The 230686-nt window shown below is 46.1% G+C and carries 187 protein-coding genes, 1 pseudogene and 2 riboswitches (2 of these 190 only partly in view); of the genes and pseudogenes, 164 read left to right on the forward strand and 24 right to left on the reverse strand.

What is annotated here, in order from left to right:
• The 11 genes from mobB to sipT all read left to right on the forward strand — a co-directional run.
• Window positions 1–27 carry the end of a molybdopterin-guanine dinucleotide biosynthesis protein B gene (gene mobB, locus G4O42_RS07160; protein WP_007409631.1) on the forward strand. 495 nt of this gene lie to the left of the window's left edge, so 27 of the gene's 522 nt are visible here — the last part of the coding sequence; the start codon falls outside the window, past its left edge; the stop codon is at window positions 25–27.
• Window positions 28–498: a molybdenum cofactor biosynthesis protein MoaE gene (locus G4O42_RS07165; protein ID WP_007611116.1), complete on the forward strand. Its 471-nt coding sequence runs from the start codon at window positions 28–30 to the stop codon at window positions 496–498.
• Complete coding sequence (gene moaD, locus G4O42_RS07170; RefSeq protein ID WP_007409633.1) at window positions 495–728, forward strand: molybdopterin converting factor subunit 1; 234 nt, start codon at window positions 495–497, stop codon at window positions 726–728. Before G4O42_RS07165 ends, moaD begins: the two co-directional genes overlap by 4 nt.
• A 323-nt stretch (window positions 729–1051) precedes the next feature.
• Window positions 1052–1750 carry a YknW family membrane protein gene (gene yknW / locus G4O42_RS07175; RefSeq protein ID WP_032874750.1) on the forward strand — a complete coding sequence of 233 codons (699 nt, stop codon included), beginning with the start codon at window positions 1052–1054 and terminating at the stop codon, window positions 1748–1750.
• A 1-nt stretch (window position 1751) separates the two neighbouring features.
• Complete coding sequence (locus tag G4O42_RS07180) at window positions 1752–2888, forward strand: efflux RND transporter periplasmic adaptor subunit (RefSeq protein WP_032874752.1); 1137 nt, start codon at window positions 1752–1754, stop codon at window positions 2886–2888.
• A complete protein-coding gene (locus G4O42_RS07185; RefSeq protein ID WP_007611126.1) occupies window positions 2889–3581 on the forward strand; it encodes an ABC transporter ATP-binding protein in 693 nt (230 codons plus the stop codon).
• Window positions 3578–4771, forward strand: coding sequence for an ABC transporter permease (locus G4O42_RS07190; protein ID WP_032874755.1), 1194 nt, complete (start codon window positions 3578–3580; stop codon window positions 4769–4771). Before G4O42_RS07185 ends, G4O42_RS07190 begins: the two co-directional genes overlap by 4 nt.
• Before the next feature lie 282 nt (window positions 4772–5053).
• Complete coding sequence (locus G4O42_RS07195; RefSeq protein ID WP_007611128.1) at window positions 5054–5809, forward strand: DeoR/GlpR family DNA-binding transcription regulator; 756 nt, start codon at window positions 5054–5056, stop codon at window positions 5807–5809.
• A complete protein-coding gene (pfkB, locus tag G4O42_RS07200; protein WP_032874756.1) occupies window positions 5806–6717 on the forward strand; it encodes a 1-phosphofructokinase in 912 nt (303 codons plus the stop codon). Before G4O42_RS07195 ends, pfkB begins: the two co-directional genes overlap by 4 nt.
• Window positions 6718–6731: 14 nt before the next feature.
• Window positions 6732–8636, forward strand: coding sequence for a PTS fructose transporter subunit IIABC (locus G4O42_RS07205; RefSeq protein ID WP_032874758.1), 1905 nt, complete (start codon window positions 6732–6734; stop codon window positions 8634–8636).
• A gap of 131 nt (window positions 8637–8767) precedes the next feature.
• Window positions 8768–9349, forward strand: a complete 582-nt coding sequence (sipT, locus tag G4O42_RS07210; RefSeq protein WP_003154568.1) for a signal peptidase I sipT — start codon at window positions 8768–8770, stop codon at window positions 9347–9349.
• Window positions 9350–9386: 37 nt separating this feature from the next.
• Here the strand turns inward: sipT and G4O42_RS07215 are convergent, their stop codons facing one another.
• Window positions 9387–9656, reverse strand: coding sequence for a hypothetical protein (locus G4O42_RS07215; protein WP_020955755.1), 270 nt, complete (start codon window positions 9654–9656; stop codon window positions 9387–9389).
• Window positions 9657–9817: 161 nt separating this feature from the next.
• On the opposite strand from G4O42_RS07215, the gene G4O42_RS07220 reads away from it, so the two are divergent.
• Together G4O42_RS07220 and G4O42_RS07225 are read left to right on the forward strand one after the other, a co-directional pair.
• Window positions 9818–11437, forward strand: a complete 1620-nt coding sequence (locus G4O42_RS07220; RefSeq protein ID WP_007611134.1) for an ABC-F family ATP-binding cassette domain-containing protein — start codon at window positions 9818–9820, stop codon at window positions 11435–11437.
• A 112-nt stretch (window positions 11438–11549) separates the two neighbouring features.
• Window positions 11550–12458, forward strand: coding sequence for a ketopantoate reductase family protein (locus G4O42_RS07225; RefSeq protein ID WP_032874760.1), 909 nt, complete (start codon window positions 11550–11552; stop codon window positions 12456–12458).
• 29 nt (window positions 12459–12487) lie between these two features.
• On the opposite strand, the gene G4O42_RS07230 is transcribed toward G4O42_RS07225, so the two are convergent.
• The 3 genes from G4O42_RS07230 to mreBH form a co-directional block, all read right to left on the reverse strand.
• Window positions 12488–13720: an aminopeptidase gene (locus G4O42_RS07230; protein ID WP_007409644.1), complete on the reverse strand. Its 1233-nt coding sequence runs from the start codon at window positions 13718–13720 to the stop codon at window positions 12488–12490.
• A gap of 100 nt (window positions 13721–13820) precedes the next feature.
• Window positions 13821–13955, reverse strand: coding sequence for a protein YkpC (locus tag G4O42_RS07235; protein WP_003154559.1), 135 nt, complete (start codon window positions 13953–13955; stop codon window positions 13821–13823).
• 71 nt (window positions 13956–14026) lie between these two features.
• Window positions 14027–15034: a cell shape-determining protein MreBH gene (gene mreBH / locus G4O42_RS07240; protein ID WP_032875216.1), complete on the reverse strand. Its 1008-nt coding sequence runs from the start codon at window positions 15032–15034 to the stop codon at window positions 14027–14029.
• A 271-nt stretch (window positions 15035–15305) separates the two neighbouring features.
• On the opposite strand from mreBH, the gene G4O42_RS07245 reads away from it, so the two are divergent.
• From G4O42_RS07245 to ade, 5 genes are all read left to right on the forward strand, one after another.
• Window positions 15306–15590 (forward strand): transcriptional regulator AbhA, encoded by a 285-nt coding sequence (locus G4O42_RS07245; RefSeq protein ID WP_003154557.1) that lies wholly within the window; start codon window positions 15306–15308, stop codon window positions 15588–15590.
• 172 nt (window positions 15591–15762) lie between these two features.
• Window positions 15763–17067: an ATP-binding protein gene (locus tag G4O42_RS07250; protein ID WP_032874761.1), complete on the forward strand. Its 1305-nt coding sequence runs from the start codon at window positions 15763–15765 to the stop codon at window positions 17065–17067.
• Window position 17068: 1 nt separating this feature from the next.
• Complete coding sequence (locus tag G4O42_RS07255; protein WP_015239773.1) at window positions 17069–17896, forward strand: gamma-glutamylcyclotransferase family protein; 828 nt, start codon at window positions 17069–17071, stop codon at window positions 17894–17896.
• A 40-nt stretch (window positions 17897–17936) separates the two neighbouring features.
• Window positions 17937–18602, forward strand: coding sequence for a Ktr system potassium transporter KtrC (gene ktrC, locus G4O42_RS07260; protein WP_003154554.1), 666 nt, complete (start codon window positions 17937–17939; stop codon window positions 18600–18602).
• Between the two features lie 148 nt (window positions 18603–18750).
• Window positions 18751–20484: an adenine deaminase gene (gene ade, locus G4O42_RS07265; RefSeq protein ID WP_032874763.1), complete on the forward strand. Its 1734-nt coding sequence runs from the start codon at window positions 18751–18753 to the stop codon at window positions 20482–20484.
• A gap of 32 nt (window positions 20485–20516) precedes the next feature.
• Here the strand turns inward: ade and rnjA are convergent, their stop codons facing one another.
• Window positions 20517–22184: a ribonuclease J1 gene (rnjA, locus tag G4O42_RS07270; RefSeq protein ID WP_007611151.1), complete on the reverse strand. Its 1668-nt coding sequence runs from the start codon at window positions 22182–22184 to the stop codon at window positions 20517–20519.
• Window positions 22185–22189: 5 nt separating this feature from the next.
• Window positions 22190–22399 (reverse strand): DNA-dependent RNA polymerase subunit epsilon, encoded by a 210-nt coding sequence (locus G4O42_RS07275; RefSeq protein WP_003154548.1) that lies wholly within the window; start codon window positions 22397–22399, stop codon window positions 22190–22192.
• 354 nt (window positions 22400–22753) lie between these two features.
• On the opposite strand from G4O42_RS07275, the gene G4O42_RS07280 reads away from it, so the two are divergent.
• On the forward strand, window positions 22754–23527 hold the full coding sequence (locus G4O42_RS07280; RefSeq protein WP_032874765.1) for a Cof-type HAD-IIB family hydrolase: 774 nt from the start codon (window positions 22754–22756) through the stop codon (window positions 23525–23527).
• 34 nt (window positions 23528–23561) lie between these two features.
• Here the strand turns inward: G4O42_RS07280 and def (G4O42_RS07285) are convergent, their stop codons facing one another.
• Both def (G4O42_RS07285) and G4O42_RS07290 read right to left on the reverse strand, forming a co-directional pair.
• Window positions 23562–24116: a peptide deformylase gene (def, locus tag G4O42_RS07285; RefSeq protein ID WP_003154544.1), complete on the reverse strand. Its 555-nt coding sequence runs from the start codon at window positions 24114–24116 to the stop codon at window positions 23562–23564.
• 112 nt (window positions 24117–24228) lie between these two features.
• Window positions 24229–24408, reverse strand: coding sequence for a YjcZ family sporulation protein (locus G4O42_RS07290; RefSeq protein ID WP_007409651.1), 180 nt, complete (start codon window positions 24406–24408; stop codon window positions 24229–24231).
• Window positions 24409–24654: 246 nt separating this feature from the next.
• Between G4O42_RS07290 and G4O42_RS07295 the strand changes: the two genes are divergently transcribed.
• From G4O42_RS07295 to lpdA, 14 genes are all read left to right on the forward strand, one after another.
• Window positions 24655–25293, forward strand: coding sequence for a YkyA family protein (locus tag G4O42_RS07295; RefSeq protein WP_032864631.1), 639 nt, complete (start codon window positions 24655–24657; stop codon window positions 25291–25293).
• 455 nt (window positions 25294–25748) lie between these two features.
• The gene (gene fabD, locus G4O42_RS07300) at window positions 25749–28055 is read left to right on the forward strand and encodes an ACP S-malonyltransferase (RefSeq protein WP_032874767.1); all 2307 of its coding nucleotides are present in this window, start codon (window positions 25749–25751) and stop codon (window positions 28053–28055) included.
• 21 nt (window positions 28056–28076) lie between these two features.
• A complete protein-coding gene (locus G4O42_RS07305) occupies window positions 28077–40334 on the forward strand; it encodes an SDR family NAD(P)-dependent oxidoreductase (protein ID WP_032874769.1) in 12258 nt (4085 codons plus the stop codon).
• A complete protein-coding gene (locus G4O42_RS07310; RefSeq protein ID WP_032874771.1) occupies window positions 40334–45103 on the forward strand; it encodes a type I polyketide synthase in 4770 nt (1589 codons plus the stop codon). Before G4O42_RS07305 ends, G4O42_RS07310 begins: the two co-directional genes overlap by 1 nt.
• 47 nt (window positions 45104–45150) lie before the next feature.
• Window positions 45151–53859 carry a type I polyketide synthase gene (locus G4O42_RS07315; RefSeq protein WP_032874773.1) on the forward strand — a complete coding sequence of 2903 codons (8709 nt, stop codon included), beginning with the start codon at window positions 45151–45153 and terminating at the stop codon, window positions 53857–53859.
• Window positions 53852–60856 carry an SDR family NAD(P)-dependent oxidoreductase gene (locus G4O42_RS07320; protein ID WP_032874775.1) on the forward strand — a complete coding sequence of 2335 codons (7005 nt, stop codon included), beginning with the start codon at window positions 53852–53854 and terminating at the stop codon, window positions 60854–60856. Before G4O42_RS07315 ends, G4O42_RS07320 begins: the two co-directional genes overlap by 8 nt.
• A gap of 23 nt (window positions 60857–60879) precedes the next feature.
• Complete coding sequence (locus tag G4O42_RS07325) at window positions 60880–66594, forward strand: type I polyketide synthase (RefSeq protein WP_032874777.1); 5715 nt, start codon at window positions 60880–60882, stop codon at window positions 66592–66594.
• Window positions 66594–73982: a type I polyketide synthase gene (locus tag G4O42_RS07330; RefSeq protein WP_032874779.1), complete on the forward strand. Its 7389-nt coding sequence runs from the start codon at window positions 66594–66596 to the stop codon at window positions 73980–73982. The genes G4O42_RS07325 and G4O42_RS07330 overlap by 1 nt, the downstream gene beginning before the upstream one ends.
• A 50-nt stretch (window positions 73983–74032) precedes the next feature.
• A complete protein-coding gene (locus G4O42_RS07335) occupies window positions 74033–77884 on the forward strand; it encodes an alpha/beta fold hydrolase (RefSeq protein ID WP_032874781.1) in 3852 nt (1283 codons plus the stop codon).
• A gap of 32 nt (window positions 77885–77916) precedes the next feature.
• Entirely contained in the window at window positions 77917–79008 is a 1092-nt protein-coding gene (locus G4O42_RS07340) for a serine hydrolase domain-containing protein (protein ID WP_032874783.1), read from the forward strand.
• A gap of 470 nt (window positions 79009–79478) precedes the next feature.
• Window positions 79479–80594: a pyruvate dehydrogenase (acetyl-transferring) E1 component subunit alpha gene (pdhA, locus tag G4O42_RS07345; protein WP_007611171.1), complete on the forward strand. Its 1116-nt coding sequence runs from the start codon at window positions 79479–79481 to the stop codon at window positions 80592–80594.
• Window positions 80595–80597: 3 nt separating this feature from the next.
• Complete coding sequence (gene pdhB / locus G4O42_RS07350) at window positions 80598–81575, forward strand: pyruvate dehydrogenase complex E1 component subunit beta (RefSeq protein ID WP_003154528.1); 978 nt, start codon at window positions 80598–80600, stop codon at window positions 81573–81575.
• A gap of 124 nt (window positions 81576–81699) precedes the next feature.
• Window positions 81700–83028 (forward strand): pyruvate dehydrogenase complex dihydrolipoyllysine-residue acetyltransferase, encoded by a 1329-nt coding sequence (pdhC, locus tag G4O42_RS07355; protein WP_007611173.1) that lies wholly within the window; start codon window positions 81700–81702, stop codon window positions 83026–83028.
• Between the two features lie 4 nt (window positions 83029–83032).
• Entirely contained in the window at window positions 83033–84445 is a 1413-nt protein-coding gene (gene lpdA, locus G4O42_RS07360; protein WP_007409663.1) for a dihydrolipoyl dehydrogenase, read from the forward strand.
• Window positions 84446–84492: 47 nt separating this feature from the next.
• Here the strand turns inward: lpdA and G4O42_RS07365 are convergent, their stop codons facing one another.
• Window positions 84493–84867, reverse strand: a complete 375-nt coding sequence (locus tag G4O42_RS07365; protein WP_007409664.1) for a hypothetical protein — start codon at window positions 84865–84867, stop codon at window positions 84493–84495.
• Between the two features lie 248 nt (window positions 84868–85115).
• Between G4O42_RS07365 and G4O42_RS07370 the strand changes: the two genes are divergently transcribed.
• Window positions 85116–85916, forward strand: a complete 801-nt coding sequence (locus G4O42_RS07370) for a polysaccharide deacetylase family protein (protein WP_032874785.1) — start codon at window positions 85116–85118, stop codon at window positions 85914–85916.
• 113 nt (window positions 85917–86029) lie between these two features.
• Window positions 86030–86149: a GapA-binding peptide SR1P gene (locus tag G4O42_RS07375; RefSeq protein ID WP_003154518.1), complete on the forward strand. Its 120-nt coding sequence runs from the start codon at window positions 86030–86032 to the stop codon at window positions 86147–86149.
• A 47-nt stretch (window positions 86150–86196) separates the two neighbouring features.
• On the opposite strand, the gene G4O42_RS07380 is transcribed toward G4O42_RS07375, so the two are convergent.
• Complete coding sequence (locus G4O42_RS07380) at window positions 86197–87669, reverse strand: aminotransferase class I/II-fold pyridoxal phosphate-dependent enzyme (protein ID WP_032874787.1); 1473 nt, start codon at window positions 87667–87669, stop codon at window positions 86197–86199.
• 179 nt (window positions 87670–87848) lie between these two features.
• Here G4O42_RS07380 and G4O42_RS07385 point away from each other — a divergent pair, with 179 nt between their 5' ends.
• Window positions 87849–88115, forward strand: coding sequence for a UPF0223 family protein (locus G4O42_RS07385; RefSeq protein WP_032874789.1), 267 nt, complete (start codon window positions 87849–87851; stop codon window positions 88113–88115).
• Window positions 88116–88149: 34 nt separating this feature from the next.
• On the opposite strand, the gene G4O42_RS07390 is transcribed toward G4O42_RS07385, so the two are convergent.
• Window positions 88150–88782, reverse strand: a complete 633-nt coding sequence (locus G4O42_RS07390; RefSeq protein ID WP_007409668.1) for a DUF1054 domain-containing protein — start codon at window positions 88780–88782, stop codon at window positions 88150–88152.
• Window positions 88783–89018: 236 nt separating this feature from the next.
• Here G4O42_RS07390 and G4O42_RS07395 point away from each other — a divergent pair, with 236 nt between their 5' ends.
• The 3 genes from G4O42_RS07395 to G4O42_RS07405 all read left to right on the forward strand — a co-directional run bounded on the left by G4O42_RS07395 (window position 89019) and on the right by G4O42_RS07405 (window position 90577).
• The gene (locus G4O42_RS07395) at window positions 89019–89207 is read left to right on the forward strand and encodes a hypothetical protein (protein WP_007409669.1); all 189 of its coding nucleotides are present in this window, start codon (window positions 89019–89021) and stop codon (window positions 89205–89207) included.
• Between the two features lie 133 nt (window positions 89208–89340).
• A complete protein-coding gene (suhB, locus tag G4O42_RS07400) occupies window positions 89341–90138 on the forward strand; it encodes an inositol-1-monophosphatase (protein WP_032874791.1) in 798 nt (265 codons plus the stop codon).
• On the forward strand, window positions 90125–90577 hold the full coding sequence (locus G4O42_RS07405; protein WP_032874793.1) for a GNAT family N-acetyltransferase: 453 nt from the start codon (window positions 90125–90127) through the stop codon (window positions 90575–90577). The genes suhB and G4O42_RS07405 overlap by 14 nt, the downstream gene beginning before the upstream one ends.
• A 51-nt stretch (window positions 90578–90628) precedes the next feature.
• Here G4O42_RS07405 and G4O42_RS07410 read toward each other — a convergent pair whose 3' ends face one another.
• Complete coding sequence (locus G4O42_RS07410; RefSeq protein WP_032874795.1) at window positions 90629–92194, reverse strand: M4 family metallopeptidase; 1566 nt, start codon at window positions 92192–92194, stop codon at window positions 90629–90631.
• Between the two features lie 366 nt (window positions 92195–92560).
• Here G4O42_RS07410 and G4O42_RS07415 point away from each other — a divergent pair.
• Window positions 92561–92695: pseudogene (locus G4O42_RS07415) on the forward strand (RNA polymerase sigma factor); the annotation flags it as partial.
• Window positions 92692–92985 (forward strand): anti-sigma factor family protein, encoded by a 294-nt coding sequence (locus G4O42_RS07420; protein ID WP_032874797.1) that lies wholly within the window; start codon window positions 92692–92694, stop codon window positions 92983–92985. The pseudogene G4O42_RS07415 and the gene G4O42_RS07420, both read left to right, overlap by 4 nt.
• Window positions 92986–93023: 38 nt before the next feature.
• Here the strand turns inward: G4O42_RS07420 and G4O42_RS07425 are convergent, their stop codons facing one another.
• Together G4O42_RS07425 and G4O42_RS07430 are read right to left on the reverse strand one after the other, a co-directional pair.
• Window positions 93024–93641, reverse strand: coding sequence for a hypothetical protein (locus G4O42_RS07425; RefSeq protein WP_032874799.1), 618 nt, complete (start codon window positions 93639–93641; stop codon window positions 93024–93026).
• Between the two features lie 311 nt (window positions 93642–93952).
• The gene (locus G4O42_RS07430) at window positions 93953–94141 is read right to left on the reverse strand and encodes a YlaF family protein (RefSeq protein ID WP_003154504.1); all 189 of its coding nucleotides are present in this window, start codon (window positions 94139–94141) and stop codon (window positions 93953–93955) included.
• A gap of 111 nt (window positions 94142–94252) precedes the next feature.
• Here G4O42_RS07430 and typA point away from each other — a divergent pair, with 111 nt between their 5' ends.
• Window positions 94253–96091: a translational GTPase TypA gene (gene typA, locus G4O42_RS07435; protein ID WP_032874801.1), complete on the forward strand. Its 1839-nt coding sequence runs from the start codon at window positions 94253–94255 to the stop codon at window positions 96089–96091.
• A gap of 56 nt (window positions 96092–96147) precedes the next feature.
• On the forward strand, window positions 96148–96468 hold the full coding sequence (locus tag G4O42_RS07440; protein ID WP_007611192.1) for a YlaH-like family protein: 321 nt from the start codon (window positions 96148–96150) through the stop codon (window positions 96466–96468).
• Between the two features lie 43 nt (window positions 96469–96511).
• Here G4O42_RS07440 and G4O42_RS07445 read toward each other — a convergent pair whose 3' ends face one another.
• Both G4O42_RS07445 and G4O42_RS07450 read right to left on the reverse strand, forming a co-directional pair.
• On the reverse strand, window positions 96512–96721 hold the full coding sequence (locus G4O42_RS07445) for a YlaI family protein (protein WP_007409677.1): 210 nt from the start codon (window positions 96719–96721) through the stop codon (window positions 96512–96514).
• Window positions 96722–96823: 102 nt separating this feature from the next.
• Window positions 96824–97447: a YhcN/YlaJ family sporulation lipoprotein gene (locus G4O42_RS07450; RefSeq protein ID WP_012117484.1), complete on the reverse strand. Its 624-nt coding sequence runs from the start codon at window positions 97445–97447 to the stop codon at window positions 96824–96826.
• Between the two features lie 154 nt (window positions 97448–97601).
• Between G4O42_RS07450 and G4O42_RS07455 the strand changes: the two genes are divergently transcribed.
• Window positions 97602–98930: a PhoH family protein gene (locus G4O42_RS07455; protein ID WP_007409679.1), complete on the forward strand. Its 1329-nt coding sequence runs from the start codon at window positions 97602–97604 to the stop codon at window positions 98928–98930.
• On the opposite strand, the gene G4O42_RS07460 is transcribed toward G4O42_RS07455, so the two are convergent.
• Entirely contained in the window at window positions 98925–99401 is a 477-nt protein-coding gene (locus G4O42_RS07460; protein ID WP_032874803.1) for a hypothetical protein, read from the reverse strand. The genes G4O42_RS07455 and G4O42_RS07460 overlap by 6 nt on opposite strands.
• 103 nt (window positions 99402–99504) lie before the next feature.
• Here G4O42_RS07460 and glsA point away from each other — a divergent pair, with 103 nt between their 5' ends.
• The 4 genes from glsA (at window position 99505) to pyc (ending at window position 105762) form a co-directional block, all read left to right on the forward strand.
• On the forward strand, window positions 99505–100434 hold the full coding sequence (glsA, locus tag G4O42_RS07465) for a glutaminase A (protein ID WP_029325894.1): 930 nt from the start codon (window positions 99505–99507) through the stop codon (window positions 100432–100434).
• 108 nt (window positions 100435–100542) lie between these two features.
• Window positions 100543–100824: an Fpa/YlaN family protein gene (locus G4O42_RS07470; RefSeq protein ID WP_003154494.1), complete on the forward strand. Its 282-nt coding sequence runs from the start codon at window positions 100543–100545 to the stop codon at window positions 100822–100824.
• A gap of 204 nt (window positions 100825–101028) precedes the next feature.
• Window positions 101029–102240 carry an FtsW/RodA/SpoVE family cell cycle protein gene (locus G4O42_RS07475; RefSeq protein ID WP_015239798.1) on the forward strand — a complete coding sequence of 404 codons (1212 nt, stop codon included), beginning with the start codon at window positions 101029–101031 and terminating at the stop codon, window positions 102238–102240.
• A 75-nt stretch (window positions 102241–102315) separates the two neighbouring features.
• Window positions 102316–105762, forward strand: a complete 3447-nt coding sequence (gene pyc, locus G4O42_RS07480) for a pyruvate carboxylase (RefSeq protein ID WP_032874805.1) — start codon at window positions 102316–102318, stop codon at window positions 105760–105762.
• Window positions 105763–105857: 95 nt separating this feature from the next.
• Here pyc and ctaA read toward each other — a convergent pair whose 3' ends face one another.
• Window positions 105858–106784 (reverse strand): heme A synthase CtaA, encoded by a 927-nt coding sequence (ctaA, locus tag G4O42_RS07485; RefSeq protein WP_007611205.1) that lies wholly within the window; start codon window positions 106782–106784, stop codon window positions 105858–105860.
• Between the two features lie 343 nt (window positions 106785–107127).
• Here ctaA and cyoE point away from each other — a divergent pair, with 343 nt between their 5' ends.
• The 6 genes from cyoE to ctaG all read left to right on the forward strand — a co-directional run bounded on the left by cyoE (window position 107128) and on the right by ctaG (window position 113100).
• The gene (cyoE, locus tag G4O42_RS07490; protein WP_003154486.1) at window positions 107128–108045 is read left to right on the forward strand and encodes a heme o synthase; all 918 of its coding nucleotides are present in this window, start codon (window positions 107128–107130) and stop codon (window positions 108043–108045) included.
• A gap of 217 nt (window positions 108046–108262) precedes the next feature.
• A complete protein-coding gene (gene coxB / locus G4O42_RS07495; RefSeq protein ID WP_003154484.1) occupies window positions 108263–109333 on the forward strand; it encodes a cytochrome c oxidase subunit II in 1071 nt (356 codons plus the stop codon).
• Between the two features lie 31 nt (window positions 109334–109364).
• Window positions 109365–111233 carry a cytochrome c oxidase subunit I gene (gene ctaD, locus G4O42_RS07500; RefSeq protein ID WP_032874807.1) on the forward strand — a complete coding sequence of 623 codons (1869 nt, stop codon included), beginning with the start codon at window positions 109365–109367 and terminating at the stop codon, window positions 111231–111233.
• Window positions 111233–111856 (forward strand): cytochrome c oxidase subunit III, encoded by a 624-nt coding sequence (ctaE, locus tag G4O42_RS07505; protein ID WP_003154482.1) that lies wholly within the window; start codon window positions 111233–111235, stop codon window positions 111854–111856. Before ctaD ends, ctaE begins: the two co-directional genes overlap by 1 nt.
• A gap of 2 nt (window positions 111857–111858) precedes the next feature.
• On the forward strand, window positions 111859–112191 hold the full coding sequence (ctaF, locus tag G4O42_RS07510) for a cytochrome c oxidase subunit IVB (protein ID WP_007409686.1): 333 nt from the start codon (window positions 111859–111861) through the stop codon (window positions 112189–112191).
• A 24-nt stretch (window positions 112192–112215) separates the two neighbouring features.
• Window positions 112216–113100, forward strand: coding sequence for a cytochrome c oxidase assembly factor CtaG (gene ctaG, locus G4O42_RS07515; RefSeq protein WP_087920763.1), 885 nt, complete (start codon window positions 112216–112218; stop codon window positions 113098–113100).
• Window positions 113101–113134: 34 nt separating this feature from the next.
• Here the strand turns inward: ctaG and G4O42_RS07520 are convergent, their stop codons facing one another.
• Window positions 113135–113494, reverse strand: coding sequence for a YugN family protein (locus tag G4O42_RS07520; RefSeq protein WP_007409688.1), 360 nt, complete (start codon window positions 113492–113494; stop codon window positions 113135–113137).
• A gap of 140 nt (window positions 113495–113634) precedes the next feature.
• Here G4O42_RS07520 and G4O42_RS07525 point away from each other — a divergent pair, with 140 nt between their 5' ends.
• The 8 genes from G4O42_RS07525 (at window position 113635) to coaD (ending at window position 118224) form a co-directional block, all read left to right on the forward strand.
• Window positions 113635–114078: a CBS domain-containing protein gene (locus tag G4O42_RS07525; protein ID WP_014417702.1), complete on the forward strand. Its 444-nt coding sequence runs from the start codon at window positions 113635–113637 to the stop codon at window positions 114076–114078.
• A gap of 84 nt (window positions 114079–114162) precedes the next feature.
• Entirely contained in the window at window positions 114163–115203 is a 1041-nt protein-coding gene (locus tag G4O42_RS07530; protein ID WP_032874809.1) for a CAP domain-containing protein, read from the forward strand.
• Window positions 115204–115367: 164 nt separating this feature from the next.
• A complete protein-coding gene (locus tag G4O42_RS07535; RefSeq protein ID WP_025284691.1) occupies window positions 115368–115778 on the forward strand; it encodes a YlbD family protein in 411 nt (136 codons plus the stop codon).
• Between the two features lie 15 nt (window positions 115779–115793).
• Complete coding sequence (locus tag G4O42_RS07540) at window positions 115794–116033, forward strand: YlbE-like family protein (protein WP_003154475.1); 240 nt, start codon at window positions 115794–115796, stop codon at window positions 116031–116033.
• 70 nt (window positions 116034–116103) lie between these two features.
• Entirely contained in the window at window positions 116104–116553 is a 450-nt protein-coding gene (ricF, locus tag G4O42_RS07545) for a regulatory iron-sulfur-containing complex subunit RicF (protein ID WP_032874811.1), read from the forward strand.
• A gap of 58 nt (window positions 116554–116611) precedes the next feature.
• Window positions 116612–116884 carry a YlbG family protein gene (locus G4O42_RS07550; protein ID WP_014417705.1) on the forward strand — a complete coding sequence of 91 codons (273 nt, stop codon included), beginning with the start codon at window positions 116612–116614 and terminating at the stop codon, window positions 116882–116884.
• Between the two features lie 298 nt (window positions 116885–117182).
• Complete coding sequence (gene rsmD, locus G4O42_RS07555; protein WP_007409693.1) at window positions 117183–117737, forward strand: 16S rRNA (guanine(966)-N(2))-methyltransferase RsmD; 555 nt, start codon at window positions 117183–117185, stop codon at window positions 117735–117737.
• Between the two features lie 4 nt (window positions 117738–117741).
• Window positions 117742–118224, forward strand: a complete 483-nt coding sequence (gene coaD, locus G4O42_RS07560) for a pantetheine-phosphate adenylyltransferase (RefSeq protein ID WP_014417707.1) — start codon at window positions 117742–117744, stop codon at window positions 118222–118224.
• An 18-nt stretch (window positions 118225–118242) separates the two neighbouring features.
• Here the strand turns inward: coaD and ylbJ are convergent, their stop codons facing one another.
• Window positions 118243–119469, reverse strand: a complete 1227-nt coding sequence (ylbJ, locus tag G4O42_RS07565; RefSeq protein ID WP_032874813.1) for a sporulation integral membrane protein YlbJ — start codon at window positions 119467–119469, stop codon at window positions 118243–118245.
• 179 nt (window positions 119470–119648) lie between these two features.
• On the opposite strand from ylbJ, the gene G4O42_RS07570 reads away from it, so the two are divergent.
• Window positions 119649–120428 carry a patatin family protein gene (locus G4O42_RS07570; protein ID WP_014304961.1) on the forward strand — a complete coding sequence of 260 codons (780 nt, stop codon included), beginning with the start codon at window positions 119649–119651 and terminating at the stop codon, window positions 120426–120428.
• A gap of 5 nt (window positions 120429–120433) precedes the next feature.
• Entirely contained in the window at window positions 120434–121456 is a 1023-nt protein-coding gene (locus G4O42_RS07575) for a SepM family pheromone-processing serine protease (RefSeq protein WP_007611255.1), read from the forward strand.
• Window positions 121457–121474: 18 nt separating this feature from the next.
• On the opposite strand, the gene G4O42_RS07580 is transcribed toward G4O42_RS07575, so the two are convergent.
• Window positions 121475–122722: a nucleotidyltransferase gene (locus G4O42_RS07580; RefSeq protein WP_032874815.1), complete on the reverse strand. Its 1248-nt coding sequence runs from the start codon at window positions 122720–122722 to the stop codon at window positions 121475–121477.
• Window positions 122723–122930: 208 nt separating this feature from the next.
• On the opposite strand from G4O42_RS07580, the gene G4O42_RS07585 reads away from it, so the two are divergent.
• From G4O42_RS07585 to gerR, 3 genes are all read left to right on the forward strand, one after another.
• Entirely contained in the window at window positions 122931–123449 is a 519-nt protein-coding gene (locus tag G4O42_RS07585) for a YceD family protein (RefSeq protein ID WP_007611260.1), read from the forward strand.
• A 21-nt stretch (window positions 123450–123470) separates the two neighbouring features.
• Entirely contained in the window at window positions 123471–123650 is a 180-nt protein-coding gene (rpmF, locus tag G4O42_RS07590; protein WP_003154457.1) for a 50S ribosomal protein L32, read from the forward strand.
• Window positions 123651–123806: 156 nt separating this feature from the next.
• Window positions 123807–124382 carry a sporulation-specific transcriptional regulator GerR gene (gerR, locus tag G4O42_RS07595; protein WP_032874817.1) on the forward strand — a complete coding sequence of 192 codons (576 nt, stop codon included), beginning with the start codon at window positions 123807–123809 and terminating at the stop codon, window positions 124380–124382.
• 39 nt (window positions 124383–124421) lie between these two features.
• Here gerR and G4O42_RS07600 read toward each other — a convergent pair whose 3' ends face one another.
• A complete protein-coding gene (locus G4O42_RS07600) occupies window positions 124422–124904 on the reverse strand; it encodes an N-acetyltransferase (protein WP_007611262.1) in 483 nt (160 codons plus the stop codon).
• Window positions 124905–125066: 162 nt separating this feature from the next.
• On the opposite strand from G4O42_RS07600, the gene G4O42_RS07605 reads away from it, so the two are divergent.
• The 50 genes from G4O42_RS07605 to G4O42_RS07850 all read left to right on the forward strand — a co-directional run bounded on the left by G4O42_RS07605 (window position 125067) and on the right by G4O42_RS07850 (window position 182146).
• Window positions 125067–125948: a 2-dehydropantoate 2-reductase gene (locus G4O42_RS07605; RefSeq protein WP_032874819.1), complete on the forward strand. Its 882-nt coding sequence runs from the start codon at window positions 125067–125069 to the stop codon at window positions 125946–125948.
• An 86-nt stretch (window positions 125949–126034) separates the two neighbouring features.
• Window positions 126035–127654 carry a bacillithiol biosynthesis cysteine-adding enzyme BshC gene (gene bshC, locus G4O42_RS07610; RefSeq protein ID WP_032874821.1) on the forward strand — a complete coding sequence of 540 codons (1620 nt, stop codon included), beginning with the start codon at window positions 126035–126037 and terminating at the stop codon, window positions 127652–127654.
• A gap of 125 nt (window positions 127655–127779) precedes the next feature.
• Window positions 127780–128211: a division/cell wall cluster transcriptional repressor MraZ gene (mraZ, locus tag G4O42_RS07615; RefSeq protein WP_032874823.1), complete on the forward strand. Its 432-nt coding sequence runs from the start codon at window positions 127780–127782 to the stop codon at window positions 128209–128211.
• 69 nt (window positions 128212–128280) lie between these two features.
• On the forward strand, window positions 128281–129216 hold the full coding sequence (gene rsmH, locus G4O42_RS07620; RefSeq protein WP_007611275.1) for a 16S rRNA (cytosine(1402)-N(4))-methyltransferase RsmH: 936 nt from the start codon (window positions 128281–128283) through the stop codon (window positions 129214–129216).
• A 39-nt stretch (window positions 129217–129255) separates the two neighbouring features.
• Window positions 129256–129609 carry a cell division protein FtsL gene (gene ftsL, locus G4O42_RS07625; protein ID WP_003154442.1) on the forward strand — a complete coding sequence of 118 codons (354 nt, stop codon included), beginning with the start codon at window positions 129256–129258 and terminating at the stop codon, window positions 129607–129609.
• Window positions 129610–129615: 6 nt separating this feature from the next.
• Window positions 129616–131760: a penicillin-binding protein 2B gene (pbpB, locus tag G4O42_RS07630; protein WP_032874825.1), complete on the forward strand. Its 2145-nt coding sequence runs from the start codon at window positions 129616–129618 to the stop codon at window positions 131758–131760.
• Between the two features lie 113 nt (window positions 131761–131873).
• Entirely contained in the window at window positions 131874–133793 is a 1920-nt protein-coding gene (locus G4O42_RS07635; RefSeq protein WP_003154438.1) for a stage V sporulation protein D, read from the forward strand.
• Window positions 133794–133988: 195 nt separating this feature from the next.
• Window positions 133989–135461 (forward strand): UDP-N-acetylmuramoyl-L-alanyl-D-glutamate--2,6-diaminopimelate ligase, encoded by a 1473-nt coding sequence (locus G4O42_RS07640; RefSeq protein ID WP_003154436.1) that lies wholly within the window; start codon window positions 133989–133991, stop codon window positions 135459–135461.
• Window positions 135462–135568: 107 nt separating this feature from the next.
• Complete coding sequence (gene mraY / locus G4O42_RS07645; protein ID WP_007409707.1) at window positions 135569–136543, forward strand: phospho-N-acetylmuramoyl-pentapeptide-transferase; 975 nt, start codon at window positions 135569–135571, stop codon at window positions 136541–136543.
• Window positions 136544–137899, forward strand: a complete 1356-nt coding sequence (murD, locus tag G4O42_RS07650) for a UDP-N-acetylmuramoyl-L-alanine--D-glutamate ligase (RefSeq protein WP_032874827.1) — start codon at window positions 136544–136546, stop codon at window positions 137897–137899.
• Between the two features lie 58 nt (window positions 137900–137957).
• On the forward strand, window positions 137958–139058 hold the full coding sequence (gene spoVE / locus G4O42_RS07655; RefSeq protein WP_003154430.1) for a stage V sporulation protein E: 1101 nt from the start codon (window positions 137958–137960) through the stop codon (window positions 139056–139058).
• Between the two features lie 116 nt (window positions 139059–139174).
• Window positions 139175–140266, forward strand: coding sequence for an undecaprenyldiphospho-muramoylpentapeptide beta-N-acetylglucosaminyltransferase (murG, locus tag G4O42_RS07660; protein WP_014417719.1), 1092 nt, complete (start codon window positions 139175–139177; stop codon window positions 140264–140266).
• Between the two features lie 25 nt (window positions 140267–140291).
• Window positions 140292–141203 (forward strand): UDP-N-acetylmuramate dehydrogenase, encoded by a 912-nt coding sequence (gene murB, locus G4O42_RS07665; protein ID WP_032874829.1) that lies wholly within the window; start codon window positions 140292–140294, stop codon window positions 141201–141203.
• 128 nt (window positions 141204–141331) lie between these two features.
• Window positions 141332–142120, forward strand: coding sequence for a cell division protein FtsQ/DivIB (locus tag G4O42_RS07670; protein WP_007409710.1), 789 nt, complete (start codon window positions 141332–141334; stop codon window positions 142118–142120).
• Window positions 142121–142669: 549 nt separating this feature from the next.
• Window positions 142670–143983 (forward strand): cell division protein FtsA, encoded by a 1314-nt coding sequence (ftsA, locus tag G4O42_RS07675; RefSeq protein ID WP_003154425.1) that lies wholly within the window; start codon window positions 142670–142672, stop codon window positions 143981–143983.
• Window positions 143984–144018: 35 nt separating this feature from the next.
• The gene (ftsZ, locus tag G4O42_RS07680; RefSeq protein ID WP_003154424.1) at window positions 144019–145167 is read left to right on the forward strand and encodes a cell division protein FtsZ; all 1149 of its coding nucleotides are present in this window, start codon (window positions 144019–144021) and stop codon (window positions 145165–145167) included.
• Between the two features lie 271 nt (window positions 145168–145438).
• On the forward strand, window positions 145439–149734 hold the full coding sequence (locus G4O42_RS07685; RefSeq protein ID WP_032874831.1) for a S8 family peptidase: 4296 nt from the start codon (window positions 145439–145441) through the stop codon (window positions 149732–149734).
• A 216-nt stretch (window positions 149735–149950) separates the two neighbouring features.
• A complete protein-coding gene (gene spoIIGA / locus G4O42_RS07690; protein ID WP_032874833.1) occupies window positions 149951–150880 on the forward strand; it encodes a sigma-E processing peptidase SpoIIGA in 930 nt (309 codons plus the stop codon).
• A gap of 57 nt (window positions 150881–150937) precedes the next feature.
• The gene (sigE, locus tag G4O42_RS07695) at window positions 150938–151657 is read left to right on the forward strand and encodes an RNA polymerase sporulation sigma factor SigE (RefSeq protein ID WP_007409714.1); all 720 of its coding nucleotides are present in this window, start codon (window positions 150938–150940) and stop codon (window positions 151655–151657) included.
• A 140-nt stretch (window positions 151658–151797) separates the two neighbouring features.
• Complete coding sequence (gene sigG, locus G4O42_RS07700) at window positions 151798–152580, forward strand: RNA polymerase sporulation sigma factor SigG (RefSeq protein ID WP_003154420.1); 783 nt, start codon at window positions 151798–151800, stop codon at window positions 152578–152580.
• A gap of 128 nt (window positions 152581–152708) precedes the next feature.
• On the forward strand, window positions 152709–153506 hold the full coding sequence (locus tag G4O42_RS07705) for an ABC transporter ATP-binding protein (protein WP_032874835.1): 798 nt from the start codon (window positions 152709–152711) through the stop codon (window positions 153504–153506).
• Between the two features lie 4 nt (window positions 153507–153510).
• Window positions 153511–153616: riboswitch (TPP riboswitch) on the forward strand.
• 76 nt (window positions 153617–153692) lie between these two features.
• Window positions 153693–154973 carry an acetylornithine deacetylase gene (locus G4O42_RS07710; protein ID WP_032875223.1) on the forward strand — a complete coding sequence of 427 codons (1281 nt, stop codon included), beginning with the start codon at window positions 153693–153695 and terminating at the stop codon, window positions 154971–154973.
• Between the two features lie 60 nt (window positions 154974–155033).
• The gene (locus G4O42_RS07715) at window positions 155034–155285 is read left to right on the forward strand and encodes a YlmC/YmxH family sporulation protein (RefSeq protein ID WP_003154415.1); all 252 of its coding nucleotides are present in this window, start codon (window positions 155034–155036) and stop codon (window positions 155283–155285) included.
• 154 nt (window positions 155286–155439) lie between these two features.
• Entirely contained in the window at window positions 155440–156276 is an 837-nt protein-coding gene (gene pgeF / locus G4O42_RS07720; RefSeq protein ID WP_014304972.1) for a peptidoglycan editing factor PgeF, read from the forward strand.
• A gap of 4 nt (window positions 156277–156280) precedes the next feature.
• A complete protein-coding gene (locus G4O42_RS07725; protein ID WP_014417725.1) occupies window positions 156281–156973 on the forward strand; it encodes a YggS family pyridoxal phosphate-dependent enzyme in 693 nt (230 codons plus the stop codon).
• Window positions 156970–157428 (forward strand): cell division protein SepF, encoded by a 459-nt coding sequence (gene sepF / locus G4O42_RS07730; RefSeq protein WP_003154410.1) that lies wholly within the window; start codon window positions 156970–156972, stop codon window positions 157426–157428. The genes G4O42_RS07725 and sepF overlap by 4 nt, the downstream gene beginning before the upstream one ends.
• Before the next feature lie 6 nt (window positions 157429–157434).
• The gene (locus G4O42_RS07735) at window positions 157435–157713 is read left to right on the forward strand and encodes a YggT family protein (protein WP_003154408.1); all 279 of its coding nucleotides are present in this window, start codon (window positions 157435–157437) and stop codon (window positions 157711–157713) included.
• 61 nt (window positions 157714–157774) lie between these two features.
• A complete protein-coding gene (locus tag G4O42_RS07740; RefSeq protein WP_007409722.1) occupies window positions 157775–158545 on the forward strand; it encodes a YlmH family RNA-binding protein in 771 nt (256 codons plus the stop codon).
• 94 nt (window positions 158546–158639) lie between these two features.
• Window positions 158640–159134 carry a septum site-determining protein DivIVA gene (gene divIVA / locus G4O42_RS07745; protein WP_003154406.1) on the forward strand — a complete coding sequence of 165 codons (495 nt, stop codon included), beginning with the start codon at window positions 158640–158642 and terminating at the stop codon, window positions 159132–159134.
• A 341-nt stretch (window positions 159135–159475) separates the two neighbouring features.
• The gene (ileS, locus tag G4O42_RS07750; RefSeq protein WP_032874837.1) at window positions 159476–162241 is read left to right on the forward strand and encodes an isoleucine--tRNA ligase; all 2766 of its coding nucleotides are present in this window, start codon (window positions 159476–159478) and stop codon (window positions 162239–162241) included.
• Window positions 162242–162390: 149 nt separating this feature from the next.
• The gene (locus G4O42_RS07755; protein WP_014304976.1) at window positions 162391–162762 is read left to right on the forward strand and encodes a TraR/DksA family transcriptional regulator; all 372 of its coding nucleotides are present in this window, start codon (window positions 162391–162393) and stop codon (window positions 162760–162762) included.
• A 101-nt stretch (window positions 162763–162863) separates the two neighbouring features.
• Window positions 162864–163325, forward strand: a complete 462-nt coding sequence (gene lspA / locus G4O42_RS07760) for a signal peptidase II (RefSeq protein ID WP_016936189.1) — start codon at window positions 162864–162866, stop codon at window positions 163323–163325.
• Window position 163326: 1 nt separating this feature from the next.
• Complete coding sequence (locus G4O42_RS07765; RefSeq protein WP_007611300.1) at window positions 163327–164241, forward strand: RluA family pseudouridine synthase; 915 nt, start codon at window positions 163327–163329, stop codon at window positions 164239–164241.
• Between the two features lie 188 nt (window positions 164242–164429).
• The gene (gene pyrR, locus G4O42_RS07770; protein ID WP_032874839.1) at window positions 164430–164975 is read left to right on the forward strand and encodes a bifunctional pyr operon transcriptional regulator/uracil phosphoribosyltransferase PyrR; all 546 of its coding nucleotides are present in this window, start codon (window positions 164430–164432) and stop codon (window positions 164973–164975) included.
• Window positions 164976–165129: 154 nt separating this feature from the next.
• Entirely contained in the window at window positions 165130–166440 is a 1311-nt protein-coding gene (pyrP, locus tag G4O42_RS07775) for a uracil permease PyrP (RefSeq protein ID WP_032875227.1), read from the forward strand.
• A 142-nt stretch (window positions 166441–166582) separates the two neighbouring features.
• On the forward strand, window positions 166583–167497 hold the full coding sequence (locus G4O42_RS07780) for an aspartate carbamoyltransferase catalytic subunit (RefSeq protein ID WP_029325902.1): 915 nt from the start codon (window positions 166583–166585) through the stop codon (window positions 167495–167497).
• Complete coding sequence (locus tag G4O42_RS07785; RefSeq protein WP_032874841.1) at window positions 167481–168767, forward strand: dihydroorotase; 1287 nt, start codon at window positions 167481–167483, stop codon at window positions 168765–168767. Before G4O42_RS07780 ends, G4O42_RS07785 begins: the two co-directional genes overlap by 17 nt.
• Window positions 168764–169858, forward strand: coding sequence for a carbamoyl phosphate synthase small subunit (locus G4O42_RS07790; RefSeq protein WP_032874843.1), 1095 nt, complete (start codon window positions 168764–168766; stop codon window positions 169856–169858). Before G4O42_RS07785 ends, G4O42_RS07790 begins: the two co-directional genes overlap by 4 nt.
• Window positions 169843–173058, forward strand: a complete 3216-nt coding sequence (gene carB / locus G4O42_RS07795) for a carbamoyl-phosphate synthase (glutamine-hydrolyzing) large subunit (RefSeq protein ID WP_020955795.1) — start codon at window positions 169843–169845, stop codon at window positions 173056–173058. The genes G4O42_RS07790 and carB overlap by 16 nt, the downstream gene beginning before the upstream one ends.
• Window positions 173055–173825, forward strand: a complete 771-nt coding sequence (locus G4O42_RS07800; RefSeq protein ID WP_032874846.1) for a dihydroorotate dehydrogenase electron transfer subunit — start codon at window positions 173055–173057, stop codon at window positions 173823–173825. Before carB ends, G4O42_RS07800 begins: the two co-directional genes overlap by 4 nt.
• A complete protein-coding gene (locus G4O42_RS07805) occupies window positions 173825–174760 on the forward strand; it encodes a dihydroorotate dehydrogenase (protein ID WP_003154377.1) in 936 nt (311 codons plus the stop codon). Before G4O42_RS07800 ends, G4O42_RS07805 begins: the two co-directional genes overlap by 1 nt.
• On the forward strand, window positions 174729–175448 hold the full coding sequence (pyrF, locus tag G4O42_RS07810) for an orotidine-5'-phosphate decarboxylase (RefSeq protein ID WP_023356886.1): 720 nt from the start codon (window positions 174729–174731) through the stop codon (window positions 175446–175448). Before G4O42_RS07805 ends, pyrF begins: the two co-directional genes overlap by 32 nt.
• The gene (gene pyrE / locus G4O42_RS07815) at window positions 175445–176077 is read left to right on the forward strand and encodes an orotate phosphoribosyltransferase (protein WP_032874848.1); all 633 of its coding nucleotides are present in this window, start codon (window positions 175445–175447) and stop codon (window positions 176075–176077) included. Before pyrF ends, pyrE begins: the two co-directional genes overlap by 4 nt.
• Window positions 176078–176178: 101 nt before the next feature.
• A riboswitch (SAM riboswitch) is annotated at window positions 176179–176283 on the forward strand.
• A gap of 127 nt (window positions 176284–176410) precedes the next feature.
• Window positions 176411–177112, forward strand: coding sequence for a phosphoadenylyl-sulfate reductase (locus G4O42_RS07820; RefSeq protein ID WP_003154369.1), 702 nt, complete (start codon window positions 176411–176413; stop codon window positions 177110–177112).
• A 12-nt stretch (window positions 177113–177124) separates the two neighbouring features.
• The gene (locus G4O42_RS07825; protein WP_032874850.1) at window positions 177125–178189 is read left to right on the forward strand and encodes a sulfate permease; all 1065 of its coding nucleotides are present in this window, start codon (window positions 177125–177127) and stop codon (window positions 178187–178189) included.
• Window positions 178190–178237: 48 nt separating this feature from the next.
• Window positions 178238–179386, forward strand: coding sequence for a sulfate adenylyltransferase (gene sat, locus G4O42_RS07830; protein ID WP_032874852.1), 1149 nt, complete (start codon window positions 178238–178240; stop codon window positions 179384–179386).
• A gap of 13 nt (window positions 179387–179399) precedes the next feature.
• Window positions 179400–179993 carry an adenylyl-sulfate kinase gene (gene cysC / locus G4O42_RS07835; RefSeq protein WP_007611313.1) on the forward strand — a complete coding sequence of 198 codons (594 nt, stop codon included), beginning with the start codon at window positions 179400–179402 and terminating at the stop codon, window positions 179991–179993.
• 124 nt (window positions 179994–180117) lie between these two features.
• A complete protein-coding gene (gene cobA / locus G4O42_RS07840) occupies window positions 180118–180891 on the forward strand; it encodes a uroporphyrinogen-III C-methyltransferase (protein WP_015417441.1) in 774 nt (257 codons plus the stop codon).
• Window positions 180892–181677 carry a sirohydrochlorin chelatase gene (locus G4O42_RS07845; RefSeq protein ID WP_032874854.1) on the forward strand — a complete coding sequence of 262 codons (786 nt, stop codon included), beginning with the start codon at window positions 180892–180894 and terminating at the stop codon, window positions 181675–181677.
• Window positions 181658–182146, forward strand: a complete 489-nt coding sequence (locus G4O42_RS07850) for a precorrin-2 dehydrogenase/sirohydrochlorin ferrochelatase family protein (RefSeq protein ID WP_015239834.1) — start codon at window positions 181658–181660, stop codon at window positions 182144–182146. Before G4O42_RS07845 ends, G4O42_RS07850 begins: the two co-directional genes overlap by 20 nt.
• A 425-nt stretch (window positions 182147–182571) precedes the next feature.
• Here G4O42_RS07850 and G4O42_RS07855 read toward each other — a convergent pair whose 3' ends face one another.
• Complete coding sequence (locus tag G4O42_RS07855; RefSeq protein ID WP_031378752.1) at window positions 182572–184278, reverse strand: Rqc2 family fibronectin-binding protein; 1707 nt, start codon at window positions 184276–184278, stop codon at window positions 182572–182574.
• Between the two features lie 119 nt (window positions 184279–184397).
• On the opposite strand from G4O42_RS07855, the gene G4O42_RS07860 reads away from it, so the two are divergent.
• The 17 genes from G4O42_RS07860 (at window position 184398) to spoVM (ending at window position 201952) form a co-directional block, all read left to right on the forward strand.
• The gene (locus tag G4O42_RS07860) at window positions 184398–187070 is read left to right on the forward strand and encodes a calcium-translocating P-type ATPase, SERCA-type (protein ID WP_032874856.1); all 2673 of its coding nucleotides are present in this window, start codon (window positions 184398–184400) and stop codon (window positions 187068–187070) included.
• An 81-nt stretch (window positions 187071–187151) separates the two neighbouring features.
• The gene (locus G4O42_RS07865; protein ID WP_014417740.1) at window positions 187152–188027 is read left to right on the forward strand and encodes a YicC/YloC family endoribonuclease; all 876 of its coding nucleotides are present in this window, start codon (window positions 187152–187154) and stop codon (window positions 188025–188027) included.
• A gap of 76 nt (window positions 188028–188103) precedes the next feature.
• Window positions 188104–188373: an extracellular matrix/biofilm regulator RemA gene (remA, locus tag G4O42_RS07870; protein WP_003154355.1), complete on the forward strand. Its 270-nt coding sequence runs from the start codon at window positions 188104–188106 to the stop codon at window positions 188371–188373.
• A 7-nt stretch (window positions 188374–188380) separates the two neighbouring features.
• Window positions 188381–188995, forward strand: a complete 615-nt coding sequence (gmk, locus tag G4O42_RS07875; protein ID WP_003154347.1) for a guanylate kinase — start codon at window positions 188381–188383, stop codon at window positions 188993–188995.
• 3 nt (window positions 188996–188998) lie between these two features.
• Complete coding sequence (gene rpoZ / locus G4O42_RS07880) at window positions 188999–189202, forward strand: DNA-directed RNA polymerase subunit omega (RefSeq protein ID WP_003154346.1); 204 nt, start codon at window positions 188999–189001, stop codon at window positions 189200–189202.
• 90 nt (window positions 189203–189292) lie between these two features.
• Window positions 189293–190513 carry a bifunctional phosphopantothenoylcysteine decarboxylase/phosphopantothenate--cysteine ligase CoaBC gene (gene coaBC / locus G4O42_RS07885; RefSeq protein WP_032874857.1) on the forward strand — a complete coding sequence of 407 codons (1221 nt, stop codon included), beginning with the start codon at window positions 189293–189295 and terminating at the stop codon, window positions 190511–190513.
• Window positions 190510–192921, forward strand: coding sequence for a primosomal protein N' (gene priA / locus G4O42_RS07890; protein WP_032874859.1), 2412 nt, complete (start codon window positions 190510–190512; stop codon window positions 192919–192921). Before coaBC ends, priA begins: the two co-directional genes overlap by 4 nt.
• 24 nt (window positions 192922–192945) lie before the next feature.
• On the forward strand, window positions 192946–193428 hold the full coding sequence (gene def, locus G4O42_RS07895) for a peptide deformylase (RefSeq protein WP_029325903.1): 483 nt from the start codon (window positions 192946–192948) through the stop codon (window positions 193426–193428).
• 4 nt (window positions 193429–193432) lie between these two features.
• On the forward strand, window positions 193433–194386 hold the full coding sequence (fmt, locus tag G4O42_RS07900; protein WP_032874861.1) for a methionyl-tRNA formyltransferase: 954 nt from the start codon (window positions 193433–193435) through the stop codon (window positions 194384–194386).
• Window positions 194373–195716, forward strand: a complete 1344-nt coding sequence (gene rsmB, locus G4O42_RS07905; RefSeq protein WP_003154341.1) for a 16S rRNA (cytosine(967)-C(5))-methyltransferase RsmB — start codon at window positions 194373–194375, stop codon at window positions 195714–195716. Before fmt ends, rsmB begins: the two co-directional genes overlap by 14 nt.
• Window positions 195717–195719: 3 nt before the next feature.
• Window positions 195720–196811 carry a dual-specificity RNA methyltransferase RlmN gene (gene rlmN, locus G4O42_RS07910; protein WP_003154339.1) on the forward strand — a complete coding sequence of 364 codons (1092 nt, stop codon included), beginning with the start codon at window positions 195720–195722 and terminating at the stop codon, window positions 196809–196811.
• 5 nt (window positions 196812–196816) lie between these two features.
• Complete coding sequence (locus tag G4O42_RS07915; RefSeq protein ID WP_032874862.1) at window positions 196817–197578, forward strand: Stp1/IreP family PP2C-type Ser/Thr phosphatase; 762 nt, start codon at window positions 196817–196819, stop codon at window positions 197576–197578.
• Window positions 197572–199515: a Stk1 family PASTA domain-containing Ser/Thr kinase gene (gene pknB, locus G4O42_RS07920; protein WP_007611349.1), complete on the forward strand. Its 1944-nt coding sequence runs from the start codon at window positions 197572–197574 to the stop codon at window positions 199513–199515. The genes G4O42_RS07915 and pknB overlap by 7 nt, the downstream gene beginning before the upstream one ends.
• Before the next feature lie 14 nt (window positions 199516–199529).
• On the forward strand, window positions 199530–200420 hold the full coding sequence (gene rsgA, locus G4O42_RS07925; protein ID WP_007409752.1) for a ribosome small subunit-dependent GTPase A: 891 nt from the start codon (window positions 199530–199532) through the stop codon (window positions 200418–200420).
• A 1-nt stretch (window position 200421) separates the two neighbouring features.
• The gene (rpe, locus tag G4O42_RS07930; protein ID WP_032874864.1) at window positions 200422–201072 is read left to right on the forward strand and encodes a ribulose-phosphate 3-epimerase; all 651 of its coding nucleotides are present in this window, start codon (window positions 200422–200424) and stop codon (window positions 201070–201072) included.
• 68 nt (window positions 201073–201140) lie between these two features.
• Entirely contained in the window at window positions 201141–201785 is a 645-nt protein-coding gene (locus G4O42_RS07935; protein WP_032874867.1) for a thiamine diphosphokinase, read from the forward strand.
• 86 nt (window positions 201786–201871) lie between these two features.
• Window positions 201872–201952: a stage V sporulation protein SpoVM gene (gene spoVM, locus G4O42_RS07940; protein WP_003154329.1), complete on the forward strand. Its 81-nt coding sequence runs from the start codon at window positions 201872–201874 to the stop codon at window positions 201950–201952.
• Window positions 201953–202029: 77 nt separating this feature from the next.
• On the opposite strand, the gene rpmB is transcribed toward spoVM, so the two are convergent.
• Window positions 202030–202218 (reverse strand): 50S ribosomal protein L28, encoded by a 189-nt coding sequence (rpmB, locus tag G4O42_RS07945; protein WP_003154328.1) that lies wholly within the window; start codon window positions 202216–202218, stop codon window positions 202030–202032.
• Between the two features lie 258 nt (window positions 202219–202476).
• Between rpmB and G4O42_RS07950 the strand changes: the two genes are divergently transcribed.
• From G4O42_RS07950 to topA, 30 genes are all read left to right on the forward strand, one after another.
• Window positions 202477–202839, forward strand: coding sequence for an Asp23/Gls24 family envelope stress response protein (locus tag G4O42_RS07950; protein ID WP_003154327.1), 363 nt, complete (start codon window positions 202477–202479; stop codon window positions 202837–202839).
• Between the two features lie 15 nt (window positions 202840–202854).
• Window positions 202855–204522 carry a DAK2 domain-containing protein gene (locus tag G4O42_RS07955; RefSeq protein ID WP_032874869.1) on the forward strand — a complete coding sequence of 556 codons (1668 nt, stop codon included), beginning with the start codon at window positions 202855–202857 and terminating at the stop codon, window positions 204520–204522.
• Window positions 204523–204664: 142 nt separating this feature from the next.
• Window positions 204665–205327 carry an L-serine ammonia-lyase, iron-sulfur-dependent subunit beta gene (gene sdaAB, locus G4O42_RS07960; protein WP_003154325.1) on the forward strand — a complete coding sequence of 221 codons (663 nt, stop codon included), beginning with the start codon at window positions 204665–204667 and terminating at the stop codon, window positions 205325–205327.
• Window positions 205328–205347: 20 nt separating this feature from the next.
• A complete protein-coding gene (gene sdaAA, locus G4O42_RS07965; RefSeq protein WP_032874871.1) occupies window positions 205348–206250 on the forward strand; it encodes an L-serine ammonia-lyase, iron-sulfur-dependent, subunit alpha in 903 nt (300 codons plus the stop codon).
• A complete protein-coding gene (gene recG, locus G4O42_RS07970; protein WP_032874873.1) occupies window positions 206228–208276 on the forward strand; it encodes an ATP-dependent DNA helicase RecG in 2049 nt (682 codons plus the stop codon). Before sdaAA ends, recG begins: the two co-directional genes overlap by 23 nt.
• Window positions 208277–208382: 106 nt before the next feature.
• Window positions 208383–208949, forward strand: coding sequence for a transcription factor FapR (gene fapR, locus G4O42_RS07975; RefSeq protein ID WP_003154320.1), 567 nt, complete (start codon window positions 208383–208385; stop codon window positions 208947–208949).
• A 13-nt stretch (window positions 208950–208962) separates the two neighbouring features.
• Window positions 208963–209961 carry a phosphate acyltransferase PlsX gene (gene plsX, locus G4O42_RS07980; protein WP_007409758.1) on the forward strand — a complete coding sequence of 333 codons (999 nt, stop codon included), beginning with the start codon at window positions 208963–208965 and terminating at the stop codon, window positions 209959–209961.
• 18 nt (window positions 209962–209979) lie between these two features.
• A complete protein-coding gene (gene fabD, locus G4O42_RS07985; RefSeq protein WP_003154316.1) occupies window positions 209980–210933 on the forward strand; it encodes an ACP S-malonyltransferase in 954 nt (317 codons plus the stop codon).
• The gene (gene fabG, locus G4O42_RS07990) at window positions 210926–211666 is read left to right on the forward strand and encodes a 3-oxoacyl-[acyl-carrier-protein] reductase (RefSeq protein ID WP_032874875.1); all 741 of its coding nucleotides are present in this window, start codon (window positions 210926–210928) and stop codon (window positions 211664–211666) included. The genes fabD (G4O42_RS07985) and fabG overlap by 8 nt, the downstream gene beginning before the upstream one ends.
• Window positions 211667–211750: 84 nt before the next feature.
• The gene (acpP, locus tag G4O42_RS07995; protein WP_003154310.1) at window positions 211751–211984 is read left to right on the forward strand and encodes an acyl carrier protein; all 234 of its coding nucleotides are present in this window, start codon (window positions 211751–211753) and stop codon (window positions 211982–211984) included.
• A 138-nt stretch (window positions 211985–212122) separates the two neighbouring features.
• A complete protein-coding gene (rncS, locus tag G4O42_RS08000; RefSeq protein ID WP_014417754.1) occupies window positions 212123–212872 on the forward strand; it encodes a ribonuclease III in 750 nt (249 codons plus the stop codon).
• Window positions 212873–212973: 101 nt separating this feature from the next.
• Complete coding sequence (gene smc, locus G4O42_RS08005; protein WP_032874877.1) at window positions 212974–216534, forward strand: chromosome segregation protein SMC; 3561 nt, start codon at window positions 212974–212976, stop codon at window positions 216532–216534.
• A gap of 19 nt (window positions 216535–216553) precedes the next feature.
• On the forward strand, window positions 216554–217543 hold the full coding sequence (gene ftsY, locus G4O42_RS08010; protein WP_003154301.1) for a signal recognition particle-docking protein FtsY: 990 nt from the start codon (window positions 216554–216556) through the stop codon (window positions 217541–217543).
• A gap of 83 nt (window positions 217544–217626) precedes the next feature.
• Complete coding sequence (locus tag G4O42_RS08015; RefSeq protein WP_032874879.1) at window positions 217627–218397, forward strand: phosphotransferase family protein; 771 nt, start codon at window positions 217627–217629, stop codon at window positions 218395–218397.
• Window positions 218398–218518: 121 nt separating this feature from the next.
• Window positions 218519–218851, forward strand: a complete 333-nt coding sequence (locus G4O42_RS08020; RefSeq protein ID WP_032874881.1) for a putative DNA-binding protein — start codon at window positions 218519–218521, stop codon at window positions 218849–218851.
• Window positions 218852–218864: 13 nt separating this feature from the next.
• Entirely contained in the window at window positions 218865–220205 is a 1341-nt protein-coding gene (ffh, locus tag G4O42_RS08025) for a signal recognition particle protein (protein ID WP_007409763.1), read from the forward strand.
• Between the two features lie 105 nt (window positions 220206–220310).
• Window positions 220311–220583: a 30S ribosomal protein S16 gene (gene rpsP, locus G4O42_RS08030; protein WP_003154296.1), complete on the forward strand. Its 273-nt coding sequence runs from the start codon at window positions 220311–220313 to the stop codon at window positions 220581–220583.
• Window positions 220583–220828, forward strand: coding sequence for a KH domain-containing protein (locus tag G4O42_RS08035; protein WP_007611392.1), 246 nt, complete (start codon window positions 220583–220585; stop codon window positions 220826–220828). The genes rpsP and G4O42_RS08035 overlap by 1 nt, the downstream gene beginning before the upstream one ends.
• A 90-nt stretch (window positions 220829–220918) precedes the next feature.
• On the forward strand, window positions 220919–221305 hold the full coding sequence (locus G4O42_RS08040; protein ID WP_003154291.1) for a YlqD family protein: 387 nt from the start codon (window positions 220919–220921) through the stop codon (window positions 221303–221305).
• A 4-nt stretch (window positions 221306–221309) separates the two neighbouring features.
• Window positions 221310–221834, forward strand: a complete 525-nt coding sequence (gene rimM, locus G4O42_RS08045) for a ribosome maturation factor RimM (protein ID WP_003154290.1) — start codon at window positions 221310–221312, stop codon at window positions 221832–221834.
• Complete coding sequence (gene trmD / locus G4O42_RS08050) at window positions 221831–222562, forward strand: tRNA (guanosine(37)-N1)-methyltransferase TrmD (protein ID WP_003154289.1); 732 nt, start codon at window positions 221831–221833, stop codon at window positions 222560–222562. Before rimM ends, trmD begins: the two co-directional genes overlap by 4 nt.
• Window positions 222563–222702: 140 nt before the next feature.
• A complete protein-coding gene (gene rplS / locus G4O42_RS08055; RefSeq protein WP_003154288.1) occupies window positions 222703–223050 on the forward strand; it encodes a 50S ribosomal protein L19 in 348 nt (115 codons plus the stop codon).
• Between the two features lie 142 nt (window positions 223051–223192).
• Window positions 223193–224041, forward strand: a complete 849-nt coding sequence (gene ylqF / locus G4O42_RS08060) for a ribosome biogenesis GTPase YlqF (protein ID WP_007611396.1) — start codon at window positions 223193–223195, stop codon at window positions 224039–224041.
• Window positions 224042–224113: 72 nt separating this feature from the next.
• Window positions 224114–224881, forward strand: coding sequence for a ribonuclease HII (locus tag G4O42_RS08065; protein WP_032874883.1), 768 nt, complete (start codon window positions 224114–224116; stop codon window positions 224879–224881).
• 16 nt (window positions 224882–224897) lie between these two features.
• Window positions 224898–226601: a hypothetical protein gene (locus tag G4O42_RS08070; protein ID WP_032874885.1), complete on the forward strand. Its 1704-nt coding sequence runs from the start codon at window positions 224898–224900 to the stop codon at window positions 226599–226601.
• On the forward strand, window positions 226598–226879 hold the full coding sequence (locus G4O42_RS08075; RefSeq protein WP_007409769.1) for a FlhB-like flagellar biosynthesis protein: 282 nt from the start codon (window positions 226598–226600) through the stop codon (window positions 226877–226879). The genes G4O42_RS08070 and G4O42_RS08075 overlap by 4 nt, the downstream gene beginning before the upstream one ends.
• A 174-nt stretch (window positions 226880–227053) precedes the next feature.
• Window positions 227054–228211 (forward strand): ADP-forming succinate--CoA ligase subunit beta, encoded by a 1158-nt coding sequence (sucC, locus tag G4O42_RS08080; protein WP_003154283.1) that lies wholly within the window; start codon window positions 227054–227056, stop codon window positions 228209–228211.
• A gap of 28 nt (window positions 228212–228239) precedes the next feature.
• Window positions 228240–229142 (forward strand): succinate--CoA ligase subunit alpha, encoded by a 903-nt coding sequence (gene sucD / locus G4O42_RS08085; RefSeq protein WP_003154281.1) that lies wholly within the window; start codon window positions 228240–228242, stop codon window positions 229140–229142.
• 65 nt (window positions 229143–229207) lie between these two features.
• Complete coding sequence (gene dprA / locus G4O42_RS08090) at window positions 229208–230107, forward strand: DNA-processing protein DprA (protein WP_032874887.1); 900 nt, start codon at window positions 229208–229210, stop codon at window positions 230105–230107.
• A gap of 181 nt (window positions 230108–230288) precedes the next feature.
• Window positions 230289–230686 carry the 5' portion of a type I DNA topoisomerase gene (gene topA / locus G4O42_RS08095; protein ID WP_029325907.1) on the forward strand. It continues 1678 nt past the right edge of the window, so the window shows 398 of its 2076 coding nt (coding positions 1–398); the start codon lies at window positions 230289–230291; the stop codon falls past the right edge of the window.

Raw genomic sequence — 230686 nt, forward strand, 5'->3', positions numbered from 1 at the left:
TCGCAGCTGAAAGGGGAATCTGCTTAAATGGAACGTTTTCAAATTACAAGGGAACCTATCATTGCGGAAAATATCGTAAAAAAAGTTGAAAAGCGTGAAGCCGGCGCCATCACAACGTTTATCGGCACGGTCAGAGAGTGGACTGCCGGGCGGCGGACGGTACGGCTCGAATATGAAGCGTATGAACCGATGGCTGTTCAAATGCTTTCTCAAATCGGCGATGAAATCAGCGCGAAATGGGAAGGAGCCGAAGCTGCAATCACTCACCGTGTCGGCGTCCTTGATATCGGAGAAGCAGCGGTCGTAATCGCCGTGTCTTCACCGCACAGAAAGGCGGCATATGAGGCGAATGAATATGCAATTGAACGGATAAAACAGATTGTGCCGATATGGAAAAAAGAAATCTGGGAAGACGGCGAAGAATGGATAGGCGATCAGCTGGAAACAACGCCCTATCCGAACGGAAAACCGGATTTGGATAAAGGGGAATCGCGATGATTAAAGTATTATTGTTTGCCGGGCTTGCGGAGCAGGCGGGAACACCGGTCATTGAACTTGACGAAAAAGAGACGGCGGCGTCTGCTGTAAAAACGCTGCTAAAGGAACGGTACGGCCTTCAGACGATTGACAATGCCATGATCGCAATCAATGAAACATATGTAAAAGACAACAGCATCGTAACAGAAGGTGATACCATTGCCTTTATCCCTCCTGTAAGCGGAGGGTGAAAAAAGAGCCGGATGTGCATCATTGCCATCCGGCTTTTTTGTATATAGGCGCTGAATTCCAGAGAATATCCAAATGGGATTTAAAGGAATTTTTGATTGAGGCGGTTTTGATTAGATGAATAGGCTGAAGACAGTGCCTTCACAAGGCTTTGAGCCTCCCGTCATACCGGTCTGACAATACTTTTTTTTACATAATTATGGAACGTAAAGCTGAGAATTTGTGTTACAATTTAGCATAAATACGCAAACGGCAAAAAAATTGAAACTTCTCTCAGCCTAAAGCGTACGTATAAACAGAATAATACATAGGAGGCATCAGCAATATGGAACCAAACCTGGAAAAAAGCAATACGGCAGTAACGGAAAAGCCGTCAATTTTCGGCGTCATTACAAGTCCTGTTGTGCAGTTTAAAAGATTAAAAGAGAAGCCGGTCATCGGCATTCCTCTCCTGATTGTCATCATTCTCATCGCGGCCGGCAGTATTTTGCGCGGATTGGGGATGAATTATGAAGAAGTGCTGAACAGCTCATCTCTTGACGGATTGTCGGATGATCAGATTGAAATGACCAAAACCATTGCTAAATTCGGCTCGATGTTCGGAGGAATCTTCGGGGGCATTATCGCTCTGTTTATCGTTCCGCTCATTTACTGGCTGTGCGTCAAAATTTCAGGCGGCGTGACAACTTACAAAAAAATGCTCTCACTCAGCCTGTTTACGGCATTTATTACCAATATCGGCTTAGCTATTAACGGTCTTGTTACTTATTTTACCGGTGCGGGCTCACTGTACGCCGTTACATCTTTGGCGAGTGTCATACCGGCCGGAGACGGCGTCGCGGTCTTTTTAAGCGCGTTTGACATTTTCAGCATCTGGAGCTATATTCTGCTCGCTTTGGGACTTCGCTATACAGGCGGCATTTCAAAAAAAGCGGCCTGGACTTCCGCGATTGTCCTGTTTGTTATTATGCTTTTGGTTTCGGCAGTCGGAGGACTGTTAAGTTCAGTGACAGCAGGTGTATAACATGAAAAAAATTTGGATCGGAATCGGCATCGCCGTAATTGTTGCAGTATTCGTCGGTATCAATATTTATAAGTCTGCCGCTCCCGCGGGCGGCAGCGCCGGGAAAAAAATCGAAACCGGAACCATGGAAAACAGAGAAATCTCCTCTACGGTTATGGTTCCGGGAACACTTAAATTCTCTAAAGAACAGTATGTTTTTTATGAAGCGGATAAAGGAACTCTTGATAAAGTGAAAGTAAAAGAAGGCGACAAAGTAAAAAAAGGGTCGTCGTTAGTCACGTATACAAATGAGCAGCTCAATCTTGATAAAGAACAAAATGAGTTGACAGAACAATCAAAACGTATGCAAATCGAACAAGTTGAAGAAAAACTCAGAGCATTAAACAGCAAGGAACAAGATCTGGCAAAACAAGTGGGAGAAGCGGAAGCCAAAAAACAAATTGAATCCGAACGGACTGATCTGCAGCTTCAGCAAAAAACGGCTGAAATCGAATTAAAGCAATCTGATTTGCAAAAGCAGTCTCTTGAAAATCAAGTGGCGAATCTCAATGTTAAGAGTGAGATGGACGGGACGGTTATCTCGGTAAATCAAGAAGCGGCTTCTAAAAAATCGGATATTCAAGAACCGGTTATACATATAGGAGACCCGGAACACCTGATCGTTGCCGGCAATTTGTCCGAATACGACACGCTGAAAGTGAAAAAGGGACAAAGCGTTACAATTACCTCAGACGCTATTCCAGGTAAAACGTGGAAAGGGAGAGTGGCGGCTGTCGGCCTCGTTCCTGATCAAAAGTCAAGCGCTGCTTCCGGGGAAAGTACGGAACAGGCCGTGCAGTATCCGTTCCAGGTTAAGCTGATCGGAAACCTTCCGGAGGGCAAGCCGGGGTTTAAATTAATTATGAACATTGAAACCGACAAACGGAAAGCCGATACACTGCCGTCCTCCGCAGTCAAAAAAGACGGAGATGAGCACTGGGTCTTTACTGTAAAAGACGGGAAGGCCAAACGCGTGAAAGTTAAAGTCGGCGATACCGCAAATCAGCTTACGGAGATAAAAGAGGGGCTTTCAAAGGATGATAAAGTCATTCTGAATCCGGCTGACGATTTGACTGACGGAACGGATGTGAAAGCATAGATGATTCAGCTTTCAAAGGTGAAAAAAAGCTATCAGATCGGCAAGGAGACGTTTGATGTTCTTCGTTCAATCGACTTGACGATTGAAGAAGGAGAATATGTGTCAATTATGGGACCGTCGGGATCGGGGAAATCTACGATCATGAATATCATCGGCTGTCTGGACAGACCGACGTCCGGCAGTTACAGGCTTGCGGGCGAAGATGTTTCTTCATGCACTGAAAAAGAGCTTGCGGCGGTCCGGAACAAATCAATCGGATTTGTCTTTCAGCAGTTTCAGCTGCTGCCGCGATTGAATGCAAGAAAAAATGTCGAACTCCCCATGATCTACGCCGGTATCGGCAAAAAAGAGCGTGAGGAACGGGCTGAGTATGCACTGGAAAAAGTCGGTTTGGCGGATCGGATGCGTCACATGCCGAATGAGCTGTCAGGCGGCCAGAAGCAGCGTGTCGCGATTGCAAGAGCCATCGTGAACGAACCGAAGCTCATTTTAGCTGATGAACCGACCGGCGCACTGGATACGAAAACAAGCATTTCCATTATGGAGCAGTTCACAGAGCTTAATGCAGAGGGCGTGACCGTGGTGCTTGTGACTCATGAGCCTGAAGTGGCGGACTGTACAAACAGAGTGATTTTCGTCCGTGACGGCATGATCGTTTCCCGCGATGCTGAGCAGAGGAGAGTGGGGGAATGAGCCTGTCAGAAAATCTCCGGATGGCCCTCAGTTCCGTAAGAGCTCACAAGCTGAGATCGATTCTGACAATGCTCGGAATCATTATCGGCGTCGGTTCAGTAATCGTTGTTGTGGCTGTCGGCCAGGGCGGAGAGCAAATGCTGAAGCAATCCATCAGCGGGCCGGGCAATACGATTGAATTGTTTTACATGCCCAGTGATGAAGAATTAACAGCCAATCCGAACGCCTTACAGGAAGCGAGTTTTACAGAAGAAGATATTAATGGATTAAAAGGAGTGGACGGCGTAAAGCAGGTTGTCGCTTCCGCTGTAAAATCCATGACGGCCCGTTACCATGAAGAAGACACGGATATTACGCTGAACGGCATTAACAGCGGCTACATGGACGTAAAAAAGCTGGACGTTCAAGATGGACGGACATTTACGGACAATGATTTTCTTTCCGGGAAAAGAGCGGGAATCATCTCGAAAAAAATGGCTGAAAAGCTGTTCGGGAAAACGTCTCCGCTCGGAAAAATCGTCTGGGCCGGCGGACAGCCCGTTGAAGTAATCGGCGTACTGAAAGAAGAGAGCGGTTTTTTATCGTTAGGACTCAGTGAAATGTATGTGCCGTTCAACATGCTGAAAACGTCTTTCGGTACTAACGACTACAGCAACGTTTCCGTTCAGACGGAGTCCGCTGATCAAATCAAATCAACAGGAAAAGAAGCGGCTCGTCTCTTAAATGACAATCACGGTACAAAAGAGGCCTATCAAGTTATGAATATGGAAGAAATCGCGGCGGGAATCGGTCAGGTCACGACCGTCATGACGACGATCATCGGTTCGATCGCCGGTATTTCTCTCATTGTCGGCGGGATCGGGGTCATGAATATTATGCTCGTATCAGTGACGGAACGGACAAGAGAAATCGGCATCCGCAAATCGCTCGGTGCCACGAGAGGACAGATTCTGACACAATTCTTAATTGAATCTGTTGTGCTTACATTAATCGGCGGCTTAATCGGAATCGGTCTCGGCTACGGGGGAGCATCACTCGTTTCCCTTATCGCAGGCTGGCCGTCGCTCGTTTCTTGGCAGGTGGTTTGTATCGGCGTACTGTTCAGTATGCTGATCGGTGTCATTTTCGGCATGCTGCCCGCCAACAAAGCATCACGCTTAGATCCGATTGAAGCGTTACGGTATGAATAACCCGTACCCCATGCAGTCTGCATGGGGTTTTTTTGTGTTTTAATGATTGAATGAATATAATAGACTTTTTTCATTTATGATAAAAAGAAAATGTCATACAATTGTCCCCCTTTTTGTCGAATTTACAGTTTACAAACCCTATGTACATACGTTAATATGAACAAATGTGAAAGATTTTGATAGTTATTGAATGAATTTGAGTGATTTTAGTTGCTAGAAGTAAAAAAAGCGTTTACAATTATCTTGCAGCCGAAATGAATACGTTTCCAAAGGAGGCGGAATATGCTCACTCCTGAAAGGTATCAGCTGATTATTGATCAGATTGAAAAGCGTGATGTGGTGAAGATTCAAGAGCTGATAAGCATGACAAATGCTTCTGAATCAACGATCAGAAGAGATTTATCAACACTCGAAGAGCGCGGATTTTTAAAGCGCGTTCACGGCGGGGCGTCTAAACTTTCCAACAGCAGGCAAGAACCCGATATGCTTGAAAAATCCTCCAAAAACCTTCAAGATAAACTGAAGATCGCAGAAGAAGCGGCATCTTTATTAGAAGAAGGTGACTGTATTTATCTTGATGCGGGAACAACTACATTGCATATGATTGATTTTATAGATCATACAAAGGACATTGTGGTTGTCACAAACGGAGTTATGCATATCGACGCTTTAATAAGGAAAGGGATTCCTTTTTATCTTCTCGGAGGATATGTGAAGCATAGAACAGGTGCGATGATCGGCGGCGCCTCATTAACGGCGGTCAGCCAGTACCGTTTTGACAAAAGCTTCCTCGGGGTGAACGGCGTGCACATTGAAGCCGGTTTTACAACACCCGATCCGGATGAGGCTCTTCTGAAGACAAAGGCTGTGAGACAGGCGAAAAACGCGTATGTTTTAGCCGATCCTTCTAAATTCGGCGAGATTTCTTTCGCAGCGTTCGCCGCCTTGGGCGATGCAGCTATCATTACCACTGAAGCTGAAGAACTTGCATTCGATAATTACCAAGAAAAAACTGTCGTAAAGGTAGTGAAACCATGATTTACACTGTAACCCTCAATCCGTCTGTTGACTATATCGTTCACGTTGAAGATTTTGCCGTAGGCGGTTTAAACCGTTCCAGCTATGACACGAAGTATCCCGGCGGAAAAGGCATCAACGTTTCAAGATTACTGAAAAGACACCATGTGCCGTCAAAAGCATTGGGGTTTGTCGGCGGATTTACCGGAAATTATATCACGTCATTTTTGCAGCAGGAAGGTCTGGAAACGGCTTTTTCTGAGGTAGATGAAGACACGCGTATAAATGTAAAACTGAAAACGGGCGATGAAACGGAAATTAACGGACAGGGCCCGACGATTTCAGACAAAGTGTTCAATACCTTTTTAGAACAGTTCTCCGCTCTGGAAGAGGGAGACATCGTCGTTTTAGCGGGAAGCATTCCTTCTTCCCTGCCGCATAACACGTATGAAAAAATTGCTGAGGCATGCAGAAAGCAGAATGCCCGGGTAGTCGTGGACATCTCCGGTGAAGCGCTGATGAAAGCGACAGAAATGAAACCGTTTTTGATGAAGCCGAATCATCATGAGCTTGGGGAAATGTTCAATACGGTCATTGATTCAGCCGAAGCTGCCGTTCCTTACGGTAAAAAATTGATTGAACAAGGCGCTGAACACGCGATTGTTTCGATGGCTGGCGACGGTGCGCTTTTATTTACGAAAGAGGCGGTTTTCCTCGCCAATGTTCCTAAAGGAAAGCTTGTCAATTCGGTAGGCGCGGGTGATTCCGTCGTCGCGGGATTCCTTGCGGGAATTTCAAAACAGCTGCCTTTGGAAGATGCGTTCCGTTTAGGAGTTGCTTCCGGAAGCGCGACGGCATTTTCTGAAGAACTCGGAACTGAAGAGTTTGTACAGCAGCTTCTTCCTGAAGTTAAAGTCACACGTCTATAGAGGAGGAAAGAAAAGTGAAGATAACTGAGCTGTTAACAAGAGATACAATTCATCTCAATATAGAAAGCAAAGAGAAAGAAAACGTTATCGATGAAATGGTGACAGTGCTTGACAAAGCCGGCAGATTAAATGACAGAGAGGCTTACAAAGCAGCCATTTTAAATCGTGAAAGCCAAAGCTCAACGGGAATCGGCGAAGGCATTGCCATTCCTCATGCGAAGACGGCGAGCGTCATTAACCCGGCCATCGCATTCGGACGTTCAAAAGATGGTGTGGATTATGAATCATTAGACGGTCAGCCGGCACACCTGGTCTTTATGATTGCGGCAACCGAAGGAGCAAACAATACGCACCTTGAAGCATTATCAAGACTTTCAACGCTTCTTATGCGTGAGGAAATCCGCAAACAGCTTCTTGAAGCTGAATCAGAAGATGCGATCATTGACATCATCAATCAGCATGACAAAGATGACGATGAGGAAGAAGAAGAGCAGGAAGAACAGGCAGCGCCGTCAGGAAAAGGCAAAATCCTTGCCGTTACGGCATGTCCGACAGGTATCGCCCATACGTTCATGGCAGCTGACGCACTGAAGGAAAAGGCGAAAGAGCTCGGCGTTGACATTAAAGTAGAGACAAACGGCTCAAGCGGAATCAAACATAAGCTGACGGCTCAAGAAATTGAAGACGCGCCTGCGATCATCGTGGCGGCTGATAAACAGGTTGAAATGGAGCGCTTTAAAGGCAAACATGTTCTTCAAGTGCCTGTGACGGCCGGTATCAGACGTCCTCAGGAACTGATTGAAAAAGCCGTTAACCAAGATGCGCCGATTTACGAGGGCAGCGGCGGAGGATCTTCCGCTTCAGATGAAGACGGCTCGAAACAGAAATCAGGCACAAGCATCGGAAGTACTTTCTATAAACACTTAATGAGCGGTGTCAGCAACATGCTGCCATTTGTCGTCGGCGGCGGAATTCTCGTTGCGATTTCATTCTTCTGGGGAATTCATTCAGCTGATCCGAAAGACCCAACATACAACACGTTTGCCGCAGCGCTGAACTTTATCGGCGGCGATAATGCGTTAAAGCTGATTGTTGCAGTTCTTGCCGGATTTATCGCAATGAGTATTGCGGACCGTCCGGGATTTGCGCCGGGTATGGTCGGCGGATTTATGGCTACGCAGGCGAATGCCGGATTCTTGGGCGGACTGATTGCCGGATTCTTAGCCGGTTATGTCGTAGTCCTGCTGAAAAAGCTGTTTGTCTTTATTCCTCAGACTCTTGACGGATTAAAACCTGTACTGATTTATCCGCTGCTCGGTATTTTTATCACCGGTGTCCTGATGCAGTTTGTCATAAACACACCTGTCGCAGCGTTTATGAATTTCTTAACAAATTGGCTTGAAAGCCTTGGAACTGGAAACCTTGTCTTAATGGGTATTATTTTAGGCGGTATGATGGCTATCGACATGGGCGGCCCGCTCAATAAAGCGGCGTTCACTTTCGGTATCGCGATGATCGGGGCCGGAAACTATGCGCCGCATGCGGCCATCATGGCGGGCGGAATGGCTCCGCCGCTTGGAATCGCACTGGCGACAACATTCTTTAAACATAAATTCTCTAAACGTGACCGTGAAGCCGGTATTACGTGCTACTTCATGGGAGCAGCTTTCGTTACAGAAGGCGCCATCCCGTTTGCAGCGGCTGATCCGCTTCGCGTCATCCCTGCAGCCGTTGTCGGTTCTGCGGTAGCGGGCGGGTTGACAGAGTTTTTCCGGGTAACGCTTCCTGCACCGCACGGAGGAATATTCGTTGCATTCATTACGAACCATCCGCTGCTTTACTTAATGAGCATCGTGATCGGAGCGGTTGTAACGGCGGTTATCTTGGGAATCGTCAAAAAACCGGTTGTAGAGAAATAAGCAAAAAGCGTCCTTTACGGGCGCTTTTTTCAATCATGTGCGCATAGAAGCGTTATGTATTTGGTGATGAGTTGTGATAAAGTAAAGATAGTACATGAAACCGTAACAGTGATCGTCTAGGAGGAACCACGTTGACTGAAGAACAAAAACCTACTTCTGAAAAATCGGTAAAAAGAAAATCCAACACGTATTGGGAATGGGGAAAGGCCATCATTATAGCGGTCGCTCTTGCGCTTTTAATCCGCCATTTCCTGTTTGAACCGTACTTAGTGGAAGGATCATCAATGTACCCGACATTACATGACGGTGAAAGGCTGTTTGTCAACAAAAGCGTCAATTATATCGGAGAAATCGAGCGGGGGGACATCGTCATTATTAACGGCGATACGTCGAAAGTCCATTATGTAAAGCGGCTCATCGGAAAACCGGGAGAAACGGTGGAAATGAAAAATGACACGCTTTATATAAACGGCAAAAAAATCGCAGAACCGTACCTCGCGAGCAATAAAAAAGAAGCGAAAAAACTGGGAGTCAACCTGACGGGAGATTTCGGCCCCGTAAAGGTTCCGAAAGGCAAATACTTCGTCATGGGCGACAATCGGCTGAACTCAATGGACAGCCGGAACGGACTCGGTTTAATTGCCGAAAACCGGATCGTCGGCACCTCGAAGTTTGTGTTCTTCCCGTTTCATGATATGCGTCAGACAAAATAAAAACGCCGCGCTGCCCGATTTGGACAGCAGGCGTTTTTTATTTGGCAAACGAGGCGGCGACGGCGATGAACAATACCGTGGCCAGCACTGATCCGACAATGGCCAGAACGCTGAAAAAAAGATTCACCTGCTGCTTCTCTTTGCCGCGTTTTTCAAGCATCCGTTTTGAAAAGAGATGCGAAAACGTATAAATGAGGGCGATACCGACGTACAAGCCGATGTCACGGGCCGTAAAGCCTGTGACGGCCAGAAAAACCCCGGTGAAGAAAATCATAAGACAGTATTCTGTGAGTGTTAAAAGCTTCAACTTGTTCCTCCGTGATGAATATGTATATATATCTATTGTATCACAGCGCTCCGGGTTTGACGCCTGCATCTTTCAAACCCGTATATTCGCAGGGAAACATTTCTCTTCCCCTTTATTCATGGTATACTTTTAATGATGATAGACACGATGGAGGATTCTAAATGATTGCTGTAAATAATGTGAGCTTGCGTTTTGCGGATCGCAAGTTATTTGAAGATGTCAATATTAAATTTACGCCGGGCAACTGCTACGGATTAATAGGCGCAAACGGTGCCGGAAAATCAACATTTTTGAAAATTTTATCCGGTGAGCTGGAGCCGCAGACCGGCGATGTCCATATGAGCCCGGGGGAACGTCTTGCCATTCTGAAGCAGAACCACTTTGAATATGAAGAGTTCGAAGTGCTGAAAGTCGTCATTATGGGACATAAACGTTTATACGAAGTCATGCAGGAAAAAGACGCGATTTATATGAAGCCTGATTTTTCAGATGAAGACGGCATCCGCGCCGCTGAGCTTGAAGGAGAGTTTGCGGAATTAAACGGATGGGAAGCTGAAAGTGAAGCCGCTATTTTGTTAAAGGGTCTGGGCATCTCTGAAGACCTGCATACGAAGAAAATGGCGGACTTAGGCGGTTCAGAAAAGGTGAAAGTGCTTTTGGCACAGGCGCTGTTCGGCAAGCCGGACGTTCTGCTGCTTGATGAACCGACCAACCACTTGGATCTGAAAGCGATTCAGTGGCTGGAAGAGTTTTTAATCAACTTTGAGAACACAGTCATCGTCGTATCCCATGACCGTCACTTTTTAAATAAAGTGTGCACGCACATCGCCGATCTTGATTTTAATAAAATTCAAGTGTACGTCGGCAACTATGATTTCTGGTATGAATCCAGCCAGCTTGCTTTAAAGCTTTCTCAGGAAGCCAACAAGAAAAAAGAAGAGCAGATTAAACAGCTTCAGGAGTTCGTGGCCAGATTCAGCGCCAACGCCTCTAAATCAAAGCAGGCGACATCAAGAAAGAAACTCCTTGATAAAATCACGCTTGATGATATCAAACCGTCATCACGCCGTTATCCTTATGTCAATTTCACGCCGGAACGTGAGATCGGAAATGACGTGCTGCGGGTTGAAGGCTTAACAAAAACGATTGACGGGGTTAAGGTGCTTGATAACGTCAGCTTTATTATGAACAGAGAAGATAAAATCGCATTTACGGGCCGCAACGAACTTGCCGTTACGACATTGTTTAAAATCATTTCCGGGGAAATGGAAGCAGACAGCGGCACATTTAAATGGGGCGTGACCACTTCTCAGGCGTACTTCCCTAAAGACAACAGCGAATACTTTGACGGCAGCGATGCGAACCTTGTTGACTGGCTCCGCCAATACTCGCCGCATGACCAAAGTGAAAGCTTTCTTCGCGGTTTCTTAGGGCGCATGCTGTTCTCAGGAGAAGAAGTCAACAAAAAATCAAACGTCCTTTCCGGAGGAGAAAAAGTGCGCTGCATGCTTTCAAAAGCGATGCTTTCCGGCGCGAATATCTTAATTCTGGATGAACCGACCAACCACTTAGATTTGGAATCCATTACGGCGCTTAACAACGGCTTAATCAGCTTTAAAGGCGCTATGCTGTTTTCATCTCATGACCATCAGTTTGTACAGACAATTGCCAACCGCATTATTGAATTAACGCCTAAAGGCATTGTTGACAAACAAATGTCTTATGACGAATTTCTTGAAAACGCGGATGTGCAGAAAAAGCTTGAAGAGCTATACGCGTAATAAAGAAGCAGGGGAGACTCTGCTTTTTTATTTATGAAAAAAGTTTTCAATCTTCTGACTTCCCGTTACAATAAATGAATACATAACTTGAAAAGAGACGGAGGAATGCATCATGAAGTTTTTAATTGTCGGAGCTGGAGGAGTGGGCGGATATATCGGCGCGCGTCTTGCAGAAAAGGGAAATGACGTTACGTTTCTCGTCCGCAAGAAACGGGCGGAACAATTACAAGAAACGGGTTTGACCGTCAAAAGTGCAAAAGGTGATGTTTCAATCAAGCCGAAATTAATGATGGCGGGCGAAGAAGGAGCATTTGACGCGGTTATCATCGCTTCAAAAGCGTATTCTTTGCAGGACGTCATTCGGGATGTCAAACCGTTTGTCAAACCTTCGTCGGTCATTATTCCTTTTTTAAACGGATACAGGCACTATAACCAGCTGTTTGAAGCTTTTTCAAAACGGCAGGTGCTGGGCGGCCTCTGCTTTATTGAGAGCGCCCTTAACGACAAAGGGGACATTCTTCATACGAGCGCTGCCCACCGCTTTGTTTTCGGTGAATGGAACGGGGAACGCACGGAACGTATGAATGAGCTGGAAAACGCATTTGCAGGTGTGAAAGCAGATGTCATCATCAGCCGGGATATTGAAAAGGACATTTGGAAAAAATATATGTTTATTGCCGCGCAGGCGGGAGTGACCACTCTGTTTCAACAGCCGGTCGGACCGATTTTAGAAACAGAAGGCGGCCGCAAAACGGCAAAGCGCCTCTTTGCTGAAATCGGAGCCATTTTCAAGGCTGCCGGCATCCCGAAAGATCCTGGTCTGGAAGAAGAAAGTTATCGCACATTGACAAGCATGTCTTACCATATGAAATCGTCGATGCTGAGAGATATGGAAAAGGGCAGGGTGACGGAAGGTGATCATTTACACGGATTTTTGCTTGAGAAAGCGAAAGGCTTGTCAGTTGATACACCTGTTTTGGAAACCGTCTGCGCCAACTTGCAAATGTATGAAGCGAAATAAAAAGGAGGCCTGATCGCCTCCTGTTTTTATTAAAATGCCCAGTTTCCGTTTCTGAAGATCGGTTCTCTTTTGCCGTCCGCTGTAATGCCGTCGATATTCATATCTTTGGAACCGACCATAAAATCTACGTGTGTAATGCTTTCATTTAAGCCCTCTTTGACAAGCTCTTCCCGTGTCATTTGTTTGCCGCCCTCAATATTAAAGGCATACGCACTGCCGATCGCCAAGTGGTTAGAGGCGTTTTCATCGTACAGTGTGTTGTAAAATAAAATATTTGATTGTGAAATCGGTGAATCGTACGGCACTAAGGCCACTTCTCCGAGATAGTGTGAGCCTTCATCGGTTTCGACGATGCCTTTTAAAATCTCCTCGCCTTTTTCAGCTTTCACATCGACAATGCGGCCGTTTTCAAAGGTAAGAGTGAAGTTATCAATAATGTTGCCGCCGTAGCTCAGCGGTTTCGTGCTGGAAACCGTGCCGTTCACCCCGTCACGCTGCGGAAGGGTGAAAACCTCTTCTGTCGGCATGTTGGCCATGAATTCGTGCCCGCTTTCATTCACGCTTCCCGCGCCTGCCCATACATGTTTTTTCGGCAGTTCAATGGTTAAGTCTGTTCCTTCAGCCTGATAATGCAGGGCGCTGTAATGTTTTTTGTTTAAGTGTTCCACTTTTTCATGAAGGTTTTGATCATGTTTTTTCCATGCTTCCACAGGGTTTTCTTCATTTACGCGGGTCGTTTTGAAAATTTCTTCCCATAAAAGCTGAACGGCTGTTTCTTCCGGCTGATCCGGGAACACTTTTTTCGCCCAGCCTGTTGAAGCGGCTCCGATCACCGTCCAGCTGACCTTATCTGATTGAATATATTGTCTGTATGTATGCAATGCTTTTCCGGCGGCTTTTTGGAACGCTGCAATCCGTTTGCCGTCAGTGCCTTTTAACAGGTCGGGGTCGGATGAGACGACAGAAATAAACGCAGCCCCTTTTTTCGCGAGCTCTTCTTTGCCTTTTGCTTCCCATTCAGGATACTCTTCAAACGCTTCAAAAGGTGCCATCTCGTATTTTAATCTGGACAGTTCATCGTCCTGCCAATTTACGGTGACGTTTTTTGCGCCTTTTTCATAAGAATGTTTGGCAAGCAGTCTGACAAGTTCCCGGACATCAGTTGAGGCATTGATTACGACATGCTGTCCTTTTTGGACATTGACGCCGACTTCTACCGCCAGCTGAGCATATGTATGTAACTTTTCAGTAAACGAACTCATCGTTCATTCCTCCTCATCGGTTTTTCTCATCATATCAAATATCGCCTCATAAAGGAAAGAAAGGAGCACAAACGAAAAAGACACAGCTTTTGCTGCGTCTTTACGGGTGATTCAGTTTTACGGCACCGCCGGCCGGAGAATGGGGCATATTGGCCAGTGAAATGCTCATACCCCCCAAAATAATTCCGCTTAAAATGACGGCTACTGCTACGCGTCTTCCCACATCTCTAAGCATATGCTTCCTCCTTAATGTTTCTCCAGTTCTCACAATATGAGCCGGCTGGAGAAAAAAGAAGCACAATCTTATTATTTAATTGCTTTTTGCAGCTTGTCGATGACGTCTAATGAACGTCCCGTGCCGATAGCCACTGATTCAAGCGGATTTGCCGCCAAATGAACGGGAACGACGATTTCATCTGTCAGCCATTCTTTCATCCCGTTTAAAAGGGAGCCTCCGCCGGTTAACACGACGCCGCGGTCAACGATATCACCGCTGAGCTCCGGCGGACAATCTTCAAGTGTCGCTCTGATCGCTTCAAGAATATGCAGGAGCGATTCACGCATCGCCTGCTGAATTTCATTAGACTGCAGTCTGATTGTCTTCGGCAGACCGGTTACAAGGTCACGCCCGCGGATTTCCATCGTTTCCGGCACATGTTCGATCAATGCAAATCCGATTTCCATTTTCACTTGTTCTGCCGTACGTTCCCCGATCAGCAAGTTGTATTTTTTTCTGACGAACGAGGCGATATCTTCATCAAGCTGGTCGCCGCCGATTCTGATCGAATGGCAGGATACGACGCCCCCGAATGAGATGATTGCGACTTCAGTCGTACCGCCGCCGATATCTACGACGACGTTTGCGACCGGCTCGTCAACAGGGAGGTCGGCCCCGATTGCAGCGGCTACGGGTTCTTCAATCAAGTGGACGTTTTTCGCTCCGCAGTTTTTGACAGCGTCACTGATGGCGCGGCGTTCAACGGCTGTTGAGCCTGAAGGCGTGCAGACGACGACATTCGGTTTGCGGAAGGTCATTCCGATTTTTTTTCCGGCTTTTTTCATAATGTGTTTTAATAAGTCAGTTGTCATATCATAATCAGCAATGACACCGTCTTTCATCGGCCGTACGGCGACGATTTTCCCCGGCGTCTTTCCGATCATGCTTTTGGCATCCGTTCCGATGGCAAGCACCGCTTTCGTTGTTGTATCTACAGCGACAACGGAAGGCTCGTTTAAAATAATTCCTTTATTTTTACTGTAAACAAGTATATTAGCGGTTCCTAAGTCGATTCCGATCTCAGTTGATTGAAACATGTTTTCACCCAATCCCTATCCTGATTTAATTGATTCTACATTTAAAGTTTCTGAGAAAAAACACGATTTTTGGGGGTTTCCGCCGGGAATGAAATGTTTTTGTAAAAAAGGAGGGAAAGTCTGTATCCCATATTTCAAAAGGATTTTCTTTTTGTAAAAAAACATTCAGTTCCGGATACTGAGAAACTTTTGCTCTGTTCCTTTCGTCTACGTTTATGAAGGATTTTCCTTGGACATAAAGAAGAGACATTAAAGGAAGTAGGGGATTTCTATGAAATCAATTGGTGTAGTAAGAAAAGTAGACGAACTCGGGCGTATTGTCATGCCGATTGAATTGAGAAGAGCATTGGATATCGCTATTAAAGATAGTATTGAATTTTTCGTTGACGGAGACAAAATTGTCTTGAAAAAATACAAGCCGCACGGCATTTGCTTAATGACGGGGGAAATTACTCCCGAAAATCAGGAGTACGGCAACGGCAAAATTATTTTAAGTCCTGAAGGAGCGAAAATGCTGCTTGAGGAAATCGAGGAAGCGTTAAAAGATAGATCATAATCAGCAAAAAGGGCGGAGCATCATTCCGTCCTTTTATTATGAACTTGTGCAAAAACTCACGGGAAAAGTAAGCGAACCTGCTCAATTAATTGGGAATAGTTATCATTTTTTAGTCAATAATGCAGTCAACAATGTTACAATATATGTAGAAATGCTAGCGGCAGGTGGGACTATGGGAAAATATCAAGCGCGTATCATTTCCTTAATCTTGGCAATGATTTTTATTATGTTTTGGGATTATTTATTTTATATGATTGAACGGAATCCGATTAACTGGCCCGTTGACATCACCTTTACCGCCGTCACATTAATCAGCGTCTGGCTGCTGGCTTATTATGTGGATAATAAAAAGCAGCTGCTGGCGGAGCTGAAGGACAGCGAGCAGAAAGCAAAGGCGCTTTCAGATGAGAAAAACCGGATCATGGACAATCTGCAGGAAATCGTTTTTCAGACGGATGCACAAGGGAATATTACATATTTGAATCAGGCCTGGACGGCGATTACGGGCCACTCCATCAGCGAATGTATGGGCACGATGTATAATGATTATTTTATAAAAGAAAAACATATCATTGATTATATTATCTCCCAAATCAAGCAGCAGTCCCCGTCAGGAATGTTTACGGCCAAATATATTAAAAGAGACGGCACGATCTTTTGGGGAGAAGTCCATTATAAGCTGTATTATGACCGCAGACAGAAATTTGTCGGAAGCCTGGGGACGATGTCTGATATCAGTGAACGGAAAAAAGCGGTCGACGAGCTTCTGGAAACGAACGAACGCCTTGCCATGCAATCTCAAAAGCTGGCCATTGCCGGGGAGCTTGCGGCAGGAATCGCCCATGAAGTAAGAAATCCTTTAACGTCAGTCAGCGGCTTTCTCCAGCTGATGAAAGCCCAGTATCCGGAAAGAACGGATTATTTTGATATTATTTTTTCGGAGATTAAAAGGATTGATCTCGTGCTGGGGGAGCTGCTTCTGCTCGCCAAGCCGCAGACCGTGACGTTTACCGCTCATCATCTCAACCATATTTTAAGGCAGGTGGCGACGCTTCTTGACACGAACGCGGTGCTGTCGAACACTGTGATTGAGAAGGATTTCAGGCAGACTGAGTCCTGTATGGTCAACGGTGACGAAAACCAGCTGAAACAGGTATTTATCAATATTATTAAAAATGCAATTGAAGCGATGCCTGACGGCGGGAATATTCATATTTATACAAAACGGGATGAAGAATACGCGGTGATCAGCATACAGGATGAAGGAAACGGCATGTCGAAAGAAAAGCTTGAAAACATCGGGAAACCGTTTTTCTCAACAAAAGATCAGGGAACGGGTCTCGGTCTTCCGATTTGTTTACGAATTCTGAAGGAGCATAATGGTAAACTTAACATTAAGAGCAAAAATGGAGAAGGCAGTACGTTTCAGGTGATTCTGCCGTTAGAAGCGGCTGCTGTCCAAAAGGAGGAAAAATAACTTGCTTCTTTTTGTATACGGTTTGTTACGGAAGCGTGAAGAAAATCATGAACTGCTGAAGGGCGCTCCGTGTGTGTGCGAGCAGGCTGCGATAAACGGCGTGCTGTACGAAACGGATAAAGGTCAGCCTGCGGCGTCTTTAGCAGAAACAGCTTTTGTGTACGGGGAATTGTATGAAACAGATCATCAGATGATCCGTAAGCTGGATGCGTATTATGCTGATTTTGATCGGAAAGAGGTTGCCGTGACGACGGATGCCGGGAATAAAACCGCCTTCGCATATGTCGTAAAGCCCGACCAGTGTGCCTCATTCAGCCGTATCAAAAGCGGAGACTGGAAAGAATACCGTTTTATGAAACGGGAGGATGACAGTCCGGTTTATTATTTCGCATACGGCTCCTGTATGGACAATGCCCGGTTTAAACAGGCGGGGGTCGATCACTTTTTTGCCGAGCCGGTCGGAGGGGCGGTTGTTGAAGGGTATTCGACGAGATTCACGTTAAGGCGTCCTGACGGTTCCAGAGCCGATCTTGTTGAAGATGGGGGACGAACTGAAGGCGTGCTGTACAAGCTTCCGTTTGAAGCGGCAACCTATCTGTACAAAAGAGAAGGTGTTGATAACCACACATACCGTCCCGCGTTCATAGAAGTGTGTGCCGGCGGCCGTGTATACAGAGGCGTCCTGACGTTTCTTGTGCTTGATAAAGCTGAGGAAATTGCGCCTCCGGGTCACTACCAGGAAGAAATCGAACGAGGAGCGGACCTGTATTTATCGCCCGCCTTTTCAGAAAAGCTTAAACGCTATATGAACTCATTGCCGAAAATGTGATACTATCCCTATTAGAGATATTGTTTAAAGGAGTACTGTTATGAGAAAAGAGTTTGCCGTTATCGGTCTCGGACGCTTCGGCGGAAGTATTTGCAAAGCATTAAGTGAAGAAGGCCTTGAGGTCATGGCGATGGATATTGATGAAGATAAAGTAAATGAATACGCCAAAATCGCATCACACGCGGTCATCGGCGATTCAACCGATGAATCAGTGCTGAAAAACTTAGGGCTGCGCAACTTTGACCACGTCATTGTGGCAATCGGCGAAAATATACAGGCGAGCATTTTAACGACGCTGATCTTAAAGGAACTCGGCGTGAACACGATCACGGTTAAAGCGCAGAACGATTATCATGAGAAAGTGCTTGCGAAAATCGGGGCCGACCACATCGTCCACCCTGAACGTGACATGGCAAAACGCATCGCCCACAACATCGTATCAAATAATGTGCTTGATTATTTGGAGCTGTCCGACGAACACAGCATTGTGGAGATCGTGGCCAACAGCAGGCTTGCGGGCAACACACTGCTTGATCTGGACATCCGGGCGAAGTACGGCATTAATATCGTGGCCATCAAGAGAGAAAAAGAAGTGATCGTATCTCCCCTGGCGACTGAAATGATCCAAAAAGAAGATATTCTCATCGTTATCGGCTCTCTTACGGACATTTCCCGATTTGAAAAAAGAGTGCTTCACACAAAGTGAAAAGCCGTCCGTAAAAGGACGGTCTTTTATTATGTCAGAATAGAAAGACATTTATCATGTAAGCGGTATTTTCTGCAATTTTTATTGACTATGATCAGGCGATCCGATAGCATATTGTACCATATAAAGAAAAAGAGGAGGCCTCATTTTGAACAAAGAAACACTGGCTGAACGGCTGAACGCATCAGCCGGCAGACAAAAAGCCGATACCGTCATTAAAAACGGAAAAATCATGGATGTATTTAACCAGGAATGGATTTCTGCAGATATCGCCATTACGGGCGGAGTGATCGTCGGCCTGGGCGAATATGAAGGGGAAGAAGTCATTGATGCAGAAGGTCAAATGATCGTTCCGGGCTTTATTGACGGACATGTTCATATCGAGTCCTCTATGGTTACTCCGATTGAATTTGCTAAAGCCGTCCTCCCACACGGAGTGACTACTGTCATTACTGATCCTCATGAAATTGCGAACGTTTCCGGAGCAAAAGGCATTTCATTTATGATAGAGCAGGCAAAAAAGGCGCCGCTGAACATCCGTTTCATGCTTCCTTCCTGTGTTCCCGCCGCTAGCTTTGAACGCTCAGGAGCCGTATTAAAAGCCGAGGATTTAAAGCCTTTTTATCAGGAGAAAGAGGTGCTCGGACTTGCGGAAGTAATGGATTATGTGTCTGTTGCGGAAGGTGAAGAGGATATGCTTCAGAAACTGCTTGATGCCAAGCGTCACGGAAAACGGATCGACGGGCATTTAGCCGGACTGTCTTCAGAGATCATCAATATATACAGAACCGCACTGGTGTCAAATGATCATGAAGTGACGACAAAAGAAGAAGCGCTGGACAGAATCAGACGGGGAATGTATGTCATGCTGCGCGAAGGATCGGTGGCGAAAAATACGCTCAATGTGCTGCCGGCGGTGAATGAAAAAAACGCGCGGCGCTTTTTCTTTTGCACGGATGATAAGCATGTAGATGATCTGCTTTCAGAAGGAAGTGTGAACCACCAAGTCAAAATGGCGATAAAGGCCGGACTTGATCCATTCCTTGCGTATCAGCTCGCCAGCTTAAATGCGGCTGAGTGCTACGGCCTTGAAACAAAAGGGGCGGTAGCGCCGGGTTTTGACGCAGATCTGCTGTTCATTTCAGATGTACGGGAGGCTGCCGTCACGAAGACCATGGTCGCCGGCCGGACCGTCGCCGAGAACGGACGCACGGTTTATGAACAGTCTGCCGGTTCCTATTCGCCGGACCAGGCGCTGTTGGATACAGTGCGGCTGAAAGCGCCGCTGACTGAATCGGATTTTCATATACCGATTCAAGAAGGCAAGAAAATGAATGTAATCAAAATGATACCGAATCATTTGGAGACGAGAAAAAAAGAAGTGCCTGCACCGTCTGCTGACGCGTTTCGTCCTGATACAGAAAATGATTTATTAAAAATCGCCGTCGCAGAGCGGCACAGCGGCGAAAAAATGTTAGGACTCGGGATTGTACAAGGGTTCGGGTTAAAAGAAGGCGCCATCGCCACAACCATTTCTCACGATTCCCATAATATCATCGCCGTCGGTACAAACGATGCCGATTTGGCAAAAGCAATCAACAGGCTCCGTGACACCGGAGGAGGATTAACAGCCGTGAAAAACGGAGAATTGCTTCATTCCGTTCCGCTTCCGATCGCCGGGCTTTTGTCTGATAAGTCGGCGGAATGGGTCAATGACAGCTTGGGCGTGCTTCATGAGAAGCTTCCTCTGCTCGGATTCACCGGTGATTTCAATCCGTTTCTCACATTATCGTTTTTAGCGCTTCCGGTGATTCCGGATATTAAAATGACAGCAGCCGGTCTGTTTGATGTCAAAGCCTTTCAGCATATTCCGCTGCAATAAAAAAACTGCACTCGTAATGAGTGCAGTTTTTTTTAGACCTCCATAATGATCGGAAGGATCATCGGGCGGCGTTTTGTTTTTTCGTATAGGAACGGAGCAAGCGTATCGGTAATTTCGTTTTTAATTTCGGACCACTGCGTTGTTTTCCGATCCATTACTTTCTCCAGATGGTTCGAAATGAGCTGCTGCGCGTCATTGATCAAATCACCGGATTCTCTCATGTATACAAAACCTCTTGAGATTAAATCAGGCCCCGCCGAAACCTTAAAGTCGTCCATATTGATGCTGACAACAACGATAACAAGGCCTTCTTCTGAAAGAATGCGGCGGTCGCGGAGCACGATATTGCCGATATCACCGATTCCGCTTCCGTCAATGTAAACGGAGCCGGACGGAATTTTGCCTGCCACAGCGGCTTCTTCGCCTTTGAGGGCCAGCACTTCGCCATTATCCATGATAAAGCAGTTTTCTTCAGGTATACCGCAATCAGTCGCGAGTTTGACGTGCATTTTCTGCATTCTGTACTCACCGTGAATCGGCATAAAGAACTTCGGTTTGATCAGGCGGAGCATTAATTTCTGCTCTTCCTGTCCGCCGTGTCCGGATGTATGAATGTCATTCAATGAACCGTGAATGACTTCTGCGCCCGCACGGTACAGCTGGTTGATGGTGCGGCTTACGCTGATTGTGTTTCCGGGAATCGGAGAGGAAGAAAAGACGACCGTATCTCCGGGATTAATGGAAATCTGCCGGTGCGTCCCGTTAGCGATGCGTGATAACGCCGCCATCGGTTCACCTTGGCTTCCCGTACATAAAATTGTTACTTTATTGGCAGGCAAACGATTGATTTCGTTATGCTCAATAAACGTATTTTTAGGACAGGTAATGTAGCCGAGATTTTGTCCGATTTCAATAGCCGATTCCATACTGCGTCCGAATACGGCAACTTTTCTGCCTTTTAAAACGGCTGCTTCAATCACCTGCTGAAGACGGTGTATATTCGAAGCGAATGTCGCAAATATAATTCTGCCGTCCACTTTTCGGAAAATATCGTGAATGCTTTCGCCTACGCGGCGTTCTGACATGGTGAAATCAGGAACCTCACTGTTTGTACTGTCAGAAAGCAGGCACAGAACGCCTTCTTTCCCGATTTCAGCCATCTTTGTCAAGTTTGCCGGTTCGCCTACCGGTGTGAAATCGAACTTAAAGTCCCCGGTATGTACGATATTGCCCGGTGGTGTTTTGACGACGATTCCGTATGAATCCGGAATGCTGTGTGTCGTTCTGAAGAAGGATACAGATGTCTTGCGGAACTTCACGATGTCGTCTTCACCGATGATGTTTAATTTGGTCTGTCTTAACAGCCCGTGCTCTTCAAGTTTATTCCGAAGTAAGCCGATCGCGAGTTTACCGCCGTAAACGGGAATATTTACTTGTCTGAGCAGGTACGGAATACCGCCGATATGGTCTTCGTGACCGTGGGTGATAAACAGACCTTTAATTTTATCTTCATTTTTTACTAAATACGTGTAATCGGGGATTACGTAATCAATGCCGAGAAGTTCATCTTCCGGGAACTTGATTCCCGCATCAATCAGTACAATTTCATCCTGAAACTGCACTCCGTACGTATTTTTTCCGATCTCGCCCAATCCGCCGAGGGCGAAAACGGCAGTCTGGTCATTTTTTACAAATTTCATTCCGCTCATAACTCCAATACTTTAAAATTTTCGCTCTGCTTCTCATATTCTAAAAAAGCACCGTCCACAGGCTGAACAAATTCAATGTTGTATTTCTGATCTTTCAGTTTCGTTCTGACGTCCCGTTCTGAAACGCCCTCAATGTAAAGTGAATCTGTTTTTTCCCGAACAGGTACTTCGTCAGCCTTCTCTTGATAAAATACCTTATAAATCATCCAAATCTCTCCTTAAATGCCGTATGTTAGACTCGCTTATTCTATTATATTCGAAAACGGATTATAAGGAAAGTCTCGAGCAAAAAAGGGACTTTCAAAAAACGAAAGATCCCTTCTACGCGATGACTTTTTTCCGGAGCATTCCGCCCCACTGTCTTCTGAGTTTCTTCCGTAATCGGCGCAGCATCGTATACCTCCTTTAAAGCCCTTTATAGAAGTAGTATGCGGAAAAAATGAATTTGTTTTCGTGGGTAAAACTGGAATTTCATCAAGGCGGTTTTCCGGAAGAAAAACTTTCTGTATGATGATATTGAAAAAGACACGACTGATAAACGGGAAAAAGGAGAAATTGACATGAATCCAAAACTGATCTTTTTTGATATTGACGGCACGATCTATGACCATGATAAACATATTCCCGATAGCGCAAGAAACGCCGTGAAGGCGCTTAAAGAGGCTGGCCATCACGTTTTTATCGCCAGCGGAAGGTCCCCGTTTATGGTAAAACCGATTCTGGAAGAGCTTGAGATTGAATCATTTATTTCATACAACGGCCAGTATGTCGTATTTGAAGGTGAGGTCATTTATAAAAATCCGCTTCCTGAAGATGCGGTTGCGCGTTTATTAAAGCAGGCGGCAGAAGGGGAGCACCCCGTCGTATTTATGGCGGAAGACACGATGAAAACGACCGTCCCCGGACATCCGCACGTCTCGGAAGGAATCGGCAGTCTGAAAGCGCCTTATCCCGAAGTTGATGAAACTTTTTATAAAGGAAAAGAAATTTATCAGCTGCTTTTATTCTGCCGCGGACACGAAGAAAAAGCATATGCCGCTTTTCCGGAGTTTGATTACGTCCGCTGGCACGAATTGTCAACGGATGTGCTTCCGAAAGGCGGTTCAAAAGCGGAAGGCATTAAAAGAGTGCTTGAGCGGCTTCCGTACGGCGTAAGTGACACTTATGCATTCGGCGACGGATTAAATGACCTTGAGATGATCCGTTTTGTCGGCACCGGGGTGGCGATGGGAAATGCGGTTCCGGAATTAAAAGGTGCCGCCGATTTCGTCACAAAGCCGGTGGATGAAGAGGGAATCAGCTGGGCCGTCAAAGAACTGGACCTTTTGAAATAAAGAAAACCGGCACTTTGGGAAGTGCCGGTTATTTTTAACGGTCAATGGCAATGGCGTTTTCAGGTTCTTTGAACGGATTTTCTTTATCGATATGGTCGTAAAACATCACGCCGTTCAGATGATCGATTTCGTGCTGAAACACGATGGCCGGAAAACCTTTGAGGCGGATGTCAATCTGTTCTCCTTCAAGCGTCACCGCCTTTACGCGGATGCGGGCGTAGCGCGGCACATAGCCGGGAATGGGTTCGTCTACCGACAGGCAGCCTTCTCCGCTCGTCAAGTAGCTTTTTTCCACTGAGTGGCTGACGATCTTAGGGTTAAAAAGAGCATAGCTGTATAAAGTGCCTTTCGCATCTTCTGCATGAACGGCGATCATCCGTTTTTTTACGTCTGTTTGGGGAGCGGCAAGACCGACGCCCGGACGAAGCTTGTATTTCTCGGCTAATTCAGGATTTTGGCTGTTTTTCACAAACTCAATCATATCAGCAAGATGCTGTTTTTCTTCGTCAGAAGCGGGAAGCTGAACTTCTTCAGCGATCTCTCTGAGCGCGGGATGTCCGTCGCGTACAATATTTTCCATAGTAATCAAGAAACTTCACTCCTAAAGCTTAATATGTAAATTATAGCGAATTTCTTTATCGCGGCGCAACGAAACAATTGGCCGGCCATAGCAGGCCGGCCGATGTTCATGTTGTATAGGGTCAGCAGCCGCAGCCTAAATAAGCGGCACCGACGATGATTAATAAGATAAACAATACGACGATTAATGCGAATGTGCGGCCGTAACCGCCGCCGCAGCCGTAACCGTAACCGCCGCCATAACCATATCCGCCGCCGCAGCAACCGCCGCCAAATCCGCCGCCAAATCCATATCCGTACATAAAAAAACCTCCTCTTTTAATTACGCTGACCCTCTGTCAGCAGGGCCGGCGTCTACTATAAACTATGTAAAAGCCAAAAAGATGTATGGTCATCCGCCCTGTTTTCTCAATTTTTTATGCAAGTATTCTTTGACAGCACCGTAAGCGTCTTTTTACCCGGTCATGTCAATTACAGCTCAGCTATTGTCAAAAAGCGTTCGGGCTTCTATAGTGGAAATTGTCAAGATTGGGGGATTTTAAGTGAATATGATTCAAAAAAAGGTATTAGCAGGAATCGGAGCGCTCGGCGCCGCAAGTATGCTGCTTGCCGGCTGCGGGGGAAAAGATCCGGTTGAATCGCTTCATGACTCGATGGAAAAAGCCGTTCAAGCGGAAAAACCGTTTCAAAAAGAGCAGAAAACATTAGAAAAATTGGAGAAAAAAGAGCATCAGCTATACGACAGCGCGGTTAAACTGAATATGGATGATTACCAGAAAATTGTCACACTGTCTGATCAGGCTCTGAGCAATGCAAATCAGCGAAAAAAACATCTGAAAGCAGAAAAAGACAGTATTGATGATTCAAAAAAAGCGTTTGAATCCGCCAAAAAAACTTCTCAAGAAATAAAGGATAAGAAAGTAAAAGAAAAAGCCGGGCATGCTGTCGCTTTAATGGGGAAAAGGTATGCATCTTATGATCTTTTGTACAAAAAGTACGAAAAAGCCATTTCACTTGATAAGGACCTTTATAAACTGATTAAAGATAAAAAGCTCACATTAGCGCAGCTGGAAGAGCAAATCAGCAAAGTAAACTCAGTTTACGAAAAGGTGCATAAACAAGCAGATGAGTTCAATCAATTTACTAAAGACTACAACAAAGAGAAAGAACTATTATTCCGCAAATAGTATAGTGAAGGCATATCGGCATGGGCTGATGAACTGATAACAACCGAGTTCAGCCGCCTGTAAAAAGGCGGCTGAAGAATTGGTATATACGTGTGTTTCCCATTGACAACAAGTAAATCATGGTATAGTATTTATTTAGGGAAATATTCACATAAAACCAATCGTTGTTTCGGCACGTTGGAATGTTTTTATTATATTGATATATATAAAACAGAATGAAAATGTGATTTTAATTATCAGAAAATTCTATCTATTTATATTTACGGCAATATGATATTTGTACATGCTTTTTGCTTTTAAACCTTTATCCGGCATAAAGGTTTTTTTATTTTGCTTAGTAATGCTTATTAAGTAAGTGTGCTGAGAGTAAACGACAATTTTAAAATTGAAGTGAAAAACGTTAATCAAATCGGAACGAAAAGAAACGGCAGAAATACGGAACAGGAGGAAAACAAATGCTTGCTTACGTCTTTCCCGGACAGGGAGCGCAGTTTAAAGGAATGGGCAGAGACTTATTCGATGAATTCAGTGAGCTCATTAAAAAGGCAGATTATATTTTAGGATATTCCATAAAGGATTTATGCCTTTCAGATGAAAAAGAGAGGCTGACTGATACGAAGTATACACAACCTGCAATTTATACAGTGAGCGCACTGCAATATTTAAAGGGTTTAAAAGAAGGTCATACACGCCCTGATGCTGTTGCAGGACATAGTCTGGGTGAATATACTGCGCTTTTTGCGGCCGGCGTTTTTAATTTTGAGACAGGTCTCCGGCTGGTTGCTAAAAGAGGCGAGTTAATGAGTGAGGCTTCCGAGGGCGGAATGGCTGCCGTGATCGGACTGGATGAGCACCACATAAAAAAAATACTTCAGAAGTATGAATTCGGCCAAATAGATATCGCCAATTACAATACATCTTCACAAATTGTGATAGCAGGGGCTGCAGATGAGATAAAGCGGGCAGCCTCTTTTTTTGAAAAAGAAGGGGCGAAAGCTTATATCGTATTGCAAGTCGGCGGAGCTTTTCATTCTCGTTTCATGGAAAGTGCACAGCGTGAATTTGCGGAATTCATCGAGGAGTTTCATTTTTCTGAATTGAATTTCCCGGTCATCTCTAACTATACGGCAAGACCTTATAAACAAGAAGATATCAAACGGAATTTAATTGAACAAATAACAAACTCGGTGAAATGGACTGAAAGCATCAGGTATCTAATGGGACAAGGCGTAACTGTGTTTGAAGAGATCGGTCCCGGCAACATTCTGACTAAATTAATTCACACCATACAAAGAGATGAGGAACCGCTTACTATCAGTGCGCCGGAAGACAGTCTCTTTTTTTCTGAAGGGAACGAGGACAATTCGGAAAGCGGGAAAGAGCATAGCCTCTTGGCCGAAAATATAGAGAGCGGTGCAGCTTCACCGGTGTCCCGATTGGGTGATCAATCTTTCAAAGAAGATTACGGTTTGACATACGCGTATTTGGCAGGTGCGATGCATAGAGGGATCTCTTCCGCTGAAATGCTGATCCGCCTCGGGAAGAAAGGAATGCTGGGGTTCTTTGGCACAGCGGGTTTACCTATAAGGGAAATTGAACAGGCCCTTATTTCTATTAAGGAGACACTCAAAAATGGCCAGCCCTACGGAATGAATCTGCGATTTGAGCCGGATCATCAAGATAGAGAAAAGGAATTGATAGATTTATATATCAAGCATGACGTACGAGTAATAGAAGCGTCTTCGTATCTTTCCGTCAGCGCACCATTAATTTATTACAAGGCGCATCAGTTGAAGATAGACAAAAGCGGCAGGGTTATACCTCATAATCGGATCATTGCCAAAGTTTCACGGCCGGAAGTTGCGGCCGCATTTCTGAGTCCGCCTCCTCAAAGTATCGTAAAGAGAATGTGTCAGCACGGTATGCTGACGGAAGAGCAGGCGGAGTGGCTCAGCCGTATTCCGGCAGCAGACGATATCATTATTGAAGCAGATTGCGGTAGTAATACTGAACAGGGCTCATTGACGGCGATGCTGCCGTTTTTTGTTAACCTGCGGGATGAAATGATGGAAACACACAAATACGCAAGGAAGATAAGGATCGGGGCTGCGGGAGGAATCGGGACTCCCGAGTCTGCGGCGTCTGCTTTTTTAATGGGCGCTGATTTTATTATGACGGGATCCATTAATCAATGTACAGTTGAAGCCGAAACAAGCGGTTTTATTAAAGAAATGCTGAGTGAGACAGGAATATGCGATACTGCTTATGCGCCTTCGGAGACTCTGTTTGAGTTCGGAACAAAGGTTCAGGTGCTGAAAAAGGGCACGCTGTTTCCGGTCAGGGCAAATAAATTATTTCAAATCTACCAACAATACGAGTCTTTGAGTGAGATAGATGAAAAGACAAAGATTCAGCTCGAAAATGATTATTTTAACAAGACTTTTGATGAAATCTACGAAATCATAATAGATAAACAGCCGAACCTGGCCCAAAAAGCTGAGCGCAATCAAAAATATAAGATGCTGTTACTATTTAAGTGGTATTTGCAAAGAGGATGTCTGCTTGCTTTGGAAGGGCAGGAAGAACAAAAGGTGAATTTCCAAGTTCACTGCGGCCCGTCTTTAGGCGCTTTTAATCATTGGGTAAAGGGCACGGATTTGGAATCATGGAGAAACAGACATGTCGATGACATTGGTGAAAAATTGATGAATGAGACCGAAAGTCTGCTAAGGCACAGATTGGATACGTTATTTCTACACTAAAGAAGGAGCGGGTGGAGGCCAATGGTTCATTTGAATAAACAGAATGCGGATATCGCGATAATCGGGGTTGCTTGCAGATTCCCCGATGCAGATCATTATCAAGAATTCTGGGAAAACATAAATAGCGGCAAAGATTCCATCCGGGAAGTGCCGATTGAACGGTGGGATCCCGAACTTTATTATTCAGCTGATATCAGTGTACCGAACAAAACAATCAGCAAGTGGGGAGGTTTTATTCATAAAGCTGACCATTTCGACCATAAGTTTTTTAATATCTCTCCCCGGGAAGCGAAAAACATGGATCCTGAGCAAAGAATCCTTTTAGAAGAAACTTGGCGGTGCATCGAAGATTCCGGGGTTTCTTTGCAGGATCTCCAGCGTAAAACCACTTCTGTTTTTGCAGGTATTATGAATTCTGACTACCGGCAGACAGGTAAAGCTGAATCGGAAATCGACAGTTATGCCTGTTTAGGAAGTTTCGAAGCTATGCTTTCCAACCGGCTTTCATACACATTCGGTTTGACCGGAAAAAGTATGTCTGTAAATGCCGCTTGTGCATCGTCGCTTGTTGCTTTACATGAAGCGGTTAAGTCATTGCGGACAAAAGAAAGTGATTATGCAATCGCATCGGGGGTAAACTTGAATTTCCAACCCGGAAAATATATTTCTTTTTCTAAAGCCAGAATGCTGAGTCCTGACGGCAAATGTAAAACCTTTGACGCAGCGGCGAATGGGTACGTTCCCGGAGAAGGGGCAGGCGTTGTATTGCTGCAGCGCCTTGGTGATGCAGTAAAAGCCGGTCACCATATATACGGGATCATAAAAGGGACAGCTGTTAATCATGGCGGTAAAACCCGTTCCATAACCGCTCCCAGAGCAGAAGCGCAGTGCCGGGTCATCTCAGAAGCTTTACACAACGCTGCTGTCGATGCTGCGACGGTTTCTTATGTAGAAGCACATGGCACAGGTACATCTCTGGGCGATCCGATAGAAATAGAAGCATTGACAAAAGCGTATCGGCAATATACTGAGAATACTCAATATTGCAGGATCGGAAGTGTGAAAACAAATATCGGTCATACAGAAGCAGCGGCGGGAATGGCCGGATTGATAAAAGTTCTAATGATGATGAAACACCGGAGGGTGCCGAAAAGCCTGAATGTACATACGGTAAATCCAATTATACAGTTTGAAAAAACACCGTTTAGGCCGGCGCTTGATTCAAGTGATTGGAAGGCGGCAGACGGGGCTCCGCTCAGGGCGGGAATCAGCTCCTTCGGTTTTGGGGGTGTTAACTCTCACGTCATCATCGAAGAATTTATACATACAAAAGACGAATCTGACAGAAAAGGAAGGGTACCCTTCCTTTTTTCCGCTAAAAGTGAAGAAAGCATGAAACAAATGATACATCATTGGAGAACCTTTGCTGACGATTCTGAGGAATTTTGCAAAATATCAAATGAAGTGATCAGCAGCACCCTTTTAACGGGGAGGACATCGTTTGATTACAGGGCTGGTTTATTGGCAGGCAGCAAGGAGGAATTTAAAAATCAGCTTAAAGAGGGATTAAGTTTTCGGAGGAAACAAGATTCTGAATGGGCGCTTGCCATCGGTGACTTCAAATGGGAAAGTTATAAACAATTTGCCGTTTTGAAACGGGTGTTCCCTGATTTAGAAAAGAACGTAAGGCCGGTTCTGAAGGGTATACCAACATTGCACAGTTCATTTAAAAGAAAATGGACACCTGAGAAAATCCGCTTGTATTCTTTAGTTATCAATACGGAAATCATAAAAAGTATCCTGGCATCCGGTTTTAAGCCAAGCCTCATTACAGGCGCCGGAGACGGATATTACGTCGCTCTTGCAGCAGCGGATATCATCAAAATTGAAAAGGCCATTTCTGTAATCACAGGCGCTGAAAAACCTTCGCACATATCCTGTAAGCCGCCGTCCATTCCATTTGTCAATCCGTACACTTCAAAAACGTACCCGCCGGTTCGATTAAATGAAGATTATGTAAGGATGCTGCTGAACGGTCTGAGCTTCCCGGCTGATTTTACAGACCGCCTGTACGGGAAAACACGGCTGCTTCTTGAGCACCAATATACGTTTAAAGGGTTTTTAGAAGAGTGGGATAAAGCGGGGAAGACTCAGGAAATCGAGATTTTATCTTATATTGTGAATCGCACGGCGGTTAAAAGAAATGCATTGCCGGCTGATGAGGAAGCAGCGGTCATGGCTATCCTTGCCTCTATGAGAAGACTGTATAAGAGATGGGATTTAACAGATCATGATGGATTCTTTAATAATGATTATGTTCTGGAAATATTAAATTTACTTGATGAAGGAATCTTGTCTAAAGAACTTTTTCTAAGCATGTTATTGAAAAAGCAAGACGGAATTAAACAGGCTGTTGCTTGTATTAATGAGCAGCCGGCAGGTTTTTATGATAAAACTCGTTTTCCGTTGATGACAGAATACAATCAAATGGATGCCGTGTCTCAGGAGATAGCTGATCATATGCCGCTTCACACGGAAGAAAAGGGAACGGAGCCGGATGTGGATGTTTCTGATTTTTCAGTTTTTCAATTCGGATCGCTCCCTCCATCAGCAAAACTAAACAAAGCGGCTGCTTTTGAAGCGGACAAACCAGCTGATGAGGCTCTTTATCATTCATTTATGCAAATGTGGCTTTCAGGAGAAGAGATTGAATGGGCGAAACTAGGTGACTATCATAAAAGAAAAGCCCCGCTTCCGCCTTATCCGTTTGAGCGCTCTCAATTTTCTTTAAACCCTCAGCAGGTAAAATCAGACGCGGCTTTTTCAGAAAAGAAGAATCAGGCACTTTATACGCCGGTATGGAAAGAAACCGCACTTGAGAATGAAGCGGACAGCGGACAAGCCTGTACTATTTTGTTGTTCTCCGGTAACAAAGACTATTTTGAAGAGCTGAAAAAAAGAGAGAATACGTCCGCATATCTTATTATGCCCGGTGACCGTTTAGAGCAGATAAGCGACAGTGTTTTCACGATCAACAGGCAGCGTCCCGATGATTATCAAAGTGTCATTCGTCTGTTAAAAGAAAAAGGCGCAGCGCCTGATGCAATTTTGCATACGTGGTCTGAAAAACAGCCTGAACTGGAAGAAACACTCGAATCAGGAATTTATTCCGTGTTTTATCTGACTAAGGCTTTAATCAGCGAGAACCTTATAAACAAAGTAACGTTCATTTATACATTCAGCGCAGATCAAAAAGAAAAATTGCCGTATTTTGAAGGTGTGAACGGTTTTTTAAAATCGGTAAAACAAGAATATCCGCAGCTGCATTGTAAGACGGTTTGCTTTGAACATGATTCTGCATCCGTTTCATTTTCAGAGAAGGCTGCTATTCTTTATAAAGAAATAAACACAGCGCCTGATCGGCATATTCATATCACTTACAGAGGCTGCGTAAGATATGCACGGATGTTAGAGAAGCAGAGAGAAACATACACAAAGACCATTCAATACCCTGAAAAAGATAAAGTATATTTAATTACAGGGGGATTGGGGGGGATTGGCAGTAAAGTCGCTGAATATTGCGCGAAAACTGAAAGATCCACCATTATTCTATCGGGGCGATCTGCTTTAAACGGAGATAAGCAGAAACATTTAGAATACCTGAACAGCTTTAAAGCAAAGGTTTATTATATACAGGCGAATATATCCGATAAAGAAGCGGTAAAAAAAATGATTGACGGTATTACCGATCAGCATGCAGGTCTTCATGGCGTCATTCATTGTGCAGGAGTTATCAGAGACTCGCTGCTTTTTCGAAAAACAAAGCAGGAACTTTCAGAGGTGATTGCTCCAAAAGTTCATGGCGCATTGAATCTTGATCATGCAACGAAGTCGCTGGAATTGGATTTTTTCGCCGTTTTTTCTTCAGTCGTCTCTATTGCAGGGAATGAAGGCCAGGGTGATTATGCATATGCAAACGGCTTTTTAGATCATTTTGCCGAATATCGGGAACAGAAACGGCAAAATTCTCTGCGCAGCGGCCGCACGCTGACAATCAATTGGCCTTTATGGCAAGACATCGGAATGGGGGCGAACCTGTCAGGTCAAGGGCGGACGTCTCTTTTTCATGGTTCAGGGCTCGAAGAACTTCCTGCTGAAGACGGAACGCAATGGTTTTCGCGGATTGTAACTTCGGGTCAGCTGCATAATATTGCAGTCTGCGGTGATCATGAACGCTTTGAACAATTTATGCAGCAGAGATTTTTGACGGACGAAACAGAGACAGGCAGTGCCGTTCCTTTGGCTCAAGGCGATATTTTGGATCAGACAGTTTTGTTTTTAACCAATATCATCTCCTGTGAGGTCGGTGCAGAACGGGAAGAGATCGATCAAGATGTGCATCTGGCTGAATATGGAATGGATTCCGTTATGATTCATCAATGCAACACAAAGCTGGAGCAGTCACTGGGAGCAATTTCGAAAACGCTTTTATTTGAATTTCATACAATCAGAGATTTAGCAGATCATCTTGTAAAGGAATACCCGGATCGGCTGGGACGTTTATTTTCACGGGAGGAAAAAGGAAAACAGATTCAGAGCATTACCCCCGCCAGGCCGGAACAAAACACCACTGCATCTGCGGCGGAGGAAAAAGAACATCTTGACGGGATAGCGGTAATCGGTATCAGCGGCCGTTATCCCGGGGCTGAAAATATCGAAGAATTGTGGGATCTTCTATCAAAAGAGAGAACCGCAATCACAGAAATTCCGAAAGAACGATGGAATTATGAGACCTACTATGATCCAGATCCCGCTAAAGCGCATGAGGGGAAAATTTATTGCAAATGGGGCGGATTTTTAAAGAATGCTGAATCATTTGATTCTTTGTTTTTCCAAATATCGCCGAGAGAAGCAGAAGCGATGGATCCTCAGGAACGAATATTTCTCGAAACCGTATGGAAAGCATTTGAAGATTCGGGATATACCATTGAAGGGTTGAGAAAGCAGACTGAAAAACATGTCGGTGTATTTGCGGGAGTTACAACCAATTCTTACAAGCTGCTCGGCGAAAGAATACCGACGGACAAAAACGATGTACTTCCAAATTCGTTCCCATGGTCTCTCGCGAACAGAGTGTCTTACACATTTGACTTTACAGGTCCCAGTGTCCCTGTAGATACGGCTTGCTCTTCATCCTTAACGGCAATTCACATGGCTTGCCAAAGTTTAAAAAAAGGTGAGTGCTCGGTTGCGGTTGCGGGAGGAGTAAATTTGTATCTTCATCCTTCTGACTATTTATACCGATGTCAGATGGGGATGCTTTCAAAATCGGGAAAATGCAGAAGTTTTGGAGAAGGCGGCGACGGTTTCGTACCCGGGGAAGGTGTCGGGGCCGTAATTCTTAAACCGCTTAAAGATGCCATACGTGATAATGATACTGTGTACGCCGTCATTAAAGGAACGGCTATTAATCACGGCGGAAAGACGAATGGCTATACGGTGCCTAATCCTGCCGCACAGGCGGATTTAATTCAAGGAGCTCTTAAAGCGGCCGGTTGGAGCGCCAGAAGTGTCAGCTTTATTGAAGCCCACGGCACGGGGACGCCGCTGGGTGACCCGATTGAAGTCCGAGGCCTGACCAAGGCGTTTAGAGCTTATACCGAAGATGTTTCATATTGCTCTCTCGGATCGATTAAATCTAACATCGGTCATCTCGAAGCGGCTGCGGGTATTGCCGGCCTGACAAAGATTATCTTACAAATGAAGTATAAAAAAATAGCCGCAACACTGCATGCTGAACGGGTGCATCCGGATCTTTATCTGGAAGAGACACCTTTTTGTCTTCAGCAGGAAACCGCCGACTGGATAAAACCCGCGAATGAAAAACATTCTGACAGCAAATATCCGCGGCGCGCGGGATTAAGTTCTTTCGGAGCGGGCGGGGCAAATGCTCATATTCTTGTGGAAGAGTATGAGTCTGCTGCTGACTGTCATACGGATTGTGAGGAAAGTGAGGAACTTATCGTACTCTCAGCCAAGCATTCACTGAGTTTACGGGAATCGGCAAAACAGCTGGAGGAATATCTTCAAAAGGCCCGTCATAAGCAGGACGAGTTTTTGCAGCAAGCGGGAACAAACAAGCCGCTTCACCTTTCTGATATTGCGTATACCCTTCTTGAAGGGCGCGAAGCCATGCCGGAAAGGCTTGCTGTCATTTCAAATAATATCGATGATCTGATGTTGAAATTAAATCACTTTTATAATGGAATTGACGATCACGAAATATTTAGAGGGAAAAAACCGAATCATAAACGCAGACAGCAGCAATCGGATTCTCCGCTCAAATTCGGCAGAACCACATTAGCCGAAATGGCTGAATTCTGGGTATCAGGAGGGAATTTAAGCTGGGAAGATTTCCGCACCGGCAGAAAACCGGCGAAAATTGCGCTGCCGACTTACCCTTTCTTAAAAAACAGACTGTGGGTGTCAAATAAGGCGCAAACAAAATCAGCAGCCGGTACAGCTCCTTTATTTGATTTTTCTGCAGGTGAGTGCCGATTTTATAAAACGCTTTCTGATTCTGAATATTATTTAAAAGATCATGTTGTGCATGGGAATATGGTTCTGCCCGGAGCGGCAATCATCGAAGCGGCCAGAGAAGCGGGAGAGAGGCTGTACGGAAAATCAGTCATAAAACTGAGTCAGGTTGTATGGCCGGTTCCAATAATCGTTGAAAAAGAAAAGACGATAATGATAGATCTGCTGCCGAATCAAAAAGACAGCAAATTTGTGGTGAAAACCGATCTGCAACCTGAAGCGGCAGTTCATTGCCAAGGAAACATTATCACATGCGGAGATAAAGATGCCTCTCATACAGAGCATTTTCAATTGGACAGCTGGTTAACCGGACAGAAAAGATTAATCAGCGGCGCTGAGTGTTATAGGACCTTCCGGCAGAGCGGTTTGGACTATGGAGCCAGTTTTCAGGTAATAAAACAGCTGTTTATCCATGAAAATGCTGTTCTTGCACGAATATCACTTCCTGAGAGCATTCATAAAAAATCCGGCACGCTGCTGGAACCGTGTTTATTGGATGGCATTTTTCAATCCACAACCGGGTTTATGTCCGGTCAAGAAGGGGATCACACCGCATATTTGCCTTTTGAATTAGGTGAGCTGGAGATTCTTCACGCACCTTCGGCAAACGGCTATGCTTACATTACAGCTGCCGATGAAAGACAACATGATGATGTCAAAAGGTTTCATATACTATTTATGGATGAAAACGGATCTGTAAGTCTTAAAATAAAAAACTTAGCGTTGAAGGCATTAAAGGCTGCACCGCAGACTCAAGATGAGCGGCATTCAGTTAAATATTACACTGATATGTGGAAGCGGGCCCCTCTGCTTCATCAGCCTGAAGCCGGCGGTTTAAACAGCTGCCTTGTGATTTCACTCCGTCGGGATATATCAGAACCGCTGATCCGCCAGGCATATAAAGATATCGGCTTGAACATGATCTTTGTCCGCCATGGCGGCAGTTTTCAAGAAAAAGAAGCTGATTCCTTTGAATTGAACAGCGTCAAACTTGACGGCTATCAGAAATTGTTGGCGATTCTTAAAGAAAGACAAGTGACAATTGACCGCGTCATTTTAATCGGGATGAGCCCTGAAACGGGAATTGAGCATAACATTCGTGAAAAGCTGGAAGAGGCTGTTTTGCCGGTTTTCAATGTAACGAAAGCTCTGCTAGCAACAATCCCAAGACATAAAATCCTGATATCACATGTATTTTTCACAAGGGAAAATCAAATCTTACCTTATCAAATGGCAATCAGCGGCTTTTTTAGGTCGCTTCATTTAGAACATCCAATGTTGTCCGGTAAAAATATTGAAATACACAGCGACGAAATTCAGTTGCAGCTGAATACCGGTCTGCCTGAATTAAAAAACCTTGTGAAAGAAACAATCATCAGCGATGATACTTCAGAAATCAGATACAGAGATGGAATCAGGCAGGTGAAACACTCTGCAGAAATTGAAAGTGCAGAGCCCCCCAAAAAGATGGAGGTAAAAGAAGGGGGAGTTTACCTCATTACAGGAGGAACAGGCGGTCTGGGACTGATTTTCGCCAGACATCTTGTGCGAAAAGGGAGAATAAAACTTGTCCTTATCGGCAGGTCAGAGCTTTCTGAGGAAGCCGTAAGCAATGTAAAAGAGCTCGAAAAAAACGGATCAGAAGTTTTTTATATAAGAACCGATATTTCTGATAAGGAAAATGTCGACAACCTGATAAAACTCGTCAAAAACAAATTAGGTCCTGTTAAAGGAATTATTCACAGCGCCGGTGTGATAAAAGATTCATTACTCATCAATAAGCGTGAAGAGGATCTCGATTCAGTCTTGGCCAGCAAGGTTTACGGAACGATATGGCTTGACCGGTATACAGACAGAGAACCTCTGGACTTTTTTGTTATGTTTTCATCTATCAGCGCAATAATAGGGAACGCGGGACAAACCGATTATGCTTATGCAAACCGGTTTATGGATTATTTTGCGGAAATGAGAGCGGCGGAAAATAAACCTGGACAAACAGTCTCGATTAATTGGCCTTTATGGAAGGAAGGCGGTATGCAAATTGATATTCATTCAGAGAAGTTCCTTTATGACCGTTTCGGAATGCTGCCTCTGGAAAAACGGGAAGGCCTTGCAGCATTTGATCAAGCAATGACAGGGTGTGAACATCAAATAATGGTATTTAGCGGTAATGAATTAAAGCTGGAACGAATGATAACGATTGACAGCGGAAAAAGTGACCCGGCAATCGCCGACGAAAATCACGAACCGAAAGAGCTGTCAATAACTGAATCTTTAAAAAGCACTTTGACGCGCATCATCACCGGCGTATTAAAAATTGAAGAACGGGAATTTGATTTTGAACTGCCGATAAGTGAATACGGATTTGATTCAATTATGTTTACAATGCTGGGCAACGAATTAAACGAAACATTAGGAATATCAATGATGCCGTCAGATTTTTTCGGTCTTACTGATTTTAATGAACTTCTTGAGTTTTTAAAGAGTGAGTATTCCGAAGAGCTTCATCTCTGCGGTTCTTTTTCTTCAGATGAATCTGCGGCGAAAGACAGGAGAGAAAATCTGATTGAGGGCATCGCAAAGATGATGTCAAGTATTTTAAAGATTGACAGAAAGGAAATAGAAGAAGAGACTTCATTCGGCGAGTACGGATTTGATTCTATTACGTTTACCAGACTCGGAAATGAAATCAATCAACAATATGGTACGGAATTGTTACCGTCCATTTTCTTTGAATGCAATTCACTGGCTGAACTGACTGATTATGTAATCGAGCAATACGGAGAAATCCTTTTTGCTGAGACAGAATCTTTTTCTGCAGCTGACGAAAAAACATTGTACAGCACGCCTCCGCCGGAATCCTATGAACATTCCCCTGAGCCTGAAAACAAAACTTGGCAAGAGGAAAGACATATGAATGAGCCGGTTGCAATAGTGGGAATAAGCGGCCGTTTCCCCCAAACAGATTCGCTGGAAGACTTTTGGGAAGGAATTGAAAAAGGGCGGGATATGATTACAGACATTCCTGAAGACCGTTGGGACTGGAAAGAGTTTGACGGCGATCCGATCAGGGACGTCAATAGAACAAAAATAAAAAAAGGCGGATTTATCAAAGGCGCGGACAGTTTTGATCCGTTGTTTTTCGGGATTTCTCCCGCCGAAGCAGAATTAATGGATCCCCAGCAAAGAATTTTTATGGAGACTGTATGGAAAACAATAGAAGATGCGGGCTATAAGCCATCTGATTTGGCAGGGACGAAAACCGCGGTGTTTGCAGGGGTCGCCACAACGGATTATGCTGAACGTCTGAATGAAAATGGCGTCTCTGTTCAGGCGCAGACTGCAACCGGTTTAAATCATTGTATATTGGCAAATCGTATTTCTTATCAGCTGAATCTGACGGGTCCGAGCGAACCGATTGACACTGCCTGTTCAAGTTCGTTAGTTGCGCTTCATCGTGCGGCTGAGGGGATTCAAAGAGGCGATTTTGAAATGGCGATTGCAGGCGGTGTGCATATTATGACAAGCCCTACTCTGTTTATAGCTTTTGATAAAGCAGGTATGCTTTCCAAAGACGGAAAGTGCAAAACGTTTGATAAAAGCGCTGACGGCTATGTAAGGAGTGAAGGGGCGGCTGCAGTATTGCTTAAGCCGCTCAGCAAAGCACAGGCAGACGGTGATCATATATATGGTTTGATTAAAGGGTCAGCTGTAAATCACGGCGGCCGCGCCAATTCTTTGACAGCTCCGAATCCGAACGCACAGGCGGACTTATTAACCGAAGCTTGGCGGAAGGCGGGGGTCAGCCCTGCCACTGCGGGATATATAGAAGCGCATGGCACAGGGACAAGCCTTGGCGATCCGATTGAAGTAAACAGCATCATAAAGGCATTTAAAACGTTATATCAAGAATGGGACATTCCTTTTGCGAAACAGAAATGCTGCGGAATCGGGTCTGTGAAAACAAACATCGGCCATCTCGAAACCGCTGCCGGAATAGCCGGAGTGATGAAAGTGTTACTGGCTTTTAAATATCGCAAACTTCCGGGACTCGCCCATTTTTCAGAACTCAATCCATACATCAAACTGGAAAATACACCATTTTATATCACAGAAACCGCTCAAAAGTGGAATCCGATAAAAGATGAAGAGAACAACGATCTGCCGAGGAGAGCAGGTGTCAGCTCATTCGGATTCGGCGGTGTGAACGCGCATATTGTTTTAGAGGAATATAGGGAACCTCAAAAAGAAGTGCCGGAAAACAACGGTAACACACATATTTTTGTTTTATCTGCGAAAACCAAAGATCAATTACTTGAGTATATCCGGCTTATGCTTCAGTACTTGGATCGCGTGATTGCCGGTGAAATGACCGTTAATGCCAGTGACATGGAATTTACATTGCAAAACGGCCGGGAAGCAATGAACGAAAGAATTGCCGTATGTGCAGCGAGTCTGACTGAGCTGAGAGATAAATACGTCAGCTTTCTTGATGACAGCAAGGTGCAAAAAGGCGTATTTATAAGCGAAAACACAGAAGAGCGCACAGCTGTTTCTGAATATATGATTGAGGAGGCTCTTCAAAGCGGAAAAGAGGAGCTGCTCGCACAATGGTGGGCCAATGGAGCCGAGTTTGAATGGAAGACAATCGGCAATAAGAAATTGAATAGAGTGCCGCTGCCAACTTATCCGTTTGCAAAAGAGAGTTATTGGTTTACTCCGAAAAAGAACAAAAGCGAGGTTAATAGCAAAAGTCTTCACCCATTAATCAGCGAGAATGTCTCAACATTAAAGAAACAAGCATTTAAAACTGTTATTTCCGGAACTGAATTTTTCGTCACTGATCACCTTGTTTCAGGAGACTATGTGCTGCCAGGAGCCGCTTCGCTTGAAATGGCTCTTGTTTGTGCGGAAATAAGCGGAGAAAGTAAAGTATATAAAATAAAAGACGTGATGTGGAACAGACCTATATTATATAAAGGAAAAACGCTGCACATTTATACCGACTTGGACATGAAACAAGATAAGTTGAACGTAACGATATGTAAAGAGGGTCCGGATGGCGTGCAGCAAATCTGCACACAAAGTGAAACAGTATTCGGAGACATAAACAGCAATCCTGAGTATGTCGATATTGATAAGTTCAAACGCAGCAGTAAGGCTGCCATAACCCGGGAAGAGTGTTATCACCGCTTCAGTCGTATGGGCCTGACATATCATAGCAGTTTTCAAACGTTGAAAGCCGTATACAGCAGTGATATGGAGTTAATGGCAGAATTGGAGCTTCCGGCTCATTTAGCGAACGGGTTTTCACATTTTACACTCCATCCTTCATTAATTGACGGCGGTTTTCAAGCGGCTGCATTTTTGTTAAGAGATAATGAGAAAGAGGGCTTATTTGTTCCTTATTCACTTAGAGAGCTTCACATTAAGAGAGCGCTTACTGCCCGATGCCATGTTTCGGTGAGAGAAACCGGTTTTTATACGTATAACATTGATTTTATTAACGAGAGCGGCGAAATAGCCGTGAGCATGAAAGACTTTTCTGTCAGAAAAGTGACCGAGGGAGAATTAACCGCAGGACGTAAAAATGAAGATCAGGAAATTCTCTTCTTATTAGAACAATTGAAAAACGGTGAACTTTCTGCTGACCAAGTTTATCAGCTGCTGGAGGGAAAATAGTGCAGATCAAACAAATACTTTCCTTAATTGAAGAACAGCAAATGTCTCCTGATGCAGGACTGGAGCTAATTCGCACTTACAGAAAAGAACAAATGGAAAAAAAGGCGGAGCCGGAATCACAAGCTCCGTCCCCAACCATTTTTTTCAAGAACGATTGGGTAAGGAAAAATAACATTGATATGCCGAATCAGCAGGCACCGGGAAATATGCTGATTTTTGATCAGGATAACCGTCTTTTTCAGCATGCCGAGATGATGAATGGAGATCATAACCGTGTCATTCTCGTAACGCCCGATTCTGATTATAGAATTGAACGGAATAGATGCACAATCAATCCTTCTGATGAAAGTCATGTCGAAATGCTGATGTCTGATTTGGCTGAAAACGGATTTACACCTGATGTCGTGCTTTATTTATGGAACGGAGAAATCAGAGAATACACTGAAGAATCCGTTAATGAAACTCTTTGCAGAGGGATAAACTCGCTCTTTTTATTATCAAAAGCTTTAATGCGGAGAAACGAACCTGTTACGTTATTGCATATTTATTGGACAAGGGGTCTGAATCAGCCGTTTCATGAAGCTGTCGGAGGTTTCATGAAAACGGTAAACATGGAAAGCTCCAAGCTTAAAGCGAAAACCATACAGATTCGCCATGAGTATTCTGACATAAATCCTCCGGTTTCCGAGATATGGGATGCTGCGATCAGTGAAATACAGCGCTTTCAAACCGATGAATGTGAGATTTTAATAGACTCACATACCTGTTATGTGAAAGGGCTGCAGCCTATTGATATTCCGGAACACGATCACGGATCTGTAACGTATCAAAAAGGCGGCATATATATCATTACCGGAGGAGCCGGAAAACTCGGGCTGCTGTTTGCGGAACACATCGCTAAAGAAAACCAAGCCGTGATTATACTTACAGGCCGTTCTGTTTTAACAGCTGATCAAAAAGAACGGATCAGTAAGCTTAATGAGAGCGGCTCTATTGTTGAATATCAGCGGACGGACATAACAGATCGAACAGAGGCAGAGCGATTCATTTTCGGCGTTAAACAGCGGTACGGCAGCATAAACGGGATCATTCATGCTGCCGGCATCCTTCGTGACTCATTTCTTGTAAATAAAAGTCTCAGTGATTTTACGGACGTACTGAAACCGAAAGTTTACGGGACAATCTGGCTGGATGAGCTGACAAAAGACGAAGATCTTGATTTTTTTGTTCTCTTTTCTTCTTTTTCCGCTTACGGAAATGCCGGCCAAAGTGACTATGCGTATGCAAATCATTTTATGGACAGTTTTGCAATGCTTCGATCTCAGCTCTCCCGGAATGGAAAAACACTATCAATCAATTGGCCGTTATTGAAAGATGGCGGGATGAGTCTCGACAGCAATGGAATCAACCAAATAAAAGAAAAATACGGAATGACGCCGATGCGAACTTCCTCTGTTTTGGAAGCGTTTCTGAAAATGCTGCGGTCTTCATTTACCAGCTTAATGCCTGCAGAAGGAGAGCGGGATAAAATGATAAAAGCGCTTTCGATTCAAAGAAATACAGCTGCAGCAGATCAAGATACACTTACGGCGGAACACGATGAAGAAGAGGAATATGCTGCGAAAGAAAAAGTCAATGACTATTTAATCAAGATCATCAGCGGTGTCTTGAAAATCCAAGCTCATAAAATAAATGCGAAAGACTCTTTTGAGAAATTCGGAATCAACTCACTTATGATCATGTCACTTATTTCAAAGCTTGAAGATACTTTCGGGGATCTTCCAAAAACAATCTTTTTTGAATATCAGAACATTGAAGAGCTTTCAAACTTCTTCCTAACATCTTTTAAAGAAAAAGTGCTTAAGGCCGCAGGGGCAGCTCCGGTAACAAGAGTGCCGAAGAAAAAAGAAAATCTGAGTAAAAAACAGCACCGGCAGCAGAGAGTTGCAGCTGCACCGAGCATGGTTCAGCCGGGTGAGGATATTGCCATTATCGGTGTGAGCGGAAGATATCCGAATTCCGATACTCTTGAGGAGTTCTGGGAAAACATTGCCGGAGGGAAAAACTGTATTATTGAAATCCCCGAGGAACGTTGGGATTTCAGATCGACTTACAGTCCCGACAGAATGGAGAAGGGGAAAATCAACAGTAAGTGGGGCGGTTTTATCAGCGGTGTTGATCAATTCGATCCGCTGTTTTTCCACATTTCTCATAAAGAAGCTGAGCTGATGGACCCTCAGGAGCGAATTTTTCTCGAAACCTCCTGGCATACGTTTGAAGATTCAGGATATACAAAAGAGAAGCTTGACGGTATGAAAGCCGGTGTGTTTGTCGGAGCCATGTACGGACAATATCAATTATTCGGCGCAGAAGAAACTGCGCGGGGCAATCCGATCGCGCTCAGTTCCTTCTTTTCATCTATTGCGAACAGGGTTTCATACTTTTTTAATCTCTCCGGCCCAAGCATTGCACTGGATACGATGTGTTCATCGTCGCTGACGGCCATTCACTTGGCATGTGAGAGCATTAAAAGAGGGGAAAGTGAAATTGCGCTTGCGGGCGGCGTTAATGTATCCATACACCCCAGCAAATACCTTTGGCTGAGTCAAGGTAATTTTGTTTCCACCGAAGGATTGTGCAGAAGTTTCGGAGAGGGCGGAGACGGCTATGTGCCGGGAGAAGGTTCGGGAGCCGTCCTGTTGAAACCTCTGGAAAAAGCAATTGCTGATCAGGATCATATATACGGAGTGATTAAAGGAACATCTGTAAATCATGGCGGAAAAACCAATGGATTTACGGTTCCGAATCCGAATGCACAAGCTGAGCTGATTGCTAAAAATTTCAAGAAATCGGGCATCAGTCCGCGATCCGTCAGCTACTTGGAAGCACACGGAACGGGTACCTCGCTCGGAGATCCGATTGAGATCGCAGGATTGACAAAAGCGTTTGAGAAATTTACGGACGATAAACAATTTTGTGCCATAGGTTCAGTGAAGTCTAATATCGGACATTTGGAGTCTGCTGCAGGTATAGCAGCCCTTACAAAAGTTCTTTTACAATTTAAGCACCAGAAATTGGCGCCATCCATTCACTCGGAACAGCTGAACCAAAATATCCGATTTGAAAAGACGCCTTTTTACGTTCAGCAGAAAGAAGAAGAGTGGCGGAAAGAATCAGGCGCCTCCAACAGGAGAGCAGCAATCAGTTCGTTCGGAGCGGGAGGAGCAAATGCCCATGTCATTGTGGAAGAATATCAAAACCATGCTGACACACAAACAATAAGCGGTCCGTTTGCCGCAGTTCTCTCTGCCAAAAATGAAGACAGACTGAAAGAATACGCTCTGCGCCTTCTGCAATTCACAGAGCGGGAGACAAAGGCCTCGGCAGCTGATATCGCTTTTACATTGCAGACATGCAGGGAACCGATGGAAGACAGACTTGCTGTTGTAGCTTCCGATTTGCCGGAACTTAAGGAGAAACTGAGAACTTTCTGTACTGAAGGAACAATTGGAGAGGGCGTATACAAAGGCAATGTTACGAAAGATTTTGATAAAGTCTTTATCTTTCATGATCAAAAGATGAAAGATAAATTCCTCGAGGCGATGATGGAGACAAAGGACTTGAATCTTCTTGCAAAATTATGGTCTTTCGGGGCTGATATTCAATGGAGAGAGTTATATGAAGAATATACCCCGCAGAAGGTCAAGCTTCCTTTATATCCATTTGCTGAGGAGTCTTACTGGGTGCCTGGAAGCCAAAGTGCAGTATTTCCGGAAATATTGCCGCAGCAGTCTTCACTGCACCCGCTTCTGGATTCGAATGAATCTACTCTGGAACAGCAGTTTTTTAAAACGACATTAAGAGACAAAGAGATTTGGTTAAAAGACCACATTGTAAAAAACAAGAGCATTCTCCCGGCAGCTGCTTTTCTTGAAATGGCATGCGCAGCGGGAACGCGGTCATATCGAAAGAAAAAGGTCACTCGTTTAAAAAACGTGATATTTGCCAGACCGGCCATGCTTTTGCAAGAGAGCCTGACCATTTACACTCACATTTCCGTAAAAGACGGCAGCATATTATTTAACATGTCACCTGACGAGGATGCTGCTGTAAGGACTGGATTTGTGACGGGGGAATTAGATTATGATCATCATTACAGTGATGATATAGAGAACATCGACAGACAAGAGATGATAAACAGAAGTGCTTTTGTCCGTGAACAAGATGAATGTTACGAGTATTTTCGGGAAAACGGGTTCCAGTATGGGCGCGCTTTTCAGCCGATTCAACGTTTATGGGGCGGCGGAACGGAAGCGGTTGCACACTTATTGCTGCCAAAAGAAGCCGCATATGCTCTTGAAAATTATACATTGCATCCGTCTCTAATTGATGGGGCTCTGCAATCTTTGTTCGGCATTACGGACGGAAGAGAAGAGGCATCTGTTTATGTTCCTTTTTCAATAGGAGAGATTACGATTCGGAAAAAAGTTTCAGCAGAATGCTGGGCTTATGCGCGTAAAACAGGCCAAAAAGGTCACTCCGAGCTTATTTACGATATTCAGCTGCTTAATGAACACGGAGAGAGACTTGCAGGTTTAAAGGATGTAACCATTCGTAAAAAAGAAACGTTTTCCGCGGAGGCACAGAATCATGCAACAGCGGATTCCAATGGAAAGAACGAGAGAGTAAAAGAGCTCCTCAGACAATTAAAAGCGGGCGAACTGACTGCGGAGGAAGCAGATTATGCGCTGGAGCGTATGCAGGATTAGTTTATCATTTTGCGGCAGTGCCATTTGTAAAGGGGATGAAGGTTTTTATGAAAGAAGCCCGTCATATTAGAAAAAAAGTACTTTCTGACATAGAAAGCGGCATCATTTCTTTGGAAGAAGGAGTAAAGCGGATACAGCAGCTTGGTTCTCATTCCGCAGGGGTTAACGGACAGTCGATATATTATCAGACGGTCTGGCAGCGGACAGATCTCAGCATTCATGTAAAAGGCGGCCGACGTGAGGGCAGCCTTTTATTATTTGATAAAAGTGAAGATGTGAGTAAAGAACTTGCTGCATTGCATGATACAAGGGTTATTTTGGTTAAGCCGGGGAAGGAGTTTCGAAAAACCGGGGACGGTGTATTTGAAATCGACCCCCGCTCTGAAAGAGATTACATAAACCTGTTAGGATGGCTTATAGAAGAAGAGAAGTCAGATATACGGGAAGCGGTGCATTTGTGGTCAGACATGCCGTTTGAAAAGACAGAGAGAGCGATTCGTGAACAATGCGACAGCGGAGTCTATTCTTTGTTTTTACTGCAACAGGCGCTCTTCAAAAATAACTGCCGCAAACCGATCAAGCTGTTATATGGATATTTTTCGCATCTTTCTGGAGAACAGCCTCTTTACGCGGCGGCAAGCGGATTTTTGCGGACATTGCAGCTGGAAAATCCGTTAATCTCAGCAAAAAGCATTGAAATGGAGCAGTCAATAGCAGCCGTTCACGCAGCTGATATCATACGCAATGAGCTGAGTGATTTCCAGCCTTCAGATGTAGAGATCCGTTATAAAGACATGCAGCGTTATGTCAAACAGCTCAAAACGTATGAACCCGAAAAAAATTCCGGAAGCGGAGATGTGCCGCTGAGAGAAAATGGAGTATATATTATCGCAGGAGGCGCGGGCGGATTAGGATTTACCTTTGCAGAATATTTGGCTTTTCAAACAAAATGCTGCCTTGTTTTAACGGGGAGATCTCCGCTTTCAGATCATATAAGAAAACAGCTGAGACGATTGGAGGATGCGGGTTCTTCAGCTGTTTATGTTCAGGCTGATATTACCAATAAGGAAGAAGCCGATTATCTAGTCAAAAAAGCCAAAACTTCTTATGGAAAAGTAAACGGGGTCATTCAGGGCGCGGGAATCATCCGTGACTCTTTCCTTCTTAACAAGTCACGAGAGGAATTCGATCAGGTAATCAGACCGAAAGTATTGGGTACGATGTGGCTGAATGATGCTGTTGAGAAAGAAAATCCTGACTTTTTCATTTGCTTCTCCTCTACTTCCGCAGTGTTGGGAAATGTCGGGCAATCTGATTACGCGTTTGGAAACAGTTATATGGATCATTTCATGAATATGCGTTCTGCCCAGCATTCTGATACGATTTCTCTCTCTCTGAACTGGCCGCTGTGGAAAGAAGTCGGCATGCAAGTGGATGAGCGAACGGTAGAGACAATGAAAAAGGCGGGTTTTTATCCTTTAGAAAAAGAAGAAGGTAAAGAAGCGTTTGCAGTCGCATTGTCCTCCGGTTTTTCGCAATTTACTGTATTTTACGGAGATGAGCAAATTGACAATCATGTTCAGCAATTATATGAACGAAAAGAAAGCATTCAGGCAGATGAAGGAACAGGGAGAAATATCGAATCATTTGATTCAGAGAAACTGACAGCTGAAACATCTGATTTCATCATAAAAATGATTGCTGCAGAATTCAGGATGCCTGCGGACAAAATAGATGCAGAAGAGGCATTGGAAAAATACGGACTTGATTCCGTTATGATTATCAATATGACGAATGAGCTTGAAAAACATTTCGGCGCGCTCTCAAAAACGCTGTTATTCGAATATCAGACTGCGGCAGAATTGTCACAGTATTTCGTTGAGGAGCACAGGGATACTCTTCTTCATAAACTCCGGTTAGGAGAAAACGGGAGCAGCACCCCATCTCAGAAGAAAAAAGATCATAAACAGACAGCCGATGTTAACGGGAAACAGAAAATCCAGATGAAAAATCAGGTGCAGCAGGAGAAGTATCATGATAATGATATCGCGATTATCGGTATCAGCGGACGTTACCCGATGGCAAATGATCTTGATACTCTGTGGGAAAACTTATTGAACGGTAAAGACTGTATAACTGAGATACCTAAGGATCGGTGGGATTCGGGGCTGCACTATCAGCCCGCAGCGGGCAATGAAGTAAAAAACCAAAGCAAATGGGGGGGATTTATTGACGATGTGTATCATTTTGATCCGTTGTTCTTTAATATTTCTCCTGCCGAAGCTGAATTAATTGATCCGCAGGAGAGACTGTTTTTAGAGACGGTTTGGCACACCATAGAAGATGCGGGGTACGCAAAGAAAACGCTTGAAAGAAAAAACGTCGGTGTTTTTGCAGGGGTTATGTACGGCCAATATCAGCTGTACAGCGTTGGTCACGAAGCGGCCGTTTCTTCCTCATATGCATCAATCGCAAACCGGGTATCGTACTTTTTTAATTTCAGCGGGCCAAGTATTGCTTTGGACACGATGTGTTCCTCATCATTAACGGCTGTTCATTTTGCCTGTGAAAGTTTAATCAGGAATGAATGTGAAATTGCAATTGCAGGAGGCGTCAATTTATCCATTCATCCTCATAAATATGAACTCCTGACTCAAGGCGGATTTTTATCCAGTGATGGCCGGTGCAGAAGCTTCGGTTCAGGAGGAGACGGCTATGTGCCGGGAGAAGGGACAGGTGCCGTGCTGCTGAAACCTGTAAAAAAGGCAATTGCGGACGGTGATCAGATTTATTCAGTTATTAAGGCAACAGCCATCAACCACGGTGCTAAGACGAATGGATATACCGTGCCGAATCCCAAAGCTCAAAGTGAGGTCATTACGAGAGCCTTAAAAAAAGGGTTTATTGATCCAAAAAGCATCAGCTATATAGAAGCTCACGGAACAGGCACCGCGTTAGGAGATCCGATTGAAATCACCGGTCTGACCAGAGCATTTTCAGATGCCGAACGCGATAAGAAAACATGCGCGATCGGATCGATTAAATCAAATATCGGACATCTTGAGGCTGCTGCAGGCATAGCGGGCATTACGAAAGTTATTCTTCAAATGAAACATAAAACGATTGTTCCGTCACTGACTCATTCTGCTGAATTGAATGAAAATATACCGTTTCAAAAAACACCTTTTTATGTACCGGACAGTGCCGAAAAATGGGAGTCATCCGTTCCCAGGCGTGCCGGAATCAGTTCTTTCGGGGCAGGAGGAGCTAATGCCCATGTTATTTTAGAAGAATTTGCGGATGAAGCTATCTCTTCTCTCGCTGCTGAAGAACCTGAACAGCTTTTATTTGTTTTTTCTGCAAAAAATGCCGACAGGCTGGCAGAGTATGCAAAACGCGCAAAAGAACATATAGCAGCCAGAGATTATCCATTAGAAACACTTAGAAATACAGCATTTACTTTGCAAACCGGCAGAGAAGAAATGCCGCACAGATTGGCTGTTATCGCCTCTACAAAAGATGAATTGCTTAAAGGACTGACAGATTATACTCTCGGAAACGCGATGGATCATATTTTTACAAGCGGCAAAGACACAACAGAAGCTCAAAGGATGAACAAAGCTGAGATTGAAGAAGCAGCCGCAAACAGGGATCTTGTGAAGATTGCTGAATACTGGGTTGGCGGTAACGGAGTAGATTGGCCGTCACTTTATAAAGATGCCACTCTGAGACGGGTATCAGCACCCGGATATCCATTTGCCAAAGAGCTATGCAGAATAGATGCGCAAAATACGGGAAGCCGCCGGATGAACGTAAATAACGATCTGCATCCTTACATTTCATGCAATATATCTGATTTTAAAGCACAGAAGTTTCTTATCAATGTAAGCGATACCGATTTGTATATAAAAACAAAGTATCAAGACAAGGAAATGTTTCCGTTTCTCAGCCAGATTGAAATGGCGAGAGCTGCCGGAGCGATGGCTTCAGGGAATCCGATTATTAAATTAACAGAGCTCTCCTTTAGAGAACCGATATTACAAAGCGGAAGCAATGAGCAGATCCGGATTGTATTAACCCCGGATAATCAGGGTGCATCGTATTCTATAGAAAAACAGAGCGACTCATCCATTTATTCATCAGGGCGGCTTGAATTAGAAGGCGGAGTGTACGAGAACGGAAATATTCATCTTGAGCCGTTCCTGTCTCAGCATGCAGACCGCATACCGTACGAAGCGTTTTATCAGCGGCTTGCCGAATTCGGATACAGCTGCAGTGACAGTCTGAAAGCGGCAGAGCATTGCGTCAGCAGGAACGGACAGGTGCTTTTAAAGATAAAAGCAAAGGCCGGTCCGAAAGGGTGCATAATCAAACCGGAAGTTATTGAGAGCGTATATCAAGCCGTCATATACCTTGCGGGGGAAAATGCCGGAGAGCTCCCGGAAAACATTAAAGAATGTATGATTTTTGATCATGAGACTGAACCCGTTTATGTATATGCAGAACAAACTGGAGAAAGCGATTCGGCTTATGATGTGTATGTATTAGACAATGCCGGCGGGATTTTGATGGAACTGAGCGGGCTGGTTTTTGGCGAAAAGCCTAATAAAAATGTACGTTTTTATGAGCATAAGTGGGATCAAAAAAACCCTCTGATTGAAATCAAAGATAGGGAGCCAAAAACAATTCTGGTCTTTGCAAAAGATGAAGCATTAGCTGAAGCTCTGAAAAATCAATCAGACAGCCGTGTCATTCTCGTCACGCCGGATCAGCGGCAGACCGATCAAAATCTGCTGACATTCTGTGTAAACCCGGAAGTGACGTCAGATTACATTCGTTTATTTGAAGAATTGGAGAAAAAGGGATGTTCTCCTGATGTCATCTTGCACACGGGAGAAACATTTTACGCGGGTGACCACCTTCTCAGCGGCCTGGAATCAATTTTTTATTTATTAAAAGCCCTGAGCGCCCGCAGTGACGCCTTTCTTTATCTTCATTCTTTGCTTCTTGTTCACTCTTTTAAAGAAGGCGTGAATGATCCGTATACGGGCGCTCTTGCAGGCTGTTTAAAAACGGCAAATATGTTGGTGCCATCCGCAGAGAATGTGAAGTCAATCGGCTTTTCAGAACGTATATCAATTGAAAAAATGGCTGAGTTTTGCCTTAACGAAATGGTTTCAGGCATGGAACGGCAGGCGGAAGAAGTTAAATATATAAAGAACAAGAGGTATATTAAGACATTAAAGGAGTATGTGTTCAATCATACAGAGCACTCTCATCTGCTGAAACAGAAAGGGGTTTACCTCATAACGGGCGGTTTGGGCGGTCTGGGCCTGATTTTTGCAAAATATTTAGCCTCTCAGTATCAAGCAAAATTAGTATTGACGGGAAGGTCACCGTTAACAGCTGATAAACGCCATAACATTGACCGGCTGCAGGCACTTGGAGGAGATGCGGTATATTATCAAGCTGATGCCGCAGATCAAAAGACGATGGGACGGGTCATAGAAGAAACGAAACGGACTTGGGGCTCCATTCAAGGTGTTATTCATTCAGCTGGTCATGCCGATGATCGGTTATTTACAGAGATGAATCTGACTGATTTTTCAGAAGGCATGACTGCTAAAATTGAAGGAACGGTATGTTTAGATGAATTAACGAAAGATGAGCCGCTTGATTTCTTTATCGTATTTTCTTCTATTTCTTCGGTCTTCGGAGATTTTGGACAGGTTAATTATGCGTTGGGCAATTATTTTCAAGATCAATATATAAATTGGAGATTCGAACAGAGCCGCCGGCAAGAGAGACAAGGCAAGAGCATTTCGATTAACTGGCCGTTGTGGCGTAAAGGCGGAATGCATTTAAACAAAGAAGCTGAAGAAGCATATCTTTCTGCATCCGGGTTTGATTATTTGGAAACGGAAGAAGGGATAGCGGCTTTTGAGACGATTTTGGCAAGTGACTGCCCGCAAATTTCGGTTGTTACCGGGGATGCCGGAACAACACCAGCAAAAAAAGATCTGCCGCATCAAAAAGTAAATACGCTTCCGGTTCGTCAAGAGGAAATTTCTTATACAGCACCGGTGTCTGCAGACAATGTCCTGGAAGAACTGAAGCAAATGGTATCGGAATTATTGAAAATTAACATTGAACAGCTGGATACGGCAGAGAATTTCGGTAATCTCGGCTTTGATTCTATCAGTTTGAAAACATTAGCTGTCCGACTGAATAAAAAATACAAGCTTAAGCTGACACCTGCCGTTTTCTTTACTTACAGCCATATTAAGTCTCTTTCAGAATTTCTAAACAGTGAACTGCGTACTGTTGCAAAAGGGAATACAGATGCAGAAAAAAACATTTCTGAAAAAAGGAAAGTAGTGCACGCTGGGAAAACCACCGGGAAAACCGTGAAGCCGCCGCGAAGTTTTCCGTTTGAAAAAAAGACAACAAGACAGGCTGACCATCATCCAGAGAAGCAGCCAGTTGCCATTATCGGGATGAGTTGTGTTTTTCCGGGAGCAAAAAATGCAGATGAGTTTTGGATCAATTTAATCAATGAAAAAGATTTGATTCAGGAAATTCCCCCGGATCGCTGGGATTGGAAAAAATACGCCGAAGGCAAAGGAAGCAGCGAAGTACATTCGAAATGGGGCGGCTTTATCACAGATGCCGATAAATTCGATGAGGCGTTTTTCAATATTAATCCGCGGGAAGCAGAACTCATGGATCCTCAGCACAGAATTTATTTGCAGGAAACCTGGAAAGCGATAGAAGATGCGGGTTACAAAGCTTCAAAGCTGTCTGGCAAAAATATCGGGGTGTTTACGGGCATTCAATTTAATGATTACCGCCAGCTGCTGATGAGGCATTCGGACGGGGCGCATGCGTTTGCGGGAACCGGAAACAGCCAGGCGCTCATCAGCAATCGTGTATCCCATTATTTTAATTTCAGAGGTCCGAGTGAGTCCATTGATACAGCCTGCTCAAGCAGTCTTGTAGCAATCCACAGAGCTGTGCGCTCGATTCAAAATGGTGAAAGTGAGCTGGCGGTAGCAGGCGGGGTTTCGCTGCTCTTAGATCCAGTCACGCATATGTATACTGATAAACTCGGTATTTTGTCTAGGGACGGCCGGTGTAAGACGTTTGATAAACTTGCCGACGGTTATGTCCGCGGTGAAGGTGCAGCTGTTCTGTTATTGAAACCATTGCAAGCGGCAATGAATGACAGAGACAATATTTACGGAGTTCTGAGAGGAACCGGAGAAAATCACGGAGGAAGATCTGCTTCATTGACCGCTCCGAACCCGGAAGCTCAGGCAGAACTGTTAACGTCTGTTTACAAAAATGCCGATATTCCTGTTGATACGATATCTTATATTGAAGCACACGGAACCGGGACAGAACTGGGAGATCCGATTGAGATTGAAGGCTTGAAAAAAGCGTTTGGATCTTTTGAGCCGCATTCAGGAAAGAATCATGATCAATATTGCGGCATCGGTTCAGTAAAAACGAATATCGGTCATTTAGAGCCCGCCTCTGGAATGCCGGGGCTGATTAAAGTATTACTATCCATGAAGTATAAAACACTGCCTGCCACACTACATGTCAAGGAACTGAACCCTTACATTCAATTAAGCGGAACACCGTTTCGTATTGTCAATAAAACTATGAAGTGGGCCAGGTTAAAAGATCGAAAAGGAAATGAAGTTCCGCGCCGTGCCGGAGTCAGTTCCTTTGGATTCGGCGGGGCAAATGCTCATGTCATCGTGGAAGAATTTGAATACGGCCAAGATAAAGCAGTAACTGCCGAGCGGGAACAAATCATTGTTCTATCGGCCAAAACAAAGGAAAGGCTGATGGTTAAAGCCAAAGAGTTAACAACGTTTTTACATGAAGAACTATCAGTTCAATTCAGTCAGCAAGAGGTGCAGGAACGTGATTTGCAAGAGGCGGTTCGGGAAGCGGCAGCGGGTATCCTGCGTTTAGATACCGCAGATATAGATGCAAAGACACCTCTTTCTGAATTCGGATTTGATCCGTTGGCTTATTCCGAATTAATCTCTTATATAAACCAAATGTACGGCACAGAAATATCACTAGACATATTTCAGGAATTAATGACCCTGAGCGAGCTGTGCCGCTATATCAGCAGCATCCGGAATCGATCAGCTGATAAACCGCATAACGGCAATTTTAGAGAAAAGTCCGGAATCAGTCTTGAAGAAATAGCATATACGCTGCAAACCGGAAGGGAACCATTTGAATGCCGCCTTGCGATCACTTGCTCGAATACCGGAGATCTTCTTGAAAAATTAAACGGTTACATTCAGGGGAGCAGGCTGCAAGGTGTTTATGAAGGAAATGTAACGGATTTTGATAGTCTGTACGCTCCTTTATTCGGCGGCCCCGAAGGTCATGCATATGTTCAATCACTGATTCAGCAAAACAAGCCGGCCAAACTGGCTCAGTTGTGGACGATCGGTTGTGAAATCAGCTGGGAAGACTTGTATGAGGAGGAACTCAAACCGGTTAAACTGTCTCTTCCTCTCTATCCTTTCAGCAAGAACAGACATTGGATTCATTTAAATAAAGATGAAGCGCAGAAGGCTGAGGCTTTCTCGGGTACTGAGCTTCACAACTCAAATAAAGATACAGCAGATGGAGAAATCATGTCGCTTCTTGAAAAAGCACAAACAGGTGAGATGAATACGAAAGAGACGTCAGAGCTGATAGAGGAGTTGCTTTTCCATGAATGAAAAAACGATGCAAATTGAGCAAATCGTGAAAAAGGTGAAAGAATGCAGCCTGACGCCTGAAGAAGGGCTGGAATTAATTAAGAGCTTGGGGAAAACCCATCTATATGAAATGGTATGGGATAGACATGAATTTAAAGGCATTGAAAAATTCCCGCATACGAAAGAGCCAATTTTATTTTTTTGCGAAGACGACAGCATGTATACCGTAATGAAGAGGCAGCTTGAAGGCTATGAGGCACCTTTCATTTACGTGACTTCCGGCGAGCGTTTCGAAGATTGCCGGAACGGTCGTTTTACAATGAACTTTGAAAAAGATGAGGATTATGATGCGTTATGCGGGGTTCTGCGTTCTCAAAATATAAGACCCCGTCATATTATTCATTTTTTGGCTGCCGGGCTCTTCAAAAATACAGAAGATGCAATGAGAAAGCAGCTCAATAAAAGTCTGTTTTCCTTGTTTCACATGTTTCAGGCCTTCATGGCGAACAAACTTTGTCCGAAAGCAGAAATTTTGTACCTGTATGAAAATACCGAGGGCGAGGTTCAGCCGATTTATAACGCGGTTGAAAGTTTTCTTAAGACCGTACAGACCGAAAATCCGAATTTCACATGTAAGGCTGCAGAGCTGAAATCAATGTTTGACGAGCCGTTTACAAAGCAGCATGTTGCAGATGTCATCTCTTTTGAATGGAACAATCAATGTAAGAAGGACCACTTTACCTGTTATGAGCCGAGGCATTATTATAAAAGGCAGCTTCAAAGAGTAAAAAAAGAAGATGGGGAGAAACATAGTTTCAGTGTAAAAAAGAACGGTGTGTATTTAATTACGGGAGGAGCCGGCGGTCTCGGGTATCTGTTTGCGGAATATCTGGCGAAACAGGCAGAAGTCAAGCTGGTATTAACCGGCCGTTCCCCGGCCTCCCGTGAAACGGCGCAAAAATTGAGCGCTCTTGAAAATCTTGGCGCTGAAGCCTTATATGTCCCGGCAGATATTTCAAAGGAAAAAGAGACGGACGCTTTGATTAAGCACATTAAGCAGACATTCGGAGAATTAAACGGAATTTTGCACAGCGCCGGACTTGTTAAAGATGCATTTATCATAAAAAAAACGAAAGAAAGCATAGAAGAAGTTATAGCGCCTAAATTATTCGGAACCGTTTGGCTGGATAAAGCAGCTGAAGAAGAGCCTCTTGATTTCTTCGTTATGTTTTCGTCCCTTTCGGCCGTTCTGCCTAATGCGGGTCAAAGCGACTACGCCTTCGCTAACGGATGTATGGACGGATTCACCCAGTATCGAAGCATTAAGGGACGTTCCGGGAAAACACTTTCTATTAATTGGCCGTTATGGGATGCGGGGAATATGACAGTCGGGCCGGGAGAGCTGCAAGCTTTAAGACATGCAGGGCTGGAACTTTTATCCGCCCAAGCCGGGCTTGCCGCTTTTCAGGACAGTATGAGCCGCTCTGCTTCTCAGCTGGCTGTTATCAGCGGAGACAAAGATAGAATAAGTGAATTACTCTCAACGGATCATAAAGAAATAGAGACTGTGCCTGAAAACAACAGTAATCTGCCGCAATTAAATGAAAAAGATCTGAAAAAGCAAACGGTTCGTCTTTTGACAGAGATCGTCGGTGCGGAAACGGGAAGACCGGCGGACAGTATTTTACCCGAGGATACGTTTGACCGTTACGGAATTGATTCTCTAACGATTTTAGGTCTTAACTCCCGTCTGGAAAAATATTTTGGAAGAGTGTCTAAGACTCTTTTCTTTGAATACAGCAGTGTTGAAGAGCTGTCAGAGTATTTTCTTGAACACTATCATCATGAGTTGAAGAAGGCGTTTTTACCGGCAGCCGAACAGCGAATTGATCATTCGGCGCCGGCGAAACGGGAGAAGCTTTCCGTTTCCCGCACACCATCCGCACCTTCCGAGGAAGATATTGCAATTATCGGTATAGCCGGCCGCTACCCGATGGCGAAGGATGTGGAACAGTTTTGGGAAAATATTTCTTCCGGAAAAGATTGTATAACGGAAATACCGAAAGAGCGTTGGGATTTTCGGAAATATTATCACACAGGTGACAATGCCCGTCATGACAGCAAATGGGGGGGTTTTATAAAAGACGCTGATAAATTCGATCCGCTGTTCTTCTCAATTTCGCCCCGTGATGCCGAGTTAATTGATCCTCAGGAACGGTTATTTTTAGAGACAGCGTGGCACACGTTTGAAGATGCGGGTTACACAAAGAAAAAGTTGAAACGGCATAAGACAGGTGTATTTGTCGGTGTCACCTACAGCCACTATCAGTTATTTGCAGCCGGTGCTTCAGATGATGAGGAACGTCAGGCGCTCCTGTCTTCTTATTCGTCTATCGCAAACCGGGTGTCATATTTCTTTGATCTGCACGGACCCAGCCTTGCAATTGATACAATGTGTTCTTCTTCACTTTCTGCTGTTCATTTTGCATGTGAAAGTTTAAAAAGGGGAGAATCCACCCTCGCTATAGCCGGAGGAGTGAATTTATCCTTACACCCGGATAAATATACTTTACTTTCACAAAACCATTTTGTTTCAAGCGATGGGCGCTGCAGAAGCTTTGGAGCGGGAGGAGACGGATATGTGCCGGGAGAAGGAGTCGGGGCCGTTCTTTTGAAACCGCTTTCTGCCGCAAAGGCTGACGGGGACAGGATTTACGGTGTGATTAAGGGAACATCTGTAAATCACGGCGGAAAAACAAACGGATACACTGTGCCAAATCCGGGCGAGCAGGCAAACGTCATCAGTGAAACTCTTGATAAGGCGGGGATTGATGCAGACAGCATAAGTTATATTGAAGCGCATGGCACCGGGACATCTTTGGGAGACCCGATTGAAATTTCAGGTTTAACCAAAGCTTTGCACAGCTCGAAAAGCGATTATCGTTGTGCAATTGGTTCGGTTAAGTCAAATATCGGACACCTAGAGGCTGCGGCGGGAATTGCTTCTATCACAAAAGTGCTGATGCAAATGAAATATAAACAGCTTGCTCCTTCCCTTCATTCCGATAACTTAAATCCTAATATTGATTTTGGGGAAACTCCGTTTTACGTGCAGTCTGAACTGACCGATTGGGAGACGCCGCAAAATCAAGCCAGAAGGTCAGGCATCAGTTCTTTCGGCGCTGGAGGATCTAATGCTCACATTATCATCGAAGAGTATAAGAATGAAGAAAAGATGGAAACGGTACAGAGCAACAAGACGCAAATTATTCTGCTTTCTGCCAAAAATGAAGAACGGCTCAGACTCTTGATTGATGCATATATAAAAGAACTGGAGCCAAACACGTCACTAGCCGATGCTGCGTACACTTCGCAGACCGGGAGAAACGCTATGGAAGAGCGGCTCGCTGTTGAGGTTAGCAGCATTGACGATCTTCGCAATAAGCTGACGATGTATTTGCGGTCAGATCAGAAGGTAAACGGTTTATATAGGGGAAAGGCCCGCCGAGGCGCTGGTCAAAAGGGTGCCCTGTCAGCCGCTCACTTTGAAAATGCAAGAGATATGGCCATTCACTGGGTGAACGGAGGAGACGTTGAATGGGAAGAGATGTACACTGCGGAATTACCGAAGCTTATCTCTCTTCCTGTATATCCTTTTGAACGGAACAGATATTGGGTGCCTGCCGCAAAAGCAGCACAGGAACAGAAAAAAACAGGTGTACCGCAAAGTCTGCCCCATACACCGATTGACTTATCATTTGATGTATTAAAAAAATCGTGGAAAAAACAAAAGGCTGCGCCTTCCGCTTTTACGAAAGGACAGGTGATGATCCTGGCTAATAGTGAAAGTGAGCGGCTTGCATTCGAATTGTTTGATTCAGATCCTCTGATTGAACCCGCTGTCATTTGCGCAGATAACTGGGATCATTCAAATGGAGAAGCCAAAAAAACGGTTCTAGCAGTCATAGAAGAAAATCCGGAAATCATCGGCATGATTGACCTGTCAGATTTGCGGAGTGATCAAAACGGGGCACACACCGGCACAATCGGGAAGCTGACACTGCTGCAGGAAATCATAAACACACGTAAACAGCTTTTCGTTTTACATGTGACCAGAGGGCTGCAGACATTTCTGAATGACAAGCCGTCGTTAGCCGGAGCCGAAACAGCCGGACTATATAAAATGCTGAGTGCGGAGTATCAAAAGATAAAATCAAAAACAATAGATGTAGACGGGCATGTCGGGACTGCGGCGGAATTGAGACAGGTAATCACAGATGAAGCTTGCGCTGACGGGCTGTATAGTGAAATCTGCTACCGGAACGGTGAACGTTATATTCCATACGTCGAGAAATTACATGCAGCGGAAATAAACCGGAAACGATCCGGCCTGCCGGTATGCCGTAAGGATCAAACCCTGGTTATTACAGGGGGAACAAGAGGGATCGGAGCAGAACTTGCCAGACATTATGCCGGCAAGGGAGTCAAAAAACTTGTGTTGATGGGAGTAACCGACCTTCCGGAATCTGATAAAATAGCCGGCATGTTAAAAGACACCGATGAAAAGTCACCTCTTTATTCGAAATTACAACTGCTGCATGAGTTGGATCAAAAGGGAGTTCAGGTGGAAGTGTATTCCGGGCCGCTCACGGAAAAAGAAAAATTACAACGCTTCTTTTCAAAGGTGAGAATGAAGTTCGGCAAAATCGGCGGGGTGATTCATTGCGCTGGTGCAGCCAATCATTCGAATCCGGCTTTTATTCATAAATCTGATCAAGAAATAAGAGAAGTATTTGAGCCAAAGGTGCAGGGGATGCAGGTACTCCATGACATTTTTATTGATGACAAACTTGATTTCTTCATTTTGTTTTCATCTGTTGCGAGCGCCTTTCCTTTATTAGGCGCCGGAACAAGTGACTATGCCGCAGCGAACGCTTTCATGGATTACTTTGCGGCGTATCAGCATGCAGCCGGCAGAACATATTATCAATCAATTAACTGGCCGAGCTGGAGGGACATTGGGATGGGCGAGGTGACAAGTCCATCATATCAGGCACTTGGTTTACTTTCACACTCAACAGAAACAGGTATTGCCATGCTGGATGAAATGATGACGATAAACGGATACCCCTGCCTTATACCGGCAAAGACACATCCGGAGAAATTCAAGCTGGAGCAGCTGCTTCAGACAAGAATTCAAGCTGCTATAAATAAGCCGGATGCTGAAGAAAAAGAGATCTCTGGTCAGGGAGACAATGAAGCTATGATCAGGACGTTAATGGAGATTTTTTCCGCGGAGCTGAAAATACCTTACGAGAATTTAGATCAGGATACGTCTTTTGCGGATTACGGAGTTGATTCAATCTTACTGGTTCAGCTTGTCAAAAAAGCGGAAGATGCATTTCAAATAAAAATTGAACCATCAGCTTTTCTGGAGTATCCGAGTTTTTCACAACTGGGCGTCTATTTAAACGAATTATTTGCAAGTGAGGGGATCAGTCCTCAAATTGATTCAGAAAACATTGAGATTCGGAAAAAAGAGCAACATATAAATCAAAATGCTTCCGAAGTACGGGACAGCGGATCTCAAATACAACAAACCAGTCTGAACCAAATCGCTATTATCGGAATGGGCTGTGAGTTTCCGGATGCTCCGGACACAGAAACGTTCTGGAGAAATTTGAAGAAAGGACAAAATAGTGTCCGCGAAGTCCCGGCGTCGCGATGGGATATTTCTTCATACTACTCTGACACCTATGAAAAGGGAAAAAGTATCAGTAAGTGGGGCGGATTTCTTCAAGATATTGAGTCTTTCGATCCCGCGTTTTTTAATATGAACAAAAGTGAGGCATCAGAGCTTGATCCGTTAATCAAAAAATGCCTTGAGGTCAGCGTCCAGACATTGAGAGACGGCGGCTATACAAAAGAAGAAGTATCAAACAAAGAAGTCGGCGTCTTCATCGGTTCGCGGACCGGGACGTTTATGTCCAAAATAGGTTCTCCTTCAAAAAATACGATCGTGGGTATAGGACAAAATTTCATAGGTGCGCATATCTCACACTTTTTTAATCTGAAAGGACCAAATCTGGTTGTAGACACGGCTTGTTCTTCCTCATTGGTCAGCGTCCATCTCGCTTGTCAAAGCCTGATGTCAAAAGAGTCAGATATGGCGATTGCGGGCGGAGTTGACATTTTGCTGGATCAAAAACCTTACGTCATGCTGAGTGAGGCGCGTGCGCTTTCACCTGAAGGAAAGTGTCATACATTTGATGAGAAGGCAGATGGATTTGTACCGGGAGAGGGATGCGGCGCAGTCCTTTTGAAAAGACTTGATGACGCCCTTGCCGAAGGTGACAGAATTTACGCGGTAATTGACTCATCCGCGGTTAATAATGACGGACAGACAATGGGAATGACAACACCTAATCCGAAAGCGCAAAGCGCAGTGATAAAAAAAGCCCTGAAAAAAGGCGGAATTGATGCAGATACTCTCAGTTATGTCGAGACGCATGGCACCGGTACGATGATAGGAGATCCGATTGAATTAAAAGCGCTGACAGAAGTGTTCCGGGAGGTTACGGAAGAAACGCAATTTTGCGGAGTGGGCAGCGTAAAAACGAATTTCGGACATTTAATGAGTGCAGCGGGGATAGCGAGTATTATAAAGGTTGCCTTATCTATAAAAAATCAGATGCTCCCGCCGACATTACATTGTAAAACGCCAAATCCGCGTTTTAAATTTGATCAGTCGCCATTCTTTCCGAACACGTCTTTAAAAGAATGGCGTCCCAGAAAAGGGGTTTTGAGAGCCGGAATCAGTTCTTTTGGATTCGGGGGCACGAACGCACATATGATATTGAGCGACAGCCATCTCACATTAGGATATGGAGAGACAAAAAGACACCCGCTTTCTCCGATTATATTCAATAAGGAACAATGCTGGATCGACAATGGAGAAACTCCAGAAAAGGAAGAGTCAGAATTGCTGATTCCTTTACTTGATTTCAAAGAATTATAAAGAAAAGAAAAGGAATGAGACAGGTGGCCAGTAATCAAAACTATCAGTTCACATTAACAATTAAACATACGGACTATATTGTCAGGGATCACCGGGTGCATGGCACCCGGATTATACCCGGTGTCACATTTTTAGATATGATATACCGTATGGCGCTGAGCAAAGGTTTGCCTATTGAAGAACTCGAGTGTCAGAATATTTTGTATTTGGAACCTGTAGCAACATCGGATACCTTTGACAGAGAAATCCGCATCCGTTTTCAGGGATTGGAACAGGGATGGGAAATTCAGGCGAAGAGCAGAAAGGTAAAAGATGACCGCATTCTGGATGAAAGCTGGGATGAGAATATGAACTGCAGGCTCATGCCGAAAATCCCGGAAAGCATGAGTTCAATCAATATTGATGAAATTAAACATGCCTCCGCCCGTGAAGCTGATATGGAGATATGTTATGACTATTTAAAAAAGGTTGATATAGAGCATTTTGAATTTATGAAGAGTCTGGGGAAGGTTTATGCGTCTGACCATTCTGTACTTGCAGAGTTGACGCTCAGCCAAATTGCCAATCAATATACCGGCTATTTTCAATTGCATCCCACTTTTCTTGACGCGTCTACCATCATATCGATCCTTTATCAGGCATGTCCCGAATATTTTACACAAGGATCTCCGGCAAGCCGGATGAAAACGTATATTCCCATTCATATTGAATCTTTCCGTATGACGAAGCGCCTGGAAGACAGGTGTTATGTGTACATAGAGAAGCAAGACCAAAATCATGATTCAGCAGGGGATGTCATCCAAGTAAGTTACGGTTTGTACGATGCACACGGGGAGATGATCGCTTATTTTACGCGGCTGTCTGTGAAACATATTCGCTCAAAAGATTTAATTGAAAACCTGAAGCAGACTCGTTTGGAAACTGAAGCGGCTTCTCAGCCAAAAGACAGCCTGATCAGAAAAGATTCAATCATAAATCGAAGCGAAAGCATCGAGACACATCTTAAAGAATTAATATCCGGGGTTTCAAATATAGATCTGCGTGACATAAGGACAGACATTGGTTTTTATGAACAGGGCCTGGATTCAGCTTCTTTGCTTGCCATTGTCAAAGAACTTGAAAACAAAACAGGGGAACAGCTGTATCCTACACTCCTGTTTGAGCAGAAAACGATCCGGGAACTCGCCGCGTATATTAAAGAAAATCAAAAAATGTCCAGTTATTTCTTAACGCAAAATCAACCGGCTGAAAAGCCTGACATGAAAGAAAGTAAGAACGAAAATCTTTCCGCTCTTATAACAGAAGGAGACATTCAGCAGCTGATCGCAGATATCAAAGGGACTGCCCCTGAAACACTCTCTGTCGTAAAAGGTTTTTATGAACAAGGCCTCGATTCCGTAACACTTATGCAAGCCGTAAAGGCATTGGAAGAGAAAACAGGCAGGGAACTGTACCCTACTTTATTGTTTGAGTATCCGACGATTCAAAAACTTGCAAACTATTTTGCAGAGAGCGGCGAAAAAACTTCCGTTGAAAAAGACCTCCCTCTTCATCATGGAGAGAATCATACGGCTCTGACCTATTTAACGCCGCATTGGAGACAAAAGGCTGCCGCTTGGGACCCGCATTGCGGAAATAAAAAGAAAAGAACATACCTGCTGTTTCAATATGACAGAGAGCTTTTTCATTTTATGCGGGAAAATGCTGAAAATGGATTCGGAAATACACAGATCATTCTCGTTTTATCAGGGAATCGTTTCTCCTATCACGGAGACGGTGTTTATGAGATAGATCACAGGGAGGAAGCTCACTTTGACAGGCTTGCAGCTGATCTGAAAAAAAGGGGGCAAATGCCCGACACCGTGGTTTACGGGTGGCCGGAAGGGTCATTTGCCGGCCCGGAAAAAATAAATGAACAGCTTTCTAAAGGGGCTTACCCGCTATTCTTTTTCAGCCGGGCATTGATGCGCAGCAAGGCGGAAAAAAAGGTTGTATCGCTTTTCCTTTATCCGGCGGACCATAAAAATGATCAGCCGCTTTACGCTTCAGTCCATGGCGCAGGGCAGTCTATTTTGCTTGAGAACCCGAAACTGGTCCTTAAGACAATCGGGATATCAGTTTCAGACAAGTCATCGTTGCCGGATCTCACAGCTGAAATCATCAGATGCGAATCAACTGAAGCGCATCCGGGAGAAACCGATCTTTATTATGAAGGAAATGTGCGCTGGGTCCGTGCCTTACGGGAAGCGGAACCGGTTCAAAACTCAGGTTTCTCCTTTAAAGAAAACGGAGTATACATGATTACAGGAGGGGCCGGCGGCTTAGGCTTTATATTTGCAGAACATATCGCAGCCCAAACGAAAGCCAATATTATTTTAGCGGGCCGTTCTGAACTTACGGAAGACAAAAAGAACAAAATCAGCCGAATGAAAGCAGGCGGTTCTTCGGTTCAATATATAAGAGGTGATTTTTCAGATAGCCGCGATGCAGAGCGAATCATAAAAACCATTAAAAGGCAATTCGGAGAAATCAACGGTGTGATACACAGTGCCGGTGTGACGCACGACGCTTTATTGATTCAAAAATCAAAAGATGAAATCCAGGAAGTGATCGCTCCGAAAATAAATGGGGCGGTCTTATTGGACAGCTTGCTGCAAACCGAACCTTTGGACTTCTTTGTGATGTTTTCATCAAGCACCTCGATGTACGGGAATATCGGACAGACGGATTACGCATTGGCCAACCGGTTCATCGATCTTTTCGCTGAGTGGCGTGAAGGAATGAGGCGGAAAAAAGAACGCTCCGGCGTCTCAGTAGCCATCGGCTGGCCGCTATGGGAAGACGGCGGCATGAAAGTGGATAAACAAACTGAAAAATGGATGAAACAAAAAATCGGTATGGTTCCTCTTAGTAAAACCAATGGGATCAAAGCTTTTCAAGATTCACTCTCTCTGAACGCATCACAGCTGATCGTGTTTGAAGGTGACAAAGAAAAATTGAAATCTGCACTTCAAGATACCTTCATGGAGGATGAAAGCCGTGAGATCCAAATAAATGAAACAGCTGATACAAGGCATGAGGACATTGCCATTATCGGATTAAGCGGGAAGTATCCGATGGCTGAAGACTTACCTGAATTTTGGGAGAATTTAAAGAACGGAAAAGATTGTATTACAGAAATCCCGCCTGACCGCTGGAATATGGATGATTTCTTCAGCGAAGACAGAGATATGAAAGGGAAGTCTTACAGCAAGTGGGGAGGTTTTATCAGCGGAGCCGATCAATTTGATCCGCTTTTCTTTCATATTTCCCCAAGGGAAGCAGAACTTATGGATCCCCAGGAAAGGCTCTTTTTAGAAACGGCCAAAAATTGTTTTGAAGACTCAGGGTACCCGAGAAACATGCTGGAAAAGATCAAAGTCGGTGTATTTGTCGGTGCAATGTGGGGCCAATATCAACTATTTGAAGGAGAAGAAAATGGAGTGGCTTTCTCGCCGGCATCCGTCTATTCTTCAATTGCCAATCGGGTGTCTTATTATTTTCATTTAAAAGGTCCGAGTTTGGCTCTGGATACAATGTGCTCTTCATCACTGACCTCTATTCATTATGCATGCCAAAGCATACATTGCGGAGAGAGCGATATGGCATTAGCCGGCGGAGTGAATTTGTCAATACATCCGAATAAATATAAGTTCCTCAGCATGGGACAGTTTCTATCAAGTGACGGCAGATGCCGGAGTTTTGGAAAAGACGGAAGCGGTTATGTTCCCGGTGAGGGAGTCGGAGCCGTATTGTTAAAACCATTGAAAAAAGCAATAGAAGATCAAGATCAAATATACGGTGTGATTAAGGGAAGCGCCGTTAATCACGGAGGAAAGACGAGCGGGTATTCCATACCGAATCCGGATGCGCAGGCGGAGGTCATTTCAGAAGCGCTTCGTAAAGCTGACATTGATCCGAATACCGTCAATTATATTGAAGCGCATGGAACGGGTACGTCATTAGGCGATCCGATTGAAATTCAAGGACTGAAAGATTCCTATCAACTGAATCATCCTTGCGCCATCGGTTCGGTGAAATCAAATATCGGACATTTAGAATCTGCGGCAGGAATCGCTGCGGTAACGAAAGTGCTTCTCCAAATGAAGAATAAGCAGCTTGTTCCTTCTCTGCATTCCGATATTGTTAATCCGTTTATAGATTTTGAGCAGGTTCCTTTTCAAGTGCAGCGGAAAGCGGCTGAATGGAATATTCCGCAAAACAGCAATGCTGTTCATCCTTTGAGAGCCGGGGTAAGCGCTTTTGGAGCAGGAGGGACAAACGCGCATCTTATATTGGAAGCGTATGAGCCGCCAAACGCTTTTGATCATCAAAGCGGCCGAGTGATCTTTGTTTTATCGGCTCAAGACAAACAACGGCTGATAAAATATGCGAAGGTTATGGCTGATTTTCTATCAGAAAATGAATCGAAGGATAACAATCATAAACTGCGTCTTCAGGATATTGCCTATACACTTCAGACGGGACGCGATCATATGGAAGAACGGCTGGCGATAGTGGCAGATTCCGGGCAGGTCATTGCTGAAGAGCTCTCAGCTTATATCAGGGGTGAAAAAAGCAGCTTGAGCCATACCGGTAATACATTCGAATCAGAAGTTCACAATGAAATGCCTCACGTTTGTTCAGATTACGCCGAAGCAGCATCCAAATGGGTAAATGGAAGAAAGATAGATTGGGAGACTTTTGAGGTGAATCGGAATGCTCGCAGGATTTCTATTCCGGGACAACCGCTGATCAAACAGCGGTATTGGATAGCGGAAAAAGGGGACGCACTTGTTTCAGCGGATGTGAGTAAGCCGGGTCACCCTTTCTTGGGGAGTAACACGTCCGATTTTAATCAGTTCAGTTTCACGAAAAAAATCAGCCGTAATCATCCGTTTGCACTAAGTCTATCTGAAGGAAACGTGTCCTTTTTCCCTTATGCATCTTTGGCTGAAATGGCTATCGTCAATGCAGCGGAGGCATTTGGACAACCAGTTCATACATTGACTGATTTATTGTGGACCGAAAGCATGAACGGAATGACTGATATACGGGAACTGATGATTACGCTGACGCCTGAGCGCGGCTTTGCGCGATTTGACATATATGCAAACACAAAAAGTGAGAATAAAGTACGTCTTGCCAAGGGAAATGCGCATATTGTTAAGCCTGAAAGCGGTATGCTTCCTGAAGCGCTTGATATTGCTGAAGTCAAATCAGAAATGACTGAACATCCTGCTGAATCGCCTTTTGTCATTGAATCAGCGAAAAACAGTGACGGAATGCTGTCGCTTCATTCATTGCCGGATGAGCTTTATGCAAAAAGAGAGAATTTTATGATCTCTCCTGAAGCGCTTGAGTCCGCAATTCATGCCAGTGCGTTTTTTGTCAGCGGAGAAACCTTCCCGGAATTGATCGGAATGGGAGCGGCGGATGTCTATCAGCCTCTCGCTCAAAATTTTTATGTCTATACTCAAAAAGAGAACCGGCAGAACAGCCGTGATGTAACGTGTCGTATGACATTTACAGATGAAAACGGAAGCATTCTGGCAGAGTGCAGAGATGTGAGATTCAGATATGGTCATAAAAAAGGCACTGTTCAGACGGACGACGAACTCATTCGTCTCCTGCGTCAATTGGAAACCAATGATATTGATCAGAAGGCTGTATTGAAACAATTAATGGGGGAAGAATGATGAACGGAAAACGTGAACAAATCAGCGATATTCTTGATCTGATTCAATCAGGACAGATATCGGCTGACGAAGGCTATGCCCGTGTGACATCCATTCAGAATCAAAAATCACGGGCATCGAACCATCCGCTTTTTTATTACAAGCCGGAATGGACAGAATCGTTCATTCCGAATAAGAAGAGCGCACCCTTGACGGGGTTGCTCCTGATTTTTGCAGAAAATGAACGGCAAATACAAGAATTGAGCGGTTTGTTTAAGGACTGTACTCTCTTGTTTGTTATCCGCGGAAAAGAATTTGCTGTTTTACATGATGATACGATTTGTATGAACCACGTGAAAAAAGACGATTATCTAAAGCTGTTCCGATACATCCATGATCATTATCAGCTGCTCGAAAAGATTCTTCACTTGTGGTCTGATTCTCAGGCTGACATGAGTAAGGGAGGTATACAGAAACAATTGGAAAACGGATTGTTTTCTCTTCTGTATATTACACAGGCGCTGATTGAACTAAAATGGAAAAAGATAATAAAGCTGACGCATATTTTTCAAACTGAGAATAAAGAACAACTGCCGCTGCATCATGCTCTCGGCGGATTGGTGAAAACCGTTCACCAGGAACATCCCAATTTTCACTATCAGATTATCAATATCACGCAATCAGAGGGTGCGGGAGCCGCTCTTCCAGCAATAGCGGATATATATCAGAGAGAGTGTGACGAAAAACGGGATATCCATTTTGAAGTGCGCTATGAAAACGGCAGACGTTTTACGAAAAGCTATAATAAAGCCGGCTCATTCGATTTAACCCAGCCGCTGAAACATCATGGGAATTATCTGATTACAGGAGGCCTGGGCGGTCTCGGTTATATATTGGCAAAACATCTGTCGGAAAAATGGAAAGCGAATCTCATATTGACGGGGCGCTCTGATTTAACTGAAGAGCAGGAGAAAAAGATCGAATATTTAAGAAGTTCAGGTTCAACAGTTGAATATATCCGATCTGATGTTTCAAAACAAAGTGATGCTGAACGGATGTTTGCTTTTGCAAAAGAGCAGTTCGGCACCTTACATGGAGTATTTCACAGTGCCGGCGTACTCCGTGACTCTTTTATCTTAAGAAAGACAAAAGAAGAAATTGATCAAGTCACAGGTTCGAAAGTTTATGGCACGTTGTGGCTGGCGGAAGAAATCAGAAAAATGAAAGTTGAATTACTTGTCTTGTTTTCATCCACATCGGCAGTCTTCGGCTCAGCCGGCCAATGTGACTATGCTTTCGCCAATGCCTGTTTGGATCAGTATGCAGCAGTTATGACGGCAAAAGAGTCTGCCGGAAGGGTAGTGTCAGTCAATTGGCCGCTATGGACTTCCGGCGGGATGAATATTGACGATGAAGGAATATCCTACATGAAACAGGAACTCGGTCTTGACCCGTTAGATGACGGTGACGGAATACAGGCCCTGGAGAACAGCTTGTGTCAACCATCTGAACAGCTGATTGCCCTGAAAGGCCGAAAAGAAAAGATTGAGGATGTGCTGAAGCGTGCCGGCATAATCAGCTTTCATTCAGACCAGCAGGAAGATGCCGATTTGAAAAACGATGAATTAAGACAAAATATCATCAGTTATCTGAAAAATATAATGTCCGAAGAATTGAAATTACCTGCCTCACTCATAGATGAAAAACAATACCTGGAGAAATACGGCATTGATTCAGTGATGATCATGCGTCTGACCAAAAAGCTGGAGCAAAGTATCGGCAGATTGTCGAAAACATTGTTTTTTGAATATCATTCAATATCGCAGTTAGCCGAATATTTCCTGAGTCATCACAGCGAACGAATGATGAAACTGCTGAACCCGGCCGGCACACCTGAACTTGTCTCAGATCAAAAAAAGCAAAAAAGAAAACCAGTGGAAACAAAAGCGCCGGTACGCTCTGAAGAAGAAGATTCAAAAGAGCACATTGCGGCCGATCCCCTTTCTGCTGATATAGCCATTATCGGTGTCAGCGGCAGATACCCGGGTGCGGAAAACATCAGGGAGTTCCAAAATGTGCTGATGAATGGACAGGATTGCGTAAGCGAAATTCCTGATGACCGGAAGGAAATGCTGGAGGGAAGCTGCTATAAGTGGGGAGGTTTTCTGAAAAATCCAGATCGGTTTGATCCTTTATTTTTCCGGATATCACCGAAAGAAGCGGCTTTTCTTGATCCTCAGGAACGTCTCTATTTAGAGACAGTGTACAATACCATAGAGGATGCGGGTTATAAACCTTCAGATCTGACCCGCAAAAAGGTCGGAGTTTTTGCAGGCGTCACATATGGAAGCTATCAATTTTTCGGCGTTGAAGAATCACTTAAAGGAAATGAACTGGCCGTCGGGTCTCCATTTTCTGCAATAGCAAACAGAATATCATATTTCTTTAACTTTAAGGGGCCGAGTATGGCGGTTGATACAATGTGTTCATCCTCTCTTAACGCCATTCACTTAGCCTGTGAAAGTATACGAAGAGGAGAAAGCACACTTGCTGTTGCGGGCGGGGTCAATCTTACGCTTCATCCGAATAAATATACATTATTAAATCAAAGCCGCTTCTTTGCAAGTGATGGCCGATGCCGTACATTCGGCGAGGGCGGTGACGGTTATGTACCGGGAGAAGGAGTGGGATCCGTACTTTTAAAGCCGGCGGCGGAAGCGGTAAGGGACGGAGATCATATTTATGCGCTGATTAAAGCGACAGCGGTCAATCACGGAGGGAGAACAAACGGTTTTACGGTTCCTAATCCGAATGGTCAGTCTGAACTGATACAGGACGCGCTTCAGAAAGCTTGTATTGATCCTCGTACAATTAGTTATATTGAAGCTCACGGAACGGGAACTTCTCTGGGAGACCCGATTGAGATCACCGGGTTAACAAAAGCGTTTCGGGAATTTACGGAGCACGCTCAATATTGTTCAATCGGTTCTGTCAAATCAAATATCGGCCATCTTGAGGCCGCAGCGGGAATTGCCGGTTTGACAAAGGTTCTTTTGCAAATGAAACTGAAAAAACTGTTTCCTTCCATACATGCGGAGACGTTGAATCCAAATATTGATTTTAAAGCATCTCCCTTTTATGTACAGCGGTCATTGCAAGACTGGAAGAAACCGAAACTGCAGGAAAACGGAAAAACAGTAACTGTTCCGAGAAGAGCGGGGATCAGCTCATTCGGAGCGGGAGGAACGAATGTTCATATCATTATAGAAGAATATGAAGAAACAAACGTCACAACAGAACATGTTGAGAATGAACCGCATATTGTCCTGTTATCTGCCAAAGACAATGAACGTCTTCTTGAGTATGCCGAAAACATGAGAGATTTTATCCAACGTTCACTAAGTTCTGAAGTAAAGGATAAACAGCCTGATATGAAAGAAAAGGTGAATGAAGTACTCAAACCGTTTGTTTCGGAATTGCTTCATATCCATCCGGAAGAAATTAATATTGCTGATCACCTGAGTGAATTTGGCGTAGGGCCTTTGGAATTAAGCCGGATGGCGGATTTTATTAACGAAATGTTTCATATTGAACTCACGATGTATGAATTAACTGATTGCCCCTCCATTCAAGCGGTTACTGAATACTTATTGAAGGAATATGCCGGAGCGATAAGAAACATGTTCCCGAATGAAGTGATGGAAGCCGGCCAATCGGAAAGCGTCGTTTTACGGGATCTGGCATACACTACACAATCGGGCAGAGAAGCGATGGAGGCCAGAGCAGCGATTACCGGTACCTCTCTTAAAGAAATGAAAGATAAATTATTTGAGTTTTGCCGCGGTGACAAGCAAGTTCCAGGCGTATATGTTAATCAGCAATCAGCAGATGCATTTGCTGAAAAAATGAAGGCGTTAACGGAAGGCAGAGCAGGTGAATTGTTTGTAAAGACCATTATTGAGAACGGTGAAGCGGAAAAGCTGGCTCAATTATGGGTTTGGGGGGCGGATATCGACTGGAAATCCGTTCATCAACATTTACAGCAGCCGGGTAAACGGATCTCAATTCCGACTTATCCGTTTGCGAAAGAACGTTATTGGGTTCCGTCCAGGACTGAGAAGGCAGAGATCCCTCAGCATTCTTTTCAACATTACTTGCAAAAAAAATGGAGGGAGAATCCGTTTGTAAATCCATCCGAAACAAAAGAGTACGGACTGACAGTAGCATTTGTAAATCAAGACACAGAATCAATTGCCCGCACCATTTGTTCGGATATAGATCAGGAGAATCTGATTGTCATAAAACATCACTCTTCATTTATAAAACACTCTGATCAAATGTTTGAGTGTTCTTTATTAGATGAAAACCACGCATACGACGTTATCCGTGAGATCTTCTCGGGCGGTGAGCGGCAGGTCGAAAATATATTTGATTTCTCAGATATCGGAAACCAGAGTGAAAATCAGAACGGCATCCCATATGGTAAATTCTTATTTATACAAGAAATAATTAAGAGGAGTAAAAAGGAAACACCATTATCCATTTTACAAATCACCAATGGCTTGCAGGTATTTAAAGCGGAAAAACCAAAGCTGACGGGGGCAGAATCAGCGGCTTTTCTGAAAGCCCTTTCTGCGGAATACGGCTTTGTTCATGTGAAAACAATAGATATAGACAGCATGAAAGAAAAAGAAACGCATGAGCTGAAACAAATCTTTGAGAATGAAAGGGCGCAATGTACCGGAGAGAATGAAGTATGCTACCGCAGCGGCGTCAGATATGTTCCGTATTTTGAAGAAGAAAGAATCCATACTGGCGAGCCTGTTTCATTTCCTGCGGATAAAGCCATCGTGATTACCGGCGGGACAGGGGGCATTGGCAAAGCAATAGCTGAAGATTTGGTGAAACGGGGAGTGAAAAAACTCGTGCTGACGGGTACGCGTCCATTACCTTTGCGAAGTGAATGGGATCATTTGCTGAAAGAGGGCAGACAGGACGAAAAGACAGTCAGCAATATAAAACTGTTTCAAAGTTTTGAAGAGAAAGGTGTCAACTATCTGTATTACAGCGGTTCTCTCACAAATGAAGAGAAGCTGCGTTCATTCTTTCACCAAGTAAGCCTTGAATTTAAAGATATAAGCGGTGTCATACACTGTGCCGGACTGCACAGCGGCGGAAATCCGGCCTTTATTCATAAAAGAATGAGTGAATTTAAGACGGTGTACGGGCCGAAAGTCACTGGACTTCAGAATTTGGAGCGGATTTTTAATAATAGGCCGCTGGATTTCTTTATTCTATTTTCATCAATTGCTGCACAGTCACCCAAACTGTCGAAAGGAATGACTGATTACGCGTCTGCAAACGCATATATGGACTATTTTGCGGCTTATCATTTTCAAAAGGGGAGAACGTATTTCACGTCCATCAATTGGCCGAGCTGGAAAGAAGTCGGAATGGGTACTGTGACGAGTCCTTTATATGATGAATTGGGATTGGACTCTCTTTCCACACGGGAAGGACTGGCGATTTTGTATCATGCACTGGAGAGAAAATCGGCCAATATCATTCCTATCGTGAAAAAAGGAACAGTGTTTCATGCAGACAGTCTCCTGAACATCAATAAAACCGGCGGAGCTTCGGTTCCAGTCCGAAGACAGGAGACGCCCGACACTTTTGATCGTTCAGAAGGGCTTGTCAGTGAACTTTCTGCCGTATTTGCCGAGGAATTGAGCATTCCCCTTGAAAAGCTTAACCCAAATACGGATTTTCAGGAATACGGTGTGGATTCTATACTTCTTGTCAGCATTATACATCGTATAGAAGCAATGATTCAGAAAAAAATTGACCCTACTGTGCTTCTTGAACACAACACGATTCATGGTCTTGCGGAATATATCGGTAAGACGGCGCCGCCGTTGAAAAAACAAATCGAACAGACTGATTCTCAAAGCAGCAATCAGCAAGATATGCAGTCTGTGACGAGCCGAAATACAGAACCGCAGATGGCTTCCTCTGCAAAGATAGCTGTTATCGGAATCGGATGTAAGTTCCCTGGAGCGGCTGATAAAGAGGAATTTTGGGACAATCTGAGAAAAGGGAAGAATCATATTAAAGAAGTACCTGATTCCCGGTGGAATATAGAAGAAAATTACTCTCCGGTGCAGCAAAAGGGAAAAAGCATCAGCAAATGGGGAGGGTTTATCAATGGAATCGGCAGCTTCGATCCGGAGTATTTCCGCATGGAAGAGGAGAAAGCCATCCAAACGGACCCGCTGATAAGACATTTCTTAGAAACGAGTGTACAGACTGTACGGGATGCCGGTTATGAAGAAACGGAATTATCGGGAAAAAAAGTCGGCGTATTTGTCGGTTCCAGAATGGGCGGCTACGGTCACAAACTGCCGAAAGAAAGCAGCAGCCACATCGTCGGGCTTAGTCAAAACTTTATTGCTTCACATGTGTCGCATTTCTTTAATTTTCACGGTCCAAGCATGGTTTCTGATACCGCTTGTTCTTCTTCATTAGTCAGCATTCATTTAGCCTGCCAAAGCATAAAAAACGGTGATTCAGAGATGGCGCTGGCAGGAGGGGCGGATCTGCTTTTGGATGAAATTCCTTACCTGATGTTAACAGAAGGAGGAGCCCTTTCGCCGGACGGTCAGTGTTTTACTTTTGATGAAAGGGCAAACGGCTTTGTACCCGGAGAGGGTTTTGGCGCTGTTCTGTTAAAACCGCTGGAGAAAGCGAAAGCTGACGGAGATCGGATATACGGTATCATTGAAGCATCAGCTATTAATAACGACGGTGCGACAATGGGAATTACGACCCCGAATCCTAAGCTTCAAGAGCAGGTTATTCAAGATGCATTTGAAAAAGCCGATATCACTCCCGGATCAGTCAGCTACGTCGAAACTCACGGCACAGGCACGATGATTGGAGATCCGATTGAGCTTCAGGCTCTGACAAAAGTATTCCGAAGAGACACAAACAAAACGCAATTTTGCGGAGTAGGAAGTGTAAAAACCAATATCGGACACTTATTAAGCGCTGCCGGAGCGGCAAGTTTCATTAAAGTGATTTTATCAATATGGCATAAGGAAATTCCGCCTACATTGAATTGTGAAACGCCAAATCCCCGCTTTGAATTTGAAAAGTCGCCTTTTTATCCGAATACAGAGCTGAGAAGCTGGAAGGATGGAAAACGGAGGGCGGGCATCAGCGCTTTCGGTTTTGGCGGAACAAACGCCCACCTTTTGGTAAGCGGCCTGGATGATTCATATCATTCCGTCAGAACTCCGCTGCCGCCTGCCGAGTTTGTCAGAAAAGAGTACTGGCCGGATTCAAATCGGAAAAAACAAATCAAACAAAATAAAAAACGGCTTCTTGAAATTATTGATGAAACAGAGTAGCACCTGCTCTGTTTCTTTACTTTGTAAAAGAAGAAAGGTTGTCGAGTTGCATGAGGTTCAGCGTATTAGTCAAACATGACGATTATATTGTTTCAGACCATGTCCTTCATCAAGTGCGTACGATACCCGGCGTAACGTATCTGGATTTAATAACACGATTTTTAGCTGAGAAAGGGATATCGCCCCGAAGTTTTGAAATCAAACATGTTTTATTCCGTGAACCTGTTGCGACGTCAGTCCATTTTGATAAAAAAGTCAGCTTCCAGTTTACGGAACAAGAAAACGGCTGGCTTGTTGAAACAACAAGCAGGAAATGGGTCGCTGAAAAGGCGGAAGGTGAAGCGTCAGTCAACTTGCAGGCGGAAATCATAAGAAAAAATGCGATAAACGAAAAGACAATTTCAATCGAAGAATTAAAGAAAGGGGCCGTCCGGACTACGGATGCTGAATCCGCCTATCGTAATTTGCGCAGGGGCGGCCTGATTCATAAAGATTTTATGAAATTGGAAGGTACAGTATATGAAGGTGAAAATTATATTCTGGGAGAGGTCAGTTTAAGCGGACTTTCAAAAGAATATACAGATGACTTTTACATGCATCCCGCATTTTTGGATGGGTCTCTCAGCTTGTTGGGAATCCTTACATCAGACTTGCCAGCTGAAGGAACAAATGCGTTTATCCCTATATATATTGAGACGTTCCGGGCACTGCATAAAACAACTGGGTCTTGTTTTGTGTATATTGATAAAAACAGTATAATGCAGCCGCCTTCTAAAGACATTTTATATGCGGACATAGAAGTATACAGACCTGATGGGGTGCTTGCTTTTTATTATGAGCGATTCGGTGTGAAAAGAGTCAGAAATGAAAAATCAATACAAAGGCTGGAGCATTCCCAAAAAGCTAAAGAGGTCGGCAGCGCAACGAACAGTAAAGAAATGATCAGAAATAATTTGATCCAAGAGATAGCCGGCATGATTGAAAAACCTGCTGAAACAGTGAAGAATGATATTTCCTTTTACGAGATGGGCTTGGATTCTAAACAATTATTAGACTTATCCAAAAAATTAGAACTGATGTTAGATACAAAGCTGTACCCGACTTTATTATTTGATTACTCCACAATCGGTGAATTGACGGAATATCTGCAGGAGAAATACGGAGCCGACATTACAGACTCTATCTCTGTTACAGTTTTGCACCAAGAAAGTCATAAAACATTAACAGATGAGCTGTCATCCATTATTGGAGAGGTTACAAACACACCGCCAAATAAAGCGGACAAACACCAATCTTTTTACGAACTGGGTCTTGACTCAAAACAGCTGCTGCATATATCGAAAATTCTCGAGGAAAGATTGGATACACAATTGTATCCGACATTGCTTTTTGATTATAACAATATTCATGATTTAGCGGCTTATTTAGAAGAAAAATATGATGTGCGTAATACGCCGGCCGCAGCTTTTAAAGAAAAAACGCAAACGAAAGAGCCGTCTGAAAAGCCGATGCTTGAATCTTTGTATTTACAAAAAGAATGGATAGAATCGCCATTAAAGTCCGGAGAAGTCCCTAAGGAAAATACATTGATTTTCGATTTCGACAGTTCATTGAGTGATGAAATCCGAAAGTACATCGGCAGTGAAAATGTTATTTATGCGGAAGCCGCCGATGAATATGAAATGGTAAATGAAAAGCATTATAAATTTAATCCGGAGCAGTCTGCTCATTACACCAGACTGTTAGAAGATATGAAAAAGTCCGGAGCGTTTTCGTCGTCAATCATTCATTACCTGTCAAAAAAAGCTTATACTGAAGCAGCGTTAGATCTGACTCACAGCTTTTATTCAATTCTTTATTTGAGCAAAGCTTTGATCCATCAAAAAGTAAAAGAAAACATCAACATTCTGTATGTACATGACAAGGGTCAATATACAAATCCGGTTTACGCCGCGATTGGAGGCTTTTTTAAAACGCTGAATGCGGAGCAGCCGAATATAAAGTGTAAACCGGTTGAGATTTCTTCAAGACAAGCCATTGAAAAAGCACCTTTGCTTCTCAATGAATTAAGTGCCGGACATCATCAGGCTGTGAAATATGACGGCGATCAAAAAAGGTGGGTGACAGCATATAAAGACGCTTCGCTGCAACCAGGGCAAAAGGCCGCAAAGTTTGCAAAAAACGGGGTGTATCTCATCATCGGAGGGTTAAGCGGCATCGGCTGGATTATTTCAGCGTTTCTTTATGCAAATCACAGAGCCAGCGTTATCATTGCCGGACGATCGAAAATGACAGCAGACATGGAAGAAAAATTAGACAGCATCCGATATGACGGGGCAAGCATTTCTTATATTCAGGCTGACATGTCAGATAAGCAGCAGGTCATCAAGTTAGCGGAAAAAATTCATGCTGATTATTCCGAAATCAACGGGGTCATTTACAGTGCAGGCGTGTTAAAAGACTCTCTCATTATGAATAAAACAGACGCGGAAGCTCAAGCGGTGCTGCAATCAAAGGTCAATGGTGTGATTCATTTGGATGAAGCGCTCAGAGATATGCCTTTAGACTTTTTTGTTTTGTTTTCTTCCATCTCCTCAGAAATCGGAAGTCTGGGTCAAGCCGATTACGCCTACGCCAATCGTTTTCTGGAGCATTTTGCCGAGTGGAGGGAATGTATGAGAAAGGCGGGGGGAAGATCAGGAAAAACCATCGCTGTAAATTGGCCTTTCTGGAAAGACGGAGGCATGTCAGTTGATCCCGGCATTCAAGATATTATGAAAATGGAGTACGGGCTTCACCCATTGGAAAATACTGCCGGAATCAAAGCGTTTGAACACTCGCTTCTCGGCCAAGGCCACCAGCTGATCGTGTTATACGGAGAAAAAGAAAAAATACAAAACGATTTCAAGCCGTTATCCGCCCGTTCAGCACCGCCTCTAGTAAGAGATTCAGCGCTTGCAGCCGATTTTGATGCTTCGTCAATCGTTACGGAAAAAGCTGAAAGTCCTTTCCGAATACTCGGCACGGCTTCCAATCGTCATCTCGACGATTATTTGCATTATTGGAGCAGACTGAAGAAAGGAGCCCTTCAGCACGATCAAAGCGATGCCGCAAAAAAACTCATCGCTTTTTACCAGACAGAAGAAACGGAAACCGTTCATTTTCTGGCAAACACAGAAAATGCCCGGCATATGGAAATATTGATGAGCGGTAAGGGCGAAACAATTTTACTGATTTGCGGTTTTGCTACCACTGCTTACATGTGGAAAGAACAAATGAAGGAATGGGCAGATCAATTTAATGTCATTGTCATACACACACCGGGTTACGGGCTGAGTGAGGGGAGCGCCGATTTTACACTGAGCGGGCTGGCTCAGACTTTTATCGAAGTGCTGAACGAGATAGGGGTTGCTTGGCCGATCCACATTGCGGCAGCTTCTTGGGGAGGCATGATAGGGCAGAGGATAGCCTATGAATACCCTGAAAAAGTAAAAACACTCATTCTTTCCGGAAGTTACACCGAATACGAAGAAGACCCTGAAAGCAGTGTCGAGGAAAAACTGAAAAATGATTTTATAGCTATAGGAAAATCGCATGAATATGAAAGTTTATACAGTAATCAATTCTTAAATGCTTCTATTGAACGTTTTATGAAGATACATCAACAAGAAGGCTATTCTACGATCGGCTTTTTAAAAGACATTCATACAAGAACGCTTATCCTTACAGGTGAGAAGGAAAGCGTAGTTGATCAGAAAGAAACAAAAAGGCTGCGGAAACTGCTGAGCAATGCAGAATTAAAGAAAATTAAGGGAGCGGGGCATCTTCCGAACCTCACACATCCGGAAGAATTTAATAAAGCGGTGTCAGAATTCATCAAGAAATCGGTAAGTAAAGGATGAAAACGATACATACAGTACAGGGGGAGAAAACAATGAAACAAACAATAAGCAATCCGGCATTTGATATGAAACAAATTAACGCTCTTAACAGCCATTATCAGACGATGATAGACAATGGAGTTCTGCAATGTGCGAGTTATATGATGTCAAGAGGAGGTGAGGTTTTTGCAGCTGAGTCGTTAGGGGAATTTACCGGCGGACAAAAAGAAAAGCAAACATTTCAGCTTGATACAATCAGAGAAATCGGTTCTTTGACAAAAGTGTTTACCGCTGTAGCCGTCATGCAGCTCGTCGAAAAAGGTTTGCTCGATCTGAAAATGCCGGTCAAGCTCATTTTGCCTGCGTTTGATAAACCGGGTTTCGAAGAAATTAAAATTTTGCACCTTTTGACTCATACGGCGGGACTAAGTTTTGAGCTGGATATTCAAAAGGCTGAAGGCATTGACTTAACGAATGAGGAAGAATGGATAAACTATCTCGTCAGTACGCCTTTGGAGTACGGAGCGGATGAAGCGTGGAACTATTCCAGAACCGGTTTTGTTATACTTGGCATCATTATTTCAAAAGTAACAGGCGTATCCTACGAACAGTATGTAACAAAGCATATTATTGAAACGCTAGGATTAGAAAGAACGTATTTTTATGTGCCTGATGCTTTAAAAGAAGAAGTTTGTGTGATCAATGAGCACGAGTGCGTACAGCTGGAAAAAAGTCATCACCCGTATTTTCCGAATAAAGCGACAAGCGGTCTGTACTCTTCGTTGCGAGATATTTGGAAGTTAGCTGAAATGTTTAGAAATAAAGGCAGATTGAAAGATAAGAAGCTGCTTGGAAGAAAAACAGTCGAGGCGATGCTGAGAAATCAAATAAAGCCCGGTCTTCCTTTTTACTTCTTCGGAGCGCCCAGAGAGGAAGGCGGCTTTGGTTTAGGCATTAATTTGTGGCCGGCCGGTGACCATTATTTCATGACAGAAGGAACCTTCTCACATCTTGGAATGGGTTGGTGCGGCATGTTTTCTGATCCAGCCGAAGATTTTACGTATGTATTTTTCACTCCGATTTCCGAGTTTCATCCTCATGCCGTGCTGACGCCGCTGAATATCGTGTGGGCAGGTATTGAATAATTAGACAAAAGCATCGTCCCGTCTGTTCGGCAGGCGGGACGATTGCTAACTGCCCGTTTTTATCCCGCGGCATCTTTTCAAAGCCCGCCCCTAAGTTAAATAACTTAATTTACTCTTTGTAATTTTTTTTAATTATAGTACAGTAGAGCATTTTTATAATACAGTTCAAAGTCTTTTATAGTACAGTTTGGCGCAATATGATCTTAAGTTTTATAAGCGGTTTCAAAATGAGGTTATAAATGATTGACGGCTTTGTTTAATTACTGTAAACTATGGTTGTTGATCATATTGTACTAATAAAAAATCTTTTTTTATTAGTACAGTTTAAACGTCATTATCTTTGCTTAAGCGCTATGTGAATTTCTGAATGATTAATTTTAGAATTGCAGAGCATGATAAGACTGTTTTTAATACGGATGGCTAAACGGTATCCTAACCCTGTTAAATCAAAAGAAGAGGTGGTTTAAAAAATGGCTGCAAAGACAAAAACTTCAATTGTTGATAGCAAAAAACAATTTGATGCTATTCATAAGCAGTTTGAAACGTTCCAAATTTTAAATGCTGAAGGTGAAGTCGTAAATAAAGACGCAATGCCTGATCTTTCAGATGATCAGTTAAAGGAATTAATGAGAAGAATGGTGTATATCCGCATTTTAGACCAGCGTTCAATTTCTCTTTCCCGTCAAGGACGTTTAGGTTTCTATGCACCGACAGCGGGCCAGGAAGCTTCTCAAATTGCATCACACTTCGCGCTTGAACAGGACGATTTTATCCTTCCGGGTTATCGTGACGTTCCTCAGCTGATTTGGCACGGTCTTCCTTTACATCAGGCATTCCTGTTCTCAAGAGGCCATTTTAAAGGTAATCAGATGCCTGAGGGAGTAAATGCTTTATCACCTCAAATTATTATTGGTGCTCAAATTATTCAAACCGCAGGTGTAGCTTTAGGGCTTAAAAAGCGCGGTAAAAAAGCGGTAGCTATTACTTACACTGGTGACGGCGGAGCTTCTCAAGGTGACTTCTATGAAGGAATGAACTTTGCCGGAGCATTTAAAGCGCCAGCGATCTTCGTTGTTCAGAATAACCGCTATGCGATTTCAACTCCTGTAGAAAAGCAATCATCTGCACAGACAATTGCCCAAAAAGCAGTTGCCGTCGGTATTACAGGTGTTCAAGTAGACGGAATGGATGCACTAGCCGTTTATGCTGCAACCGCAGAAGCACGCCAGCGCGCAATTAACGGTGAAGGTCCGACTCTGATTGAAACTCTTACATTCCGTTACGGACCTCATACAATGTCCGGTGACGATCCGACTAAATATCGTACGAAAGAAATAGAAAATGAATGGGAGCAAAAAGACCCGCTCGTACGTTTCCGCAAGTTCTTGGAAAACAAAGGACTATGGTCTGAAGAAGAAGAGAACAAAGTGATTGAACAGGCCAAAGAAGAAATCAAACAAGCTATCAAAAAGGCTGACGGCGAATCAAAACCGAAAGTAACAGAGCTGATTGAGAATATGTTTGAAGAGCCGACGTTCAACTTGAAAGAACAACTTGAAATTTACAAAGCGAAGGAGTCGAAGTAAGCCATGGCGCAAATGACAATGATTCAAGCAATCACTGATGCGTTACGCACAGAACTGAAAAACAATGAAAACGTTCTGCTTTTCGGGGAAGATGTAGGCGTTGCCGGAGGCGTATTCCGTGCAACTGAAGGCCTTCAAAAAGAATTCGGTGAGGACCGCGTATTTGACACGCCGCTTGCTGAATCCGGTATCGGCGGTCTCGCTCTCGGTTTAGGCCTGCAAGATTACCGTCCTGTTATGGAAATCCAATTCTTCGGATTCGTATATGAAGTAATGGATTCAATCTCAGGACAAATGGCTCGTCTCCGCTACCGTTCCGGCGGACGCTGGACTTCTCCGGTGACAATCCGTTCTCCATTCGGCGGAGGGGTTCATACACCTGAACTTCACGCTGACAGTTTGGAAGGCCTTATCGCTCAGCAGCCGGGTATTAAAGTTGTTATCCCTTCCACTCCTTACGATGCAAAAGGACTGCTGATTGCCTCTATCAGAGACAATGATCCGGTTGTTTTCTTAGAGCATATGAAACTTTACCGTTCTTTCCGTCAGGAAGTTCCTGAGGAGGAATACACAATCGAGCTTGGCAAAGCTGATGTGAAACGCGAAGGTACTGACCTTTCTATCATCACATACGGCGCGATGGTTCATGAGTCGCTTAAGGCTGCTGAGGAGCTTGAAAAAGAAGGCGTTTCTGCTGAAGTTATCGACCTTCGCACTGTAAGTCCGCTTGATATTGATACGATTATTGCTTCTGTTGAAAAAACAGGCCGCGCAATTGTCGTGCAAGAAGCTCAAAAACAAGCCGGCATCGCTGCCAACGTTGTAGCTGAAATCAATGACCGCGCGATTCTGAGCCTGGAAGCTCCGGTTCTGCGTGTTGCGGCGCCTGATACAGTATTTCCTTTCTCGCTTGCTGAGAGCGTATGGCTTCCAAACCATAAAGACGTTCTTGAAACTGCGAAAAAAGTTCTTGAATTTTAATCAGGCATCATAAAAGACGGTAAAGAGAGTCCTTTTCTCTTATTATGAAGGAGTCTGTTTACTAGGTTCAATGCTTGCGTATGCATAACTAAAATTTGCTTAATCAACTAGGAGGTCGAAAACTGTGGCATTTGAATTTAAACTTCCGGATATCGGGGAAGGTATCCACGAAGGCGAAATCGTAAAATGGTTTGTTAAGCCGAACGACGAGGTAGAAGAAGACGATGTTCTGGCTGAAGTGCAAAATGATAAAGCAGTGGTAGAAATTCCTTCACCTGTTAAAGGAAAAGTATTAGAATTAAAAGTTGAAGAGGGAACAGTTGCAACTGTTGGACAAACGATTATTACGTTTGACGCACCTGGTTACGAAGATCTTCAATTTAAAGGAAGCCATGATTCAGGAGATGCGAAAACTGAAGCTCAAGTTCAGTCGTCTGCTGAAGCAGGGCAGGATATCTCTAAAGAAGAGACTCCTAAAGAGCCTGCAAAAGAAACCGGCGCAGGACAGCAGGACCAAGCGGAAGCTGATCCGAACAAACGCGTGATCGCGATGCCTTCCGTACGCAAATATGCCCGTGAAAAAGGCGTGGATATCCGTAAAGTAACAGGTTCAGGCAATAACGGACGTGTTGTAAAAGAAGATATCGACAGCTTTGCAAATGGAGGAGCGGCTCAAGAAGCGGCACCGCAAGAAACAGCTGCACCTCAGGAAACAGCTAAACCTGCAGCGGCTCAGGCTCCTGAAGGCGAATTCCCTGAAACACGCGAAAAAATGAGCGGTATCCGTAAAGCGATCGCGAAAGCAATGGTGAACTCTAAGCATACTGCACCGCACGTAACTCTTATGGATGAAGTTGACGTAACAAATCTTGTTGCTCACCGCAAACAGTTCAAACAAGTTGCTGCTGATCAAGGCATCAAGCTGACTTATCTGCCTTACGTCGTCAAAGCATTAACATCCGCTTTGAAAAAATTCCCTGTTTTAAACACATCTATTGATGATAAAACAGATGAAGTGATCCAAAAACATTACTTCAACATCGGAATTGCAGCGGATACCGAAAAAGGCCTGCTTGTGCCGGTAGTGAAAAATGCCGACCGTAAAGCCGTTTTCGAAATCTCTGATGAAATCAACAGCCTTGCTACAAAAGCGCGTGAAGGCAAGCTTGCACCTGCGGAAATGAAAGGCGCTTCTTGCACGATCACAAATATCGGTTCTGCCGGAGGCCAATGGTTCACACCGGTTATCAACCACCCAGAGGTTGCGATTCTCGGTATCGGCCGTATTGCTGAAAAAGCGATCGTCCGTGACGGTGAAATTGTAGCTGCTCCTGTCTTAGCTCTTTCTCTCAGCTTTGACCACCGTATGATTGACGGAGCAACTGCACAAAATGCGTTAAACCACATCAAGCGTTTACTGAACGATCCACAACTTATTTTAATGGAGGCGTAATGTTATGGTAGTAGGAGATTTCCCTATTGAAACAGATACTCTTGTGATTGGTGCGGGACCCGGCGGCTATGTAGCTGCCATCCGCGCTGCTCAGCTTGGACAAAAAGTAACAGTCGTTGAAAAAGCAACTCTTGGAGGCGTTTGTCTGAACGTCGGCTGTATTCCTTCAAAAGCGCTCATCAATGCAGGCCATCGTTACGAGAATGCAAAACATTCAGATGACATGGGAATCACTGCTGAGAACGTAACGGTTGACTTTACAAAAGTCCAAGAATGGAAAGCTTCTGTTGTAAATAAGCTTACCGGCGGTGTTGCAGGTCTTTTAAAAGGAAATAAAGTGGACGTTATAAAAGGGGAAGCTTATTTCGTAGACAGCAACTCTGTCCGTGTAATGGATGAGAACTCTGCGCAAACATACACATTTAAAAACGCAATCATTGCTACCGGTTCTCGCCCTATCGAATTGCCAAACTTCAAATATAGCGAACGCGTTCTGAACTCTACAGGCGCACTTGCGCTTAAAGAAATTCCGAAAAAGCTCGTTGTTATCGGCGGCGGATATATCGGTACTGAGCTTGGAACAGCGTATGCGAACTTCGGAACTGAATTGGTTATTTTAGAAGGCGGAGATGAAATTCTTCCTGGCTTCGAAAAACAAATGAGTTCTCTCGTTACCCGCAGACTGAAGAAAAAAGGCAACGTTGAAATCCATACAAGCGCCATGGCTAAAGGCGTTGAGGAAAGACCTGACGGCGTAACAGTTACATTCGAAGTAAAAGGCGAAGAAAAAACGGTTGATGCTGATTACGTATTAATCACTGTCGGACGCCGTCCGAACACTGATGAGCTCGGCCTTGAGCAAGTCGGTATCGAAATGACTGACCGCGGTGTCATTAAAACAGACAAGCAGTGCCGCACAAACGTACCGAACATTTACGCAATCGGTGACATCATTGACGGACCTCCATTGGCTCACAAAGCGTCTTACGAAGGTAAAATCGCTGCGGAAGCTATTTCAGGAGAGCCGGCTGAAATCGATTACCTCGGTATTCCGGCGGTTGTATTCTCTGAGCCTGAACTGGCTTCTGTCGGTTACACTGAAGCACAGGCGAAAGAAGAAGGCATTGAAGTCGTTGCAGCTAAGTTCCCGTTTGCAGCGAACGGACGTGCGCTGTCTCTTAACGAAACTGACGGCTTCATGAAGCTGATCACTCGTAAAGAAGACGGTCTTGTAATCGGTGCGCAAATTGCCGGCGCAAGCGCTTCTGACATGATTTCTGAATTGAGTCTGGCGATCGAAGGCGGAATGACTGCTGAAGATATCGCAATGACAATTCACGCTCACCCGACATTGGGCGAAATCACTATGGAAGCTGCCGAAGTAGCAATCGGAAGCCCGATCCATATCGTAAAATAATAATGTAACAAAGAAACAGCCCCCGTTTGTAAAAGCGGGGGCTGTTTTTATTGTGCAAGCACATGCTGCATAGGTTTGATGATATCCTCTTTTTTCTTTACGGATCCCTCAATCTTCATGACCACATGCCGATGATTGATCACCATCAGCGCAGGGAACGTGTTGATTTCCTCTTCCCATCCCTTTCTGTTGTCATAAACCTTCATTTGATCAACATGATGGGGATATTTCTTTTCTAAATCAAGGATCGCATCGTAATAAGGCACTTCTTTATCTATATGATTTTCATCGGAAAAAAACAAGATTTGAGTGTGATGAATGCTGTCGATCCGGTTTTTTGTGAATGGACTGACAGTAGAAACCGAACAGCTTGACAGAACGAACAGCATCAAAAAAAAGGGAATCACCGTACGGTAGCGCATCTATCTTACTCCTCTGTTTTATATAATATATTGGTTCATCCATTTATAAGGACTATATCAAGTGTATCACGAGAGGTGAAAAACCTAAGGCTTGTTACTGAATTGTTATATAATTGAAACCGTTTTTAATGAAGAAATAATACGTGTGACAACTTGCGCAGCCGATGTGTAAAAAAGGCACATTGTTTTTCGTGAGAGCGCTGTTTTTTCGTTATACTGGGGGCAAAACCATATCAGGAGGGATTGTCATGTATAAAGCCGTTGCAGCCGTCATATGTATGTGCTTACTCGCCGGCTGCCAATCAAACGAAAAGATGCAAACAAACAAACCCCATTCTCAAGCCGCGGCCAATCACGCCAAACGGGAAAACCATCATACAAAAGAGGAAAAACAGAAAAAACAAAAGGCGGAGCCCCGTTACTATATCAATCCGAAAAGTTTTTCTGTGGAAAAAATGGATGAACAGAAAGAGAAAAAACCGATCGCATTGGTAACGATCGATGACGCGCCTGATCAGCATGCCGCTGAGATTGCGGACAAACTGCACGATCTCAATGCATCAGCGATCTTTTTTGTGAACGGACATTTTTTGAAAAAAGATGAAAATAAGAAAGCGCTTAAGCATATTCATGAGTTAGGTTTTATGATCGGAAATCATACAATGACTCATCAAAACTTAAAAGATCTTTCCGAACAAAAACAACGGGAAGAAATCATTGGCGTCAATAAAGCGGTTGAAAAGGTAATAGGAGAGAAACCCGCATTTTTCAGGGCGCCTTTCGGAAGCAATACGGACTACAGTGACAGACTTATAAAAAAAGAAGGTATGGTGAAAATGAACTGGACCTTCGGGTATGATTGGGATCAGAAATATCAATCCAAAAAAGCGCTTACCGATATCACACTGAACAGTCCTTATCTGCGGGACGGGGCCAACATATTGATGCATGACCGGAAATGGACGGCAGAAGCCATGCCGGACATTGTAAAAGGATTGCGTCATAAAGGATATACTGTGATTGACCCTCGAGCTATAAAAAGACCGTAAAAAATAAATGTGTTATACAATTTATCAGTTGACATATTAAATGTGACATAATAATATAATAACAACAAGTAAAAATTAAGCGTTTTCAAATTCTGAGAAATGGGGAATGACAGATGGGTACAATTGTTTGCCAAGACTGTAACGAAGCGATTCATTACTTTGAGGATGAGAAGGTCACGACGTTATACGGAACATGCTGCGGACAATGCCAGTGTCATCTTGAAGAAGAGTAAAAAGCGTAAAAAGGCCCGAAACGATTTCGTTTCGGGCTTCTTTATGTTTATTGGATGGCTTTTTGCTCTTTGATCACTCTGATCATTTCAAGCGTTGCATCTTCGGGACCCTGCACAGGAAGGCCGGCGTCCAAGTTTTTAAAAATGTAGCTGATATTTTCTTCAGTAATGATCTCACCCGGAATAAAGATCGGAATTCCCGGCGGGTACACCATGACAAACTCTGCGATGATCCGTCCCGCGGATTCTTTTAACGGAATGACTTCCGTATTTGCGTAAAACGCGTCTCTTGGCGTCATCGCTAACAGAGGAATTTCAGGAAGCAGAACTTCGGTTTGCTGATGAGCATAGTCATTGTCGGAAGCCTGCTTTGAAATGTCTGTAAGCGCGCTTACAAGACGGTCGGCATCTCCCGCTCTGTCTCCGGGGGTGAAAATACATAAAATATTATACAAATCGGACAGCTCGACTTCGATATTATATGATTCGCGGAGCCATTTTTCAACGTCATGGCCCGTCAGGCCGAGGTTTTTGACCGAAATGATTAATTTAGTCGGATCATAACTGAATGCAGCTTTAGACCCTGTGATTTCTTCGCCGACACAGCGGATGCCTTCAATTTGATTGAGGCGTTCCCGTGTCTGATCCGCCAGCAGAATCGTATCTTCAAGAAGATCGCGGCCTTCTGTAGCGAGGCGCTTTCTTGCGACATCCAGTGAAGCGAGAAGCAGATAGGATGTTGACGTTGTCGTCAGCATGCTTAAAATCGACTGTACTCTTTCTTTGGAAACAAGACCTTCTCTCACATTTAAAATGGAGCTCTGCGTCAGGGAGCCTCCCAATTTGTGCACGCTTGTGGCTGCCATATCAGCGCCCGCCTGCATGGCGGACAGAGGAAGCTTATCATGAAAATGAATATGAACGCCGTGCGCTTCATCGACAAGCACAGGCACATTGAAAGAATGCGCGAGCTTTACAATGCTGCTCAAGTCCGCTGCCACACCGAAGTACGTCGGATTTATGACAAGCAGGCCTTTTGCGTCAGGGTGCTCCGTCAAAGCCCGCTCTGCGGACTCAAGCGTAATGCCGTGAGAAATTCCGAGCTCATCGTCAATTTCCGGGTGTATAAAAATCGGCACCGCTCCGGAAAATACAATGGCCGACATAATGGATTTATGAACGTTTCTCGGGATGATGATTTTATCTCCGGGTCCGCATACGGCCATGACCATCGTCATAATGGCGCCGCTCGTCCCTTGTACGGAAAAAAAGGTATGGTCTGCGCCGAATGCTTCCGCGGCCAGATCCTGAGCTTCTTTAATGATGCCCTTTGGCGCATGTAAATCATCCAGGGGTTCGATATTAATTAAATCTATACTTAACGCGTTTTCTCCGATAAATTGTCTGAATTCCGGATCCATTCCCGCGCCTTTTTTATGGCCCGGAATGTGGAATTGGACAGGCTGTCTGTCCGCGTGCTTTTTCAGTCCGCTGTACAGGGGTGTTTCATGTTGCGGCAATTGTTTTCCCACCTTTATCATAATACCTACGGATTAGTTTGTATTACATTCAGTTTTATTACCCGTTTTTTAAACGTAAAACAAATGAATTATATTATGAACTTGAAAGAAAGTAAAGAACAATTTATGATCTATGGAAGATGCTTTTTTTGAGCATGATTATAAAGGAGTGAAGACATTTGGAATATCAATATCCGATGAATGAGGACTGGACGACAGAGGAGGCCGTGGATGTCATTGCTTTTTTTCAGCAGGTGGAAAACGCCTATGAAAAAGGGGCTGACCGAGACAGACTTCTGAATACGTACCGCCGCTTTAAAGAAATCGTTCCCGGGAAAGCGGAAGAAAAGAAAATCTGCAGCCAATTTGAAGCTGACAGCACCTATTCCCCGTATCGGACTGTGAAACAGGCGAAACAATCAGATCAAGCGATTATCAAAATGTAGACAAAGCGAGCCGGCAATCGGCCCGCTTTTTATGTTATGAGACTTTCTGAGTCAGTGTGTATAAAAAGGAAAGCTTCCTAAAAGCATCTTCAATGGTTTGCAGGAATTCATTGTTGTTCATGTTGATCACGTCTTCTTTTTGCAGCTGAATGCCGCACAAAAGCTCTGCTTTTTTCACTGTCTGCAGGCGTTCAAATAATGTTTTCAGCTGCTCCTGATCCATGTCGGACTGCTTGTACGCCCCTGGCTTCGTATGATCCGGGGACCATACAAAATGACCGGGAATCTGTTTTGTGATGTCCTCCTGCTTCGCTTCCAGCAATCTGCCGTATTCCTCTTTTATCGGAGATTCATAAATGATGGCAAACCATACAAACATATGGGTGTCCCATAAACCGATCTGAAAGTGAGGGAGTTTTTTATACCCGCGTTTGCTGTTGGCAAAGGCAACCCAGCTGTCAGCCGGCGGGTTGACAGATCTTCTCGCGTGCTTGGCGACATGCGGGAACATTTCATCTCCTGTCAATGCTGACAATGTCGGTGCGAAATGCTCTCCTAACAAGGTCAGCTTCGGACGGACTTGTTCTTTTAACACCTCCATGCGCGGATCTAAACCTTCTATTGTAAATGTATCGAAGTCTTCTTTTGTAAAACGCATCTGAGTCATCTTTTTCCTCCTTATCGTAAGTATTCATATTTTACCACAGCCGCCGCCGGCCGCAAAAACATTGAGAACGTTTGAGCCGAGAGGATTGGTGGTAAAAAACGAATAGGTAAACACACAATTTTAAGAATGTTGTTACAGCCGAATATAAGTTTCCATACGATATAAGAAGTATCATTAATAAATTGGAAAAATGGGATGCTTTTTTAACAAATGATCTCTGGAAGGGGCGAAAGACAATGAGGCAAGTGGTGAAGGAAGGATTCAGGGAGGAAAAAAATAACCGTGTAGCTGTCTGGAGACTAGAGGTTGATTATGAATTGGCAACCCTGTATGAGGCCATGCAAAAAGAGAATGCAGATCAAATCGATCTCAGCAAAAGAAAACTGGAACGTCTCAGAAAAGAATGGATTCGGCTTAACGGATAAAGAATAGTAAAAACGAACCGCAGGAAATGGTTCGTTTTTACGTGAGAAGGCATTTTTTTCATTTTCCTTGCTTTTTCATCGCCTTTATCAGTATGCTATAGAATAAGCTATACATAGAAAAGAGGTACACGGTATGACAAATTGGACGGAAATTGATGATATCGCAAAAAAGTGGGTAAAAGAAGCCGGAACGAGAATCAGACAATCCATGCAGAAAAGCTTGACGATTGAAACAAAATCAAATCCGAATGATTTAGTCACAAATATTGATAAAGAGACGGAGCGCTTTTTCATTGACCGTATACAGGGAACTTTTCCCGGACACCGGATTCTCGGAGAAGAAGGGCAGGGGGATAAACTCCGCTCCCTTGACGGAATCGTCTGGATCATTGATCCGATCGACGGGACGATGAATTTTGTCCATCAAAAGCGGCATTTCGCGATCTCCATCGGCATCTTTGAAGACGGAAAAGGCAAAATCGGCTTAATTTATGATGTGATGCAGGACGAGCTGTATCACGCATTCAGCGGAAAAGGAGCTTATCTGAACAATACGCCGCTTGCTCCTTTAAAAGAAGCTTCCATTGAAGAAGCCATTATTGCAATCAATGCCACATGGGTGACGGAAAACAGAAGGATTGACCCGAGTATTTTGGCGCCGCTCGTAAAACGGGTCAGAGGAACGCGTTCCTATGGTTCGGCGGCACTTGAGCTGGCCAGTGTTGCCGCCGGCCGCATTGACGCATACATTACGATGAGGCTCGCGCCGTGGGATTACGCTGCCGGCTGCGTGCTGCTGAACGAAGTCGGGGGCATTTACACGACCACAGACGGCGAACCGTTTACGTTTTTAGACAACCACAGCGTGCTTGCGGGCAATCCGGCAATACATAAAATTATCTTTGACGACTATTTACATGCTGACAGGTAGAGATTTTGAAGAGAAAGATCTCGGTTTTCTGGAGCAGCTGGCGGCATCACACCCGGTGTGGAAAAACGAAGAGTTCGGAACAAAAAATGCGGCGGAGTTTATGCTTGCATACTCCATGTACAATGGAACGTGGCTCGTATGGGAGATTGACGGCGCTCCTGCCGCCGTCAGTTTTCATTTGGAATGGGCCCCTTCAAACGGAAAACCGTGGCTCGGAACCGTGGCCGTCGCTCCGGAGGCAAAAGAGAAAGGAATCGGACGCGCGGTCATTGAAGAGATTGCGGGCCGGCTGAGAGGAGAGCATAAAGCGATGTTTTCAGCCGTTCCCCTGGACAGGCAGGAATGGGTTTTGTTTTTAAGCCAATGCGGCTTTGAACAGCTCAAGCTTGAAAAAGACGATCGGGAAAAGACATATATGATCATGGTGAAGCCATTGTGAAATGTTTCAGATATAAAAAAGAGACCGGATTTCTCCGGTCTCTTTTCTTGTTTACAAGCCGACCGCATTCCAGGCCGCTTCTACGCTTGCAGCGTCTTGAGAGCCGTAAAGGTCCCGCGCTGATTGAATCAAAGCTGCTTTTGCATCTTTAAAGTTTGATGACGGAGTGAGATATACCGTCAGTGCGCGATAGTAAATCTGCTCCGCTTTTTTCACGCCGATTTTTGTAATCGTGTTGTAAGCGGCTTTGTTCGGAATTCCGCTGTTTGTATGCACGCCGCCGTAGTCGCCGGCATCAGTGTTCGGAAGGTTTCGATAATTTTTGTAATGGTCGGGCTGTCCGTATTTTGTCGGAGTGGATAAACTGCGGAGAGCCGGCTGGCTGACCGTAATATCTTCACCGATATCCCAGTCCTCAGTATCGTTGAAGTATCCGAATACATCAGAGAAGGATTCGTTTAAAGCGCCCGGCTGATTTTCATAGTTCAGGTTGGCTGTTTCCTGTGTAACACCATGTGTCATTTCATGGGCCGTTACGTCCATTGAACCGGAAAGAGGCGAGAAGAATGAGCCGTCACCGTCACCGTAAATCATTTGGTCGCCGATCCAGGCCGCGTTATTGTATTTGCTGCCGTAATGAACGGAAGATACGATTTTGCCGCCTTTATTGTCGTAGCTGTTGCGTTTAAACGTCTGATAGAAATAATCGTACACTTTGCCGAGATTGTAATGCGCATCAACGGCAGCGCGCTGAGAAGAAGTTGTGAACTGGTTCGTAGTGCTTGATACGAGCGTGCCCGGCAGGTTATATTGTCGGTTTTGAAGATCGTACGTAATAATTTGCGTTCCGGTAGGTTTAGAAAGATCACGCATTACATATTTGCCGCTTTCAGAAGAAATATTTAATGAGACCGTTTTTCCTTTAAGAGTCGTACCTGTTCCGGTTGCAGCGGCATGCTCCACTTTGTTTTGCTTTTTCAGGACTTTCCCTGTTTCCGCATCAACGGTTACTTCCCAGTTAGCTGGTTCCGGTTCGATGTAGCGGATGGTTACATCATAGGCGAGGCGGTATTTACCGTCTTTTGTGGCCGCTGCTTTCAGCTCGGCTTTGTTTTTGTTTGCAACGTTGCCGTTAGAGACGGCTTCAGGTGATTTGCCGATTGCTTTAAAAGCATGATCCAGCGCCTGATTTGCAGATAATTTTTTGCTGTTTGCCGTTTTGGCAGAAGCATCGTTGTTTAATTCACCGTTAATCGCATAGACATTGTTGGATTTATCGACGTGAATAATGACTTGTGAGTCTTTCACAGGCACACCGTTAACGACAGGCACATAACGGAAATGCTTGTAGCCGAGATCATCAGTCGTGTGGTCAATCAGCTTCAGTCTCTCAGAAGGGTTGCCTTTGAAGACTTTGCCGTTTTGTTTCAAGTATTGCTTGATTGCTTTGTCACTGACTGAAGGCAATTCAGATTGCACCAAAGAATGCTTCGGCACAAAGTTCGTCAGGTTTTCTTTAAGCTGAGGATTCTCAGCGGCCTGAACACCCGGAAGACTGATGGTTAAACTCATAAAGGAAGCGGCGACAGCAACAGACAATTTCTTACCTAAACCCACAATAAATCCCCCTTTTTGAAAATAATGAAAACTTATATTGTTATAATAAACCAGCATTCTCTCATTCTGCAATATAAAACTAGACTCCGCTGATGAATTGATAGAATCGTCCCGGAAAGGCTTCCGGCGGCCAGCATCGGGGGATAAGCCGAGAGGCACGTGTTGAATCAGACATGAGTCGAATGATGCGATTTATTCTGAAAAAAATGACAAATGAAGTCGGGAAAAATGATAGGGGAAAAATGTTCCGATCTGTAAAACTTTTTTTATAGCCGTTTGTCTAAACGGGTGAGGCCTTAATAAACGAAAAGGATTGTTTCAGATGTCAGAGATTTTTAGTCATTTTATTCAGCATTTCGACAGGTATTTCAAGAGCTGTCTTACGAAGAGATTGCAGATGTTTTGGACTGGAGTCTTTCGAAGGTGAAGAGCACCCTGTACAGGGCAAGAATGCAGCTGAAACAGCACTTGGCGGAAAAAAGGAAGGACGGACAGATATGACTTGCTGTTTAGTGAGAGATTTACTCCCTTTATATATTGAAGGCGATTGTGAAACAGAAACGGAGCGGTTTATTTCCCGTCATCTTGAATCATGCGGTAAGTGCGGGAGTTTATATCATATGATGAAGGAGCCGCTTGACCTCGGCAGCCCTAAGATGAAGGCGCCAGCTTGTTATGCAGAAGAAGAAAGGCGGTTTAAGGAACGGTATTACGGGAAACTGCTGATAAAAGCAGCCTGTATGTTCGGTGCTGTTTTCTTTATCATGCTGATCCTTAAACTGCTGATTTAAAAAAACGCCCGGCTGAATGACCGGGCGTTTTAATCCGTTTACTCAGCCGGATGAAAGGCTGTATAAATGCCTTCAAGCAATTCCTGGGGCAGTGAATTAAAGAATCCGGCACACAGCTTTGCTTCTTTTTTTCCTGCTCCCGCTTTTTCAGCAAGGTCCTGATCAAACGTATACACACCGTCTTCTTCAATCAGCGCAGATTGAAGGATATGAAGACTTTGGGAAAAAGCGGTGAACAGCTGATCAACGATAAGGGCCTCTTTTTCCGTAAAGCCGAGCTCCACCGCTTTTTCTTTATTAAATGTATATTCGCCGTCCGTTTTCTCAATACATTGGGAAAGAACGGTTAAAAATTCGGTTGAACTGTCCCACAGCTTTTGAATGATCTGGGCTTGTTCTTGATCTAATCCCAATTCAACCGCTTTTTCACCGTCAAAATAATAGACACCGTCTTTTTCGTAAATCGATTGGCTGATGATGTCAATGAGTTTTGCCGCGTCTTCCGGTGTTTTCTCTGCGGAAGCCTGCAGGGCATGCGGCTCATTTGCCTGGATCGTTTTTGCGCCGGCAGAATCAAGCGGACTGAATGCAAGCAAGGCGGCTGAGGCGGTTGCGGCGGCAGTTACAGCGGTTTTCTTCAAAAAAGATGTTTTCATTTTGTTCTCTCCTTGTCATGTGTATTTGCTTACAGCCACAAGTATAAAAAGACAATGATGGAATTGATATAGGAGGTATGGTATTTTCTGCATAACGATGCCGGACTATTTCAGACTGCATTTTCTGAGGGAATCTGCTGATGTAACTAGAGTGGGGGCCGTCATTTCCGGCTTCCTGACTAGGCGGCGGGGGAGATAAGCCTTACATCTAAAGCCTGTTTTGAGAATGTAAAAAAGCCTGAGTCTTTGATTCAGGCTTCATTAGATATTGTGCTTTTCATGTTTACGGAATTTTGCAAAGGGTCATGCTTTTAATCAAGCAGTCCCTGTTCGCGCATTTTTTTCTTTACGGTGAAACCGCTTCCCATCATGGCGATAACGAGAACAATGCTTCCGATGATGCCCCATGCGCTTTTCTCAGCGATTGATACGCCGATCAGCATCATGCTGAAGACTGCTGCGAATGCAAATAATAATAAGAGCCAATTCAATTTTTTCATATTTCCATCCCCTTTAACGTCATACTTTCAGTTTACAGAAAAACGTAACGCTTTTAAAGAGGATGTGTGGTATAATATGAAAGTTATCTAATTTTTTTAGGAGATGAAAATGTGAAACTTCGAAACGATCTTCGCAACATCGCGATTATTGCCCACGTTGACCATGGGAAAACGACTTTGGTAGACCAATTGCTTCACCAAGCCGGAACATTCCGTGCCAACGAAAATATTGCCGAACGCGCAATGGATTCAAACGATCTTGAACGTGAACGCGGTATTACAATTCTTGCGAAAAATACTGCGATTAACTATAAAGATACACGCATTAATATTTTGGACACTCCGGGACACGCCGACTTCGGCGGAGAGGTAGAACGGATTATGAAAATGGTTGACGGCGTTCTGTTAGTCGTTGACGCATATGAAGGCTGCATGCCGCAAACCCGTTTCGTACTGAAAAAAGCCCTTGAGCAGAACTTAAATCCGGTTGTCGTCGTAAACAAAATCGACCGTGATTTCGCCCGCCCGGAAGAAGTCATTGATGAAGTGCTTGATTTGTTCATCGAGCTTGACGCAAACGAACAACAGCTTGAGTTCCCTGTCGTCTACGCTTCTGCGATTAACGGAACGGCAAGTCTGGATCCGAAAAAGCAGGACGAAAATATGGAATCACTGTATGAAACGATTCTTGAACATGTCCCTGCCCCGGTAGATAACGCCGAAGAGCCTCTTCAATTCCAAGTGGCGCTGCTTGATTACAATGATTATGTCGGCCGTATCGGTATCGGACGCGTTTTCCGCGGCACGATGAAAGTGGGTCAGCAGGTTTCATTGATGAAACTTGATGGAACGGTAAAATCATTCCGCGTAACGAAAATCTTCGGTTTCCAAGGATTGAAACGCGTGGAAATTGAAGAAGCGAGAGCGGGAGACCTCGTTGCCGTTTCGGGCATGGAAGACATCAACGTCGGTGAAACGGTTTGTCCGGCTGACCACCATGAGCCGCTGCCGGTTCTGCGCATTGATGAGCCTACGCTTCAAATGACATTTGTTGTAAACAACAGCCCGTTTGCAGGCCGTGAAGGCAAATATGTCACAGCCCGCAAAATTGAAGAGCGTCTGAACGCGCAGCTTCAAACAGACGTCAGTCTTCGTGTCGAACCGACTGCATCACCTGACGCATGGGTTGTTTCAGGACGCGGTGAGCTTCACCTGTCCATTTTAATTGAAAACATGCGCCGTGAAGGCTATGAGCTTCAAGTGTCTAAACCTGAAGTTATCATTAAGGAAATCGAAGGCGTAAGCTGCGAGCCTGTTGAGCGCGTACAGATTGACGTGCCTGAAGAGCATACCGGTTCTGTTATGGAATCAATGGGTGCGAGAAAAGGCGAAATGCTTGATATGATTAATAACGGAAACGGCCAGGTCCGCCTGATCTTTACCGTACCTTCACGCGGACTCATCGGCTATTCTACTGAGTTTCTGTCACTGACACGCGGGTTCGGTATCCTGAACCACACGTTTGACAGCTATCAGCCGATGCAAAAAGGCCAAGTCGGAGGCCGACGTCAGGGTGTGCTCGTTTCCATGGAAAACGGAAAAGCGACATCTTACGGAATTCAAGGTATTGAAGACCGCGGCGTCATCTTCGTTGAGCCTGGAACAGAAGTATATGAAGGCATGATTGTCGGCGAACATAACCGTGACAATGACCTTGTCGTCAATGTCAGCAAAATGAAACAGCAGACAAACGTCCGTTCCGCTACGAAGGATCAAACGACTACAATTAAGAAAGCGCGCATTATGTCGCTTGAAGAATCACTCGAGTACTTAAACGAAGATGAATACTGTGAAGTAACGCCGGAATCCATCCGTTTAAGAAAGAAAATCCTGAATAAAAACGAACGTGAAAAAGCGGCGAAAAAGAAAAAAACAGCAGGAATGTCTTAATCACTTGCAGAATTTGAAGAGGTAGAACCCGAACGGAAAAGGGGAGGGGGATCCTTTTGAATGAAGTAAGTGAACGGCTGTCGTTCTTTGCGGCTCTTTACCAAGTGGATGAGCATCCGCTGACGGGAATGTGGCTGTTATACGGAACAATCGTCGTGCTTTCAGTGATTGTATTTAAACTCGGCTTTGCCAAACGGCTGCCGGTGTTGAAGGCTGCGGCAGTTTATCTCTTTCTCGTGCTCGGCTGCACCGTACTGACTTTTTTCGGTGTGTTTCTGCCGGTCGGAGAAGGGCTTGTTGTCGCCGCTTTGATTTTGATCGTTTACAAAATCCGTCTGCACCAGTCCAAAAAAAGCCAGTCAGCTAAACCGCAATAAAAAAATGACCTTGCCTTCCGGCGGGTCATTTTTTTATTGCGGTTTATTTTTTCAGTTTATCTTTTTTCGCTTTTTGTCCGGGATGAAAGGAAAAGTGTCCGGTATTCAGCCGTGCCTCCGTTTTGACTTTGATTCGGTCATGGCATTCCCGGCACATATATGTATGAATCGGACGATTGCGGAGGCGTTTGGCTGTCAGTGTTTCATCATCAATTTGTTCGATTTTGTCGCAAATGGAACATTTTACTCTCATTGATTTTTCACCTCTTTCACTATGACAAGCATTATAACATGGATGCCCCTCCTGCCAAAGGGAAAGAAAGCAGCGCCCTTCCTTTGGAGCGGGCGCTGCTTTTTACCGGCGGTTTTTCATATGATGATCCGATTGATCGTTCTGTTCGTTCTGCAGCTTGTTCTGGTCTCTTTGGTTCAGCTGATCATCATTCGATTGAGTCGGTGATTCTTTTTCATTGTCGGTCACATCATTCGGGACTTCCGGCATGACACGACCGACGATGGCGGCAAGTTCGTCCAAAATGCCTGAAACGGGGCGGCCGGCCTTAATGTCGCTGCCCATGCCTCTCAGACGGGAAACCGTATCAGGATCAGCCACGACAACGGCATTGGCGCCGTAAGGATCGTTTTTTAACGCCTGGGCAACCGTGTATTTAATGCTCTCCACTTTGCTTCTTTCTAAATTGTCATCCACATCGATACCGACAACGGAGTATCTTCCGAGTACAACCGCGGTGGCGTCTGAAATGCCGGGGATTTTTTCGGTTACCTCGACGAGATGCTTAGCGATGTCTGTCCGGCCGGGATTTTCAGCTGTCTCAGGAGCCGTATTTTTCACATGGATCGGTTTTGCATCGCGCTGATCGGCTGATTCGTTCTGAATATTGCGGCCGCGGCCGTCCTGTACAGCAGTGCAGCCGGTAAGGATAAACAAGGCTTGTATGATAATGAAAAGAATTCGCACGTCAGATTTCCTCCTTGAATGCTTTCATTTATTTTATTGTTGAATTAACCTTCTATCTTTATTCACAAAATCATATATTTTAGCAGGCATCCCCGTTATTCGCGGAAAGAGAAGCACACGATGGGCTTTGATCCTTATTTCAGGAGGCTGAGACTTGAGTAAAATTTATGTGTTAGATACGAATGTACTTTTGCAGGATCCTAACGCCATTTTTTCCTTTGAAGAAAACGAAGTTGTCATCCCCGCCGTCGTGCTGGAAGAGGTCGATTCAAAAAAGCGGTATATGGACGAGGTCGGGAGAAATGCGAGGCACGTATCTAAGCTGATAGACGGGCTCAGGGAGAAAGGAAGGCTGCACGAGAAAGTTCCGCTTGAAAGCGGAGGAACGCTCAGAATTGAACTGAACCACCGGTCATTTCACCAGCTCCAAGAAATTTTTATCGAAAAAACGAATGATAACCGCATTTTGGCGGTGGCAAAAAATTTAAGCCTTGAGGAGGAAACGAAAGAAAACGGCCGCCTCGTCATCCTGGTCAGCAAAGATGTGCTTGTCAGGGTAAAGGCGGATGCCATCGGGCTTTTGGCGGAGGACTTTTTAAACGACAGAGTCGTTGACCATGATGAAATATATAGCGGGTACAAAGATATATTTATGAATAAAGAGCGGTTTGCCTCGTTTTATAAAAACAAACAAATTTCAGTCAAGGAGCTTCAGCAGCATCAGGTTTATCCGAATCAATTTGTGCTGATGAAAGATGAATTAGGAGGATCTTCGTCTGCGGTCGGCATGACAGATAAGAAAGGCGAGACTGTAAAAAGACTCGTTTTCGATGATGAGCACGTATGGGGCATCAGGCCGAAGAACGTCCAGCAGACAATGGCGCTTGAACTCCTGCTGAGGGAAGATATCCCGCTTGTCACCCTGATCGGAAAAGCGGGGACGGGAAAAACCTTGCTTGCTCTCGCGGCAGGGCTTCTGCAGACGGAGGATCTCGGGATTTATAAAAAGCTGATCGTCGCGCGTCCCATCGTCCCGGTGGGAAAGGATATCGGATATTTGCCGGGCGAAAAAGAGGAAAAGCTCAAGCCGTGGATGCAGCCGATCTTTGATAATCTTGAATTTTTATTCAATGCGAAAAAGCCGGGTGAACTTGAAGCGATTTTGGCAGGAATCGGATCGATTCAGGTGGAGGCGCTGACATACATTCGGGGAAGAAGCATTCCGGATCAGTTTATTATTATTGATGAGGCTCAGAATTTGACGAGGCACGAGGTCAAAACGCTTTTGACTCGGGTGGGAGAGGGCAGCAAAATTGTCCTGATGGGCGATCCGGAGCAAATAGATCACCCATACTTAGACAGTTTAAACAACGGACTTGCTTATGTTGTAGAACGGTTTAAAGAACAAACCGTCTCCGGCAGCGTGAAGCTTGTGAAAGGTGAGAGATCCGGCCTTGCACAGCTTGCCGCCGATTTGTTATAAAACTTCGATTTCTGTGACGCCCGTTATCGGTTTTTCAAAGTCTCCGTCCACGTAAAAATGGACCGGGCCGCCGTCTTGAAGGGGTTTCCCCGCATCACTGAAATGCGCGACTGCGTCCATCGCCTTTTCGAGCGGCACTTCGGTTCTTTCTGATTTTGAAATAAATGCGCACAGGACAGCGCTTTCTTTCGGCTCGGCATTTGCTAAAACAGCGCCGAGCTTCATGGCGAAGCTGCCGTTCATCAGTCTTTCTTTTTCATAACGTTTTTCGCTTTTTAAAGTCGGCGGCGAAATGCGCCCTTCTCTGATCACCCGTTCCGGATCAAGCGTATGCTCCTGGGTTTCTGCAGAGCCGTCCGGATGAACGGGCTGATTTTTTTCAAACGGAAACTTGCGGTCATCGAAAATCCAGACACTCGGATCAATTGTAATCGGGTATGTAACATTGCCTTTTACTTGAATAACGCTCATGGTGAAGCCCCCCTTTACTTAAAGTATAAAAGTTTTCGCATGAATTGTCACTTTGCGTCGCAAATTAGATGTATACAACGGCAGCGAAGTGAGGATGATCGACATGGTATGCCGGCATTACCAAGAGCTGGACGCATTAGTTCAGGAAGCCAAAAAAAGAACCGAAGAAGGCAAAGTGGCAGACTATATTCCGGCTCTGGCTGAATCTGAACAAGACAGCCTTTCGGTCACGATTTATCATGCGGAAAATACATGTCTGACGGCAGGAGACGCCGACCGGACATTTACGCTGCAGAGCATTTCGAAAGTGCTTTCTCTGGCGCTCGTACTGATGGATTACGGAAAGGAAAAGGTGTTCAGCTGCGTGGGTCAGGAGCCGACCGGCGACCCGTTTAATTCCATGATTAAGCTTGAAACAATGAATCCGGGCAAGCCTTTAAATCCGATGATTAATGCAGGGGCTCTCGTCGTTACGGGCTTAATTAAAGGGCATTCGCCGAAAGACCGCCTGGATTACCTGCTCGGATTCATCAGAAGACTTGCGAATAATCAGGACATTACATATTGCAGCCATGTCGCGGAATCGGAATTCAGTTCATCCATGATTAATCGGGCCATGTGTTATTACATGAAGCAGTATGACATTTTTAAAGGCGATGTTGAAGAGGTCATGGATTTGTATACAAAACAGTGCGCGATTAAGATGAGCAGTCTGGATTTAGCCAAAATCGGCTGTGTATTCGCCCTTGACGGCAAGCATCCGGAAACCGGGGAGCAGGTCATTAAAAAAGATGTGGCGAGAATCTGCAAGACGTTTATGGTGACATGCGGCATGTACAATGCGAGCGGAGAATTCGCGATTAAAGTCGGCATTCCCGCTAAAAGCGGCGTTTCGGGAGGAATCATGGGCATTTCGCCGTACAACTTCGGAATCGGTATATTCGGCCCGGCGCTTGATGAAAAAGGCAACAGCATCGCGGGTGTGAAGCTTTTGGAAATCATGTCTGAGAAATACAGGCTGAGTATTTTTTGAAACATTTTTTTATCATAACATCTGCTTAAATCCTCTTGCAATTTCACCTGATACCCTTTATGATAAATAGAAGAATTAGGTACTCGCCTGGGGAACGGAGGGATACTTTTGGCTTCAGAGATTATAGTTGACCATCAGCAGAAAGCATTCGAGCTGTTGAAGTTAGATGCTGAGAAGATTTTGAAGCTGATCCGAGTACAAATGGATAACTTAACGATGCCTCAATGTCCTCTGTATGAAGAGGTCTTGGATACTCAGATGTTCGGACTGTCGAGGGAAATCGATTTTGCTGTCCGCCTGGGATTAGTTGACGAAAACGACGGCAAAGAGCTGCTGGACAGACTTGAAAGAGAACTGTCTGCTTTGCATGACGCGTTTACAGGAAAATAAATGATCAAACTCAAACTATTCAACGGTTTGGGTTTTTTTATAACCGTAAACCGTTTTTTTGCATCTTCTTTTCGTAAGACGGTCTCTTAATCTGCATTTCATCCGAAAAACTATAAAGAAACTGCGTAAATTGTTTATGAATTATAGTAAAATATAATACGCTATAGGTATTAAACGTAAGCTTTAAGCAGGAAAGAGGATGTTATGTTTAAAAGAATGTTAAAATCTTACGATTATTCATTGATATGCGCTATCATTCTGCTGTGCTGTTTCGGATTGGTAATGGTATACAGCTCAAGCATGATTACCGCCGTTATGCGTTACGGCGTGAGCAGCGACTATTTCTTTAAACGGCAGCTGTTCGCCGTCATCGCGGGGTTTGTGCTGTTTATCATCGCGGCCGTTTTTCCGTACAAAGTGTTCGCCCATCAAAAGATTCAGAAATTCATACTGCTTGCGTCAGTGGCTGCGCTTTGCGCGCTGTTTGTTTTCGGACATGTTGCCGGAAACGCGCAAAGCTGGTTTAAAATCGGCGGAATGGCCATTCAGCCGGGGGAATTTGTCAAGCTGACCCTGATACTGTACCTTGCCGCGGTATACGCAAAGAAACAAAGCTACATCGATCAGCTTTTGACGGGGGTTGCTCCGCCGGTGATCGTCACCGTAGTTATTTGTGCGCTTATCGCCATTCAGCCCGACTTCGGAACGGCAATGATTATCGGTCTGATCGCGTTTTGCGTCATTATGTGTTCGGGATTCAGCGGAAGGACCCTGCTCAGGCTGGTTCTCATGGCGGGAATCGTATTGCTCCTTGTCAGCCCGATCATCTATCTGAAATGGGACGATATTTTGACACCCGGTCGTATGAGCCGGTTTGAAAGCCTTGAAAATCCATTTAAATACGCCAGCACATCAGGCCTGCAGATTATAAATTCGTATTATGCGATCGGCTCAGGCGGTTTTTTCGGTCTCGGTCTTGGAGAAGGCATTCAAAAATACGGTTATCTGCCTGAATCGCATACAGACTTTATTATGGCGGTTATTTCAGAGGAGCTCGGCATTTTCGGAGTCCTGTTTGTCATTGTACTGCTGGCTTTTGTCGTGTTAAAAGGTTTTTATATTGCGAGAAAATGTGAAGATCCGTTCGGGAGCCTTTTGGCAATCGGGATATCCAGCATGATTGCGATTCAGACTTTTATCAATCTCGGCGGTGTCAGCGGCTTAATTCCGATTACAGGTGTTCCGCTGCCGTTTATCAGCTACGGGGGCTCATCAATGTTGTTGTTATTAATGAGCGCCGGTATATTGGTGAATGTCAGCATGCATGTCAAGTACTCAGAAAAGAAGAAAAAGAGGGAGCCCGTTCCGTCTAAGGGGGTAAAAAGACGGCAGACGGAAAAATCTGTGTATCTCTAAAAAACAAGTGTATACACAGGACGGATATTCCTTTATTATAAACTACATATTTATTAGGCCAAGGGGGAGAAAAGTTTGTCACAACAATCCATCCAAAAAGTGTTAGTAGCAAACAGGGGAGAAATTGCGATCCGGATTTTCCGGGCGTGCACAGAATTGAACATCAGAACGGTAGCCGTTTATTCAAAAGAAGATTCGGGCTCCTATCATCGCTATAAAGCGGATGAAGCTTATCTTGTGGGAGAAGGCAAAAAACCGATTGACGCGTATCTTGATATTGAAGGGATTATTGAGATCGCAAAAAGAAACGGTGTTGATGCCATTCATCCGGGCTACGGATTTCTCTCTGAAAATATCCAATTTGCGAGACGCTGTGAAGAAGAGGGCATCGTATTTATCGGACCGACGTCAGCGCATTTGGATATGTTCGGAGATAAGGTAAAGGCGAGGGAGCAGGCAGAAAAAGCCGGCATCCCCGTTATTCCGGGGAGTGACGGACCGGCTGAAACATTAAAAGATGTCGAACAATTCGCAAAAGTCCACGGATTTCCGTTTATTATTAAAGCATCGCTCGGAGGCGGAGGCCGCGGAATGAGAATCGTCCGAAGTGAAAGCGAATTGAAAGAATCGTTTGAGCGGGCCAAATCAGAAGCGAAAGCCGCATTCGGAAACGATGAAGTGTATGTTGAAAAACTGATCGAAAATCCTAAGCATATTGAAGTTCAGGTGATCGGAGATAAAGAAGGCAATGTCGTCCATCTGTATGAGCGGGACTGTTCCGTTCAGAGACGCCATCAAAAGGTCATTGAGGTGGCGCCGAGTGTATCTTTGCAGCCTGAATTAAGGGACGAAATCTGTGAAGCGGCTGTGGCGCTTGCGAAAAATGTCGGCTATATCAACGCGGGGACCGTGGAATTTCTCGTAGCGGGCGGTGAATTTTACTTTATTGAAGTGAACCCGCGCGTGCAAGTGGAGCATACGATTACGGAAATGATAACGGGGGTTGATATCGTTCAGACGCAAATCCTCGTCGCGCAGGGCTACGGACTCCACAGCCGTGCCGTCAATATCCCTGAGCAGAAAGACATTTTTACAAACGGGTATGCGATACAATCACGTGTGACCACTGAAGATCCGCTGAATGACTTTATGCCTGACACGGGTAAAATTATGGCTTACCGCTCAGGCGGCGGCTTCGGCGTCCGCCTTGATACGGGAAACAGCTTCCAGGGCGCCGTCATTACGCCTTACTATGATTCACTGCTCGTCAAGCTGTCGACATGGGCGCTGACGTTTGAACAGGCATCAGCAAAAATGGTCCGCAACCTGCAGGAATTCCGGATCAGAGGCATTAAGACCAATATTCCGTTTCTTGAAAACGTGGCAAAGCATGAAAAATTCCTGACGGGCCAATACGACACATCGTTTATCGACACAACGCCTGAGCTGTTTGTTTTCCCAAAACAGAAGGACCGCGGAACAAAAATGCTTTCCTATATCGGCAATGTCACGGTGAACGGTTTTCCGGGAATCGGGAAAAAAGAAAAACCTGCATTTGATAAGCCTCAGACCGTTACGTTAGGTATCGAAGAAAAGCCGGCAAGCGGTACGAAACAGATCCTTGACGAAAGAGGCGCTGAGGGGCTTGCAGACTGGGTGAAAGAGCAAAAATCCGTGCTCCTGACCGATACAACGTTCAGGGATGCCCATCAGTCTCTGCTTGCAACCCGGATCAGATCCAATGATTTGAAAAAAATCGCGAATCCTACGGCTGCCCTGTGGCCTGAACTGTTCAGCCTTGAAATGTGGGGAGGCGCGACATTTGATGTAGCGTACCGTTTCTTAAAAGAAGACCCTTGGAAACGCCTTGAAGATCTTCGCAAAGAAGTGCCGAACACATTGTTCCAGATGCTCCTTCGTTCATCAAATGCCGTCGGTTATACAAACTATCCGGACAATGTCATCCAAAAATTTGTCCGGCAGTCAGCGGAGTCAGGTATTGACGTATTCCGGATCTTTGACAGCCTGAACTGGGTAAAAGGGATGACGCTGGCCATCGATGCCGTCCGTGAAACCGGAAAAGTGGCGGAGGCTGCGATTTGTTACACGGGAGATATTCTTGATAAGACCCGGACGAAATATGATTTGAAATATTATCTTTCTATGGCGAAAGAGCTTGAGGCGTCTGGTGCGCACATTCTCGGGATTAAAGACATGGCCGGTCTTTTGAAACCTCAAGCCGCATACGAACTTATCTCAGCGCTGAAGGAAACGATTGATATTCCCGTTCATCTTCACACGCATGATACGAGCGGCAATGGCGTCTTTCTCTATGCCAAAGCTGTTGAAGCGGGTGTGGACATCGTGGATGTCGCCGTCAGCTCAATGGCGGGTCTGACTTCACAGCCGAGCGCAAGCGGATTTTATCATGCCCTTGAAGGGAACAGCCGCCGTCCTGAAATGGATGTCCGGCAGGTGGAAAGACTGTCGCAATACTGGGAATCCGTTCGTCAGTATTACAGTGAATTTGAAAGCGGGATGAAGTCTCCGCATACTGAGATTTATAATCATGAAATGCCGGGCGGCCAGTACAGTAATCTGCAGCAGCAGGCAAAAGGAGTCGGCCTCGGTGATCGCTGGAATGAGGTGAAAGACATGTACAGCGTCGTCAACCGCATGTTCGGCGACGTCGTGAAAGTAACACCTTCTTCCAAAGTCGTCGGAGATATGGCGCTTTACATGGTGCAAAACAATTTAACAGAACAAGATGTTTATGATAAAGGCGAAACGCTTGATTTTCCGGATTCAGTCGTTGAGCTCTTTAAAGGGCAGATCGGCCAGCCGCATGGCGGATTTCCGGAAAAACTGCAAAAGCTCGTTCTGAAAGGACAGACACCGATCACGGTAAGACCGGGTGAGCTGCTTGAACCGGTATCTTTTGAAGGCATTAAAGAAGAATGGAAAGAAACACATCAGATGGAATTGAGTGATCAGGACGCAATCGCGTATGCTCTTTATCCGAAGGTGTTTACTGAATATGTTAAAACGGCAGAACGCTTCGGTGATATTTCCGTATTAGACACACCGACTTTCTTCTATGGCATGACACTCGGTGAAGAAATCGAAGTGGAAATCGAGCGCGGAAAAACGCTGATCGTGAAGCTTGTATCTATCGGTGAACCGCAGCCAGATGCAACACGTGTCGTTTATTTCGAATTGAACGGCCAGCCGCGCGAGGTGGTCATTAAAGATGAAAGCATTAAATCGTCCGTACAGGAAAAATTAAAAGCAGATCGGACAAACCCAAGCCACATTGCGGCATCCATGCCGGGAACCGTCATTAAATTGTTAACGGAAACCGGGGCAAAGGTGAATAAAGGCGATCATCTGATGATTAATGAAGCGATGAAGATGGAGACGACGGTACAGGCGCCGTTCTCCGGGACGATACAGCAGATTCATGTGAAAAACGGTGAACCGATTCAGACAGGCGATTTACTGATCGAAATTGAAAAAGCGTAAAATGAATATAAAAAACCTGATCCGCCCCCGTGTGCGATCAGGTTTTTTATATGTAAAAAGGCCGAAGCTCTAATGCTTCGGCCTTTTCATGTGCCTCAGATGTTCCGCTGTTTTGATTCATATCGGAAGCGGGCGATTAATAATAAGAAATAGCATAAGACGCCGAACAGGCCGGCAATAAAGAGCGAATGGGCAAGTGCAAAGCCGGTGGCCATTTCTGAATAAACAACCATGATTCCGGAGAGCGCCTGTAATACAACAAAGGCAAGAGCCGCTATCCAGCCCCCAAGAATCTGTTTTTGATCTTTGTAGGAGCGCACCGCATGCGCAAAAGCGACAAGAATCCATACGAACAGAAGCAGCGCTGCCGTTCTGTGGCCCATCTGCACCCATTCCTGAAAATGAGACGGAAGCCCGTGGTTCAGCCTGCTGCAAAGCGGAACGTCAGGGCAGGCAAGGCTTGATTTCGTATGGCGCACATAAGCTCCCGTATAAACGACGATATACGTGTAAATCGAAAGGCCGATCATATGAAACTGCATTTTCCTGCCGATTCTCAGCGGCTTGACAAGCTTTTTGTCTGATTTATCAGCTTCGAATATGAGCAGCGTCAAAATCAGAACAGAAGCGAAAGAAATCAGCGATATGCCGAAATGAAGCGCCATAACGAGCGCATTTGATCCGAAAACAACCGCTAATGCGCCGAGAAGCGCCTGTAAAAATAAAAAGATAATGGACATAATGGCGAGAAAGGTTGTTTCACGGAAAACAGGCGTGACTTTTCTCCATGCCCAAAAAGCGAGACTCAGCACGAGAACGATTGAGACACCGCTTGCGAGTCTGTGGCTCCATTCAATGATAGAAGCGGCGTTAAGCTCCGGGAAAAACCGGCCGTGGCAAAGCGGCCACTGCCGTCCGCATCCGAGACCCGATCCTGTCTTTGTGACAAGAGCGCCGCCGATCAGCACGACGAGCATGACGAATGTCGTCAGCACGCCGAGCGCTTTCAAAGCTTTATTCATTTTACATTCACCTTCTTAACAAACTGGACAAAATGATATACGTACCAAGTGTAAGCGAATATGTGTTTTGTGGCAATTCTCAATTCTGTTTGTTCACAAAAATATAATAGAATCAGGACTTCTTAGATAATGGGGTTGATTATTCCAGATGGGTCTGATAGAAATAAAGTAACCGCTTTATTATGAAACCGGCGGATTTGGTAAAATTCATAAAAAGTTCACAAATAAATTCCTGTTTCTCGTTTAATATTTAAGAGGATGTTTTTTTACAGGTCATTATCTTGTATGATAGAGTTGCAGGTCTTAAAAAACCTGCTTTAGGTTTGTAAGGGAGGTTTACGTTATGGCTAATTCCAGAATTTTAAACGATACAGCTATAGACGGACAGATTGAAGAGACGACGGCATGGAAGGATTTCCTTTCGCTTATCAAAATAGGAATCGTCAATTCGAATTTAATTACGACTTTTACCGGCATGTGGCTTGCGTTACATATATCCGGTCTGAGTTTTTTAGGCAATTTAAACACCGTGCTTCTTACATTAATAGGATCATCTTTGATCATCGCCGGTTCTTGTGCGGTTAACAACTATTATGACCGTGATATTGATCATTTAATGGAACGCACGAAAGTAAGGCCGACGGTAACCGGAAAGATTCAGCCGAATCAAGCGCTGTGGTCAGGAATTTTACTCATTGCTTTAGGACTTATCATGCTTTTGATGACCACCGTGATGGCAGCAGTCATCGGTTTTATCGGCGTGTTTACGTACGTTGTTCTTTATACAATGTGGACGAAACGCCGTTATACGATTAATACGGTTGTCGGAAGTGTATCAGGCGCCGTGCCGCCGTTAATCGGCTGGACAGCGGTTGAAGGGCACATCGGTGTTGTCGCGTGGGTTTTATTCATGATTTTATTCATCTGGCAGATTCCGCACTTTTTAGCGCTTGCGATTAAAAAGACGGAAGATTACAGAGCAGCGAATATTCCGATGCTTCCGGTAGTGCACGGCTTTGAAGTGACGAAAAGACAGATTATCGTCTGGGTCGCATGCCTGCTGCCGCTTCCGTTTTTCCTCGGCAGTCTCGGTCTTCCGATCGTCATTCTCGGCACTTTGCTGAATGTCGGATGGCTTGTTCTCGGACTGATGGGATTCCGCATGAAAAACATCATGAAGTGGGCAACTCTTATGTTTGTCTATTCGCTTAATTACATGACCATTTATTTTGTAGCGATGGTGGTCTTCACGCTGTTTTAATTGAATAATGAGCTTGTTTGATCGCCAAAACAAACAATGACAACTAGTAAACGCCGCCTTGACCTTTTGTTTAATCAGGCGGCTTTGCTTTTATACATAGATGGAATTTTAAGTAAAAAATCTCATATTTTAAGAAATGAGGAAAAGAAGTATTTCGGCTGGAAGCAGTTTTACTGTTTGTGCATCTCGTACTGATTCAAAAAAGGGGTTGGGTGAAATGTTAAAGCGTTGGCGTCTTTTATCATTATTAGCCTTAGTGCCGCTTTTATTGAGCGGCTGTGGAAAACCGTTTCTGTCCACACTCAAGCCTGCCGGCGAAGTGGCTGATAAACAATATGATCTGACGGTGCTCAGCACACTTATCATGGTTGTCGTCGTTGCGGTCGTAGCAGTTATTTTCTTTTACGTCATTGTGAGATTCAGACGGTCGCGTATAGGGGAAGACACGATACCGAAACAGGTGGAGGGGAACCGTTTTTTAGAAATCACTTGGACCGTTATTCCGATCCTGCTTCTGATTATTCTTGTCATTCCGGTTGTCATCGATACATTGGCGCTGGCGGATACGTCGCCGATGGATAAGAAAAACCGTAAAGCAGAGGATGCGCTCGTGATTAATGTAAGGGCGAATTTATACTGGTGGGAATTCGAGTATCCTGATTACGGGTTTGTGACAAGTCAGGAGCTGATCGTTCCCACAGATGAACGCGTTTATTTCAAGCTGAAGTCCTCAGATGTGAAACACTCTTTCTGGATTCCGTCAGCCGGGGGAAAAATCGATACGAATACGGATAATGACAATACTTTCTTTCTGACCTTCGATTCTAAACGAAGCAAAGAAGCGGGAGAATATTTCTTCGGGAAATGCGCAGAGCTGTGCGGACCTTCACATGCGCTGATGGATTTCAAAGTGAAACCGCTGCCGTCAAAAGAATTTAAACAATGGACGAAAGCGATGAAAAATTATAAGCATACAACAGATTCCGGTTTAGCCGCGCAAGGAGAAGAGCTGTTTAAGGAAAAAAACTGCCTGAGCTGTCATGCGGTTGAGCCCAATGATAAACGGGCTGAAGCGGCAAGAACGGCTCCGAACCTCGCTACCTTCGGTGAACGGGTCAAAGTGGCCGGCATTAAGGATGCGAATAAAGAGAATATAAAAGCCTGGCTGAAAAATCCGGACAGCATTAAACCGGGCAATAAAATGACAGGCACTTATCCGAAGCTCTCGGACGCTGAAACGGATGCGCTGTATGAATATTTAAAAGGGCTGAAAGCGGAGAACAAGTGAGGACAGGGAGATATCAGGGGGGAGGTCGTAAATGATGAATACGCTTACAGTACAGCAAAGAAAAAGCTCTTTGCTTTGGGATTATTTGACGACGGTTGACCATAAGAAAATCGCGATTTTATATATGATCGCCGGGGGATTTTTCTTCGTCGTCGGCGGACTTGAGGCCATGCTTATCAGGATTCAGCTCTTGAGGCCGGGGAACGATTTTATGGGTGCGCAGCAGTTTAATGAAATTATGACGATGCACGGCACGACAATGATCTTCCTGGCGGCGATGCCGCTGTTATTCGGGCTGATGAACGCGGTTGTGCCGCTGCAGATCGGGGCGCGTGACGTTTCATTCCCATTTTTGAATGCGCTCGGATTTTGGCTGTTTTTCTTCGGAGGCATCTTTTTGAATCTGAGCTGGTTTTTAGGAGGCGCTCCTGATGCAGGCTGGACGTCGTACGCGTCGCTTGCGCTGAATTCGAAAGGGCACGGCATAGACTTTTTCGTGCTCGGCCTGCAAATATCAGGCTTAGGTACGCTCATTGCGGGGATCAATTTTCTCGCCACGATTATTAATATGAGGGCGCCGGGTTTGACGTATATGAGACTGCCGCTGTTTACGTGGACGACATTTGTGGCGTCGGCACTCATTTTATTCGCATTTCCTCCGCTCACCGTCGGTTTGGCGCTGATGATGCTGGATCGTTTGTTCGGAACGAATTTCTTTAATCCTGAATTGGGCGGCAATACGATAATCTGGGAGCATCTGTTTTGGATTTTCGGGCATCCGGAAGTATACATTTTAATTCTTCCCGCCTTTGGGATTTTTTCAGAAATCATTCCCGTTTTTGCGAGGAAACGTCTGTTCGGTTATTCGTCTATGGTCTTTGCGATCGTGCTGATCGGCTTTCTCGGGTTCATGGTTTGGGTTCACCACATGTTTACGACGGGACTCGGACCGATCGCTAATGCGATATTTGCGGTTGCGACGATGGCGATCGCGGTGCCTACGGGCATTAAAATTTTCAACTGGCTTTTGACCATCTGGGGAGGTAACGTCAAATTCACGACGCCTATGCTGTATGCCGTCGCCTTTATTCCTTCTTTCGTACTCGGGGGAGTCACGGGTGTCATGCTGGCGGCCGCAGCGGCAGATTATCAGTTCCATGATACGTATTTTGTCGTAGCGCATTTCCACTACGTCATTATCGGCGGCGTTGTGTTCGGCATCCTGGCGGGCGTGCATTTCTGGTGGCCGAAAATGTTCGGGAAGGTGCTTCATGAAACGATGGGGAAAATTTCGTTCGTCTTATTTTTTATCGGGTTTCATCTTACCTTCTTTATTCAGCATTTCCTCGGTTTGATGGGAATGCCGCGGCGCGTTTACACATATCTGCCCGGCCAGGGGCTTGATACCGGCAACCTGATCAGTTCAATCGGCGCGTTTTTCATGGCGGGCGCGGCTGCTTTACTCGTCGTCAATATTATTTATACCTCAATAAAGGGGAAATACGTCGGGAACGACCCGTGGCTGGACGGTCGTACGCTTGAATGGGCGGTCTCTTCGCCGCCGCCGGAATATAATTTTAAACAGCTTCCGTTTGTCCGGGGACTTGACCCGCTGTGGATTGAAAAGCAGGCCGGAAATGAAGGGATGGCGCCTGCAGAGCCTGTAGAGGACATTCATATGCCGAACGGATCCATCATGCCGTTTATCATATCTTTCGGGCTGTTTGTCGCAGCGTTTGGGTTTTTATACCACTCCGATTATTCATGGGGGCTTCCGGTTATCTTCATAGGGCTCGGCATCACATTCTTTACCATGCTGCTTCGCTCTGTGGTCGATGATTACGGCTATCATATTCACAAAGAAGATCTGCCGAATGATGATAAAGGGGTGAAGGCATAATGCAGCTGCAGGAAAAAATGACGGCTGAAACCTTTCCGGCTTCTCCTGAAAAAGCAACGCTGGAAGGGAAAAATAAGTTTTTGGGATTTTGGCTGTTTCTCGGCGGGGAAACGGTTCTGTTCGCCTCGCTATTTGCAACATTCCTTGCTTTGCGGGAATCTAAAGCCGGAGGGCCGTCAACGGCTGAGATGTTTGAGCTGCCGATCGTATTTATCGCGACGATGCTTCTTTTAACGAGCAGCTTAACGAGTGTGTATGCGATGTATCATATGAAGAATTTCTCCTTTAAAAAAATGCAGGTGTGGCTTTTGGTTACCGTTTTATTGGGAGCAGGATTTTTAGGGGTGGAAATCTATGAATTTATGCATTACACTCACGAATTCGGCTTTACCATTACAAGCTCTGCGCTCGGCTCAGCGTTTTACACGCTCGTCGGCACACACGGAGCACACGTGGCGTTCGGGCTGTTGTGGATCAGCGCGCTGATGATCCGGAATGCGAAAAGAGGGCTCAGCCTTTATAATGCGCCGAAATATTATGTGGCCAGCTTATATTGGCATTTTATCGATGTCGTGTGGGTCTTTATCTTTACCGTTGTATATTTGATGGGGATGGTGGGATAACGATGGACGATAACAAAAACAGAGGGACTGTCAGTACGGATCTCGAATATCGGAAAAAGAAAAATGCCGAGGAGATGAAATATCAGGTCATATCCTTCGGTTTGATGATCGGCCTTACGCTTGTCGCGTTTTTGACGGTGGCTGCTGACGGCATTGCCGGATGGTTTACGATGCCGTTTCTGATCCTGCTTGCGGTCATCCAGGTCATCTTTCAGCTGTTCTACTTTATGCATATGAGCCAGAAGGGGCATGAAGCGCCGTCATTATTTCTGTATTCGGGAATATTTGTCGCGTTTATCACCGTGCTTGCATTTGTCACGATTATTTGGTGGTAATCGGGACGGCGGGGAGTGAGAGATTTGATTAATTTGGAAATGTTCGGGTTTCGCGCAATGTGGAGCCCGTATCTGTTTTGTATAACTGCCGTGATAACAGGTGTTTACTTTTACTGGTGCAGCCGGCATAAAGGACGTGTGGCCGCTAAGGAGAAGGTGCTGTTTGTGCTTTCCGCGCTATTTTTTTACACGGCTGCGGGAAGTCCGGTTGATTTATTGGGCCATGTGATGTTCAGTGCTCATATGGCGCAGATGGCGGTTCTGTTTTTAGTGGTACCGCCGCTGTTGATTTCCGGAATTCCCGGCTGGGCATGGAAAAAACTGATCTTCCGTCCTGTCGTAAAGCCGCTGTTTTCGTTCTTTTCAATGCCGCTTATCGCATTAGTGCTGTTTAACGGTATTTTTTCACTGTATCACATCCCGTTTATATTTGATTTCGTCAAAACGGATTCGCTGTATCACACGCTGATGAACGGACTCATCTTTGTAACGGCGTTTTTTATGTGGTGGCCGCTTGTGCATAAGGTGGACGGTCTGCCCCGTCTCAGCGGTTTAATGAAGCTGGGGTATATTATGGCAGACGGGATTCTGTTAACGCCCGCCTGCGCGCTCATTATGTTCAGCGGGGCGCCCATGTATGCCACGTATACAGATCCGGCGGCTTGGGCCGAAGCAATGAAGCTTTGCGTTCCTTTAGATTTGCTGGAGGAGATCCCTTTATCCGGACCGGAGATGTTCAACACGCTGCCTCCTCTGGAAGATCAGCAGCTTGGGGCAGTACTGATGAAAATCATTCAAGAGGCGGTCTACGGAACATATTTGGCTGTCATCTTTTTTCAGTGGGTCAGAACGGAACGGGAAAAAGATACGCCGTCAGAGCCGCCGTATATCGAGCATACCGTCTCATGAAAAAAAGTACAGCAGAATATGCTGTACTTTTTTATTACATTTGCACTGTTTTTAATGACTCTTCCAATTCAAGCAGTAAAGCTTTGCTTTCAGCGACGACATGTTCCGGAAATTCTTCAGCGCTGCCGTATTCTACGCCGTGCGGATAATAATGCTTTCCTAAAAGAGGGGCCTTCAGCTGAATCACGGCCCGGCTGCCGCCGACATCGCCCTCTTTTGCCGTTCCTTGAATCCGCAGATAAAATGTCCCCTCAGGTACTGAAAACTTTTTGTCGTAAGTCACTCTTTCATAATCCCATTGTCCAGCCAGAATGAGCCCTTTACCTTCCATCAGATCATTCAAGCGGCTGAGCTCCGCTGTTACCCCTTCAAGACCGCTGTTTTCAAACTTCAAACCTTCCCCCTCCTTTTAAAAATGCCCTTTCCTGACAATCATAGTATGAAAGCGTTACACTTTCAATGATTCATACGGTGAAAGTATGCAAAAAGAAAAATTTGACGACAATAGTAGCAGAAAAAAGGAGGAATTCCGCAATGACAAAGATCAATAAGCTCATGACGTCAGACTTGCAATATTGTACAGTATTAGATAATGTATATGAAGCTGCGGTGAAGATGAAAGACGCGGATGTCGGCGCCATTCCGATAGTGGATGAAGACGGCGCCACCCTTGTCGGGATCGTGACAGACAGAGATCTCGTATTACGGGGAATTGCTTCAAAAAAGCCGAACTCTCAAAAAATAACCGACGCAATGACAGAGCGGGTTATCAGTGCAGAAGAAGACGCCTCTGTGGAGGAGGTGCTCCATTTGATGGCTGAACATCAGCTCAGAAGAATTCCCGTCACAAAGGATAAAAAACTGGTCGGCATTGTTACGCTCGGCGATCTTTCGTTGGCCGAGCAATCAAATGAGCAAGCAGGCCGGGCGCTGTCTGACATTTCTGAAGACGGCGGTCCGGAGGGGTTTATCCATTAAACATAAATCACGGACGATGCAAATAGGCTGTACTGTATAAGAGTAAACAAAAACAGAACGGTTTGAACATATGGGGGTGAGAGGTTGAAAAATATCGCAAGGGCTCTCGTTATCCTTTTGCTTATTTACGGAGCGTATGTTCTGTTTATACAATATGGATCGGCTCCTCAGAAAAAGACGGATCAGGAGGAGCCTCAGGTTTCCAATGATGAAGAGAGCGGAAAACGGCTGAAAATGCCGTCATCCGGACTGCTTTCTCTCATGGGGAAATCTGCCGCCGATGTGAAAAAGAAACTTGGGGAACCGTCCCGGAAAGATCCTTCTGCCTACGATTACGAGTGGTGGGTGTACAACCAGGGGAAAGACCAATACGTACAAGTCGGTATTTTGAATGATAAAGCCGTGACTTTATACGCTTCGGGAAGCGGCATCAACGCAAAACCGTTTAAGATCGGCGAATCAACGGGCGAAGTTTTTAAAACGACGCAGGTTTCTCCTTTTGTCAATGTGACTGACAAGGGAAACACGTATCGGTTCGAGTTTTCTGAAGAAGATATCAATACCCGTCCCACCGTCAAGATAGGCGGAATGTATGTTCAGCTGTACATGGACAAATTTGACGGGAATCTGTCAAGCATCAGGGCATTTGATGCGGAAACACTTGTGAAACAAAGGCCGTATGAAGTCATGTACAGAGGAAAGCTGACAGAACCCGAGCCAGTTTCTGATAAAAAATGGAACGACATTGAACGAGCGAGTGAGCAGCAGATTCTCGATATTACAAATGTCATCCGCGTGAAACACGGACTTGCAAGGCTGAAATGGGACGAAGGCGCCGCAAAAGTGGCATTCGGCCACAGCAAGGACATGAAGGATAACAAGTATTTCTCTCACGTCTCAAAAAAATACGGGACTCTGAAGGATCGCTTGGAAAAAGGCGATGTGAAATACCGGGAGGCCGGTGAAAATATTGCCTACAACTATGTGGACGGTCCTGCAGCCGTGGAGGGCTGGCTGAACAGCGAAGGCCACAGAAAGGCGCTGTTAAGCCCGGATTATACGCACCTCGGTGTCGGCGTGGACCGGAAGTATTATACGCAAAACTTCATTAAGCCTTGGCAGTAAAAAACCGCAGAGGGGCGCGTCCCCCGCGGTTTTTTTATGTTTTTTCGCGAGCGGCGCTCCTGCTGAAAAAAATATACCTGCTTTTTTTCGCAATTTAGGCGAACATTAAGGCGCATGAACCGATACATTATAGCAGGCAAAACTTTTCGGAGGGGGTGAGAATTGTGGCGAATCAGCAATCACGGCAATCAATCGATGATTTTAAACAATTCGTAAAAAAGCATCCCAAACTGATCCAAAATGTTCGCAAGGAACAAAGAAGCTGGCAGGAAGTCTATGAAAATTGGGTGCTTCTGGGCGAGGATGATCCGATATGGAACCCTTTTAAAGACGAGGCCGTTCAGCCTTCTTCCGACGCGGAAACCAAACAGGAACCAGCTGAAAAAAACGATTTCGTTTCAAAAATGGTCACTGCCGTCAAAAAAATGGATATCAACCAAATGAATGAGCAGATCAATAAAATGAGCCAATCCATTTCATCATTGCAAAGCCTTTTAAGCCAATTTTCGGGGAGCAGCACGAAGCAGCCCCGGCAAGGCTCCGGACAACATCCTTTTTCGTTCAGGAAGGATTAAAGAAGGGGATCGTGTATGCGAAAAGAGGTTCAGGAATTCATATCCGCAGATGAGGAACGGAAACGGTTTATACGGCAGCGTCCCGTCTGGTACCGCAGACTTGCGAGAAAACCGGACGATCTCAATTCCTTTCAGCTTGACATGATGAATTTTTATGAAAAGACGATACCGCATCGGGTAAGCCAATTCTCAAACGGGATTCAAATGGCGCAGATGATGATGCAGATGGTTCACGCCATGCGTTCACAGGATTAAAAAGCGTTTAAACGCCGCATTTTCCAATTGGGTGGTTTCATGGTAAACTAGCAACTGGAGGTGCGTATTTATGTATGCAACAATTGAGTCCGTCAAGCTTCAAAGGGAAGCGGAGCAGCTTGCCGGCATGATTCTGCAGTCTGAGACGGCTGAAAATTACCGCGATTGTTACAAGCGTCTCCGTGAAGATGAAGAGGCAGGGCGGATCATTCGTTCTTTTATGAGCGTTAAAGAGCAGTATGAGGATGTGCAGCGCTTTGGCAAATACCATCCTGATTATAGAGAGATTTCCCGCAAAATGAGAGAAATGAAGCGGGAACTGGATTTAAACGATAAGGTGGCCGAATTTAAAAAAGCGGAGACTGAGCTTCAGTCGCTGCTTGACGAGATCAGCATTGAACTCGGAACGGCCGTCTCGGAGCATGTAAAAGTGCCGACGGGGAATCCTTATTTTGACGGCCTGTCATCCTGCGGCGGCGGCTGCGGTTCCGGCGGCGGCTGCGGATGCAAAGTTTCCTGACGAGACGGCCGTCTCGTCTTTTACATAAAATGAACAGAAAGTCAGGCGGGTGATCATGATGGAAAATAAGCGCCAAGGCATAATCGTATATCTGCATTCCTTAAAACACAGCAAAATGCTGAGAAAATTCGGCAACGTTCATTATGTTTCAAAGCGGCTGAAATACGTTGTGCTGTATTGCGATATGGACCTAATCGAAAAAACAATGGAAAAGATTTCTTCTTATTCTTATGTGAAGAAGGTAGAGCCTTCTTATAAACCTTTTTTAAAGCTGGAATTTGAATCAAAGCTTGATAAAGCGAAAGAGTACGATTATAAAATCGGCATATAAAAAAATCCCCGCAGATACCTGCGGGGTCCTTCTATTCCTTAACAAGTTAAGGAGAAGGAAAAGGGAGAGGAGAAACCGGAGGAAGAACTTATGGGGAAACGTAAGTCTTCTCCGCGGTTGGCAACAACATCATTCATTGATGCTGTTACACGTAGTCTTGACAGGAATGTGAATATGTATACACGATTTCACGTTCATTGTTTGAAAGAATGCTTTATGATAAGATAGGGATTGTTTTTATACATAACGGCTCAGCCGATGAGAAACATCAAAGTTTTCAGAAAAAGTGGTGTGAATAATGAGAGTAATTTCCGGTTCAAGAAAAGGACGAGCCTTAAAGGCTGTGCCGGGCACATCAACAAGGCCGACGACGGATAAAGTAAAAGAGTCTATTTTTAATATGATCGGCCCGTATTTTGACGGAGGAACGGGGCTGGATTTATTTGCGGGGAGCGGCGGTCTCGGGATTGAAGCGCTGTCGCGCGGATTTGACCGCTGTATCTTTGTGGATCGTGATTTCAAAGCCATCCAAACGGTAAAAGCGAATATCAAAGCGCTTGATCTGCTGTCTTCAGCGGAAGTATACCGCAATGATGCAGAGCGGGCCCTCTATGCCGCGGCGAAACGGGAAAAAGGTTTTGACGGAATTTTCTTAGATCCTCCGTATAAGGAACAAAAGCTGAAAGCGCTTATCGAAATGATTGATGAGCAGAACATGCTGAATGAAGACGGTTTTGTCGTAGCCGAGCATGATAAAGCCGTTGCGCTTCCTGAAGCCGTCGGCGCGCTTTCTGTAACAAGAAGGGAAATTTACGGGCTTACAGGAGTGACGATATACCGAAATAGGGGGTAATGATGTGGCAAGTATAGCTGTATGTCCCGGAAGTTTTGATCCCGTTACCTACGGACATCTGGACATTATCAGACGGGGGGCAAACGTGTTTGAGCAGGTGTACGTATGCGTGCTCAATAATTCTTCTAAGCAGCCGCTGTTTACAGTTGAGGAACGATGTGAGCTGTTAAGAGAAGTGACAAAAGACATACCGAATGTTACGGTCGAGACGTCACAGGGACTGTTAATCGACTATGCGAAAAAAAAGCGGGCGAAGGCGATTATCAGGGGGCTCAGAGCCGTTTCTGACTTCGAATATGAGATGCAGGGGACTTCCGTCAACCGCGTGCTCGACGAATCAATAGAAACTTTTTTTATGATGACGAACAATCAGTACTCTTTTTTAAGTTCAAGCATCGTAAAAGAAGTCGCAAAATATAACGGGCCTGTTTCAGAGTTTGTTCCTCCGGAAGTTGAACAGGCGCTGAAGCAGAAATTTAAAGGATGAGAAGCGCTGATTGGCGTCTCATCCTTTTTTTGTCCGTGCTGACAGCCTGTAACAATAAATCAATGCGTATACGGCGAGAGCTGTCAGCGTGATAGCGGGCCCGGTTTCAACAAGCGTATTCCAACCGCTGACGGCAGCAGATACCGCTTCATGATCGCGGAAAGGGAGGAATACGGACTGGTAAGGTTCGTCCAACGCATGGTAAAGCGGCTTCCACAGTAAGAGAATAAAGAGTGCGGCATAAATGCCCTGAAGGATACGCGCCGCGAAAAACGGTTTAAAGCGGATATCTGTTTCCGATAAAATGCCGGCTACCTGGGCCTGTACGGAAAGGCCGCTGAACCCGAGAATAAAACTCACAATCATGGCTTTCGGCAGCAAGGCGGCATCAGCTTCACTGACCAGCTTGCTCCCAAGTGTAATTTCAAACATCCCGCTGATAAGAGGGATGTCCAGATTTGCCGGAAGATGAAAAAGCGAAAGCAGCGCGTTTGTAAATACAGAAAGCACATCCATGACTTGTACGATTGATAATAACCGGCTGAAAACCGAAAACAATATAATAAAACCGCCCACCATCAGCAAGGTTTGTACAGAAGAGGTGACGGCGTCGCCCAAAATTTTTCCGAGCGGCCGCTTTTCCGAAAGCCGCGCCTTGTGGAGGGCCAGAAATGCTTCCTTCAGAGAAGGGAGAGCGATCGTCTTTTTACCGGTATACGCCGCTTCTTCTTTCCGTCCGTATGAACGCATCGTCAGGCCGACAGCGATGTTTCCGAGATAGTGAGCCGATGCCAGCAGAATGCCGAGAGACGCGTTATGAAAAAAGCCGACTGCCACAGCAGCGAATATAAATAACGGATTGGATGAATTGGTAAAAGAGACGAGGCGTTCAGCCTCTACTCTGGAGATTTGTTTATCCTGGCGCAGCCGTGCAGTCAGCTTCGCGCCGGCCGGATTGCCTGAAGCCATGCCCATAGCCAGTACAAATCCGCCGACCCCCGGCACTCTGAAAATGGGACGCATAAAGGGTTCGAGTAAAAGGCCGACAAACTTGACAATGCCGAATCCGATTAAAAGCTCAGATAGAATAAAAAACGGAAGCAATGAAGGAAAAACTACCTCCCACCACATGGAAAGACCGGTTTTGGAGGCTTCGAATGAGGCCTGAGGGTGTGAAATAACCGTCGCCGTCAAAAAAATGAAAAACAATGAAATCAAAAATGTATGAAACTTAGACAAATTCATTCTTACCTCCCCGATGCTAAAATTGCACACTGACATTTATATCATGATAAAATATAGAACAGACCTTAAAGGCGGCCCGGCAAGTACCTATTTGTCATCCTGTACTAATATACGAGCATAGGGGTTCAATTTAGACCATAGAATTCATGTATAGGATGTATATTAGGGGGTTCGTCGCGTTGGCCAAACCTACAATCGGGTTAGCGTTAGGTTCGGGAGGGGCAAGAGGCATCGCTCATCTCGGAGTGTTATCCAGTTTACATAAGCATCAGATTCCAATTGATATGATTGCCGGCAGCAGCATGGGAGCATTAGTCGGAAGCTTTTATGCGGCCGGGCATGACGTGGCCACGATGAAAAAAGTCGCCAAAGCATTTAAGCGGCGGCTGTACGCGGATTATACGATGCCGAGGCTCGGATTTTTAAAAGGGGACCGCATCAGGCAGCTCGTTCATGCCTATACGTACGGCAAGCCGATAGAAGAACTGCGGATCCCGCTCGGCATCGTGGCCTGCGACCTTCAGACCGGCGAAAAGCTTGTTTTTACGAAAGGTTCAGTATCCGAAGCCGTCCGCGCGAGCATCAGCATACCGGGCGTTTTCGTCCCGCAAAAAATGAACGGACGTATGTTAGTCGACGGCGCGGTGGTCGACAGAATCCCGGTTTCCGCCGTAAAAGATATGGGTGCTGATATCGTCATCGCCTCTGACGTATCCCGGGTGAAAAAAACGGAAAAGGCGGCACATATTTTTGATGTAATCATGCAAAGTATGGATATACTGCAAAATGAATTGGTCCGTCACCAGACCATTGCCGCAGACGTCATGATCCGCCCTTCTCTTGAATCATTCAGCTCAAGTTCTTTTGCCAACATTGATCATATGATCACAGCGGGCGAAGAAGCCGCAGACCGGATGATCGGCCGGATTAAACAAGAAATAGAGAACTGGGAGGGCTAACTCATATGAAAGCAAAACATTTTCGCTGGGTGTTTATCATCCTGATCTTATTAATCGCTGTTACATTTATTAAGCTTCCGTATTACATCACACAGCCGGGAGAAGCATCAGAGCTGAGACCGCTGATTAAGGTGGACGGAGGTTATCCTGAAAAAGGAAGCCTTTCCTTGATGACTGTCAAAGTAGGCCCCGCCAATCCGTATACATATCTTTGGGCGAAAGTGCATCCTTACGATGAAATCGTCTCTGATGAAAGCATAAAAGAAGAGGGCGAATCGGACTCGGATTATATGAAGCGCCAGCTGCAAATGATGAAAAGCTCCCAAGAAAACGCGGTCATTGCCGCTTATCAAAAAGCCGGGAAACAGGTGAAATACTCATTTAACGGCATTTATGCCAGTTCAGTCGTCTCTGACATGCCGGCAAAAGGAAAAATAGAGGTCGGTGATAAAATCATCAGCGCGGACGGGAAAACATACGAATCCGCTGAAAAGCTGATTGATTATATCAGCAGCAAAAAAGCGGGGGAAAAAGTAACGTTTCACATTGAACGGGACACGAAAGAAAAGACCGTTGACATTGTGCTGAAATCATTCCCGGACGACCCGAAAAGAGCGGGAATCGGCGTCGCATTATATACGGACCGGAACGTGAAAGTGAAGCCGGATCTTCATTTCAGCATTGAAAACATCGGCGGGCCTTCTGCGGGTCTCATGATGTCTTTAGAAATTTACAACCAGCTGACAAAACCTGACGAAACAAAAGGCTATAATATAGCCGGAACGGGGACAATCGACGTGGACGGCAAAGTCGGACCGATCGGCGGAATCGATCAGAAAGTCGTCGCCGCAGACAAAGCGGGAAAAGATATTTTCTTTGCGCCGAATCAAAACGGAGCTGAAAATTCTGATTACAAAAATGCGGTAAAAACGGCGAAAGCAATCAAGTCCGATATGAAGATCGTCCCTGTCGACACCATGCAGGACGCACTTGACTATTTGGATCAGCTGAAAGTAAAAAGCACCTGATACAGACAGGTGCTTTTTTTACGCATTCAAAAAACGATTTTCATCTTCATCATAGCGGATCGGCGCTTGTGAAAATTCCTGTTTCTCAAACAATGTGCGTTCAGGTTCGTTTATCGGCAGGCTGTAAACCCGTCCCGCCAGTATGTCCAGATCCAGAGCGGGATGAGAGAAAGAAGAGAGCTTGCTGACGAGAGGTGCGGTAAGCTCTTTTTTCTTTGCCGACAGGTACGCCTGTCCTTTTTTCGTCATTCCGAGAAGACGGATATAAGGAGCGCTTGAAGGCTGTAAGAGCCGATGCATGTCTTCCTTTTTCGTCCGTGTCAGAATGTGCGTATTCATCCGCTGCAGCCTCGTCCACGTGTATCGTTTTGTTTTCAATCGTTCCATCATTTCGCGATAGGATCGGGCTTGTCTGATGGTGCGCAGAATCCTGTGCTCAAGGCCTTCTTCCACTTCATAGATTCGGCTCAATTCTTCAGCGGAAAGAGTGCTGAGGCTGTATTTTACATATGAAAAATAGTCTTCCGTGCTGTGCCATATTCCGTATGAATTTCTGTATGCCTCCAGCTCACGCGCAGACGCTTCCGGGAGAAAGCTCCTTGCGGCCGCCGTTCCTTTTTCTATCAGCGCTTTCCGGATGCTTGTTGCGCTGGCTATCCGGCTGTTATCTGCGGGGAGCTCGGCGTCATGATACTGGGAAGCGATTCTGGCTGTCGTATAAGGCTTCATAGCGGAACCGGAGGTGTGTATCGCTCTAACGTAGTGAAAACCGAGAATATTGTTCGGCTTGGACAAATCGAGCATGTCCCGCCCTTTGAATATGTGTGAAAAAGCTTTTGAGGCGGCGGCCGGATAGCTGAGACCCTTTTTCAGCTCCTCTTTCAGAATCAGGCTGCAGTCATCTTCCTTTCGGCTGAACGCTTCAGACGCTTCAATAAAAGGTTCGATCCGCCCGTTTTCGCTGCCGAAAAACAAGCTGCTGCATCCTAAATGATGAAGAAGCGAAACGCTGCCGCGCGCGAATAATTCCGCTTTTTGTACGGCATATATATAAGGGAGCTCAATGACGATATCCACGCCGTTTTCCAGCGCCATTTTTGTCCGGGCCCACTTTGAGACGGCGGCCGGTTCCCCGCGCTGCAAAAAAGGGCCGCTCATCACCGCCGCCGCGACGCTGCTGTCCGTTTTGATTTTTGCTTGTTCCGCATGATAGCGGTGTCCGTTATGAAAGGGATTATATTCAACAACCAGGCCGACTGCTTTCATATTTGTCCCGCCTTTCTTGCTATGTTTTGCTTCGTGTGGTACATTTGCAAATGAAGTGCATATTTTAGTCCGTTTCGTTTAGTGTATGCATAGCCTATCCGGCTGTCAACGATTGCATGACGGCGGCATTATGCTGTAAAGAAAAAATATTGACAAAAACATTCTGAAAAGCTATAATCATGTTTGTTGCTTTCCTGAGGTGATACAAATGAAATGGACGATTTATCAGCTTCATCAAATGGCAAAAAAGAGCTTTGAATTTGATGAAACAGTTGAGTTAAATGAGCTGACAAAATTGAATTCTGACATCCGCCGCATTTCTCCTGTCCGGGTGAAGGGCCGCGCGGAGATTGAATCCAAGCAAGTTTCGTTTGACTTTACGATTTCAGGCGAAATGGTTTTGCCGTGCTCAAGAACTTTAGTTGATGTGCCGTATCCATTTACAATCGCGACAAAAGAACTGTTTAGATTTCATAAGTCGGATGATATAGAAGATGAGGACGTTCATATTGCTGAAGACGATATCGTCGACTTAACTCCGATCATAAAAGAAGAGATTCTTTTAGAAATTCCTATGCAAGTCTTTTGTGAAACTGAACAAAAAGAAGGAGCCGCTCCCCAAGTGGGGAAGGATTGGCAAGTGATTTCTGAGGAAGACAAGAAAAATCAAATCGACCCCAGACTTGCGGATCTGAAAAAGCTCTTAACACAAGATGATGAATCTTAACTCTTTAAGGAGGTGGGAATAATGGCTGTACCTTTTAGAAGAACTTCTAAAATGAAAAAAAGATTGCGCCGTACACATTTCAAACTAAATGTACCTGGTATGACAGAATGCCCGTCATGCGGAGAGATGAAATTGTCTCACCGTGTATGTAAAGCATGCGGATCATACAACGGCAAAGACATAAATGTTAAAAGCAATTAATGTATGAAGAAAAGCGCGGGAATCTCGGTTCCTGCGCTTTTCTTTTTTTCTCCCTCCGGCCTGCTTCCGCCGAAAAAATTGTGAGCGCCAATAGTCTATCTAATCTATCAGCGGCATATGTATGAGGTAAATGAGCAAATATGGAGGGAGATACGATTGACGATAACGAGACAAGACGCGTGGACGCAAGATGAAGATTTGCTGCTGGCCGAAGTGGTGCTCAGGCATATTCGGGAAGGCGGGACCCAGCTTTCCGCTTTTGAAGAAGTCGGCAGAGCGCTGACGAGAACGGCTGCCGCCTGCGGGTTCAGATGGAATTCTTATGTCAGAAAACAATATCAGTCAGGGATAGAACTGGCGAAAAAACAGCGGAAGGAATTAAGAAAGCAGATCGGGGTGCATTCCGCCAATCTGCCGGGAACCGTCAAACAGCCTCCGATCCGCAGGGCGGAAGGAGAAAAAGAGCTGTCCATTGATGATGTCATTTTGTTTCTGCAGCAATTTAAAGAGTCGCCGGCCACAGCGGATGTGCGTCATGAAAAAGAAAAACTCACAGAACAGCTGACCGCGCTGCAAAAAGAAGTCGAGGATCTGCGTGAGGAAAATGAAAGCTTGAGAAACAAGCTGGAGATGACGGAAGAAGATTATAAAGCGTTAATTGACATTATGGACAGAGCGAGAAGGATGGTCAATTCAAAAGAAGACGACAGAAAATCGGCGCAGAGCCTGTAAAATGAACCGGCCTGGGGGCGGCGCCCGGCCGGTTTTTTATTATGCCGTTTCTCCGGATGTCATTTCACCGTCCATATCGGGATGCCAGATATAAGGATTTTCTCCTTTATCACGCGCCATATCATATTTAACGGGCTCAAAATTCATCTTATCCCAGAAATCTGCTGATTTCATGCGTGAATTTGTCCTGATCGGCATTCTGAAGGATTTTGCAAAATCAACAAGCGCTTTTCCGTATCCGTTGTTTTGATAGCCCGGAAGAACCTCAAGCTTCCAAAGTTCCAAAAAGTCCTGACGCTGATCAAAATACGGATTCGCACCTCCGTTTACCTGATATAAACTCATTCTCGCCACTAGTTTATCCCCGAAGTAAATCCCGTAAAAAGGCGAGGTGCTGTCATTTTCAATGATGTTATCCTGAAGATCTTCAAGCATCGACAGCTCCTGCATCCCGTATTCCTTAAACCTTTTAAATTCTTCGAGTGTCTTAAAGTTGATGAGCAGTCGCTCTATTTTCAACACAAACTCCCCCTTTGTTGTGTTCTACCATTATTGTAAACGCTTTAATTGAAAATTCCAACTATAATATGCTTGCCAGTCTTTTTGCTCAAAACGAAATTGAAGTAATTTGCGTCGGCTTCTGCTATGATAATATGGAAAAATGCAGATATAGGGTGTGACAGTGTGAAAATCGGAATTATCGGCGGCGGAGCGGTAGGCCTTTTATGTGCTTACTACTTATCGTCCCGCCATCAGGTAACGGTCATTACGCGGCGGACGGAGCAGGCTGATGCGATTAACTCAGGCGGTATACGGCTTTTGAAAGACGGAATAGAATGTACGGCGGCATGCAGAGCGCAAACAGGCATCACTTCCGGATTCGACCTCTTAATCGCAGCCGTTAAACAGCACCAGCTAAGTGCGGTGTTGCGGGATCTTGAGATGATAAAAGGGACGAATGTGCTGTTTTTGCAAAACGGCATGGGACACATACACGACATTAAAGATTGGCATACGGATCATTCGCTTTATGCCGGCACTGTTGAGCACGGAGCAAAAAAGATTTCAGATCATGCCGTTGAACATACGGGATCGGGGGCCGTAAGATGGAGTGTATTCAGCGCTTCCCGGCCGGAAACGCTCAAAAGCATCTTTTCCGGCATGCACCGGGATTTTCCCGTATATGATGAAAACGACTGGTATCGGCTGTTAACGGGAAAACTGATCGTAAATGTATGCATTAACCCGTTAACTGCATTGCTGCGCGTGAAAAACGGAGAGCTGGTAACAAATGACGCTTACAAAAAATATATGAGAAACGTGTTTGAAGAAGCGGAGACAATACTTGGCCTCGCCGATAGAGAAGAAGCGTGGAACAAGGTTTGCGAAGTTTGCAGACTGACGGAAAAAAATCATTCTTCCATGCTCGTCGATATCATGGCAGGCAGGCGGACAGAGGCCGATGCGATTATCGGCTACCTTGTAAAAGAAGCGGAAAGCCGCGGATTGCCGGCCGTTCATCTCACGTTTTTACACCGCAGCATAAAAGCGTTAGAAAGAAACTGAAACAAAGTCTTTTGAGGTTTTCCGGTAACATGCTATACTCATTTCGGAAACCTAACTATTTATTGGAGAAAGGAAGTTCCAGACAGATGCAGCTAACTGAACTTTCCATCAAAAGTCAAAATAAGTTTGTGCAGCACTATATAGATGGAGAAAACATGTCTTCATTTTTTGATTATGATATTCATTCAGAGGACGTATGGCAAAAGCGGCTTCATGACTTGTCTTCGCGGCCGTTTGCCAGAGAGGAATTAGCGGATTATTTATCCTCCTATCACGAAAAATTTCACTCCGCCGCCATGCAGGCCTCCATCGAAAAACTGAGAGATCCAAAAAGCGCAGCGGTTGTAGGCGGCCAGCAGGCCGGTCTTTTAACGGGGCCTCTTTACACCATACATAAAATTATCTCCATTATCGTACTTGCCAGACAGCAGGAAGAGGTGTTACAGATTCCTGTCGTTCCGATTTTCTGGGTGGCGGGTGAAGATCACGATCTGGAAGAAATCAATTTTGTGCATACGTCAGCAGAGAATAAAGGTCCGGTGAAACAGAAACTGCCGCAGTCGTACTGGAAAAAAACATCAGCGGCTAAAACCGAGCTTGATCAGGAAAAATGCGCGGCTTGGATTGATGAAGTGTTCGTTGCTTTTGAGGAAACGGATCACACAAACACACTCCTTCAAAACGTGAAGCGATGTTTACGCTCATCAGAGACATTCACGGACTTTTTTGAGCTGTTGATCGCCGACTTGTTTCAAGAAGAAGGCCTTATTCTGATGAATTCGGGAGATCCGGGGATTAAAAAGCTGGAAACGGGTATGTTTCAGCAGATTTTAAAACACAATCATGAGCTTGCCAAAGCCGTGTCAGACCAGCAGAGTCTTATGCGGGAAGCCGGTTATCACCCGATTATTGAATCGGACAAAGATCAGGCCAATCTGTTTTACGAACACGAGGGAGAGCGTTTCTTAATTGAAAAAGACAACGGCGTTTTTGTCATTAAGGAGCTTGACCTGAAGTGGACGAACGACGAGCTTCATACCCATATGGAAGAAAAACCGGAATGTTTCAGCAATAACGTTGTGACAAGGCCGCTTATGCAGGAGTTTCTCATTCCGACTCTGGCGTTTATCGCGGGGCCGGGGGAGATCAATTATTGGGGTGAGCTGAAGCAGGCTTTCTCATTAATGGGCCTTCGCATGACGCCGGTAGTGCCGAGACTGAACATTACGATTCTTGAGCGCCATATTGAAAAGAAGCTTTCAGAACGGAATATCCCGCTTCAGGAAGCGATCGAACACGGCACCGGACACCTGAAAGACACTTATTTTGAAGAGCAGATTCCGGAAGAGTTTTCTTCTGTAATGGAACAGGCGAAGTCGCAGATTGAAGCTGTCCATAAACGCGCAAGGGACGAAGCGCTGAAGGTCGATTCAAGCCTTGAGCCGCTCTTACAGAAGAATGCCGCCTTCATTCAAGATCAGCTCTTGTTTTTAGAACGGACGGTAACGAAAAGAATTGAAGAAAAAGAAGGCTTTGTGCTGCGTGACTATGAAAGAATCCAAAACAGCGTCAGACCGCTCGGCGCTCCGCAGGAACGGATTTGGAATGTGATGTATTATCTGAACCGCTACGGTCCAAAATTCTTCACAACCTTCAAACATCTGCCATTTTCTTTTCAAAACCAACATCAGATTGTCAAACTTTGAAATAAAGTTTTAAAGAACCCTGAATAGTTCAGGGTTTTTTTTTATGTGTAAACAGTGTAAAATGAGGTTGTGGAGAGAAGTGGCGGATAGTGGTGAGTTTAGGGGAGAAAGTGGGGGTCCTTATCATGTTTATGGGTGAATACCGGCATACTGTTGATGCAAAGGGCCGCATGATCGTACCCGCAAAATTCAGAGATGGCCTCGGTGAGCAGTTCGTGCTGACCAGAGGACTGGACCAATGCCTTTTCGGCTATCCGATGAATGAATGGAAGCTGATTGAAGAAAAGCTGAAGGCTCTGCCGCTCACCAAAAAAGACGCCCGCGCATTTACCCGATTCTTTTTTTCCGGTGCGACCGAATGCGAACTGGACAAGCAGGGAAGGGTTAATATTGCGTCATCTCTTCTGAATTACGCAAAACTGGAAAAAGAATGTGTTGTCATCGGGGTTTCCAATCGAATTGAATTGTGGAGTAAGGTAATATGGGAACAATACACAGAAGAGCAAGAAGATTCATTCGCTGAAATTGCTGAAAACATGATTGGATTTGATATATAATGGATCTTCGTGCATCACAACAACAACTGACAATTCAATTCATTCCTTATAAAGGTGGGACCGACACAAATGTTTCAGCATAAGACAGTACTTCTTCGTGAAACCGTCGACGGTTTAAATATCAAACCGGACGGAACCTATGTGGACTGCACCCTTGGCGGCGCCGGGCACAGTACATATTTATTGCAGCAATTATCGGAAAAAGGACGCTTGATCGCCTTTGACCAAGATGACACAGCACTTGAAAACGCAAAGAAAACATTGTCCGAATACAAAGGACAGCTTATTCTGGTGAAAAGCAACTTTCGTTATTTAAAAGAGTGTTTACATGAACACGGCATTACGAGTGTCGACGGAATTTTATTTGATTTAGGAGTATCCTCTCCGCAGCTTGATACACCGGAACGGGGATTCAGCTATCATCATGACGCACCGCTGGACATGAGGATGGACCAGTCGGCCGCCCTTACGGCGAAAGAAGTCGTAAATGAATGGCGGTATGAGGACCTTGTGAGGATTTTCTTTAGATACGGAGAAGAAAAATTCAGCAAGCAGATCGCCCGAAAAATTGAAGAGGCTAGAGAAAAATCGCCTATTCAAACAACCGGCCAACTGGTCGATCTAATAAAGGACGCGATACCGGCTCCGGCGAGAAGAAGCGGAGGTCATCCGGCCAAACGTGTATTCCAAGCCATTCGAATCGCCGTAAACGACGAGCTTCAAGTATTTGAAGAGGCCCTCTTGCAAGCGATAGAGGTGCTGAAGCCGGGCGGAAGGGTGTCTGTGATCACTTTTCACTCGCTGGAAGACAGAATGTGCAAGACGACATTCAAGGAAAAATCATCACTTCCCGAACTGCCTCCGGGTCTTCCCGTGATACCGGAAGAATTTGAACCGGAATTAAAACTGATTACGAGAAAGCCCATTACGGCATCAAAAGAGGAGCTTGAAGAAAATAACCGCGCCCGGTCAGCGAAGCTCCGCATTGCGGAGAAACGAAAATAACGGGCAGCAAATGACAACATTAAAGGAGGTCATCAGCCTATGAGCAACTTAGCTTACCAGCAGGAAAAACAACAACGGCCAGTGATAAGTCCCGAAAAAAAGGTGATTGTCAAAAAGAGGGCTTCCATTACACTCGGGGAAAAGGTGCTGCTCGTCCTGTTTGCCATTGCCGTTCTCTCCACATCAATGTTTATCGTATCAAAGGCATACGCGGCGTACCAATCCAATATTGAGGTGCAAAAACTGGAGGAGAAAGTATCTGAGAAGAATAAGCAGATCGGTGATCTCGAAAAGACGGCTGCTGACTTAAGCCAGCCGCAGCGCCTGATGGATATCGCTAAAAAGCACGGTTTGAATCTGAAAGATAAAAAAGTGAAAAACATACAGGAATGATAACCCATGCCGAAAAAAAATAAGTTTATGAACAGAGGAGCAGCGATACTCAGTATTTGTTTCGCTCTCTTTTTCTTTGTCATTCTCGGGAGAATGGCGTACATTCAATTAACCGGTAAAGCAAACGGTGTAGAACTTGCAACAAAAGCGACTGAGCAGCACGAAAAAAAGCGGACGATAGAAGCGAGCCGCGGCTCTATTCTTGACCGGAACGGCAAAGTGCTTGCAGAGGACACGGCGACATATAAGCTCATTGCCGTGCTTGATAAAAAAATGACGAGTGATCCGAAGCATCCTCAGCATGTCAAAGACAAAGAGAAAACGGCGGAAAAACTGGCGACCGTTATCAATCTTGATAAAAGCGAGATTCTGGACATCTTAAACAGGGATGGCGCGAAGCAGGTGGAATTCGGTTCAGCCGGCCGCGATATCTCTTATGCGAAAAAACAAAAGATCGAAAAAATGAATCTTCCGGGTATTTCTTTCTTAAGAGATACGAAGCGCTACTATCCGAACGGTGTATTTTTGTCAAATGTTCTCGGCTATGCCGATGTGAATGAAAAAACAAACGAGATACAAGGCTCTTTAGGGCTTGAAAAAATACTGAATAACTATCTGACGGAACGCGACGGATCCGTCACTTACGAAAGTGATAAATCCGGCTGGAAACTTCCGAACAGCAAAGAAAAAATCACCGCACCTAAAAACGGTGACAATGTATATTTAACCATTGATCAGAAAATTCAAACCTTTTTAGAAGACAGCATGACGAAAGTAGCGGAAAAATATAAACCGAAAAAAATTATGGCGGCTGTCGTAGAACCGAAAACAGGCAAGGTGCTTGCGATGGGGCAGCGTCCGAGTTTCGACCCGAATATCAGAAACGTCACCAATTATTACAACGACTTAGTGTCGTACGCGTATGAACCGGGATCGACGATGAAGATCTTTACGCTTGCCGCGGCGATTCAGGAAAATGTGTTTTCCGCAAACGAGAAATATAAATCAGGAACATATAAAGTGGGAGGCAAACCTGTTAAAGATTGGAACGACGGCGCCGGATGGGGTATGACAAGCTTCCGTGACGGCCTCATGAGGTCATCCAATGTTGCTTTCGCCAAACTGGCCAACGAAAAACTGGGGTTTGACCGGTTTAATGAGTACCTGCACAAATTCGGGCTCTATCAAAAAACAGGGATTGATCTGCCCGGTGAAGTATCAAGTAAAATTAACTACAAATATGATTTTGACAAAGCGTCTACGGCTTACGGCCAAGCATCGGCGATAACGCCGATCCAGCAGCTGCAGGCGGTCACGGCGATTGCCAATAACGGCAAAATGATGAAACCTTACGTCATTGATCATATTGTCGACCCCGATACGAAAAAAGTCGTCAAGCAGACAAAACCAGAGCAAGCAGGCACGCCGATTTCAGCCGATACGGCGAAAAAAGTCCGGAATCTGCTCGGAGAAGTCGTGACGTCAGACATCGGAACGGGAAAACCTTATAAAATTGAAGGATTTGACGTCGCGGGTAAAACGGGAACCGCACAAATTGCCGGGACGGGCGGATATTTAAGGGGAACGAGCAACTATGTGTTTTCATTCATGGGCATGGCGCCGAAAAATGATCCTAAGCTCGTCATCTATGTAGCCGTGCAGCAGCCGCAATTAAAAGCGGGTCAAAGCAGCTCTGATCCTGTCGCGGAAATCTTTAACCCGACGATGAAAAACAGCCTCCACTACATGAATATCGAACCGACGGAAAAAACAGATTCCGGTCAGGAAGAAACGAAAAGCCAAAAAATGCCTGACCTGACAGATAAGACGGTCAAGAGCGCTGAGAAGGAAGCGAAAAATGAACATCTCACACCGATTGTCATCGGCAGCGATGTTGCCGTAAAAGAGCAGTATCCGACAGCCGGAGAAGATGTGATCACCAATCAGAAAATCTTCTTAAAAACAGACGGAAAGATGACGATGCCGGATATGTCCGGATGGTCGAGACGGGAAGTGCTTCAATTCAGCAAAGTATCAGGCATTCACATTGATGTGAGCGGTGAAGGTTACGCTTCAAGCCAAAGTGTGAAAAAAGGCAAAGAACTGAAAGAAAATACCGTGATCAAGGTGAAATTTAAAAATCCTGATTAACGGGACAGAGAAGTCCGCGGATGCCCGCGGGCTTCTTTTTTATGCGCCGCCGTTCTATGTGTCCAAGCTGAGGCATAAATTGAAACAAGCCTAAATAAGGAGTGGACGGTCCCTTGCGCGTTTCAAATGTAACGGTTCGAAAACGTTTATTACTGGTTTTGCTTTTTGGCGTAATCATTTTTTTGATCATTGACAGCAGATTAGGCTATGTCCAATTTGTGATGGGAGAAAAGCTGACTTCACTGGCTAAGGATTCCTGGAGCCGGAATTTGCCGTTTGAGCCTGAGCGGGGAGAGATCCTTGACCGAAACGGCGTGAAGCTGGCTACTAATAAAAGCGCGCCGACCGTCTTTGTCGTACCGCGCCAGATCCAAAATCCCATAAAAACGGGCAAGCTTCTCGCGTCAGTTTTAAATATGTCGGAAGAGAAGGTCTACAAACACATTACTAAGAAAACCTCCATAGAAAAAATCTCACCCGAGGGGCGGAAAATTTCCAATAAAAAAGCGAAAGAAATCAAAGCGCTCGACTTAAAAGGGGTTTATGTGGCTGAAGACAGCATCCGCCATTATCCGTACGGAAGCTTTTTGTCCCATGTTCTCGGTTTTGCCGGTATTGATAACCAGGGCCTTCTCGGATTGGAGGCTTATTATGATGATGACTTAAAAGGTGTAAAGGGATCTGTGAAATTTTATACGGATGCCAAGGGGAAGAAAATGCCTGATGAAGCGGATGATTACACCCCTCCGAAAGACGGACTTGATATGAAATTGACGATTGACGCCAAGGTTCAGACGATTATAGAAAGGGAGCTCGACAATGCAGCGGCGAAATATAACCCGGACGGAATGATTGCGGTCGCAATGAATCCGAAAAACGGGGAAGTGCTCGGCATGTCAAGCCGTCCTGATTTTGATCCGGCTGACTATCAATCGGTGGATCCGTCCGTTTACAACCGAAACCTGCCGGTATGGAGCACATATGAACCGGGTTCGACCTTTAAGATTATTACGCTTGCGGCGGCGCTCCAAGAGCAAAAAGTAAACTTGCAAAGAGACCACTTTTATGACAAAGGATTTGCCGAGGTTGACGGCGCCCGCCTCCGATGCTGGAAAAAGGGCGGCCACGGTTCGCAATCTTATCTTGAAGTCGTTCAAAATTCCTGCAACCCTGGGTTTGTACAGCTGGGGGAACGGCTCGGAAAACAAAAGCTGTTTCAATATATTAAGGACTTCGGCTTTGGAAAGAAAACAGGCATTGATCTGCAAGGGGAAGGAACGGGGATCTTATTCCCGCTTGACAGAGTCGGACCGGTCGAACAGGCGACAACCGCTTTCGGACAAGGGGTTTCCGTCACGCCGATTCAGCAGGTGGCAGCCGTTTCCGCAGCAATAAACGGCGGAACGCTTTATACTCCGTTTATCGCCAAAGAGTGGGTTGATCCCGTTACGAAAAAAACTGTTAAGAAACAATCACCGATTGCGAAAAGGCAAGTTATTTCCCAGGAAACGTCAAAGCAGATCAGATATGCTTTAGAAAGCGTCGTCGCTCAGGGAACGGGGCGGAACGCCTTTGTGGAAGGGTATCGCGTCGGCGGAAAAACAGGTACCGCACAAAAGGTCAAAGACGGCAAATATCTCGAAAACAACCATATCGTCTCCTTTATCGGTTTTGCGCCGGCTGATGACCCGAGCCTTGTCGTGTATGTCGCGGTTGATAATCCGAAAGGCACGATTCAATTCGGGGGAACCGTCGCCGCGCCGATTGTCGGAAATATGATGAGAGACAGTCTGCCTGAGCTCGGCGTGAAACCGCGAAAAAATCAAATCGAGAAAAAATATCAATGGAACGACACAAAAACAATAGAGGTTCCGAATGTTGTAGGGATGTCTGTCTCTGATCTTGAGTCGCTGCTTGTCAATTTGAATATTGACTCCTCAGGAAAAGGAAGCAAAATTGTGAAACAATCACCTGCAGCCGGAACGAAAGTAAAAGAAGGCTCAAAGATCCGTGTTTACTTGAGTGAAGAATGAGTCTTTTTGAGGCAGCCGATTGTTTTCGGCTGCCTCTTATCGTAAAGAGAAAAAAAGAAGATAACTTTTAAGATTAACTGGATGTATCCTTTTATTTACGCTAAAATATGAACTGTATGTTTAAAAGCCATTCTGACTTTTATAAACGGTTATCATGATAAAAGAATGAATAGAATTTCTGAGAGGTTTGATACAATGAAACTTACAAAGCTGCTTACATATTTAATGGCCGAACCTGTTCAAAATGACTTTCATGACCCTGACATAACTTCAATTGAGATGGACTCCAGGGAAGTGAGAAAAGGGAGTCTTTTTGTGTGTATAAAAGGGTATACGGTAGACGGACATGATTTCGCCCAAAAAGCCGCAGAAAACGGCGCGGCGGCCATCGTTGCCGAGAAAGAGCTTGACGTCGATGTTCCTGTCATTATCGTCCGCCGGTCACAGCGGGCGCTCAGCGTTCTTTCTGACGCGTTTTACGGGCAGCCGACAAAGCAGCTTCAGCTTATCGGCATCACCGGCACAAACGGCAAAACATCAACGACGCACATGGTTGATGAGATTTTTAAAAAAGCGGGAAGACAGACCGGTTTAATCGGAACGATGTACATTAAAATCGGGGATGAGACATTCCCGGTCAAAAATACAACGCCCGAAAGCGTCACACTGCAAAAAACGTTCAAGAAAATGAATGATGAGCACGTTGACACAGCTATTATGGAAGTGTCTTCTCACGCTCTGTCACTCGGCAGGGTTCACGGCTGCGATTATGATATCGCCGTATTCACGAACCTGACGCAGGACCATTTAGATTATCATAAGACGATGGAAGACTACAGACAGGCTAAAAGCCTCCTGTTTTCCCAGCTGGGCGGCTCCTTTAACCATGAAAAGCCGAAGCGGGCCGTTTTAAACGCAGATGACAAAGCCAGTGCTTATTTTGAAAAAGTGACGGCGGCGCACATCCTTACATACGGAATCGAGAATGATGCCGATGTCATGGCGAAACAAATCGAGATCTCTGCGCAAGGCACAAGCTTTGAACTTGTTACGCCAAAAGGAACAAAGCAGATCACGGTTTCACTCGTCGGCCGCTTCAACGTGTATAACGTACTGGCTGCAGCGGCGACAGCGATCGCAGCGGGTCTGCCGTTTGATACGATCACAAGCGCTCTTGAAGAGCTGCAAGGTGTCAGAGGCCGGTTTGAACTGGTGAATCACAATCAGCCGTTTCCTGTGGTCGTCGATTATGCGCACACGCCTGACAGTCTGGAAAACGTTCTGAATACATGCAAAGACATGACAGAGGGCAAGCTTTTCGTCGTCGTCGGATGCGGCGGAGACCGGGACAAAACGAAACGCCCGAAAATGGCGGAAATTGCGGTGCGGATTGCCGACGAACCGATTTTCACTTCAGATAACCCGAGAAGCGAGGACCCGCTGGCCATATTAAGAGATATGGAAAGAGGGGTAGAAGGCACCTACTATCACAGTATCGCAAACCGCGAGCAGGCTATCTTTTTTGCCATTGCCAACGCGAAAAAGGGAGATGTGGTTCTGATTGCCGGGAAAGGGCATGAAACCTATCAGCAGATCGGCAATGAAACATTCGACTTTGATGACGCCGAAGTAGCGGGAAGAGCTATTGTTGAGCTGAATAAAAAGTAAAACAGGAAAGAGTGTTAGAATGAGGGAAATGAATAGAATTACGGGGACACAATGTGAATATGATAAATACGTATGTCGTTTGAACGAAACGGGAGGAGAAAAGAGCAATGCTTGAGCAAGTGATTTTATTTACAATAATAATGGGATTTTTAATCAGTGTTCTGATATCTCCGATTCTTATCCCGTTTTTAAGACGTTTAAAATTCGGCCAAAGTATCAGGGAAGAGGGGCCGAAATCACATATGAAAAAATCAGGGACGCCGACGATGGGCGGGGTCATGATTATTGTATCCATCGCCATTACGGCGATTGTCATGACGCAGAAATTTTCGCATCTGAGCGCGGAAATGTTTCTTCTGCTGTTTGTCACGATCGGATACGGTCTGCTCGGCTTTCTGGATGACTATATTAAAGTAGTAATGAAACGGAATCTCGGATTGACGTCGAAGCAGAAATTGATCGGCCAGATCATTATTGCCATTGTATTTTACGGAGTATATCATTATTGCCATTTTTCAACCGGCATCAGGGTGCCGGGCACACATCTGTCAATCGATCTCGGCTGGGGATACTTTATCCTCGTTCTCTTTATGCTTGTCGGAGGTTCAAATGCCGTCAATCTGACAGACGGTCTGGACGGTCTCTTGTCCGGTACCGCGGCTATCGCATTCGGCGCTTTCGCCATCCTTGCGTGGAACCAGTCACAATATGACGTTGCGATTTTCTCGGTTGCCGTTGTCGGCGCCGTTCTCGGTTTTCTTGTATTCAACGCCCATCCCGCCAAGGTATTTATGGGGGATACCGGTTCGCTTGCGCTCGGAGGAGCGATCGTGACCGTTGCCATTTTGACGAAGCTTGAAATTCTGCTCGTCATTATCGGCGGAGTATTTGTTATTGAGACCTTATCTGTTATCTTACAAGTCATCAGCTTTAAAACGACAGGAAAACGAATCTTTAAGATGAGTCCGCTTCACCACCATTACGAATTGGTCGGATGGTCTGAATGGAGAGTTGTCGTCACATTCTGGACTGCGGGACTGCTGCTTGCCGTTTTAGGAATTTACATCGAGGTGTGGTTATAAGTGGAAAACGAACTTTTTTTGCAAAAACAAAACTTTCTGGTCCTCGGACTGGCGAAAAGCGGATATGCGGCTGCGTCGATTCTTCATGAAAAAGGCATTAACGTCGTCGTGAATGATCAAAAAGCCTTTGAAGAGAACGAACCTGCCCAAAGGCTTGCAGAAAGAGGAATTGAAGTCATCTGCGGTGAGCATCCGACGTCACTTTTTGATCAGCATCACATTACCATTCTGATCAAAAATCCCGGAATCCCGTATGAAAATATCATGGTGGAGGAAGCGCAAAGAAGAGGCATCCCGGTCTGGACGGAAATCGAGCTTGCGTATTATATCACCAATGCAAAATTCATCGGCATTACAGGTTCAAACGGGAAAACAACAACGACGACCCTGATTTATGAAATGCTGAAAGCTGATTCGATAAAGACGCTGATCGCAGGGAATATCGGCACTGTCGCCAGTGAAGTGGCTTATCATGCTGACGGTGATGAATGGATCGTCACAGAGCTTTCTTCGTTCCAGCTTATGGGGACTCATGCGTTCAGACCTGAAATCGGCCTGATTTTAAATGTGTTCGACGCTCATTTGGATTACCATCACAGCCGTGAAAACTATGAAAAAGCCAAGCAGAACGTGTATCTTCATCAGCTTGAGAGTGATACGGCCATCGTGAATCAAAGCGATGAAACAGTCGTGCGGCTTGCCGAAAGCGGAAAAGCCGGCATCGTTCCGTTTTCAGTTCATCAGGAACTGTCAAGCGGCGCATTCATTAAAGACGGAATGCTGATGTTCGGCGATGAAGCGATTCTGCCTGTTGATGACATCGTACTGCCGGGCGCGCACAATCTAGAAAATATATTAGCCGCTGTAGCCGCAGCCAAAACGGCGGGCGCGTCTAATAAAGCGATTCAGAAGGTGCTGACAAGCTTTACCGGTGTCAAACACCGTCTGCAGTATGTAACAGCGATCCAGAATCGTAAATTTTATAATGACAGCAAAGCGACGAATATTTTGGCCACAAGCAAAGCGCTCTCCGCGTTCAAAGCTCCGGTTATTCTGCTTGCAGGCGGACTGGACCGCGGCAACGGTTTTGACGACCTGAAACCGTATATGGACAATGTCAAAGCGGTCCTGACGTTCGGACAGACAGCGCCGAAGATAGAAAAACTGGGCAATGAGCTGGGAATACAACATGTCAAACGTGTCGATAATGTTGAACAAGCAGTATCTGCGGCGTTTGCGCTCTCAAATGAAGGAGACGTCATCCTCTTGTCACCCGCGTGTGCAAGCTGGGATCAGTTCAAAACATTTGAAGAACGCGGTGACATGTTTATAGATGCCGTGCATATGCTTAAGTAAGGGCTTGTCTCTGTTCATCGGCAGCCCTAAATGACTTATGCTTGGGGTGTCGATTGCTTTGACTACTAAAAAAACAGCGCCTGATTTGTTATTAGTTATCATTACGTTATTGCTTTTAACAATAGGATTAATTATGGTCTACAGTGCAAGTGCGGTATGGGCGGATTATAAATTTGACGACTCGTTTTTCTTCGCGAAACGGCAGCTGCTGTTTGCGGGGATCGGCGTCATTGCCATGTTTTTCATTATGAATGTGGATTATTGGACATGGCGCACATGGTCGAAGCTGCTTCTGATCATTTGTTTTTTTCTGCTTGTGCTTGTGCTGATTCCGGGAGTCGGAATGGTGCGGAACGGTTCAAGAAGCTGGATCGGAGTGGGAGCGTTCAGCATTCAGCCTTCGGAGTTTATGAAACTCGCGATGATTGCGTTTCTGGCTAAATTTCTTTCTGAAAAACAGAAGAATATTACGTCATTCAGACGCGGATTCGTTCCCGCGCTCGGAATCGTGTTTTCTGCATTTATTATTATTATGTGCCAGCCGGATCTGGGAACGGGGACGGTAATGGTGGGCACGTGCATCGTGATGATTTTTGTTTCCGGTGCGCGAATCGCTCATTTTGCGTTTCTCGGACTCATCGGTTTAAGCGGATTTGCGGCACTAGTTCTGTCCGCTCCTTATCGGATTAAACGGATTACCTCTTACTTAAACCCGTGGGAGGATCCGCTTGGAAGCGGATTTCAGATCATTCAGTCGCTCTATGCCGTAGGTCCGGGCGGACTGTTCGGGATGGGGCTGGGTCAAAGCCGGCAAAAGTTTTTTTACCTGCCGGAGCCGCAAACCGATTTCATTTTTGCTATTTTATCTGAGGAACTCGGCTTTATCGGCGGTTCGCTCATATTGCTGCTGTTCAGTATTTTATTATGGCGGGGCGTCAGGATTGCCCTCGGCGCGCCGGATTTATACGGAAGCTTTGTCGCCATCGGTATTATTTCTATGATAGCTATTCAAGTCATGATTAATATCGGCGTTGTGACGGGGCTGATCCCGGTAACAGGAATTACGCTGCCGTTTTTAAGCTACGGAGGCTCATCACTGACGCTGATGCTCGCAGCGGTCGGCGTGCTTTTAAATGTCAGCCGGTACTCGAGGTATTGATCTGTATCTTGCCTCATCACTCATGATTTATTCGTTATCTATAAAAAAACAGACAACATCAATAACCCTGTCCTAAAAAACAGGGTTATCGCTATGTGATTAAGGGGGACATACGAATGCGTATTGCAGTAAGCGGAGGCGGAACCGGAGGACATATTTATCCGGCCCTGGCCTTTATTAAAGAAGTTCAGCGCCGGCATCCGGATGTGGAATTTTTGTATATCGGAACAGAGAACGGTCTTGAGAAAAAAATTGTTGAACGGGAAAATATTCCGTTTCGCGCCATTGAAATTACAGGTTTCAAACGAAAACTTTCTTTTGAAAATGTAAAAACCGTCATGCGTTTCTTAAAAGGCGTGACGAAAAGCAAATCATATTTAAAAGAGTTTAAACCGGATGCCGTTATCGGTACAGGCGGCTATGTATGCGGTCCGGTCGTATACGCGGCGGCAAAGATGGGAATTCCGACGATCATTCATGAGCAAAACAGCCTGCCCGGCATCACAAATAAGTTTCTCTCGAAATATGTTAATAAGGTGGCAATTTGCTTTGAAGAGGCAAAATCGCATTTTCCTGCTGAAAAAGTTGTGTTTACGGGAAACCCGAGAGCCTCTGAAGTCGTCTCTATTAAGACAGGCCGCTCATTAACTGAGTTCGGGCTGAAAGACAATCAAAAAACGGTGCTCATTTTCGGCGGAAGCAGAGGCGCGGCTCCCATTAACCGTGCCGTTATAGATATGCAGGAAGAATTGAAAACGAGACCTTACCAAGTCCTTTATATTACCGGGGAAGTGCATTACGAGAAGGTAACGGCTGAGCTGAAAGGCGGAAAAGCCGCTGATAATATGGTGACAAAACCGTTTTTGCACCAAATGCCGGAGTACTTACAATCAATTGATGTCATTGTGGCAAGAGCCGGAGCGACGACGATTGCGGAGATCACCGCTCTCGGCATTCCGAGCGTGCTTATTCCGAGCCCGTATGTAACAGCCAATCACCAGGAAGTCAATGCGAAGGCGCTCAGCCAGCATGATGCTGCAATCGTACTGAAGGAAACCGAGCTCAGCGGAGAAAAACTGATCGCTGCGCTGGACAAAATCGTCATGAATGAAGAAACCTTAAAAGACATGAGTGAGCGGACAAAATCACTCGGTGTTCCGGATGCGGCAGCCAGACTGTACAGTATCATGGAAGACATAAAAAAATAGAGCAAATGGAATGCGGAGGTTTATGATGGAGAACGTAATTCAGGAATTAAGAGACCGCGAAGTCGGCAAAGTGCTGGAACAAGAACCGCTCGCGAACCATACAACGATGAAAATCGGCGGTCCGGCGGACATTTTAATCATCCCCAACCGTGTGGAAGCGGTCAAAGATATTATGGAAATTGTGAAAAAACATGATCTGCCATGGACGGTTATCGGCCGCGGTTCAAATCTGCTCGTGCTTGATGAAGGCATAAGAGGAGTTGTCATCAAACTGGGCGCGGGTCTGGATCATTTGGAGATTGACGGTGATCAGGTGACGGTCGGAGGCGGCTATTCGGTCGTCCGGCTTGCGACTTCCATGAGTAAAAAAGGAATGTCCGGTCTCGAATTTGCAGCGGGCATTCCCGGATCAATCGGCGGAGCCGTCTATATGAATGCCGGGGCGCACGGATCTGATATGAGTGAGATTCTTGTGAAAGCCCGTATCTTATTTGAAGACGGCACAATCGAATGGCTGACAAACGAAGAGATGGATTTCAGCTACAGAACGTCTGTTTTGCAGAAAAAACGTCCCGGCGTCTGTATCGAGGCAGTTCTTCAGCTTGAGCAAAAGGAACGGGAAGCCATTACGGCGCAAATGCAGCAGAACAAAGATTACAGAAAAAATACGCAGCCGTATTCGAGCCCATGCGCCGGAAGCATATTCAGAAATCCGCTGCCGAATCATGCCGGAAACCTCGTTGAAAAAGCGGGATTAAAAGGACATCAGATCGGCGGAGCGAAAGTGTCCGAAATGCACGGGAATTTTATCGTCAATGCCGGCGGAGCGACTGCCAAGGACGTTCTTGACCTGATTGAATATGTGAAAAAGACAATCCGTGAGCAGTATGATGTTGACATGCATACAGAAGTTGAAATCATCGGAGGGAATCGTTAAAAGGTTCTCTGATTACATGAGCTCATGTGATATACTTTTAACAAATGTCAAACGGCATCACAGCATGCCGTTTGTTTTTCAATCAGACGAATGTCAAGCTGTTTCATTCTTAGTGAGGTGGACAGGCAGTGAACCCAAATCATGAAAGAGAAAAAATCGTAAATATTGAAGAGCGGATTCCGAAAATCAAAGAGCAGCGGAAACAAAAAGCAAACCGCCGGCTGATTTCATTCATTGTGCTCTTTTTTATGATGGTGCTGATCATCGTGTACTTGCAGATGCCGATCAGCAAAGTGTCTTCTGTCACCGTTTCCGGAAATGAAAACGTGTCTGTAAAAGAGATCAACGCGCTTTCTGATATACATAACGGACAAACCGAGTTCTGGAGTCTGAACAAGAAACAAACAGAAGAAAAGATTGAGCAGAATAAGCTGGTGAAAAAGGCGGAACTTTCAAAAGTATTTCCTAACAAAGTCAGCATTCACATTGAAGAATACAAGACGATCGCGTATCTGCAGCGACATGATGTGTATTATGAAGTGCTCGAAAACGGCACTGTGCTGCCGAACGAAGTCACGCCGGATGACGCGGGCCCGATTTTGGTTGACTGGACAAACGCGAAAAAGCGGGTCAAAATGGCGGAGCAGCTTGATAAGCTTTCCGGTTCGCTTAAGCAGTCGATTTCTGAAATCTATTATACACCGGTAAAAATGGATCAGGACCGGATCAAGCTGTATATGAACGACGGGTATGTAGTTACCGCTTCTATTAAAACGTTTGCCGGCCGGATGAAGACCTATCCTTCTATCGTTTCCCAGCTGGACGGCGGGAAAAAGGGGATTATCCACTTAGAAGTCGCTACGTATTTTGAAGAATTTAACAAAGGTAAATCCGGCAAGAAAAAAGAAAATGATTAATAGTTCTAAAGAACTAATTTAAAGGTGATTCAAAAGAATCTATTACAATCAGCGGGGCAGCCGATATAACCGATAGCGGAATCATTATGACTATGTTTGTTTTTGCCCGGGATATGGCTGCCGGACAAGCGGAAAATTCTCAATGCAATGGGCGTGTCTTCTGCAGTGAGCACTGCATTTGGAATTTTCCTCCTGTTTCTTCTTTTTTCGGATGTTTCTGGCAATATCTATAGCTTTTCTGGAGGTTCATCTTAGTGTAGACTAAGGGAAAGCGGATATATTTGCATCTGGATTGCACAGTATGACACCGTGACAAGAAATCTTACGGTAAGGTGGGCCGTCTCTAAAAAAAATAAAAAAAATGCGATATAAAAGAGGATATACATAGAATATAACGAATAGTTTCATTAAACATAAATTGTGAGAAATCAGATAAGAATTTGTTGATGCTGTTGTTTTTGTTACACACTTGTAAAGCCACATTCATTGTATTGTTGTTCCGCAAATAATAGAATAGAATTTGATCGAAATGTGAGGAGGTGCCATAGAATGAACAACAATGAACTTTACGTCAGTCTTGACATCGGTACGTCCAATACAAAAGTGATCGTCGGAGAAATGACAGATGATTCCCTTAACATTATCGGAGTGGGAAATGTGCCGTCTGAAGGGTTGAAAAAAGGCTCAATCGTTGATATAGATGAAACCGTTCATTCTATAAGAAAAGCGTTTGACCAAGCTGAAAGAATGGTAGGTTTTCCGCTGAAAAAAGCCATTGTCGGCGTTAATGGAAATTATATTCATATTCAAGATACGAACGGCGTTGTCGCTGTTTCCAGTGAAAACAAAGAAATTCACGTTGAAGACGTCCGCAGGGTAATGGAAGCGGCACAGGTCGTGTCAGTTCCGCATGAGCAGCTGATCGTTGACGTCGTTCCGAAACAGTTTATCGTTGACGGAAGAGACGAAATTACCGATCCGAAAAAAATGCTCGGCGTGCGCTTGGAAGTAGAAGGCACGCTGATTACCGGCTCCAAAACGATCTTACATAATTTACTTCGCTGTGTGGAGAGAGCGGGCGTTGAAATTACTGATATCTGCCTGCAGCCGCTTGCGGCCGGTTCGGCGGCTTTGTCAAAAGACGAAAAAAACCTCGGAGTCGCCATGATTGATATCGGCGGCGGCTCGACGACGGTGGCGGTATTTGAACAGGGGCACCTGAAGGAGACAGCCGTCATTCCGCTCGGAGGCGAAAACATCACGAAAGATGTATCGATCGGATTGCGCACTTCCACCGAAGAGGCTGAAAGAGTAAAAAAACAATTCGGACATGCATTCTACGATGAGGCTTCAGAAGATGAAGTATTTGAAGTCACCGTCATAGGAACGAATCAAAAGCAATCTTTTACACAGCAGGAAATTGCCAATATTATTGAAGCAAGAGTGGAAGAGATTCTTGAGATTGCCGCAGCCGAAATTGAGCATATGGGAATTACAGATCTGCCCGGCGGCTTTGTGCTGACCGGCGGACAGGCCGCAATGCCCGGAGTGCTTTCATTGGCACAGGAAGTGCTGAGGCACAATGTAAGGGTCGCAAGCCCGAATTACATCGGTGTAAGAGACCCTCAGTATATGACGGGTGTTGGCTTGATACAATTTGCCTGCCGAAATGCCAGAATTCAGGGAAGAAAAATAGGCTTTCATATGCCGGAAGAAGCCGTGCAGGAAATCGCGGTCTCTCACGAAGAAGAACATCATCAGCGGCCAGAGGCGCAGCAGCGTCCAAAAGCAAAACAAAAAACACAAGCCGAACACAACAAACCGAGCAAAATGAAAAAACTATTAAGCATGTTTTGGGAATAGATTGATAGTCATTCGGCAGATTAGGAGGATTTAGCATGTTGGATTTCGAAACAAACATAGACGGCTTAGCATCAATTAAAGTAATCGGAGTAGGAGGCGGCGGTAATAACGCGGTCAACCGAATGATTGAAAATGAAGTGCAGGGTGTAGAGTACATTGCGGTAAACACGGACGCGCAAGCTCTTAACCTGTCAAAAGCGGAAGTGAAAATGCAGATCGGGGAAAAGCTGACCCGCGGTCTCGGAGCGGGAGCGAATCCGGAAGTCGGCAAAAAAGCCGCTGAAGAAAGTAAGGAACAAATCGAAGAAGCGCTAAAAGGCGCTGATATGGTGTTCGTTACAGCCGGAATGGGAGGCGGTACCGGAACGGGAGCCGCACCGGTTATCGCGCAAATCGCAAAGGACTTAGGCGCTTTGACTGTCGGTGTCGTAACAAGACCGTTTACATTTGAAGGAAGAAAACGCCAGCTGCAGGCTGCAGGCGGTATCACGGCAATGAAAGAAGCCGTTGACACACTGATCGTTATTCCGAATGACCGCATTCTTGAAATTGTCGATAAAAACACACCGATGCTTGAAGCATTCCGTGAAGCTGATAACGTGCTTCGCCAAGGGGTGCAAGGTATCTCTGACCTCATCGCGACGCCTGGTTTAATCAACTTGGACTTTGCCGATGTCAAAACCATCATGTCCAACAAAGGTTCAGCATTGATGGGTATCGGGATCGCTACGGGCGAAAGCCGTGCTGCTGAAGCCGCCAAAAAGGCGATCTCCAGTCCGTTACTGGAAGCGGCAATCGACGGAGCGCAAGGTGTTTTGATGAACATTACGGGAGGTACAAACCTGAGCCTCTACGAAGTGCAGGAAGCAGCCGACATCGTCGCTTCTGCATCTGACCCTGATGTCAACATGATTTTCGGTTCAGTTATCAATGAAAATCTGAAAGATGAAATCGTCGTCACCGTTATTGCGACCGGTTTTATCGAACAGGAAAAAGATGACTCAAAACCGCAGCGACCGACTTTAAACCAAGGATTGAAGTCTCAAAGCCAAAACGCTGCGAAACGGGAGCCGAAACGAGAAGAAACACAGCATCAAAACACGGTGAACCGCCATACATCACAGCCGGCGGATGATGCCCTCGACATTCCTACATTTTTAAGAAACCGCAACAAACGCGGCTGATGTAAAAAAGGACAAGACCACATGGTTTTGTCCTTTTTCTTTTGTGCACAGTCTTCCTTCCTATTCCCGTAATCTATACAGTGAAAAAAGCAACTTTATACCTATGACGAATTGATTGTTTTTTAGTTTCATACGGTTTTCTACAGAATGTGACAATATCTGGATGTAAGATTGTCTACATTTAACGTACAGCATCGAAAATGACAAACGATTCCAATCTGAAGGAGGGATACACATTTTATAGGGCGTTACCAAATAAGGGGGGATACGATTGAAGAAAAAAACGAGAAACAGATGGACAGGCTCCGTTTTAAGCGCGATTGTCGTCAGTTCCCTGTTGTTTCCGGGTGCAGCCGGAGCGAACAGCACACCGGGAGCAGTTTCTTTCACCAAAGATCTTTCTTCCTCTAAGAGCATTCAGCATAAGATTTCCGATTCAGTCAAGAAGCGTTTTGAAAAAAATGATAAAATCACGTTTCTTATCAAATTTAAAGAGAAAGCCAATACGAAAAAAGCGGTCAAAGAAGCAGAAAAAAACGCCAAGTCTCAATCGCTTTCCGCAGCAAAAACCGAATATCAAAAGCGGTCAGCCGTCGTTTCTTCTTTAAAACTGGCGGCTCATGATGCGCAGCAGAATCTGAAAACATATTTGGAAAAACAAAAAAAGAAAGGCAAGGCTGATCACATCCATTCCTATTATATTGTCAACGGAATGGCAGTCACTGCTTCGAAAGAGGTAATGGAAAAAGCCGCCTCATTTCCTGAAGTAGAAAAAGTTCTTCCGAATGAAAAACGTCAGCTTACTCAACGACAATCAAAAGCTCCTTTTCAAATGAAGAAAAAACAAAAAGAGATCAAAGCAAAGGAAGGCATCGAATGGAATATCAGCCAAATTGATGCGCCGCAGGCCTGGGCCTCAGGATACGACGGAACCGGCACGGTTGTCGCCTCCATTGATACGGGAGTTCAGTGGGATCATCCGGCGCTTAAGGAAAAATACCGGGGTTACGATCCTGAAAATCCCGCAGCGCCGAATCATGAAATGAACTGGTATGATGCCGTGTCCCATAAAGACGCTCCCTACGATGATCTTGAACACGGCACTCATGTAACAGGGACCATGACGGGTTCAGAACCTGACGGCTCAAATCAAATCGGTGTGGCTCCGGGGGCGAAATGGATCGCAGTAAAAGCATTTTCAGATGACGGAGGAACCGATGCCGATATTTTGGATGCCGGTGAATGGGTGCTCGCGCCTAAAGATAAAAACGGCACGCCGCATCCCGAGATGGCGCCGGATGTTGTTAATAATTCCTGGGCAGGCGGTTCGGGAATGGACGAGTGGTACCGCGATATGGTGAATGCGTGGAGAGCGGCAGGGATTTTTCCGGAATTCTCTGCGGGAAATGAAGACTTATTTACACCGGGAGGACCGGGTTCAATCGCAAATCCGGCCAATTATCCTGAAGCATTTGCGACAGGTGCGACTGACATCGACAAGAAACTCGCTGATTTCTCACTTCAAGGCCCCTCACCGTATCATGAAACAAAACCGGACATTTCGGCTCCGGGAGTGAATATCCGTTCTTCGATTCCTGGAGGAACATACGAAGGCGGCTGGGACGGAACTTCAATGGCCGGGCCGCATGTGGCGGCGACGGCGGCTTTGTTAAGGCAGGCGAACGCCTCTATTACGGTCGATGAAATGGAAGACGTTTTGACGCGCACCGCGGAAAAACTGACAGATTCCGTTTTTCCGGAATCACCGAATAACGGTTACGGCCACGGTCTCGTTAACGCTTTTGATGCCGTTTCTGCCGTAACGGACGGAATCGGGAGCGTAGAAGGCAAGGTCTCTTCTGCGGGCGAAGATCACAATCCGCCCAGCTTTCACCATGAACCGGTCTCAGTGGCTTACAAAGGGGCAAACCTTCCGTTGACGGTTACAGCAGAAGACGATGTAAGCGTAACTGAAGTCATCCTTTCCTATCAGGTTGATGAAGGAGAGTGGAAAACGACAGCCGCCGTTCAAAAAAGCGGTGATGAAAAAAAGGGAACATACCAGGCGGAAATTCCGGATGTAACGGGAAGCAAGATAAGTTATAAATGGACCATAAAAGATTTCGGAGGTCATTCTGTAGAATCTGATACGTACCGGGCTGACGTGAAACCGAGCATTACGGCGGGATACAAAGAGGATTTTGAATCACAGCCGGCGGGCTGGTCCAGTTACAGGACACATGACCAATGGGAATGGGGGATCCCGGGTTCAGGGCCCGGCGCCGCATTTTCCGGAGATAAAGTGTATGCGACGAATCTGTCCGGCCCTTATGCCGATTCAGCCAACATGAATTTGGTGATGCCTCCGATTCAAGTTCCGGAAACAGGACGGCTGTTTTTGCAATTTAAAAGCTGGCACAAGCTCGAAGAATTTTTTGATTACGGGTATGTGTTCGTTCTTCCGGAAGGAAAATCAAATTGGGAGCAGGCGGCCGTTTACAATGGTGACTCCGCAGGATGGAACGATGAAGAGGCAGATTTATCTGCGTATAAAGGCCAAAACATAAAGCTCATGTTTAATATGCAGTCAGACGAAGTACTGAATGAAGACGGATGGTATATCGATGATGTCCGGCTTTCAAGCAGCTCTCTCGGCAAGGCGGCTAAAAAAAGTAAGCACAATAGGCAAACACCTCCCGGCCACCTGAAGAAAAAAGCTGTCAGTCCGAAACAGGCCAAACCGGCAGTGAAATCACCCGGAAAAAGAGTGAAACGTGAAACAAACCTCCTGCCTCTCAGAGCGCAAATCAGTGTCGCCGAGACGGGGAAATCCGTATATTCCGACCCTGCAAGCGGAAGCTACAGCCTGTCGCATAAGGCGGGAAGCTATACGCTGAAAGCAGAGGCTTACGGATTTAAGTCCGCTTCGAAACAAGTTTCTATTCAATCAGACAAAACCGCACAGGCAGACTTTACACTGGAGCAAATGCCGTCCGGCACGCTAAAAGGAACCATCACCAATCAGTCAACAGGCAAACCGGTAAAAGGGGCTGCGCTTTATGTGGTCGAGGATGCCGCAATTGAACCGGCGGTGACAAACGATAAAGGGGAATATTCGCTTAAGGCGTACGAAGGCTCCTACACAATCAAAGTAGCGGCAAAAGGCTATTACAATAGCGAATTTTCTGTTGACATCAAAGGGGATGCTGAAAAAAACGTCAAGCTTAAGCCGTATATCGGTTATGAAGGGGAAATTGCCTATGATAACGGGACAGAAGAAGCCGCGCTGTCATATTTTAAAGCCGGCAGCAAATCTGCCGTTAAGATGACGCTTAAAGATGGAAAAGGACACGGTATGCTGACGGGAGGCCTTTTTAAATTTTGGGGCGCAGACTGGCCTGATCCGGGAGGTACCGAATTTCAAGCGGAAGTATATGATGCATCCGGCCCTGATGGAGCTCCGGGCAGCAAAATTGCCGGCCCGTTCCAAGCTGAAGCGCTTCGAAACGGAGAATGGACCAAAGTGGATCTCAGCTCAAAAGGAATCGCGGTCGGAAAGGATTTTTATCTTGTGTTCCGCCAGACGAAACCTGACCCTTATACACCTGCCCTGTCATCTGATGACGGCAGTCCGTACTCGAACAGAAACTGGCAATACCTTGACGGCCGCTGGTCTAAAACCGATAAATCAGACGGAAACTTTATGATCAGGGCTTTGGTCGACTACGAAGCTTCTGTGCCTGACATAACGTCGCCTGAAGACCGGTCATTTACAAACAAGAAGTCAATCACGGTGAAAGGAACGGCTTCACCAAAAACCGCTGTCCGTCTTACCAATAACGGTAAAACCGCCGCAGAAACGAAAGCAGATGCAGACGGCAATTTCCAGGCCGGCGTCACACTCACTAAAGATGCCAATCGGCTGACGGCAGCATCTGTGACAGTCAGCGGGTCAACCGATGAGTCACGCCCTGTCACGGTCATACTGGATGAGGATAAGCCGGATGTGACGATTGACAGTCCGGCAAACGGTGATAAAACAAATAAAGAAACAGTGACCGTAAAAGGAAAAGTGCACGACGCCCATTTAAAATGGGTAAAGGTGAACGGAAAAAAAGCTGAAGTAAATAACGGTTCTTATCAAGCGAGAACCCTCCTGGAAAACGGCAGCAATGAGATCAAGGTCACGGCCTCAGATGAAGCGGGTAACAAAACAACGAAAAAGACGGTGATCGATGTCAATTACAATGCTCCCGTCATTTCCGGATTGGTTCCCGGAGCGGATAAGGAATTAAAAGCCGGAGAATCAGTGAAAATCGCTTTTTCAAGCGGAAAGAAATTAGACGCTTCCTTCGTTATCCGTCTGCCTCTGACAAACGCCCGGGCAGGGAACCAAAACGCAACAGAGCTTCCGCTGAGAGAAATTTCTCCGGGACGATATGAGGGTTACTGGACGGCGACTTCTTCCGTCAAAGCAAGCGGAGCAAAAATTGACGTTATCGCTAGAGATGACTACGGAAATGAAACGAGACAGACGGCTAAAGGAAAACTTTATATCAATGAGTAAAAACAGAGCGCTGCCAGATCACGGCAGCGCTTTTTTAGTTGAAGCGGACAATAGGAAAGCAACCCTTTCGGCCCTCGACAAATAAAACGGTTATCCCTTAAAAATTGTACTTTACCCTCAACATTAATTGACAGACTTTCCCACAGAGCTTGCTTTATACTTATGAAACAAGAGAGAGAAACAGATATGTAAGACAAAAGAGGAAAGGGGTCAGATGTGAAAATCTATCTGGATGTCATTTGGCTGTTGAACTTTTGTTTTGATTCTCTTTTGCTTTTATTGACCGCCTTTATTTTAAAACGCCAGGTGAAAAAAAGAAGAGTGGCCGCCGGCGGTTTCATCGGGTCAGCCATTGTGCTTCTGATGTTTACGCCTGTTTCTCCCTTTGTGGAGCATCCGGCGGGAAAAATGGCGTTTTCAGTAGTCATCGTGCTTGCGGCTTTTGGCTTTAAACGGTTCCGATACTTTTTTCAAAATTTGTTCGCCTTTTATTTCGCGACTTTTCTCGTCGGCGGGGGAATGATCGGCGTACATTCCCTGCTGCAGACAGAATCAATTGTGCAGCAAGGCGTAATGGTCACAAGCCAGACCGGATTCGGCGACCCGATCAGCTGGATGTTTGTAGTTATCGGATTTCCAGCCATATGGTTTTTTTCGAAAAAGAGAATTGAAGACATCGAGACGAAGTCCATTCAGTACGATGAACTTGTCATGGTGCAGGCGGAATTCAGCGGACAGACAATCCGCGCGAAAGGATTGGTGGATTCCGGGAATCAGCTGTATGATCCGCTGACGAAAACGCCGGTCATGATCCTTTGCATTGACAAATTCGCTCCGATTCTCAGTGAAAAGGAAACGGACCTCATCAAATCCGCCAGTCCGCTTGAAGTGATAGAGCGGCTTGATGATTCGTTCCGCCATGCGGATAAGCTGAGGCTGATTCCATACAGGGGCGTCGGCCAGGACAATCAATTTTTACTCTGTTTAAAGCCGGATTACGTCACGATTTTAACAAAAGACGAAATGATCGCTTGTGAAAAATGCCTGATCGGCATCAGCACGAAACCATTATCCGCGGACGGTGAATTTGACGGAATCGTTCATCCGAAGATGCTGACAGGGAAGGCTGTAAAACATGTTTCCTGACGAAAAGTCTGTTATTCATCATACTCAAAACGCGTTGTATTTAGAAGGGGGAGGAAGATGAAAAAACTTAAGCTGCGTCTGACATATTTGTGGTATAAATGGCTGATGAAACTCGGACTGAAAAGCGATGAAGTGTATTACATAGGAGGAAGCGAGGCGCTGCCGCCGCCTTTGTCTAAAGAAGAGGAGCAGGTGCTCTTATTAAAGCTGCCGAGCGGGGATCAGGCGGCGCGGGCCATTCTGATTGAGAGAAACTTACGTCTTGTCGTTTACATTGCCCGCAAATTCGAAAATACCGGCATCAATATCGAGGACTTAATCAGCATCGGCACCATCGGTTTGATCAAAGCGGTAAACACTTTTAATCCGGAAAAGAAAATCAAACTCGCCACCTACGCGTCGCGATGTATCGAAAACGAAATTTTAATGTACTTGCGCCGAAACAACAAAATCCGTTCAGAGGTGTCCTTTGATGAACCGCTGAATATTGATTGGGACGGAAACGAGCTGCTGCTTTCGGATGTGCTCGGCACAGATGATGATATTATTACAAAAGACATTGAAGCCAATGTGGATAAAAAACTTTTGAAAAAAGCGCTTGAGCAATTAAACGAAAGAGAAAAGCAGATTATGGAACTGCGTTTCGGGCTTGTCGGAGAAGAAGAAAAAACACAAAAAGATGTAGCCGACATGATGGGGATTTCACAATCTTATATCTCCCGGCTCGAAAAGCGGATTATCAAAAGACTGAGAAAAGAGTTTAACAAAATGGTGTAAAATTTTTTCCATCTGACAGCCCTTACTGCTGCAAGGATTGCCGCAGCCGGATGTTTATTTCTGTAAAATGGCGGTGCATATTTTTCCCACCCGAGGAGATACTTAACGTTGTACAGCAGCTCCTAGTGGGAGGGAAAAACGTGTCAAGAAATAAAGTCGAAATTTGCGGGGTGGATACCTCCAAATTACCGGTGCTCAAGAATGAAGAGATGAGAAAGCTGTTTAGGCAATTACAGGATGAGGGCGATGATTCAGCGAGGGAAAAGCTTGTAAACGGCAATCTGCGCCTTGTCTTAAGCGTCATTCAGAGGTTTAACAACAGAGGAGAGTATGTTGATGACTTATTTCAGGTCGGCTGCATCGGACTAATGAAATCCATTGATAATTTTGACCTAAGCCATAATGTTAAGTTTTCAACATACGCTGTACCGATGATCATCGGAGAAATCCGCAGATATTTGCGGGATAACAATCCGATCCGCGTCTCGAGGTCGCTTCGCGATATCGCATATAAAGCGCTTCAAGTAAGAGAGCGGCTAATCAGTGAGACAAGCAGGGAGCCGACAGCAGAGGAAATCGCCAAAGTTCTTGAAGTGCCCCATGAAGAAATTGTGTTTGCCCTTGACGCCATCCAGGATCCGGTTTCACTGTTTGAGCCGATTTATAATGACGGCGGCGATCCGATTTACGTGATGGACCAGATCAGCGATGAGCGCAACAAGGATACACAATGGATTGAGGAGCTGGCTCTGAAAGAAGGCATGAGAAGACTGAACGAACGGGAAAAAATGATTTTGCGAAAGCGCTTTTTCCAAGGGAAAACTCAAATGGAAGTCGCTGAAGAAATCGGCATATCCCAAGCTCAGGTCTCAAGGCTTGAAAAGGCAGCCATTAAACAAATGAATAAGAATATCCATCAATAACGGAAAAAGCCTTTAAACCTTGTTTAAAGGCTTTTTTCATGCGATGGTTTACGTTTGCAAAAAAGTAATGTATTCTAATGTGTAAAAGTTTTTAGAAAATTTAAATAAAGTAAACGGGGGAAACGGCAATGATTTTACAGCTGGACAGTGTGTCATTAAAAAGAAACGGGAAATGGATTTTGAAAGATATTAACTGGCGCGTCGAGAAAAACGAAAATTGGGTGCTGTACGGATTAAACGGAGCCGGAAAAACGGCTTTGCTGAATATGTTATGCTCTTATTACTTCCCCACTTCAGGAGAGATGCAGGTGCTCGGCCATCAATTCGGCAAAACAGAGCTCGGTGACAGGCTCAGAAGGAAAATCGGCCTTGTTTCGGCAGGTCTTCAGCACAAATTATATGCCGCGGACTCCGCTTTTGAAATCGCCCTCAGCGGCGCGTACGCCTCAATCGGGCTGTACGAAACTCCGAGTGAGCAGGTAAGGGAAAAAGCGATCGGTCTTCTGAAGGATTTGGGCGCCATCGGTTACGCCGACAGGCGGTATGAAACATTATCACAAGGGGAAAGACAAAGAGCGCTGATTGCGCGGGCGCTTATGGCTGATCCCAAACTGCTGATTTTGGACGAGCCCGTGACGGGTCTTGATTTTATGGCAAGGGAGCAGCTGCTGGACACGATTACGTCGATCGCCGAAAAAGAAAATGCGCCGTCCATCCTTTATGTCACCCATCACGCTGAAGAAATTCTGCCGGTATTTGATCAGGCGCTGCTTTTAAAACAGGGCGAGGTGTTCGCCTCCGGGAAAATCAGGGACATGCTTTCTGACGAGCGGCTTACAGCGTTTTTCGATATGCCTGTCAATGTCTTATGGAACAATGGCCGCCCGTTTTTAACACGTGCAAAAGAGGCATCATCCGTAAAATAACATAAATTCACCCTGGGGGTGCTGCCATGCGGCTGAGAGAGACGTTTGTCTCAACCCTTAACGGACCTGATCCGGATCATGCCGGCGGAGGGAAGCGGTGAAAAAAGCGGAGGAAGATCCGTTTTTTACCCGTTTCATTTCATGAATGAAACGGGTTTTTTGATACAGCCAAAGGGGAGATTTCCAATGCATCAGATTGATATGCTGTTACATCAGGCGGAGAAACGGCGGCAAGACTTCATACTTATTGCTGAAAGACTGATAGCCTTTCCCACTCCGGCCCCGCCGGCAAGAAATACGGCAGAAGCCCAAAAGTGGGTGGCCGGCTTTTTAAAAGAAACCGGCTGCTCGGTCGATATGTGGGATGTGTATCCGGAAGACCCGAATGTAGTCGGTGTTTTAAAAGGGACAGATTCAAGCAGGCATCAAAGCCTGATTTTAAACGGACACATTGATGTGGCAGAAGCCGGGGGCGAAGACTGGCACTCTGACCCGTTTCAGCCGCTCGTAAAAGACGGCATGCTGATCGGAAGGGGCGCCGCTGATATGAAAGGGGGGTTGGCGTGTGTTCTTTTCTCTCTGAAGCTGATCCATGATGCCGGCATTAAGCTTCCGGGCGACCTCATTGTACAGTCTGTAATCGGAGAAGAAGTCGGTGAGGCGGGGACGCTGGAATGCTGCAAACGCGGCTATCACGCGGATTTTGCGGTTGTCGCGGATACGAGCAGTCTGCATATTCAAGGGCAGGGCGGTGTCATCACCGGCTGGATAGAATTGAAAAGCAAACAAACATTTCATGACGGCATGAGGCGCAATATGATTCACGCGGGCGGAGGCACATTCGGAGCGAGCGCCATCGAAAAAATGGCGAAAATCATCGCTGCCTTGGGAGAGCTGGAGCGCCACTGGGCGGTAACGAAAAGCTATCCCGGCTTTGCGCCCGGCACCAATACGATCAACCCCGCCGTCATTGAAGGCGGAAGACACGCAGCGTTTGTCGCCGATGAGTGCCGGTTATGGATCACCGTCCACTTTTATCCGAACGAAACGCACGAACAAGCAGCCGCAGAAATCGAAGACTATATTAATCGTGTCGCTGACAGTGATCTGTGGCTCAAAGAAAACAGGCCGGTGTTCAAATGGGGCGGATCTTCGATGATTGAAGACAGAGGAGAGGTGTTCCCGGCGCTGGAAATCGACCCGGACCATCCGGCAGTTTCTGTCTTGGCTGCATCACACTCAGCCGTCAAAAAACAGGAGCCCGTCATTAATGTTTCCCAAACCGTAACTGACGGAGGGTGGCTTTATCATGCCGGGATTCCGAGCGTCATATACGGTCCCGGCGATTTAAAAAACGCCCACTCCGTAAACGAGGAAGTGTCTGTTGATGAGCTTATGGACTATACGAAAATCATGCTGAGATTTATCCTCGGCTGGTGCAGCCGCAAAAAAGATTGCCCGATGTGACAAGGTTCAGCCCGGCCGTTCATATAATAGGAAAAAGAACGGGCAAAGGGCGTGATACGGATGATCAGCATATCTGAATTTCAAATAAAAGATGTGGTAAACGTGTCGAACGGAAAAAAACTCGGAAGCATCGGTGATATTGATATTAACGTGACAACGGGAAAAATTCAGGCGATTATTTTAGGCGGCAGCGGAAAAGTTCTCGGTTTTTTCGGAAAAGAAGAGGAAATGATCATTCCTTGGCGAAATATAGTTAAAATTGGGGAAGATGTCATCTTAGTGCGTGTAAACGAACCAAAGGGGGGAGCGTAATCCTCCCTTTACTTGTAAAATGCCGGAAATCTCAATGTTTCCGGCACATTTATTTATCTCATTTTTCAATCAGCCGCTAAACGTATGCTCAAAATTGTGTTAAAATGAGTTGGAAATTACGCTTTTTTAATGTTTGTCGAAAGGTTGGATCTCCATGAATACATATCACCCGTTTAGTCTTACCACCCCCTCGGCACTCATGATAGAAGACTGGAACTGTGTGAATCAGCTTAACACAAAGGTCATCGCCGGATTCACAACGAAAAACGGCGGGGTCAGCAATCCTCCGTATGAGTCATTAAATACCGGATTGCACGTCCGGGACGAAGCTCATGATGTTGTGACAAACCGTGAAGTCATAGCGTCCTTATGCGGTACTGATCTGGATTCCTGGGTGTTCGCCGACCAGACACATGAAAACCGCGTCCGGCGCGTGACAGCCGGGGATAAAGGAAAAGGAGCGAGAGACTATTCTTCCGCATTCCGCGGGACGGACGGGCTCTACACGAAAGATGCGAATCTTTTTTTGGCCCTTTGTTTTGCGGACTGTGTGCCCTTGTATTTTTATGACCCGGTAAAATCCATTATCGGCGCTGCCCATGCCGGATGGAAAGGGACGGTCAAACAAATCGGACGCATCATGACGGAACGCTGGGTAAACGAAGAAGGCTCCCGTTTAACAGATATTCAGGCTGTCATCGGTCCGTCCATCAGCGCGGGAAGCTATACAGTCGACGATCGCGTCATCAATGAAGTGCGGGCGCTGCCTTTTACGGCTGAATCCGCTATATGCGAAACGGAAAAAGGCCAGTATCAGCTTGATTTAAAAGAGGTCAACCGCCTTCTTCTGATACATTGCGGTATTCCGGAAGAAAACATTTCAGTCAGCGGTTTATGCACCGAACGAGAGCGTGAACTATTCTTTTCACACCGCCGCGACAAAGGGAAAACGGGACGCATGATGTCCTTTATCGGAATGAAGGAGGCGTAAGATCTTGCGTGTTGCTGATCAATTACGACATATAAACGAAAGAATAAACGAAGCATGTAACAGATCGGGCCGAAGCCCCGAAGATGTTACCGTCATCGCGGTTACAAAATACGTATCAGCCGAAAGGGCTCAAGAGGCCGTTGATGCCGGTATTACAAGTCTGGGAGAAAACCGGGATGCCGAGCTTATCCATAAGCAGGAAGTCATCAAAGGTAGCCCGGAGTGGCACTTTATCGGCAGTCTTCAGTCCAGAAAGGTGAAGGCCGTCGTTGACCGTGTATCTTATATTCATTCCTTAGACAGACTGTCATTGGCAAAAGAGATTGAAAAACGGGCGCAGCATACGGTTCGCTGTTTTGTGCAGGTGAATACTTCGCTTGAGCCGTCTAAGCACGGTTTGAAAACAGAGGAGGTCATCCCCTTTATCAGAGAGCTTTCTGAGTTTAGAAACATTTCTGTAGAGGGCCTGATGACGATGGCTCCCCTGACAGACGATACAGAAACGATCAGAGCCTGCTTCCGGCAATTGCGTGATCTGAGGGATCAGGTGCAAAAACTGAATCAGACAAACGCACCGTGCCGGGAACTGTCAATGGGCATGTCAAATGATTATGAAATCGCTGTTGAAGAGGGCGCAACTTTTATCAGAATCGGCTCTTCATTAGTCGGAAATGAACCGGGGGGTGTAAACAAATGAGCATGAAAAATAAACTGAAAAACTTTTTCTCAATGGATGAGGAGGAGTACGAGTACGAATACATTGAAACAGAGCAGGATCATCAGGAAGAGCATGAACAGCAGAAAGATAAACAGCCTGCTTACGCTCAGAAGCCGCAGGGCAAGCAGAACGTAGTAAGCTTGCAAAGTGTTCAGAAATCCTCTAAAGTGGTCTTGAGTGAACCGCGTGTATATGCGGAAGCGCAGGAAATCGCCGATCATTTAAAGAACAGGCGGGCGGTTGTCGTCAATCTGCAGCGCATCCAGCATGATCAGGCGAAAAGAATCGTCGACTTTTTAAGCGGCACCGTCTACGCCATCGGCGGCGACATTCAGAGAATCGGTTCAGATATTTTTCTGTGCACGCCTGATAATGTCGACGTTTCCGGCACGATTTCGGAGCTTATAAATGAAGACGAACATCAGAGGTGGTAAAGCAGGATGATTCTTTATCAAATTTTTTCCGTTCTGAGTTATTTAATTTACATCTACTCGTTTGCCCTGATCATCTATATCTTTATGTCATGGGTGCCGAGTACGAGAGAAACGGCGGTCGGACGGTTTCTCGCAGCGATTTGCGAACCGTATTTAGAGCCGTTCAGAAGGATCATTCCGCCCATTGCCATGCTGGATATATCCCCGATTGTAGCGATTATCGTGCTTCGGTTTGCCACGACGGGACTTTGGGGCCTATACCGCATGATCGCAATGTATACTTGAATGCGACAGTTTGATACGGGCTTGGCACCAGCCAAGCCTCTTTACATAGAAAGGAAAGAACATGAGCGATATTTACCAGCACTTCAGACAAGACGAGCGGCCTTTTATTGATCAGGCGCTTGAATGGAAACAGATTGTCCTGGACCAGTATCGGATGAAGCTGACTGATTTCTTAGATCCCAGAGAACAGGTCATTGTAAAGGCCGTTATCGGCGACGCCTGCGGTCTTGCGTTTTTCGGAGGATATGACAGAGCCGAGCGCAAACGCGCGATTTTATACCCTGAATATATGGAACCTGAACAGGATGATTTTGAGCTTCGGGCTTTTGACGTTCAATACGCTGAAAAATTCGTCAGCATTGACCACCGCTCTCTTCTCGGATCATTAATGGGGATCGGCTTAAAGCGGCAGAAATACGGCGATCTGATTTTCTCAGAGGAAGCCGTGCAGCTGATCGTCTCCGGTGAAATCGCCGATTTTGTCAGCACTCAGCTGACCAAGGCGGGCAAAGCGCCGGTAAAGCTTGAGAAAATCGAGCTTTCCGCTCTTCACATTCCCGCTTCAGATGTCGAAATAAGGGATGACACGGTTTCTTCATTGCGTCTCGACGCCGTCTGCGCTTCAATGAGCAGGCAATCCCGTCAGAAAGCGCAGGCGCTTGTGAAAAACGGGCTCGTTAAGGTGAATTGGAAAGCCATTGAAGATCCGTCTTATCAGGTTGCTGAAGGGGACATGCTCTCGATTCGCGGCTTCGGACGATGCAGTTTGGCAAAAGTTGACGGAAAAACGAAAAAAGACAAATGGAAAGTTACATTTGAACGGCAAAAATGAGTCGTTTTTTCAGTTTTTTTCTCCATCTGTGCCGTATTTGTTTTATAATGTGAACTAGATAACCGTACTGAAATGTAAAAATGGAGGTGGCAATATGCCATTAACGCCGAATGATATCCATAACAAAACGTTTACAAAAGGTTTTCGCGGATATGATGAAGATGAAGTAAATGAATTTTTAATGCAGGTTAGAAAAGATTACGAAATCGCACTCCGTAAAAAAACGGAGCTTGAGGCGAAAGTGAACGAGCTGGACGAAAAAATCGGCCACTTTGCCAATATCGAAGAAACGCTGAATAAATCAATTCTCGTAGCCCAGGAAGCCGCAGAAGACGTAAAGCGCAACTCGCAGAAAGAAGCGAAGCTGATCGTCCGTGAAGCAGAAAAAAATGCTGATCGCATCATCAATGAGTCGCTTTCCAAATCAAGAAAAATCGCAATGGAAATTGAAGAGCTGAAAAAACAGTCTAAAGTCTTCAGAACACGTTTCCAAATGCTGATTGAGGCGCAGCTCGACCTGCTGAAGAACGATGATTGGGATCATCTGCTGGAATACGAAGTCGACGCGGTTTTTGAGGAAAAAGAATAATTTTCTGATTTTCTTGACATTCTCCGGCCCGTTCGAATATAATACGTTCATAAATTCAGATGAAAAGACGATTGAAAGGGACCGGCATGACTCAAAACAGGCTATAAAGCGACCCGGGGAAGGTGAAAGCCCGGGATGGCCGGAATCATGCAGATCAGCCCTTTAGTTTCCTTTCTGAACCGAGAGTAGGATAGGACGTTCCATCACGTTACGATGTTCGAGAGGAAAAGACGGATGATCCGTTTTTTCTAAAAGGGTGGTACCGCGAGATAAGCTTTCTCGTCCCTTATGGGATGAGAGGGCTTTTTTTATTTTCTGAAAAATGTTGTGGAGGAATGAAAATGGATTACAAAGATACGCTGTTAATGCCGAAAACAGATTTTCCGATGCGCGGAAATCTGCCGAATCGTGAGCCGGACATGCAAAAAGACTGGGAGGAGCAGGACATTTACCGTCTTGTTCAAGAACGGACGAAAGACCGCCCGAAATTCGTGCTGCATGACGGACCTCCTTATGCAAACGGAGACATCCACATGGGCCATGCCCTGAACAAAATCCTGAAAGACTTCATCGTCCGCTATAAATCAATGAGCGGCTACAACGCACCGTACGTGCCGGGCTGGGATACGCACGGACTGCCGATTGAAACGGCGCTGACGAAAAACAAAAAAGTAAACCGGAAAGAAATGTCCGTCGCTGATTTCCGCAAGCTTTGCGAAGATTATGCATGGCAGCAGATCGAAAGACAGCGCGAACAATTCAAGCGTCTCGGCGTCAGAGGCGATTGGGAAAACCCGTATGTTACGCTTCAGCCTGAATTTGAAGCGCAGCAGATCCGCGTTTTCGGCGAGATGGCGAAAAGAGGCTATATTTATAAAGGTCTGAAGCCGGTCAACTGGTCGCCTTCAAGTGAATCTGCCTTAGCGGAAGCGGAAATTGAATATCAGGACAAACGTTCCGCGTCTATTTATGTTGCGTTTAAGGTGAAAGACGGTAAAGGCGTTCTGGAAAACGGAGAAAGCTTCATCATCTGGACGACGACGCCGTGGACGATGCCTGCCAACCTCGGAATTTCCGTTCATCCTGATCTTGAATACAATGTCATCAAGGTTGGAGACAAACGTTATGTAGTGGCTGCTGAACTGATCGAAAACGTAGCGGAGGCATGCGGTTTTGAAAATCCTGAAGTTGTCGCATCATATAAAGGCAGAGAATTAGAATACATCACTGCAGAACATCCGCTGTACGGCAGAGATTCACTCGTCATGCTCGGTGACCACGTCACAACCGATGCCGGAACAGGCTGTGTTCATACTGCTCCGGGCCACGGGGAAGATGACTTTATCGTCGGCCAAAAGTACGGCTTAGAAGTACTGTGCCCTGTTGATGAAAAAGGAAACATGACCGACGAAGCGCCGGGCTTTGAAGGAATGTTTTACGATAAAGCCAATAAACCGATCACGGAGAAGCTTGAAGAAAACGGCGCGCTCTTGAAACTCGAGTTTATTACACACTCCTATCCGCATGACTGGAGAACGAAAAAACCGACCATCTTCAGAGCGACAGCGCAATGGTTTGCGTCAATTAAAGATTTCAGATCCGATCTGCTTGATGCCATCAAACAAACGAAGTGGGTGCCGGAGTGGGGCGAACAGCGCCTTTACAACATGGTGCGCGACCGCGGTGACTGGTGTATCTCAAGACAGCGCGTCTGGGGCGTTCCGATCCCGGTATTTTATGCAGAAAACGGTGAGCCGGTCATCACTGACGAAACGATTGAACACGTGTCTGAGCTGTTCAAACAGCACGGCTCAAACGTCTGGTTTGAAAGAGAGGCAAAAGACCTTCTGCCGGAAGGATTTACACATCCGGGAAGCCCGAACGGAATCTTCACGAAAGAGCAAGACATTATGGATGTATGGTTTGATTCAGGTTCTTCCCATCAGGCTGTTCTTGAAGAACGTGATGATCTTGTCCGTCCGGCTGATTTATACCTTGAAGGCTCTGACCAATACCGCGGCTGGTTTAACTCATCTCTTTCCACCGCTGTTGCAGTCACCGGCAAAGCGCCGTATAAAGGCGTATTAAGCCACGGATTTACACTTGATGCAAACGGCCGTAAAATGAGTAAATCACTCGGCAATACGATTGACCCGACAAAAATCGCAAAACAGCTTGGAGCTGAAATTCTGCGTTTATGGGTATCTTCCGTAAACTATCAGGCCGATCACCCGGTTTCTGAAGATATTCTGAAGCAGGTCGCGGAAGTATACCGGAAAGTCCGCAACACGTTCCGCTTCCTTCACGGCAACCTGTTCGATTTCAATCCAAGCGTCAATGCCGTGGATGTAAAAGATCTCCGCGAAGTGGATCAATATATGCTGATCAAGCTGAATAAGCTGATCGATAAGGTGAAAAAAGCGTACGATGAATACGAATTTGCGGTTGTTTATCACAGCATTCACAATTTCTGTACGATCGAGCTCAGCTCATTCTATCTTGATTTTGCAAAAGATGTTGTGTACATCGAGCATGCGGATCATCCGGACCGCCGCAGCATGCAGACCGTCTTCTATGAAACGCTGCTGGCGTTAGTGAAACTGACGGCGCCGATTCTCCCGCATACGGCGGATGAAATGTGGTCTCACTTATCATTTGTTGAAGAAGCGAGCGTGCAGCTGACAGATATGCCGGAAACCATTGCTGTTCCGGACAGTCAGGCGACAGAAGAAAAATTCGACCGCTTCATGGAGCTTCGAAACGACGTGCTGAAAGCTTTGGAAACAGCCCGTAACGAAAAAATTATCGGAAGATCATTGGAAGCGAGCCTGACTTTGTATCCGAACAAAGAAAACCGCGACCTCTTGTCATCCATTAAAGAAAACATCGCGCAGCTGTTTATCGTCTCAGAACTGACAGTAAAAGACGAAAGTGAAGCGCCGGAAAACGCGCAAAGCTTCACAACAGGAAAAATGACCGTAGAAAAAGCGGAAGGCCAGATGTGTGAACGTTCCCGCGTAATTTCTAAAGATGTCGGAGCCAATCCGAAATATCCGACATTATCACTGCGCAATGCGGAAATCGTTGAAAAATATTATCAAAAATAATAAATGAGAAAGCGTCCGGTGTCAGCCGGGCGCTTTTTTACATGCCAGCAATGTCATCGATTAGAACGACAGGAAAAATCTTATGGGCTTCAAATGACGCTCTGAGGGCAACAATAAAGCTATAACATCAAGAGCAGGAGTTGTGATGAATGAATGATCAACTGACCGCAATCCACACGGAGCTTCTCATGATGAAAGAAGAACTTCAATCAAGATTATTCGAATATTCTTGCTTTCAAATGTCAGCATCTGTTGAACCTTCAATGAACGACCAAGAAGCAACTCTGATCTATCATATAAAAGAAGAACTTCAGGATGTTCTTCTTGCCCTGTCTAAGTTTGAAAACAATACGTACGGTTATTGTGAAAAAACAGGCGCCCCCATTCCGATTGAAAAACTTGCGGTGCTGCCGACGGCCAGAACCGCTGATGATTTTTATTATCCCGCTCAATTTGAAAAGAAAACCCTTCCATACTGGGTAACCGGAGATTATGCATATGATCAGGCGCTGTATGAGTGACAGCGTCTGTTTGCATACGCTTATGATCTGCCTTTACTCCGGCATCTTTTACTGATAAAATTCATAAAGGATAAAAGTAACTGTATACTGGAGGAACGTGTGTGCTTTATTATCTTATCGCTCTTTTTATTATTATTGCCGACCAATTGACCAAATGGCTTGTCGTCAGCCATATGGAATTGGGACAAAGCATACCTGTCATCGACCAGGTGCTTTATATCACATCTCATCGCAACACGGGAGCGGCGTGGGGGATTTTAGCCGGCCAAATGTGGTTTTTCTACGTCATTACCATCGCCGTGATTATCGGAATCGTTTATTACATACAGCGTTATGCAAAAGGGCAGATGTTACTCGGAATTTCTCTCGGCTTAATGCTGGGCGGTGCGGCCGGAAACTTTATTGACCGGGCGGCGCGCCAGGAAGTGGTGGATTTTATTCATGTCATCATCGTGAATTATCACTATCCGATTTTTAATATCGCGGACTCCTCACTGTGCGTCGGTGTAATACTTTTATTTATTCATATGCTGTTTGACAGCGGGAAAAAGAAGGAGCAATAACATGAATCAATTTGAGATAACCGTTCAGCCTGAACAAAAGAGCGAACGGATTGATAAATTTTTGGCTTCAACGGGAGAAAACTGGTCACGCACTCAAGTGCAGCAATGGGTAAAAGAGGGACTGGTATCCGTTAATGGCAAATCCGTAAAAGCGAATTATAAAATGCAGCCCGGCGATCAGGTAAACGTCACCATTCCTGAACCGGAAGAATTGGACGTGCTTGCAGAGCCGATGGATTTGGACATTTACTATGAAGACCAGGATGTCTTGGTTGTGAACAAACCGCGCGGCATGGTTGTACACCCGGCGCCCGGCCATGTGACAGGGACGCTTGTAAACGGACTGATGGCTCACTGCAACGACCTTTCCGGCATTAACGGCGTCATGCGCCCGGGAATCGTCCACCGGATTGATAAAGATACTTCCGGTCTGTTAATGGTCGCTAAAAACGATATGGCGCATGAATCACTCGTTAATCAGCTCGTCAATAAAACCGTGACCAGAAAGTACACAGCGGTTGTCCACGGGGTGATTTCACATGATGACGGAACAATTGACGCTCCGATCGGGAGAGATAAAAAAGACCGTCAAAGCATGACCGTAACAAGAGAAAGCAGCAAAAACGCCGTCACGCATTTCCACGTGCTTGAGCGTTTTCAAGATTTCACGCTCGTAGAGTGCCGGCTTGAGACAGGAAGAACGCATCAGATCCGTGTTCATATGAAATATATCGGGTTTCCTTTGGCGGGCGATCCGAAGTACGGACCGAGAAAAACCATTGATTTCAATGGTCAGGCGCTTCATGCTGGAATATTAGGTTTTGATCATCCGCGGACGGGCGAATACATTGAGTTTGAAGCGCCCCTTCCTGAAGATATGAAAAAACTCATTGAAGATTTAAGAAATAGCCATTGACAGCGCCTTTCTTTTCTGAAATAATAAAAACAAGCTGAATAGATTCTTTAACACAGTCCAGAGAGGCTGAGAAGGATAACGGATAGGACAGAAGAGATACGCATGTGTCTTCGTCCTGGAAAGGAACCCCTCTATGCTCTGGCAGGAGGGGTTTTTTCTTCTTATATACGAATGGAGAGGTGTCACGAGTGAATCAAAAAGCTGTTATTCTCGACGAACAGGCGATCAGGCGGGCGCTGACAAGGATAGCTCATGAAATGATCGAACGGAATAAAGGAATGAATGACTGCATTCTTGTAGGGATTAAAACAAGAGGCATTTATTTAGCGAAGCGGCTGGCCGAGCGGATCGAACAGATTGAAGGAAATCCGGTCACCGTCGGGGAAATCGATATCACCCTTTACCGTGACGACCTCACGAAAAAAACGAGCAATGAAGAGCCGCTTGTAAAAGGCGCGGACATTCCGGCCGATATCACAGACCAAAAGGTCATTGTGGTTGATGATGTGCTTTATACCGGCCGGACGGTAAGAGCTGCGATGGATGCCCTCGTTGATGTCGGGCGGCCGTCATCGATACAGCTTGCCGTGCTTGTCGACAGAGGGCACCGGGAGCTGCCGATCAGAGCGGACTATATCGGGAAAAACATTCCGACCTCAAAAGCTGAAAAAGTGATGGTTCAGCTGAGCGAAGTTGATCACACTGATATGGTCGCCATTTACGAAAATGAATAATCACCCTTTTTAAATGCATTCCAGAGAGTTTGCAAAGAGGATTTTAAAACACAAAGCCGGGCGGATCGACGCGGCCGGGTTTTGTATGCCTCTTTGCGCAAAAAGCAAAGAGGTTTTTTTATACCATTTGAAAGTCAACCGGGAGGAAAACGCCATGAGTAAGAAAAAAGTAAACCTGGGAGTCAGGGACGTCCCCAATCCATTGTCCTGGCTGTCATTCAGCCTGCAGCATTTATTCGCCATGTTCGGTTCAACCATACTCGTGCCGAAACTGGTCGGAATGAGCCCGGCAGTGGCGCTTGTCACGAGCGGAATCGGGACACTCGCCTATCTCTTGGTGACAAAAGGCCAGATTCCCGCTTATCTCGGCTCATCATTCGCCTTTATATCACCGATTATCTTGGTGAAGGCGACGGGAGGGCCGGGGGCTGCCATGGTCGGCGCTTTTCTGTCGGGAATTGTGTACGGCCTGATCGCACTTCTCATCAGGCAGCTTGGAACGGGGTGGCTGATGAAGCTGCTGCCCCCGGTGGTCGTCGGGCCGGTCATCATCGTCATCGGCCTCGGACTGGCAAGCACAGCCGTCAATATGGCAATGTATGCTGATCCGAATGCGAAGGAACTCGTCTACAGCTTGAAACATTTCAGTGTAGCCGGCGTCACTTTGGCCATCACCATTATCTGCGCCATCTTTTTACGGGGATTTTTAAGCCTGATTCCGGTATTGATCGGCATTATAGGCGGATATCTGTTTGCGCTGACACAGGGCATCGTCAATTTTCAGCCGGTCATTGATGCAAAATGGTTCGCCGTTCCTGAATTTATCATCCCTTTCAAAGACTATACGCCGTCAGTGACATTGGGCATTGCGGCTGCGATGGTGCCGGTCGCTTTCGTGACGATGTCAGAACATATCGGCCACCAAATGGTGCTGAGTAAAGTCGTCGGACAGGATTTCATTAAAAAGCCGGGACTGCACCGCTCCATAATGGGGGACAGCGTAGCGACGATTATCGCTTCGTTAATCGGAGGCCCGCCGACGACAACATACGGCGAAAACATCGGTGTACTGGCAATTACGAGAGTTTTCAGCGTCTTTGTCATCGGCGGCGCGGGAGTGATTGCGCTGTGCTTCGGATTTATCGGAAAAGTATCAGCGCTGATCAGCTCTGTTCCGTCCGCAGTTATGGGAGGCGTTTCCTTCCTGCTCTTCGGAATTATCGCCTCCAGCGGCTTAAGAATGCTGATTGACAACAACATTGATTATGAAAACAAGAGAAATTTAATTATCACATCCGTCATCCTCGTGATCGGCGTCGGAGGGGCTTTTATTCAAGTATCAAAAGGCGGGTTCCAAATATCCGGCATGGCGCTTGCGGCAATTGTCGGAGTCATCCTGAACCTTATCCTGCCGCATGCAAATGAAGAAGACGCGATGGCATCAGAAAAACAAAATCATATGTAAAACCTTTTAAAGAAAGTCCAGAGAGGCTTGGAAGGGTTATAACGGGAAGAAGCTGTACGCTGCTTCTCTCTTTAACCGCACCCCGAGTCTATAGACCGGGGTGTTTTTTTACGGCCTTCAAGCGGAAACGGAGGAGAAAAACATGAATCATTTAACGGCGATGTCTGAACTGAGCACTGCTGAAATTACAGAACTGCTGCGTGAGGCAAAAGCGATAAAAGAGGGTACAGTCCGTCCCGATCTCGCGGGAAAATTCGTTGCGAATCTGTTTTTTGAACCGAGCACGAGGACGCGGTTCAGCTTTGAAGTGGCGGAAAAGAAACTCGGGATGAACGTGCTCAGCTTAGACGGCACGAGCACAAGCGTTCAAAAAGGCGAGTCCTTATACGACACGGTCAAAACACTGGAATCAATCGGAGCGGACGCCTGCGTCATCCGGCACAGCACGGATGAATATTACAAAGATCTGACCGGCAGAGTCAATATTCCGATCTTAAACGCCGGCGACGGCTGCGGCCAGCACCCGACCCAGTCGTTGCTTGATTTAATGACGATTCAAGAGGAATTTGAGACCTTTCAGGGCCTGACGGTTTCCATTCATGGCGATATCAAACACAGCAGGGTGGCAAGGTCGAATGCCGAAGTGCTGACAAGGCTCGGCGCACGTGTACTGTTTTCTGGTCCGCCGCAATGGCAGGATGAGAAAAACGCCTTCGGCACCTGTGTTCAGACGGATGAAGCCATACAAGCTTCAGATGTCGTCATGCTGCTCCGCATCCAAAATGAAAGGCATCAGACAGAAGCCGACCAAAAAGGCTACCTGGAAGCATACGGGCTGACCGCAAAGCGGGCGGAGAGCATGAAGCGGCATGCCATCATCATGCATCCCGCACCGGTGAACAGAGGAGTCGAAATTGACACAACATTAGTTGAATGCGGAAAATCAAGAATCTTTAAACAAATGGAAAATGGTGTGTATATCAGAATGGCAGTCTTAAAAAGAGCACTGCAAACCAATGTGAAAAGGGGAGAAGCGGCTTATGTCTTATCTCATTAAAAACGGCTGGATGTTAAATGAACAAGGAGAAAAAGTGGCACAAGATATCCGGGTAACGGGTGAATTTATTTCGGAAACCGGGCTTCTGACAGCGAAAGACGGAGAAACGGTGATCGACGCTGGGGGACTGTTCGTTTCACCGGGACTCGTAGACCTTCATGTCCACTTCAGAGAACCGGGCGGCGAGAAAAAAGAAACCATTGAGACGGGCTCTAAAGCCGCGGCGCGGGGCGGCTTTACCACAGTCGCAGCCATGCCGAATACAAGACCGGTGCCGGATACGAAAGAGCAGATGGAATGGCTGCAAAACCGGATCAAAGAAACCTCATCTGTCAGGGTTCTTCCTTACGCATCCATTACGATCAGACAAACCGGCGAAGAAATGACAGATTTTGAGGCGCTTCATGAAGCCGGCGCATTCGCCTTCACCGATGACGGCGTCGGCGTTCAGACGGCCGGAATGATGTATGAAGCCATGAAACGGGCGGCTTCAATAAATAAAGCGATTGTCGCTCATTGTGAGGATAACTCACTGATTTACGGAGGAAGCGTGCATGAAGGTTCTTTTTCAAAAGCGAACGGCCTGAACGGCATACCTTCCATTTGTGAAGCGGTACATATCGCCCGTGACGTCCTGCTGGCGGAAGCGGCGGGCTGCCATTACCATGTGTGTCATATCAGCACGAAAGAATCCGTCAGAGCCGTAAGAGACGCAAAAAAAGCGGGAATCCGCGTGACGGCGGAAGTATCGCCTCACCATCTGCTGCTTTGTGACGACGATATCCCGGGACTTGATACCAATTTTAAAATGAATCCGCCCCTTCGCAGCAAAGAGGACAGAGAGGCGCTGATTGAAGGGCTTTTAGACGGCACGATTGATTTCATCGCCACTGACCATGCGCCGCATACAGAAGAAGAGAAAAACACGGACATGAAGCTTGCGCCTTTCGGTATCGTCGGTTTAGAAACAGCCTTTCCGCTTCTGTACACACATTTTGTGAAAAACGGGGCGTGGACGCTGAAGCAGCTGGTTGATTTCATGACGGTGAAACCTTGCGAGGCATTTGATCTTCCGTACGGAACGCTTGCACCGGGGGCGCCGGCTGACATCACCCTGATTGATCTGGAAAAAGAAGCAGCCATTGACAAAGATACATTTTTATCTAAAGGAAAAAATACGCCATTCAACAAGATGAAGTGCTTCGGCTGGCCTGTTGCAACGATGGCTGCCGGTAAGCTTGCATACGAAGAAGGGAGACTCGTCAAATGAAAAGAAGACTAGTGCTGGAAAATGGAGCGGTATTTGAGGGTGAAGCATTCGGGAGCCTGGAACATACAGCGGGTGAAGTCGTATTCAACACGGGAATGACCGGTTATCAGGAAATTTTATCAGACCCTTCTTACTGCGGGCAGATCGTGACGCTGACGTATCCTCTGATCGGCAACTACGGAATTAACAGAGATGACTTTGAATCCATCACTCCTTTTGTAAAAGGGCTGATCGTAAAAGAACTGTGCGAGCTGCCTTCCAACTGGCGTTCGGCTTACACGCTTGACGAGTATTTGAAAATGAAAAATATCCCCGGCTTACAAGGGATTGACACGAGAAAGCTCACAAGAATGATCCGCACAGCCGGCGCATTAAAAGGAACGTTTGCTTCAAGTGAGGAGAATGTCGGAGAGGTTCTTGCAAGGCTGAAAGAAACGGAACTGCCGAGAAATCAAGTCGCTCAAGTATCTGCGAAAACGGCATATCCGAGTCCGGGCCGCGGCAAACGCATCGTACTCGTCGATTTCGGTATGAAGCACGGCATTTTAAGAGAGTTAAACAAAAGAAAATGCGATGTCATCGTTGTGCCGTACAATGTAACGGCGGAAGAAGTGCTTCAGCTCAAGCCGGACGGCATCATGCTTTCTAACGGACCCGGAGATCCGAAAGATGTGCCGGAAGCCATTGAAATGATAAAAGGCATACTCGGGAAGGTGCCGTTATTCGGAATCTGCCTCGGCCACCAATTATTTGCGCTGGCATCCGGAGCGGAAACGGAAAAAATGAAATTCGGACACAGGGGTTCCAATCATCCGGTTAAAGAGCTTGCGACAGGGAAAGTCGCTTTAACCGCCCAAAACCACGGATATACAGTTTCTTCAATAGATGATACAGAGCTTGAAGTGACGCACATTGCGATCAATGATCAAACGATCGAAGGACTCAAGCATAAAACATTGCCGGCATTTACGGTTCAGTACCACCCTGAAGCTTCACCGGGGCCGGAAGACGCCAATCATTTATTTGACAGATTCATTGACTTGATCGAAACAACTGAGAAAGAAGGGGAAGCGGTATGCCAAAACGCGTAGATATTAAAAAGATTTTAGTGATCGGATCAGGCCCGATTATTATCGGACAGGCGGCGGAATTTGATTATGCGGGCACACAGGCGTGTCTCGCTTTAAAGGAAGAAGGCTATGAAGTCATTCTCGTCAACTCGAATCCGGCAACGATTATGACGGATACGGAAATGGCTGATCGGGTATACATAGAACCGCTGACGCCGGAGTTTCTCACGCGTATTATCAGAAAAGAACGGCCGGACGCCATCCTGCCGACTCTGGGAGGACAGACCGGACTGAATCTTGCCGTCGAGCTGTCTGAACTCGGGGTTCTTGAGGAATGCGGAGTGGAAGTGCTCGGCACAAAGCTGTCCGCCATCCAGCAGGCGGAAGACCGCGACTTATTCCGTACGCTGATGAATGAGCTGAATGAACCGGTGCCGGAAAGTGAGATCATCCGCACTTTACAGGAAGCCGAGGAATTTGTCGGCCGGATCGGGTTTCCGGTTATCGTGCGCCCTGCTTACACATTAGGCGGAACGGGCGGCGGCATCTGCTCGAATGAAGCGGAACTGAAAGAGATCGTCGAAAACGGATTAAAGCTCAGCCCCGTTCATCAGTGCCTTCTGGAAAAAAGCATTGCCGGTTACAAAGAGATCGAATATGAAGTCATGAGAGACAGCAGAGATCACGCGATCGTCGTCTGCAACATGGAAAATATCGATCCGGTCGGCATCCATACGGGCGACAGCATCGTCGTTGCCCCGAGCCAGACTTTGAGCGACCGGGAATATCAGCTTTTGCGCAATGTTTCATTAAAGCTGATCCGCGCGCTCGGCATTGAAGGCGGCTGTAATGTTCAGCTCGCGCTCGATCCCGACAGCTTCCAATATTACATTATCGAAGTGAATCCGCGGGTGAGCCGCTCATCTGCCCTCGCCTCAAAAGCGACGGGTTACCCGATCGCAAAGCTTGCGGCGAAAATCGCAGTCGGGCTTTCTCTTGATGAAATGATGAATCCCGTAACGGGAAAAACATATGCGGCTTTTGAGCCCGCGCTTGACTATGTCGTTTCTAAAATCCCGCGCTGGCCGTTCGACAAATTTGAGTCGGCAAACCGCAGGCTCGGGACGCAAATGAAAGCTACCGGAGAGGTCATGGCTATCGGACGCACCCTTGAAGAATCGCTGTTAAAGGCGGTCCGCTCACTTGAAGCCGATGTCTATCACCTGGAACTGAAGGATGCGGAAGAGATTTCTGACGGACTTTTGGAAAAACGGATCAGAAAAGCCGGGGATGAACGCCTGTTTTATCTTGCTGAAGCGTTCAGAAGAGGCTATACAGTGGAGCAGCTTCATGAGTTTTCCGCAATTGACGTATTCTTTTTGCACAAGCTCTGTAAGCTGGTCGCTTTTGAAACAGAGCTGAAAGCGGAAAAAGGCAGCCTCGCCGTCCTTCAGACAGCGAAGGAACTCGGTTTCTCCGACAAATATATCAGCCGGGAATGGAATATGCCGGAACAAGAGCTGTATCAAATGCGAAAAGAAGCAGACATCAAGCCTGTATATAAAATGGTGGATACATGCGCGGCGGAATTCGAATCAGAAACCCCGTACTTCTACAGCACATATGAGGAAGAGAACGAGTCTGAGGTTACTTCGAGAAAAAGCGTCGTCGTCCTCGGTTCCGGCCCGATCCGTATCGGACAGGGCGTCGAATTTGACTATGCGACCGTTCATTCTGTCTGGGCAATCAAGCAGGCAGGCTATGAAGCGATTATTATCAACAACAATCCTGAGACGGTGTCTACTGATTTCAGCATATCAGACAAACTGTATTTTGAACCGCTGACGGTTGAAGATGTCATGCACATCATCGATTTGGAACAGCCGGAAGGCGTTGTTGTCCAATTCGGCGGCCAGACGGCGATCAACCTTGCGGAAGAATTGAGCGCCCGCGGCGTCAAAATTCTCGGCACATCACTTGAAGATTTAGACCGTGCGGAAGACCGGGATAAGTTCGAGCAGGCGCTTGAGGCGCTGAATGTGCCGCAGCCGCTCGGAAAAACCGCCGTGTCGGTGAACGAAGCGGTCAAAATCGCCGCATCCATCGGCTATCCGGTACTTGTCCGCCCTTCGTATGTGCTCGGCGGCCGGGCGATGGAAATCGTCTATCACGAAGAAGAGCTGCTTCACTATATGAAAAACGCGGTCAAAATCAACCCGCAGCATCCGGTGTTAATCGACCGTTATCTGACGGGGAAAGAAATCGAAGTCGATGCCGTATCTGACGGCGAAACAGTCGTTATTCCGGGGATTATGGAGCATATCGAGCGGGCCGGCGTCCATTCAGGGGATTCAATCGCCGTCTATCCGCCTCAGTCTTTAAGCGAAGACATTAAGAAAAAAATCGAACAATACACTGTAGCCTTGGCAAAAGGCCTTAACATCATCGGGTTGCTGAACATCCAGTTCGTACTGTCGCAAGGTGAGGTGTATGTGCTTGAGGTAAATCCGCGGTCAAGCAGAACCGTGCCGTTCTTAAGCAAAATCACAAAAATCCCAATGGCGAACCTGGCGACAAAGGTCATTCTCGGCCAAAAGCTTGCTGATTTCGGCTATCAAGAGGGGCTGCAGCCTGAACAGCAGGGGGTATTCGTGAAAGCGCCTGTCTTCTCATTCGCGAAGCTGAGAAGAGTGGATATCACGTTAGGCCCTGAAATGAAGTCGACGGGAGAGGTCATGGGCAAAGATTCAACCCTGGAAAAAGCGCTCTATAAAGCGCTGATTGCCTCTGGCATTCAAATCCCGAACTACGGCTCAGTGCTGTTGACCGTTGCCGATAAAGATAAAGAAGAAGGACTGCTGATCGCTAAGCGGTTCCACGCCATCGGCTATAAAATCTTGGCGACGGAAGGAACGGCGGCTTATTTGAAAGACGCTCAGATTCCGGCTCAAGTCGTCGGAAAAATCGGCGAAGAAGGGAAAAATCTGCTCGATGTCATCAGAAACGGCGAAGCGCAATTTGTCATCAATACGCTGACAAAGGGCAAACAGCCGGCCAGAGACGGCTTCAGAATCCGCCGCGAATCCGTTGAAAACGGAGTCGCCTGCCTGACATCTTTAGATACGGCCGAAGCCATTTTGCGGGTGTTGGAAAGCATGACATTCCGGGCGGATCATATGCCTGCATCCGAAACCAATCAAAAGGCGGCAGTCACGATATGAAGAAAGCGCATTTGACTGTTCAATCCAACTTAGAAATTGCCGACCGGGTTTATAAGATGGTGCTGAAAGGAGAGCTTGTCCGGCACCTTACCGAGCCGGGTCAATTTCTTCATCTGAAGGTGAGTGACGCGGTCACGCCGCTATTAAGAAGACCGCTCAGCATTGCGGACGTCAATTTCGCTGCGAATGAAGTATCCGTTATCTACAGAGCTGACGGTGAGGGAACGCGTCTTTTGTCCGAGAAAAAAGAGGGCGGCAGGATAGACGTTCTCGGCCCTCTCGGCAACGGGTTCCCCGTCCGGCGGATTGAACCCGGCAAAACCGCGCTGTTAGTCGGAGGCGGAGTCGGGGTTCCGCCTTTGCAGGAACTGTCAAAGCGCCTGACGGAAAAAGGCGTAAACGTCATTCATGTGCTTGGATTTCAATCAGCAAAGGGTGTTTTTTACGAACAGGAATGTCGTGCGTACGGAGACACCTATGTGGCGACGGCTGACGGAACATATGGAGAGAAAGGGTTTGTCACCGATGTCATCCGTGAACAGCAGCTCGAATTCGATGTCCTGCTAAGCTGCGGACCGACACCGATGCTGAAAGCTCTGAAGCAGCAGTACGGCCATAAAGAGGTTTATCTTTCGATGGAAGAGCGGATGGGCTGCGGCATCGGTGCCTGCTTCGCCTGCGTGTGCCGCACGGGTGAAAGCGATACATCCTATGTAAAGGTCTGCCTTGACGGGCCGGTATTTAAAGCTGAGGAGGTGGCGCTGTAATGTTAGAGGTGAATCTGCCGGGTCTCCAATTGAAAAATCCGATCATCCCCGCTTCCGGATGTTTCGGATTCGGGAAAGAATATGCCGGATTTTACGATTTATCATGTCTCGGAGGCATTATGATTAAAGCAACGACGAATGAAGCCCGCTTCGGAAATCCGACGCCGAGAGTGGCGGAGACAAGCGCGGGAATGCTGAATGCCATCGGACTGCAAAATCCCGGCCTTGAGCATGTGCTCAATCATGAGCTACCTTGGCTCGAACAATTTGACACGCCGATTATCGCAAATGTCGCCGGTTCTCAGGTGGACGACTATAAAGAAGTGGCCGAGCACATCAGCCAAGCGCCGAATGTGCATGCGCTTGAGCTTAACATTTCATGTCCGAATGTCAAAACGGGGGGGATTGCTTTTGGTACTGATCCCGTCATGGCGGCCGAACTGACAAAAGCGGTGAAAGAAGTTTCCGCAGTGCCTGTGTATGTGAAGCTTTCGCCTAATGTCGCAAACATAACCGAAATTGCCAAAGCGATTGAAGCGGCCGGTGCTGACGGTCTGACGATGATTAATACTCTCATCGGGATGAGGCTCGATCTCAAGACGGGCCGGCCGATCTTAGCAAATAAAACGGGCGGACTGTCAGGCCCGGCGATCAAACCGGTCGCCATCCGGATGGTATACGAAGTCAGCCAGGCCGTTCAAATTCCGATTATCGGGATGGGCGGCGTTCAGACCGCAGAGGATGCATTAGAATTTCTTCTTGCGGGAGCAAGTGCGGTTGCCGTCGGCACGGCAAACTTCGTCAATCCGTTCGTCTGCCCGGAAATCATAGAACAGCTTCCCCGTGTGCTGCGCCAACACGGCTTTCAATCTGTAAGTGAATGCATCGGAAGGAGCTGGAAACATGAAAAACAACCTGCCCATCATCGCGCTTGATTTTGCATCAGGGGAAGAGACTTTAACGTTTTTAGACTTGTTTGAAAAGGAAAGGCTTTTTGTCAAAACGGGGATGGAACTTTTTTATCAGGAAGGCCCCGCCATCATTCACCAATTAAAAGAACGGAACTGTGATATATTTTTAGATTTAAAGCTTCATGATATCCCGACTACGGTCAATAAAGCGATGAAGCGGCTGGCCGGCCTCGGCGTTGATCTCGTCAATGTGCATGCAGCAGGGGGCGCACGCATGATGCGCGCGGCCCTTGAGGGGCTTGAAGAAGGCACGCCGGCAGGCAGAAAACGCCCGTCTTTAATCGCGGTGACGCAGCTGACCAGCACTTCAGAGCAGGTGGCGAAGGAAGAGCTTCTGCTGCATAAGCCGCTGTTAGAAACGGTTGTGCATTACGGCAAAATGGCGGAAGAGTGCGGGCTGGACGGAGTGGTATGTTCGGTACATGAAACAAAAGCCATTTATGAAGCGGTCCGGCCTTCATTTCTGACAGTCACGCCGGGCATCCGCACGGCCAGTGACGCAGCTGACGATCAAGTCCGGACGGCGACTCCGTCATTTGCGAAAGAAAACGGTTCGTCAGCGATCGTCGTGGGCCGCTCAATTACAAAAGCGGAAAACCCCGTTGAAGCATATGAAGCAATTAAACTGGAATGGGAGGGCGTTCGCCGATGAAACAGGCTATCGCAAAACATCTATTACACATTGAAGCTGTCTTTTTACGCCCGAATGAGCCGTTTACGTGGGCGAGCGGCATTTTATCACCGATCTATTGTGACAACCGTCTGACATTGTCGTATCCAAAAGTGAGAAATGATGTGGCGGACGGGCTCGGCAAACTGCTGAAAGAGCATTTCCCCGAGGCGGAGATGATCGCGGGCACTGCAACGGCGGGCATTCCGCATGCTGCGCTTCTAGCAGACCGTACAGGCGCGCCGATGTGCTACGTCAGAAGCAAACCGAAAGCGCACGGCAAAGGAAATCAAATAGAAGGCGCCATTAAGAAAGGACAAAAAACAGTCGTGATTGAAGACTTGATTTCTACCGGGGGCAGCGTGCTTGAAGCTGCGGCGGCCCTTCAAAGAGAGGGCGCGGAAGTCCTCGGCGTCATTTCCATTTTTACATACGGACTGCCGAAAGCAAAAGAAGCCTTTAAAAAAGCGGGTCTTCCTTATTACTCGTTAACGGATTATGACACGCTGATTGAAGTCGCGCTTGCAAACGGAACGATACATTCAGATGACATTGAAAAACTGAAATCATGGAAACAGAATCCCGAGTCAAAAGATTGGTTTAAAAAATAATGACAATAAAAACAGGCCTCAGGGCCTGTTTTATTATTCCTATCAAAAAACTCGGGTTGACTTCTGTTAGAATTGTGCTAAAATTTAGTACAAATCTAAAAAGCTTATCAAGAGCGGCTGAGGGACTGGACCGATGACGCCCGGCAACCTGCGTGTCATGCAAGGTGCCGCATCCAGAAAAATGCACAGCATTTTGAAGATAAGGGCTATACCGGGTCACTGTCTTTCATTCCGCTGGATTGAAAGTTTTTTATATGAAAAAAAGATTGAGGGATAAGACAACCGGCAGAAAGCAACAGCTGTTTGATTGTCTCCGGGAGGAGGAAAGGAAAAATGCTAACGTATGACACATGGGAAGAGCCGGCGATTACATTTCCGGAAGACGATTCCTATAAAGGCGCGCTGTCCGTTTTAAAATGGGCATACGGCCACTACGGAGACCAGCTTGTTTACGCGTGCAGCTTCGGGATTGAAGGCATCGTCCTGATCGATTTAATTTCTAAAGTAAAGAAAGACGCGGAAATCGTGTTTCTCGATACGGGTCTTCACTTTAAAGAAACATATGAAACGATCGAAAAAGTGAAAGAACGTTATCCGGGGCTGAACATTATCCTGAAAAAGCCAAGCCTTACTCTTGAAGAACAAGCCGAGGCTCACGGAGATAAACTGTGGGAAAGAGAACCGAACCAGTGCTGCTACATCAGAAAAATTCTGCCGTTAAGAGAAGCGCTCGCGGGGCATCCGGCATGGCTGTCCGGTCTTCGCCGGGATCAAGGGCCGAGCCGGGCGAATACGAATTTCCTGAATAAAGACGACAAGTTTCAATCGATTAAAGTATGCCCGCTGATCCATTGGACATGGAAAGACATCTGGAGATATACTTCCAAGCATGAGCTGGATTACAATATCCTCCATGATCAGGGGTATCCGAGCATCGGCTGTGAACCGTGCACTTCACCTGCGTTTACCGCGGAAGATTTGCGGAGCGGCAGATGGAACGGCATGGCGAAAACAGAATGCGGACTGCATGAATAAAGGAGCTGCACGATGGAATTAGCCGCTATTTTATTCTGCCTGTTTTTTGCCATGAATATCGGAGCCAGCGGAGCCGCGGCTTCAATGGGAGTCGCTTACGGGTCCGGCGCCGTTAAAAAGAAAACGTATGCGCTGATCATCTGCGCGGCCGGAGTCCTGTCAGGGGCGGTTATCGGCGGCGGTGAAGTCGTTAAGACGATCAGCGGCGGAATCATTCCCGAACAAACCATTACGCTCACCATTGTCTGCATTATTATCGGATCGGCGGCGCTATCGTTATTCACGGCGAATGTGCTGGGCATTCCGCTGTCGACGAGTGAGGTCACTGTCGGGGCGATTGTCGGTGTCGGCGTCGCGTACAAAGTATTGTTTTTACAGCATCTTTTGGTCATCGTGAGTTTTTGGGTGCTCGTACCGTTTGTCGCGTTCTGTTTCACGTTTCTCGTCTCGAAGGTATTCAGTTCTCTGAATATTCGAGTCATTTCGAATCGGAAACAGAAGATTTTAGGGATTGTGCTGCTGATTGCGGGGTTTTGGGAAGCTTTTTCAGCCGGAATGAACAATGTCGCAAATGCGGTGGGCCCTCTGGTTGCGGCGGGCGTGCTCAGCGTGTCCAAAGGAACGCTATACGGAGGCATCTTTGTCGCTTTCGGCGCTCTGCTTTTAGGACGTAAAGTGCTTGAAACCAACGGGAAAAAGATTACGAGATTTTCAGCCGGAGAAGGCATACTGCTTTCAGGAACCGGCGCGGGGCTTGTCATTATCAGTTCCGTCTTCGGTCTGCCGGTCCCATTGGCGCAAGTCACATCATCATCAATTATCGGTATCGGAATGGCCAAAAACGGGCCGAACGTTTTTCATAAAGAAGTCGTGAAAACGATGCTCAAAGTATGGGTCGTTTCGCCGTTTTTGTCACTGTCGATTTCGTATCTGCTTGTCTCCCTGCTGTTAAAAGGAGATTACTATTCCATCTTTATGATGGCCAGCGTGCTTTTGGCAGCTGGCGGAGCCGCCAGTCTGATGAAAGCCATCCGAAAAGAGAAACGCTCTGTCCATGAACAAGGCGGAGGCATTTAACTATTAATCTGAGTTTATTTATCTGTTAACTGGGAGGAATCATGTATTATGAGTTTAGCACCGCACGGAGGAACATTAATTAATCGGGTGAATGAGCAGTATGATCTTACATCCGTCCAAAAAGAAATTGAGCTTGATTTGATTTCGTTCGCTGATTTAGAGCTGATCGGGATCGGGGGGTACAGCCCGATTGAAGGATTTTTCACAGAAAAAGATTACGTGTCAGTCGTTGAAAATATGCGTCTGGCATCCGGGGCTGTCTGGTCCCTGCCGATCACGCTTCCGGTCGATTCAGAAAAAGCGGCTGAGCTTGCCGTCGGCGACACGGTGAAATTGACTTACGGCGGAGAAACATACGGCGTAGTCGACATCGAAGATATTTATACGCCGGATAAACAAAAAGAAGCCGTTCACGTGTATAAAACCGATGATGCCGCGCATCCGGGCGTGAAAAAATTATTTTCACGCGGCGATACGTATGTCGGCGGGCCGATCACATTAATTAAAAAAGCGTCAAAGCAGTTTCCCGAGTTTACATTTGAACCTGCCGATACAAGACGAAGCTTCGAAGAAAAGGGCTGGAAAACCATTGTCGGTTTCCAAACGAGAAATCCGGTCCACCGCGCCCACGAATATATCCAAAAAACCGCGCTTGAGACGGTAGACGGTCTGTTTTTGAACCCGCTCGTCGGTGAAACAAAATCAGATGATATTCCGGCGGATGTCAGAATGGAAAGCTACCAGGTGCTGCTCGATCATTATTATCCGAAAGACCGCGTTTTCCTCGGCGTATTTTTGGCGGCTATGCGGTATGCGGGGCCGAGAGAAGCCATTTTCCACGCGCTTGTCCGCAAAAACTACGGCTGCACGCATTTCATCGTCGGCCGCGATCATGCCGGCGTCGGTGATTACTACGGCACATATGAAGCGCAAGAGCTGTTTGATCAATTTACAGCGGATGAACTCGGGATTACACCGATGAAATTCGAGCACAGCTTCTTCTGCCGGAAATGCGGTAACATGGGAACGGCCAAAACATGCCCGCATGAAAGAGAAGACCACGTCATTCTGTCAGGAACAAAGGTCAGAGAGATGCTGCGAAGCGGCGTCATGCCGCCGGCGGAATTCAGCCGTCCTGAAGTTGTCGAGGTGTTGATTAAAGGGCTGAAAACGAAAGAAGAAGCAGGCGTTTCTTAAGGAGGAAAATAGAGTGACAAATCGTGATATCGTGTGGCATGAAGCCTCAATAACGAAAGAAGAATACCAGCAGAAAAACAAGCATAAAAGCTCTATCCTCTGGCTGACGGGCTTAAGCGGTTCAGGGAAATCCACGATTGCAAACGCCGCAGCGCGCGAGCTGTTTGAACAAGGCTATCAAGTCATCGTGCTTGATGGTGATAACATCCGCCACGGCTTAAACAAGGACTTAGGTTTTTCCGATGATGACCGCAAGGAAAATATACGCCGCATCGGGGAAGTGGCGAAGCTTTTCGTTCAGCAGGGAACCATCGTCATCACGGCTTTTATTTCTCCGTTCCGTGAGGACAGAGATCAAGTGAGAGAGCTTGTGGCAGAGGGCGAATTTAATGAAATCTATGTTAAATGCGACCTCGATATATGTGAAAAGCGCGATCCGAAAGGTTTATATAAAAAAGCAAGAAATGGTGAAATTCCGTTCTTTACGGGGATCGACTCACCGTATGAAGAGCCGAAAGCGCCTGAGCTCGTACTTGATTCAGGCAAATGTGAACGCGAAGAATGCACCGGAAGACTGGTTGACTTTGTGAAAAACAGCTTAGCATAATAGGTCCAAAAAGGCCGCGCAATCAGCCGGATATCCCCCGCAATGGCGGGATATGGTAAAATAGCTGAAGTGCGGCCTCGCGGCTGTTCTGGGAAGAGTTCAAAACGGATCGGGGAGACATGCTATGGGGAAAGTATTTATCGTTGGAGCCGGTCCGGGAGATCCGGACTTATTAACGGTGAAGGCAATGAAAGCCATACAGAAAGCGGACGTTATATTATATGACAGATTGGTAAGCAAAGAGATTTTACAGTATGCCGGAGAAGAGGCGGATCTGATTTACTGCGGCAAGCTCCCGGATTTTCACATTATGAAACAGGATACGATCAACCGTTTCCTTGTGAAGTATGCGAAAAAAGGAAAAACCGTTGTAAGGCTCAAGGGAGGCGACCCGTTTGTTTTCGGCCGCGGAGGCGAAGAAGCGGAGGCTCTCGCGCAAAACGCCATTCCGTTTGAGATCGTTCCCGGCATTACATCAGGAATCGCGGCTGCTGCTTATGCCGGCATTCCCGTGACGCATAGAGAGGCGAGCTCCAATGTCGCATTCGTTACGGGACATTATAAACAAGAAGACGACTTTGAAGAAAAATGGAAAGCGCTGGCGACGGGCATTGATACGCTGGTGATTTATATGGGAATTAAAAATATCCGGCAGATTGAAAGAATGCTGCTGGAAAACGGCAGAGACGCCGGCACCCCGGCAGCCTTTATTCATTGGGGAACGACGGACAGGCAAAAAACAGTCGTCTGCACCGTCGGCACGCTTTCAGACACCGTGATAAAAGAAGAAATCAAAAACCCGAGCTTAATTGTTATCGGTGATGTCGTCAATTATCACTGCAAACTGGACTGGTATGCATCTGATCAGAAAAATCTGGATTTGAGCGAGGCGTTGTAAATGAAGCAGGCGATTTTATACATCGGGCACGGAAGCAGGCTGAAAAAAGCGCAGACAGAGTCGGCGGCGTTTTTAAAAGGGTGCATGCCGCACGCTGACGCTCCCATTCAGGAAATTTGTTTTTTAGAACTGCAGGAACCGTCTATTGAAGCGGGATTTGAAGCATGTGTCAGACAAGGCGCCACTCATATTGCGGCCGTGCCTTTGCTGCTGTTGACCGCTGCCCACGCAAAACATGACATTCCGGCTGAAATCGCCCGTGCGGCGGCCCTGCATCCCGATATAAAAGTGACATATGGTGTTCCGATCGGAGTGGACGATGAAGTCGTAAAAGCGGTGCATCATCGCATTGAAGATACCGGAGTGCCCATTGAGCAGGCGAAAGTGGTGCTGATCGGAAGAGGAAGCGCAGATCCGGCAGTTAAAAACGCAGTCAGTGAGATTGCCGGAAAACTTGAGGCGATTACACCTGTTAAAGAAGTCATCCCTTGTTTTTTAACAGCATGTGACCCGCATTATAAAGAAGTGTTTGCCGGCCTTGAAGAGGATGACGGAGCACCCGTTTTTATCGTTCCATATCTTCTGTTTACCGGGCTTTTAATGACTGAGATTGAACGGGAAGTTCAAAAGCTTCAAACGATCAATCAAAATGTTCATCTCGCTTCATACTTAGGTTTTCACCCTCATATTAAGCAGGCGTTTTTGAACCGTGTGTCAGAAGCTGTTCGAAACCCCGGCGGTCAGTTTGATTTTAAGGGGGGACAGTATGCTGCCTCTGCACATTAATTTAAGCGGAAAAAGAATTATCATCGCGGGCGGAGGCAATGTTGCCTTAAGAAGGCTCAAAACGGTGCTTCCGGAAGGCGCGGATATTACTGTAATCAGTCCCGATGCCCTGCCTGAAATTAAACAGCTGGCAGATGAAGGACGTATCCGCTGGGTTTCCCGTAAAATTGAAATGAAGGATCTCGCGCCCGCTTTTTTCATCATTGCCGCGACAAATGACCGCAGCGTGAATCAGGAGATAGCCGCGAGCGCTTCTGAAACGCAGCTGGTCAATTGTGTAAGCGATGCTGAACAGGGCAGCGTGTATATGCCGAAGATCATTCGCAAAGGGCGCATTCAAGTATCCGTATCAACAAGCGGCGCAAGCCCGGCACATACGAAAAGACTGGCTGAGGACATAGAGCCTCTCATTACTGCTGATTTGGCTGAAGAAGTGGATCGATTATTTGAGAAAAGAAGAAGACCATAAAAAACACCTTGTCTGTCATCAGGCAGGGTGTTTTTTATACTGTCCTCACAGTCCCCGAATGTGAACAATTCAAAACGAAAGCGGGCAGTTTGAATGGTATATGCCGACAAGCGGTCAGGGTTGCGAAGTGATGCGGAATATATATCTGATCCCAATGCCGCCTGGATTCCGCCCGCATACAAAGGAAAGGTCAGAGACCCGCCCGTATGTGCTCAGGTGCGGCGAGGGAAGGTGACAGTGTCCGCCGCCAAATCAAGGTGTGACCGCTTTAATCACAGACGGCCCCCGGCGGATCAGGCAGACATGACGGGAAACTGATCAGATACTGTAAAGATCGGTTCTGACGGCTGGGAGAGTTTCGTCTCCGTTTATACGTAATAAAAAACACCTCCAAGCTGAGTGCGGATTTCAGCTTGGAGGTGCGTTTATTTTTTCAGCCGTATGACAAGGTCGGCATCAGGTGTGACAAATACGGTATGCTGGCTGTCATAGGTGACAAATCCGGGCTTTGCTCCGTTTGGCTTTTTCACGTGTCTGATTTTTGTATAATCAACGGGAACGGAGCCGGAATCTTTCGCTTTGGAAAAATAAGCGGCGATCGCAGCCGCCTCCAGTATGGATTGTTCATCCGGATCGCTGCTTTTAATCACAACGTGGGAACCCGGGATGTCTTTCGTGTGGAACCATAAATCATCCCTTGCGGCAGCTTTTGTCGTTAAGTACTCATTTTGTTTATTGTTTTTGCCGACAAGAATCGTCAATCCCCGTGAAGATTCATATTGCTCCAAAACAGGAACGTGCTGCTTCTGTTTTTTCTGTCCCCGCTGCTGTTTCGGTCGCAGATATTTGCCTTCCACAAGCTCTTCCCTTATTTCGTGAATATCCTTTGTGGAGGCGGAGGAGAGCTGCTGGATCAGCTGATCGAAATAAGCGATTTCCTCCTCGGCCAGACGGATCTGTTCTTTTACCACCTCGACGGAATTCTTCGCCTTTTGATACTTTGTAAAATACATCTGCGCGTTTTCTGACGGTGTTTTGTTCGGATTTAAAGGGATGGTCACTGTCTTACTTTCTTCATCATAATAATTGATGACTTCCGCTTCTTTGTCACCTTTTTTCAGCATATACAAATTCGCCGTCAGCAGTTCGCCGTATAGCTGGAATTCCTTCGCATTCTCTGAGTAGTCGAGCGTCTTTTCCAGTTTTTTTATCTTATTGGCGTTCTTTTTCCGTTCATTTGCGACAAACCGCTCGAGATCCTGAGCCTGCTGTTTGACGCGGTCGCGTTCCGCCTTGCCGAAATAAAACCGGTCCAACAGCTCACTCAGAGAGTGAAAGGTGCGCTCCTCTCCGTTTACATGTGTGAGAGACAGGAGATAAAAGTATTCCTTTCCGCCGGCTGTTGTAATGTTCGGTGTAAACCTGCAATCTTTCACGGCATGGAACATTTCAATCAGCGTCTTCGGCAGCGTTATTTTGTTAGCGAGACCCGCTCTGTGCACGGCTTCTTTTGCAAACAGCGGAGAAACACCGGAGAAGTGTCTGACGATCTGCTGGTCAAGCCGTCCTTCCTGAAAACTGAGATAACGCAAAACGTCCTCTTCATCCGCGGCAAGCGGCGAAATTTTTTCCTGAGCGGGAGGAAGCTTGTAATCATAGCCCGGCAGAACGGTCCGGTAGCTGTTCATCGACGGAGATAAATGCTTCAGCCCGTCGATGATGGCTCCTTCTCCGTCAGTCAGAATAATATTGCTGTGCCGCCCCATAATTTCAACATACAGCGTTCTGACGGTTTCGTCGCCGATTTCATTTCTGCTTTTTATGCGGAATATCATAATCCGGTCTAATCCGGCCTGTTCTATTTTCTCAATAAATCCGCCTTCTATATGCTTTCTGAGCAGCATACAAAACATCGGCGGCTCGCTCGGATTTTCATAGGCCTGGTTTGTCATGTGCACCCGTGAATAGCTCGGATGCGCCGATAATAATAATTTATGGTTTTTTCCGTTAGCGCGGATATGGAATATCACATCGTGCTTAAAAGGCTGATGGACTCTCGTGATCCGGCCTCCGGCGATCCGGCTGTTTAATTCATGTGTCATTCCGTATGTAAACATGCCATCAAAAGACATATAAAACACCCTTTCCTTCTTCCTGCATTCGATAATTATAGCATGAAAAGGGACGAGTCAGAATAAGCTTGTTTACAGAGTGACATCTCTAAAGCGAGGCAGGGGAGTGGACGAGAAGAATGAAGTTTCATGAAATGGGACAAACCGATTTGCTGAAAGCAACAAATACGTCCATTAAACAGGGGTTGACCGAAAAAGAGGTGAAAAAACGCCTTGAAAAGCACGGACCGAACGAGCTTCAGGAGGGCAAGAGGACACCGGCGATCGCCGTGTTTTTCGCCCAATTTAAAGATTTTATGGTGCTCGTGCTGCTGGCGGCAACCTTAATATCCGGGTTTTTAGGCGAATATGTAGATGCCGTAGCGATTATGGCGATTGTATTTGTCAATGGGGTTCTCGGTTTTTTTCAAGAGCGGCGTGCGGAAAAGTCTTTACACGCATTAAAAGAGCTGTCAACGCCGTATGTGTCAGCGTTACGGGACGGGAGCTGGAAGAAAATTCAGTCCAAGGAGCTCGTTCCCGGCGATATCATGAAATTTTCAAGCGGCGACCGGATTGGTGCGGATGTTCGGATCGTTGAAGCGAAAAGCCTTGAAATTGAGGAATCGGCGCTGACCGGGGAATCAATTCCGGTGGTTAAACAAGCTGATAAACTGAGAAAGCCGGATGTTTCGTTAGGCGACATCAGCAATATGGCGTTTATGGGTACGATCGTAACGCGCGGCAGCGGTGTCGGCGTCGTCGTCGGTACAGGAATGAATACGGCAATGGGGAAAATCGCCGATATGCTGGAATCCGCCGGCAGCCTTTCAACACCGCTGCAGCGAAGACTTGAAGAGCTCGGCAAAATTTTAATTATCGTCGCGCTCCTTTTAACGGTATTGGTCGTTGCAGTCGGCGTCTTACAGGGACATGAGCTTTACAGCATGTTTTTGGCCGGGGTGTCATTGGCCGTCGCTGCGATTCCGGAAGGGCTCCCCGCCATTGTTACGGTGGCATTATCAATCGGCGTCCAGCGCATGATCAAACAAAAATCAATTGTCAGAAAGCTCCCGGCGGTTGAAACATTGGGCTGCGCCTCTGTCATTTGTTCTGATAAAACCGGCACGCTGACACAAAACAAAATGACCGTCACCCATATGTGGTCAGGGGGAAAAACATTTAAAGTGTCAGGCATCGGTTATGAGCCGGAGGGCGTTTTCACCCGAGGTGAGCGGGAAATCAAGCCGAAAGATGAAAAGATTCTTGAACAGATGCTGGTTTTCGGCGCGTTGTGCAATACATCCGAAATCGCACTGAAAGACGGCCATTATGTACTCGACGGCGATCCGACAGAAGGAGCGCTGCTGACGGCTGCAAGAAAGGGCGGCTATTCAAACGATTGGCTCAGCGGGCAATACCGCGTGGTTGCCGAGTTTCCGTTTGACTCCGTCCGCAAAATGATGACCGTCATTGTAGAGGATAAGGAAAAAAAGCAGTTCGTCATCACTAAAGGAGCGCCCGATGTGCTGATTGACCGCTCGTCACATCTGATGTACGACGCAAGAAGCGCGCCATTTTCAGGAGAAAAGAAAGCAGAAACGGAAGCGGTTCTGAAAGAGCTGGCGTCGCAAGCTTTGCGTACGATCGCGATTGCTTATAAACCGCTTAAGCTCGGAGAAAAGCCGACAATGGAGCAGGCGGAAAAAAATCTGACGATGCTCGGCTTGTCAGGCATAATTGATCCGCCCCGTCCGGAGGTCAGACAGGCGATTAAAGAATGCCGTGAAGCCGGCATTAAAACGGTTATGATCACAGGGGATCACGTCGAAACGGCAAAGGCCATTGCGAAAGATTTGCGTCTTCTTCCGAAAAAGGGGCGTGTGATGGACGGGAAGACGCTGAATGAGCTTACGGAGAAAGAACTTATCGAAACGGTCGATGATGTCTACGTCTTCGCACGCGTGTCGCCTGAACATAAATTGAAAATCGTCAAAGCGTTCCAGGAAAACGGACACGTCGTCGCCATGACGGGAGACGGGGTTAATGACGCGCCGGCCATAAAGCAGGCAGATATCGGTGTTGCCATGGGCGTGACGGGAACGGATGTGGCAAAGGAAGCCTCTTCTCTCATTCTGGTAGATGATAACTTTGCTACGATTAAATCAGCCATAAAAGAGGGACGGAATATCTATGAAAATATAAGAAAATTCGTCCGGTATTTGCTCGCCTCCAACGTCGGTGAAATTTTAGTGATGCTGTTTGCGATGCTTCTCGCTCTGCCGCTGCCGCTCGTTCCGATTCAGATATTGTGGGTGAACTTAGTCACTGACGGGCTGCCGGCGATGGCCCTCGGTATGGATCAGCCGGAAGGAGATCTGATGAGGCGGAAGCCGCGGCATCCGAAAGAAGGAGTGTTTGCGAGAAAACTGGGCTGGAAAGTCGTATCAAGAGGGTTTTTAATCGGAGCCGCAACCATTTTAGCGTTTATCATCGTCTATCACCGCAATCCTGAAAATCTGCCCTACGCACAGACCGTTGCATTCGCGACTCTTGTCCTGGCTCAGCTTATACACGTGTTTGACTGCCGGAGCGAAACGTCTGTTTTCTCCCGGAATCCGTTTGAAAATATCTATCTGCTCGGCGCCATCATTTCTTCTATCTTCCTGATGGTCATCGTCATCTATTATCCGCCGCTGCAGCCGATTTTCAAAACAGTGCCGATTACGCCGGGCGATTGGATGCTGATTATCGGTATGTCGGGCATACCTACTTTTTTGCTGGCGGGTTCACTTTTGACAAGAAAAAAATAATTCCATATGATATAATCTTAGGGGTAATAGCATGTCTATTGCCCTTTTATTTTGATAACGGGAAAGAATTGGGTGTTTCATATGATACGGAGTATGACAGGCTTCGGCAGCGCAAGCAGCACAAAAGGCGATCTCTCGGCAACCGTTGAATTGAAATCCGTCAATTACCGGTTCAAAGAAGTGAACGCCCGCCTGCCACGGCCTTTGCTATATGTAGAGGATAAGCTGAAACAAACGATATTGCAGCATATACAGCGCGGAAGAGTAGAGCTGTTTCTCACTGTAAACAGTGACGCGCTCATAAAAAGAAGCCTGAACATCGATTGGGAGCTCCTTGATGAATATGTGAGCGCCGCACGCGTCATGAAAGAGCGCTACAGCCTGGCCGCAGAACCCGATGCAATGGATTTCTTTAAATTTGAACATATTGCGCAGATACACGAAGAACAGATGCGTGATGACAAGCTTGAAGAAGTCATCAGGGAAGCCGCTGAGCTGGCTGTAAAGGAACTTTGTGACATGAGGGAAAAAGAAGGCCGGCTTTTGGCGGAAGACTGCTTTCTGCACATTGAGCGGCTTGAGACGCTGTCCGAACAGGTAAAAGAGCGCGCTTCGGCCGTTGTTATTCAATACCGCGAGCGTCTTTACGCCCGAATGAAGGAATGGACGGAGGACGCGCTCGACGAAAGCAGGCTGATCACGGAATGCGCCATTTTCGCCGACCGTTCTGATATCACGGAAGAAATTACCAGATTGAAGAGCCATTTTGTTCAATTCCGTGATATATTAAAAGAAGGCGGGGCAGTCGGCCGCAAACTTGATTTCCTTGTTCAGGAGCTTAACCGGGAAGCGAACACGATCGGCTCAAAAGCCAATGATCATCAAATCACAAAGCTTGTCGTTGAAATGAAAAGTTCTATTGAAAAATTGAAGGAACAAGTGCAAAATATAGAATAGCGACTGTGCGTATTGTTTACAGACGGTCTCTTCAGGTTACACTAGAGACGTCTATTTTACAGGGGGAACGTAGAAGATGACGATTAAACTGATTAATATCGGATTTGGCAATATCATCTCCGCCAATCGGATGATTTCGATTGTCAGCCCGGAGTCTGCGCCAATAAAGCGAATGATCCAGGATGCAAGAGACCGCGGAATGCTAATAGACGCTACATACGGACGAAGAACCCGTGCAGTTGTCGTCATGGATAGTGATCACATTATCTTATCTGCCGTCCAGCCTGAGACAGTTGCACACAGACTTTCTGTGAAAGAAGAAATTATGGATGAAGGGCAGGGGTAATTGCCGCATGAAAGAAAGAGGGTTATTAATCGTTCTCTCAGGTCCCTCCGGAGTTGGAAAAGGAACGGTTCGGCAAGCAATATTTTCACAACAGGACACGAAATTTGAATACTCAATTTCAGTTACGACGAGAAACCCGAGAGAGGGCGAGGTCGACGGCGTCGATTATTTCTTTAAATCTAGAGATGAATTCGAACGCATGATTGAAAACAACAAACTGCTTGAGTGGGCGGAATATGTCGGCAACTATTACGGAACGCCCGTTGATTATGTCGAACAGACGCTTCAAGAAGGAAAAGACGTCTTCTTAGAGATTGAAGTGCAGGGCGCGCTCCAAGTGCGGAATGCATTTCCGGAAGGCCTGTTTATCTTCTTAGCGCCGCCGAGTCTTTCTGAGCTGAAAAACAGAATCGTAACAAGAGGGACTGAAACCGACGATTTAATCGAAAACAGAATGAATGCCGCAAAAGCTGAAATCGAAATGATGGACGCGTATGATTATGTCGTTGAAAACGACGATATCCAAACGGCTTGTGATAAGATTAACGCAATCGTTCTCGCCGAGCACTTAAAACGTGAACGCGTCGCTCCGAGATATAAGAAAATGCTGGAGGTAGAATAACTTATGTTAGATCCGTCAATTGACTCTTTAATGAATAAATTAGATTCTAAATATACGCTGGTGACCGTGTCTGCAAGACGCGCGCGTGAAATGCAGATCAAAAAAGACCAGCAGATTGAACATACCATTTCTCACAAATATGTAGGCAAAGCTTTAGAAGAAATTGACGCGGGCCTGCTTTCGTTTGAAAGAGAAGACAGCGAATAACAAGCACACGTAGCAACCTATCTCTACATAGGTTGTTATTTTTTTCCGTTTGGGATTTGTCCAATGCTTTCATAAAGGGGAGAAGACTTCATGAAAAACCGAAACATTTTGCTATGCGTAAGCGGAGGAATTGCCGTTTATAAAGCTTCCGCACTCACGAGCAAGCTGGTTCAGGCCGGCGCAAACGTCAAAGTGATTATGACTGATTCCGCGCGTGAGTTTGTTTCTCCGCTGACATTTCAGGCGCTGAGCCGGAATGAAGTGTATACAGATACATTTAATGAACAAAATCCGAAGGTGATTTCTCATATTGATGCCGCTGACTGGGCGGATTTAATTATTGTCGCGCCCGCTACGGCAAATATCATCGGAAAGCTTGCCAACGGAATTGCTGACGATATGCTCACAACGACGGTGCTGGCGGCTGAGGCCCCGGTTTGGGTGGCGCCTGCGATGAATGTCCATATGTATGATCATCCGGCGGTGAAACGGAACATCTCTGTGCTTTATCAGGACGGGGTCCGCTTTATCGAGCCGAGTGAAGGCTATTTGGCATGCGGATATGTCGGCAAAGGAAGGCTGGAGGAGCCGGAGCTTATTGTTGAGCGTGTCAGAGAGCATTTTAAGGAGCCTGAAGACGAAGCGCCGCTGAAAGGAAAACATATTGTCATTACGGCCGGTCCGACGCGCGAAGCCGTGGACCCTGTCCGCTTCTTCACAAATAAATCCACCGGCAAAATGGGCTACGCCGCTGCTGAAGCCGCCGTCCGTCTCGGGGCGCGGGTGACGCTGATTTCAGGCCCGGTGTCAATAGAGCCGCCAGTCGGGCTGTATCAGTTTCTTCCTGTGCAATCGGCAGCCGATATGAGAGAAGCTGTGCTTTCTGTGTTTGATTCATGCGACATGGTGATTAAGACGGCGGCCGTGGCCGATTTTACGCCGGCGGCTGTTTCTGATCACAAAATGAAGAAGAAAGACGGTTCGCTCGTGATCGAATTCAACCGTACGGCAGACATACTGAAAGAACTCGGCGAACGGAAAACACACCAGCTGCTGGTCGGATTTGCGGCTGAAACGCAAGACGTCGAACACTATGCGCGCAGAAAACTCGAACAGAAAAACCTTGATATGATCGTTGCGAATGATGTGAAAGCAGAAGGAGCCGGATTTGGCACAGATACGAATGTCGTCACCTTCTATTTCCGGGACGGAAGAAAACGGGAGCTTGCGCTTATGTCTAAACTTGACGTTTCCTTTGAAATGCTGAAGGAAATGACCGCTTTGAAAGCCGAGGACCGAAAACCCGTATGAATGTAGCAGAAGTCATTGTCGATGTCAGCTCCAAAAACATTGACAGACCCTTTGATTACAAAATTCCCGATCATTTAAAAGGGATGATCGAAGTCGGCATGCGGGTGATTGTCCCGTTTGGCCCGCGCAAGCTTCAAGGATTTGTGACCGGTTTGAAAGATTCGTCTGAATTAAACGGCGGCTCAATGAAGGAAGTCGAGAAGCTTCTTGATTTGACGCCCGTTCTGACTGAGGAACTGATGCAGCTGTCTTCATGGCTTTCTGACAAAACGCTGTCGTTTAAAATCACGGCGCTTCAGGCAATGCTGCCCGCCGCACTGAAGGCGAAGTACGAGAAAGAGCTGAAAGTCGTTGACGAAGAAGCGCTGACACCGGACATCAAACAGCTTTTCAGGAATCACAAAAGTCTTCTGTACTCGGATATTACCGATGAAAGCATTCTTTCGTCACTTCAGAAATTCGTGCGCAAAGGAAGCATTGATGTCACATATAAAGTCGCCCAAAAAACGAATAAAAAAATGATCCGCATGATCGAAGCGGGGGCAGACAAAGAAGAACTCGCCCGGCACGCAGATTCATTGACAAAGCAGGCTTCTAAACAGCTCGCCGTGCTTACTTATTTTATCGGCGGGGGAGCAAAGATTTCCGCGGCCGAACTTTGCAAAAAGACCGATTCCAGTTCAGCGACGCTGAAAACGCTTCTTAAAAAGGGGCTTCTTACGGAAAGCTTTGAGGAGGTTTACCGCGATCCTTATCAGGACAGAATGTTCAAAAAAACAGAGCCGCTCTCTCTTACAGAAGAGCAGCGGGCCGCTTTTGAGCCGATTAAACAAGCTGTAGCCGACCATGTCCATCACGTCTTTCTGCTTCACGGCGTCACGGGAAGCGGCAAAACGGAAATTTACCTGCAATCCATTGAAAAAGTGCTGGCAAAAGGACAAGAAGCCATCGTGCTCGTTCCGGAAATCTCGTTGACACCGCAAATGGTCAACCGTTTTAAAGGCCGCTTCGGCTCACAGGTTGCGGTCATGCACAGCGGATTATCCACAGGTGAAAAATACGATGAATGGCGGAAGATTCAGCGCAAGGAAGTCCGGCTTGTCGTCGGAGCCAGATCGGCCATCTTTGCCCCGTTTGAAAATCTCGGCATGATCATTATTGATGAAGAGCACGAATCTTCCTATAAGCAGGAGGAAATGCCGCGGTATCATGCAAAGGACGTAGCCATCCGCCGGGCCGAGCATCACAGTTGTCCGGTCGTCCTCGGGAGCGCCACGCCGACATTGGAATCATTTGCGCGGGCGAAAAAAGGCGTTTATGAGCTGCTTCCGTTAAAACATCGCGTAAATCGCCAGCTCATGCCTGACGTTTCTCTCGTTGATATGAGAGAAGAACTGAGAAACGGCAACAGATCAATGTTTTCAAGAGAGCTGATGGAACAGCTGGAAGAGAAGCTTGCAAAAAAAGAGCAGGCCGTCCTTTTTCTGAATAAACGGGGGTATTCCTCGTTTGTGATGTGCCGGGACTGCGGTTATGTGCCGCAATGTCCGCATTGCGACATTTCAATGACTTATCACCGCTACGGACAAAGGCTGAAATGCCATTATTGCGGCCATGAGGAACCTGTCCCGGGAACATGCCCGGAATGCGGCAGCGAACATATCCGCTTTTTCGGCACGGGCACACAGCGTGTGGAGGAGGAGCTTACCAAAGTGCTGCCTCAGGCGCGCGTGATCAGGATGGATGTGGACACCACTTCAAGAAAAGGCGCCCATGAAAAACTGTTGTCAGCGTTCGGTGAAGGGAAGGCGGATATCCTGCTCGGTACGCAAATGATCGCAAAAGGGCTTGATTTTCCGAACGTGACGCTCGTCGGAGTATTAAGCGCAGATACGACGCTTCACATCCCTGATTTCAGGGCCGCGGAGAAGACATTCCAGCTGCTGACACAGGTAAGCGGACGGGCCGGGCGGCATGAAAAGCCGGGAACGGTGGTCATTCAAACGTATACACCGTCTCATTACAGCATTCAGCTGACGAAAACGCACGACTATGAAACTTTTTTTCAGCAGGAAATGGCGCACAGACGGGCCCAGTCATACCCGCCTTATTATTACGTGGCGCTGGTGACTGTTTCTCATGAAGAAGCGCCAAAAGCCGCGGTCACCGCAGAAAAGATTACAAACTATTTAAGAGCGGGATGCGGGCCTGATACGAAAATTCTCGGGCCGGCGGCTTCCCCGATCGCCAGGATCAAAGATAGATATCGCTATCAATGCGTGATAAAATACAGACAGGAAAACGAGTTGCAGATTCAGTTGAAAAAGATACTGGAGCACTATAAACGCGACATTGCGCAAAAGCATGTAATGATTTCAATCGATATGAATCCGTACATGCTGATGTAACATTAGTTTTTGGAGGGCAAAATTTTGGCTGTGAAAAAAATCGTCACACACCCGGCGGAAGTTCTGGAAACACCTGCCGATGAAGTGACAGTGTTTGATAAAAAATTAAAAAAACTGCTTGACGATATGTACGATACGATGCTTGAAATGGATGGCGTCGGCCTTGCCGCGCCGCAAATCGGCATTTTAAAAAGAGCGGCCGTCGTGGACATCGGTGAAGAAAGCGGCCGGATCGACCTTGTAAATCCGGTTATTCTTGAAAAGAGCGGTGAACAGACCGGAGTCGAGGGCTGCTTAAGCTTTCCAGGGGTTTACGGCGATGTCACCCGCCCGGATTACGTAAAGGTAAAAGCCCACGATCGTAAAGGAAAACCGTTTATTTTAGAAGCGGAGGGTTTTTTGGCCAGAGCCGTTCAGCATGAAATGGATCATTTAGACGGCATTTTATTCACATCAAAAATTACGGCTTACTACACTGAAGAAGAACTGGCAGAAATGGAAGGATGATTGGATGACAAGGATCGTTTTTATGGGAACGCCCGACTTTTCAGTTCCCGTCCTGCGCACGCTTATTGAAGACGGGTATGAAGTGGTTGGTGTCGTTACGCAGCCTGACCGCCCGAAAGGCAGAAAAAAAATCATGACGCCCCCTCCTGTAAAGGCTGAAGCTGAACGTCACGGCATTCCCGTGCTTCAGCCCGAAAAAGTAAGGCTCGAAGAAGAAATAGAAAAAGTGCTCAGCCTGAAGCCGGACCTGATTGTTACGGCGGCATTCGGACAGATCCTGCCCAAGCAGCTGCTGGACGGCCCGAAATACGGCTGTATCAACGTACACGCGTCACTATTGCCTGAATTAAGAGGCGGAGCGCCGATACATTATTCGATTCTCCAAGGCAAGAAGAAAACGGGCGTGACGATCATGTATATGGTTGAAAAGCTTGATGCGGGCGATATGATTTCTAAAATCGAAGTGGAAATTGATGAAGCGGATAACGTCGGCACGCTACACGACAAATTAAGCATAGCGGGGGCAAAGCTTTTGTCAGAGACCGTCCCGAACGTCATTTCCGGAAATATTAAACCGATCAAACAGGACGAATCAAAAGCGACTTACGCGCCTAACATTAAGCGTGAGCAGGAGCGGATTGATTGGGCAAAGCCCGGAGAAGAGATTTACAACCAGATCAGAGGTTTAAACCCTTGGCCTGTCGCCTATACAACTTTGAACGGTCAAAATATTAAAGTATGGGCTTCTGAAAAAGTTGCGGCAAAAACTGAAGCTGCGCCCGGAACAGTCATCCGCACGGAGCACAACGGCATTGTCGTCGCAGCAGGAAACAGCACCGCCCTTTTAATCACAGAGCTGCAGCCGGCGGGAAAAAAACGGATGAAGGGCGAAGATTTTGTAAGGGGCAAAAATGTGCAGCCCGGTGACGTGTTAGGAGAAGCAAATGAAGAAAATTAATGTCCGGGAGCTCGCTCTTGAAGCGCTTGAGAAGCTTGAGCAAAATCAGGCATACAGCAACCTGCTTCTTACATCGGTTATCAAAACGAACACGCTCAGCGATCAGGACAGAGGACTCCTGACAGAGCTTGTCTACGGAACGCTGCAAAATAAAATCGCCTTAGACTATATGCTGAAGCCTTTTATCCGCAAGCCGAATAAGGTGAAGCCGTGGGTGATTCAGCTGCTTCGTCTGTCCGCATATCAAATGGAGTATTTAGAAAAAATACCGGATCGCGCCGCCATTCATGAAGCGGTTGAGATCGCCAAAAAACGCGGGCATAAGGGCATTGCGTCCTTTGTCAACGGCATCCTCCGCTCCCTGCAGCGTGAAGGGGCGCCGTCATTCGCTGAAATTGAAGACCCGGTTCTCCGTCTTTCTACAGAGACAAGCCATCCCGAATGGCTCGTAAAAGAGTGGGTCGAGGCGTACGGCTTTGAGGCGGCTGAAAAGATCTGCCGGATTCATCTCATTCCGCCGAAGCAGACGCTCCGTGTCAATCACATAAAGAGCGACAGGGAAACGGTGCTGAATGAGATGGAGAATGCCGGTCTGGAAGCGGAAGCCGGAGACCTTTCTCCTGATGCGATTAAGCTTTTAAAAGGAAGCATCGCGAACACGGCATTTTTCCAAAACGGCCGGGTATCCATACAGGATGAAAGCTCAATGCTTGTCGCGCGGGCGCTGGACCCGAAGCCGGGCGAAACCGTTTTAGACGCATGCGCCGCACCGGGCGGAAAGTCGGCTCACATTGCGGAACTGATGGAGAACGAGGGGAGCCTCACATCGCTTGATCTTCACCGCCATAAAGTGAAGCTGATTAAAGAAGGCGCAGAACGGCTCGGGCTTACGATCATCGACGCGCAAACGATGGATGCGCGAAAAGCGGGAGAGGCCTTTGGCGCAGAACGGTTTGACCGTATTCTCGTTGATGCCCCTTGCTCAGGTTTCGGCGTCATCAGAAGAAAACCCGATATGAAATATACGAAGACGCCGGAGGACAGCAGACGGCTGTCAGAAATCCAGCTCGGCATTTTAAGGGAAATCGCCCCATTAGTAAAAAAAGGTGGCACACTCGTATACAGTACGTGTACAATGGACCGGACAGAAAATGAAGAAGTTATGCATGCGTTTATACAAGAACACCCTGAGTTTGAACCCGATTTGTCTCTTGAAAAGCGGCTGCCTGAAAAGGCGAGACCCTTTGTTCAGGATGGAAGCCTTCAAATTCTTCCGCATTATTTCGGAACAGACGGTTTCTTTATTAGCAGCATGAGAAAGAAGGGATAAAAAATGACACAATTAAAAAAGACAAGCGTACGGAAAGAGCTGCGGACTGAGCAGCCGTCCATTTACTCTTTTGAATTAGATGAAATCAAACAATGGCTGACTGAGAATGGCGAAAAGCCGTTCCGCGCGGCACAGATTTTTGAATGGCTCTATGAAAAGCGGGTTTCTTCATTTGATGAAATGACAAACCTCTCAAAAAGCCTGCGTGAAAAACTCGAGAGCAATTTTGTGCTGACAACGCTGAAAACGGCTGTAAAACAGACATCTCAAGACGGCACGATGAAATTTTTATTTGAGCTTCATGACGGTTATACGATCGAAACGGTTTTAATGAGACACGAGTATGGTAATTCTGTATGTGTAACGACACAGGTCGGCTGCCGGATCGGCTGCACATTTTGCGCGTCAACGCTCGGCGGACTGAAACGGAATCTTGAAGCGGGAGAAATCGTCGCTCAAGTCGTGAAAGTACAAAAGGCGCTTGATGAAACGGATGAACGCGTCAGCTCAGTCGTCATCATGGGAATCGGAGAGCCGTTTGATAATTTCAATGAAATGCTCGCTTTCTTAAAAATCATTAACCACGATAAAGGCCTGAACATCGGAGCGCGTCATATCACAGTTTCCACCAGCGGAATCATTCCGAAGATTTACGATTTCGCCGATCAAAAAATGCAGATCAATTTCGCGATTTCTCTGCATGCTCCGAATACGGAAATCAGAAGCCGTCTGATGCCGATTAACAAAGCCTATAAGCTTCCTGACCTTATGGAGGCTGTCAAATATTACATCGAGAAAACAGGCAGACGGATCAGCTTTGAATACGGGCTGTTCGGCGGCGTAAATGATCAGGTCGAACATGCAGAAGAGCTTGCAGAACTGTTAAAAGACGTGAAATGCCATGTCAATTTAATTCCGGTAAACTATGTGCCTGAACGGGATTATGTCCGCACACCGAGAGATCAGATTTTCGCATTTGAAAAAACGTTAAAATCCCGCGGTGTAAATGTCACGATCAGAAGAGAGCAAGGCCATGACATTGACGCGGCCTGCGGTCAGCTTCGCGCGAAGGAGCGTCAAGACGAGACGAGGTGAAGAGGTTGATTACAGCCTTGAAAACAGATACAGGTAAAGTCCGCCGGCATAATGAAGATGCGGCGGGCATTTTCACAAAAGAAGACGCGGTGCTTGCGGTTGTCGCCGACGGCATGGGCGGTCATCTTGCCGGAGATGTAGCGAGCAGGATGGCGGTTGCGGCGATGGAAGAGCAGTGGAACCGGACCGAAACGGTTCCTTCTCTGCCGTCTGCTTGCGAGGATTGGCTGAAAGACCGGATTCATGAGGCGAATCTCAAAGTACATGACCACGCTAAAGCGAATGAAGAATGCCGGGGAATGGGCACCACTGTTGTTTGCGCCTTATTCACCGGGAAGTTTGTCACTGTGGCTCATATCGGAGACAGCCGGTGCTACCTGCTTCAAGAGGGGGATTTCACTCAGCTGACTGAAGACCATTCGCTTGTGAATGAGCTGGTCAAGACGGGAGAAATTTCGAAAGAGGACGCCGAGCACCATCCGCGGAAAAATGTATTGACGAGAGCGCTGGGGACAGATGAAACCATCAGTCCCGACGCCCGTTCTTTTGAACTGTCTGACGGCGATCAGCTGCTTTTATGCTCTGACGGACTGTCAAATAAAATAGAAGATCACGAGATCAAACAAATGCTTCAAGCCGAATCTGATCCTCAGGAAAAAGTCGACCTTCTCATCAGCAAAGCGAATCAAAACGGCGGCGAAGATAACATCACGGCTGTGTTGATTGAGTTTTCCGCAGATGCAAAAGAGGGTGAAGACAAGTGCTAACCGGCAAGCGGATCAGCGGGCGTTATCATATCCTCCGGCCCATTGGCGGCGGCGGAATGGCAAACGTTTTTTTAGCTGAGGACATCATTCTCGAACGTGAAGTCGCAATTAAAATTCTGCGGTTTGACTTTGTGAATGACATTGATTTTATCAGGCGTTTCAGAAGAGAAGCACAGTCGGCATCAAGCCTCGATCATCCGAATATCGTCAGTATTTACGATATCGGGGAGGAAGGCGATATTTATTACATTGTCATGGAATATGTGGAAGGCATGACATTAAAGGAATACATAAACGCACACGGGCCGCTCCATCCGAAAGAAGCGCTGTCCATTATGGAGCAGATCGTCTCGGCCATCGCCCATGCCCATCAAAACCATATCGTGCACCGGGATATTAAACCGCACAATATATTGATAGATCATTTAGGGCATATCAAGGTGACGGATTTCGGCATCGCCACAGCGCTTACGTCTACGACAATCACACATACGAATTCTGTGCTGGGCTCGGTTCATTATTTGTCTCCGGAGCAGGCGAGAGGCGGTCTGGCAACGAAAAAATCAGATATTTACGCGCTCGGCATCGTGCTGTTTGAGCTTTTAACAGGTAAAATTCCTTTTGACGGAGAATCAGCCGTCAGCATAGCGCTAAAGCATCTGCAAACAGAAACGCCTTCCGCCAGAAAGTGGAACCCCTCCATTCCGCAGAGCGTTGAAAACATTATTTTAAAGGCAACCGCTAAAGACCCGTTTCACCGCTATGAAAGCGCCGAGGACATGGAAGCGGACATCAGAACGGCTTTTGACGCCGGCAGGCTGAATGAACAAAAATTTTCCGTGCAGGATGATGAGGAAATGACAAAAGCCATTCCCGTTATTACTGACGGCGCAAAAGCCGCGCCTCAGGCGGAAACGCCGGGGGAGACGGACGATAAGGAACAGCAGCCCGCCAAAAAGAAAAAACGGAAATGGCCGTGGGTTTTGCTGGCCGTCTGTTTCATTTTCATTATGGCGGCTGTTCTTGCGGTCACCGTGTTTCCGTCTTTATTTATGCCTAAAGATGTAAGCGTCCCCGACGTACGGGGCATGAAGTACGAAAAAGCGGAAGCCCTGCTTGAAAAGAATGGGCTCCGGGCGGATCCTGATATAACGGACATTGAAGATGAAAAAATAGAAGAGGAATTAATGGTCAAAACGGACCCAAAAGCGGGGTCTACCGTTAAAGAAGGCTCTTCTGTAAAACTGTACAAAAGCATCGGAAAACCGAAAACCCAGCTGATTGACGTGAAAGGGCGGCAGATCGGCGACGCAAAAAAAGCGCTGAAGGAAAAAGGCTTCAAACATGTCAATGTCAAAGAAGAGAACGATGACAGCGAGGCCGGCACCGTAATTGATCAGAACCCGTCAGCCGGCACCGACATGGTCGCAAGCGACGATGAAGTCAATCTAACGGTCAGCCTTGGCCCGGCGGACGTTACGCTGAGGGACTTAAAGACTTACAGCAAAGAAGCGGCTTCAGGGTATCTTGAAGATAACGGCCTGCAGCTTGTTGAAAAACAAGCCCATTCAGATGACGTACCGGAAGGACAAGTCATGAAACAAGAGCCGTCAGCCGGTACTGCGGTTAAGCCGGGAAGTAATGTTGAAGTGACGTTCTCGCTCGGACCTGAAGAAAAACCGGCGAAAACGGTAAAAGAAAAAATCAGCATTCCTTACGAACCCGAACATGAAGGGGACGAGCTTGAAGTGCAAATCGCCATTGATGATAAGGACCACAGCATCTCTGATACGTATGACTCATTTAAAATAAAAGAGCCGACTGAAAAAACAATTGAACTGAAAATTGATCAGGGACAGAAGGGGTATTATCAAGTGATGGTCGATCATAAAGTCGTCAGCTACAAAACGATTGAATACCCGAAAGATAATGACTGACAAGGAGGGACCCTATGCCTGAGGGCAAAATTATAAAAGCGTTAAGCGGATTCTATTATGTCTTAGATGAATCACAGGACAAGATCATTCAATGCAGGGGCCGGGGCATTTTCAGAAAAAATAAAATAACGCCCCTGGTCGGCGATTATGCCGTTTATCAGGCTGAAAATGATAAAGAAGGCTACCTGCTGGAAATCAAAGAACGAACAAACGAGCTGATCAGGCCGCCGATTTCAAATGTCGATCAGGCCGTTCTTGTCTTTTCTGCCGTTCAGCCGGCGTTCAGCACGTCTTTATTGGACCGTTTTCTCGTCCTTGTGGAAGCCAACGGCATTCACCCGATCATCTGCATAACCAAAATGGACTTAGCTGCAGACGGGGAATCGAAAGAGGCGATACTTTCTTACGTGAAAGACTATCAGGCAATCGGTTATGACGTATATGTGACGTCATCAAAAGAAAACAGCGGTTTAACAGGCATTGTGAAACACTTCGAGAACAAAACAACGGTGTTTGCCGGTCAGTCGGGAGTCGGAAAATCTTCGCTTTTAAATGCGATCAGCCCGGAGCTTGAGCTGAAAACAAACGAGATTTCCGCACATTTGGGACGCGGAAAACATACGACGCGCCATGTGGAGCTCATTCATACATCAGGCGGTCTGGTGGCGGATACTCCGGGGTTCAGTTCGCTTGAATTTACCGGCATTGAGGAAGAAGAGCTGGGCAGCACGTTCCCTGAGATCAGAGAAATAAGCGCCTCTTGCAAATTCAGAGGCTGTCTGCATCTTAAGGAGCCGAAATGCGCGGTAAAGCAAGCGGTGGAAGAAGGAGAGATTCAGCCGTACCGCTATGAGCATTACAAAGAATTTATGCAGGAAATAAAAGAGAGAAAGCCGAGGTATTAATATGATTAAGGTTGCGCCATCAATTCTTTCCGCCGATTTTGCTTCACTGGGCGAGGAAATTAAAGACGTGGAAAAAGGAGGGGCGGACTATATCCATATTGATGTCATGGATGGCCATTTCGTTCCTAACATTACAATCGGGCCGCTTATCGTTGAAGCCGTCCGTCCGGTGACTGATCTGCCGCTGGATGTCCATCTTATGATTGAAAATCCGGACCGCTACATCCCGGCATTCGCAAAAGCCGGTGCGGACATCCTTTCCGTTCATGCTGAAGCGTGTCCGCATCTTCACCGGACCATTCAATTGATAAAAGAGCAGGGGGTAAAAGCGGGAGTTGTGCTCAATCCGCATACGCCCGTCCACATGATTGAACATGTGATCGAGGAGCTTGACCTTGTGCTGTTAATGACGGTTAACCCCGGTTTTGGCGGACAGCGCTTCATTCATTCGGTTCTGCCGAAAATCCGTCAGGTCAAACAGCTGGCTGAGGAGAAAGGCCTGTCTGAGCTTTTAATCGAGGTGGACGGAGGCGTTAATAAAGAAACAGCCCCTTTATGCGCTGAAGCGGGCGCTAATCTGCTTGTTGCCGGATCTGCCGTATATAATCAGCCGGATCGGAAAAAAGCCATCGCTGACATCCGAAACGCGTAATAAACATGCTGAAAAAGAGCCCGGTGAAAGCCGCCGGCTCTTTTCGCGTCTAAGAGAGAGGAAAACATATGAAGACAATCAATATTGTTGCGGGCGGCCCGCGGGAGCTTATTCCCGATCTATCCGAATACACAGACGGAGATACGACATGGGTCGGAGTCGATAAAGGGACGGTTGCTCTTTTGGAGGCCGGAATCATTCCGCAGGAAGCTTTCGGTGATTTTGACAGCATTACGGAAGAGGAGCTCATGCAGATTCAAAAAGCGGCGCCGGCCCTCCATGTATATCAGGCGGAAAAAGATTATACCGATCTTGAACTCGCCCTTGACTGGGCTTTGCAACTAGAACCGAAGACCATTCGGATATTCGGTGTGACGGGCGGAAGAGCCGATCACTTTTTAGGGAACATCCAGCTGCTGTATAAAGCTTTACATAAGAATACCGATGTCGAGCTGATCGACCGGCAGAATGACATTCAGATGTTCGGGCCCGGCCGTTATACAATTGAAGAAAAAGCAAGCAGACGCTATATTTCTTTCATTCCGTTTACGGAAGCGGCAGACGGCCTGACGCTCGACGGTTTTAAATATCCCCTTGATAATTGTCATATTCCTCTGGGTTCCACACTATGTATTAGTAACGAACTCATTCATTCACGAGGTACTTTTTCGTTTGCAAAAGGCATATTAATAATGGTAAGGAGCGCGGATTAGAAAAGCGGCTTCTGCCATATGCGGAAAAAACCATGAATCCTAAAGTGATGAACGCAGCGGATACGGGACTTATAGGAGGGGACAAAATGAAATTTTATACCATTAAATTGCCGAAGTTTTTAGGAGGAATTGTCCGGGCGATGCTGGGCTCATTTAGAAAAGAGTAAGCCCAAGAAGCTGAAATTGCCCTCTTTGAACGCATAAAAAACGCCTGCCGCATAAAAGGGCAGGCGTTCATTTTTGCTTATACACGCTCAACTTTACCGGATTTTAAAGCCCGGGCAGATACATACACTTTTTTAGGTTTGCCGTCAACGAGGATGCGGACCTTTTGAAGGTTGGCGCCCCAAGTACGCTTAGAAGCGTTCATTGCGTGAGAACGGTTGTTTCCGGCTTTTGTTTTTTTACCTGTAATAAAACATTTACGTGCCATTTGTTTCCCTCCTAACTGCGCGAAACATCTTTTTAAACATAGTGTCTCAGATGCTTTCGTTATACAATACTTTAAATAATTTACCACAGCTAAAAACCGTTTGCAACTATTGTTTCCCTTACTTTCAAGAAAAATCACTTGACATGTAAAACCAATCACATTTCCGCGCTGAAGGCCGCTGTCTGTATCTTTTCTTTTCATAATGGGATACATATAGTAGAATAATGATAACTCTATGCACCTGAAGGAGGAACCTGTGTGTCCATTGAAATGAAGACAAAATACGGACAGATTGATATATCCAACGAAGTCATCGCAATGGTTGCCGGAGGCGCTGCCATTGATTGTTACGGAATAGTGGGGATGGCCTCAAAAAACCAGATTAAAGACGGTTTGTCTGAAATCCTCCGGAGAGAGAACTTCGCAAAAGGCGTACATGTCCGTCAGGAAGCCGAACAAATACATATCGACATGTACATTATTGTCAGCTACGGCACTAAAATATCCGAAGTAGCCCACAATGTTCAGACGAAGGTAAAATACACAGTAAATCAAACAATCGGACTTGCAGTTGATTCTGTAAATATTTATGTCCAAGGCGTACGAGTAACGAACCCGTAGTGAGGAGGATGAGTATTGTCTAGACGAAACTTAGATGGGAGAGCTTTTGCGACAATGATTCTGGCGGGGGCTGAGACATTGTCTCAAAACGCATCCGCGGTGGATGCGCTGAACGTGTTTCCCGTGCCTGACGGCGATACCGGAACAAATATGAATTTATCGATGTCATCCGGTGCAAGAGAGGTAGAGCACATTGACTCACCCGACATCGGCAAAGTCGGCATCGCCCTGTCAAAAGGCCTGCTTATGGGGGCGAGAGGAAACTCAGGGGTGATCTTGTCCCAATTGTTCAGAGGTTTCACAAAGAGCATTGAAAACAAAAACCAAATAGACGCCCAAGAATTTGCCGCAGCACTCCAAGCGGGAGTGGATATGGCATATAAGGCGGTCATGAAACCGGTTGAAGGAACGATTTTAACCGTGGCCAAGGATGCGGCTAAAAAAGCGGTCGCCTCGGCTAAAGAAGAAACCGATATCATTGCTCTCATGGAGGCCGTTATTGAAGAAGCGGAAGCGTCGCTGAACCGCACGCCGGATCTGCTTCCTGTTTTAAAGGACGTCGGTGTCGTTGACAGCGGCGGAAAAGGTCTGCTTTGTGTATATGAAGGCTTTTTGTCTGCTTTAAAAGGAGAGGCCGTACCGAAAAAAGCGGTTCTTCCGGCACTCGATGATATGGTGAATGCCGAGCATCATAAAAGTGCGCAGAGCATGCTGAGTACAGAAGATATTGAATTCGGATTTTGTACGGAAGTGATGGTAAGGCTGGATCAAGATAAACGGACGTTCAAGGAAGAGACGTTCAGAAACGAACTGAGCCGTTTCGGCGATTCATTGCTGGTCGTGGCTGATGATACGCTGGCGAAAGTCCATATTCATGCCGAAGAACCAGGGAACGTACTCAATCTCGCACAGCGTTACGGCGATTTGATTAAAATTAAAATTGAAAACATGAGGGAACAGCATACTTCAATCATCAGCCAAGAACATGATGAAAAAAAGCCGGCCGGCGTTATGAAAGAAGCCCGGAAGCCTTTTGGCATCGTGACTGTGGCAATGGGAGAGGGCATTTCTGAATTGTTTACGAGCATCGGCGCTTCACACGTAATCGAAGGCGGCCAGACAATGAATCCGAGCACGGAAGATATTGTTGAAGCCGTTCAGTCTGTCAATGCGGAGACGGTTTTCATTCTTCCGAACAATTCCAATATTGTGATGGCTGCCAATCAGGCGGCGAGCGTGGCTGAAGAAAATGTCATTGTCATTCCGGCAAAAACGGTCCCTCAAGGCATGACCGCCCTGCTTGCGTTTAACCCTGACCAGCCGGCTGATGTAAATGAAGCCAATATGCTTGAGGCCATCCGGAATGTGAAAAGCGGACAGGTGACATATTCAGTCAGAGACACCCATATTGACGGCAAAGATATTAAAAAAGGTGATTTTATCGGCATTTTAAACAGTTCAATTATCGGCAGCGCCGAAGATCGGATGAGTGCGGCGAAATTGCTGCTGGATGAAATGATCGGGGAAGAAGATGAAATCGTCACCATCCTGTACGGAGAGGACGCGCCGGAAGAAGAAGCTGAGAAACTTGCTGAGTATATTGCAAGCGTCTGTGAAGATATCGAGGTTGAAATCCATAACGGCAGACAGCCTCTGTATCCATATATATTTGCGGCAGAATAGAAGGGCTTATCAGGCCCTTCTATTCTTATGCCTTTATTTACCTGCGGCAGTGCGGCAGTGTGCCTGCTTGCCAATTGAGAAATGTTCAATTAGTCTAAAGAAAAGCGCTGAATAGAGTGATGTTAAGGAGGAACAAACCAGCATGAAGTATAGAAGCGTTTTTGATATTATCGGCCCGGTAATGATCGGTCCGTCCAGTTCACATACCGCAGGCGCCGCCCGGATCGGCAGAGTGGCCAGAAGCCTATTCAGGCGGGAGCCCCGCCGGATCGTTGTGTCTTTTTACGGATCATTTGCGGAGACGTATAAAGGCCACGGCACTGATGTCGCGATTATCGGCGGCCTGCTTGATTTTGATACATTTGATGAACGGATTAAAACAGCGATTCAAATTGCGGAAGAGAAGGGCATATATGTAGAGTTCCGTACAGAGGATGCCGTGCCCGTTCATCCGAATACGGCGCGTATCGTCATTTCTGATGATGAGGGAGAGCTTGCCCTTACCGGTATTTCCATCGGCGGCGGAAAAATAGAAATCACGGAGCTCAACGGCTTTGAGCTGCGTCTTTCCGGAAACCATCCGGCTATTTTAGTCGTTCACAATGATAAATTCGGCACGATTGCAGGCGTTGCCAATGTGCTTGCGAAATTCTCCATCAACGTCGGACATATGGAAGTGGCGCGTAAGGACGTCGGCCAGCTTGCGCTGATGACGATTGAGGTCGATCAGAATATTGAAGAAGAAGTGCTTGACGAGCTTTCAACACTTCCTAATATTATACAGGTTACTAAGATAGCTGACTAAAAAGTCAGGAGGAAAATGACATGTTTCGTAATGTGAAAGAATTAATAGAAATCACTCAAGAAAAACAAATTCCGATTTCGGAAGTGATGATCACCCAAGAGATGGAAGTAACGCAAAAAACGCGGGAAGAAATCTTTCAAGGAATGGAGCGCAATCTCTCCGTCATGGAAGCAGCTGTTGAAAAAGGGCTGAAGGGCGTCACGAGTCAGACCGGTTTAACAGGCGGAGATGCCGTGAAACTTCAGGCATACATCCAATCGGGAAGAAGCCTGTCAGGCAATCTGATTTTAGACGCCGTTTCTAAAGCTGTCGCGACAAATGAAGTCAATGCGGCCATGGGAACGATCTGCGCTACACCGACCGCCGGCTCTGCCGGGGTTGTGCCGGGAACGTTATTCGCCGTAAAGCATAAGCTGAACCCTACGACAGAACAAATGATCCGTTTTCTGTTTACAGCCGGCGCGTTCGGTTTTGTCGTAGCAAACAATGCGAGTATTTCAGGAGCGGCAGGAGGCTGTCAGGCGGAAGTCGGGTCAGCATCAGGCATGGCAGCGGCTGCGATTGTGGAAATGGCGGGCGGAACGCCTCAGCAATCAGCGGAAGCAATGGCGATTACACTGAAAAATATGCTCGGTCTCGTATGTGACCCGGTCGCCGGATTGGTAGAAGTGCCGTGTGTCAAACGAAATGCAATGGGAGCATCAAACGCAATGATCGCGGCGGATATGGCGCTGGCCGGGATTACAAGCCGCATTCCTTGCGATGAGGTGATTGACGCGATGTACAAAATCGGCCAGACAATGCCGACAGCACTGCGTGAAACGGGACGAGGCGGTTTAGCCGCGACACCGACGGGAAGAGAATTAGAGAAAAAAATTTTCGGAGGAGCGCTGAAATCAAGTGACACACCATCAGCAAACTAGTATAGCGGAGATTAAGGGCATTGGGCCGGAAACAGAAAAGACATTGCACGAACTTGGTATCTATGACATTTCTGATCTTCTGAATTATTTCCCTTACCGTTATGACGACTATGAGCTGAGGGACTTAGAAGAAGTAAAACATGAAGAAAGAGTGACGGTAGAAGGGAAGGTTCATTCAGAACCTTCTCTTACCTATTACGGCAAAAAACGAAACAGGCTGACATTCAGGGTGCTTGTCGGCAATTATTTAATTACCGCGGTCTGCTTTAACCGTCCCTACTTAAAAAAGAAACTGACGTTAGGTTCTGTCGTCACGATATCCGGGAAATGGGATAAACACAGACAGACCGTTTCCGTGCAGGAATTAAAAAACGGTCCTCATCAAGAAGATAAAAGCATTGAGCCTGTTTATTCCGTTAAAGAAAACGTCACCGTAAAAATGATGAGACGGTTTATTAAGGAAGCGCTGGAGCATCATTTGGACAGTGCGGCCGATCCGCTTCCTGAAAAATTGAGAATCCGCTACAAGCTGCCTGATTACAAACATGCCCTGCAGACGATGCATCAGCCTGAAACGAGGGAATCGTTACAGCAGGCAAGACGCCGGTTTGTTTACGAGGAATTCTTATTATTTCAGCTGAAAATGCAGGCGTTCCGTAAAGCGGAAAGGGAACAGTCAAAAGGCATCAGCCATGTGTTTCCTGCTGAAAAGCTCGCCGCTTTCACAGACAGCCTGCCGTTTTCGCTCACAACCGCACAGACGCGCGTGCTTCGGGAAATTACCGCTGATATGACATCTCCTTACCGAATGAACCGTCTGCTGCAAGGTGATGTCGGTTCAGGGAAAACGGCCGTCGCCGCCATCGCTTTGTACGCTGCGATTCTGTCGGGGTATCAGGGGGCATTAATGGTGCCGACTGAAATTCTGGCCGAACAGCATGCAGATTCTCTCGTATCGTTGTTTGCAAATGAAGATGTAAATATCGCGCTTTTGACGAGTTCTGTAAAAGGAAAGCGGCGCAGGGAGCTTTTGGAGCGGCTTGCTCTCGGAGAGATTGATATTTTAGTAGGTACCCATGCTTTAATCCAGGACGAAGTGGAATTTAAAGCGCTGAGCCTTGTCATTACGGACGAGCAGCACAGGTTCGGAGTCGAACAGCGCAAAAAACTCAAAAATAAAGGCCAGGATCCGGATGTGCTGTTTATGACAGCCACCCCGATTCCGAGAACGTTGGCCATTACCGTCTTCGGAGAAATGGATGTTTCCGTGATAGATGAAATGCCCGCGGGGCGAAAACAAATCGAAACGTATTGGGTGAAACACGACATGCTGGAGCGGATTTTGGCTTTTATAGAAAAAGAGCTGAAACAGGGAAGGCAAGCCTATATTATCTGCCCGCTCATTGAAGAGTCGGATAAACTGGATGTACAGAATGCGATTGATGTATATAACATGCTGTCTGACGTCTACCGCGGGAAATGGAATGTCGGCCTGATGCACGGGAAGCTCCATTCTGATGAAAAAGATCAGGTGATGAGAGAATTCAGCGCCAATCAATGTCAGGTACTTGTGTCAACAACCGTCGTAGAAGTCGGGGTGAACGTGCCGAATGCGACGATTATGGTCATCTATGACGCCGACCGTTTCGGATTATCTCAGCTCCACCAGCTCCGCGGCCGGGTCGGGCGGGGAGACCACCAATCTTTCTGCATCTTGATGGCAGATCCGAAATCCGAAACCGGGAAGGAACGGATGAGAATCATGTCGGAGACAAACGACGGCTTCGAGCTGTCTGAAAAGGACCTTGAACTGCGCGGCCCCGGGGATTTCTTCGGAAAAAAACAGAGCGGTATGCCCGAGTTCAAGGTGGCGGATATGGTTCATGACTACAGAGCTTTGGAGACGGCCCGCCAGGATGCGGCCAATCTGGTGTCTTCAGAGGCTTTTTGGAAAGATGACGAATACCGCATGCTGCGCGGTCAATTACTTTCAAGCGGCGTCCTGGAAGGGGAGAAATTAAGCTGATTCTGTAAAATTCGGCGGCTTTCAAAAAACAATCATTGCATTCCAATCTATGAGATTATATACTACTATTAGTACCTAGTCTTAATTGTCCGGATGGTGTTTACAGATGAGAAGAAGCAAAAAAGAACGCCAAAAATTATTGCAGCAGACGATCAAATCGACACCCTTCATCACAGATGAAGAATTAGCGGGGAAATTCGGCGTCAGCATTCAGACGATCCGTTTAGACCGCTTAGAGCTCTCAATACCGGAGCTGAGGGAAAGAATTAAAAACGTGGCAGAACAAACGCTTGATGATGAAGTGAAATCACTGTCTTTAGACGAAGTGATCGGTGAAATTATTGATCTGGAGCTTGACGGCCAGGCCATTTCCATATTAGAAGTAAGACGCGAACATGTCTTCAGCCGCAATCAAATTGCGCGGGGGCATCATTTGTTTGCGCAGGCGAACTCACTCGCCGTAGCCGTCATTGATGATGAGCTGGCGCTGACCGCAAGCGCAAATATCCGCTTTACAAGACAGGTGAAAGAAGGCGAGCGCGTCGTTGCGAAAGCCAAAGTGACGGCAGTCGAAAAAGAAAAAGGCAGAACGGTAGTTGAAGTCAACAGCTATGTGGGAGAAGAAGTCGTGTTCTCCGGCAGCTTTGACATGTACCGTTCAAAACAATCATAAAGGTGGAGCATGCATGAGAATAGCTGTAGATGCAATGGGAGGCGACAACGCACCCAAAGCTGTTATTGACGGAGTAATGAAGAGTATTGAGGCATTTGACGATCTCCATATTACGCTGGTCGGTGACAAGACAACGATAGAATCACACTTGCCAACAACATCAGACCGCATCACTGTGTTGCACGCCGATGAAGTGATTGAACCGACGGATGAACCGGTCCGCGCCGTACGCAGAAAGAAAAACTCTTCTATGGTGCTGATGGCGCAGGAAGTGGCTGAAAACAGAGCGGACGCCTGCATCTCAGCGGGGAATACGGGCGCACTCATGACAGCGGGACTGTTTATCGTCGGCAGAATTAAAGGAATCGACCGGCCTGCGCTTGCGCCGACGCTTCCGACCGTTTCAGGCGACGGTTTCCTTCTTTTGGACGTGGGAGCCAATGTCGATGCCAAACCGGAGCATCTCGTCCAGTACGGAATTATGGGATCTGTATATGCCCGGCAGGTTCTCGGAATCAGCTCGCCCCGCGTCGGCTTGTTAAATGTCGGCACGGAAGAAAAGAAGGGAAACGACCTGACAAAAAAGACGTTTGAATTATTAAAAGAAACAAACGTGAATTTTGTCGGAAACGTAGAGGCGAGAGACTTGCTCGAAGGCGCTGCTGACGTTATCGTCACAGACGGCTTTACGGGCAACGTCACGTTGAAAACATTGGAAGGTTCAGCGTTATCGATTTTCAAAATGCTGAAAGATACACTGACTTCAAGTTTTGTTTCTAAGCTCGCAGCGGGAGTGCTGAAGCCGAAGCTGATGGAAATGAAATTGAAAATGGACTATTCTGAGTACGGCGGGGCGAGTCTTTTCGGTTTGAAAGCGCCCGTCGTTAAAGCGCACGGCTCTTCTGACGCACGCGCTGTTTACCATGCGCTGCGCCAGGCGAGAGAAATGGTCAGCCAAAACGTGGCCGCATTTATAGAAGAAGAAGTAAAAGAAGAAAAAACAGATGAGTAGTCTGGAGGTTACCGCATCATGAGTAAGATTGCATTTTTATTTCCCGGACAGGGATCACAATATATCGGTATGGGAAAAGACCTGTACGAACGCGAAGAAGCGTCAAAACGTATTTTTGATGAAGCGGATGAAACGCTTGAAACAAAGCTGAGCTCACTCATTTTTGAAGGTGACGCCGAAGAATTGACCCTTACATACAATGCGCAGCCCGCGCTGTTGACAACAAGCATCGCCGTATTGGAAAAGTTTAAAGAATCCGGCATCACCCCTGATTTCACCGCTGGCCACAGCCTCGGAGAATATTCGGCGCTTGTTGCGGCGGGAGCGATGACATTTAAAGATGCCGTTTACACGGTAAGAAAACGGGGAGAATTTATGAATGAAGCCGTGCCGGCCGGAGAAGGCGCCATGGCAGCTATTCTCGGAATGGATGCGGAGTCCTTGAAAAAGGTGACGGATCAAGTGACGGAAAACGGTCATCTCGTACAGCTTGCAAACCTGAACTGCCCCGGCCAGATCGTCATTTCCGGAACGGCAAAAGGCGTGGAGCTGGCTTCAGAAGAAGCGAAAAACAACGGAGCCAAACGGGCAATCCCATTAGAAGTAAGCGGACCGTTCCATTCTGAATTAATGAAGCCGGCAGCGCAAAAACTCGAGGAGGTGCTCAGCGCCTGTGAGTTAAAAAATGCGGCTGTTCCCGTGATTTCAAACGTTTCGGCTGACGTTATGACAGAAAAAGACGATATCAAGAAAAAATTGATCGAACAGCTGTACTCACCTGTGCGCTTTGAAGAAACCATTAACAAACTGATTGACGAAGGTGTCACGACGTTTGTTGAAATCGGGCCCGGAAAAGTGCTTTCAGGCCTTGTGAAAAAAGTGAACCGCCGCCTTAAAACAATCTCGGTTTCTGACCATGAAACCATCGAACTGGCGATTCAAACGCTGAAGGAGGAGAATCAGGATGCTTAATGAAAAAACAGCAGTGGTAACGGGAGCGTCCCGCGGAATCGGGCGGGCGATCGCGCTTGATCTTGCGAAAAACGGCTGTAACGTAGTAGTCAACTACTCCGGGAATGAAGCGAAAGCGAACGAAGTCGTAGATGAAATCAAATCTTTGGGCCAAAACGCGATCGCGGTAAAAGCCGATGTATCAAATTCCGAAGAAGTACAAAACATGATGAAAGAGGCTGTCGCTGCATTTTCTTCAATCGACATTCTCGTGAACAATGCGGGGATTACAAAAGACAATCTTCTGATGAGAATGAAAGAAAATGAATGGGATGATGTCATTAACATTAACCTGAAAGGTGTATTCAACTGCACGAAAGCCGTGACAAGACAGATGATGAAACAGCGCTCCGGCCGGATTATCAACGTATCATCAATCGTCGGCGTCAGCGGAAACCCTGGGCAGGCGAACTATGTGGCGGCAAAAGCCGGTGTAATCGGCTTAACGAAGTCATCAGCCAAAGAGCTTGCGAGCCGAAATATTACGGTCAATGCCATTGCTCCGGGCTTTATTTCTACAGATATGACGGACAAGCTTTCTAAAGAAGTCCAAGATGAAATGCTGAAGCAGATTCCGCTCGCGCGTTTCGGTGATCCTTCCGATATCAGCAGCGTTGTTACGTTCCTTGCTTCTGAAGGATCGCGTTATATGACGGGCCAAACCCTTCATATTGACGGCGGAATGGTGATGTAAAGATTTGTTTTTAAAATTTCATCCTAGTTTCTCTAGTTTTTTAAAAACGAATCCTCTATAATACTTGAGGGGAGGTGAATTGCTATGGCAGATACATTAGAGCGTGTAACGAAAATCATCGTAGACCGCCTTGGCGTTGATGAAGCTGACGTCAAACTTGAAGCTTCTTTCAAGGAAGACTTAGGTGCTGATTCCCTAGATGTAGTTGAGCTTGTTATGGAACTTGAAGACGAGTTTGATATGGAGATTTCTGACGAAGATGCTGAAAAGATTGCAACAGTCGGCGACGCTGTGAACTACATACAAAACCAGCAATAAGCTGATGCTAAAAGTCCCGCCTGACAGCGGGGCTTTAGCCCTTTAATCGTTCGGTTACCGGCGTCTGACGCTGTACGCGCTGCCGATTCCGTTTACGGCGGGGAGCGCGGTGAACCTGATGTGCCTATGGAGGTTACTATGTCAAAACACTCACATTTTAAAGATAAAAAAAAGTTCTATAAAAAAATAGAGCAATTTAAAGAGTTCCAAGAACGGATTTCGGTTCATTTTCAAAACGAGAAACTTTTGTATCAAGCATTTACACATTCATCTTATGTGAATGAGCATCGGAAAAAGCCGTATGAAGACAATGAAAGGCTTGAATTTTTAGGTGACGCTGTTTTGGAACTGACGATCTCCCAATTCTTATTTGCCAAATATCCGGCCATGAGTGAAGGAGATTTGACGAAGCTGAGAGCCGCTATCGTATGCGAGCCGTCACTCGTCTCACTTGCCCATGAATTGTCATTCGGCGATCTTGTTCTCTTGGGAAAAGGAGAAGAAATGACGGGCGGCAGAAAGCGTCCTGCGCTTTTAGCGGATGTGTTTGAAGCGTTTATCGGCGCACTGTATCTGGATCAGGGCCTTGAGCCGGTTCAGCAATTCCTGAAAGTGTACGTGTTCCCTAAAATAAACGATGGTGCTTTTTCTCATGTGATGGATTTCAAAAGCCAGCTTCAAGAATTTGTACAGCGGGACGGAAAAGGATCGCTTGAGTACAAAATTCTCAATGAAAAAGGGCCTGCCCACAACCGGGAATTCGAGGCGCTTGTCTCTCTTAAAGGTGAGGCGCTCGGTATCGGGAACGGACGTTCCAAAAAAGAAGCCGAGCAGCATGCGGCACAGGAAGCTCTTGCAAAAATGCAAAAACATCATACGAAACAATAAAATCCCCCTGTTTCCCTAGGGGGATTTCAGTATGTCTGCGCCTGATATAAGCGGGTGATTATGATAATATTGAGATACTTATACGATAAGGAGGATCTGGGATGTTCCTCAAACGTTTAGACGTTATAGGATTTAAATCATTTGCAGAACGGATATCCGTTGACTTTGTAAAAGGCGTCACGGCCGTTGTCGGTCCGAACGGCAGCGGAAAGAGCAACATTACCGAAGCCATCCGCTGGGTGCTCGGCGAACAATCAGCCCGCTCGCTTCGGGGCGGAAAAATGGAAGATATCATTTTTGCGGGAAGTGATTCGCGCAAGCGGCTGAACCTTGCCGAAGTCACGTTAACGCTTGATAATGAAGATCATTTTCTCCCGATCGATTACCACGAAGTCAGCGTGACGAGACGGGTGTATCGTTCCGGAGAAAGTGAATTTCTCATCAACAATCAGCAGTGCCGCCTGAAAGATATCATTGACTTATTTATGGACTCCGGGCTCGGGAAAGAAGCATTCTCTATTATCAGCCAGGGGAAAGTCGAAGAGATTCTCAGCAGCAAAGCGGAAGACCGCCGCAGTATTTTTGAAGAAGCGGCCGGCGTGCTGAAATATAAAACAAGAAAGAAAAAAGCGGAAAACAAACTGTTTGAGACGCAGGATAACTTAAACAGGGTGGAAGATATTCTCCACGAGCTTGAAGATCAGGTCGAACCGCTGAAAATCCAGGCATCAATCGCCAAAGACTACTTAGAAAAAAAGAAAGAGCTTGAGCATGTCGAAATCGCCCTTACCGCCTTTGACATCGAAGAACTGCACGGCAGATGGTCGGGTTTAAAAGACAAGGTGCAGGCTGCTAAAGAAGAAGAATTGGCGGAATCATCGGCTCTATCCGCAAAAGAAGCGATGATAGAAGAGACGAGAGATAAAATCCACGCGCTTGATGAATCCGTCAACGAACTGCAGCAGGTTCTGCTCGTGACAAGTGAAGAGCTGGAAAAGCTGGAAGGCCGGAAAGAAGTGCTGAAAGAGCGCAAAAAAAACGCCGCGCAAAACCGGGAACAGCTTGAGGAATCCGTTACACATTACACGAACAAAGAAGCCGAACTGAAAGCGGACATTGAAAAACAGTCTGCCGTCTATGATAAGCTGCGTGCGGAAGTGAAGCAGTTAAACGCCCAGGTGAAAGAAAAGCAGCAGGCTCTCAGTCTGCATAATGAAAATGTAGAAGACAAAATTGAACAATTAAAAAGCGATTACTTTGAATTGTTAAACAGCCAGGCGTCGATTCGCAACGAGCTGCAGCTTTTAGATGACCAGATGTCCCAATCTGCGGTCCAGCAGGCGAGACTGACCGCAAACAACGAAAAATATCTTGAAGAACGTAACGATATTGCAGTCCGCAAAGCGGCGTGCGAAGAAGAATTGGCCGCCGTTGAAGAGGATATTCACAATCAGGTCGTCCGCTTTCGCGAAGTCCAGACAGCATATGAACAGAAAAAACGCCAATATGAAAAGAAAGAATCTGCGCTGTATCAGGCGTATCAATTCGTCCAGCAGGCCAGATCCAAAAAAGATATGCTTGAAACGATGCAAGGCGATTTTTCAGGATTTTACCAAGGCGTAAAAGAAGTGCTGAAGCAGAAAGAGCAGCTTGGCGGCATCCGCGGCGCCGTTCTCGAACTGATTGCCACCGAACAAAAATATGAAACGGCGATCGAGATTGCACTCGGCGCAGCGGCGCAGCACGTTGTCACAGACGACGAGCAGGCGGCGCGGAAAGCGATTCAATATTTAAAACAGAATTCATTCGGCCGCGCGACGTTCCTGCCGCTTACGGTTATGAAACCGCGCCAGCTCCAAACCCGTGATGAACAGACGGCTTCAAAGCATCCATCTTTCCTCGGCACAGCGAGCGGGCTTGTCACATATGATGCCGCGTATCGGAATGTCATTCAAAACCTTCTCGGCACCGTGCTGATCACTGAAGATTTAAAAGGCGCGAATGAACTGGCCAAGCTTCTCGGGCACCGCTACCGCATCGTGACGCTTGAGGGTGATGTCGTCAATCCAGGCGGATCAATGACAGGCGGCGCGGTCAAAAAGAAAAACAATTCTCTGCTCGGCAGAAGCCGTGAGCTTGAGACGGTGACTGCGCGGCTTGCCGAAATGGAAGAAAAAACAGCTCTGCTTGAAAAAGAGGTCAAAACGCTGAAGCAGGCCATTCAAGAGCTTGAACATACGCTGAGCGGTCTCCGTGAAGACGGTGAAGCTTTCAGAACAAAGCAGCAGGATGTAAAAGGCAGGCTGTATGAACTCGAAGTCGCTGAAAAGAACATCAATACCCATCTGGAGCTTTACGATCAGGAGAAAGCATCGCTGACGGAAAGCAGCCGGGAAAAAGAGACGCGCAAATCAGCTCTGGAAGAACAGCTGAGTGAGGCATCCGGCCAGCTGAAAGAGCTTGAGGAAGAGATGGAAAGGCTGACAAAACAAAAGCAGACCCTATCCTCAACGAAAGAAACGCTCTCTCATGAACTGACGGAATGTAAAGTGGCCGCTGCGAAAAAAGAACAGGCGTGCTCGAGTGAGGAAGACAACCTCAAAAGACTGAAAAAAGAGCTTGAAGAAACGCAGCTCGCTCTGAAAGAAACACGGGAAGATTTAAGCCTCCTGACCTCAGAGATGACGTCCAGCACAAGCGGTGAGGAGCAGCTTGAAGAAGCAGCCCATCACAAGCTTCACGATAAAACGAGAACGATCGAATTGATCGCCAGCCGGCGCGACCAGCGTGTGAAGCTTCAGAGGGCGCTTGATACGAACGAGCTTGAGCTGAAAGAGATGAAGCGTCTGTACAAGCAAAAAACGGACATTCTGAAAGATGAAGAGGTAAAACTCGGCCGGATGGAAGTCGAGCTTGATAATCTCTTGCAGTATTTACGCGAGGAGTACAGCTTATCCTTTGAAGGGGCAAAAGAACAATATCAGCTCGAACTCGAGCCTGAAGAGGCGAGAAAACGGGTCAAACTGATCAAGCTTTCAATTGAAGAGCTCGGAACGGTCAATCTCGGCAGCATCGATGAATTTGAAAGAGTAAACGAACGGTATCAGTTTTTAACAGAGCAGAAAAATGACCTGACGGAAGCGAAAAACACACTGTTTCAAGTCATTGAAGAAATGGATTCTGAAATGACGAAGCGATTCCATGAAACGTTTGTCCAGATCCGTTCTCAATTCAACGACGTGTTCCGTTCTTTATTCGGAGGAGGACGGGCTGAACTGAAGCTGACTGATCCGAATGATCTTCTTAATTCCGGGGTGGACATTATCGCGCAGCCTCCGGGCAAAAAACTGCAAAACTTAAATCTTTTGTCAGGGGGAGAACGGGCGCTGACTGCCATTGCCCTTTTATTCTCCATTCTGAAAGTAAGGCCCGTGCCGTTCTGCGTCCTTGATGAAGTGGAAGCTGCGCTTGATGAAGCCAATGTATTCAGGTTTGCGCAATATTTAAAAAAATACAGCGGCGACAGCCAGTTTATCGTCATCACCCACAGAAAAGGCACTATGGAAGAAGCGGATGTCCTCTACGGTGTTACGATGCAGGAATCCGGCGTTTCCCGAATGGTTTCGGTCAAACTGGAAGAAACAAAAGAATTCGTTCAGTAACGAGGAAAGAGGTTGAAAGATGAGCTTTTTTAAAAAATTAAAAGAGAAAATCACGAAACAGACAGACTCCGTCTCTGAAAAATTTAAAGATGGTCTTGAAAAAACAAGAAATTCCTTCTCAAATAAAGTGAACGAACTCGTCTCCCGCTACCGGAAAGTCGACGAGGATTTCTTCGAAGAGCTTGAGGAAGTGCTGATTGGCGCTGACGTAGGTTTTACAACCGTTATGGAGCTGATTGATGAGCTCAAAAAAGAAGTGAAGCTGAAAAACATCCAGGATCCTCAGGAAGTGCAGTCCGTCATTTCTGAAAAGCTTGTCGACATTTATAATAGCGGCGACGAACAGATTTCTGAATTAAATATTCAGGACGGGCGCCTGAACGTTATTCTGCTTGTCGGGGTAAACGGCGTCGGAAAAACGACAACGATCGGAAAACTTGCCCATAAGCTGAAAAATGAAGGCAAATCCGTTGTGCTCGCTGCCGGAGACACCTTCAGAGCCGGGGCGATTGAACAGCTTGAAGTGTGGGGGGAGCGTACAGGCGTGCCTGTCATTAAACAGGCTGCCGGAAGCGACCCTGCTGCGGTTATTTATGATGCCGTACACGCGGCTAAAGCAAGAGGAGCGGATGTGCTGATTTGTGATACGGCCGGCCGCCTTCAGAATAAAGTAAACTTAATGAAAGAGCTTGAAAAAGTCAAACGTGTCATCGAACGCGAAGTGCCTGAGGCTCCGCATGAGGTTCTCCTTGCGCTTGACGCGACGACAGGCCAAAATGCGATGGCGCAGGCGAAAGAATTCTCCAAAGCGACGAATGTGACGGGTATCGCGTTAACGAAGCTTGACGGCACCGCAAAAGGCGGTATCGTCCTGGCGATCCGCAATGAGCTTCATATCCCCGTGAAACTGGTCGGCCTCGGAGAAAAGGTTGACGATCTCCAGCGGTTTGATGCAGAATCTTACGTATACGGTCTCTTTTCTGATTTAGTTGAAAAAGCCGAGGATTAATGAATAAAAAACGAGTATAAAATGGACGGTTTTATACTCGTTTTTTTATACGCATTGATAGATCGGAATGGAGGGGGCAATTGTTGGACAAATGGCTGAAAGCTGAATTGGAAAGTAAGATCGGCGCGATAAACCATATGTCGCTGTTGGATGAACAGGGAGGCACTTCAACCGTTCGAAAAATAGTGACCGGCCAAGACGCATTTCTGCTGAAAAGTTCTTTTCAACAGAAGTATCGGGAATGGTTAATGAGAGAAGCCTTCGTTTTACAAAAACTGACGGAAACTCGTCGTCTGCCTGTTCCTATTTATTATGGGATGATACAGGAACAGCATGCCAGCCATATCCTAATGTCATTTGAGGATGGAATCACCCTGACTTCGGCTTTAAGAAAAGCAAAAGGGGATACTGAAAAGAAAAAGCTGATCAAAAGTTTCGGCCAGTTTCTGCAACGGCTGCATGAAACCGAAATGGTCTCTGGTTTACAGCCGGAAACAGACTGGCTCGATCTGCAAATCAAACGAGCCGGGGAATATGTCAAAAAAGGACAGGCTGAAGGAAGTGCAGAGCTTTTGAAGGAATTGGACAGGTGCAGGCCTGTTCCTGTTCAGCAGACAATGATTCACGGTGACTGCACGACTGATAATGTGCTGGTGAAAGACGGAGAGGTCTATCTGTTTATCGATGCTGCGGGAATATCGGCGGGAGATCCGCGATATGATGAATCATTAGCAATCAGTCATTTTGTCACAAATGAAGCATGCCTCAATGCTTTTTACGAAGGCTATTGCCGCTATCGTGTATCAAAACAAGAATTCGAGTATTTTAACGACGGTCTATATGAATTTTTTTAAAAAAACTTATTATGTAAAAAGAGCATCATGCTTTGACAAGATAAAAACTTGACACACGCTCTGAAACCATGTAAACTAAGTTTTTGTAAAGGGATTTGACTTAACAAAGGGGAGAGCTCAAATGTCGCTCGAAAAAACGACGAGAATGAACTATTTATTTGACTTCTATCAGTCGTTGCTGACGTCAAAACAAAAGAGCTATATGTCGCTTTATTATCTGGACGATTTCTCCCTTGGTGAAATAGCCGAAGAGTATGACGTTTCAAGGCAAGCCGTTTACGATAACATCAAACGGACTGAAGCGATGCTTGAACAATATGAAGAAAAACTGCTCCTTTTTAAAAAGTTTCAGGAGCGTAAAGAAATGTTTACAAAGCTGAAAGAGCTTGCTTCCGGGTTGCAGGAAGAGGGAAAAATGACGGCTCTGATTGAAGCGCTTGAGAAATTAGATTAGGAGGCGGCAAACAATGGCATTTGAAGGATTAGCCGACCGACTGCAAAAGACGATTTCAAAAATCCGTGGAAAAGGAAAAGTCAGCGAACAAGACGTAAAAGAGATGATGCGTGAAGTTCGTCTTGCGCTTCTTGAGGCTGACGTTAACTTTAAAGTCGTAAAGGATTTTGTGAAAAAAGTAAGTGAACGGGCTGTCGGACAGGACGTTATGCAGAGTCTGACACCCGGTCAGCAGGTTATTAAAGTCGTAAAAGAAGAGCTTACCGAGCTGATGGGCGGCGAAGAAAGCAAAATTGCCGTCGCCAAACGCCCCCCGACCGTTATTATGATGGTCGGGCTCCAAGGTGCCGGTAAAACGACAACCACGGGGAAGCTTGCCAACCTGCTGCGCAAAAAACATAACCGCAAACCGCTGCTCGTGGCTGCGGATATTTACCGCCCCGCCGCGATTAAACAGCTGGAAACACTGGGAAAACAGCTTGATATGCCGGTCTTTTCGCTTGGCGATCAGGTCAGCCCGGTGGAAATTGCCAGACAGGCGATTGAAAAAGCGAAGGAAGAGCATCATGATTATGTGATTTTAGATACCGCCGGACGGCTGCACATCGATCATGAACTGATGGATGAGCTCTCCGGCGTAAAGGAAGTCGCAAATCCTGAGGAAATTTTCCTTGTCGTCGACTCAATGACCGGTCAGGATGCGGTAAACGTCGCCAAAAGCTTTAATGACCAGCTCGGTTTAACGGGTGTCATTTTAACAAAGCTTGACGGGGATACCCGCGGAGGTGCGGCGCTTTCTATCCGCGCGGTCACCGAAACGCCGATTAAATTCGCCGGAATGGGAGAAAAGCTCGATGCTCTTGAAGCGTTCCATCCTGAACGGATGGCATCCCGGATTCTCGGAATGGGTGACGTGCTGACGCTGATTGAAAAAGCTCAGGCGACCGTTGATGAAGACAAAGCCAAAGAGCTTGAGCAGAAAATGAGAACGATGAGCTTCACATTGGATGATTTTCTGGAGCAGCTCGGCCAGGTCCGAAACATGGGGCCTCTTGACGAACTGCTGCAAATGATGCCAGGCGCAGGCAAAATGAAAGGCTTAAAAAACATCCAAGTCGATGAAAAACAGCTGAATCATGTGGAAGCGATCATTAAATCAATGACTGTTCTTGAAAAAGAACAGCCGGATATCATTAACGCCAGCCGGCGGAAGCGGATTGCCAAAGGAAGCGGAACATCCGTTCAGGAAGTCAACCGTCTTTTAAAGCAGTTTGAGGAAATGAAAAAAATGATGAAGCAGATGACCAACATGACAAAAGGGAAGAAAAAAGGCTTTAAATTACCTTTTATGTAATCGGTTATACATGATAAAACCGTTGTTAAGAAAAAACACTTTACAAACACTTTTATCATTGTTAATATACTATCTTGTTGAAATATTTTCGGAGGTGCTAGTAAAATGGCAGTAAAAATTCGTTTAAAACGTATGGGAGCAAAAAAATCTCCTTTCTATCGTATTGTTGTAGCAGATTCTCGTTCACCGCGTGACGGCCGTTTCATCGAAACAGTCGGCACATACAACCCGGTTGCAAAGCCGGCTGAAGTGAAAATCAACGAAGAGCTTGCTCTTAAATGGCTTCAAACAGGAGCTAAACCTTCTGATACAGTCCGCAACTTGTTCTCAAGCCAAGGAATTATGGAAAAATTCCACAACGCTAAACAAGGCAAGTAATGACTGATCAGAACTTGGAAGATTTGATTGTCAGCATTGTGGCTCCGCTTGTCGACCATCCGGAAGACATAACGGTCACAAAGGAAGAGACTGATCAAAAGATTGCGCTGCGCTTATCTGTCAATAAGTCAGATACCGGTAAGATTATCGGAAAGCAAGGCCGGACTGCAAGAGCGATTCGAACCGTCGTTTTTGCAGCTGGCGCACAGTCTTCTAAGAAAGTTCAATTTGAAATATTTGACTGAAAAAGGGAGAGGGCCGGCACCTCCCCTTTTTTTACACGTAAAAAAGGCAAATGAACAGAAATATGTTGGAAGAGTGGGGAGTCTGGTCCTATGCAGATTATTCACAGGGTAACCGTTATGCAGGTTCTGACCGAGCAAAGCAAGGAAAAGCTTTTGGCCTCTTTTGCAGAAAAAAAGCAAACGCTTGAACGAGAATGCAGCCAGCTCTATTTTCAGCTTAGAAAACATGAAAAAGATCAGCAGAATCCCGATGTAGCGGAATCTTTTAAAAAAGCCATTGAAAAAAGACAAGACAAAATCAAAATGATCGATTTCCAAATAAGCCAGACAGAGTCGCTCCCGCTTGGAAGCGAAGTGAAGGAAAAGGAGATCGATGCGCTGCTTTCAATCAATGTCGGTGATAACTGGCATGAAAAAACAGCGGCAAATACCATCGTCATAAAAGACGGGGTAGTAATTGAAATCCGCCCGAGGTGATAATATGACAAACAGATGGTTTAATGTAGGCAAAATTGTAAATACCCACGGCATTAAAGGCGAAGTGAGGGTCATTTCTAAAACGGACTTTGCCGAAGAACGGTACAAGCCCGGCAATACGCTTTATTTGTTTGCGGAAGGGGCTGCGGAGCCAATCAAAGTAACGGTCAGCGCCCACAGGCTTCACAAGCAGTTTCACCTGCTGCAATTCAAAGAAATGCCGAGTCTCAATGAAGTCGAGCACCTAAGAAACATGGTGATCAAAGTCCCTGAAGAAGACTTGGGAGAGCTTGAAGAAGATGAATTTTATTTTCATGAAATCATCGGCTGCGAGGTTGTGTCAGAAGACGGGGAACTGATCGGCACAGTGAAGGAAATCTTGACGCCCGGGGCTAATGACGTATGGGTGGTTGCAAGAAAAGGCAAAAAAGATGCGCTCATTCCGTATATTGCTTCTGTGGTAAAGGATATTAATATAAATGAGAAGAAAATTAAGATTCATGTAATGGAAGGGTTAATAGACGAATGAAAATCGACTTTTTAACACTGTTTCCCGAAATGTTTCAAGGGGTGCTCGGCTCATCCATTCTGCAAAAAGCACAGGAAAAAGAGGCTGTCCGTTTTGACGTCATCAATTTCCGGGCTTTTTCGGATAATAAACACCAAACGGTTGATGATTACCCGTACGGCGGGGGAGCCGGGATGGTGTTAAAGCCGCAGCCTGTATTTGATGCGGTTGAAAAGCTGACAGCCGGTACGGACGCCAAGCCGCGCATTATTCTCGTCTGCCCGCAAGGTGAGCGTTATACGCAGAAGAAAGCCGAGGAGCTGGCGGAAGAGGAACATCTCATGTTTATTTGCGGACATTATGAAGGGTATGATGAACGGATCCGGGAACATCTTGTCACCGATGAAATCTCCATCGGGGATTTTGTGCTGACCGGGGGAGAGCTCCCTGCCATGATGATTGCCGACAGCGTTGTCAGGCTTTTGCCGGGCGTCCTCGGGAAAGAAGCATCCCACGTGGAGGATTCCTTCAGCACGGGGCTTTTAGAGCATCCGCACTATACGAGGCCTGCAGATTATAAAGGCTTAAAAGTGCCTGAGACCCTTCTGTCCGGCAACCATGCAAAAATACAAGAATGGCGCAATAAAGAATCAATCAGAAGAACCTTTTTAAGACGTCCGGATCTTCTTGAAAACTATCCTCTCACTGATGAGCAAAGAAAATGGATTTCCGAGTGGGAAAACGAATAGATTCTATTGCGCAGGCGATGAAGATATGATAAGATACTACTTGTGGCTTAAGGAGGCTTATCCTTCAGAAGCTTGAAAACGATGTTCCGCTGTGCCTTGCAGTTGTGGCCAAGAGCATCTGTTGGAAGGAGTTGAAAACGATGCAAAAACTAATTCAAGATATCACAAAAGAACAGCTTCGCACTGATCTTCCTGCGTTCCGTCCTGGTGACACTTTACGTGTACACGTAAAAGTTGTTGAGGGTAACCGTGAGCGTATCCAGATCTTCGAAGGTGTTGTGATTAAGCGTCGTGGTGGTGGAATCAGCGAAACGTTCACAGTTCGTAAGATTTCTTACGGTGTTGGCGTTGAACGTACATTCCCTGTACACACACCAAAAATCGCGAAAATCGAAGTTGTACGTTACGGTAAAGTACGTCGCGCTAAGCTTTACTACCTGCGTGAACTTCGCGGAAAAGCGGCTCGTATTAAAGAAATCAGACGATAATGATAACGAACGAAAAGAGCTTGTTACCCGTAACAGGCTCTTTTTTTATATGAAATTTGTAAAAGCTGAACAAGCAACGTAAAATACATAAGAGATCATCGGAACATCCGGTTCCGGCAAATAAGGCAGGTGTCGAAGTCACATGACTATTCAATGGTTCCCAGGCCATATGGCTAAAGCGAGACGGGAAGTAACAGAAAAACTGAAATTAATTGATATCGTATACGAATTGGTGGATGCGAGAATCCCGATGTCATCGAGAAATCCGATGATTGAGGAGATTTTAAAAAATAAGCCGCGCATTATGCTTTTAAATAAAGCCGATAAGGCGGATGCGGCTGTGACTGCCCAGTGGAAGGACCACTTTCAGGAACAGGGCATTCCCTCTCTTTCAATAAACTCCGTTAACGGGCAGGGACTGCATCAAATCGTGCCGTCCTCAAAAGAGCTGCTGAAAGATAAGTTCGATAAAATGAAAGCAAAAGGCATTAGGCCAAGAGCAATCCGCGCATTAATCATCGGCATTCCGAATGTCGGCAAGTCTACTCTCATTAACCGGCTGGCCAAGAAAAACATTGCCAAGACGGGAGACAGGCCCGGCATTACCACTTCACAGCAGTGGGTAAAGGTAGGCAAGGAATTAGAGCTGCTCGATACACCGGGAATTTTATGGCCTAAATTTGAAGATGAGCTTGTCGGCTTGCGCCTGGCGATCACCGGGGCGATTAAAGATACGATTATCAACCTGCAGGATGTGGCCGTCTTCGGGCTGCGCTTTCTGGAAGAGCATTATCCCGACCGCTTGAAGGAGCGCTACGGACTTCAGGAAATCCCTGAGGATATCGCCGCTCTTTTCGACGCGATCGGTGAAAAACGCGGCTGTTTGATGGGCGGCGGAATGGTTGACTATGATAAAACAACGGAAGTCATCATTCGGGACATCCGGACGGAAAAATTCGGCAGGCTTTCATTTGAAACACCATCAGAATAAAGACGCGCAGCGATGCGGGTCTTTATTTTTTCCGCAGAATACCGATATACATAATGTAAGGGAGAAGAGAACGTGAATACATTAACCGTAAAAAGCGTAAAAGAACGCCTGCAAGAGGTCAGGGACGAAAGTGACCCCTTCCTTTCCCAATGTGAGAAAGACCCGAGAAAAAGCGTACAGACGCTTTTAGAGCAATGGCTGAAAAAGCACGCGAAGGAAAAAGCTCTTAAAGAGCAATGGCTGAACATGACGGCATACGAAAGACTGTCATCCAAAAAGGGCTTCCGCCTGATTGCGGGTGTTGACGAAGCCGGAAGAGGGCCGCTTGCCGGACCGGTTGTCGCCGGCGCCGTCATTTTGCCGGCAGAATGCGAGATTCTCGGTCTCACGGACTCGAAGAAATTGTCGGAAAAGAAGCTCGAGGAGTATTACAGCCGGATCACGGAAGAAGCGGCGGCTGTAGGAGTCGGCATTGTCCATGCGGACGTCATTGACCGGATCAACATATATGAGGCCGCGAGACTGGCGATGGTAAAAGCCGTCAATGCTTTAACGGAAACACCTGATTATCTGCTTGTTGATGCCATGACCCTTCCGCTTGACATTCCGCAGTCATCAGTTATAAAAGGGGATGCCAAAAGCGTGTCAATTGCCGCCGGAGCCTGCATAGCAAAAGTAACGCGGGACCGTCTCATGGCTGAGTACGCCAAAACCTACCCCATGTACGGCTTTGAAAAAAATAAAGGCTACGGAACGAAAGAACATCTTGAAGCTCTTCAGGCATACGGACCGACAACTATTCACCGAAAAACGTTCGCTCCCGTTCAATCTTATTGTTAGAAAAGAGGCTTAAGACATGAACATAAGCGGCGAAATCCAAGCGGCTTTCAGACAGCTGACGGCGGAAATCCCTCCGGACCGGCAAGATGGCGGTAAAGACAGCGGCGCTCAAAGGCTGCTGTTAGGGAAGGTTCTCCGTTTGCTGGACGATCAAAGCGCTCTTATCCAAATCGGCGGCCGGACGATGCAGGGAAAACTTGAAACCGCCCTTCGTCCGCAGGCGTATTACTGGTTTTCTTATGACAAACAGCCGGCGGAAAAAACGGGCCGGCTTCATGTCATCGACCAATTCGAAGGAAGCCCGAAAACCGTTCAGGAAGCGGCGGGAAGACTGTTAAACGCTCTTTCCGTCAAACCAGGTCCTGTGTCTCTGCAGATTGCCGAAACATTTATGCAGCAGAAGCTGCCGATGACGGAAAACAGCCTCAAAGCCTGTATCCGCTGGGCTGAATCGCTTCCGGCCGCCGAATTGAAAAAAGCGGCGGAAACAATCGTATTTGCGCTGAAACGGGAACTGCCCGCACATCCGGAAGTCTTGTCAGCCATTCATGCCGTTAAATATCCGGTTCCGACCCGGCGCCTCCTCTCAGGACTGCTTCAGGCAATCAATCAGGCTCCGCAATCGGCAAAAGAGCTGTCTGTGCTCAAAGAGGCGGTTTCTGACGTGTTAAACGCGGAAACGGATCTACATGCAGAACGTCTCTTGAAGAAGCTTGCCGAGGCTGCACGCATGCCGATCTCAGAAACCGGGCTGATGGATGAAGGAGAACGGACGGAATCAAAACAATCACCATTTGTCCGAGAGACTCGTGAAAACGGAAAGGCAGTCTCAAGCCAACCTTCTCCTCCGAGTGCACGGACAGATACGGAACTGCCTGAAAAAACGGCAAAACAGATTATAGAGAAATTAATGACATCGGCAGAAAAAACTGAAAACCGTCCCGTAAAAGTAACGGCGGAGATCATGAAGACTTTCATTTCTCAAGAAAAAACATTGAAAACAACGCCTGTTCTTCAAAACGCACATCTGACAGAACAGGAGGCGGCTGTTTTCGAAAAAGCCGTTCAGCTCACCGAATTGAAATATGCGGAAAAACATGATGTATTAAGCCTTTTGCAGAAAATCAAAAAAGGACTGGGCACGCGTGATGAATTATCATTCATTACAGCGCTTGAAAAAGGCGTGTCTCCGCAGCCGGAGAAACAAGCGCTGAAAACAGCCCTCCAAGCCGTCCGGACGCTTCAAGAAGCGCCCCAATCCGTTAAACAAGAGGCGGAACCGCTTATTCATAAATTAAACGGCCAGCTGTTTATTGAGCAGCATAACCCTTCTTTTACGCAGATGGTGCTGTCATTTCCGCTGGGAGCGTCCGCGTATGAGAATGACATCACAGTTCTCTTTAAAGGACGGAAGAAGCCGGACGGAAAACTCGATCCGTCACATTGCAGGCTCCTGTTTTTGCTGCATCTTGAAACACTGCAAGAAACCGTTGTGGATTGCATGATTCAGCAAAATGTAATGACCATTACGGTTGAGACTGATTTTGAGCTTCAGGCGGCCATCGACCCTCTCGTACCGGCTTTAAAAGAAGCCGTAAAAGAAACGGGCTTCAGCCTGTCAGGCGTCACGTCTAAAAAACGGCGCCCGAAAGACCAGAGCGCTCTTGTGGAAGAGTTTATAGAAAAAGACGGCGGAAGAAAAGTGGATGTGAAAATATGAAAGAGCAAACGCCGTTAAGAAGAGCTGTCGCCCTGCATTACGACCGGCAGAAAGACCAAGCCCCGAAGGTTGTCGCAACAGGCAGGGGGCACGTGGCGGAAAATATTATAAAAGAAGCTGAGAAGGCTGGGGTTCCCATTCAGGAAGACAGAACCCTTGTCGAATTAATGCGCCATTTGACGGTTGACGATCAGATACCGGAGGCGCTTTATGAAACCGTTGCCGAAATTTTTTCATTTGTTTACAGACTGGACGAAACCCTGAAAAACGAAAAATAAGGACCATTCATTTCCCGGACTCCGTTTAAATTTATATTTTCAATAAAATAAAAGTTAGAATGTTTGGAAGGATATAAAGATTTTGTTTTGAACCCTAGACAATTCTTCCAGTATTATATAGAATGAAAGCGCAGTCTATTTTTAGTTTTGCTACATAAGTTAGGAGGATGGGAAATGAATATCCATGAGTACCAGGGAAAAGAAGTCCTCAGAAAATACGGGGTGTCTGTTCCTGAAGGTAAAGTGGCTTTTACAGCAGAGGAAGCAGTTGAAAAAGCAGAGAGCCTGTCAAGCTCGGTTTATGTCGTAAAGGCGCAAATCCATGCTGGCGGCCGCGGCAAAGCTGGTGGGGTAAAGATTGCAAAAACAAAAGATGAAGTGAAAGAGTATGCCGAAGAACTGTTAGGCAAGACGCTCGTCACACATCAAACGGGTCCGGACGGACAAGTAATAAAACGCTTACTTATTGAAGAAGGCTGCGATATTAAAAAGGAATACTATGTCGGGCTTGTACTTGACCGCGCTACTTCAAGAATCGTTTTAATGGCGTCTGAAGAAGGCGGAACGGAGATTGAAGAAGTAGCGGAAAAAACACCTGAAAAAATTAAAAAAGCGGTAATTGATCCGGCTGTCGGCCTTCAGGGCTATCAGGCAAGGGAAATTGCATTCGCAATTAACATCCCGAAAGAGCTTGTCGGCAAAGCCGCTAAATTTATGCTCGGCTTATATAAAGCATTTGTTGAGAAGGACTGCTCCATCGCCGAGATCAACCCTCTCGTCGTTACGGGGGACGGAAACGTCATGGCGCTGGATGCTAAGCTGAACTTCGACAGCAATGCGTTATACAGACAAAAAGACATTATGGAATACAGAGATTTAGATGAAGAAGATCCGAAAGAAATCGAAGCGTCAAAATACGATTTAAGCTACATTTCCCTTGATGGAAATATCGGCTGCATGGTAAACGGCGCGGGTCTTGCAATGTCTACAATGGATATCATTAAACACTACGGCGGAGAACCTGCAAACTTCCTTGATGTCGGGGGCGGCGCAACCGCAGAAAAAGTTACGGAAGCTTTTAAAATCATTCTTTCCGATCAAAACGTAAAAGGAATTTTCGTTAATATTTTCGGAGGCATCATGAAGTGTGATGTCATCGCCGAGGGCGTTGTTGAAGCGACGAGACAAGTCGGATTGACATTGCCGCTGGTCGTGCGCCTTGAAGGGACAAACGTAGATTTAGGAAAGAAAATCCTGAATGAATCAGGCTTAAACATCACATCTGCGGAATCAATGGCAGACGGCGCACAGAAAATCGTATCCTTAGTTTAGGAAAGAATGAAAGGCAGGGGACCAGATAATGAGTGTTTTTATCAATAAAGATACAAGAGTTATTGTACAGGGGATTACAGGTTCTACCGCTTTATTTCATACAAAGCAGATGCTGGAATACGGCACGAATATCGTTGGCGGTGTAACACCTGGAAAAGGCGGAACGGAAGCGGAAGGCGTACCGGTATTCAATACGGTCGCAGAAGCGGTTCATACAACGGGCGCTGATGCGTCAGTTATTTACGTGCCGGCTCCGTTTGCGGCGGACGCAATTATGGAAGCGGTTGACGCGGAAATTGATCTTGTCATTTGTATCACTGAGCACATTCCGGTTTTGGACATGGTGAAAGTGAAGCGCTTTATGGAAGGCAAGAAAACGAGATTAATAGGGCCGAACTGCCCGGGTGTTATTACACCTGAAGAATGCAAGATCGGCATTATGCCGGGATACATTCATAAAAAGGGTCATGTAGGCGTTGTATCCCGTTCAGGAACATTGACATACGAGGCCGTCCATCAGCTTTCAGAAGCCGGCGTAGGCCAATCTACCGCTGTAGGGATCGGCGGCGATCCGGTCAACGGCACGAACTTTATTGACGTGTTAAAAGCGTTCAATGAAGATCCAGAAACACATGCCGTCATCATGATCGGAGAAATCGGCGGCACAGCTGAAGAAGAAGCGGCTGAGTGGGTGAAAGCGAACATGACGAAGCCTGTTGTCGGCTTTATCGGCGGTAAAACCGCGCCTCCAGGAAAACGCATGGGCCATGCGGGCGCCATCATCTCCGGAGGAAAAGGCACGGCAGAAGAAAAAGTCAAAACGATGAACGCCTGCGGAATTGAAGTCGCGGAAACCCCTTCTGTAATGGGTGAAACGCTGATTAAGGTGTTAAAAGAAAAAGGCTTATTTGAAACGTGCAAAACGCACTGATCGAAGCAGGGGCAGCCGTAACGGCTGTTCCTGTTTTTGCTGAAAAAAAGAGGAGGTTGCCAGATTTGGATCAAGCATCGCGCTGTTTAATGGTCTGCAGTATTAATCAAATCATTTCCCCGTCTCTTCTATTAAAATGGTGGAAAGCTGATCACTCTCTGTCTTTTTTACCGGATCCGCATCCATTAACTGTTTTATCAGAAGGGAAAACAGCCCCGGAAGCAATTTTTCGGGAAATAGAGCGCAAGAATTCGGAACTTGATGAAGTTCTGTCCGATTACCGCCGCGAAGGCATTACTGTCATTCCGATTTCGTCAAGCCGCTATCCAACATGGCTTAAAGCGATTTATGATCCGCCGGCTGTCTTGTATGCAAAAGGGAACACGCTGCTTCTTGAAAAAGGCAGAAAAATCGGGATTGTAGGAACGCGGAAACCGACGGAAGACGGAATAAAAGCGGTTGGGCATCTTTCCGCCGAACTCTCAAAAAAAGGCTGGGTCATTGTAAGCGGGCTTGCATCCGGTATAGACGGATTGTCTCATAAGGCGAGCATCAGGGCAAAAGGGCTTACGATCGGCGTGATAGCCGGCGGATTCCATCACATCTATCCCCGGGAAAATCTCCTGTTAGCAGAATACATGGCTGAACACCATCTCCTACTCTCAGAACATCCTCCTGAAACAAAGCCGAAAAAATGGCACTTTCCGATGAGAAACCGCATAATCAGCGGACTAAGTGAAGGAATTGTGGTCGTGCAGGGAAAAGAAAAAAGCGGTTCATTAATCACAGCTTACCAGGCTCTCGATCAAGGCAGAGAGGTATTTGCCGTTCCGGGTTCCATATTTAATCCATATTCCGGAGGACCTATAAAACTCATTCAAGAAGGGGCGAAAGCTGTATTATGCGCAGAGGATATTGACGGAGAGCTGACCGCCCGATGCGTTCAGTATACGGAACCCTTTTGAAATATCGTTTGACAAACGGTATTGTAATATTTAATAATAGTGAGGATTTAAAGTTGCACATTATTTTCATGTATAAAATGACGTTCATCATAAAGAATGGAATGTTGAAAGCCATAAAAAGGCAGCTCTAAAATAAATTGATACTTGAAAAGAGAGAGAACACCTCTTGAGGGGGATGAAAATGTCTGATTATCTAGTCATCGTGGAATCGCCGGCAAAGGCGAAAACGATTGAACGTTATTTAGGGAAGAAATATAAAGTCAAAGCTTCAATGGGACATGTCCGGGATCTTCCGAAAAGTCAAATGGGAGTTGACATCGAACAGAACTTTGAACCGAAATATATTACGATCCGCGGAAAAGGCCCTGTTTTAAAAGAATTAAAAACAGCGGCAAAGAAAGCAAAAAAAGTCTATCTCGCGGCCGACCCCGACAGAGAAGGGGAAGCGATTGCATGGCATCTCGCACACAGTCTTGATCTGGATCTCAGCTCGGACTGCCGGGTCGTCTTTAATGAAATAACGAAAGACGCCATTAAAGAATCATTTAAACATCCGCGCATGATTAATATGGATCTTGT

Origin of the sequence: Bacillus sp. LUNF1 (assembly GCF_011008975.1) — a bacterium.
Lineage (GTDB): Bacteria > Bacillota > Bacilli > Bacillales > Bacillaceae > Bacillus > Bacillus velezensis.

Coding starts and splice junctions, on each gene's coding strand:
- pyrF (WP_023356886.1), top strand. CDS start 174,729: ATGAAAAACAACCTGCCCATCATCGCGCTTGATTTTGCATCAGGGGAA.
- ricF (WP_032874811.1), top strand. CDS start 116,104: ATGTATGCAACAATTGAGTCCGTCAAGCTTCAAAGGGAAGCGGAGCAG.
- G4O42_RS07575 (WP_007611255.1), top strand. CDS start 120,434: ATGAAAGCAAAACATTTTCGCTGGGTGTTTATCATCCTGATCTTATTA.
- G4O42_RS07220 (WP_007611134.1), top strand. CDS start 9,818: ATGATTGCTGTAAATAATGTGAGCTTGCGTTTTGCGGATCGCAAGTTA.
- G4O42_RS07320 (WP_032874775.1), top strand. CDS start 53,852: ATGAATGAAAAAACGATGCAAATTGAGCAAATCGTGAAAAAGGTGAAA.
- G4O42_RS07715 (WP_003154415.1), top strand. CDS start 155,034: ATGATCAGCATATCTGAATTTCAAATAAAAGATGTGGTAAACGTGTCG.
- pdhB (WP_003154528.1), top strand. CDS start 80,598: ATGGCGCAAATGACAATGATTCAAGCAATCACTGATGCGTTACGCACA.
- bshC (WP_032874821.1), top strand. CDS start 126,035: ATGCAGCTAACTGAACTTTCCATCAAAAGTCAAAATAAGTTTGTGCAG.
- G4O42_RS07190 (WP_032874755.1), top strand. CDS start 3,578: ATGAGCCTGTCAGAAAATCTCCGGATGGCCCTCAGTTCCGTAAGAGCT.
- ctaE (WP_003154482.1), top strand. CDS start 111,233: ATGCAGCTGCAGGAAAAAATGACGGCTGAAACCTTTCCGGCTTCTCCT.
- suhB (WP_032874791.1), top strand. CDS start 89,341: ATGACAAATTGGACGGAAATTGATGATATCGCAAAAAAGTGGGTAAAA.
- G4O42_RS07330 (WP_032874779.1), top strand. CDS start 66,594: ATGAACGGAAAACGTGAACAAATCAGCGATATTCTTGATCTGATTCAA.
- cyoE (WP_003154486.1), top strand. CDS start 107,128: ATGGCTAATTCCAGAATTTTAAACGATACAGCTATAGACGGACAGATT.
- G4O42_RS07800 (WP_032874846.1), top strand. CDS start 173,055: ATGAAGAAAGCGCATTTGACTGTTCAATCCAACTTAGAAATTGCCGAC.
- smc (WP_032874877.1), top strand. CDS start 212,974: ATGTTCCTCAAACGTTTAGACGTTATAGGATTTAAATCATTTGCAGAA.
- G4O42_RS07235 (WP_003154559.1), bottom strand. CDS start 13,955: ATGCTTAGAGATGTGGGAAGACGCGTAGCAGTAGCCGTCATTTTAAGC.
- G4O42_RS07340 (WP_032874783.1), top strand. CDS start 77,917: ATGAAACAAACAATAAGCAATCCGGCATTTGATATGAAACAAATTAAC.
- rimM (WP_003154290.1), top strand. CDS start 221,310: ATGACAAACAGATGGTTTAATGTAGGCAAAATTGTAAATACCCACGGC.
- rpmF (WP_003154457.1), top strand. CDS start 123,471: ATGGCTGTACCTTTTAGAAGAACTTCTAAAATGAAAAAAAGATTGCGC.
- G4O42_RS07850 (WP_015239834.1), top strand. CDS start 181,658: ATGCTGCCTCTGCACATTAATTTAAGCGGAAAAAGAATTATCATCGCG.
- G4O42_RS07165 (WP_007611116.1), top strand. CDS start 28: ATGGAACGTTTTCAAATTACAAGGGAACCTATCATTGCGGAAAATATC.
- G4O42_RS07765 (WP_007611300.1), top strand. CDS start 163,327: ATGAATCAATTTGAGATAACCGTTCAGCCTGAACAAAAGAGCGAACGG.
- sucC (WP_003154283.1), top strand. CDS start 227,054: ATGAATATCCATGAGTACCAGGGAAAAGAAGTCCTCAGAAAATACGGG.
- G4O42_RS07755 (WP_014304976.1), top strand. CDS start 162,391: ATGAATGATCAACTGACCGCAATCCACACGGAGCTTCTCATGATGAAA.
- G4O42_RS07790 (WP_032874843.1), top strand. CDS start 168,764: ATGAAAAGAAGACTAGTGCTGGAAAATGGAGCGGTATTTGAGGGTGAA.
- yknW (WP_032874750.1), top strand. CDS start 1,052: ATGGAACCAAACCTGGAAAAAAGCAATACGGCAGTAACGGAAAAGCCG.
- G4O42_RS07250 (WP_032874761.1), top strand. CDS start 15,763: ATGGGAAAATATCAAGCGCGTATCATTTCCTTAATCTTGGCAATGATT.
- murG (WP_014417719.1), top strand. CDS start 139,175: ATGCGTATTGCAGTAAGCGGAGGCGGAACCGGAGGACATATTTATCCG.
- pfkB (WP_032874756.1), top strand. CDS start 5,806: ATGATTTACACTGTAACCCTCAATCCGTCTGTTGACTATATCGTTCAC.
- G4O42_RS07225 (WP_032874760.1), top strand. CDS start 11,550: ATGAAGTTTTTAATTGTCGGAGCTGGAGGAGTGGGCGGATATATCGGC.
- ylqF (WP_007611396.1), top strand. CDS start 223,193: ATGACTATTCAATGGTTCCCAGGCCATATGGCTAAAGCGAGACGGGAA.
- G4O42_RS07855 (WP_031378752.1), bottom strand. CDS start 184,278: ATGTCTTTTGATGGCATGTTTACATACGGAATGACACATGAATTAAAC.
- ftsA (WP_003154425.1), top strand. CDS start 142,670: ATGAACAACAATGAACTTTACGTCAGTCTTGACATCGGTACGTCCAAT.
- G4O42_RS08020 (WP_032874881.1), top strand. CDS start 218,519: ATGTCGCTCGAAAAAACGACGAGAATGAACTATTTATTTGACTTCTAT.
- ftsY (WP_003154301.1), top strand. CDS start 216,554: ATGAGCTTTTTTAAAAAATTAAAAGAGAAAATCACGAAACAGACAGAC.
- divIVA (WP_003154406.1), top strand. CDS start 158,640: ATGCCATTAACGCCGAATGATATCCATAACAAAACGTTTACAAAAGGT.
- moaD (WP_007409633.1), top strand. CDS start 495: ATGATTAAAGTATTATTGTTTGCCGGGCTTGCGGAGCAGGCGGGAACA.
- acpP (WP_003154310.1), top strand. CDS start 211,751: ATGGCAGATACATTAGAGCGTGTAACGAAAATCATCGTAGACCGCCTT.
- sepF (WP_003154410.1), top strand. CDS start 156,970: ATGAGCATGAAAAATAAACTGAAAAACTTTTTCTCAATGGATGAGGAG.
- ktrC (WP_003154554.1), top strand. CDS start 17,937: ATGAGAAAAGAGTTTGCCGTTATCGGTCTCGGACGCTTCGGCGGAAGT.
- ctaD (WP_032874807.1), top strand. CDS start 109,365: ATGATGAATACGCTTACAGTACAGCAAAGAAAAAGCTCTTTGCTTTGG.
- sigE (WP_007409714.1), top strand. CDS start 150,938: ATGAAAAAACTTAAGCTGCGTCTGACATATTTGTGGTATAAATGGCTG.
- spoVM (WP_003154329.1), top strand. CDS start 201,872: ATGAAATTTTATACCATTAAATTGCCGAAGTTTTTAGGAGGAATTGTC.
- rpoZ (WP_003154346.1), top strand. CDS start 188,999: ATGTTAGATCCGTCAATTGACTCTTTAATGAATAAATTAGATTCTAAA.
- remA (WP_003154355.1), top strand. CDS start 188,104: ATGACGATTAAACTGATTAATATCGGATTTGGCAATATCATCTCCGCC.
- G4O42_RS07245 (WP_003154557.1), top strand. CDS start 15,306: ATGAAATCAATTGGTGTAGTAAGAAAAGTAGACGAACTCGGGCGTATT.
- carB (WP_020955795.1), top strand. CDS start 169,843: ATGCCAAAACGCGTAGATATTAAAAAGATTTTAGTGATCGGATCAGGC.
- rncS (WP_014417754.1), top strand. CDS start 212,123: ATGTCAAAACACTCACATTTTAAAGATAAAAAAAAGTTCTATAAAAAA.
- G4O42_RS07550 (WP_014417705.1), top strand. CDS start 116,612: ATGGAAAATAAGCGCCAAGGCATAATCGTATATCTGCATTCCTTAAAA.
- G4O42_RS07405 (WP_032874793.1), top strand. CDS start 90,125: ATGCTGACAGGTAGAGATTTTGAAGAGAAAGATCTCGGTTTTCTGGAG.
- ctaA (WP_007611205.1), bottom strand. CDS start 106,784: ATGAATAAAGCTTTGAAAGCGCTCGGCGTGCTGACGACATTCGTCATG.
- G4O42_RS07525 (WP_014417702.1), top strand. CDS start 113,635: ATGACAAAGATCAATAAGCTCATGACGTCAGACTTGCAATATTGTACA.
- ftsZ (WP_003154424.1), top strand. CDS start 144,019: ATGTTGGATTTCGAAACAAACATAGACGGCTTAGCATCAATTAAAGTA.
- pgeF (WP_014304972.1), top strand. CDS start 155,440: ATGAATACATATCACCCGTTTAGTCTTACCACCCCCTCGGCACTCATG.
- rsmH (WP_007611275.1), top strand. CDS start 128,281: ATGTTTCAGCATAAGACAGTACTTCTTCGTGAAACCGTCGACGGTTTA.
- glsA (WP_029325894.1), top strand. CDS start 99,505: ATGGTATGCCGGCATTACCAAGAGCTGGACGCATTAGTTCAGGAAGCC.
- mraY (WP_007409707.1), top strand. CDS start 135,569: ATGCTTGAGCAAGTGATTTTATTTACAATAATAATGGGATTTTTAATC.
- G4O42_RS07475 (WP_015239798.1), top strand. CDS start 101,029: ATGTTTAAAAGAATGTTAAAATCTTACGATTATTCATTGATATGCGCT.
- G4O42_RS07785 (WP_032874841.1), top strand. CDS start 167,481: ATGTCTTATCTCATTAAAAACGGCTGGATGTTAAATGAACAAGGAGAA.
- G4O42_RS07365 (WP_007409664.1), bottom strand. CDS start 84,867: ATGCGCTACCGTACGGTGATTCCCTTTTTTTTGATGCTGTTCGTTCTG.
- pdhA (WP_007611171.1), top strand. CDS start 79,479: ATGGCTGCAAAGACAAAAACTTCAATTGTTGATAGCAAAAAACAATTT.
- fabD (WP_032874767.1), top strand. CDS start 25,749: ATGCTTGCTTACGTCTTTCCCGGACAGGGAGCGCAGTTTAAAGGAATG.
- G4O42_RS07420 (WP_032874797.1), top strand. CDS start 92,692: ATGACTTGCTGTTTAGTGAGAGATTTACTCCCTTTATATATTGAAGGC.
- G4O42_RS07640 (WP_003154436.1), top strand. CDS start 133,989: ATGAAACTTACAAAGCTGCTTACATATTTAATGGCCGAACCTGTTCAA.
- G4O42_RS07290 (WP_007409651.1), bottom strand. CDS start 24,408: ATGTACGGATATGGATTTGGCGGCGGATTTGGCGGCGGTTGCTGCGGC.
- mraZ (WP_032874823.1), top strand. CDS start 127,780: ATGTTTATGGGTGAATACCGGCATACTGTTGATGCAAAGGGCCGCATG.
- G4O42_RS07230 (WP_007409644.1), bottom strand. CDS start 13,720: ATGAGTTCGTTTACTGAAAAGTTACATACATATGCTCAGCTGGCGGTA.
- G4O42_RS07445 (WP_007409677.1), bottom strand. CDS start 96,721: ATGAGAGTAAAATGTTCCATTTGCGACAAAATCGAACAAATTGATGAT.
- ftsL (WP_003154442.1), top strand. CDS start 129,256: ATGAGCAACTTAGCTTACCAGCAGGAAAAACAACAACGGCCAGTGATA.
- rsgA (WP_007409752.1), top strand. CDS start 199,530: ATGCCTGAGGGCAAAATTATAAAAGCGTTAAGCGGATTCTATTATGTC.
- G4O42_RS07295 (WP_032864631.1), top strand. CDS start 24,655: ATGATTCAAAAAAAGGTATTAGCAGGAATCGGAGCGCTCGGCGCCGCA.
- G4O42_RS07305 (WP_032874769.1), top strand. CDS start 28,077: ATGGTTCATTTGAATAAACAGAATGCGGATATCGCGATAATCGGGGTT.
- rlmN (WP_003154339.1), top strand. CDS start 195,720: ATGACACAATTAAAAAAGACAAGCGTACGGAAAGAGCTGCGGACTGAG.
- sat (WP_032874852.1), top strand. CDS start 178,238: ATGAGTTTAGCACCGCACGGAGGAACATTAATTAATCGGGTGAATGAG.
- sucD (WP_003154281.1), top strand. CDS start 228,240: ATGAGTGTTTTTATCAATAAAGATACAAGAGTTATTGTACAGGGGATT.
- G4O42_RS07185 (WP_007611126.1), top strand. CDS start 2,889: ATGATTCAGCTTTCAAAGGTGAAAAAAAGCTATCAGATCGGCAAGGAG.
- pyrP (WP_032875227.1), top strand. CDS start 165,130: ATGAGTAAGAAAAAAGTAAACCTGGGAGTCAGGGACGTCCCCAATCCA.
- G4O42_RS07390 (WP_007409668.1), bottom strand. CDS start 88,782: ATGACTCAGATGCGTTTTACAAAAGAAGACTTCGATACATTTACAATA.
- gmk (WP_003154347.1), top strand. CDS start 188,381: ATGAAAGAAAGAGGGTTATTAATCGTTCTCTCAGGTCCCTCCGGAGTT.
- rpe (WP_032874864.1), top strand. CDS start 200,422: ATGATTAAGGTTGCGCCATCAATTCTTTCCGCCGATTTTGCTTCACTG.
- pyrE (WP_032874848.1), top strand. CDS start 175,445: ATGAAACAGGCTATCGCAAAACATCTATTACACATTGAAGCTGTCTTT.
- G4O42_RS07580 (WP_032874815.1), bottom strand. CDS start 122,722: ATGAAAGCAGTCGGCCTGGTTGTTGAATATAATCCCTTTCATAACGGA.
- G4O42_RS08035 (WP_007611392.1), top strand. CDS start 220,583: ATGACTGATCAGAACTTGGAAGATTTGATTGTCAGCATTGTGGCTCCG.
- G4O42_RS07315 (WP_032874773.1), top strand. CDS start 45,151: ATGAAAGAAGCCCGTCATATTAGAAAAAAAGTACTTTCTGACATAGAA.
- rsmD (WP_007409693.1), top strand. CDS start 117,183: ATGAGAGTAATTTCCGGTTCAAGAAAAGGACGAGCCTTAAAGGCTGTG.
- G4O42_RS08070 (WP_032874885.1), top strand. CDS start 224,898: ATGAACATAAGCGGCGAAATCCAAGCGGCTTTCAGACAGCTGACGGCG.
- G4O42_RS07430 (WP_003154504.1), bottom strand. CDS start 94,141: ATGAAAAAATTGAATTGGCTCTTATTATTATTTGCATTCGCAGCAGTC.
- fmt (WP_032874861.1), top strand. CDS start 193,433: ATGACAAGGATCGTTTTTATGGGAACGCCCGACTTTTCAGTTCCCGTC.
- ileS (WP_032874837.1), top strand. CDS start 159,476: ATGGATTACAAAGATACGCTGTTAATGCCGAAAACAGATTTTCCGATG.
- priA (WP_032874859.1), top strand. CDS start 190,510: ATGAATGTAGCAGAAGTCATTGTCGATGTCAGCTCCAAAAACATTGAC.
- plsX (WP_007409758.1), top strand. CDS start 208,963: ATGAGAATAGCTGTAGATGCAATGGGAGGCGACAACGCACCCAAAGCT.
- lpdA (WP_007409663.1), top strand. CDS start 83,033: ATGGTAGTAGGAGATTTCCCTATTGAAACAGATACTCTTGTGATTGGT.
- fabD (WP_003154316.1), top strand. CDS start 209,980: ATGAGTAAGATTGCATTTTTATTTCCCGGACAGGGATCACAATATATC.
- G4O42_RS07735 (WP_003154408.1), top strand. CDS start 157,435: ATGATTCTTTATCAAATTTTTTCCGTTCTGAGTTATTTAATTTACATC.
- G4O42_RS07845 (WP_032874854.1), top strand. CDS start 180,892: ATGAAGCAGGCGATTTTATACATCGGGCACGGAAGCAGGCTGAAAAAA.
- G4O42_RS07585 (WP_007611260.1), top strand. CDS start 122,931: ATGAAATGGACGATTTATCAGCTTCATCAAATGGCAAAAAAGAGCTTT.
- G4O42_RS07195 (WP_007611128.1), top strand. CDS start 5,054: ATGCTCACTCCTGAAAGGTATCAGCTGATTATTGATCAGATTGAAAAG.
- fapR (WP_003154320.1), top strand. CDS start 208,383: ATGAGAAGAAGCAAAAAAGAACGCCAAAAATTATTGCAGCAGACGATC.
- G4O42_RS07860 (WP_032874856.1), top strand. CDS start 184,398: ATGAAGTTTCATGAAATGGGACAAACCGATTTGCTGAAAGCAACAAAT.
- G4O42_RS07705 (WP_032874835.1), top strand. CDS start 152,709: ATGATTTTACAGCTGGACAGTGTGTCATTAAAAAGAAACGGGAAATGG.
- G4O42_RS07280 (WP_032874765.1), top strand. CDS start 22,754: ATGAATCCAAAACTGATCTTTTTTGATATTGACGGCACGATCTATGAC.
- G4O42_RS07370 (WP_032874785.1), top strand. CDS start 85,116: ATGTATAAAGCCGTTGCAGCCGTCATATGTATGTGCTTACTCGCCGGC.
- G4O42_RS07375 (WP_003154518.1), top strand. CDS start 86,030: ATGGGTACAATTGTTTGCCAAGACTGTAACGAAGCGATTCATTACTTT.
- coxB (WP_003154484.1), top strand. CDS start 108,263: ATGTTAAAGCGTTGGCGTCTTTTATCATTATTAGCCTTAGTGCCGCTT.
- pbpB (WP_032874825.1), top strand. CDS start 129,616: ATGCCGAAAAAAAATAAGTTTATGAACAGAGGAGCAGCGATACTCAGT.
- G4O42_RS07335 (WP_032874781.1), top strand. CDS start 74,033: ATGAGGTTCAGCGTATTAGTCAAACATGACGATTATATTGTTTCAGAC.
- G4O42_RS07935 (WP_032874867.1), top strand. CDS start 201,141: ATGAAGACAATCAATATTGTTGCGGGCGGCCCGCGGGAGCTTATTCCC.
- murB (WP_032874829.1), top strand. CDS start 140,292: ATGGAGAACGTAATTCAGGAATTAAGAGACCGCGAAGTCGGCAAAGTG.
- G4O42_RS07825 (WP_032874850.1), top strand. CDS start 177,125: ATGGAATTAGCCGCTATTTTATTCTGCCTGTTTTTTGCCATGAATATC.
- mreBH (WP_032875216.1), bottom strand. CDS start 15,034: ATGTTTCAATCAACTGAGATCGGAATCGACTTAGGAACCGCTAATATA.
- G4O42_RS07805 (WP_003154377.1), top strand. CDS start 173,825: ATGTTAGAGGTGAATCTGCCGGGTCTCCAATTGAAAAATCCGATCATC.
- G4O42_RS07780 (WP_029325902.1), top strand. CDS start 166,583: ATGAATCATTTAACGGCGATGTCTGAACTGAGCACTGCTGAAATTACA.
- rsmB (WP_003154341.1), top strand. CDS start 194,373: ATGAAGAAAATTAATGTCCGGGAGCTCGCTCTTGAAGCGCTTGAGAAG.
- rpmB (WP_003154328.1), bottom strand. CDS start 202,218: ATGGCACGTAAATGTTTTATTACAGGTAAAAAAACAAAAGCCGGAAAC.
- G4O42_RS07865 (WP_014417740.1), top strand. CDS start 187,152: ATGATACGGAGTATGACAGGCTTCGGCAGCGCAAGCAGCACAAAAGGC.
- G4O42_RS07460 (WP_032874803.1), bottom strand. CDS start 99,401: ATGAGCGTTATTCAAGTAAAAGGCAATGTTACATACCCGATTACAATT.
- rplS (WP_003154288.1), top strand. CDS start 222,703: ATGCAAAAACTAATTCAAGATATCACAAAAGAACAGCTTCGCACTGAT.
- trmD (WP_003154289.1), top strand. CDS start 221,831: ATGAAAATCGACTTTTTAACACTGTTTCCCGAAATGTTTCAAGGGGTG.
- ylbJ (WP_032874813.1), bottom strand. CDS start 119,469: ATGAATTTGTCTAAGTTTCATACATTTTTGATTTCATTGTTTTTCATT.
- G4O42_RS08075 (WP_007409769.1), top strand. CDS start 226,598: ATGAAAGAGCAAACGCCGTTAAGAAGAGCTGTCGCCCTGCATTACGAC.
- G4O42_RS07180 (WP_032874752.1), top strand. CDS start 1,752: ATGAAAAAAATTTGGATCGGAATCGGCATCGCCGTAATTGTTGCAGTA.
- G4O42_RS07540 (WP_003154475.1), top strand. CDS start 115,794: ATGCGAAAAGAGGTTCAGGAATTCATATCCGCAGATGAGGAACGGAAA.
- sdaAB (WP_003154325.1), top strand. CDS start 204,665: ATGAAGTATAGAAGCGTTTTTGATATTATCGGCCCGGTAATGATCGGT.
- ctaF (WP_007409686.1), top strand. CDS start 111,859: ATGGACGATAACAAAAACAGAGGGACTGTCAGTACGGATCTCGAATAT.
- fabG (WP_032874875.1), top strand. CDS start 210,926: ATGCTTAATGAAAAAACAGCAGTGGTAACGGGAGCGTCCCGCGGAATC.
- rnjA (WP_007611151.1), bottom strand. CDS start 22,184: ATGAAATTTGTAAAAAATGACCAGACTGCCGTTTTCGCCCTCGGCGGA.
- G4O42_RS07820 (WP_003154369.1), top strand. CDS start 176,411: ATGCTAACGTATGACACATGGGAAGAGCCGGCGATTACATTTCCGGAA.
- G4O42_RS08040 (WP_003154291.1), top strand. CDS start 220,919: ATGCAGATTATTCACAGGGTAACCGTTATGCAGGTTCTGACCGAGCAA.
- sdaAA (WP_032874871.1), top strand. CDS start 205,348: ATGTTTCGTAATGTGAAAGAATTAATAGAAATCACTCAAGAAAAACAA.
- G4O42_RS07710 (WP_032875223.1), top strand. CDS start 153,693: ATGCATCAGATTGATATGCTGTTACATCAGGCGGAGAAACGGCGGCAA.
- G4O42_RS07740 (WP_007409722.1), top strand. CDS start 157,775: ATGAGCGATATTTACCAGCACTTCAGACAAGACGAGCGGCCTTTTATT.
- cobA (WP_015417441.1), top strand. CDS start 180,118: ATGGGGAAAGTATTTATCGTTGGAGCCGGTCCGGGAGATCCGGACTTA.
- ffh (WP_007409763.1), top strand. CDS start 218,865: ATGGCATTTGAAGGATTAGCCGACCGACTGCAAAAGACGATTTCAAAA.
- rpsP (WP_003154296.1), top strand. CDS start 220,311: ATGGCAGTAAAAATTCGTTTAAAACGTATGGGAGCAAAAAAATCTCCT.
- coaBC (WP_032874857.1), top strand. CDS start 189,293: ATGAAAAACCGAAACATTTTGCTATGCGTAAGCGGAGGAATTGCCGTT.
- G4O42_RS07395 (WP_007409669.1), top strand. CDS start 89,019: ATGAGGCAAGTGGTGAAGGAAGGATTCAGGGAGGAAAAAAATAACCGT.
- G4O42_RS07275 (WP_003154548.1), bottom strand. CDS start 22,399: ATGATTTATAAGGTATTTTATCAAGAGAAGGCTGACGAAGTACCTGTT.
- G4O42_RS07425 (WP_032874799.1), bottom strand. CDS start 93,641: ATGAAAACATCTTTTTTGAAGAAAACCGCTGTAACTGCCGCCGCAACC.